Raw genomic sequence first — 230,686 nt, forward strand, 5'->3', positions numbered from 1 at the left:
TGGAGAATACTTCATAAAATTCCTTTTAACAATCTAAGTAAAAATTAAATAGTCTTATATTTAATTATTATAAAGAATAATAAAGATATTTATCTTAATGTTAAAAATATTTTTGTTATAAACAAATTAAGATTTTTTAAAAAATAAATAAAAAAATTTCAAAAAATTTCAAAAAACGTACATATATTAATGGAGGAAACTATGAAAAAAGACTTAATTAGCCTGTATTACAAAGATTTAGTATCATCTAAAGAAAAAGAAAATGCAGTCAAAACCATTTGCAAAATGGAAAAAATAAACTCTGAAGCAAATAAAAGAATTAGATTGTATCTAAAATCAAAATTAGACAAAGAAAGAGACTATGAAACAACTGAAGAGTATAAAAAATTATTGTTAAATGCCCAAAATAAACACTTTAGTGATGTGTTAAATTCATTAGACCCAATAAACTATCTAATTATCTTAAACAATTACATCAAACAAAACACTAATAAAGATTGAACTGACGAATATTTTTCTAAAACTACTTATTACAAAAAGCGTAAGTCTGCGATAGAGGAATTTCTTTATCTTTACTTTGCTTAATGTTCCAAATCAAGTTGTGGAACAACCAAAACATATTCGTCTTAATAAAGAAAAAATAAATCATTATCGAAAAGCTTATTTTCACCCTAGTAGTGAAACTAAAATAGATGATCCTGAATTTAAGATCAAATACTTTCCTAATGAAATGTTATCTTTTGATATGGTAATTAGAAAAGTGCTAGCAGCAGATTTGTTTGAAATATATTTAAATGTTAGAAATTACAATAACTTTGATAAATTGTTTGTAAAGCATATTTCAATAAATAACGAAAAGCCGATTGTTTTCGCAGAAGGAAAGGCACAAAGATTTAATTTTTATCACACTGTTTTTGAAAAGAAAAAATGAAGTGATGTTAAAAGCATCAGCATTTTAATTGAATCACAAAGAAAAAACGAAACTAAATACAATACTTTTCAACTAATAAAAACTGATCAAAATGCTTCTGTCAAAGAGCAACCAGTAATTTTTAATGAGAATAACGAGTTAAAAATAAGCATTCCTGAAATTTATCATTTTGAAATTTCGGCAGAAAATGCAACTCCGAAGAAGTACTATAAAGACATTATCATTAAAAGAAATAAGTTATCTAATACTAAAAAACAAGCGAGCATAGCATCAATGTATGTAATTCAAGACAAAAAAGTTTTTGATGAAGAAAGTCAATTGTCGGAATTATTAGACAACATCATTGATGAAAGAATTAAAAAAACAATAAAGATAAATCAGGAGCTACCCGTTTTTCATTTGAATAAGTTAATTACAACAAAGAAAGAAAAAGATACTGAAAATAACTTAGAATGTATCTCTCATGATTTGTTTGATAAAGAAATAGTTTCAAATGAAAAAAAGAGCTATGACTTTGAAGACAAAACTTTTAAAATTGCTCACGAACAAAATACAGATGTAGGTATTATGATTCCTTATCACTACTATGGAAACTATACTGGTAAGTTTGAATTTGAATATAAAGTCAATGACAAAAAATCTATAAAACTTGATTTAAACTTTTTGGATAATGTTCAAAGACCATTATTAAATGTAAATTATGGAATTATAAAATTAGATCTTGTAGAAAGAGAAGAAACTAGTTATAAACCAATTCAAAATTTTAAATACTATTTAAGTAACAAAGATGTTTTAAACATTTTGGTTTTAAAAGAAAAAATGCAACTTTTGGATTTAAACAAGTTTTTAAGTAATTAATATGATGACTAAAAAGACCAAAATATTTTTAGCAGGTGCCTTTGGAACTATCGCATTAGCATCAATTGCTACACCAGCTACAATTTACTTTTTAAACCATAAAAAAGACAAATCCAAAGAAAAAGAACCTGAAAAAACTATAGATGATTTAAATGTTGATACTGTCTTTCCAAAACTAGAAAAAAATGATTACTATGACTATATTAGACTAAATGATGTTAACACATACTGAGATGAAAATGTAGTTGGCGCTATAGTTACAGACGTAATAAAAACATTAAAATCTAGTGAAGGAGATGTTAAATTTGATTATCGTTTTCACAATAATAATCAAAGTATAGAGATCAATTTTGAATGAAAAAACGGTGATAAAAAACCACTTTACAAAACATATATTTTTTCTATAACTAAATAATTTTGTAAAATTAAAAATATGAATATTGAAGAAAAGATTATTAAAAAAATTCAAACTTTATCAAAGGTTAAAGTAACTATAAATTCAGAAATAAAAGATTTATCTCTAGATTCTCTTGATTTGGCAGAATTAATTTTTGAAGCAGAGACTGAGTTTAATAAATCAATTTCTGATCAAGATTTATTAAAAATCAAAACTGTAAAAGATATAGTTGATATTTTTAAGGAATAAGAATTTAAGTTTTGCAATTGCAAAATAAACCAAAACACAAAATGTTGAAAAAAGAAAGTCGGAAAGAACTTTCTTTTTTTGATTTCAAGTAAATAATTTATTGGACTGCTATTTTTGAATTTTTCTCTTGATATTTTTCTATATCTTCTCCATGAAATGATTTGAGCATTTTGATATCTTTTTCAACATTGTCTAGTCTTTGTTCAACTTTGTCTAATCTTTGCTCAACTTTATCTAGTCTTTGCTCAACTTTATCTAGTCTTTGCTCAACTTTATCTAGTCTTTGCTCAACTTTATCTAGTCTTTGCTCAACTTTATCTAGTCTTTCATTAACTTTTCTGAAACCGTCGTCAACTTTGGCATTAAGTGTATCGATTTTTTTGTCTAATCTTTGTTCCAGAGATAGAATTTTGATATCAATTCTTTGATCGATTTCCTCTAATAATAAACAGTTATTTTTACCAAATCTTTTGTCAAGAAGACTATCGAATAAATTTTCAAAAAATTCTGGTGTCAAATTTGACCCATTATTGGTATTTGGTTTAGTTGGTTGTTTTTTGTTATCTTGACTTAATTCCATAATCAATATTATTTTATTATTTTCATCATCTTTTTGATAAAAATATTCTGCCTTGCTATATTGTTTTGCAATTAATTCAAAATCTTTTTTAGTAATTTTGGTTTTTAATGACATAATACATACCTCCGTTTTTTAAAATTCGCTGTCAATTAAATATGTACAAAAAATGCATGAAAATGAAAAAATTGTAAAAATCATATAAAAACGCAAGTTTTTTTAAAATTAAAACTCCCCTATAATATAAAGGGAGTTCTAAATTTTTTTAATTTTACTTTAATTAAAATTATTTTATTTGATTGTCATTGCCTTCTTTTTCTCATCTAGCAACTTCTTCATTACAATCTTTAATAACTTGGTCAATTAAATCGAATGAATCAATAATTGCCCCTGAAGCTCTTTCATGACCTCCACCATTTCATTTAACAGCAACATTTCTAACACACGGTCCATTTGATCTAAATTCAACTCTAATTTTTTTGTTTTCTTCTTCACTAAATTGAACTCAAAATGGGTAACCCATAATATTACCAATAGTGTTTACTCTAACAACTTCATTTGGAAGTTTATTTAATTCTTTGGTAGTTTTTAAATCAATGGTTGTATAAGCAACTTTTCCTACTGTTTTAAGGTTGTTTAATAAAATTTGTGTTAGTTTAATGTCAGTTAAACTAGTAGCAGCTAGACCTAAAAATACATCATCATTTTTTAAACCACATTCATATAAATATGAAGCTAAAAAGTGAGTTCTTGCTGAGGTATCGCCATATTTAAAACTTCCTGAGTCAGTAACTATTCCTGTGAAAATACATTTTGCAGCATATTCAGTTACTTTTCATTTATTGGTATATGCTAAATCTGCTACCATTTCTGCTGCAGCAATTCTACTTGAATCAACTCATCTTGTGCATTTATCTAAATCATCTTCATTTGGGTGATGGTCAATTCTCAAAGTTTCAGCAAATAAATTTTTGTCTAATAATTCACGGCATTCAATTCTTTCTTTGAAATTTGCATCAGGAATAATAGCTAAAGATTTTTTAATAATCGCATCTGAAGGGGTCTTATCAAAGGTTAAATTTAAAAATGGAAAAGAACCTTGTGAATTACCAACTTTATAAACTTTTTTGTTTGGAAAATTAGTTTTTATCAATTCTGCTAGACCAGCTTGTGATCCTAAACAATCACCATCTGGTCTAATATGATGAAAAATAATTATTGAGTCATATTGCTCAATTTTTTTTGTAGCCTCTTGCAAAGTACCGATAATCATATGTGATTTACTCATGTTGTTCAAACCCCTTAATTAATTCATTTAATTCTTTAACTACTACAGGAACTTCATCTCAAGAATTGAGTGTACATCCAGCAGCATTGTCATGTCCACCACCGTTGTGTTTTCTTGCAACATCATTAACTTTGGGTCCATTTGATCTTAATCTACCCCTGATTTTTCCATCTTCTAATTGGATAAAGAATGCTCAACAAGAATTATCTTCAATGTTTCCAATTTCATTAACAAAAATAGCAGCTTCTAAATCATTCATTTGATATTTTTGCATAATCTCTTTAGTTACTTCAAAATAAAGCACTCTTCCTTCTTTTTTAAAGTTAGAAAGAATTTGGCCAATATATTTAATCTCATTCATAGATTTTATATTTAGTTCTCTAAATATTGGTTGAGGATCTAAATTGCCTTCTTTATATAAATAAGCAGCTAATTCATGAGTTCTAGCAGAGGTGTCTGGATATAAAAATCTTCCTGAATCAGTGACCATACCTAAAAAGATATGACCAGCAGCCTTAGAATTTATTTTTCATTTTGCTTCTTTTGATAATTCAGCAACCATTTCTGCTGCAGCAGCATAATGTTCATCAACTCATAAATAGTCATATTCAATATCACTTAAATTAGGGTGATGATCAATTCTTAAAGTAGCAGTGAATTTTTTATCTACCAATAAATTTGCACATTCAATCCTGTCTGAACTTGAAGCATCAACTACAATTCCTAATGAATTTTCAAAATCAACTGTTTCGATAGGATCATAGTGATAATTCATAAAATCAAAAGTATGTTTATTGTCTCCTACTGTAAAAACTTTTTTGTTTGGGAAATTAGTTTTTATCAATTCTGCTAGACCAGCTTGTGATCCTAAACAATCACCATCTGGTCTAATATGATGAAAAATAATTATTGAATTATATTTTTTTATAGCTTTTAACGCATCTTTATAGCTTCCGATTTTCATTTTTTCTCCTTCTTGGCTATTACAATAAATATGTAGTTTAAATTATAAATATTTATTAATAATAATTATTTTTTTGTTTATACTTTTATATTATGGATAACAAGCAAAATGACAATTCTATTTTGACAATTACTAAAGTTTTTCTTATTCTAGGAATGATTTTTGGCGCTATATTAATAATTCCATTAATTATTGGAATTATTTCTTACAAAAAATTGGAAGAAGCAAAAAATAAAGATGAAATATTGGTTTATGGAGTATTATCATTAATTTTTGTTTCTAAGGTAGCTGGTATTTTGATGTTGGTAGCATTCCCAGAAAAAGAAAAAATAGAAAAAGCAACTATTTTAGAAGAAAAAATTGAAACAAAAGAAGAAAAATAAATAAAATTAAAATAGCAAAATAAAATTTTCTTATTATTTGATTTAATTTAATATATAATAAAACAAGCATTTTGCTATTGCCGATTTAGCTCAGCGGTAGAGCAGCTGGCTGTTAACCAGTTGGTCGTAGGTTCAAACCCTATAATCGGCGCCATTTATGGTCTGTTGGTGAAGCGGTTAACACACATGGTTTTCATCCATGCACGCACGGGTTCGATTCCCGTACAGACTACCATTTTCGAAGATTAGCTCAGTTGGGAGAGCGGCGCCCTTACAAGGCGTAGGTCATGGGTTCGAGCCCCTTATCTTCGACCATTAAGCCGTCTTAGCTCAGTTGGTAGAGCAACTGACTTGTAATCAGTAGGTCGTAGGTTCGAGTCCTATAGACGGCACCATATATGCATCCAGTAGGATACATTTTTTATTTAATGTATAAGCATACCAACAAATTCAAGCGCGAATGGTGGAATTGGCAGACACGCTAGATTTAGGCTCTAGTGCTTCACGGCATGAGGGTTCAAGTCCCTCTTTGCGCACCATATCTTTTTTAAAGAAAAAACACACCGATATCACTTGATATCGGTTTTATTTTGTAAGAATTGAAAAATTAACAATTTAATAAATATAATATTATTAAATTATTTTATGTGAAGGTGGAAAAATGCTATTAAAGGATATTTTTAAAAAACTAAATTGAAAAATATTGATACCGCTATTTGTTTTTGGCATTTTTTTACTTCTATATCAAGTAATTTTTTGAAATCAAATTTTTAATTATGCACCAGATATAAAAATGATTAATTTTCAAACTAAATTTACTTGAATCAAAAATTTATGAATGATTTTTATATTAACAATTATTTCATCTTCATTTTTCCTTTTGGGTCGAGAATTTTTTGACAAAGAAAAATATCCAAGTTTTTTTAAAAAATATTTTTCTTTCATTTTTCTTATTTCAATTATTTTCTTTGGTATAAATGCAATTATTATAGGTGCTTTTGAAGTTAAATTAAATACCAATGAAATTCCTTTTTATAACAAAATGATGACTATTTTGCTTTATGAATTAAAAAACCTTAAATACTTAATTATTGCTTTGTCATCGCTGTTAGTTATTAACTTACTATTAAAAAACAAAGAATATTTTATTTTAATTCCTCTTTTAATTTTTATAGCTTGCTTATTAACATTAGACTTTGTACTTATCAAAGTTATTGGAATAAATTTGGACAAAATTCTAGTTAAAGAAATTTCAATATTAGCTGCTGTATTATTATTTTTTACTTCCACCTTTACAATAGACTTAATTGTTAATAAGGAAAACAAAGAACTTTTAAAAGAAAAAATCAATTTCGCATTTTTAAAAAATGATTTTAAAACCCTTTTATGAAATTTTTTATTTTTCGCTTTAACCATTATTTGCTTCAATTTATTAATTGATAAAAGTTTTGCTGAAAAAACAATTGCTTTAGCAATTAAAGAATTAATAGTTCTTTTTAATGTTTTAATCTTCTTGCCTTTAATAATTTTGTTATGAAAGGACACGGCATTAAAACACTACAATAGTTTAAAAGAAAATATTTTTGGTTACATAATTGTCTTTGTTTTTGCTTGATTGACATCTATTGGAATGATTTTTATTAAATTTGACCAACTAAAACAAATTTTTACAAATAACTTTATTTTAAGTTTAATTATCTTTTTAAGTATCAATTTAGTCTTTTTAATAGGTTTATTAACAAGTGTATTTTTATTGACTAATAATAAAATTAAAATTTTATTAATTCAAACTTTTTTCCTAACAGTTGTAGCCATTTGCACATTTATTTACACCTTAAATGCACAAATACTTAGTTATTCAAACTATTATTTAACCTTATTTTTATTTATAACTTGATTCCTTTATTCTTTAATATCTTGCATAAGTTTTGTTGCTTTTGTTAAAAAATACAAAATCAAAATTCTAAACAATAGAAATAATGAACTTAAATTCTTAGTAATTGGAAATATTAATTCGGGTAAATCCTTATATGCTCAAAAATTAAAAGAACTTTTAGATCTTGAAATTATTTCAATTGATAATTTTAGAGAAAAGTATGGTTCATTTAAAAAAGACAATGAAAAAATTGTTTTTAAGAAGTTTGTTAAAAAAATCTTAAACACTCCTCAATGTATAGTTGAATTTTCAGGTTTAGAAAAATATTCAAAATTATTATTAACTAGATTAGATCCTATTTCTACATTTGTTTTCTATGTAAAAACACCTTTACAAAAATGTATAGATACTTTAATTGCTGAAAAATATGAAGAAATCCCTTATTTAAATTTTAGTGAAAATAATCTCCTTGCTAGTATGCAAAAATACTCTCAAGATGAACAAAGTAATTTAATTAATAACACTTGATTCAGCTACAGTAATTTAATTTTCCCAATAACTAGTATTAATGATTTTGAAAATATACCACTTAATAAAATTTTAGCTTTTAACTACATTAGACATAGATTGGACAATTTATATATAGATAGTGCCTTTTTAGTAGGTTCTATGGCTAATGGTAATTTTAATAAGTATTCAGATATTAATATAGCAATTGTTAGTCCTATATCTTCTATTTCATTAAGAAATTTACTATCTAACGATTCCAAAATTGATGCTATTTTAAAAAGAAACAACATTGTTTCTTTAATAATTGATGACACTTTATTCGATTTAATATTGTTCAAAAATCTTGAAGATGCACACGAAGTTATTTTCAAAACTAAAATAAAAGAATTTAACAAAATAGCTTTAATTAATGCGCCAAATTTAAAAACCATTAAAAAATTAAGTAAAACTAATCTTGTAGATGAAATTGAATTGTACTTAAACTTAATTGGAGAAACTGATTATTTATCTTCAAATTTAACCAAAATTGCTTCTCGCGGAGATAAATATATCTTTTATCTAACCACTTTAAAATTAGTTCAAAATATTGTGAGATTAAATGCTTTAATTGATGGACAAAATGACTTTAACTTTTTACCAGAGCATGCGATAAAATACATAAATAATCCAAAAATTGTTTATTCATTAAATCTTTCAATGACACATTATATTGAAGACTTTACAACTTATTGAAAAGAAAACAAAGGTAAATATTATGTTCATTTTCAAAAAGCTATAACTAACAAAAAAGCAAAATAAAAAATGGCCGATGGTAAGGGATTTGAACCCTTGAATGGAATAAACCATTAATAGTTTTCGAGACTATCCTCTTCAGCCACTCGAGCAACCATCGACAATCAACATTAATTTTAACAAATAGTTATTAAACAAAACACAAAATCGCAAGCCTAATTGCGATTTTTCTTTAACTTTTTTACCTTAAATATCTAATTTGTTTATGAACTAAAGCGAAAATAAACAAATTAAAAAATGACTTTTACAAGCATAAAAGTCATTAATAATTATTAAACTAAACCTAAACAAGCAATTTGAATGTTGGTAGGTTTGATACCAATTGTAGAATTGATTAAATCTTCCAAATCGTTTTGTAGGTCTTGAATTGAATTAATTAAATTCTTGTTTAATGATTTTAATTTAACATTTAAAAAAATTGAAATATTACTCTGATCATCAGCAAAAATAATTTTAGGAACACTAATTAATTTAATGTTTTTGTGTTTTTTGATTGCGCTATCAATTATGTTTAAAAAGGCATTTTCATGAATATTAACAATTTGATTTAATCCACAATTTAGTGACAAAATATTCATATTATTTATTTGCTTTTCCTACATATTTACCAGTTTCAGTAGAAACAGAAATTTTATCTCCTTCTTTGATAAACATTGGAGTTTCTAATTCAAAACCAGTTTCAACAATAACTTTTTTTTGTGGATTAGTTGTTGTATTTCCTTTAACAGCATCGGGCGCTTCAGTAACAGTTAAAGTAACATTGTCAGGGATTTCAATATCTAAAACTTCTTCTTGATATTTTCTAATTTGAACTTTTGATCCTTCAACAATGAAATTCATTTCTCATTTAACATGTTCTACAGGGATTTCAATTTGTTCATAGGTTTCTTCATCCATTAAAACAATGTTTTCGCCATCTGAATAAAGGTAGTTCATTTTTCTTTTTTCGATATGCGCTTTTTTCATTTCTTGACCACCAGTATATGATTTGATGGTGATTGCGCCAGTTCTTAAGTTTTTAACTTTAGCTTTAACGTTTGCTTGTCCTCTACCTTGTTTTGAGTGTTGGGCTTCTAAAACTAAATAAATTTCACCTTCGTCTTCGTAAGTGATGCCTTTTGAAAAAGTATTAACATTAATCATTTTTTCTCCTTATTATGTAAGAGTAATTATTAAATTTTAATATATTAATATATTTGCTAACTAAAATATTTTTCATCTTCAGGATTAATATTGGCTTTATTAAGCAATATTTTTTTAAAATCAAAGTACTTAACGTAGTTTTCTGATTTTTGAATTTTCAAAATTCATAAATTACCAATTTTGTCAATAAATATTTTATCTTGCACGCAATAAATAAACACCGCTATAACTTCTCAAATAATTCCAATAAATGTATAAGTAAACAAGTTATAAGGTCAATTAGAAGCTTTACCTAATAAACTACTAAATGAATTGATTTCGTTTTTCCCTGTAAAAAAGTAATTACTTTTTCAATTAGATGGAGCAAACTTAAAAGTAATTCAGTTAATGAAAAACGCTAATAAAGTAAAAGCAAAAAGTGAAGCAATTCTAATAAGTGAATGTACAAAAGTAAATTCAATTTTGTATAGTGATGAAATAACCATAGGAAAAAGTAAGATAAAAGTATGAATAATTAAAAAATCTCAATAAAAATAAGTATCCATACCACATTCATCAGGAATTTCTCTAAGTATTAACGCTAAAGAAGCAGCTAATGTTGAATAAGGTGTAATATAAGCAATATATTTTGTTTTATTTGACAACAATAAAATAGTAATAATCATTAAAGTTAATCTACAAAATTGTAAGGGGATCGATTCTCAAATCCTGTCACTACTTTTTTCTACAACTCAAGCGATTCTAACTATTTGAAAAGCTAAAATCACAAGTCCTAATGTTATTCAAGTAGCAAAAACATTATGCTCATTAGTAGTGAACGATTCTTTTAAAAGAAAGTTATTTCTAATTATTCTTCTAAAAACTCATAAAAGCACTCACGTTAACAATGCAAAAGCAACAAAGGTTCAATAAAAATATAAATCAGGTCCAGAAAAGTTTCTTAAACCAGTTCCATTAAAATTTCAAAATGATGATTTCATATTTACCTATTTGTTCATCATTCCTGCTAAATCACCGAAATTACCTGATTTAATCTTCTTAAGCATTTCTTGCATATTTTTAACCATTGCATCATAGTCACTTAATAATCTATTGTATTCTTGAGCGGTTCTTCCTGAACCTTGTAAGATTCTGTTTTTACGATTTGCATTTCTTAAAAGTTTAGGATTTTTTCTTTCTTTTGCGGTCATTGAAGAAATGATGATTTGATAAATAGCCATTTTGGCTTCAGTTTTATCAACTTGCTCATCAGAAATTTTGTTTGCCAATCCTGGAATCAATTTTAATAATTTGGACATTTTACCCATTTTTTTAACTTGATTTAAATTGTTCATTAAATCATCGAGCGTAAATTCACCCTTAATCAATTTAGCAACAATGTTGTTAGCCATTGAAGGATCGATTGTTTCTTCCGCTTTTTCAATTAAGGTTTTAACATCACCCATTCCTAAAATTCTATCTGCCATTCTATCTGGATAAAATAAATCTAGGTTGGAAATTTTTTCTCCAGTACCAATAAATCTAATCGGTAAATTTAAAACTTTAGTAATACTTAATGCAGCACCACCTCTAGCATCTGAATCTAATTTAGTAATAATGCTTCCGGTTAAATTTAATTTTTCATTAAAAGCAGTAGCAACATTAATAATATCTTGACCCGATAAAGCATCTGCTACAAAGAATATTTCGTTAGGTGAAGCAATCTTTTTTAAATCAAACAATTCATTCATCAAAGGTTCATCAATAGCTAAACGACCTGCGGTATCAATAATGATTAAATCATTTTTGTTTTGATTAGCTTGTTTAATTGCTTCTTCTACAATTTTTTGTGCTGAAACAGTAATTCCTTTTTCAAAATATTCTACTTGAATACTTTTGGCCAAAGTTACTAACTGTTGAACAGCAGCAGGACGGTAAATATCTGCGGCTACTAAAAGTGGATTTTGAGCATAATTTTTTTTCTTAAAAAAATAAGCTAATTTTGCAGCGGCAGTAGTTTTACCAGAACCTTGCAAACCAGTCATCATAATAATATATGGTTTGCTTGTGATTTTTAATTCTTGGACTTCACCGCCTAAAATGTTTACTAATTCTTCATGAACAATTTTAATCATTTGTTGTGAAGCATTCAGAGAAGAAACTAATTTTGATTCTAAAGTTTTTTGTTTAACATTAGCAATAAATTCTTTAACTACTTTTAAATTAACGTCAGCTTCTAAAAGAGCTAACTTAATTTCTTTAGTAGCTTCTAAAATGTCTTCTTCATTAACCACTGTTTTTTTAGCCATTTTAGCAATGGATTTCTGAATCCTATTTTCTAAAAAATTCAACATAATTTCCTCCCTTATTTTTATTTTTTACATATAAAATGAAAGAATGAATGTGAGACATAACACATTCATTAAATTATTCTATTTCAAGATCCTTTAAGATTTCTTTCAACTTGATCATTTCTTCTTTTGTTAAAGTAATGCCCTTACTTAAATTTTTATGATCACTACTTCAATCCCTTATGTCGTATTTTGCTACTTTTCCATTTCAAGAAACTAGGTTTAATTCCTTTGTATAACCATTATTATTTTCTGATAATACACCTAAACTTTTTTCTATTGAAAATGTAATTTCTGGTTGCTTATAAGCCATATATATTTTTCCCCATTCGTGTTTTACATAATTATATATTAATATAATATTAATAATATAAAAATAGATGTGGAACAAGTAAATTCTAATAATTTGTAAAAGAATAAACTTATAAAACTAAGCGCTATTTTTATTACATTAAAACTAGCAAAAGATCAAAAATTAAAAATGAAAATTGGCTTTTTTAGCAAAAAATTAATAATTCATTTTTTAAAGATTTTTTAAGTTTTTTAACTTATTTAAGTTTAATTATTATATTCATTGTTTATAATTGTAAAGATGGAAAAATTATTACAAAGATTAGAAAAAAATAAGAAAATTTACAATACTTTGTTAAGTCAAAATTCACTACTTGAAGGCTTAATAAATTCGGATCCTAAATTCAAAAAACACTTTGAATGATATAAAAAAAATATTGATTCTAATTTTCAATTTGCTGATAAATCTAATTTAATTATTGATTTTGATTATTCTTTGGAAAATAATTTTGACAATTTTGAAAAAATAAAAATGTTAAATAATTGGCTTTATGAAATTGAGCAATTATCATCTGAAAATCCAAACATCATTGAAGATGATAATTGTGCAATTAAGAATTTTAAAACTAATGATTTAGACAATTTATTATGCGATTATGAACACGATGGTTATAATTCTCCTCATTATGAAGGAATAGAAACCGTGAACATAGATAAAACTAGTGAAATATCTATTAGTAAATTTGAATTTTAAGGGGTTTTATGGAAGTTGGAAGAAAAGTTAATGTAGCAATAGATGGACCTTCTGGTGCAGGTAAATCTACTGTTTCGATTGAAATTGCAAAAAGACTTAATTATTTTTATATAAATACTGGTAGTTTTTATAGAGCTATTGCTTATTACTTTCTAAGAAACAACATTTCTTTAAAAGATATTGAAAATAATTTAGATGAACTTTTAAGTAAAATCAATATTACTTTTGACAAAAATGAAAATATTTTTGTTAATGGTGAAAATTACATTAACTTTTTAAGAACTGATGAAGTTTCACTTTTTTCTTCTAATATTGCTAAATTTCAAAAAATTAGAGATTTTGTAGTCAAAAACATTCAAAAAACTACAAATGTTCAAAAAGGTTTTATTATGGATGGCAGAGATACTACTTTTAAAATAATGCCTAATGCCGAAGTTAAAATCTTCCTTTCTGCTTCACCTACCGAAAGAGCAAGAAGAAGAGTGGAACAAAACAAACAATTGGGTTATAAAACCAATTTTACAGAAGTTTTAAAAGAAATTAAAGAACGTGACAATAATGATATAAATAGAAAAATTGACCCTTTACATAAAACTGATGATGCTATTGAAATTGATTGTACTTTAATTCCTTTTGAACAAGTTGTTGAAAAAATAATTTCAATAATCCAAGAAAAGGAAGCATTATAATGAAAAATACAATAGCTATTATTGGTAAACCAAATGTGGGAAAAAGTACATTATTTAATAGACTAGTAGGAAAAAGATCTTCTATTGTTTATGACCGACCAGGGGTTACTAGAGATAGACTATATGAAATTATCAAGTGGAATGGTAAAAACATCAAATTAATTGACACTGGTGGTATTGAAGTTAAAAATGTTGCTAATTCCTTCCAAGCGGAAATTCAAATTCAAGCTAAAATTGCTATCGAAGAAGCAGATGTGGTTATTTTTATTGTTGATGGTAATAATGAACCTTCAAATGATGATGCTTTTATTCTTAACCTTTTAAGAAAAGCTAATAAACAGATTATTGTAGCAGCTAATAAATTAGAAAATATTTCACAATTTAACTATTCCTGATATTCACTTGGGGTTGATCATATTTTTCCTATATCCGCTTTGCATGGCAACGGAGTTGGTGATGTATTAGATGAAGCTATCAAATACTTAAACTTTGATGAAGATGAAAATAAAAATTATTTTCAACTTTCAATCATAGGTAGACCTAATGCGGGAAAAAGTTCTTTATTAAACTATTTAGCTAAAGAACAAAGATCAATTGTTTCTAATATTCCTGGTACTACTAGAGATAGTGTTAAATCATTAATAAAAATTGGTGATGAAATTTTTAATGTCATTGATACTGCTGGAATTATGAGAAAAAGCAAAATTGAAGATGCAGTTGATCATTATGCTTTAATGCGTGCTCAATCTTCATTGGAAGAATCAAACTTATCAATCATAATGATTGATGCTACTCAAGAAATTTCACATTTCGATGCTCGAATTATTGGATATGCTTTAGAAAACAACAAACCAATTATTATTGCAATAAACAAATGAGATTTAGTTGAAAAAGAAACTAATACAATGAGCGATTATAAAAAAATGCTTAATAAACGTTTTCAATTTGCCACTTGAATACCTATTGTATTTATTTCTGCAAAATCTGGTCTTAGAATCAACACCTTGATTGAAACCATTATTAAAGTAAAAACTAATTTAGAAAGAGATATAAAACCTCATTTGCTTTCTGAATTAATTACTGAAGCTCAAATTATTCAACCACCTAAAAGTTTTAATAACGGAATACTAAAAATTTATTTTGTTCGCAAAACCGAAAGTTTAGTTCCTACATTTATTATGTATGTAAATAATAAAAAATACTTACACTTTAGCTATCAAAGATTTTTAGAAAACCAAATTAGAAATATGTTTGATTTTACTGGTTGTCCATTAATTTTGATTTTCAAAAACAAAAACGATGTTGAAGAATAACATTGTTTTTTTTATTTATTTGACTTTAAATAAGCAAAATAAAAAAAATAAATAGATGAAAAAATAGACAATTGTATCATGTAACTTTTCATAATGAACTTTAATTCTGTGTATACTATGTTCTAGTATATTGAATTTTAATAACTTTTAAGGAGTAAAATGACAATCGAAGGATACTTTGAACAAAACAATCTAAATGAAAATAATTTCGATTCAGACCAAATGGAAGAAATTCAAGAAGGTCTCAAAGATAATTTAGATGTATCTCAATATTCTAATCCGAAATTCAATTGATACCAAATGTGATAAATTTGTTTAGATCTTCAACAAGATTTGGATGTATTGCAATATGCTAATAAGAAATTCAATTGATACCAAATGTCCCAAATTCGCTTAGGATTCAAACAAAATCAATTTCTCTTTGACTGAACAAAAAAAGAGAAAAAACTAAAAATGTAAGTAGTGGAATAGCAATAAAATTAATAGATTTAAGATTGCTGACATTTTAACTCTAAAAATATGAATTTAATTTATAATTCTAATATGCTAAGCAATTTAAAAGAACAAAATTCTATTTTAAATGTTTTTCAAAATTCTCAAAAAATTCAAACTAATATATATATATATATATATTAATTTTTTAATATTATCTTTCATAAATTCTTTTAACTTATTAAAACATAGACAATTTTCACCAAATTGTCTATTTTGGCACAAATATGAGAAAAATTGCTATTGATAATATAACAATTTATCAAGAAGAATGCCAAACAGCGATAGATAATATTGAAGATAAAAGCATTAAGCTAATTTATGGTTCTCCTCCTTATCCTAATGCTAAGAGAGATTATGGAAAATGAGATGAAGAAGAATATATAGAATTTATTTCTCCTTTTTTAAAAAAGGCAGTAAATAAATTAGATAATCAAGGTTTTTTAGTAATCAATGTAAAAGCTAATCGAAAAAAGAAAAAAACTAATCATTGTTCTGAAAGATCATTAATTATTGAAGAACTAATGCTTTATATCAAAAAACAATTAGGACTATATTGTGTCGATATTGAAATTTGAATCAAATCTAATCCAGCACCAACTGGTGTTAAATCAGCATGTATGGATGCTTACGAATATATATTGTGATTTTCAAAAGCTCCTAATTGAAAAATAAATATTGATAGTATTAGAAAATCATATTCACCTGTTTCTTTGAAAATGTATAAGGAACAAATTTATAAGAAAAGAAAAAATAGCCTATATGTAACAAGAGATAAAAAGATAAAACCAAATCCGAAAGGTGCTTTACCAAAAAACAATTTTATTGATGAACTAAAAAAAGAAATTGTTTCTGATATGAATAAATTTGTCCAAGATTATTATTCAGATTCAAACATAGTTTATGGCTCAACTTCTTCTAAAAAAACTAATCATCAGGCTGTTCAACCTGAATACTTACCAAGAAAATATATATTGGCTTGCACAAATGAAGATGATCTAGTTTTAGATCCGTGGTTAGGAAGCGGAACAACTGGTATAGTGGCAAAAAAATTAAAAAGAAAATTTATAGGTTTTGAAAAAGAAAAGAAATTTGTAGATTTATCTTTAACAAACATTAAGGGGGTTGAAAGTGAATAATCCAAATTTGTCTGAATCAATATTTAAAAAATCTTATGATAAAAATTCCGATAACTTTGTTGATGAATTTTATTCAATTTGCCTTAAGAATTCTATTTTGTATAAAAGAATTGCTGGTTATTTCAATTCATCAATATTTGATTTAATAAAACCAGAATTAAAAGTTTTTATTGAAAATCAAGGAAAAATTAAAATCATTTGCAATACTGAAATCATCAATAATAAAGATGATTTATCTTCAATAGAAAAAGGATATTCTGATAGGGCAAAAACTTTTTTTGATGAAGAAATTTTGAAAATAATAAAGAATAATATTGAGAGCTCTAAATTACTTTATTTGCTAATAAAACAAAAAATTCTTGATATCCAAATAATTGAAACTTGAGATTCAAAAAACAAAATTCAAAGGTTATTACATTCAAAAATAGGTATTTTTGAAGATAATTACAATAATATTGTCGCTTTTACTGGTTCTCATAATGAAACTTTTTCCGGATGATCAGAAAAAGGAAATGAAGAATGTTTTGAAGTCTTTTGTAGTTGAAAAGAAAATGATAATGAGCGTTGTGATTATAAAGAAAAATATTTTGATTCTTTGTGAAAAAATAATGAAGATAATCAAAATATAATACTTTACAAACCTAGTGAACTATTAGATATTTTAGAAAAACATATTTGTGAAATAAATAAGGATGCTGGCATATCAAGAATTCAAATTTATGAACAATTACAAAAAGCAATAATTGAATTAAGCAATAAAAAAATAAAGAACACAATTAACAAATGAGATTTAGAAAACTCAAGCAAAAAATTAAGGCCTTATCAATTACAAATACTTGAAAATTGAGAAGCTAATAATAGAATTGGTTTGTTTAATATGTGCACAGGAGCAGGAAAAACATTTACCTCAATTTGTGCTATAAAAAATGCTATTTATGATAAAAATGAAATTCCTTTAATAATTGTCCCTTCTAAACTATTAGAGTTTCAATGAAAAAATGAAATTAAAAAGACATTAGGAAATCAAATTTTAGTATTTACAAATGATGATTTAAGTAAGTATCCTAATACACTTTCTTTTTCGAAAAGACAAGATGAAAAAAATAAAAAAGTTTTTATTTTTACATATAAAAAAGCTTCTTCATTAGATTTTTTAAAAAATTTTAATTGAGGTAAACATATTTTCTTAATAGCGGATGAAGTTCACAATATAGGTGCTCCAAATGCTAGAAGAATTATGGAATATGAAGTTGGTGCAAAAATTGGTTTAAGCGCAACTCCAATGAGAAAATATGATGAAGAAGGTTCACAAATCATTTTAAAGTATTTTGAAAAAACTATTCAACCTATTTATGAAATAAAAAATGGTATTGACGATGGAACATTAGCAAGGTACAATTACTTTTTTAGCAACATTTATTTAAATGATGATGAAAGTGAAAATTACATATCTTTAACTAAAAGAATTGGAAAGAAAATTGCATTATTAAATACCAATGAAAAAATAATGGACGATTCTTCTTTGCAAACTCTTCTTATTAATCGAGCTAAAATTTTAAAAAAAGCTGAACAAAAATATGAAAAAACAATAGAAATATTAAACACTGAAATTAAAAATATTGAAGATGAAAAATGATTAATTTATTTCGAAGACAAAACTGAAATAAAAAATTTTAGAGAATTATTAAAACAAAGAAATTTTAAATTCATGGATTACACATATGACTTTTATAGTGGAATGCCTAATGAAAATGAAATCAAAAATAAAACTATTGAACATTTTAGAAAAAATGGCGGAATCATTTTTTGTATTAAGTGTTTAGATGAAGGTGTTGATATCCCTGAAATTAATAAAGCAATTATTATTGCAAGTAGTAAAAATCCGAGAGAATATGTCCAAAGAAGAGGAAGAATTTTAAGAAAACATGCTGGTAAAAGCTTTGCTTGTATTTATGATTTTTTAGTTTTACCATCAAATAAATGAACTAATGACATATCTGATAACTCATTAAAAAGTGAAATTGAAAGATTGGAAACATTTTCAAAAAGTTCAGAAAATGGAAATATTGTTGAAAAAGATATTAAACGAATAAAACAAAAATATTTAAACATTCAGGAAGGAGAAAAATAGTATGGAACTATCTAATAAAGAAAAAATTAAAAACATTATAGATGAAATAGAAAAATCCTTAACAAAGGATGAAGAAGAAATTCTAAAACAAATAATAGATATAGAAATAGAAGAAGAATATACATCTGACAACGAGGGTATTGAAAAGAAAATAAAAGAATTAATTGATGAAAGATTGGATAAATAAATATGCTTAAAATAGAAAAGATTACTATCTACAATTTCAAATCCTATTATAAAGAACAAAGCATAGATTTTCTTGATTCTAATGGTCTAACTATTATTTATGGTGAAAATGGTGCTGGAAAATCAACCATAATGGAATCAGTTAAATTTTGCTTAGGATATCACATTAAAAGAGAACAAATCAATAACGATACTATTGAAACAGAAGTATTAAATACTTTATCAAAGCAAGAAAAAGATTACAAAATTAATGTAAAGCTTAATTTAAAATGAAATGACGAATCTTATGAAATATCTCGAACATTACAAAAACAAAATGATGTATGAGAAAATGAATTAACCATAAAAAATATAAGCAACAATAATTCTTTCCTTTCAGAAGATCAATCAAAGAAATTTATTGAAAAAATATTTCCAGAAAAAACTATCAAATTTTTCCTTTTTGATGGAGAAAATACTTTTGAAGAATATAAAAGCCTTTTATCAACAAAAAGCTTGTCAGAAAATGTTTTGAAAACTGATATATTAAAAATATTGGGAATAGATTCTATACAAAATGGAATTCATCATTTAAGGAAAATATTAGAGATTTACACTAAAGAAAAACAAGCATTATCTAAAAAAAGTGAACAAAACGAGAAAATAAAACATCAAATAGAACAATTAGAAAATTCAAAAAATAATCTTAATAGACAAATACAAAATAAACAAAATGAATTAGAAAAAAAGAAAACAGATAAAGAGAAATTAGAAGAATATTTGAAGAATAATGAAGTTATAAAAGAATATTTAACAAAAAAAGAATCTTTTGAAAAAAATATTAGCGATCTTTCCAATGAGCAAGAAAAACAAATTTCAAAATTACAAGAATATTTAAACAATAACAATGTTTTTGCTTTTTGCAAAACAAAAATTATTAATTTTATTAAAACACAAAATGATGTAAAAAATGATGAGATTGAAAACTTTAATCAAAAATCAAAAATAATTAATGAAATTCAAGAATTAAATAATCTTAAAAATGAAAATAAATGTATTCATTGTAAAAGAGAAATTACAGAACAAGATAAAAGAGATTTAGATGAAAAAATCAATATCTTAAAAACAGGCCAAAATTTAAATTTTGAAAATAATGCTAAATATAATTCTTTAAAATTAATTGAAGATATTGAAAAAAATATTAATAATAGTTCCTTTTTCAATGATTTAAAAAATATCGAAAGTCAAATAAAAGATTTAAAAGATAAGATTCAAATTGAAAATAAAAGAAAAAATGACGAACAACAAGAAATTGAAAAATATAAATTCTCAAATGAAGATACTAATGAATATAAAAATAAATTTAATGAATACAAATATCTTAATGACGATATAAATTCATTATTATTTGATATAAATTCATATATCGAACATATGAAAGGGATAGAAAAAGATCTTGATGAAGCTACCAATAAACTTGAAACTGATGATACCAACAAAGAAAAAGTTGAAAAAATAACTAAAAAAATTGATTTAATTAAGAAATTAAGGGTTTGCTTAGAAAACGCAGAAAAAAAATATGCTGTAAAAATTAAAGATAAAGTTCAAAATGATGCTAACGAAATGTTTCAAAAAATTAAAAATTTTGATAGTTACAAAGAATTATTAATTTCTGATATTTATAAGGTTTCTTTGAAAGACAAGAATGATAAAATTATCTTTTCTCCATCACAAGGAGAAAATGTAATCATAATCTTGTCATTAATATATGGAATTCATAAAAACTCAATAGTTAATGGAACAATTTTCTTTGATGCTCCTTTTAGTGTTCTAACAGATAGTAACTCTATCAAAATATATAAACACATTTCACAAATTTCTGATAAGGTAATTTTACTTTCTCATGAGAAAGAATACTTAAAAAATAAAGATTTTAAAGTTTTAAACGAGTATGAAATAGTTAAAGAAAAATCAAGTTCGAATACCGATTTAGATATTTATAAATCTAAAATTAAAAGTTTATAAAGGAGAAAATAATGTCTGACAAAACTCAAATAGGTTTAACTGATGATAGTAGTAATGCAATTCAAAAATTATTAAATACAAAATACTTTGAGCATAGAAATGAAGTTGCAATTTTTGGACTTGTGTATGCAATTAAAAATGAGCTATTTTTAGAAAATAATAAAGCTAAAAAAACTACTTGACATGACAGCGCAATTATGAATTTGATTAATGAAAACATTAAAAATGAATTATTAGTAAAAATATATCAAGTTATTTATCCTAATATGGATGTAAAAGATAATATTGTTAGAATAACTGAATACTTAATAAATAATGGATTAGAAGATATGTATAAAAAATATTTAAAAGATAATATAAATCCGAATATTTATTTAACAGAAATAATAGGTAATGATGAATAATTTTTATGATCGAAGCTTTTTATTTCAAAAAAGTATTGAAGAAAAAACACTTGAAAATCAATTTGATAAATATTCTGATAACTCACTTATTTGTAAAATATTAGAAAAAATTTTTATTAATTTAGAAAATTTAAAAGAAGAAAAAATTTATTTACGAGAATTTATAAGTGCTTTTTTAGAAAGTAATGATTATGATTTTAAAAAAATCAACATTTCTAAGCTAGGAAATAGTATTAAAGAATACTTAATTATGTCTAATAATAGAATATTAGGCATAAAAAATGAAATAATAGAAATTTTAGATAAAATCAAAACATTTAAAAATAAATATATTTCATTATTTCAATATAAAAATGATGTTAAAAGTCTTAATTGACTTGAAATAAGTAAAGAAATTGAGAATATTGATTTTGATAGTGTTTTTGATTTATATTTAAATTTTTTAATAGACAAAAATTTTCCTTTACATATAAAAGTAGAAAAAATTTTTTTTACTTTAATCAATTGAGAAGAAATAAATCAAAACATCAATGAATTTAAAGCACAACATCAAAATATTAAAACAAAATTCATTTTTGACTCTGAACAAACTAATTTACTACTACAAAATTTAAATATTTACAATTGGAATGACTTATCAAAATGTTCAAATGATTTTTTAGCTTTTCTTTTTGGAACTAATATACATCAATTATTAATAGATGCTAATTTTTATCAAAAATATTATCAAGAAATAGTAGATAAACTAAATGACAATAATATTGACATTAATGATTTAAAAAATGATAATAAGGATATTTATATTTTAAGTAAATTAAGAAAATATAAATATGATGAAACTATATTAAACAAAGTATTTGAAGATAGAAACTTTCCACAGTATATTCATTTTTCTGAATTAAATGAAATATTTAAAAATGAGCAATTTTGAATTTTTATAAAAGAAATGACAATATTAAATTCTAGTGGTAAGTATTCTTTTAACAAAAAATATCATTTTTTCTATGATAAAAAAATTTTCAACATTCAGAAAATATTGGAAAGTTTACCTGAAATAATCAAAAGTGAAGATATCAGTAACTTTAGTATTTTGGAAAAAGAAATAATTATCGATAAATATAAAAAAATTGGAAATGCCTATGCAAAAATTGGTTTTAGTTTTACTGATTTAATTGAAAAGGAAATTAAAGAAAATTTTCCCATGGGTTATAAAATTGATCAGCTAAAGATAAATGATGACTTTATAAAATTAGAAAAAATACTATTTGAAAAATATGAACTTCATTTGACGCTTAAAAAACTTAATAGTTTTTGAAATAGAAAAAGACTAATATTAATTGATAGAGGATTATATTCACATTATGAAAATCTAGAAGAACAGCAAATAGAATGCATCAAAAATATGAAAGAAGAAATCATTAATTTTATAGAAAAAGAAATAGATGAAAAATCTTTTGTTTTTTATCACACTATTTTTAAGTATTTTCTTATCCCATTTAAAAATAGTAATATTCATAATGAATATTTAGTTAAAGGACTTGTTGATGAAATAATTCTTTCTAAAGATGATCGATATAGATTTGCAAGAAACAAAATAATTAAGAAAGATTTTGAAGAAAATGTAAATACAAATATTTTCAAAACAATAGAAGAAATGAAAGGTGTATTTAGTATAAGAGATCTTTTACAAAAATTCAATGGTAAAAAATCTTATTTTTTTACACAAGGATTTGACAAAATTAAAAACAAAATAATAAAATTAAAAAAGGAAACATTTATTTCTGGAAAATGATTAGAAATAAAAGAAGAAAGTAAAAATGATATTCTTGAAAACCTATTTAATTTAATCCAAAATAGTGAATTTGGAATTGTTAGCTCTCAAAAATTATTTAATAACTTTGTAGAAAATTACAAACTTTCATATGACAAATTAGAAAACTATTTACAAGATGAATTTTCTTTCTTTTCATTAACTAATTATTTATTTTTAAATCAAAATAACTATCTTAAAGATTTTGGTTTTCGTAGACCATATGTTTGAAATAAAAATTTATATGACCAAGTCAATAAAGAAACTTTATTAGAAGCTATCATAAAATCAATTAATAAGGACATCATTAAAATTGATGAATTAAAATTTCTGCTTGAAAAATATGAATTTATAAATTATCAATTTTATAGTGAAAAAATGAAAAATTTAAATTACATTAGAATAAATAGAAGTGAATACTTAAAATCAGAGTTATTTGAATTTAATGATAATGAAATCGAATCAAATAGTAAAATAATAAATGATTTTTTTGAATTTAAAGAATCATTTAATGAAAAAACAATTGGTTTAGATGAAATTGATTATAGTTCATTTGAAGCACATTATAATTTTGAATGAAATAAGTATTCATTGACATCTTTTATTCAAAGATATTTAGACGATTTTTTTGAAGTAAAAGATGATAATATAATCAAAATTGAACAATAAACTTTTTTCCTTTTTCGAAATTAATTAATAAAAAAATCATTTTTACCCTATTTATAGACAAATAAGGAAAAATGATTTTTTATTTTAATAGTTAAATTAATTAACATTCGTATTTATCAGGATGTTCTTTTTTCATCTTTTCTAAGAATTTTTCTTTTGGAAGCTTACCAAATTTTTCCATCAATTCAGTACATTCTTGTAATTCTTGAATAGCTCAATCAACACCTTCAAAACCTTCAACTTTTGTTAAACCAGGTTTTTTTCAATCTTTGTAATGTGAAAAGAAATGGTCAATATTTTGCAATCATTCTTTTGGCAATTCTTCTAATTTGGTAATTTTATCCAATCTATAATCATCAGCATGCACAGCAATTAATTTTGTGTCTGTTTCTCCTGAATCAATCATTTTCATAGCACCAATTATTCTAGCTTTTAAAATTACTCCTGGTAAAAATTGTTCTTCTGAAAACAATAATACATCTAATTCATCGCCATCTCAATCAAGTGCTTGAGGAACAAAACCATAAACACATGGATATACAAAATCTCCTCTTAAAATTCTATCCACTTCAATGTTTCCAGTAGCACGATTGTATTCGTATTTAATTCTTGAATTCTTTTGAATTTCAACTTTCATCTCAACTATATTTTTCATATTTTTAATGATATCATTATTCTTAAAAATTAATAATTTTCAAACAGGTATTTTTTAAAAAAGTAGTTACTATAAACTACTTTCATTCTTCATTATTATGATATGGCGGGAGTTGCAGGACTCGAACCCACATAAACAGTTTTGGAGACTGCAGTAATGCCTTTATACTAAACTCCCATTTGTCTTTAAGTTTTTAAAGACAAAAATTTAAATATTATCAAAATGTTTTTCAATTCATTTTTGTTTTAATATTTTTCAACATTTTGAATATATGAAGTTCAATTAGGAATATAAGGGATTTGATATATTTTGCATTGCTCTTGAATAAATTTATCTCATTCATAATCTGAAATTTGTAACCTTAGTCCATCATTAGGAAAAGTCCTTTGAGACAAAATAATTAAATAGTGTAAAAACGCATGTTGTTCTAAAGAAACTATAATTGCTGGTGTATTTATTAATTCTTTAGCTTCTGGTGCTTTAGAATTGATTAAAGCACCAGTTATATTAATTTCTATTAAATGGTGTCGATTATATTTTCACATCATTCCCTTAGATGTAGGAATTCTATAATTTTTGTAATGATCGGAAATTTTTAGTTCATTGTAATTTGCAATAGGATTGGTTTTTGACATTTTTTTAACAACATCAAAATATCAATTGTATGCTAATTCGTTAATTTCTTTTTTGCTTAATTTACTTATTTTCATAGTTATTTACCAAATTTAAAATGACAAATATCTCCATCTTTCATAATATAAGTTTTACCTTCGGAACGCATTTTACCAGCAGCTTTTGCTCCTTGTTCTCCATTATAATCTATGTAATCTTGATAAGAAATAATATCTGCTTTAATAAATTTTTTCTCAAAATCACTGTGAATAATACCAGCGCATTTAGGAGCACATGAACCTTTTGAATAAACTCATGCTCTTACTTCCATTGGACCAGCAGTAAAGTATGTTTCTAATTTTAATAATTCAAAAGAAGCTTTAACTAATTTATTTAATCCGCTTTCTTCGATTCCATAGCTTGCCATTCATTCTTGCAATTCTTGTTCATCAGCAATGTTTGCTAATTCACTTTCTATTTGTACACATATTGGTAAAACTAAACAATCTTGTTTAGTTGCTTCTTGTAAAAGATTTATGTATTTAGGATCTTTTTCATAATTGTTCATTTGATCCACTGAAATATTAGCAACATAAATCATTGGTTTAGCAGTTAATAGTTGTCAACTTTTAAGAATTTTTAATTCTTCTTCATTAAAATCTTTGGTTATTTCACGCACTGAAATATTTTTTTCTAATTGCTCTTTGATTTTTAAAGCTAATTGTTCTTCAACAATTGCCTCTTTAACTCCAGCTTTTGCTTTTTTATGCACTCTATTTAAAACATTTGAAATAGTTTCATAATCAGCTAAAATCAATTCAGTGTTGATTACATATTGATCAACAATTGGATCAACTTGATTATTAACATGAACAATGTCTTTGTTTTCAAAACAACGAACTACATGAATAATTGCATCTACTTCTCTAATGTTAGAAAGGAACTTATTACCTAATCCTTCACCTTTAGAAGCACCTTTTACTAAACCAGCGATATCAACAAAGTCAAAGGTACCATAAATAATTTTTTCTGGATTTACTAAACTAGCAATTTTTTGTAATCTTTTATCAACTAAACTAATAGTACTAATGTTAGGCTCAATGGTAGTAAATGGATAATTACTTGCTTCTACTTGATTTTTAGTAATTGCAGCAAACAATGTACTTTTACCAACATTGGGAAGTCCAACAATACCTGCTTTTAAAGCCATATAACTCCTTTTATTTTTTCTTATCTAAATATGAAGCAAACGCTGCAATCAATAACACCACAACAATAATTAATGGACCTCATATTTGGAAATAAGGTAAATTCCATTTGCTTCCTGGACCTAAAAATTTATTTAAACCAGAATATGCTGTAATTCCCGCAAAAATTAACACTGTCAATTGTAAGATACCAGCATTGATTGCTTTTTTCTTTTCTCTGTTTCCATCTTCGATTGCAAATCTAGCTTGGATAGCGGAAATGGCACTAGCCATTTTTTCTTCTAGTTCACAATTGGTGTAAATGTCTTTTTTCAAATTAGCAACAACATTTGAATTTTGAATTCCAGAATTAAAGTCTTTTAATTTGCTGCTATAGTAATTCAAAATAGGTAAAGAATTTTTTAGACCATAAAAGTCGTAATCAACTTTAGAAATATTATTGATCAATGAATCAGAAAGCATTCAAAATGATTGAATAGCATTAAATGAGTTTACAAAACTTTTTATTGATTCATTTTGCTTGCTAGTTAATAATTCAAATAAATTATTAACATTAGTTTTTATTAAACCTTCATTGTTAGCGCATTTATATTTTGAACTATTGTCATCAAGATAATAAATATCATTAGCACCTAATTTTTTTTCTAAAAAACTAATATTATTTCACTTTAAATAATTGTGAATTCCTTTATAAGTGATTGGTTGAGTTCATTTTGAAATTTCAATTATTTCACTATTTTCAGGTTGAAAAAAAATATTTCTAATGTATGAAAAACTATCATAATTATTCTTTGAATAATCACTAAAAAGCGATAAAGGACGATTTAATTTCTTTCTTGATTTAATCACTTTATCATCACTATTTGTTTTGGTTCAAAAATCTTTTTTGTATAAAGATAGTCTCATTTTTTGAATAGTTTGTAAAATGATGTTTCTTTGTTTAATAAAGAAAAGTTGTGAATAATCAATTTTATTTTCACTGTTTTTATAAATATTTGAATATTCTAAAAAATAGTAATTAACAAAATTTTGTATGAATTTTACTTTAGCGGTATTTGATAAATTGCTAAAATCTTCAATTATTTTTTGAGAATTAAAAACATCATTAAAAGTAGTTTCAAATAATATTTTTAAAAAAACGTTATCATCATTTTGTTCTAGCAAAATTTCATTGATTGAATATAAGTGATTAAAAACAACAATCCCAGTTTCATAAACTGAATAATAAAAATTAGGATTTTCTTGTTTGTTAATTCAAACTCTGCAAAGTAATTCTTTACTGTCTTCAAAATTAATAACTTGTAAATTATTAGAATATTTATCTTTTTTTCATTCTAAATGCTTAGAAAATTCATTTTGTAAATTGTATTGGACATATGAATTACTATCGAAATTTTGATTTGTTTTTTTAGTAGGAAAAGGATCGATTTCTTTAATAATAAACTTTGCTAATAAATCGTAATTTTTACTTGCTTCAAACCTGTTCAAATCAAAAGGATAAGAAATAGTTTTTCCTAAATCCATTGGAATAACATTTAAAATTTTAATGTTTTCAATAGGTTTTATTGCTTTTCTAAATCATTCACAAAAGGTTTCAAAATTCTCTCATTTGGTAACTGGTTTTTCTTCAGAGTTAATATTATCTTTATTTTTTTTCTTAAAAGAAAATTTTGCTAATACATTCTTAAAAAAGTTTTTCATAGTATATTTATTTTACTTTAATATATTTAATAAAATTATTATATTAATATAATAAGGAGCAAAAATGAAAAAAGTCTACTTAATACTAGGTCATCCTAGCAAAGATTCTTTTAATGGAAAGTTAGCTGATGCATATGAAAATCAATTGAAAAAATTAAATTACGAAGTTAAAAGAGTTAATTTAATTGATTTGAATTTTGATTTAAATTTACATAAAGAAAATCAAAAATATGAAACTACAATCAAACAAGAACAAGAAAATATTAAATGAGCAGACGAATTAATTTTCTTTTACCCTCTATGATGAGGTAATGTACCTGCGTTATTAAAAGGTTATATTGATAATGTTTTTACACCTAATTTTGCTTACAAGTATCATAGTAATGATTCATTGTGAGACAAATTACTAAAAGGTAAAACTGCTAGAATTTTTTCAACTTGTGATGCTCCTAGTTGATTTATCAAATTAATTTACAAAAATTGCGACTTTACCTTTTTTAAAAGAGCGGTTTGCTGATTTACTGGAATCAAAGTAAAACAAACCAAAAGAATTAGTAAGTTATTTAAACTAAATGAAACTCAAAGACAAAATACAATTACCAAAATAATTAAGAAAATAAAATAAAAATAAGTTCATAACCTTGCTCTTAAAAGATTATGAACTTATTTTTTTTAAGGCTCTAATTAGAAGAATAGAATAATGCTTTACCTTTTGTAACAGCATCTTCCATTTTATCAAATGCTACACCAGCTTTCTTTTTTCATTTTTTCTTATTTAGAATATATAAAACCATTGGTACTATAAATAGAAAGAATAAAAATATAGCAAGTTTAATATTCATTATAGATTTATCCAAAGCAAAATCTGTTTCTCTGAAATATTTAACGTAGTCATTTTCTAGAGCAACTAATTCTTGATAATGTTCAATATTTACTTCTCTATTCATTGTTATTCTATCGTTAGTTACACCAATTGTTTGTCATCCAAAAGATGAATAATGTTCAATAATTTCTTGTTGTGATAATCAATGATATTTTGTATTAAAAACTTTTGTTTCTAAAGCCATTTCTTCCCCTTTGTTGTTTAATTTTTAATAATTTTACAAGATAGATAGATAGATAGATAATTTAAAAAATAAATGCAAAAATAAAAATTCCTATTTTCGGAATTTTTATTGATTTTTTATTAATAATAAAAGGTGAGGGTTATTTTTGACTTTGCATATCTTGTTTTTCTTTAGTTATAAAATCTTGAAAATCAAAATTTGAAATATTAAATTCTTTAGGTGGTAATGAATATAAATTAATACTTTGATTATTAATTGGATTAATAAAACTTAAATTGTACGCATGCAAGTATTGATTAAAATCATCTACAAAGCTTCCATAAATTGGGTCGCCATAAACAGGGTGCTTAATATAAGATAAATGAACTCTAATTTGGTGAGTTCTTCCTGTTTCTAAAACACATTTAACCAAAGAAAGTATTTCGCCATCTTTGTAAAATTCACTAAGAACTTCAACGTTGGTTATAGCTTCTTTTGAATTGTTGTGGGTTACCATCATTTTTTGTCTATTTTTTTCATCTCTACCAATTGGTAAAATAATTTTCATTTTTTTGTCTTTGAATGAACCTTTGACAATTGCTAAATAATTTCTTTGAATTTGGTGTTCTTTTAGCATATCAGATAATAATTTATGAGTTTTATTATTTTTAGCAACAATTAATAAACCAGTTGTATCTTTATCGATTCTATGAACAATTCCAGGACGTAAAACACCATTTAAATCAGATAAAGTACTATATCTTTCAACTAGACCATTAATTAAAGTGTGCTCAAAATGACCTGGTGCAGGATGAACAACAAGGTTTTTAGGTTTATCAATAACAATTAAGTCTTGATCTTCATAAGCAATATTAAGATCCATTTTTTCTGGTTTGATATTCATTGCTTGTTTTTCTATTAATTTCAAGATTTTAATTTTTTGACCTTCATTAACAATAAAATTGGCTTTCGTAACAACTTTATCATTAACTAAAACTGCGTTTTCTTGAATTAAGGTTTGAATGTCGTTCCTTGTTATTTCTGTGTTATTTGATATATATTTATCAATTCTCTCTTTGTATAGTACTTCGATTTCTAACATAATTTATATATTATATTAATAAATGTTAAAAGTACTAACTTAATTTTTATAATCAAGGTTGAAAAGCTAAAGAACTAATTAAGAAATTCAAGTAAAAAATAAATAAAAATGGATATTTTTTATAACTAAAATAAACACTATTGATTGTCATAATTGGAACAAAAATATATAGATTCACTAATCTTCAATCTTTGAAAAATAAAGCGATATTGGAAAGATTATCTTTTTTAAGATATTGCTTATATGAATGATTGAATGAAAAATATGGCAAAAGGATACTAATAAACAATTGAATTGCTAAAGCAAAAACAATCCCGATAATGATTGGTTTGATAAAACTAATCAATTTTTTAAGGAATTGGTTTTCTGATTTTTGAATCCTTTTACTTGCTAAATGCATTATCAATATTGCAGGAATAACAAAAACTAAATAAGCAAAAAACATCGTAATTCAGCCTCATCATTGTCCATTAGCTGCATAAAAACCAGAAATCATAGCAAATTTAGGTGAAAGAATGCCAGGAGTTAAATTAGCAATTGAAAATATGTTTTGGATTTGACTTTGGTCAATTTTGATGTTGAATCATTTATCAAGATTTTGTCAAAATCATTGAAAAATTGACATAAATATTTGACCTCCGCCAAAAACTGATAAAGATATTAAAATCAAAAACAACAAAATAGCTAACAAGGAAAACAAACTAATCATGCGTTACCTCGTTTTTGTCTTTAATTGCCTTTTTAATACGATAAGCAATAAAAAATACACCAATCATTAATGATAAAAAGATAATTGGTAAATTAAATGGTGAAGGAACTAAAAAATTAAATAAGAAGCTAAACAAAAACAATAATATTCATAAAAAGTGTTCTTTTTTGCTTTGTCTTTTTGTAAAAATATTATTAAAACAAAAAACTAATAGAATTCCAACAATTGAACAAATGACAGCAACATTAAGCACATACAAATAATTAATAGGAATATATTTTGAAAAATATATTAATAAAAATGCGAAAAGAGTATGAGGCAAGATGGCAAAAATGGTTAAAATAAATCCTTTTGTAAAACCTAATAGTTTGATATTGATATAACTGAACATTTGAATTGCACTAGGGCCAGGTAATAAATTGGTGATTATAAAATTATTTTCGAATTCTTTTTCCGTTAATCATTTATATTTTTCAACCACAGTTTTCTTAATTACAATAATTAAAGCATTACCACCTCCAAAGGTAGTAAAGGTTCAAAGCATATTAATAAAAAATAATTTTCAAAAACTTATTTTAGTAGCATTTTTGGGTTCATTTATATCCATAAGTTTAATTATATTATTTATAACCTTATAAATAAAGAATATAAAAAGCACTAATTCACTAGTGCTTTGAATTTATTGCTTAATTATCTATTATTTTTTAATAAGTGGCCAACTAACTTAATTAATGGCAATAAGCTTTTTTCAATTTTGGTATGTAATGTAGCAAAGAAATCACTAAATTGTTCAATATAAGTTAATAAATCACAGTATCTGATCTTTTCGGTTTCATTATCATCATTAAAATATACATATTTATATTCTTCATCTATATTTGAATAATCTGAAGGTTTAAAAGGTTTAAAGTTGTCAATAAACAACGTTTGTCATTTAGTTTCTTTTTTATCTTCTTCTAGACCTTCATAACTGAATATAGCAGTAATTTTTTTCTTAAAGCATGAAATTGAAGAACTTATATAAGAATAATCTTTTGCGAAAAATTTGTCATTCATAAATTTTTCAAGTACATCAATCAACAATTCTTTTTTATCGCCGATAGCATTAGTTTTTAATTTAAAGGTGATATCAAAGTTAGTATCATATTTTTTCAAATCTACTAAATCTTCAGGTGCAGATTGTTTTGAAACTTCAAAGAAGTTAAAAATATTAAAATCAGGAATAATGTAATTTTCAAATTTTGGTGTTTTTAAATCCAATTCAATAATTTTAATCAAGTTAACTTTTTCAGTAATAATAGGTTTTGTAATTTCTCTATTATCATATTTCATTTTTTCTAGGTTCATTTGTGAATATGCTTCAGGATCATTTTTTAAATAAGCATCTTGGAAGTTTACATTTATGTTTCTATAAACATAATTTTGACTATATTCATTACATTTAACGATGTGGTTATGAGGAACATCTGGATAAACCATTTTTTGTACTCATACTTTTGTTGAAGAAGTATTAACAAAGTCTAAATCAACTAATGAATTAAAAGCATATTTTTTCAAATCTCTTCATTTTATATAGTTATCACTCATCGAATGAGCAATGTGTTCATCTATTCAATATTTTAATTTTTTATTCTTTTTGCCTAATGAAACACATAAAAGAATTGTAAAAAGTAAAATGAATGAAGTTGTTCCAGCAGTTATACCAATTACAATAAAATCAATTGTTGAAAGAGCTGAACTAAATTTGGTTAATAAAGTATTAAAATTAGCAGCAATAATTACCCCAAAAAAGATAATTAAAAACATAAATGAAAAGAAAAGAACTAAACCAATGTTTTTCTTATTTCTTTTAATTTTTTGTCTATAAACATCAACTGTTTCATAATCTATTTCCGATTTAACTTTTTCCAATAAATGTCTCTTAATTTTAGTTGTTACTATTTGTTCCCTTGAAAGAGTTTTTAATAGATTTTTATCTTTTTCTTCTGGAAATAGAAAATTAGGATTATCAATAATTTCTTTTTTGTCTTGGTATCTTTTTAAAAGTTCTTTTGTGTCTTCAACAGAGATTTTTTCTTCATATTTTCTTATTGAAGAATCGCCTTTTTTGTCTCTAATTCTTTTGAATTTAATCTTTTTTTCTTCTTCTTTGATTTCTATTTTGTTATCTAAATCATAGATATCACTGAAGTCTTCATCACTGAATAATTCATTAAAATATTCATCATTTTTGTAATCAATATTTTCTTGAATTTGACTTTTAGCTTTCTCTTCGTTATTATCAAAACTTGAATTGTATTCAGTCATATTTTTTCCTTTTGCGTCCTAATATTTTTTATTACTATTAATTATAGTAAAGATATAATAAGAACTATGAAAAAAACAAAATGAATAGCACCACTTATTTTACCTTCTATTTTAATGCCGGTGGCACTTGTTTCTAGCAAATGTAATCCTGAAACAGAAACAATTGATGTGGAAAAAGAAATAAAATTATTCTACATAGGTTCTGAAAATAAAGAATCTTTTGAAAAGGGTTTAATTGATAAAAATTCAATCAAAATTAATGATTTACAATTAGAAATAAATGGCGAAAAAAATAAAGACAAATATACTATAAAGAAAATAATGGTAAATTTCGACAATGAAAATGGTCATTTGCTTTTCCAATTAATAGATAAAAAAACTAATGCAAAAAGTGAAATTTATACCAAAGATTTTCCTATTCAAAAAACTTTTGAATTAAAAAATTTCTTTATTGAAACTAAAACTAATTTAACTTCAAAAATAAATGAAGAAAAGATTAAAGAAATTAAAAATTTCGCTGAAAAAGCCAAAGCAAATGTTGAAAAATTGGGTGCAGAACTTTTAAAAATTCAAAACGATTCTTCCCTTTCATTAACTGAAAAAGCTGAAAAAATAACTAAATTAGTTCAAGAACAGCAAAAATCATTAAAGGTATTCGTAAGTTCAAACATTATTGCTTATTTATTTGACAACATTGATTTGTTTATTGAAAAAATTGATGATTTTAAAAATGATGTTTCAATTATTCCAAATGAAAAAAGAATTGAAATTAAAAAAGAAATTGGAAAACTTGTAAATAATCTTAAAGAAGCTAAAGAAATTACTGAAGATACAATTGCTAATGCGATTGAAGATCAAATGCTTATGTATTTCCAAAAAACATTTTTAGAAACCATTTTTTATTTTAATAAGACTAATTACCCATTTTTCTTAAAAGCAAAAGAAAAATATGAACAAATGTTAGAAAAATCAAAAGGCAAAACTATTGTATTTTTAGCATTTTCAAAAGAATGTGGTCACTGCCAAGATTTTTTAAAATATTGAAATGAAAAGCATAAAAAAGCTTTTAGTGATGATGAACTTATTGCTTTCGATATCAATTTTGGAACTGAAGATGAAAAAAGAGATGCAACTATAATTACTGAAATTATCAAAAACAAATTAGGTGTTGCTTCAGGCAGTCAATTTAACTTACCATTTTTTGCGGTTATTAAAGATAAAAAAATCGTTGGGAACTCTTTATTTGTTCCTAACGAAAATGAATCATGAGAAAATAAATTATTAAGTCAAAGACACTAGTCTTTGATTTTTTCTTCATCAAAAACCCCGATATAAGGTAAATTTCTTAATTTTTCATTGTAATCTAATCCAAAACCTACCAAAAACTCATCAGGTGCTATTAAACCAAATTTATCCGCAACCAGTTCGACTTTTCTACCAGAAGGTTTATCCATTAAAGTTAATATTCTTAAACTATTTGGCTTTCTAGTTAACAGTAAATTTTTTATTTTTGATAAAGTAATGCCAGAATCAATAATATCTTCTACTATCAAAATATCTTTATTTTTAATATCTTGTGCTAAATCCATAATTATTTTTACAGAACCACTTGATAAAGTAGCTCCTTGGTAAGAAGAAGTGGTCATAAAATCTAATGAGTGATCTACATTAATATTCTTAATTAATTGTGCTAAAAAAGGTATTGATCCTTTTAATAAACCAACTAAAACTAAATCTTTAGAATCTTTATAAGTTTCATTTACTCATTTTGCTAATTCTAAAATTTTTGCTTCTATAACTTCTTGTGGAAAAACAACTTTTTTTATTAATGGATGTAGCTTGTTCATATTTTCTCCAAAATAAAAATTATTTAATACTTAAAACTTTGATGTTGTATTTTTTTGCTGTTTCTACTTCAACTTCTTGACCGATTTTAGCATCATAAATAGCTTTAGCTAATGGTGATTCATTTGAAATTTTATTTTCAAAAGGATTAGCATCGTGCGAACCCATAATGGTTACAGTGTAAGTATTATTATCTGATAAATCAATGTATTCAACTACTGAACCAATTCCTGCTTGGCCTTTTTTATCAGTTTTTTGAATAATAGTACTATTTTGTAAAATGTTTTCTAATTCAGCAATTCTACCTTCAACAATACTTTGACGATCACGAGCTGCATCATATTCAGCATTTTCTGAAAGGTCACCTTGTGCTCTTGCTTCTTTTAAAGCTTGTTGAACTGCTGGTCTTTCAACATTAATTAAATTTTGGTATTCTTCTTCATACTTTTTATAAGTTTCTTTAGTTAAAATAATTTCATTGGCTTTGATACTTTGTTTTGACATTTTAACTCCTTAAATAATTGTTATAAATTTTACTTTATTATTGTATTAATTTTACTTAATAATATATAAAAACTTTGAATGAGCAAAGGAAACTTCATGCTTGATGTTTTTTGTTATTAATTCTTTTTGTAAAAATTTCAAATTGTTTTTGTCAAAAATTAAACTTTGTTTAATCATCAACATACCTTTTTCTTTTAATTTTGGATAATAATCTTGGTAATCTCGGTAATTGTCAAAAGTAGACAAATTAATGATTAAATCATAGTCTTGTTCAACTTGTTCTATTGTTTTAACTGCTTGGGTAAAAAGTTCAGGTTTTTGTAAAACTTGTTGGTTTCATTTTTTAACATCGATATTTTTTTTCAAAATATTGATTTCCATTTTCAACACTTCTTGAAGAATCAATAATGGAGTTTCCAAATCTTTGCCTAAAAGAAGAACTTTTTTAAAATCATTTATTTTGATTGTTGAAGCAATTCATTTTAAATCATTTAAATGATAAGAATTTTTAAAACAAGAAACAATTCGAGCATCTAATTTGTTAAATTTTTGTGCTATTTCATTAACAATTGGAATGTCTTTTTCATCTATGTTTGCTACTAATGCTTTTTTCCGTAATTGTCTAGTTCATAGTCAAATAATTAAATAAATTAGCATTGAAATACCTACAACAACAGGTATAGAAATTAATAAACCTCTAGCCAATTCAGGATTTTTTTTGCTATTAATAAAATCTGAAATAGCATTAAATTGTAAAACAATATTTGAATTCATTTTTTCCTTCTATAGATGGTATTTTAAATACTCATCCAAAATTATTTGTGCTGCTAATTTATCTTTAAATTGCTTTCTCTTTTTTCTTTTCATTCCTGTTAACATCAAGATTTCTTCTGCTTTTTTTGTGCTTCCATATTCGTTTTCAAAATAAATATCAACATTAAATTGTTGTTTTATTTTATGTCCTAAATCTTGAATCAAAGTAGTTCTTTCACTAAAAGTTCCGTTTGATCTTAAAGGTAACCCAATGACTATTTTATCAACTTGATATTCTTGTAAATAATGTCCAATTCTTTTGAACATATAATCAAATTCATTTTCTGGAAATTTATAATTTTCTAGTCCAATAGAAATAATGTTGCTTTCATCTGAAATTGCAAACCCACAACTTGCAGTTCCTATGTCTAAAGCTAACTTACGCATTTAAATTTTCTTCATTTAAAAATTTAATTAAATCTGCAACATCAGCTTCAATTTTTCCCATTGCTAAAATTTTATTTCCGCCACCTTTGCCTTTAAATTTGGAAGTAATTTTATTAAAGATTGCTAATGAATCATATGTTTTAGAAGCAATTGCTAACATTATTTGACCAGGTTGTAAAATTGAACCACAAATAACTAATGAATTAACATCTTTTTCTCTAATAGTGCAAGTAACATTTTTTAATTCTTTAACTTTAACATCTAAATTAACATAAGTTTTGATATTTGACAATTGTTGATATTCGATTTTTTCAAAATCAAAGTTAATCTTTTCATTTTCTTTATTAATTTTTTTGTAATCTTCCCTTACTTTTAAAATTAATGAATACAACAAGTTATTATCTTTTTCCAAATTATTTGTTAATTTATAATCACATTTGTATGTTGAATCTAATTCTTTACACTTTTGAATTAAATTAGTTAATTCTTCTTGATGCATTTCAATTTGCTCTTTGTAATATTTATCAACTAATTTATTTGAAGTTACAACTTTAATTCTAAAAATTCCTGCTTGTTTTTTCTCAACACTAATGATTTTGAATTTTTCTAAGATTCCACTATTTGGTAAGTGAGTTCCGCCACATAAATCAGTAGTTACATTACCTCATTTAACCACTCTTACGTGTTTAGGATCTAGATATTCAGTTTCTTCAATAGTCATAATGGCGTTCAATTTTTTAGCATTTTCAATATCAGTAATTAAGTATTCTCTTTTAATATCTTTTGCAATGATATCTTTCATTATTTTTTCAATTTCCTCAATTTGTTCTTCTGTTGGTTTTTCATCAGCAGGAAAATCAAAAGTAAATCTTTCAAAAGTAATATCTGAACCCAATTGTTGAATTTGAGGACCTAAAACTTTTCTTAAAGCAGAAAAAACTAAATGGGTCGCAGAGTGGTTTCTTGCTAAATTCAATCTTTTTTCTTCATCTACATATGTTTTAATTTCTTTATTTGCATCAATTTTTCCTTCGACATAGTGAATGTGATTTGCAAATTTATCTTTAAAAACATCAAGAACCTTAATTTTATTTTTGCCTTGAATTAAATAACCATGATCGTGATTTTGACCACCACTAGTAGCATAAAAAGGAGTTTGTTCTAAAATCAAATAAGCTTTACCATTTATTGTCTTAACTTCTTTTTCTGCGTCTAGGAGTTTAATTATTTTTGTTTTATTTTTAAGTAAGTCATAACCAACAAATTGATCTAGTTTTTTATCAATGCTTACCAAAGAATTAATAGCCATTTGCATTCCCGAAACTTTTTCTGATCTTGATTTTTCAATATGTTCTTCTTTTGCTTTTTCAAATTCCTTTAAATCAACTTCAATGTTATTTTGTGAAAGAATTTCAGTGGTTAATTCAATAGGAAAACCATAAGTTTCAAATAATTTAAAAGCTAAATAACCATCAAAAATTTTAGTTTTATTATCAACTAGGAATTTATCTAAAATAGTTTTACCATTTTCAATAGTTTTGCTAAACAACTCTTCTTCATTTTTAATAACTTCAGCAACTTCATTTACTTCGTATTCAAATGGTAAAGATTCTTTAACTACATTAACTAATTTATATAAAAATTTGTTTGCAATACCTAATTGCATTGCTTTGTAAATCGATCTTCTAATCAATCTTCTTATGATGTATCCTCTACCAACATTTGAAGGTTTAACTCCATCAGCAATAGCATTAGCAACAGTTCTTAAGTGGTCAGCAATGATCTTAAAATTAACATTAATTAAATTTTGTTCTTGATCTTTTTGTTTAGCAAAATAAAAATCAACATCATACTTAACATTTTTAGGAGTGTATTTTTCAATTTCTTTAATAATTGGCATAAACAAATCACTATCGTAATTTGTAGGCACATCTTGCATTATAGAAACTATTCTTTCTAGACCAGCACCAGTATCAATATTTTTTTGTTTTAGTTCGGTGTAATTTCCTTCTCCATCAGAATTAAAAGTAGAAAAAACGATGTTTCAAATTTCTATATATCTATCATTTTCAATGTCATTTTTTAGAAGTTCAATTCCTCTAGAATCATACTTGGTTCCTCTATCAAAAAAGATTTCGGTATTAGGACCACAAGGACCAGCTCCTACTTCTCAAAAGTTAGTTTTTTTGTCTCCGGGAATTAAATGATCTTTGTCAAAACCATTAGCAATTCATAGGTCTCTAGTTTCCGTATCTTCCTTAAAATAAGTGAAATACAACTTTTCTTTTGGCATTTTTAAAACTTTTAATAAGTATTCAGTAGCAAATTCAATAGCTTCTTTTTTAAAGTAATTTCCAATTGAAAAATTACCTAGCATTTCAAAAAAAGTATGATGTCTAGAAGTAAAACCAACATTTTCAATATCGTTAGTTCTAATAGATTTTTGACTATTAGTTAATCTATAAGCAGGAGGAATTTTTTTACCACTAAAATAATCTTTTAAAGTAGCAACTCCTGAATTAATTCATAATAAAGAATTATCATTAACAGGAACTAATGATTTGGTTTCTACTACCAAATGGTTTTTAGATTTAAAAAAATCAAGTCAACTTTGTCTGATTTCTTTAGATGACATTTTTTTCATTTTTACTCCTTAGATATATTTTTTCTCTTTGTTATTTAAAAACACTTTTTCAATTACTGCTCCACCTAAACATTTTTGGCCATCATATAAAACTACTTGCTGTCCAGGGGTTACACTTTGACATTTTTGTGGGTATAAAACTTTGATTTGATCATTATCTAAAAACTCTACTTGAACCTTGATGTCTGCTTGACGGTATCTAAATTTAGCAGTTAAATTATTTTGATCAAATTCATGATTATTTAGATTCAGATTTGATGCAATTAAACAATCCGAATCTAAATATTCCATATGAGAAATTGGTGCTACATACAAAATATTTTTCTTAACATTGTGTCCACAAACATAATGTGGTTCAGTCATTCCACCTAAATTTAAACCTTTTCTTTGGCCAATTGTGTAATAAAAACAACCTTGATGTTTACCTAAAACCTTGTTGTCAATAATAGAAACAATGTCACCTTTTTGCATTGGAATATAGTTTTTTAAAAATTCAGTAAATCTTCTTTCACCAATAAAGCAAATGCCAGTTGAATCTTTTTTGTTAGCAGTTTCTAAATTTAATTCTTTAGCTATTTGTCTTACTTCACTTTTTTTAATTCTTGCTAATGGCATTATTACTTTTTTTAATTGTTCAAAAGTTAATTGAGATAAAAAATAACTTTGATCTTTTTCTGTATCAACTGCTCTATATAAATGTCCGTTTTGGACATTAGCATAATGACCCATAGCAATATAATCAGCACCTAAATTATTAAAAGCATAATCAGCAAAGGCTTTAAACTTGATGTATTTGTTGCACAAAATATCTGGATTTGGTGTTCTTCCTTTTTTATACTCTTGAATAAAGTTTAAAAAAACATCATCTCAATATTCTTTAACAAAATCAACTCGATGTAATTTAATATTCAACTTATTCGCAACCGCTAAAGCATCTTGGTAGTCTTTTTCTTGCGGACATTGGTCTTCAATCAATGAATCGTTGCCTAATATATCATTGTTGGTAAATGAATCTCAATTGCGCATAAAAAGTCCTTCAACCTCATATCCTTGTTGAAGCAATAAATAAGCGCAAACCGATGAATCAACACCGCCTGACATTCCTAAAATAACTTTTTTTCCTGCTTGTTTCATATTAATTTAATAATTATAATATTATTTAATACTTACTTATATATAAAAGGTTAAATAACCTTTATGTCCTTAAAAATATCCTTTAATTTTTTGCTTTTTATAATAAAATATTTATAGCAATACATCAAGACAGTAACGGTGTTTAACTTAATTATGTTACCTAGTGTATTTTCTACTTTTAAGTCCTAGGACTTTCGTTATTTTGTATTGCTAATTTAATACTTGATGAAAGGAGGCTTAATGCATTTATCTGCTAATAAACTTGCTAAAAAATCATTAGTTAAAGAAATAGAAGAAAGAATTAAATCTTCACAAGCTATTGCTTTAGCTGAATATAAAGGTCTTTCAGTTGCTGAACTTAAACAATTAAGAATTGAAGCAAAGAAAATGGGTGTTGAAATTAAAGTTTTCAAAAACCGTTTATTCAAAATTGCTGTTAAGAACTTAAAAATTCAAGGTTTAGACGATTTTTTAGTTGGACAAAACCTTTTTGCTTTTAGTAAAAATGACGATATGTCAGCAGCTAAACTTATATCAAAATTTGCTAAAGAAAACAAAGTTTTGGTAATCAAAGCTGGTACTTACGAAGGCAAAACTGTTGATGCTAAAGGCATTGAAGCTATTGCTGCTTTACCAACATACGATGAAGCATTGACTATTCTTGCTCGTTCTATGATGGCTCCATTACAACAATTATCTATATCACTTAAGTTATATAGTGAGAAAGAAAATTAATTCATAAAAAAGTTAATAAATATTGAAAGGAAAAATAAAAATGGCTAAATTAACAAAAGAATCATTTATAACCTCTTTAAAAGAAATGTCAATTAAAGAAGTTATGGAATTAGTAGAAGCAATGAAAGAAGAATTTGGAATTGACCCTGCTGCTGTTGCTGTTGCAGCTGCTCCTGCTGCTGCAGCTGCTGAAGAAAAATCAGAAGTTTCAGTTATTATTAAAGGTGACGGTGGTAAAAAATTACAAATCGTTAAAGCAGTTAAAGAATTACTTAACTTACCTTTAATGGATGCTAACAAATTAGTTTCAAATCTTCCTGCTACTATTAAAGAAAACATCAAACCAGAAGAAGCTGAACAAATTAAAGCAACTTTAGTTGAAGCTGGTGCTGAAGTTGAAATTAAATAAGTTTTAACAAACTTAAAATAATTAAAATTAAGACTCAAGTTTTGTTGAGTCTTTTTTTAAACTGCTTAAAAGTAAGCAGAAAAAGCAAAAATCAAACCAATTATAAAAAAGAAAATAAAAAAATGGCGGAACAGAGAGGATTCGAACCTCCGCGGGTGTTGCCACCCCTACAGTCTTAGCAGGACCGCCTCTTCGACCGACTTGAGTACTGTTCCACACAATAATCTTTTTAATTATAACAATAAAAAAATACTTTTAAAACTTAATATTGTGATAATATGAATATTATTATGAATCAAAAATTAGTAATAGTTGAATCACCAAATAAGATTGAAACCTTAAAAAAATACCTTGGTACAGATTATGATGTAATGGCTTCTGTTGGGCATATTAAAAAATTATCTACAAGAGGAGCACATGGTTTAGGAATAGATTTAGATAAATGAGAACCATACTTTATTATCGATCCTGAAAAAAAGGATGTTGTTAAAAAAATCAAAGAAAAAGCCAAAAGCGTTTCTGAAATATATATCGCAACTGACCCGGATCGTGAAGGCGAAGCAATTGGTGCACATTTGATCGAAATCCTCCAAAGCCCTAAAAAAAATAACAAACATTTTTACCGTGTTAGATTTAATGAAATTACCAAAGACGCTGTTTTAAATGCTATTCAAAAACCAAGTGAAATAGATGAAAATCTAGTTGAAGCACAAAAAGCAAGAAGAATGTTAGATAGAATTATTGGTTTTCGTCTTTCACAATTGATGAAAAAGAAATTAACTAATTATCCTACTAATCCTAGTGCTGGTAGAGTACAATCAATTGCTTTAAAACTAGTAGTTGATAGAGAAAATGAAATTGAAGCTTTTGTTCCTGTTGATTTTCACAAACTAAGCGCAAAATTACAAGATGACTTTTTAGTAGACTATATTAATTTAAATAATTCTTCTGAACAAAGATACTGAATTTTTCCAGAAGAATTACAAAAGATCAAAGATGAAATTGCTAAAGAACCTTCAAATAAAATGCTTGTAGTAGATATCAAAGAAAGCCAAAAAACTTTGGAAACTCTTACTCCATTTAAACAAGCAGTTCTTTATAAAAAATCGCCATATAATTCTAGATCTACCCAAGCTGCTGCTCAACATTTATATGAAATCGGTTTGATTTCATATCCTCGTACTGATAGTACAAGATTAAGTCAAACTTTTGTAAATCAGGCTAGAAGCTACATTGAAAAGCAATGAGGTAAAGAATATATTTTAGAAAACATTAAAGGTGAAGCAGGTACTCAAGATGCTCATGAGGCTATTAGACCTACTAATGTTGAATTAACTCCTTTAAGCGCTAAAGAAATTCATAATTTAAACGAATATGATTTTGGAGTTTATAAACTTATATATGAACACACATTATCCTGTTTAATCAAACCACCAGTGCGTTGTAATAAAACCTATTTATTTAAAAAACATAGTTTAGATTTTAAAGCGGTTATAAGTTCAATCATTTTTAACGGTTACTATGTTGTTAAAAATGAATACAAAAATGACATTGATCCTAAATTTGAACTAAATCAAGAAGTTGATGTTTTAAGCTATGACTTTCAAAATTGTCAAACTAAACCACCTGCTAGATATTCTGAAGGATCATTGATTGAAAAACTTGACCAAATTAAAGTTGGTAGACCTTCTACTTTTAGTTCTACTATTAGAATTATTTTAGAAAGAGAATATGTAGTTACTGAAAACAATTATTTAAAACCTACTAATTTTGGTAAAACTGTTTTAGAAAAATTGTTGTTTGGTTTTCCATCTATTATTAATGAACAATATACTGCTTCTGTAGAAAATCAACTTGATGATATTGCTATTGGAAATTTAAATTCTCGTCTTATATTAGATGATTTTTACAGCAAATTCAATGAAGTTTTAGATAAAGCAAGTCAAACAATTGAAATGACTAAAATTTCTGATATTGAGTTAGATGAACAATGTCCAAATTGTGGTTCAACTTTGATTGTTAAACATTCAAAATTTGGAAAATTTGCTGGATGCAGCGGCTTTCCAAATTGCAAATATTCTCGTAATATTCAAGATAAGAAAAGAAGATTTTTCTTTAGAAGAAAATAATTTTGCCTTACTTATACAAAAATCAAAAATTCCGTATTGGTCTATAAATAAGAACAATGCGGAATTTTTTGTTTAATTTTTGTTGTTTTACTTTAATTTAATTTTTTAACATTAATAACACAAAAGAATACAAAATTATCTATTTTTTTAAATTAATATATTATTAATATATAAATGCACTTAAGGAATAAACAATTATGAAAAATAAATTTTTATTAAAAAATGCTATTTTAGCAACCGCAATAACAGGAACTCTTGCTCCTATCTTTTTTATTTCTAGTAAGTGTGATAATAATGAATTTAAACAACAAGTTAAAAGCATTGAATTAAAATTGACAAACTTTCAAAATGAATTTAGCAAGCTAAAAAAATTGAATGTTCTTAAATTTAAAGACACACCTGAAATAACAAACTTATTAAATCAAATCTCATCATTTTCAAAGAAATTAAAAAAAGCCAAAAATATGGAACAAATAAATGATGACTTTATTTCTCTTAAAGATAATCTTGATAGATTTAACAAAGATGATTATTTAGAATTGTTCAATAGATATGATGTGTTGAAGAATTTACCTTCTAGATTAAAAACTTCTATTGATGACTTATGTCAAGAAATGGAAAACAGAGGTGAAAAAGAATTAGTTAAATTAATTACAGATAGATTTACTGATTTAAAAAATGCTATTAACACACCAAATGAAAAATATACAATTGCTGAAAAAGTAGCCTTTTTAGAATTCAAAAAAATATCTTTAGAAGTTATGGCTAATAAAGCTAACAAAAAAATGGAACCAGCAAGACAAGCTGCTATCAAACAATTAAAAGAATTAATTGCTTCAACATTAGTAATTGTAGAAAAATGAACTACCATTGACCTTGATCCAAATGAACACATTGGTGAAGATATTGATGATTATGAAAAAAGTTTATTTAGAAAAATTGAAAAGTTTTTATACAACCTTGATTTAGAAACTTTTTCTGAAATAAATAGAAGATTAGAAACTTTTAAAACAATTGCTGAAAACATTAAAGGAATTAATGAAGCTAATATTGATAAACTCTTAGAAGAAATGCAAAACTATTGTGAAAGTATTGTTTACTTCAATCATAATGTAAGTTCAAATCAAGAAATCCAGGCAGAACTTAAAAAGTTAATCACACAAGAAGAAATGACATTAGTAAATTCAACTTTTGACCTTTATGGTGAAATTCTTAAAAAGATTTTAAATTCTACAAAAGAAGAAATTCAAACAATTAAAACTCAAATTGAAGAAAGAAATAACAAATTAAAACCTATTTTAGAAAAACTTGAAAAGAAACTAAGAGAATTAGAACTACAAGCTGCTATTAAGGTTGCTGAAACTGATTGATTAGTATACACCAATCCTAAAGATGAAAAAGCTGGTGGTTATATCAATATGACAAAATTAAAAGAACTTGTTGAAAAAGCAAAAGATACTAACCAATTAAATTCTTTAAAACCTGAAGAATACATCAAACTAACTCATGATATTGAAAACACAATTGATAAATGTAGTCAACATTTAATCTTAAGACAAGAAATTACAACTTATCTTGACCAATCTAGAAAAATAGTTACTGAACTAAGAGTTGTGCAACTTAATGATGAAGCAACAAAACTAGAAACCTCAATAACTGAAAATAGTTTCCAAAATGATGAAAACTTAACTAATGAGATGCTTGTTGAAAAACAAAAAGCAATTATTAAGGCAAAAGATGATGCAACTGTTGTTTTATATAAGAAGAAATTTGAAATTAAATTTACTGAAGGTAAACAAATTGTTGAACAATTAAAAGCTAAAAATAAACTTGATGAAGCTGAAGCATTAAATGAGAAAATCAAAGAATTTGAACAAAAACTTATTGATGGTGAATTTGGGATCAATGATTATGAAGGTAAATACAATGATTTTGTTCAAATAATTGAGAATTTCAAAAAACTAATTCAATAACCCTTAAAATAGAAGGAAGTTTTCTTTCTATTTTTTGTTTTTCTCTATAAATAAGCATAAAACAAAAAATTTCATTTTTATAAATAGAGTATTACATCGAAAATATTATTCTTTAATTAATATATAATTATGGTTATATGAAAGAAGAGAATAATAAGAAATATAACGTAAGAATTGTTCAATTGCCTAATAAAGTTTTAAGACAAAAATCTAAAAATGTTCCTATTCCTTTGACTGCTGAAGATATTGAATTAGCTGAAAAAATGATTTACCATATCGATGATAGTCAAAAACCAGATACAAAATTCCAACCTGGTGTTGGGGTTGCAGCAGTTCAATATGGAACCTTAAAAAGAGTCTTTTATATTAACAACGAGAACTTTAAGGATGTTTTATTCAATCCAAAAGTAATCGCTGCTTCTGAACAAATGGCTGCTTTATCATCTGGTGAAGGGTGTTTAAGTGTACCACTTCATACCAAAGATACTGAAGGTTATGTTAAAAGAAGCAATAGAATTGTTGTTGAAGCTTATTCATATAAAGAAAGAAAATGAAAAACTTATGATGTTATTGGATACAATGCTATCATTATGCAACATGAATTAGATCACTTGGAAGGTAAATTATTTTTAGACCATATTGAAAATGATGATCCATGAAAACCACTTGATAATAAAAATAGAAAAGTAATTATTCTTTAATGGGAGAAAATCATGATACAAGAAATTACAACAAATCAATTAAATTTAGATCAATTTTTCACAAACTTTTTGAATGCTTCTAATCAAAAATTTATGATAGCAATCCCAATAGCACTTACAGTAATTATTTTGGCATTAGGATTTATCATTGGTTTTTTTAGAGGTATATTAGGTTTTTTAACTAACTTAATTTCTATTACTACTGGGTTTTTACTTGGTTTATTCTTAGCAGAACCAATTTTGTTATCGATAAAGAAAAAACTTCCAATAGACAATTTTTATTCGGTACATTTCAATGTCTTTAAACCACTCACAGTTCCCTTTGTGATTCTGGGAATGATAATTATTGCTTCTATTGTTGGTGAAATAGTTTATTGATGTTTAAGACCTTTATTGCTTAAACCAATGAAAATGAACAAAAAAACACACAAAAGCAACGCTTTGCATAGAAGTTTAGGTGCTACATTAGGTGTTGTTTCAATGGTTCCAGTTATTATTCTTACAACAAATGCTACAGCATTTTTATCACATAGTAATGTTTATACTGATTTTAACGACAAACTTATTAAAGGAATGACATTTAATAAAGGTAGTGGAATTTCAGCAGAAATGAGCTTACTTAAATCAGGACTTAAGTTGTACCTAGAAAAGGATGACAATAAAGAAAATGGTGTTAAGAAATTCACTTCTTTAATTTCAAGTGTTTTAAAAATGAAACCAGAAGAACAACACCACTTAACCAAAAACCAACTTGAACAAAGTAAAGTATTTATGAAAGATATTTTAAATTCAAAAACTGGTGAACAATTTATTTCAAACTTCATTAATAAATTTGCTGAAACCAACAAAAACTTTGATGCTTCAACCATTTTACAAATTGATGAAAACAAAGTTAAAGAAAACATTCAAAAACTAGATGGTGGAATTAAAGGTGTTTCAAAAGAGGGGATTGAAAATTACAAAAATTCAGTAAAAAAAGTTCTTGGAGATAAATACAAAAACGATGCTGAATTGAAAAAACAAGTTGATGAAAAAATTGATTTAATTACAAATCTTTTATTCATTTAATTTATTAGGTAAAAATTGAGAAAGAAAGCTTGCTAAAAGGCTTTCTTTTTTTATTTTTTGACGTTTTATATAAAATTAGCTAATAATTAATATAAAACAAGTTAACAAAGGAGAGAAGTAAATGAAAAAAGTTAAAGTAATTATTAAAAATAAAACTACTTTGGAATTAGAAGAAGATGCAAATAAAGGTGACATTATTGATTTAGAATCGTTAAGTAAAATTGATTTGACATCTTTCGAAAATACTTTGAAAATCAATGAAAATGAAATAATTGATAAAAAAATTCGTGATGTTAAAAATGATGCTGAAAAACAAATTAAAGAAAAGTACGAAAGTGAAAAAACACTTATAGAAGTGAAACTTCAAAGTAAATTTAAAGATGAACTTTCATCAAAAGATAATAAGATTTCTGAATTACAAAATAAAATAAATGATTTAGAAAAAAACAGTGAAATAGAAAGATTTAAACTAGAACAAAAACACCAAGAAGAATTAAAAAAGCAAAAAGAAAGCAATCAAAAAGACATTGAAAATAAAAATAGTCAAATTGATCTTTTAAAAAAAGATTTAGAAGAAGTAAAGACATTCAAAAATTCTCTTAATGTTAAAATGATAGGTGAAAGTCTTGAAAAATATTGTGAAGAAGAATTTAATAAGGTGAGACCTTATTCTTTTCCAAATGCTTATTTTGAAAAAGATAATGATGATAAATTGGGTTCAAAAGGTGATTTTATTTTCAGAGACTATTACAAAGAAGGTAATGATAGAATCGAAATTCTTTCAATTATGTTTGAAATGAAAAATGAAAATGATGAAACCAAAACCAAGCATAAAAATGAAGATTTTTATAAAAAATTAGATACAGATAGAAAAAATAAAAAATGTGAATATGCAATCTTAGTTTCTACTTTAGAAAAAGATAGCGAATTATTTAATGGAGGGATAGTTGATGTTTCTCATAGATATGAAAAAATGTATGTTATTAGACCAAGTTTTTTCATACCTATAATTTCCTTACTTAAAAAAGCAGCAGAGAGAAATGTTAATAATTTAAAAGAATTGATGGTTTACAAAAAAGAAAATGTTGATATTGAAAACTTTACAAGCAAATTGTGAGAATTTAAGAAAAATGCTGAAATATCATTAGAAAAGGCTGAAAATAACTTTGATGCCACAATCAAAGAAATTAATAATAGCATTGAAAGATTAACAAAAGCAAAAGAAGCACTTGAAAAATTCAAAAGAAATTTAAACATCTTTAACGATAAAATTCAAGCTATAACTTTAAGAAAACTTACCAAAGATAGTCCTAGTTTAGCAGCAAAATTTAAAGAAATTAGGGAAATTGAAGATCTAGAAGAAAAATAGTCTTATGACTTATTTTTTTTATACTTTATAATAGATAATTATGGAAAAAACAATGTATAACTCTATTTCTAAAATTAACGACAAATATAATGAATTAATGAAACAACTTGAAGAAAAAGAAGTTGTAGAAAATATTAAGTTATTTACAAAAATAAGTAAAGAAGCAAATTCAATTAAAGACATTGCTAGAGTTTTTAAATTATTACAAAATACTGAACATAACTTAATGACAGCTAAAGAAATGCTATATTCAAATGAAAAAGAATTTGCTGAATTAGCAAAAGCAGAAATTGATCTATATCAAGAAGAAATAAGAAAATATGAAGAAGAATTAAAAATATTAATTCTTCCAAAAGATGAATCTGATGAAAGAGATGTAATTGTTGAAATTAGAGGCGCTGCAGGAGGAGATGAAGCAAATATTTTTGCTGGTGACTTATTTAAAATGTATTCAAAATGAGCCACAGATAATAATTACAAAATTAAAATTTTAGATAGTTCAGCAGCTGATGCTGGTGGTTTTACACAAATTGTTTTTTCAGTTAAAGGTGAAAAAACCTTTGCTAAATTAAAATTTGAATCTGGTGCTCATCGAGTGCAAAGAATTCCTGTAACTGAAACTCAAGGAAGAATTCATACATCAACTGCTACTGTAACTGTTATTCCTGAAATTGAAGATGATGTTGAAATTGAAATTAATCCTCAAGATTTAAAAATTGATACTTACCGTTCTTCAGGTGCTGGTGGTCAATCAGTTAATACAACCGATTCAGCAGTTAGAATTACTCATATTCCTACTGGAATTATTGTTGCTTCACAAGATGAAAGATCACAAATTCAAAATAGAGCAGTTGCAATGACTATTTTAAAATCTAAGTTGTATGAACTTGAAATTCAAAAAAAACAAGCTACAGAAAGTGGTTATAGAAAACTAGCGGGTCATGGCGATAGAAGTGAAAAAATTAGAACTTACAACTATCCTCAAGATAGAGTAACTGATCATCGTATTGGTTTTTCTACTAGTTTAAAAGTAGTGGTTGAAGGAAAATTAAACCCTATTATTGATGCTTTATTAGCAGAAGAACAAAAACAAAAAATTGAAGAGGTTAACTCTTAATGCCAACTATTGAGCAATTGCTACTAGAAAAAAGAAGATATTCTTTAGAAGAAAAAATTTCTAATGAAGAAAAAGAAAAATTGCTTCAAGGTATGCCAGTTCAAAAAATAATAGGTTATATTGATATCGATGATGTAATAATAGACATTGATAAATTTTTTGTTTTAATTCCTAGATATGAAACTATGGAATTAGTTGATTTGATCAAAAAAAATTACCTTGAAGACAAAATGAAAGTTTTAGATCTTTGTTGTGGATCTGGTTATATAGGAATTGCTCTTAAAAAATTTAACAATAGCATTGAAGTAACTTCTAGTGATAACGATTCTCAAGCAATAGAAGCTACCATTCATAACGCTTTAAGAAATAACCTTGAAATTAAAGTGATGCAAAGTAATTTATTTGAAGAAATAGATCAAAAATACGACCTAATTGTTTCTAATCCGCCTTATTTAGACAAAACAAATGATCCAGTAGATGTATCAGTTTTAAAATGGGAACCCGATAATGCTTTATTTACTTCTGATGATGGTTGATTTTTCTATGAAAAAATACTAAAAGAATACAAAAACTTTTTAAATAAAAATGGTTATTTATTTTTAGAAATAAATCCAAGACATACCGAAAAATGAAAGCAAATTAAAAATGCAACAATTATTAAAGATATTAATAACAAAAATAGATTTGTCATTATAAAAAATGTTTAATTGAATATTTTTTTAATATCATTTAATTCAAATGAAGGGAGAAAAATGGAAAACTTTACAAGTAGACAACAAATAATTAAAAAAACTATACAACCATCTTCAATTCATTCACAAATTTTTGCTTATAAAAGAAATTTGATTACTGCAAAGGATTTAGAAAATGAAATTTTTGAATAAACATAAAATGCAAATTTTGTGATCACTTTTATCTTTATTAATTGTATTGTTCTTATTAAGCACAATAATTTTTATTATTTTTCCCGCAATAATGTATTCATTAAAATTTGAAAAAACTAATAAATTATTACCTATAAATAAAATACTAGCAATTGTTTTTTGAGTTTTTTTGCTTCCTTTAAGTATTTCTTTATTTTTTGTTAACAATTTTTATTTAAATCTAAAAAAGAAAAAAATAAATTGATACATATTAAGTATTATTTTGTTTTTTCAAATTAGTTTGCTAATTTATTTGATTTTTTACCAAATCAATAATATTGTTGTTTTTGAAGGAAAACTCAGAAATTACTTTACTAACTTTCCGTTTGGAATGACTTTTACAACACTTTGTTTAAGTCATATTTTTTCATTTTGATTTATTCTTGAAAACATTTATTCAAATAAATTGCTTAAAAAATTTTTTCAAGAATTTAAATTAGAACAAAATCAAAATAGCAAAACGGAAATAGAAGAAATAATTTTTTCTAACAAATATTTTGAAAATAGTCATTTACTTTTTGAATCAAAAAATAGAAAAATATATTTTGGTTTAGCTAACAAAAAATATGATGTTCAAAAAATTTATTTTGATGTAAAAAAAATAACAAAAGAAAAATTAGAATTCCAAATCATTGGAAAAAATATAAACCAAACAATTTTATTTGTATATAAATTTTCTAAAAATAAAAGAACCTGTTTTTCTTTATATAACAATAACGTATTAAAACAATTAGATAAAAATTTAGAAAAAGAGGTCGATAATGAAATATAAAACAAAGAAATTAATAGAAAATATACTTTTGCCTTTTGTTATATTTTTTGCCTTAACAACTTTTTCATTTTCACTCATAATGATTTTCTTGACATTGGAATTTTATGAAGGAGATTTAAGAGTTTATGGCCTAAATTATCTTGGTAATTATTTATTAAATTTGTATGCTTGCGGTTTGTTAACAACGCCATATTTTATTTTTTGACTTTCTTTCATTTTAATTTCTAATTTAAAAAAAACTTTAAAATGAAGAATAGGAACATTTTTAATGTTATCCTTTTTAATTAAATTATTTTTTGATACATTTTTACAATTTTTTAAAATTTTTGGCAACATTCCCTCTTATGCAATTGCTCATTTGGTAAATCATACTCAATTAATATTTATAGCAATTATTATTTATTACAAAATAAATGAAAGAAAACAAGAAAAAAAGATTTATGAATTTTTAAACAATATTGATACATTTAAAGAAACAAATGATTTAATATTATTTAATAATAATGAAAACGCAACAAAATCTAATTCATTTACAATTTTTGAATTTAAAAATAAACAAATATTTTTTAACTTTAATGAACAAATAGATAATATTTCAAAGCAACTTAAAACACTATTAACATTAGAAAATATCAAATCTAAAATTTATTTAAATTCTAAAAAAATAGAAAATAACATTCTTCAAATTGATTTATCAGTGATTTTTAAAGCTAAAAAATTAAAATTACAATTTGATTTTGAAATTTATATCACTAAAAATAAAATTGTAATATCTAATGAAATGAAAACGAAAAACAATCTATTATTAGAGAATTTAAGCTCTCCAATCGATTCGTTGGTAGAATATTCATTCTAAAATTGAGAATTTGCTTGATAAATACCAAGCGAATTTTTTAATATAGTAAAGAATTTGCCATTTAGTTTATTTACTATATTATGTATATAATTGAAATAATGCAAGAAAATCAAAGTAAAAAAACAAAAGAAAAATTTGAGCTTGTTTCAGAATATAAACCTTCTGGTGATCAACCAGAAGCAATTTTTGAATTAGTTACAAATATAAAAAATGGAATGTATGAACAAGTTCTGCAAGGGGTTACAGGTTCGGGTAAAACTTTTACCATTGCTAATGTAATAGAACAAATTAATCGACCTGTATTAGTCCTTTCTCATAATAAAACTTTAGCTAGTCAACTTTATTCTGAGCTAAAAGCATTTTTTCCTAATAATAAAGTTGAATATTTCGTTTCTTATTTTGATTTTTATAGACCTGAAGCTTATTTACCCGCAACTGATGTGTACATTGATAAAACTAGTAAAACAAATAAAGATTTAGATGCAATGCGTTTATCAGCATTAAATTCAATTGTTTCTGAGCCAGCTACAATTATTGTTTCTTCAGTAGCAGCAATTTATGGTGAATTAAATCCTAATCAATATTTTCAAAATATCTATGATATAAATGTTGGACAAAAAATCAAAAGGAACGATTTTTTGAAAATCTTAGTTAAAAGAAACTATAACAGAAATGATGTTGATTTAGTAAGTGGAACATTTATGGTTAAAGGCGATTTTGTCTTTATTAATCCAGCATATGTTAGTGATGAAATAATAAGAATTGACTTTTTTGGTGATGAAATTGAAGCTATTAATATTTGTGATTCTATTACTAGAATCAAAAAATTCGATGTTCCAAAATATAGAATTTTCCCCGGTGATGCTTACACCGTTGATAATGATGTAACTAAAAATGCTTGTGATCAAATAGAACAAGAATTAGAAGAAAGAATAAAATACTTTAAGAATAATAACCTTTTATTAGAAGCAGAAAGAATTGAACAAAGAACTAGAAATGATTTAGATTCCTTGCGTGAATTTGGTATTTGTCCCGGAATCGAAAACTATTCTAGATATCTAGATGGAAGAAAAAAAGGTGAAAGACCTTACACTTTGTTAGATTATTTTAGACTACAAGATAAAAAACCATTGCTTTTTATTGATGAATCACATATGATGATTTCTCAATTAAAAGCAATGTATAAAGGAGATCATTCAAGAAAAAAAACCTTAGTAGATTATGGTTTTAGATTACCTTCTGCTTTAGACAATCGTCCACTTAAATTCGAAGAATTTGAATCAGAATTTACAGATTTTCAAAAAATCTATATTTCAGCTACTCCTAGTGAATATGAATTAGATAGAACTCAAGGAGTTATTACCAAACTATTTATAAGACCTACTGGACTTTTAGACCCGGTGATTGAAACTAGACCTTCAACTAATCAAATTGAAGATATCTATGATGAATTACAAAAACAAAAAGCTAAAAATGAAAGAACGTTGATCTTAACCATTTCTAAACGAATGGCAGAAGAATTAACTAAATACTTCCAAGAAAAAAAGGAAAAAATTGCCTATATTCATTCTGAATATAATACTTTTGAAAGAAATGAAATCTTAACTAAATTAAGAAAAGGTATCTATGATACAGTAGTAGGAATTAACTTATTAAGAGAAGGTATTGACTTGCCAGAAGTTAGTTTAATAATGGTTTTAGAAGCTGACAAAGAAAACTTTTTTAGATCAACTACTAGTTTAATTCAGATTGTAGGTCGAGCAGCTAGAAATGCTAATGGTAGAGTTATTTTTTATGGTGATACCACTTCAAAAAGTATGAAGGAAACCATTGAAGATAATCGAATGAAACGTGAATTACAAATTGAATTTAATAAAAAACATAATATAGTTCCTAAAACTATCATCAAACCAATTACTGAGCCAATTAATGGTGATGGAATTAAAAGCCAAGTTGAATTCTTTTTTAAAAATACTACCGATGCTAAAAAAGCAGAATTTAACAAAAAAGATTTAATAGAAAACTTAAGAAAACAAATGAATCAAGCAGCTAAAGAACTTGATTATGAAAAAGCAATACAACTAAGAGATTTAATCACTCAAATTGAAAATAAATAAATAAAGGAGTAAAAATGACACTTAAAGAATACTTTAAAACAAAAAACTTAAATCTACAGGATTTTGAGCCTGAACAATTAGAACTAATTGAAGATGGTCTTAAAGACGGCTTAGATGTTTCTTGGTATGCTAATCCTAAGTTTGATTATATGCAAATGTTAGAAATTTGCCAAGGTCTTCAAGAAGGTTTAAAGGTTTCGTATTATGCTAAGCCTGAATTTGATTTTCATCAAATGCTAGAAATTCATGCTGGTCTTAAAGAAGGTTTGAATGTTGCTAAATTCGCACAACCTGAATATAGTTATCATGAAATGGCTCAAATTAGGGAAATTCTTTTTGATAAAAAATACAAATTTTCTGAATTTTTAGAATCAAATAATGTTGAACTAGAAAAATATGATTTAAGTCAAATATGAGAAATTCGCCAAGGTTTTGGAGAACGTGTTGATGTTACTCGTTATTTAAATCCTGAATTCGAATCAGAACACATGCAATATATACGTTTGGGTCTTAAAAAAGGTTTTGATGTTTCTTGGTATACGAACCCTAAATTCAATTATTGACAAGTAGCAGAAATTTACCAAGGACTTGAAGATGGTGTTGATGTATCTTGATATGCCGATCTTAAATTTAATGATGAGCAAATGTGAGAAATTCGTGAAGGTTTAAGTGCTGGACTTGATGTTTCAAAATATGCTGATTCAAAATTAGATTCAAAACAAATGGAAAAAATTCGTAAAGCTCTTCTTAAAGAAAAAAAGCAATCTAAGTCTAATACAGCCAAAGATAAATCAAAAGATAAAACAAATGAGTAAATCATTAATTTTATTTAATTACAATATTTAACTAAATATGTGAAGTAAAATGACAATAGAAGAATATTTTAAAAAGCACAATTTAAACCAACAAGATTTTGAGCCTGAGCAATTAGAACTAATTGAAGATGGTCTTAAAGATGGTTTAGATGTTTCTTTGTATGCTAATCCTAAATATGAATCAATAAAAATGTATGAAATTCTCTTAGCGCTTAGAGAAGAAAAACAACTTAAACTTAATCCAACCAAAAAGAAAACAAAAAACTAAAACAAAAGGAGCAATATGACTACTTTATTTGAATTAATGCAAAATAATCAAGATAAAAAGCTTGCTAATCCGATTGTTATTAAAGCAATAAAAAAATTACTTTTACAATCCGAAACATTAGAAAAAGACATAAAAGAATATTTAAAACAAGACAAACAATTTTTTGAAGAGCTTTTTGAAAATTATCTTGATGAATTTGCAGTTGTATTGCTTTCTATATTTTTAAAATACAATAAAGGAAACAATCCTAGTTTGTTTGAATTTTATGGTGGATATCAAAGTCAAAAATGTATTAGCAAACTAGATTTTGAAAACACAATTGTTTGGTTAGCAGATTATTTAGAATCTGAAAAAAGCATTATAAAATTTATTGAAAAATTTGACGTTTTTGCGGAAAATATAGATATTTCAATTATTAAAAAAATTTACAAATTTGACTGTTTTATAGATAAAAACAATAAAAAATATCTAACAATAACCTTTGATTTTTAGGAGAGCATATGAGTAAAACAAATGATTTTATAATCATAAAAGGTGCAAAAGAAAATAACTTAAAAAACATTGATTTGACTCTTCCTAAGAATAAATTAATTGTTTTTACCGGTTTATCTGGATCAGGAAAATCTTCATTAGCTTTTAATACCATTTATGAAGAAGGTAGAAGAAGATATGTTGATAGTTTAAGTAGTTATGCACGTCAATTTTTAGGCGGGACTTCAAAACCATTAGTAGATTCAATTGAAGGGTTATCACCTTCAATTTCAATCGAACAAAAAACAATACATAATAATCCTCGTTCAACTGTTGGTACTATTACTGAAATATATGATTATTTTAGGTTGCTAATGGCAAGAATTGGAATTCCTTATTGTCCTAATCATAATATCCCAATTAAAACACAAACTAATAAAGACATTATTAACACTATTTATAAAAATGAAGAAAACAGCAAAATTATTATTTATGCTCCAGTTGTAGAAAATGAAAAAGGGACTTTTGTTAATCTATTAGAAAAATTAAAAAATGAAGGTTTTGTTAGATTAAAAATTGATGATTTTATTTATTCATTAGATGACAAAATAGAATTGGATAAAAATAAAAGACACACAATTGATATTGTTATTGATAGGTTAATTTTGAATGAAGAAAACTACAACCGTCTTTCTGAAGCTATTGATATAGCGATTGATTATGGAAAAGGAATGGTTAAAGTTGAAGTTGTAGATAAAGGAATAAGTACTTTTTCAAAACAACACTCTTGTATATATAAAGATTTTGATATGCCTAAAATCGACACAAAATTGTTTTCGTTCAATTCACCTTATGGAATGTGTGATAACTGTAAAGGTTTAGGTGTAGATTTGAAAGCAGATTTTGATGCTATAGCACCAGAAAAATGAAGGAGCATCAAAGAAGGTGGAATTAAGTATTTTCAAAATACAGTTGATTCTAAAAATTTAGAATGACAAGAATTTGAAATTATGCTTAATCACTATCAAATTAACACTTCTACTCCAATTGAGGAATTAACTAGCAAAGAACTAAAAATTATCAAATATGGTTCAACCGAAGAAATTGAATATGTATTAGAATCGGTAAATGGAAACAAATTAAGAAGAGTTAAACATATTGAGGGAATCTTAACCAAAATTGAAAGAATGTATGTTGAAACCTCTTCAGAAAGAATTAGAGATTGATTAAAACAATATATGGGTACTTTTACTTGTTCAAAATGTAATGGTGCAAGATTGAACAAATATGCTTTAGCAGTTAAGATAAATGATTACAACATCGATGACTTTTCTAGACTTTCAATTCATGATGCATTAATTTCTATTGAAAATCTAAAATTAAATTCAGAAGAAAATCAAATTGCTAATTTAGTTATTACCGAATTGATTAACCGTTTATCTTTTTTACAAAATGTAGGACTAGATTATTTAACTTTAAATAGAACTGCAGAAAGTTTATCTGGTGGAGAAAGCCAACGGATAAAATTAGCAACACAAGTAGGTTCAAAGTTAACTGGAGTTTTATATGTTTTAGATGAACCGTCAATTGGTTTACATCAAAAAGATAATGAAAAATTAATTGCTACTTTAAAAGAAATGGTGGAAATTGGTAACACCTTGATTGTAGTTGAGCATGATGAAGAAACAATTAGAACTGCTGATCATATTGTTGATATTGGTCCAGAAGCAGGAATTCATGGTGGTAAAGTAGTTGCTCAAGGTTCAATTCAAGATATTCAAAACGCAAGTAATTCTATTACCGGTAAATATTTATCAGGAGAATTAAAAATTCCTATTCCCACTATTAGAAGAAGCGGAAATGAAAATGTAATTGTTGTTAAAGGTGCTAAAGAAAACAACTTAAAAAGCATTGATGTTAAATTTCCTTTAGGGAAATTAATAGGTGTTACTGGGGTTTCTGGTTCAGGGAAAAGTACTTTAGTAAATGAAATCTTAGTCAAGGGAATTGAAAAAATGTTGACTAAATCTACCTTAAATAAAAAAATAGGTAAATTTGATTCCATTACTGGTTTAATGAATGTAGATAAAATTGTGCAAGTAACTCAAACACCAATTGGAAGAACACCTCGTTCTAATCCTGCTACTTATACTTCAGTTTTTGACGACATTAGAGATATTTTTGCTTCAACCGAGGAAGCAAAAAGTAGAGGATACACTAAATCAAGATTTAGTTTTAATGTGCCTGGCGGTAGATGTGAAAAATGTGATGGAGATGGTTATATTAGAATTGAAATGCATTTTTTACCTGATGTTTTTGTGCCTTGTGATCAATGTGATGGTAAAAGGTATAATCGAGAAACATTGGAAATTAAATATAAAAATAAAAGCATTTCTGATGTTTTAGACTTAACAGTTGAAGAAGCTTTTATTTTGTTTGCTAATAGAAACATAATCAAAGACAAATTACAAACCTTAATTGATGTTGGTTTAGATTATATTAAACTAGGTCAATCATCAACTACTTTATCTGGTGGAGAAGCACAAAGAATAAAACTAGCTACCTATTTACAAAAAAAACCTACTGGAAAAACTATTTATGTTTTAGATGAACCAACAACTGGTTTACATACACATGATGTTAAAAAATTACTAAACGTAATTAATAAAATTGTAGATAATGGAGATACAATCATTACCATTGAACATAATTTAGACATTATCAAATCTTGTGATTATTTAATTGATTTAGGACCTGATGGTGGAATAAACGGAGGCACAATTGTGGCCACTGGAAGTCCTGAACAAGTATGTCAAAATCCTAATAGTTACACAGGTCAATATTTAAATAAAATTTTGAAGGAAAAATAATAATGATTTATACAAGTAATTGGACATTAGAAAAAATTTTATTATCATCTTTTAGCTTTTTTATCAACATCATTGTTATTATTTTATTTATATTTACTTTATTTCTAATTTATTACCTACATTTAAATGAAAACTTTATGCTTTGTATGAATCAAATGTTTATTGCAAAAATAAAAATTTAAAAGTACAAGAATGGCTAGTAGATTATTATTTGAAATTAGCTAAAAGAATGTTGTTAATTTCAATTGTTATTTTTATTTTTGAATTAGCAACCGTACCTATAACTATTAGATTTTTATTCATTAGTAATTGAAATAAAAATCCTTGAATAAATTCAATAGTTGGACTTTTGCTAATCTACATTTTTTCTTATAGTTTACTTATTTTTTCAAAAATTGTACCGAATTACAAAAAACAAAAAAGTTGAAAAAGATTTAATCAAAACTTAGATGATAGGTATTTAATAGAAAAAACTATTAATCCAGAAGCTACATCTGTTCAATTGAAAGTTAGTGTAAAAATCTATAAACTAAAAATTGAAAAGAAATACCATTTTCAAACATACTTCAATAAAAATTTTTCAAATTTAGCAAAAGAAGAACAAAAATGTTTAGTTTATATGAATTTAGTTCTTAATTATGATAAAACTGAATTTGATGAAAAAGATTTACAAGGCTATTTATCTATTGATATGTTTAAAGATGATGCCAAAATGGTTGGGATTGTTGAATAATAATAAAAATGCCGGAAAAAATACACCGATATTTCTTAAAGTGAAATACCAAGTGCAACACATTTGTGCTTGGTATTTTTTCTTGAGTTTTCAAGTTGGTAATTTACAATTTAAATTGGATAACAAAAATTTTTGAAGACTTACAATATGATGAAATTTATGTTTATGAAACTTCAAGAAATGATTTAAACCAGAAGAAATTGTTGCTATCTACCACAAGCAATGACAGATTGAAGAAAACTTTAGAACACTTAAAAATTCTTTAAAAATTAGACTAATTTTTGTTTGAAAAGCTGAACATATAAGAGGACATTTTGCTCTTTACTTTTTAGCACTGTAATTAAATATTCAATTTTCTTAGTAAATAAATGATTAAAGAAGCAAAGGAATGATAAAATCTATAATGTTAATAGAAAATTTATAGAAGCTATGAACACATAGAAAAAATAATCAATAACAATGTTGTTTATGTTGAAAAATAACTAATGATAATCGTATTTTACGCCAAAGTGACTACAAAATTATTGAATTAACTTTAAATAAAAAGTGAATTTAGGATAGTAATTTAAAAATTTCATATCCGCTTATTTTATAGGTGAATATGAAATTTTTTGTTTTACAACTTGAAAACTCAGGAAAATCAAAAGTTTTTTATTTAAATAACTTGATTTTATTTTAATTTTTGATCAAAACAAAACCATTCTAAAAATATTGCGTTCTATTTCTAAAATTATTGTTTAATAAGAAACGTTATTTTGACCTAGAAAGGCAAAATCAAGTTTTGATATTAATTATTATTTATTATGAGGACCAATAGAGGAACGTATTTTTCCTTCAGCTTCTAATTCATCAATTCATTTTTTAATATTTGGGATTGAAGAGTATTTTTCTAATAAATTAAATTTAGTTCAAATCATAGTCTTTTTATAATTTTCACTAAAATTTTGATAATAAATATTATCTTCGATAACCACATGTTTATTAAAATCTAATTCTTCATTTGAAGGTATATTTAACAATTTCTTAATTTTTTGAACATCAAATATATATGTTTTTAATACTATATTTCTATATGAATGGTGAAGTGTTAAACTACTATGAGTAAGTTTATCATTTTTAATTATTCTTGAAAAATACAATTTACTATCTTTTACATATGGCATTCAATAGAAAATATCATCCGATTTTTCAGATAAATTTGTTCCAGTAAAAAATAAATATTTTTTAGAAGCATCTAAAAAAGATTCGGAAAATTGCTTTCTTGTCTTAAAAAAATCATAATGTTCAAATGATATAAATTTATCGAAATCAAATGGTTTATTTTCATAATCTAAACTAGGTAAATACATTTTAAATTCATTAAATTTTGGTTTAAATTCATCACTTTGACCTTGAAATAAATTAGTTTTGAATTTAAACAAGAAATCATCCTTATAAGAGTCGTCATATTTTTTAAAACACAAAAATTCATCAAATTCAGTATATTTGGGGCTTCAAGAATCAAACTCTATCCTTTTGGGTGAAGATTCATCAGTTTTTTCATATAAATCTAAATTACTTCGAAAATCAATAGGATATGCAAATCATCTTTTAAATTCAATAATGTTTGATTTAATTATTTTTTCAGGAATAATTTTTTGATTTAAAAAGATATCATCAATTTCTTTAATAGTTATATTTTTGGGCGAATTATCTTGTTTAAAAATTATTTGTTCATCAAATAAAGAATAGCTATTGATGTTAGAAAGAATTTCTTTTTCTAATTGTTCCTTTGTTTTTATTTTTTCACATTTTGTTGATATTAGTGTTGGAAAAACAGAAGGAATCAATAAAAAAGTTAATGTCTTGAGTCTGAGTAAACTTTTATTCATAAAAAAATAAAGTCCTTTCAAAATATTTGGTTAATTTGGTTAAACTATTTAAATGTTAAATAACTAAATAAAATATTTCCACTTTTTAAATTATATATATAAAATACTAATTCATATGCTACTCAGGATAAATAAAACTATTTGTAAAAACTTCTTTTGTAATTTAATTTTAAAATTAAATATTCACAGTAAACATTTTTAGTAAAAAAATATGAGGAAGCCCTCATATTTTTGTATTTGATTATTATTTAATAATTTTAGTTACTGAACCAGCACCAACAGTTCTTCCACCTTCACGGATAGAGAATTTGGTTCCTTCTTCAACAGCGATAGGAGCAATCAATTTAATTGTTAACTCAACGTTTTCACCTGGAGTAACCATTTCTCTTTTGTCAAGGAATTCAATACCACCGGTAACATCGGTTGTACGGAAGTAGAATTGTGGTTTATAGTTTTTAAAGAAAGGAGTGTGACGTCCACCTTCTTCTTTTTTAAGAACATAAACTTGTGCTTGGAATTCTGTGTGAGGAATAATTGAACCAACTTTAGCAAGAACTTGACCACGTTCAACACCTTCACGGTCAATACCACGAAGTAATAAACCAGCATTATCTCCAGCCATAACTTCTTTTAAGTTCTTTCTAAACATTTCCATACCTGTAACAGTAGTTTTCTTTGTAGGTTTTAGACCAACAATTTCAACTTCTTCGTTAAGGTTTAATTTACCACGTTCAACACGTCCTGTAGCAACAGTACCACGTCCTGTAATTGTAAATACATCTTCAACAGCCATTAAGAATGGTTTGTCTAATTCGTGAACAGGAGCTTGGATTCATGTATCAACAGCATCCATTAATTCAAGAACTTTTTCTTCATATTCTGGTTTACCTTGTAATGCTTGAAGAGCTGATCCTCTAATAACTGGACAGTTATCTCCATCGAAACCATATTGACTTAATAATCCACGTACTTCCATTTCAACTAAGTCTAGCATTTCAGCATCATTAACCATATCACATTTGTTTAAGAAAACAACGATACGAGGAACACCAACTTGTTTTGAAAGTAAGATGTGTTCACGGGTTTGAGGCATTGGACCATCTGTTGCAGCAACAACTAAGATAGCACCATCCATTTGAGCAGCACCAGTAATCATGTTTTTAACATAATCGGCGTGACCAGGACAGTCAACGTGAGCATAGTGACGTTTTTCTGTTTGATATTCAATGTGTGAGGTATTAATTGTTATACCACGTGCTTTTTCTTCAGGTGCATTATCGATAGCAGCATAATCTTTAGCTTCTGATAAACCTTTTTTTGATAAAACTGTAGCAATAGCAGCAGTTAAAGTAGTTTTACCATGGTCAACGTGTCCAATGGTACCAACATTAATGTGTTCTTTACTACGATCAAAATCTAATTTTGCCATTTAAAAAATCCTTTCATTTTGATATTTTTGTTTTAGCGCTAAAACCAACCAAAGTGTAGTCTTTCATCTACATCCTATCCATTATTTAGCAACAAAAACAATAGGCCAATAATAATTGTTTATATTTTAACAAATAAAAGCAAAATACAAAGATATTAAATATTTATAAACACAATTTTTATTCTTTAAAAATGTTGCAAATATTTTTCTTTATATAGTCAAATTTTTTAATTTTACTTATCAATTCAAATTTTAATCTTCCAAAAGAAGTTAGTGAAATAATGTTTTCTTTTTTAATCAAGAAATCAACTTCTTCCTTTAAGCTTTTTAATTCATTAAAGGCTTGTTCTAATTTTTCAATGTTTAAAATATTAGGTTTGTATGAGATACTAAAAGAATTTTTTAATAACTCTATGCTAGTTTTAACTTTTAAAACTTTTTCTTTTATTGTGTCTGGTGTCATTGGATTAGTTTGAAGTAATTCTTGTAATTCCTTGATGTTTAATTGAATCATTTCAGGATTTTTTAAAATATTTAACACAAGAATTGCTTCTAATTTCTTTACTAATTCACCAACTTTAGTTTTTAAAGTTTCCAAATTAGTTTCATTAGCAATTTCTGTAGCAAAAGAAATAGTTGAATCAAATGCTACTTCGAGCATTTTTTTATCACTATTTATAATAGCATCATACAAAGTACTTCTTTGTAGGAAATCATCATGAAGAATTTGTTTTATTCCTTTTTTATCTAGCTTTTCTTCTTCAGTGCTTTCTACTTCTTGATCATAATTTTGATAAATTCTTAGAAAGTCTCTTTCTATTTGCAAGGTTAAAGATAATATTTCTTTATTTATTGTTTCAATATCTAAATGTTGCTGCTGAATATAATTATCTAAACCATTTATAGATGATGCAATAGTTTGATATTTTTTTTCTTTTAACTCTTTAATTTGTTCAAATTTTTCTATTAATTTTGGACTAAGTTTTTTAATAAATTCCATATTAAATTCATAAGAATTATCATTTGCTTTTACAAATATATCCTTGAAAATTTTATCGCTTTCATTTATTGTAAAACTTGAATGGAATTTAGTTTTATAGATTTCAAAAAATGGTAATAAACATTTTTCAATAGAAAAATTAATTGAATCAATAGATGTTTTTACTTTTTCAATATTTTTAAATTGTGAATCTATAAATTTTTTACCAAGTTCATTTAAAATTTTTTGAATTTCTAAATGTCTTACAACAATTCCATTTGTATCGGTAAAAATATAAATTTTATGACATTCATCATAAAGAGTTTTTAATCTTTTTAAAGCGTTTGAATCTAGTTGTTCAAAAATATAAAATGGATCTTTAAAAACTTTTTGTGCTTCAATAAGTATTTGTTTATTTTTTTCTAGGAATTCACCATTTTCTAAAACTTTTAGTTCCGCTTTTCTTTCTTTAATTTCTTTATTTATTTCCGAAATTAAAAGTGTAGTAGTATTAACTGAAGATATTCCATAAAGTTTAACATTTTCATCTATATTTTTGGTTCAAGCCTCAACTTTGGTTTTTATGGTTTTTGCTTTATCTAATGTTCAATCTTCCACTTTTTTATATTTTATGTAGTAATTCACTACTTTTTTCAAGTCATTAAGATATTCATCAATTTCAACAAATAATTTAGTTTTAATAAAGAAGTAACTTTGTGTTCTTATTACATCGAAATTCAAATCATCATTTATTGTTTTCAATTCAGTTTTTATTTTTTCTATCTCATTTTTAATTTCTTGATTTCCAGTGCTTGCATAACCGTCTTTGCCAAATAAGAGCAAATCAATTCTAGTTAAGTTTTCTAGATTTGCTGACATTTCTGGTAAAAGATATTTTTTATCTTCATCTTTTATAGAAATTTGTAATTTTAATTTTGATGAATAATGTGAATGTAAATTTTTAATAATATCTTGATTTGCTTGAGTTTTGTATTTTTTCTCTAAAGCAAAAGCATCATCTAATGTTTCTAAAGTGGTTTTAATTTTTCTAATATCTTCATTAATCGTGTTTTGATATTCTTTAGCAGAGATATTGAAATATTCATTTTTTAATAGTGAAGGTATTTGATCTTTTATGTAATTTTTAATTTTTTCACTTGAAGAAAAATAGGCTAATAAAATTTTTTCAATGGTTTTAGATTTAACTATTTCATCATTAGCTTGTTGTTTTAATTCCACTATTTTGGTATATACACTTTTTTTGTTTTCTACACTTTCAAAGTTAATTTCATAAGGAGTTAAAACTTCATTGATTATTAAGTTGTTAATTTTTTCAATAAATTCATTTTTTAATTCATCAATATGCTTATTAGTATTCTTAAAATATTCGAATATTCTCATAATACGACTTAACTCGTTATATTCTGATTCAAAAACTTCAGTTGTAGTTTCAGGATTTTTGATTAATCCATCATAAAAAATAATTCTTTCATTATTTAAGAAATTTGAAATATGAATATTAGCTTCAAAGAAGGTAGAGTTGTTTTTTAATAAATTGCTTAAAATTTTAACTTCGCTATATTTACTAATAAAACCTTTTTTAGCACTTTTAAGATCGCCAAAGCTTGTGTATTTATTTTCTTCAATATCGTTTTCAATAGTTTTTAGTTGTAAAAGAATTTGATTTACTTTAACTAGATTATTTTTAACTTCTTCTGGTTTTTTCTTATTTGAAATTTGTTTAGAAAAATTAATAATGTCTTTTCCACCATTTAGTAAAAAGACTTTGTATCTTCTAGAAATGATTGCGAATTTTTTGTTATTTGATGAATACTTTGTACCAATTGAAGTAAGAATAGTCATTTTTTCTTGTAGTTCTTTTCAAAGAACATCATTTTCTTTGTTTCAATAGTTTTTGCTAATTAAAAAATCAGTTATTTTCTTGGTGTTCTTTTTTAATATTCCAATCAATTCATTGATTTCTATTTGTTCACTAGTAGAAGCAAAAGAAGCAAATTTCAATTTTTCATATATTATTTCAGCATTTTTGATTGCTGAATTTAACTTTTGTCTTTCAGTATTTATACTTGCTTCATTAGTTGCGAGTTCATAAGCAAATTTTCCTTCTTTAGCATACTTAATCATTTCTTCAAGATGTTGAATTTTTTCTTTTGAACATGAAGAACTAATCATAACTGAAGGCAATATTAGTGCTGTACTAGGAATAATTAGGTTTAAAAAAAAATTGAATTTTATTTTCTTTTTCATAATCAAACTTTTTTCTCTTTCTTTTACTTTAATAATAATTTTAATAAAAAATAAATAAAAAGGCACTACTAATAAAAAAATTGAAAAATTAGCCTTTATATGCTTAAAAAACTATTTTTTATTTATTTTTCTAATGGCGCTTTTGTATCTATTTTTTATTGTTGTGCTATAATAAAAAATATTATTTTTATATATGTTAAATAAGGAGAAAAATGTCAGCAATCACTAAAATTTATGCAAGAGAAATTTTAGATTCACGTGGAAATCCAACCGTTCAAGTTGAAGTTTTCACCGAATATGGTGCTAAAGGAGTTGCTAATGTGCCTTCTGGAGCTTCAACTGGTTCAAAAGAAGCTTTAGAATTAAGAGATAAAGGTACAAAGTACGAAAAAAATTGATACGGTGGAAAAGGAGTAATGACTGCCGTTGATCATGTTAATAAAGAAATTGCTCCAGCATTAATTGGACTTAATGTTTTAAATCAAAGAGCAATCGATTTAAAAATGATTGAATTAGATGGAACCCCAAATAAAGAAAAATTTGGTGCTAATGCTATTTTAGGTGTTTCATTAGCTGTTGCTATTGCTGCTGCAAATGAATTAGAAATGCCATTATACCAATACATTGGTGGAGTTAATGCTCACACTTTACCTGTTCCAATGTTAAACGTTATGAACGGTGGAGCACATGCTTCTAATACTGTTGATTTTCAAGAATTTATGATTATGCCAGTAGGTGCAAAAAGCATTAGAGAAGCATTACAAATGGCTAATAAGGTATTCCATAACCTAGCAGCATTACTTAAAAAAGCAGGACACGGAACCCAAGTTGGTGATGAAGGTGGATTTGCTCCTAATTTAAGAAGTCATGAAGAAGTTCTAGATTTTATGGTTGAAGCAATTAAAGCAGCTGGATATGTTCCTTCAACTTCTGGCAAAAATGCAGTTGCTATTGCAATGGATGCAGCTTCAAGTGAATTTTATGATGAAAAAGCTAAAAAATACGTTTTCAAAAAATTGAAAAAAGCTATTGAAGAAAAACGTCCTGGTTTTGAAAAATTAACCGGAGTAAAACTTGAATATACTTCAGAAGAAATGACAGAATACTATGGAAAATTAATTGATAAATACCCAATTATTTCTATTGAAGATGGTCACGCTGAAACTGACTGAGCAGGATTTAAACAAATGGTTGCTAAATACGGTCACAGATTACAAGTTGTTGGTGATGACTTAACAGTTACAAACGCAAAAATTTTAGCTAAAGCAATTGAAGAAAAAGCAATTAACGCTATTTTAATTAAACTAAATCAAATTGGTTCATTAACCGAAACATTAGATACAATGCAATTAGCACAAAAAGCAAATATGGCTTGTGTTGTTTCACACCGTTCAGGTGAAACTGAAGATACTACATTAGCAGATGTTGCTGTTGCTTTAAATGCTGGTCAAATTAAAACAGGTTCAATGTCAAGAACTGATAGAATTGCTAAATACAACAGATTACTTGTTATTGAAGAAGAATTATGTTGTTCAGGTGAATTTTTAGGTGAAAAATCATTCTACAACCTTAAAAAATAATTAAGTATTATTTATCTACCTCCTCATTTTTGAGGAGGTTTTTATTACAAATTTAGCTAAAAATGGTTAAGTAATATAAGAGATATTTGGACTGTTTTAGCACCATTTTAGGATAGTAATTTGGAAAATAAAAATTTCATATTAGCCTTTTTTATAGGTAAATATGAAATTTTTTAATTTATAAATTGGAAACTTGGGAAGCTATAGAAACTACAATCTTTAATTATTTTTTATAACTTAAAGTTAGAAATGGTTAGTGTAGTTCTATATATGTTGGGCTTTTAAGTGAATCAATAATTTCTTTTGCAATCTTCTTTTCTTTTTTACTTCAAGAATATTTATTTTTTTCAAATAAGTCATTTTTAGTTCAAATCATATTTTGTTTGTATTTTTCAGAAAAATTTTGATAATAAACATTATTTTCTATTTGAACATGCTTTTCAAAAGAAAATTCTTCTTGTGATGGTAGATTTAAAAGTTCTTTAATTTTTTCTATGTAAAACATTCAAGTTTTTAAATTTATAGTTCATATTGAATCATCATAAAAACCAGAAGAAATTTTAAAACTTTTATTTTTTATAACTCTTGAAAAATATAATTTATTATTTTTAATGTGTGGCATTCAATAAAAAACATCATTATTTTTATCAGATAAATTTGTTCCGGTAAAAAATAAGTATTTTTTAGACAAATCGAAAGAATGTTTGTTTGAATACTTATCAACATCTTTATAAAAATCATAGTGATTAAAATTTTCTATAGTGTCAAAATTAAATGGTCTTTTTTTATAATCTAGACTTGGTAAATATTTTTTAAAATCATCAAATTTTGGTTGAAAATCTTTGATGCTTCCTTGAAAAATTTCAGATTTAAAATCAAATAAAAAACTATCTTTATATGATCTGGAGTATCTTTTAAAAGACAAAAATATATTTTCGTGAAAAATATATCTAAAATCTTTTATTTCTGTTTTGTTAGTATAAACTTCATTATTTTTAGAATATAAAGTATCATTTGAAAAATCAAAAGGAAATGCTTTCGGCCTTTCAAAGGTTATTATTTCAGATTCTATTATATTATTTGACAAGATTTCTTGTTTCAAAAAAATATTATCTACTTCTTTAGTTATTATATTTTTAGGTGAATTATCTTGTTTAAAAATTATTTGCTCATCGTATAAAGAATAAGTATCAAGATTAGAAAAGATTTCTTTTTCAATAACTTCTTTTTTTCTTGTAATTAATGAACAATTAGCAGAGGCAAAAACAGGAATAGATAAGCTAGAAATTGTTAATAAGCTATATAGATATTTTTTCATTATATTCCTTACTATATTTTCTCTTTTTTATATTACATAGTAATTTTATAACATTTACTATTTTTTACAATTCATGTCCAGCATATAAAAAAGCTCTCTTTGCGAGAGAGATTAATTTTCTTATTTTGCAAGAATGTTATTTAAATTTAATTGTAATTCCTAAGCTTCCAAAAAGTGTTCCGTTACCATGGGAATGAATGGAAAGAATAATTGCTGCTAATACTATTCCTAAAATGATAAATAACAATAATAATTGTTTTGTTTTCGAATCATGTTTTTCAAAAGCAAATTCAGGAATGAATTCAAATATAGAAGTAAAAATAAATATTCCCGCTATAAATGCTTCAATAAATGCTGCTATTTGTCAAAAGTTTTGAATTGAGGTTCCTGAATATAAACCTAATAAGATAGGCGCAACAAATAAGAACAATAAACCAATTGAAATTCCAATAGCTTTTTTCTTGGAAACTCCCATTTCCCTTTGACGATAATAAAATAAAAGTTCTTCAGGAATTAAATGTAATATAAAGGAAATAAAGAAAGCTAAATTCATATTACCAGCATTTCCGTTATATAAAGCATTTAAACTAACTCCAATTAAAAAACCTTCTGGTATTCTATGAGTTAAAAGTAAAATAATTGCAATTAATTTTGAATAGTCTTTTTCTTTTTTGTTTTCAACTAATTCATTTGTTGAAGCTTTTTCTATTTCATGACAATGTTCATCTGATAAATGGTTGTGAATTAATGAATTAGATTTTTTAGATAGTTTTGGTTGAATAACTTTAGTGGTTAAAAAATGGGTTCCTATTGCTAGTCCTAAACCTAAAATTAATCCCCCACCTATTAATAAGATGTTTCAACCATAAATTTTGTTTAATGAATAACCTTTACCTTGTGCTGATAAACTTGAAATTTCTAATGATTCTTTTAAAAAACCAAATAAGGCCATCGTTAAGAAAAAACCAGACATAAAAGCATATAAAAAGTATGTTGATTTTTTGCTTAATTTATCTTTGAAAATTGGAACAACTAAAACAAAAATTAAAGGTATAAAAAATAATAAAAACATTGATGCTAAACTTAATAATAATTTAGCAACAATATCATTTCAAGGTTGATTTTCTGGAGAAATAATTTTAAAAAAATCGATTATTTTTTCCATAGTTTCTTTTCTACAAAAAACGTTATTAATTACGCTTCTTCAATATTATGAATGACTTCTTGAACGTCATCGTCATCTTCTATTTTTTCAATAAATTCCATAAGTTTTTGATATTTTTCAGCATCAAAACTAACATATGAATTTGGTATATAAGTTACTTCACATTGTAAAAATTCTGTGATATTTAAATCTTTTTCAATAGCGTTTTTACATTGGGTAAAGTTTTCTGGTTCAGTTGAAATTAAAAATGATTCATCTGTATTTTCAATATCAAGAGCACCATTTTCAATTGCTACCATTGTTAGATCATCTTCAGTAACTAGCTTTTTGTCAATTTCAATAATTCCACGATGGTCAAATTGATAAGGTATTTGGTTGGTTTTACCTAATGAAGCATTTTGTTTATTAAATAATGCTTTTAAATTACTTGTGGTTCTATTTATGTTATCTGACAAAGTAATTGCCATAATTGTAGCACCACCACTTAAAGTAGCATTAAAAATATTTTCAACAAAGGAACTGCTATTTTTTTCTCCTCTAGCTTTTGCCAAAGCTTTTTCGATATTAACTTTAGGCATATTTTTTGCTTTTGCTTTAGCAATCGCTAACTTTAATGTAGGGTTAGAATCAGGATCTGGACCACCATTTCCTGTAGCTGCTACATAAATTTCTTTAAATAATTTTTGAAAAATCTTACCTCTTGCAGCATCATTAGCACCTTTTTTGTGCTTAATTCCTGCTCAGTGTGAATGTCCTGCCATAGTACTCCTTGCAGCATTAATTTTGCTTTGAACTATAAAATTGCTCAATTGTCATTGGTTTAGTTGGGGTATTTCTTTTATGTTCTGAATTTAAATGCATTTTTTCTATTTTTGCTTTTATGTTTGTATTAATTTTATCATAGTCCATACAAAGGAAATTATCCAAATCATTGTAAGTAAAACCTAATTCATCCTCATCACTTTGACCTTCTCATAATCCAGCAGAAGGTTTTTTGTTAATGATACTTTCAGGAACATTTAGATATTTTGCGATCATTCTTACTTCTTTTTTCAAAAGATTAACTATTGGTAAAATATCTACTCCACCATCACCATATTTTGTAAAATAACCGATGTGATGTTCATCTTCATTGTCTGTTCCAACAACTAAGTAGTTTAACTCTTGAGCTAAAGCATATAAAGTTGTCATTCTTAATCTTGGTTTGATATTTGATAAAGCTAATTTATTTTTAAGATTTAAGTTTTTTTCAAGCGTTGAAAAAACTTGATTTAATTCAACAGTTTTAGTATTTAACTGATGTTCTTTAATAAGCGCTTGAATATCTTTTTGTTCATGAGCCATTGAATCAATTGGCATTATTATGCCTAAAGAATCTTTTTCAAAAGCTCTTTTACATATTAATGAAACAACTGCTGAATCAATACCACCAGAAATTCCATAAACTACACCATAACATTTTGCATCTTTTACTTTTTGAGCAATTCAAGAAGCTAAATAATCAACATATTTTTCAATAATATTTTTATCTTTTACTAAAAGTTCTTCTAAACCAATTCTTTTCATTTTTTGCTCCTTTATTTTTTTAAAAAACTAACATTTATCTTTAAAATAAATTTTAAAGAAAAAGACAAAATATAATTGTAATTTTTACAATAATAGAGCCTTTTAGTAATAAAAATGTTATATTTAAACAATATAAAAATATTTTTTCAAATTTAAGGAGATAAATGCAAAAAAGTCTAGTTGACACTAAAAAGAAATATGCAAAAATTCTTTTGAGTTTTTCAATTATTTCTTTTGTTATTTCAATTTTTTATACTATTTTGATGTTTTTTTTAACCGTTAATAATGTAATTTATAAACATCTTTTACCTTCTAAAAATCCGCCCGCTACTGAAGAAGATGCTTATAAATTAGTCCTAGAAATTTTATTTTCGCTTTTAATTCCAGCAGTAATATTTTTAGTAGTTTCACTTGCATTTACCATTATAACCATTGTATATAGAATTAAATTAATGTTAATTTTAGATAGAAATAAAAAAAGTGACGATTCAATTTGAATTATGATTCTAGTATCATTTTTTATTGCTGGTAATATTTTAATGTTGATATCATCAATTTCGATCTTGTCTAAAAAGCTAGAAATTCCAGAAGCAGTTAAAGAAGAAGAAAAAGTAATAGAGTAATATGGAATCTAATATCAGATTAAAAATTAACAAAAAGTTAGCATTGTCAATTTTAGTTATTACAGTATTTCTTTTTGTTTCGATGATAATAAAATCTTTAATTAATACATTGCAACTTTTAAATGCTAATGATCATACCGCTAATGATTGACTAAACACTTTTAAATCTCTTACTTCTATTTTCACAATTTTTAAAGTTAAAGATTTTACCACTTGAATTGTTTTACCATTCTTAATTGCCCAATTTATTTTAAAAATTATTCTTGTAATTAGATTAGACAGAAAGATGTCTGAAAGTCAAATTGCATTTATATTATTGTTGATTTCATTCTTTGTATTACAAAGTATATTAGCTTTTATCGCTGCCTTGCTTGTTCTAAAAGAAAAATACGAAGTTGTAGAAAAACCAGAACAAAATGAAAGTGAAATGGAAAACAAATAATAGATAAAAGTAGAACTAAAAAATGGTTCTGCTTTTTGATTTTATTTATGTGTTTAAATAAAATTTTGTTTCTTAAAGTAAAAGAAAATATTGATTGATATAATAAGAAATACTTATTACAAAATGTAAAAAATAAATTTTTTACTATCGATTTTTGCTAGGAGATTATTATGGATTTTGACTCGTTTAAAATCAATTTAAAAGAACAAATGAATAGAGCAATTCATCAAAAAATGATATACAAACTAATTGATGCGCCTTACAGATTTAAATCATTATTTAATCCATTAAGTGTTTTTGAAAAAGTGGAGCAATCAAGAATTAAATCGCAAGAATTTGCGTTTAATAGTTTTTTAAAATCTTTAACAAGTGATGAATTAAAAAAGAAATCATTTGTTGAATTAGAAAACAGATATAAATTTACTATTTTAATTGATGAAGAAAAAGAAACATATCAAGAAAAAATAGTTAAATTTGATCATGTTTTCAAAAATGAACAAACAAATGAAATCTATTTAATATTACAAAAAAATAGAGACATTTATAGTTATAAAAAAGCTTCTGAAATGATAGAAAAATTTATTAACAATACTGAAGTTTTTGTTAATCATTTTCAAGACAATAAAGTAAATGCATTTTTGTGATTTATGGACGAAAACTATAAGAATAACCAAGAATTTTTTGCAAATATTTTAAGTACAAAAATCAACGATAATATTAGTTATCATATTTATTATGCACACGAGTTTTTCAAACATTTAGACATTGAAAGTGTTTGAGACACAATGGTTTTTAATTTAAATAAATTTAAAAATGAAAATTCACAAGAACTTTTTATCAAACCTAACTTAGATCTTGATCCAGAAGCTTTAGAAGTTTTAGTTAATTTATCTAATTCAAGTTGAGAAAAATTAAATAGTGATTCACCTGTTTATAAGGAATTAAGAACTATTATTTTCGATGACAAAAATCCAAATTCTAATTTATTAAAAGCATACGAAATTAGAAAAATCAAAGCTAATAGTAAAAATGACGAAGAATTTAAGAACAATATGTTGGAATACTCTAATATTAATAAATAAAATTATTTAATATATTAAAATTAAATAAATGTACGATTTTTTTAATTTTTTAAGTTTTCACAAGACAGGATTTTATATAGATGGTAGTTTTTCTACCAACCATATTTTTATTTTCCTTGCTTGTTTTTCAATAGCGGGGGCATTGGGTTTTTATGCTAAACATAAAAAATTGTACTTACTTAAAACTGATTACATTTTAGTATCCATTGTTTTGTTTACCATTTTCTTAGAAATCATAAAAATAATTTCACAATGGGGAACTGTAGATAAGATAAATAAAACTTTTTATATAGATTTATTAACACACTTAAGATCTGGATATCGATTATATTTGCCTGATTTTATTTGTTCAATATTTATGTGATCCATAATTATATATTTATTGTTCCCTAATAGGCAAGTAAGAGAAGGAATTATGTGTTTCTATGCTACTTATTTATGTATATCAGGTTTAGCAATTTTATTAACATTAGATGATTTAAAAAGCATAAATGTAAACTTACGAATAGAAAAAATACATAGTATTTTCTACCATATGTTAATGGTAATTGTTGGTTTTTACTTAATAATCGCACATTCGCTATATATTACTTTTTCTAGAATAATTAAAGCATTTTTAATATTTTTATTTTTTGTCCTTTTTGCAATCATATTAAATTCAATATTAGTAAAATTGTATAAAACATACAATTGAAATATCTTTTTAATTTCACCATTCCATGGACCAAATAATGGAATTGATACTTTGTTAAAATGATTTAAAATAAATTTTAAAGATTATGATAATAGACTTAACCCTGTTATTTTCACCATATCTTTATTTATAATAACTTCAATCTTTTGAATGATTATAAGCTTACCTTTTTTAATCAACAAGTGAAAACTAAAAATGTTTGCTAAAAAATATTACAACGGTACATTTAAAAACTTAAATCAATTAGATCAAGAAATTTGTAAAGACTATGCAAATTTAATAAAATTTAATGACCTTAAACAACAAAAAGGAACCAATAATGAATAACGAACTAATTATGACTTCAAAAACAACTGGTTTGACTAGTGAACAAGCGGAAGAAAAAATATTAAAACACGGTAAAAACGAAATTAAAAAAAGCAAAAAAATTAATCCTTTTGTTGCTTTTTTACAACAATTTATAGACCCAATGGTTATCTTGTTAATTATTGCAGCAGTGATTAGTTTATCGTTAGCAATTTTTGAACAAGTTAAATCACATAAATCTTTAAGTGAAATTATTGTTTCATATATTGAACCCGGAATAATTATGTTAGTAATTATTTTAAATAGTATGCTAGGTGCTTATCAAGTAATTAAATCTGATCAAGCAGTAAGGGCACTAGAAAAGTTGAATAAGACTAACACTAAAGTCTTACGGGATGGTGAAATTAAAATTATTCCTTCCGAATTATTAACTGTGGGTGATATTGTAATTTTTGAATCAGGTGATAATATAACTGCTGATTGTCGAATTATTGAAGCAAATAACTTAATGGTAGTTGAAGCAAGTTTAACTGGAGAAAACTTATCAGTAGAAAAAAGAGCGAAATGAGATAAAGAAGATGACACTTTACTTGCTAACAATGATCATTTGCTTTATTCAGGAACTTATGTAACCAATGGAAGAACCATAGCACAAGTTATTGCTATTGGTACCGAAACTCAAATTGGTTCAATTAACAAAATGGTACAAAAGGAAAAACCAAATCCAACTCCTTTACAAATTAAGTTAAATAAATTAAGCAAAATCTTTGGTTATTTAGGAATAGCATTATTATTTGTTTCTTTCTTTATTCAAATTGCCTTAAATGGTTTTGGAACAAACTTTAACATTTACACTAATGCATTAGTTACTGGGATTTCTTTATCTGTGGCAGCCATTCCTGAAGGTTTAATTACTTTTACAACTGTTATTCTTTCTATTGGAATTACTAAAATGTCCAAAGAAAATGCTTTGATTAAAAACTTATTAGCAGTTGAGACCTTAGGTTCTACTTCAATTATTTGTAGCGACAAAACTGGAACCTTAACTGAAAACAAAATGACCATTGTTGATCTTTTCGCTAATAACATTTTACTTTCAAATAATGAAAATAAAGTTAATGACAATCATTTAGAATTGGTTAAATTAGCAACTTTATGTAATGATGGTTCAATTACAGTAACTGAAAGTGAAATTAAAGAAGTGGGTGATCCTACTGAAACAGGAATTTTAAGATTTGCTCATTCCTTAGGACTAAATAAAACTGAACTAGAAACTTTATATCCTCGAATTGGTTCTTTACCTTTTGATAGTGATAGAAAACTAATGTCAGTGTTAATTAAAAAAGACAACCAAAATATAATGATTGTTAAAGGTGCTCCTGATATCTTAATTAAAAAATGTAAAAACGTTGATGAACAACTAATCAATGAAGTTAATGAAAAATGAGCTAATTCAACTTATAGAGTTTTAGCCTTAGCTAAAAAAGTAGTTAATAAAGCTAGTATTGATTTTAAAGATGAAAAAGATTTAGAATTTGTTGGTTTATTAGCAATGGTTGATCCACCAAGAGCAGAAGTGTCTTCAAGTATTTATGAAGCAATGTCAGCAGGAATTAAAGTGGTTATGATTACTGGCGATCATATAAATACCGCAAAAGCAATTGCAACTCAATTAGGCTTTTTTAACCCTGAAACTGATTTAGCAATTACTGGTGCTGAATTATCACAAATGTCAGACCAAGAACTTAATGAAAAAGTTAAAAACATTTCAGTATATGCTAGAGTTAATCCGGAAGATAAATTAAGAATTGTTAAAGCATGACAAAATAATGAAAAAGTTGTTTCAATGACCGGTGATGGAGTTAATGATGCACCTGCTTTAAAAGCTAGTGATATTGGTTGTGCGATGGGAATTACTGGAACAGATGTTTCTAAGCAAGCAGCAGATATGATTTTGGTAGATGATAATTTTGCAACCATTGTTAAAGCAGTTAGAAGTGGTCGTTTAATTTATGACAAAGTTAAAACCGTTATTCAAAACTTATTGATATCATCTTTAACTGAAATTCTTTTGATTCTTTTAGGAATGCTACTATTTTTCCCAATTTTTAGAAACTATTTTGCTAATGGCGAATTCTATGTTTTTAGCGCTTCACAACTATTGTGAATTAATTTACTAACCCATGGGCTTCCAGCAATTGCCTTAGGTTTTGTAGATTCGGAAAAAAATGTAATGTTAAGAAAACCATATGATAAAAAAGAATCTATTTTTGCAAGAGGAATGGGAATTGAAATTATTTGACAATCTTCATTTCTAACTATTATTTCTTTAATTTCATATATTATTGCTGCTAACTATGCTATTAATAATTTCATTGATGTTTTACCTTTTGCTTCTACTGCAACCTTTGTTACTATGGGGCTAGCATCAGGAATTAATAGTATTAATTTAATGAGCGACAAATCAATTTTTAGATGCTCAATTAAAAAATACTATTGAGTATGAATTGCTTCATTATCTTCTGCATTCTTTATACTACTAGTAGCATTTGTTCCTGCAATAGCCAAATTCTTTAGAATGAGTGAATTATTTACTACTAATCACACTATTCCATTAATTTCTGTTGCTTTAGGTTTAAGTTTAATTGTTGCTAATGAAATAAAAAAATTAGGTGTAAGCGCTTTTGCTAAAGCTGCTTAATAACAAAGACAAAAAATTAGACTCGAAACTAAAAAATGCGATTCTAAAATGAAATACCAAGCACATACAAAGTTGCTTGGTATTTTTATTACTGGTTAAAGCTAACAATAAAGATAAATTCAAAATTTGAGCCAATAAGAAATAATGCTTTGGAGTAAAAAATATCTTAACAAAGCCTTCAAAAATGTTGTGTTAAAATCTGGTGGGTATAAATACCCATAAATTACTAAAGAATTGTATGGCAATAAAATGTTCATCTTTTATTTAAAGTTTATTTTAAAAATATTCAAGAAAGGAATTATGTATAAAAAAATTATTGAAATTAATGAAAGTAACTATGCAAAACTTTTTTTGGGAAATTTAATTCTATATAAAGAAAAACAAAAAATCTCTATACCAACTCAAAATATTGATACAGTAATTTTTGAAAATCAAAATTCAACAATTACATTGCCATTAATTAATGAGTTAGTTAATAAAGGTGTAAACATTATAATTTGTGATAAACAACATTTACCTAATTCATTAATTATTCCTTTACAAGGACATTATAATAGCAAAATTTTACAAAATCAAATTTTATGAGATTCAGATTTTAAAAATTCCGTTTGAACAAGAATAGTTAGTCTTAAAATACTAAATTCATTAAATCTATTAAAAAAGTTAAACTTATTAAATTCTGAAGATGAAAATACTTTATTAAATTATGCAGAAAATATTAAATTTATGGATTCTACTAATCGCGAAGCTCATGCTGCTAAATTGTATTTTAAGCTTTTGTTTGGGAATAACTTTAATCGCCAAGATGAAAACAATCTTATAAATAGATATTTAAACTATGGCTATTCAGTGCTTATGAGCTATATTACAAGAAGTATTATTTCAAAAGGTTATGATTGTAGAATTGCGGTTTTTCATAAAAGTTTTAACAATTATTATGCTTTATCCACTGATTTAATGGAACCATTTAGATGCTTGATCGATAAACTAGTATATGAATATTTTAAAAACAATGAATTTGTTAATTTTCAAGAATTTAAAGAAAAACTATTTTTAATATTTTTTGATCATATTAGTTATCAAAATAGAAATATTACTGTTAATGAATACATTAATTATTTCACTACCACTTCATTAGAAAATGAAGTATTATCAAGTTTTATCATTGATTGAAACTTCTAATAGATATATGAGAATCATTATTATGTATGATATTTCTACAATAGATGACAATATGATTAAAGAATATAACAAGTTCAGACAGGAATTATTAAAATTAGGTTATTTTATGATTCAATATTCCATATATGTAAAATGTTTAACAGCTCATACTCAATATCAATATGAAAAACAAAAACTTTTAAAAGTTATTCCTACAAACTCAAATATCCGAATAATGCTTATAACAGAATCTCAATATCAAAACATTGAATTACTATCCGGAGAAAAATCTTTAAATGAAATTTTCAATAATAATGAAAGATATATTAAGTTTTAAAAATGTTTAAAATTAATAAATTTCCGGAAGAAGTTTATTTAGATTTTGAAGGTATAACTATTATTGAAACTACAAATAAAGATTTGTTTTTTAGAAATTTATATGAATATGAAAGAACTGCAAAAAACGCTGCATTTCAAATCAATAATCTTTCTTACTATTTAAATGACTGTATTCAAATTAATCAACTAACTAAAATTAGTGACTTATTTAACTTTAATGTTAAAAATGTGTTAGTTAACAAAATCTTAGAAAATGAGTATTGAAATCAAGAATCTATTATCAAACATGAAACCTTAAATACTATACAAGAAAGCTTAAATAGGTTTTTAGGTTGAAACTATGTAAACATAGATATTGATTTTTCAAAAATGTATAAATTATTGTTTTCTTTAGATGAAGATTTTTTTGTAACCAAAGAAGTTTTTTATAAATGGCTAGATTCTATGAATTCTAAAACTAAAATGACTATTATTATTTCTAATTGACCTGATATTCAAGTGCAAGAATTATTGAAATATACTAATACTTTTAACTTTATTATTATTACTAACGAAATTTTTAATACTTGTAAATCTTTTGAAGAATTAGAATTATCATTTATATTTAAAAATGATCTAACACCACATCACATTCATAGCAAAACACCTATAGAAAATTGAATCGAAAATCAATACCAAATAAATGAAAGTCAATTTTTTGAGTTAAAAAACAATAAAGAACAATGGAATAAATGCATATTTGATATAAAAAATAAACTTTTTTAATAAAATGACGTTTTATTGTCGTACAATTCTTTAGTAATCTATAACTAAATCTGTTGTTGACTCTTTTGTTTCTCCGTTTTATTGTCGTACAATTCTTTAGTAATCTATAACTAAAAACATTAAAATATATGGAGATTTAGAGTTTTATTGTCGTACAATTCTTTAGTAATCTATAACAATAGAAATGAGATAGAGATAAACAAAAAGGTTTTATTGTCGTACAATTCTTTAGTAATCTATAACGTATATATTGGTGTTATTTCTCCAATGTCCGTTTTATTGTCGTACAATTCTTTAGTAATCTATAACATATTGTAATGGTAATAATATTTTTGAATAGTTTTATTGTCGTACAATTCTTTAGTAATCTATAACTTTATATTGTAATGGTTATAGTTTTGAGTTGTTTTATTGTCGTACAATTCTTTAGTAATCTATAACAATTTTTATTTTTTTGTTTAATGGGGGTGTGTTTTATTGTCGTACAATTCTTTAGTAATCTATAACACAAACAGATATGTTATAGCACCTTCAATTGTTTTATTGTCGTACAATTCTTTAGTAATCTATAACTTTGAACATTAACTTAAAAATACTATATAAGTTTTATTGTCGTACAATTCTTTAGTAATCTATAACCTTAAGTTTTTGCTTCCGAGTTCTGTTGTTGTTTTATTGTCGTACAATTCTTTAGTAATCTATAACTTTTAAAGAGATTACAAAATTGAGAGACAAGTTTTATTGTCGTACAATTCTTTAGTAATCTATAACTAAAATTAAATATTTTGCGACAACCGAGCTGTTTTATTGTCGTACAATTCTTTAGTAATCTATAACCATATAAAACAAAAAGAAAGAACCCATTTAGTTTTATTGTCGTACAATTCTTTAGTAATCTATAACTAAGGAAATTTAAAAATGAATAATAAAGAATGTTTTATTGTCGTACAATTCTTTAGTAATCTATAACGTTTTTCATTGTTGAATGTCCAATCAGTCCGTTTTATTGTCGTACAATTCTTTAGTAATCTATAACTCTTGTAGCTAAAGTTTTTTATTTTTTCACGTTTTATTGTCGTACAATTCTTTAGTAATCTATAACCATTTTAATAAATTAGAGTTTTTTAGTTTGTGTTTTATTGTCGTACAATTCTTTAGTAATCTATAACGTTTGGAAAATGGAACTAAAAGAAATTATAGTTTTATTGTCGTACAATTCTTTAGTAATCTATAACTATATTACTTAATTAATTAGTTGCTTAATTGTTTTATTGTCGTACAATTCTTTAGTAATCTATAACTTTATTATCTAATGGCCATACTTTTGAGTTGTTTTATTGTCGTACAATTCTTTAGTAATCTATAACGAATGTGCTTTCCTAATAGTATCTATATAAGTTTTATTGTCGTACAATTCTTTAGTAATCTATAACCATATAAAACAAAAAGAAAGAACCCATTTAGTTTTATTGTCGTACAATTCTTTAGTAATCTATAACTAAGGAAATTTAAAAATGAATAATAAAGAATGTTTTATTGTCGTACAATTCTTTAGTAATCTATAACGTTTTTCATTGTTGAATGTCCAATCAGTCCGTTTTATTGTCGTACAATTCTTTAGTAATCTATAACTCTTGTAGCTAAAGTTTTTTATTTTTTCACGTTTTATTGTCGTACAATTCTTTAGTAATCTATAACCATTTTAATAAATTAGAGTTTTTTAGTTTGTGTTTTATTGTCGTACAATTCTTTAGTAATCTATAACGTTTGGAAAATGGAACTAAAAGAAATTATAGTTTTATTGTCGTACAATTCTTTAGTAATCTATAACTATATTACTTAATTAATTAGTTGCTTAATTGTTTTATTGTCGTACAATTCTTTAGTAATCTATAACTTTATTATCTAATGGCCATACTTTTGAGTTGTTTTATTGTCGTACAATTCTTTAGTAATCTATAACTATAACCTTTCTATAATTCAATGTATTTTAGTTTTATTGTCGTACAATTCTTTAGTAATCTATAACTATTTTTTAAATACTTTAGCTTAATTTATTGTTCTATTATCTACAATTATTTTCTTAGGATGGCCTCATTTTCTAAAAACTCTTTCAAGAAGATTTTGATACCTTGCCAAAGGTTCTACACCTTTTTCTCAAAAAATATCCAATTTTATTGGTTCCTATTGAAAGATTAGAAAAATGCAATTATGTATTTGAGTATCAATTCTTGTTTTGATATTATCAGCAATAAATATTTATTGTTTAGCTTTGAATAAAAAGAAATCAGATAAAGAAGATAAATTGTCTGTGAAAGAAATTGAAACCAAAGAAGTTGAAATAATAGAAGTAAAACAAGAAGAAAATATTGAAAAACACAATCTTAATGAAAATAAAGTAGAACAAAAAAATAAAACAAAAAAATAATTTTTTTAAACATATGTTTCATATCGTAATCAAAGCGTCGTACCAGGGGAGTTTGTTAAATTAACCTGAGTGTTGTATATAAATCGCTAAACTCCAGCAATGGGGATGGGAAGAGAGTGTCTACACATTTAGGCGCTTCTCTTTTTGTTTCTTTTTTGTTTTATTGATATAAATAACATATTGTAAAAAACTATTTATAAGGAGAAAAAATGCAATTTGTTCGATGAAAAGAAGAAAAATACTTTCATTTTAATACTAATTTTTCAAAAGAAGGTCAAATAATAAGAAAAAATGAACAATCTATTACTCACCCTGTAATTGTTTTTATGACCAATACAGATGTTTATTTTCTTAATGCTAGGTCAGCAAAAAACACAAGATATGAATGAAGAAGAAAACAAGGTTCAGAATTTTTAATAGAATTTAACAATAAAAAACCTAGTTATGTAGATATGTCATCTATTCAAATTATGAATAGAAATGACTTTTTTAAGATTTATGTGAAAGACAAAGTACTTAATTTAAACAATTGTGTTTCTGAACAACAAGAAAGAGAGTTTTATTTTGAATTTAGAAATTACATTTTACATAACAAAAAACTAACAATTCAATATGTTAATTTAAAGAATAAAAATACATCTAATAAAGTGATATTTTCAAACATTGATAGTGTTAATGTAGAATGAAATTTAAAAAACAAAAATAAAATATTAGGACTAGCACAACGAGAATATATCAAAAATACTTGTTTGTGTATTAGTATATCGCCGTACAATTCTTTAACAATATTAAAATCATTTTAAATTATTTAAAAAATGCAAGCTCTTATAAAAATTTAAAGTTTGCATTTCATATTATTTTATTTCTTTTTTTATATTTAAAATTCTTCCTAAATTATTTATATTTATTGGTCTAAATATTTTTAAAAATTCACCTATAGATAATATATTTCTTTTTTTCTCAAATTTGTTATTTTTTTTAATCAAAACATTTTTGTCAATAAAATTATATTCAATATTATTTTTAGTATCAGCAACTCCATTTATATAAACTATTTGATGATCATCATTAATTCACTTGTCTCCAATTAAAATAACTTGTTCTATATTGGCATTAACATCTATGTTTTTAAAAGCTTTTATTTTTCTTAAATTGTCTTCAAAATAGTTGCTTTCATCATATCAATCAATTTTTTTATCTTGAAATTTAATGATTTTAGCATTTATAGCAACTTCTTTAAAAATTTTCTTTTTACTTTTATCTTTGTATACCAATACTCCAAATGGTTTAAATGAATCTTGAAAATATTTGTTTTTTTCATTCAAAAAGACATTTATTTTTTTCTTTTCGTCAGATATATATTTTAAATTTCCAACAACTTGAATAATTTTATTTTCTTGGTTAAATAAAATTATTTTTTTTCGTTTTGTTATTTCGACATATTTCTTATCTATTCCAAAAATTTCACATTTTTCTAATAATTCATTCATATATGTTATAAAAGGATTTTGTTTTGAATTTTTTGCTATGAATTCTAGATAAATGTTGTTTAACATTTTGTATTGTTCGGGTCTTTCTTGATAAATTAAAAGACTTTGCACATTCGTTTCATTAGCTTCATTACCAAAATATTTTTTTAGTTTATTTAATTCTTCAGTTATTAAATTGATTTTTTCTATTTTATAAATAATTTCTTGATCTTCTTTATCTTCTTTATAACCGTATTTAGTTTCATTAAACAACTCACCATTGGTTTTAACTACTTGTTTTCTTGAAAATTTAATATCTTCACGATTAATATCTTTGGTTTTTTCATAAACCATATTGGCTACAGCATAAATATCAAAAATTTTGTTATCGCTTTTATTATTTTGAAATGATGTTAGTTCGCCAGTTAAAATATCCAACTTGTACACTTTTCCATCAGAATTTGTTTGAATCATATATCTAGAATTTTGATCATCTATTTTTTTAAATAGTCAATAAGCATTTTTTGAAATTAGCGCAAGAATAGTTGCATCATTAGCATGATGAACAAAATCATTTCTATCTTTTATCATATATGAAGCATTCTTTTGGGTATTAGCAATAATTTTTCTAACATATGAAGTTATGCTACCATTTAGAGTATAAACTTTAAAAGCGTTATTGTTAGCTTTTGAATATTCTATAAGTTTATCTCTAAATAATTTACTCATATATCTTGTATCATTTAAATTTCTAGCCAAGAAACCTAAGTTATTTGAACCAAAATTAGTTAAAGTAAGATTATTAAATTTTTTAATTCTCAATTCTTTTTTAGGAAGTAATTCTTTTGGCCCGTTTAAAATTTTGTCGTTACATCAAGCAACATATTCGTTTCAACCTCAATTAGGTAATTGATTTGTTTCAAAATAATCATATGGGATTTTTCTTCCTTTTGTCTGATTACTTGTTCTAAGAACTAAAACCTTATTAGCTCACGAATCATCAGCAGACATACTATAGGGGATAATGTGATCAATTTCTGCAAAAGAATTGTCTTTAACCATTTTATCAAAATCAATTTCTTTTCCTATATAAGGATCAATATGTTGTTGTTCAATTCAAAGTTTAATTTTTGACAAAGTATGAAGATTTACTTTTTCGATAAACTCTTGTGAATATCTATGTTTTTTTAATTCTTCATAACATAATTCATTTTTCTTTTGGTTTTTCTTTTGAAATTCTTGAATTTTTTGTCTTCTTTCACTTGAATTTTTTTCTCTTGCCATCTCTATAACAATATTTTCTATTTCATATTGTTTCTCATATTGCTTTTTAATTGCATTGACTATAGATATAGATTCCCTCATAGTTGCTTTAACAGCTGGGGGTAAAATTTCATTTTCTAAAAAAGCTGCACTAATATATTTGGTTTGTGGTTGTTGTGATTGTTCTTGATTTTTAATATTTAAATTGTTTAAATATTCATATTTGCAAGATTCATAATTACTATTTGTATTTAACATTTTGGGTAAAAATAAATTAATTGCCCGCAAAGACAAACTATGGGTTGTTGCACCTATAAAACTATGCGATAGTTTATTAGCAAACTTTTCAAATTGTTCTTTGTTCATATTTCAATTATTTTTTAATAAATCTAATTCAAGAATTTGAGAAATTCTTTTGTTTACATCAGGATAATAAACTAAAATTTCACAAAGTTTGTCAAAAATTGGAAGCCATTCTTGCATTTGGTCAAAATTTATATTGTTTAGTATTTCTTGATTAGTATTGTTTTCATCCAATAAAGCATTAATTAAAACACCAAAAGAGGTAATTTCAACAAATTTAGGATCTCCATTTTTATCTGTGTCATAGCCAGAAAATGTAGGATTTTCTTTATCTTTTACACAATTTAATAAAACCTTATTTTTGAGTGTTAATTTTGAAGATTTTTTTCCTTCTTTAAAAGAGCTTAATAAACTATTTAATATTGCTTTTTTGTCTTTCTCTGATAAATGTCATTTATCATCACCAATTATTCTAAGATTATTTAATTGATTCAATAAATTAAATAATTGAGCAGAAGGAGCGTTTTTAGGTGCTCTATTTTCTTCAGGAAAGAATGAACATTTTCCTATGGTTTTATCTCAAATAAAATTATATTTTTGTTCTACTTTTCCAGTTTCAGGATTTTTATTATAAACTCCATATTCAGAAGGACTATGTAAACTCCCTGGTCCTAAAGCAAAATCTCTGCATGCTGAAAAAATATTCATAAATGCTTCGTTAAATTCTGCTGATAAATAAGATTGATTTTTACTAAAAACTTCAATTTCTTTTATTCATTCTTTATTAGAAAATTGTGTAACTTCTTTAGAAAAAACATCATTAATTACTTTGTATTTATCAAAAAAGTTTTTTTGTTGTATCGAAGGAAGTTGATTAGTTTTTTCAATATCTTTTTTCTTTTTTTCCTCTTTTTCTTCAATGATTTCGTAAAAATATCCTCTATTTTCTAAATAGTCATGCAAAATTGCTATTGATTCATCTTTACTTACTTCACTATTTATTGCCTTGACTTTAAGATCTAATATATTTGAATATTCACGATTAACATTTTTAATAATTTGTTGTATTTCTTCTTTTGTTTTTACATTAAAAATGCTTTCATATTTCAAAATTAACTTATAAAATTTATTATTTCTATAAGCTTTTCTTCTAATCATTCTTCTTCTAGATCTAAAAGCTCTTCTATCTAGAGCTAAATTAGGTTCATCGAAAAGTCTTGAACCTAAATCAACTACTTTATTATTTGAATCTATAATTGATCAACCAACTGAACCAACTCCTAAATCTAAACCTATTGTAATTTTTTCTTTTTCCATAATAACCACCATTGTAAAGAAAAACCCTCGTTGAAGAGGGTACGTACGGCAGATAAATAGAAATTTATCGCCTTGTTTTATTGCGGTACAATTCTTTAGTAATCTATAATGTTTATTTTCGTACCATTATTAATGGTACCATAAAACTTTTGAATTTTAAAATATTAATTTAAATTTTAAATTCAATTACTAGTTGCTTATATTAATTAATTATTAACCTAGTTTTTATATTGTTAATCCTTGGAAAAAAATTGCTAATAATTCAAACAATGGTAATTCAAATCTAAAATCTTCTTCGTTAATTTTTCTTTTTAATTGAAATGCTTTTTTATTATTTTTTAATAGTCACACATATTGTTGCTTAGTAAATAATTCTTTTTTAAATGTTAATTCATCATATGATAAAAATAATCATGAATAAAGTAATTGTGTAAAATCTTCCAAAGTTTCTTGATTCTTTAGTTTTCAAAAAATTCATTTTACATTTAAATCTCTATATCAATTTTTAATATTTTCATAATTTTTACCAATAAAAAGAAGCAATAGCTTTTCATTTTCTTCAAAACCTGAATTTTGCTTAATCTCTTGTTCTTTTTGTTCTTTTGCAAATAATTGAAGTTCTATATTAAATTTTTCATCTATTGTCTCTTGTTTTAATTCAAAATTGCTTCATAAAAGTTCATCAGGTAAAGTGGAATTGAATTTATATCACATAGAAGTAATTTTTGAAAGACAAGAATACTTGACAATAAAAACAATTAAAACTATTAAGAAAAACAAAAACATAGGTATAAATAAAACATATATAAGTCAAAAAATCACTTCTTCAACATATTTTAAATAAAGGATACAACAGACAATTAAAAATACATTAATAAAGGCAAAACAAAAAATATACGAAAGGATTTGCTTATTAGTTTTCTTTTGAAAATTAAAAAATAAATTTTCTATTTTAATGTTGTTGTTTTCTTGTGTAAATTTTTTAAACTTTCTTTTTAATTCCTTAACCTTAGAAAAAGGATTTAATTCTATGCAATGTAAATAAAAGGAAAATATAAGCATTCCTACAACAAATAAAAGAAAAAATAAACAATAAAATAAAATTCTAACTCACATAATATTAACCTATGATACTATTTATCTTCTTAAGAATTTTATCAATTTCTCTTTCTTTATCTTTTCACCAATTTGAACTTCAAATAAAATTTTCAATTTAAGGTAAAAAAAACTAATTTACCTATAAAATAGTTAAATACAATAAACTTTATCTAATTCTAACAGCTTTTTTTATTGACTTGAAAAAAATTAACATATCAAACAAAAAACCATTTTTAGTAACATAAATTTGCTTTAGTATTTCTATAAATATATTAACACTAAAAATGAAAATCGCAACAATCCAAACAAAGGACATTGCTTGTGATAAATTGAAATTTTTTTCACTCAATTTAAAAGTCAAAATATTACCTATATACAATTCTGTGCTTAAAAAAGAATATGTTATGGAATTTCTAATTTGCCCTTCAAAGTTAAATAGCATTAATGAAATATAATCTTTTTTGACATAAGGCAAAATATATTTAAAATAAATAAATAATTTGGTATGTCCCTTTAGTCTTAAAATTTCTATACTTTTTGTATCAATGTCATTGATTATTTCATTTAATTGTTTGTCAATCTTAAAAGTTTGACTAATACTTAAAACTATAATAATCAAAGTGAATGAAGAATTAAATAAAGGATAAATAAAAAAGAAAATAATAATACTTGGTAAAAGTCTAAAAAAGCTATTAGTAATTTTAAAAAATATTACTTGTGGTTTTGAAAATAGTTTATCTGTTGTCAAGGGTAAAATAAACAATGAAAAAACAAAAGAAAAAAAGCAAATCAAAATAGCAAAAGGAATTGAATTTAAAAAAAGTGAACTTATTGCTTTATTGACATTAATTCATTCTGGTTTTCAAAAAGAATGTCAAAAATTATTTAAATGTGGATACTTTGTAATTCTAAAATCTAGTAAAGATAATTGAATGATTGAAAAAATTATTAATGAAAGTAAAATGATTAATTTCAAAATCTTTTTTCAATTAAAGTTTTGCTTAATTATTTGTTCATAATTTGTGTTTTTTATTTGTTTACTTTTAACTTTTAATACATATTTGTTTAACAAATAAAATGATAAATCTAATAAAACTAATAAACCTAAAAGCACAAATAAAGGAATTGATAATTGTTCAAACAATAATTGATCGTTGGCAAAATTAATTAATGAACCTATACCAAAAAGCCCTAGTGAAGATAAAACTGTTGTTCATCTTAAATTAAGTTCAAAAGAATAAAGTAACAAAGCAAAATATCTATTAGTGATTCTTGGAATTACTTCTTGAACAAAGGATTTTATTTTTCCTTTACCTAAAATAACTGATTTTCTATAACTTCTAAGATCAATGTTTTCTAATGTTTCAATCATATATTTATGAACTCACAATCAAGTGAATCAAACATACACTAAAAATAAAGCAAGATCTTTTTGAAATAATTTTGAATTAGCAAAAATATAAATAAACACTAATTCCGGAAAACTTCTTAACAATAAAATCAAAGCTTTTGCAGGTAATGCATAAAATTTATTCAATTGATAACAAGAAACATAACTAGTCAAAATGGAAATAATAAAACCGAAAACTGTTGCTGCTAAAGTAATGGAAAAAGTTTTTCATAAAAATTTAAAAGATAAAATTCATAAATCAGCTTTAATTCCATTTTGATAAAAATCACTAGTATTTGAAAATTCAAATATCTTTTTTAAATTATTTAAAAACAAAGAAATGCCATCTGTATTGATAGAAAAATTTAATTTAGACAAACATAGTATAAGAATTAATATAAGAGATATTAAAAATATATGTTTTCATCATTGTCTTATAACTTTTTTACTTTGATTATTTTCATTTTTAACATAGTAAAAGAAAAAGTTTTTTACTTCTGTATAGTTATTTATTTGAACATCTGTTTTATCTTGCATACATCAACTTCTTTTGCATCGATTAATGAAACATGTTTATTTTCTATTAAAACTACATAATCAAAATATTTTTGTAATAGATCTAAATCATGTGTAATCACAATAATGCTAGATTGATAAGTTAAATTAATATTTTTCAAAATTTCCAGCACATTATTAGCATTATGATAGTCTAAATTAGATGTTGGTTCATCAGCTAAAATTAATTCTGCTTTTTGAAACAAAACTCTAGCAATTTCTACTCTTTGTTTTTCACCTGTACTTAATTCACTAACTAATGTAAAAGTTTTATCAAGAATGTTTAATTCATCTAATATTTTTAATAAATCATTTTTTTGTTCTTTTGTAAGAATAGAAAAAAATCTATAAAATCAATTCTTGTATTTATTGTTCATTCTTTTTAAATTATTAAACACATTATCAAATTCAATTAAGTAACTTTCTTGAGTTAAAAAACCAATTTTATTAATTATTTTCTTGAAATCTTTTTTTGTAATTTTACAAAGATCTTTATCAAAGATTTTAACATCACCAGCTATTATTTTTTTTCTATCTAGTATGCTTTTAAAAAAAGTTGTTTTACCAATCCCACTTTTTCCTACTACTGCAACCATTTTGGATTCAGGTATATTTAAATTAATATTCTCTAAAATATTTTCATTTTTAACATATCCTAAATCAACATTTTTAAACTCAATAATATTTTTCATATTTACCTATAAACTAATTATTTTCAATAAAATTTTGCATTTGAATATACTTTCAAAATTCTTCTTTTCCACCTGATTTAAATTTGTTTCAACCAGTATATAAACCGAGGGTATTTTCCTTAAAACTTAAAGATGCAAATATATCTTGTAAAATATTTTTTTCTAATTCTTCCATTTTACTTCTCCCTAATAAAACACTATATGGAGCAACTGCTGTAGTGGTTAAAACTCTTATTTTTGCTTCTTGTTCAGTAGGATTGAAATAATTCATTTGAGGATTTTTAGTTCAATTAAAAACACCTTCAGATTCAAATGCTATATTTTTAGCAACAATATTTTTACCATCTAGATCTTTTGAGATTCCTAAAAGCTCTTTTGCCTTTCCTTTGATGTGACGTTTATCATTGGAATCTTCTAAAAATTCCACTATTTCTTTTATTGGTTTATTAAAATGTTTTGATAATAAATTGACTTGATATTTATATTTGCTACCACTTGTATTTGAACCATGAACAATTCCAAAATTGATGAATTTTTCTCATTTTTTTTCTTCTCAAGCTTTAACTATTTGTTCAAGTTGCGAATCTGTTCCTGATATTAAAATAACACCTTTATAGGTATCTGTGGTATCTTTTGTATTATAAAAAACACTATATTTTCCACCATCTCATTTTAGTGCTGGATTATCAATTGTTCAATTTTTAAACTCACCAAAACCCGATTCAAAATATACTTTATTTTGTTCGGTTGCTAATTTTCTTAGTGGATCACTTATTGTTCCATCTATATATTGAACATCTGTTTTTTCTTTGTCTCAAATAAATCTAAATGTTTCAGTTTGACAAAGAAAATGTAGTGGTAAATTTTCAAATTTTTCTCTTGTATTAAATTTATAAGCAAAAGATGAATAAGGTAAAAAACCAATGTCAACATTTTGTTTTTTATTGCTTACTAAATCTGTAAACAAAACTTTATCATTGTAAACTCTAAACTCAAATTTAACATTTGGATTAATTTTTGAATATTTATCTTCTTTTGAAACTAAATTTTTTCATTTATTTTCCAAAATGGTCAAAAATTCTTTTTGTCCTTTTTCATCTCATCCTCCATTGCCTCCATCAAAACCAATTTTTATAGTTTTTATTTCATTTGCATTTTTTGTAAAAAAGCATTTTGACGATGAGAAAATTGGTAAACAACCAAGTATTAATGTTGTTGAAAACAACAACATTTTTTTATTTTTTAAAAACATAAAAAAATCTCCTCTTTAAACAATAAGAAGAAGATACCTTAAATTTTATTGAAAAATAAAATATAAACTCACTACGCATATATTAATATGATCAGCTCTGAAGGTATAATCTCAGCCTAAATGGCACCCTTGTTTATATTCAAATTATATTACTAATAAAAGCTATTATTAATAGTAATAGTAAACGTTATTATTTAATAGTAAAATTAGTAATATTATGTCAATATTTTTTAACTTTGATAAAAATTTTGAAAAACAAGCTTTAATTCTTGTTAATTCAAATATTAAAATTTGTAAAACAATAGATACAAATGATGGAATCTTTTTTGTTGATGAACAATCTAATGTTCATTCTTTTAATTCATTAAAAGCAAATAATTTTAAAAAAACACTTGAAAAAACTAAAAATTATTCAATGACTCATCTTGATTTAGCAGATGAAGAAAAATTTAAAAAAATTGTTAAAAAACATAAGTTAAACATTAAATTGGAAGAAAAAACTTATTTTACAATCGGCAAAATTATAAAAAGATATAGCCATCCAAAATCAGACAAACTATTTTTATTAGACATAGATATAAATGAAGAAAAACCAATAACTATAGTTACTAACACATTAGAATCGACTGAAAATAAAATTGTAGTAATAGCAAGATTAGGTGCGATGATGCCAAGTGGATTAGAAATAAAACCTAATAAAATTATGGATTTTGAAAGTAAAGCAATGCTTTGTTCATATAAAACTTTAGGTTTAAGTAAAGAAAAAGAAGGAATAATAATCCTAGAATCTAAATTTGAAAATAAAATTGGACAAGAATTTGATTTCTAGAAAGGCAAAAATGAATATTTTAGAAGATATTACAAAAAGAGGGATTTTTAAGCAAATAAGCAATTTGGAAAAATTCAATTCACTTGTTCCTGAAAATACAGGAGTATATATTGGTTTTGATCCTACTGCTAAAAGTTTACACTTAGGTAACTATGTACAAATTTCAATTTTAAAAAGATTCCAAAATGCGGGTTTTAAGGCATATGCTCTAATTGGTGGTGCTACTGGAATGATTGGCGATCCATCTTTTAAGGATGCTGAAAGAACTTTATTAGATAATAAAACAGTAATCGAAAATAAAAACAATATTAAAAAGCAATTAGAAAAATTTGGTTTGACAGTTCTTGATAATTATGATTTTTACAAAAATATGAATGTAATTGACTTTTTAAGAGATGTTGGAAAACTTTTAAATGTATCATATATGCTTTCAAAAGATTCGGTAGCTAATAGAATTAATTCAGGTCTTTCTTTTACAGAATTTTCATATCAATTATTACAAGGCTGAGATTTTTATAGTCTTTACAAAAAGCATAACATTTTACTTCAATTAGGTGGATCAGACCAATGAGGAAACATTACTTCTGGTTTAGAAATTATTTCAAAACTTGAAGGAGATAACCATAAAGCAGTTGTAATTACTTCGAATTTACTACTTGATGATAATGGTAAAAAATATGGTAAATCTACTGGTGGTGGTTCATTATGATTAGATAAAAAAATGAACTCGCCTTATAATATGTATCAATTTTTACTAAATCAACCTGATTCAAAAATTGAAGAATTGTTAAAATGATTAACTTTTATTCCTTTAGATGAAATTGAAAAAATAATTAAAAAACATAATGAAAATCCTTCATTACATTATGCTCAAAATATATTAGCTTCAGAAGTAATTAAAGATATTCACGGTTTAGAAGAATTGGAAATTGCTCAAGAAATTACTAAAATTTTATTCGATAAAAATTATGATTTAAAACAACTGAAACCATCATCATTGAAAAAACTTGAACCTTATTTGCCAACTGTAACTTTAGAAAAAAATATGAACATAGTTGAACAATTAATTGAAGCAAAAGTTATCTTATCAAAAAGAGAAGCAAGAGAATTTATTAACACTAATGCTTTAAAAATTGATGGACAACCTTTGCTAGAAAATACAAATTATGAACCAAAAAATTATGAAGGTAAATATGCTTTTTTAAACAAAGGTAAAAAGCAAATTTGATTAATTAAAACTAAATAATTTTACGCATTATACTTATTTATAGGTAAATGCGTTTTTTATTTCGATTTAAAAATTGGTTTTGTTTGCTATATTGTAAGTGTTTAAATTGATAGTAAATGTTTATAATTGTTAATATGAAAACTAAATTAAAAATGGGTTGTGCTTTTTTAGGTATGACTTTACCACTATTAACTACTTCTTGCTTAACATTAAAATGAGAAAATGATGATGATAAAAATATTGAACAAAGAGCATTAGAACTAGTTAATTATTCAAGAGAATACAAAATCAAAAATAATAAAATGAACTTATATTTTGTAGAAAAGGGTAATGTTCCTTATGTTGATGTTGATGAAACAATCAGAACATTAAAAGGTTATTTTGATCTTAAAACATACTTTAGCTACAAAAAGATATTTAGACCCCAAATTGCTTTTTCATCAAAAAGTGGCGAAATAGTTTTCGATTGAAAAAACAATGAAATATATTTTAAAAATGTTGGTTATGATAACTTTACGGAACAAACACTAGAAACTAACTATAGTAAGAATTTAAAATATGCAATTTCATTTTATAAAGATTATTCTCCCAATAATATTGTGTTATCTTTAGACAAGTACAAATTTGACATTTTGAGGCACAAGGGAAAGATAATGATTCCTTTTGCTTTATTTAACACTTTATTTTGTAGCGAAAATTATTTTAATTTATATTACACTGGACAAAAAGTTTTAGCAGCAGATTTTGGTATGAGCGACCATATCGAAAACATTGAACAAATTAAAAAATCAGAATTCAATTCACAACTAGCACCTGAGGATGTTAGACATGCTACTTATAATCATCTAGCACTTGTAATGGACCATTACTATGGATTAAGAAAGCATAAAAAGATTGACGATTTCGAAGCTAAATATTTATCAGCACACAAAGATCAATTTTTAAGTCAAGACGCTAAAGTTTATTCATCTGCCTATGGTAAATTCTTTCATGGTTATTTAGATGAATTACACACTAGTATTTCTTCATTATCGTTTTATGATGATCCTAAAAGAAAAGTTTTTGATCTTGGTGAAGATACTAAAAGTGATTTCAGAGTTAAATATGCTGAAAAAAGATTATTCTTAACCCAACAAAGAAAAATAAATTGAGACAACAAAGTTTTAAGATTTATAGATGATGAAACTGCAGTAATTTCTTTTGATCAATTTAGCACCGGAACCAAAGAACAATTACAAAGTGCTGAACCATATAAGTATGATACTTATGAACTTTTTAAAAAAGCTTTTGAAGCAATAGAAGCTAAACCAAGCATTAAAAATATTGTTATTGACCTATCTTTAAATGGTGGTGGTAATGTTGCTGCTATGTGAAGAACACTAGGTTTTTTAACAGATAAAAAAATTAAACATCATTCATATAATGTTTTAGACCAAACTCTTTCAACCACTGATATTCAAGTAGATATTGATGGTGATGGAAAATACGATAAAGATGCTTATTCACAATATAATTGATTAGTTCAAACTAGTATCAATACTTTTAGTGCTGCTAATCAATTTGCTAATATAGCTAAAGAAATGAAAATAGCAAAAATCATTGGCCAAAAATCAGGTGGCGGTGCTTGTTCGGTTTTACCGGTTGTTTTGGTTGATGGGACCACTGTTGTAATCAGCTCAAATAATTCTCTTTTAACTCAAAAAGGTAATGAATTTAAAATAGTTGAAGATGGTATTGAACCAGATTTAACTATTGATTATCCTGATTTTTACAAAGATCAAGTCCTTAGTCAAGTAATTAAAAATTCAGAAGAATAAAAAAATCGATAGTTTTGATAAAAAAATCTATCGTTTTTTTATTTTAATTTATATAATAAATATTAATGCCGTCATAGCTCAGTTGGCAGAGCACATCCATGGTAAGGATGGGGTCGCTGGTTCAAGTCCAGTTGTCGGCACCATTTGATATTTATTGATTATCACCAAATAAAAAAACAAGAATTTTCGTAAGTTCTTGTTTTTTATTCCTCAGTTAATTTAACTATTGAATAATCAAATTCAACAGGAGTTCTTTTTCCAAAGACTTCAATTTCTAATTCAACTTTATTTTGTTGTTCATTTGTTCTTAAAACTTTACCTACTTGTCCTTTAAATGGACCTTCGATAACTTCTAAGATATCATTAACATCAAATTTAGCAATTCCTTTGTTATCTTTAAATTCAATCATTGCTTTTTCTTCAGCTAAAAACATTTTGTCAATTTCTTTTTGAGAAACAGGGGTAGGTTTTGCTCCCTTACCAGAAGAACCAATTAAACCTGTAACATATTGAGTATTACGTACAACAAATCAAGCTCTATCAGTCATTAGCATTCTAATAAATATATATCCACCATACATATTTACTCATTTGATTTTGTATTCTTCACCTTTTAGTTTTTTTTGTGCTTCTCTAGAAGTTAAAGTAGGTTTTTTAAATATTTTAAATGCGCCTGTTTCAGTAGCATCCATATCAAAGTTCTCTTCAACAACTTCGGCAATAATTCTATTTTTTAATGATTCAATAACTAAATCTTCTTTACCAGATACAGTTGAAATCATATATCATGAAAATTTATTTTTTTCCATATTAGCTCCTAAATGGTTTCTATTCCAATCGCTTTTCAAATCAAAGTAATCATTGTTGCGAATAAAACAACTACAGTTGTAAATAAAATGGTGAAGACAATAATTTGAGCAAATGCTTTTCAATTTTCTTTAGGTTTAGATCATCTAACTCTACGTAATTCTTTAACGAATTTTCTAAAATAATATTTTTTCTCTCTTTGCTTTTTTTCTTTTTTCATTCTTTATTTTTCCTCTTTATGTACAGTATGTTTTTTACATCTTGGGCAAAACTTTTTAATCACTATTCGTTTTTCTGAACTATGACTTTTATTTGTAACATAATTTTTTATAAAGCATTCTTCACAACATAATGAAACTTTTGTTTTTAACATAGTTTAATTATATAAATTAAATATTTAATATTTAGATATTTTACTTTTTTTATTTAAAAAATGTACTAATTAAATAGTTAAAACTGTGCTTTTTAAAGATAAACAAAAAGGATGAATAGAAAAAATCTATCATCCTTCTTTTTAAATTATGCTATTTTGTAAAAACTTTTTAGCTTTAAAGAAAGTTCACTTCTCATTTTATTTATTTTGTTAGTTGTATAAAGTTGACTAACTTTCCCATTTTTTGCATTAAGAACAATTTTTAATTTCTTCTTTTCATCATCTGTTAAAGAGTCAACAAATCTTTGATAATCAATGTTGTCAATTTCAGTTTCGATCTTCAACAATGAATCATGATCAACTAAATCAAAAAATACTTCAACGTCGTCTTCATTAAATGTTTTTCAATGCAGCATATGTTCTTCATTGATTCTTCTTTTTCTTAACCAATATTTGACAACATTTTGAACAGATAATTTTGTTGTATATAATAAAAAATTCAAAAAGGGAATATTTAATTTTGGATCAAACTTTTTAGAGCACTTAACAGCAAAATCTAAACAAAGATTGAAAATATCACTTTCTTCAAGTGGGATGTTCGAGTATGATTTAATAATTCTTTTACTTAAGAGTTCTAAATCTTTACTATGTCTGACAGAAATAAATTTTGCAATTTGTTGATTATCTCATTGGCTTAAATAAGTAAATATTTGATAATCAGACAAATTTTTTCTAAAAATGGATTGCATTTTCCCCTATTTCTCTTGCTTACTTTGTTTTGATATTTCATATAACAAAATACCAGTTGCAACAGAAACATTTAAAGATTGTACTGTTCCCGTTTGAGGAATATATACCAAAGAATCAACAAGATTTAATGTTGATTTACTAGAACCTTTCTCTTCATTTCCTACAACCAAAGCCATAGGAAAATTAAATTCTGTTTTATCTAACACCGTTGAATTTTCATTTAGTATAGAACCATATGTTCAGAAATTCATTTTTTTGAGTTTTGTAATAGTAGCACTTATACTATTTACTCTTATAAATTTCATTCCCACAAAGCCACCAGAACTTATTTTTAAAACTGTTGAATTAATTTCAACACTTCTTTCCTTAGGAAAAATTATATGTTTAAAACCAAAAGCATTAGCGGTTCTTAAAATAGCGCCAAAATTGTGCGGATCTTGTAAATGATCTAATATCAAAACTTTATCAGGCAAGTCATTCATTAAAATATCAATATTGTAATAGGTTATATCTTTAATCAAAGCAATATAACCCTGATGATTTTGATTTGTTTTCTTATTTAATTCATTTTTATCTTCTATAAAAATTTGTATATCTTTATTATATTTTTTAATTTCATTAGCAGCTTGAACATTTGCTACATAACAGCATTTTATTGGAAAATTGTTTTGTAATGCTTCGATAACACTATTCTTACCACATAGATATAATTTTGACATTTTGTCTCCTTGTTTTTTAATAACCTTTTTATAGTTAAATCAAATTATTTTCAATCAAAATTTGTCTCAATTTATCTGCTTGTTGATATTCTTTTTTCCCTATAAAATAGTTTCATTCATCAAAAATCTTTATAAATTCATTTATATATTTTTCATTTGTGAAATTAAAGTGGATAAGTTCAGTAATATTTTTAAATATGTATGCTTTTTCTAGATTAGTTTCTTTATTTAAATCTTTGATTAAAGCGTTGACCTTTAAATTAAAAGTTGAAAAATCAAGATCAAAAAGATCTTTTGCTATATCTTTTAGTGCTTCATTTTGTTCAAAAGTAACCTTTTTATCTCTTAAAGTTAATAAACTTTTAAAGTAAGTTTTTTTGTATTTTTTATACACTTGTTCAACATTTGAAAATAGTTCATCTGTTAGATTTAAAGGTGCTGAAAATTTTGAGCTAAGGATAATTAATTTATATAAATCAACATTTTTTTGATCTGCTAAAAAATCTTTTGCCAAAATAACATTTCCTAAAGATTTCGACATCTTAACACTATTTAAATTAATTTGACCAGTTCTTAATCATTGTTTTGCTAATGGTTTTTTAAACAATGAAAAATGTTGAATATTTTCATTTTCATGATGAGGAAAAATTAAATCTACTCCTCCTCCATGAATATCAACTCCTTGTTTGTCAAAATGTTTGTTGATTAAAACTACACATTCAGTGTGTCAACCAGGTCTTCCTGGACCTCAAGGAGAATCAAATTTAATTCCTTTTGTAGTTTTTTTTCATAAAGCAAAATCTGCTGGATTTTTCTTTAAATTTGAATTTTCGCTTTCATCGAAAACCATATCTTGTAATTGTCTGTTAGAAATTTTGCCATATTCTTCTTGACAAGAAAGTACATCAAATCAAACATTATTATTTTTGTCTAAATATGCTTTTTTGTTTGCTAAAAGTTTTTCAATATAACTTGTAATTAAAGAAATATTATCAGTAACATATTCAACATTTGTGATTGTATCAACATTTAATGTTTTTAAGATTTCAAGATATTCTGTAGCATATTTTTTAGAAATCTCTTGCTCATTTATGTTTGTGGCGATAGCTTTATCAATTATTTTGTCATCAATGTCAGTGATATTGTGAATAAATTTATATTCAATTCCTAATATTTTTGCTGCTTTAAGCATTAAATCAATTGTAACAATTGGTCTAATATTTCCAATATGAACACTGTTATAAACAGTTGGACCACAAACATAAATTTTTAGCATAATTTAATATTATAACCAAAACACATTGGCCTTTTGTGTGTTAATATTAATAATAAATAATATTGGAGTTTAAAATGTTAGAAGTAGATAATTTATCAAAGATTTTCAGTGATAAAAAACTGTTTGAAAATGTGTCATTAAAATTCACTGAGGGTAATACTTACGGAATTATAGGTGCTAATGGTGCAGGTAAATCAACCTTTTTAAAAATTTTAGCCGGAGAAGTTGAATCAACTTCTGGTTATGTGAAAAAAGATAAAAACGCTAGATTAAGCGTGCTTTCTCAAGATCACAATGCCTACAACGATTTAATTGCTACTGAAGTAGTAATTATGGGCAATTCTGAATTACACAAAATCAAAGAAGAAAAAGATGCGATTTATGCAAATCCAAATGCAACGATGGAAGATTTTGAAAGAGCGGGTGATCTAGAAAATAAATATGGCGAACTTGGAGGTTGAACTGCTGAAAATGATGCACAAGAATTATTATCAGGTCTAAACATTCCTAAAGAAAAATGGGAAGCACCGATGAGTGAACTAACTGCTAATCAAAAAATTAAAGTTTTACTAGCAAAAGCTCTTTTTGGTAACCCTGACATTTTAATCATGGATGAACCTACAAACCACTTGGATTTAAAATCAATTAAATGACTAGAAAACTTTTTAATTGACTATCCACATATCGTTATTGTAGTTTCTCATGATAGTGACTTTTTAGATTCAATTTGTACTCATATTGTTGATATTGATTATAATGAAGCAAAAATGTATACTGGTAATTATTCTTTCTGAAAACAATCATCAGAATTAGCTAAAGAAATGATGAAACAATCAAACGAGAAAAAAGAAGTTCAAATTGAAAAATTAAAAACCTTTATTGCTCGTTTTTCTGCCAATGCATCAAAATCAAGACAAGCTACTAGTAGAAAAAAATTATTAGACAAAATTACTTTAGATGAAATTAAACCTTCAAATAGAAAATATCCTTATATTGCTTGAGAGTTAAATAGAGAATTAGGTAAAGATATTTTAACTGTTGAAAACTTATCGTTAAAAAATGATAATGGTGAATACTACTTTAATGATGTTTCTTTTACTTTAACTAGAGGTGAAAAATTAGCTTTATTAGGAGAAGATGACATTGCTAAAACTAAATTTTTACAATGTTTAATAGGCGAAATTAAACCAACTTCTGGAACTATAAAATGAGGTCAAACAGTAAAAACTAGTTATTATCCTAATGACAATACTAAATACTTTAACGAAGATTCAACAATCATTGAATGATTAGCAAAATGACCACTAGAAAATTCAACCGAAGAAACCAAAGACGTTTCTGATCACAGGATGAGAAGCTTTTTAGGAAGAATGTTATTTTCAAATGACACAGTTTTTAAAAAGGTTTCGGTTACTTCTGGTGGAGAAAAAGCAAGATTGATGTTTTCAAGAATGATGCTTTTAGAATCAAACTTTATCATCTTAGATCAACCATTAGACCATTTAGATACTGAAAGTATTGATTCAGTTATTGATGGTGTTCGTTCATATAGAGGTGGCGCTATATTTACTACTTACAACTCAGCTTTTATCAATAATTGTGCTAATGTAATTCTAGATATTAGACCTAACAATAGCTTTATTTTTAGAGGAACATTAGATGAATATGTTGAGGCAATGGGTTGAAACAACCAAGAAAAATAATATTAGTTTTTTAAACTAGTAAAATCTGTTGTTATATTAGTGTTCAAGGCGTCTTGCTCAGGTTAGAAAATAACAAACCTGAGAGTTGTATATAAATCGCTAAGCTTCAGTAATGAAGACAACAAAAGGGTATCTATGTTAGATATCACTCTTTTTGTTTTTTGATACTGTTTTCTAAATCAATAAAAGTTATAAATTAGTATGTAAATAAAAAATCATTTTTTCCTTATTGGTCTATAAATAAGGTGAAAATGATTTTTTTATTCTTTTAAGTCCGAAAGTAAAAGTAGGTTAAGTTTATTTTTAAAAAACAAAGCTTTATAAAACTTATTAGATAATTAAAAGCTTTTATTTGGCACATTTTAAAAAACTCAAAAATAACTAAGTTGATTAGTAATTTAACAATTATTTTTTACTGTTTTTTGTAAGTGATATCATTTTTGTTGCTTTCTTTATTTTTAACACATTAGTAGTAATTTAATAAATGTATAATAATATTCATTATGAATAATAAAAAAATAAGAACTAGATATGCTCCTAGTCCAACAGGTTATTTACACATTGGAGGAGCAAGAACCGCTTTATTTTGTTATCTATATGCAAAGCATTTAGATGGTGATTTTATTTTTAGATTAGAAGACACCGATGTTAAAAGAAATGTTAAAGATGGAGAAAAATCTCAATTAGACAATCTTGCTTGATTAGGAATTGTTCCTGATGAAAGTCCTCAAAAACCAAATCCAAAATGTGGCAAATATAGACAAAGTGAAAAGTTAAATAGATATCAAGAAATTATTGATGAACTTATAGCAAAAAATTTAGCATATAAAGCATATGACACAACTGAAGAATTAGAATTGCAACATCAAGAAAGTGAAAAAAAGGGTATTCCTTCATTTAGATATGATCGTAATTTTTTAAAGCTAACTGATGAAGAAATTCAAAAAAGAGATAAAGCTAAACAATATTCAGTTAGATTAGCAATGCCAAAAGATAAAGTTTATGAATGAGATGACATTGTAAGAGGAAAGATTTCATTTAACTCTAATGAAATTGGTGATTGAGTTATTCAAAAAAGTGATGGGTATCCAACATATAACTTCGCTGTTGTAGTTGATGATCATGATATGTCGATTACTCATATTTTAAGAGGGGAAGAGCATATAACAAACACTCCTAAACAATTAGCAGTTTATGATGCTTTAAAATGAGAAGTTCCTTTATTCGGTCATATGACAATTATTACCAATATGGAAGGTAAAAAACTTTCAAAAAGAGATACTTCTTTAAAACAATTTATTGAAGATTATAAAAATGAAGGATATCATCCTCATGCAATTTTTAACTTCTTATCATTACTTGGTTGAACACCAAATGAAACTATTGAATTAATGTCAAAAGAAGAAATTATTCAAAAATTTGACTCTGCAAGATTAAGCAAGTCTCCTTCAAAGTTTGATATTCAAAAAATGCAATGATTTTCAAAGCAATACATCAAAAACACAGATACTAAAGAATTGATTAAAATTCTAAAATTAAACAAAGAAAAAGACCAAGAATGAATTTCTCTTTTTGTTGATACATATAAACAAAATGTGTATACATATAATCAAATTTTAGAACACAAAAAAATCTATGAAGAAATTAAAAAAGAACCTTGCGTTACTATTGAAAAAGAAGACGAACTTGTTGTTAAAACTTTCGCAAAAATATTAAATGAAGTTCCTTTTACCATTGAAAATATACAAGAAGCAATAAATAAAACTCAAGAAATTACAAAACAAAAAGGTAAAAAACTATTTATGCCAATTAGAATTGCTACTACCTTTGAAGAGCACGGACCAGAGTTAGCAAAAGCAATATTTTTGTTTGGACAAAAAGTTATTAGAGAAAGAATTAAAAAATGAAATTAGAATTTAAATCAAAACATATTCAAATGGGCAAAGAAGGAAAAATAGAATTTGAAACTGATTTAAATAAATTTGAAGTTTCTAAAAATTCTTATGAATATGAATTTTCTGATCCTGAAACAAAAGAATTGATTCAAATTACTATAAAAGGGAAAAAAGAAGCAACAATAGTTTCTGGTGCTTCAACTTTGAATTTTGTTTTAAACGAACCCATTGAAAATTCTTTTCAAGTTGAAGGGGTTGGTGATTTATTAATTACCAGTTTTTTAGAAAAACTAGAAACAAAAGAAAAATATCATTTAATTGCTTATCACATAAAAATGAATAATGAAATAATTGGACAATTCAATGTTGAATTAAAAATTAAAGATTAGTTCATAACAAACAAATACTTTTCTAAATCGCGAATTAAAAGAACTTTAATTCGCTTTTTTAATAGGAGAGTATAACAATAATGAAAAACATCGAATATGTAAATCTTTATCTTAAAGACTTCGAAAAACAAATAAACCTTGGACACAAAAGTAGAAGGACTTTTGAAACCTATAAGATTTATTTAAACAAACTTGTAAATTGAAGAACAAATGATGAGTTATTAAAACAAATCAACTTGATATTGGCTAATAATTGTTCTGATAACACCAATTTTACAACTAGAACTATTTTTAAAATCTTTGTAAAATGATATTCATTTATTACCAAAACATATATTCCTTTGATTCTAAAATCAAAAAGCTTTAAACATACTTTTGGTACTAGATTAGCCTTTAAGGAAAAAGAGTTAAACATTTTACTTGAAGAATTAGAAAACTTTAACAATAAAAAATTTAAAGCCATCTTTTTAATTCTTTTGTCAAATGGAATAAGAGTTTCTGAATGAACAAACATTGATTGAAATAAGCTAAAGCAAAACAATTGGATCATTACCATTTGTACTGCTAAAAAAGGAATAAATAGACCATTTAAAATTCCAAATCATGGAATATACCAAGGATTAAGACAAGAACTAGAAAATTTAAATTTAAAAATTAAACCAAAGACTATAAAAAATCTTTTTACCAAGTTTTCTATCTTTGTCAAAGAAAAGCATCCTGAATTAAATAGAACAATTTCTTCACACATCTTAAGGCATAATTTTGCTACTAGACTTTTTAGAAACCAACCCAACAATGGAATTGAAGACGTAGCAAGAGCATTAGGACATAAAAATAGCGAAACCGCTCGTAAAACATATATCGATTATAGCAATGAATATCAAAGTTCATTAATGACGCTAGCAACTATGGAATATATAGATGCAATGGGCGTATCTCAATTACAAAAACAATTAAAACTTTCAAGAGAAAGGGAATTAATTTTGGAACAAGAATTAAAATCAATCAAGAAACAGTTAAAAGAAAAGGAAATTCTAGAAGCAAATAAAGATAGTCAAAGCCAATACAATTTTGGTTTTATAAACACATATTTAGAAAAAAATAATCATCTTAAAATATTTTTGAATTCTAGAAATAACTTGATTATCTAACTTTTGCTAGAACAAAATTTTTTTTAATTTTTTTATGCTAATTTTCAAAAAATGTACATATATAAGTAGTAATACTTTTATATGAAGGGAGCATATCAATGTTCAAAAACATTAAAGTTTCTAAAAGAGAAGCGTTAAAAGAAATATCAAAGTTTAAAAATATAGAATATACTTTAATTAATATTGATGAACAAACTATACAGGTTGTAATCGAATGTAAAAACAAAAAAGTTTTGGTTGTTCCTGAAACACCAAAGCATGGAGAAAAAATGGGTGAAGTCGGAAAATTAAGTATCAAAGAATTGATTAAGATTATTAAAGAAAACACTTTATCAAAACAAGATGTAATTGAAATTTTTGATCAAAAGTTTGACGAAAAGTTTGATGAGAAAATTAAGCCGATTTTAAAAAGACTTGATAGATTAGAATCATTCCACAAGAAAGAAATTGAAAGTTTGCAAGAAAAATAAATTTTGCGAATTTTTTCTTAACTTCTTCAATTTCACAAAAATTTTTTATGAATTATTTTAAAAAATATTAGGCATTTTATTTTATTTAATATTGAAGAGCAATTCTTAAATAAAGATTAATATCTAGTTTTTAATAAATAATATAATTAAATTTATAGAAAAATTGTAATGGAAATGGAATTTTATGAAGAAAATAAAATCGCTTAATGTGTTTTTATACGCTATTCCTCTTTGTTCAATAGCAGCTATTTCAACAATAAGTTGCATCAAAAGTCCTGAACAAAAAGAGTATGAAAAAACCCAAAAAGAGTTTAATAAAAAGGTCGAAGAATTTAATGAAGTTCTTTCAAAAACAACATTAGGATCTGCTTTATTATTAATTATTGAACCAATTCAAAAGCAAATTCAAGAACAACAAGAAAAAGATAAAAATAGCACTGAAAAATTAACTCCCGAACAATATAAGGAAAAAACCAATTCTTTAAGAATTTTAATTTCTTTAATTGATAGTACTATTTTGAAATTGAAATAAAAATATGTTTGTCTTTTTGTGGCAAACATATTTTTATTATTTGATTTTATCAATTCCATTCATATAAGGAATTAATTTTTCAGGAATGCTAATTGAACCATCTTTATTTTGATAGTTTTCTAAAATAGATGCAACTAATCTATCGATTGCTAAACCTGAACCATTGATTGTGTGAGCATATTGATTTTCACCTTTTTCATTCTTGTATCTAATCATTGCTCTTCTAGCTTGGAAATCACCAAAATAAGAAATTGAACTTACTTCTCTATATTTAATTTCTGAAGGAATTCATAATTCCAAATCGATTGTATGCATAGATGAAAAACCTAAATCACCAGTACATAATTTCATTTCTCTATAAGGAATACCTAAAAGTTCTAAAATGTTTTTAGCATCTTCAACTGTTTTTTCATATTCGTTTCAAGCATCTTTTTCACTAACAATTTTTACCAATTCAACTTTTTTGAATTGATGATTTCTAATAATACCTTTGGTGTCCTTGCCACCTGAACCTGCTTCTGATCTAAAACATTCGGTAAAAGCAGTAAGACAAATAGGTTGGGTCAAATCAACGATTTCATTGTTGTAAATATTAGTTAAAGTAACTTCAGCAGTAGGAATTAAATAATGTTGTAATCCTTCAAGTGCAAATAAATCTTCTTTAAATTTTGGTAATTGACCAGTACCATAAAGCATTTCTGGTTTAACTAATACAGGGGTAGCAAATTCAGTATAACCTCTTTTTAGATGTTGATCAAGCATAAAGTTTTGTAATGCTCTAGTTAACATTGCGCCTAAACCTTTGTAAAGTACAAATCTTGAACCAGAAAGTTTAACTGCTCTTTCTAAATCAATAATGTCTAACTTTTTAGCAATTTCATAATGAGGTAAAACACCAGCAATTAAACCTCTACCTAATTTATCATGGCATTTAATAACTTGATTACTATTTTCATCTTTACCAATAGGAACTATATCCAAAGGAATATTAGGAATAGCTAATAATAATTTTTCTACTTCTTCATCATATGATGAGGCCTTTTTTTCTAATGTTTCTAAATCTTTTTTAACATCTTCTATTTCTTTTTTGATTTTAGCTAACTTTTCTGGATCATTTTTAAATTGACCAAACTCTTTTGAAAATTTTGACAATTCAGATTTTTTCAATTGAGCCTTATGCATATAAGTGCCCCGTTTGTTCCCTACTTCTATCAATTTTTCAAAAAGTTTAAGATCAAAATTTCTATTCTTTAACCCTTGTCTAACTTTTTCTTCATTATCTAAAACGAATTTTAAATTTAACATAGCAATCTCCTTAATACATATGTTTATTTTATAACTTTATTTGATAAATAAACATTAATCTAGTCTTGAATACATAGCTCTTTTTACTTCTAAATATTTCTCTTCACCGACTTTTTCTTTAACAATTGTAAGACCTAATTCAAGTCCAGCGGCAGCACATTTAGCAGTTATAAATTTGCCATCGCAGGTTACAAAATCTTCATTTCTTTTACCAACTGTCTTATTTTCAATTTCAGGAATAGGGAAAGAACTGTAATTGAAATTGTCTAAATAACCATTTTCATATAAAACATTAGGTGCATCGCAAATAGCAAAAATATCTTTTTTATCAATTATGAATTTGTCAATCACTGCTAATGATTTTTGATCTTTTCTTAATTCTTGTGCTCCTTTACCACCAGGAATAAATAAAGCATCGTATTTAGAAAAATCTACTTCATTTTCTAAATTAATAGTAACTATTTCATATTGTCCAGTGGCTTGAATATGATTAGGATTATAGTAAGTTAGTTTAGTTAGCATATTTGCTTTTTTTAAGCATGCTATTGTATTAACTAACTCAATATCATTAAAATGAGGGTGTACTAAAACAAGTAAATTCATTTTGACCTCTTTCTTTTATTTTTCAATTTTCTTTTTATTTACACTATTGGTAGAATGAGATAATTCTTTTTTCTTTAAAAGATTAACTTTTAAAGTATCTAAATCATACTTGATATAAAAAGGAGTGTGACTTTTTATATAACCCGGTTTGATTTGTTCTCTAAAGTTTTTATTTATCAAATTGTTCTTTTTAGCAATATCAACATAGTATTCAACAATTGTATTATTAAAGAAATAATTAAAAGTATTATATTTATAAATTAATTCATTTAAGTTTTTAAAAACATTAGAAATCATTTTTTTTGGGTAACCAAATTTTTTAGCATTATCTATAAATTCTTCTTTGTCCACTATTTTGAATTCTTGACCAGGATATGCTTTTATATCTAGATCATAATCAACAAACTTTAAAGTGTTGTTTTCAAAAATAGGTGTAGAAGCTAAATTAACATAAACGAAATTTTCATTTGGTTTTAAAATGATTAAAGCATTGTACATTGATTTTTTAGGTAAAAATCATAAAACATATTCTTTATAAGTTCAAGTTGAATAAGGGATTTCATAAACTCTAGTTCTTTTTAACAACAATACATAATGATCTGCAGTATCTCTTAAAATAAGTGCTTTATTTCATTGTCTATATAGTGTTCCATCAAATTTGTATGCTTGGACATTTACTTTTTTAAACTTAGTTAGATTTTTTGTTAATTTGCGTTGCTGGTCTTCCATTTTTATAGGTAGTCCTTACTTAAAATTAATTCACCTTCTAAATTAGGTTCAACAACAAATGTTGGTTTTGATCTTCAAGAATTTTTGTTGTTTTGTTCATCTAACTCATTTTTAAAATGTCAAATAGATCTTTTAGTAGTAATGTCTCTTTTGTCAAAAATGGAAATACCTTTATAAACAATTTCTTCATCATCCATTTTATCATCATTGTTGTTATCTACTCAAATACCAATTTTTTCATTTAATTTTATCGATGTTAAAAGTCCATCAGTATTTTCATAATCTGTATAGTAAGGAATAATTTTTTTAAAATCAAAATCTTCGTGTTCATTTGATGTTAAATTTTTTCTTATATTAAAGTTGTATATAGATTGTTTATGAATTTTTAAAGGCACATTTTTATTATTTGTGTTTTTTAAAACAATAGCTTTTGCGTTTTTAAATTTTTCTTCTAAAAAACCTGAAAAAGCAATGGTATTTAATAATTTCTTATCATCAACTCAAACATTTTGTCCTTCATTGTTTTCATCAAAAATTCATCTATATTCAATTTTTGAATATATTTGAGAAATTGTTTTTCCAAATCCCATTGTGTTTCTCATTGTTTCTAAAAATTGATCTTTTTTAGGTTCATATTTTAATGGTCTAGCAGGTGTTTTGGTTAATAGATTGCCACCATAAATATTGTTAGCATATAATGAATTTTTGTTAAAAGAATTATTATCTATTAAGCTAACTCCGCCATTTGAAAAGCCTATTCCAATGTCATAAACTTTTGCTCAATCTTCTGCGTTTGAAAAACCTTCAAATTTTTTGTAAAAACTTTTTTGCGCAAAGTATGCTCCTGCTCAAGAAAATAGGATTTTATTTTTTTCAAAATCAATAACTTCATATTTATCTTTTTTATCTAACAAAAAATATGGGATATATGCATTTTTTTGTCATTCTCTTGGTATCAATTCTGCTAATGAAAAGTAGTAAGGAATGTCTTTTGATTGAAGCGAATAAGTAGAACCAAACATAAATTTTTGTCTTGAATGTAATTTAGTTCTTGCTGCTATCGCTTCATTTTCAATCTTGTTGCTTGCTAAAAACAATTCTTTTTGTGATAGTGTTTGGTAAATGTTTTTATTGTTAATAATTTTTAATGCATTAGGGTCATTTGTAAAGTCTAAGTAATTTAAATTAGAAAGAAAGTTTTGATAAAAATAAGGATTCCAATAATTTTTACTTGCTGTTGAAGCGTTGTAGTCATTATTTTTAAAATAATAAGTATTATATAAATCATTATTTTTATTAGATGCTATTTCTGCATAACAAGTTGCTCAATGATGCATATATTCATGAAAAACTGTCGGCATTATTGCTATAACTTTATCTCTAACTGATAAATTTCTTTCAGCAAACGATGAAGTGTTTATATACATTTCTTGCACATTTGGTATATAAATACCTTTAACATTGAAATTCAATAATCTAAAATCATTGATATTTATACCATTTAGGAAATTAACTTCTGGTCCAAAAGAAACTTTATTGTGAAATTGATTAGCTAAATATTTAAGACCTACTTTTCCAAGATAAAATCTTTTACCGTTTTCATCTTTTCCATATGAATAGTCTTTAAATTTAATATTTGTTATTGGATCTTTAAATACTAAAATATTTTGATCAACATCAGCATAAGAAAAATGTTTGTCATCATTTTTTTCATCTCATACAAATGACATTTTTTGTTTGTACTCTTCATTATCTTTCAAATGAGGAGCGTTTTTATATTCTAGTTCTGGTAATTTAAATTTTTCTAATTCTTTTCTTAATTGAATTTTACCTATTACTTCATAAGTATCGTGATTAGACTTAAAAATATCACGATAGGTTCATAAAAAATAACCCAAACCTGCCGTAAGGGCAAAAATAATTATTGAAGAAACGATTATCAAAATTTTTGTTTTTGTTGATAAAGGCTGTTTATTCATTTTCTTCCTCTATTAATTAAGTAATATTAAGCAAAAAATTTAATTAAAAAATGTTCAAAACCAATTTTAGGTAAAGTTTTTCCTGTTTTTATTTCAAAATCTAAATCAGCTAAAAACTTAATGATGTTCCGTACTCTGAAAATTCCAAATTTTTTCAACACTGTATATATTTTTTTAACTCTATATAGATTCAAATTAGTTTCTTGTGCTATTTCTTCTAATGATTTCTTATTTTCTAGATAAAAAAATATTTTTTGAGCAATCAAAAAAGAATTTATTATTTGACTAATTAAATATGAAATTTCAGTTTCAAAACTTAATTTTTCTAAATATTTTTTTCAAATTGAGAAAAAATCGTTCGAATCAACTGCGTTAGAAAATCCAAAAACATCATCCACATAATGTTTGCTAACTGAATTTTCAATCATTGTTTTTGTTATGTTTTTATTTAACAATAACAATTTATTAATTTCATCATCAATAATCATTAAATCATTAGGCAACATACTTTGCAACAACATTGCATTTGACAATGATATTGAGCCTTCCTTATTTTTTACTAGTCTAATAATTTCATTTGTTATATCAGAAGTTGAAAGCTTAGGACTTTTAAAAATATTTAAATTATTTTTTGAAAATAAATATTTGGTCAAAATATTTTGATTAACTTTGCTTTCGTCACTTAATTCATTTGCAATGAAAATTAATTCATTATTATTGTTTGTTTCAATAATTTGGATTAATTCTGTTATGTTTTTTTCATTTTCCTTATCTATCTTTTTATAAAAAAAAGGGAAATTTTTAATAAAAATCAATTTTTTATTATGAAATAAATTTTGCGCATTCATTGTTTCTATTAACTCATCAAAGTTGTTTGAAAAGTTAAAATTAACAATTAAATAATTGGAATATTTTTGTTTAATTTCTTCTACTTTATTTTTTATAAAAAAATGTTCTTCGCCAAATAAAATAAACATAGTCTTATTATATATTTTTAATGCGAATACTTATTTTTTTTGTATTTTTTAATAATATTTCTGATGACATTGTAAGCATTAAAATTAATGCTAAATAATAAAGAAAAACTACCTCTTTTTTAACATAAATATTATTGATAAATAAACTAATATGATTACTAAAAATAAGCATCTTGTCTAAAGCAAAATAAATGAAATTGAGCATCGGTGTATTAAAGAAAAAGAAGAATGAAATCAGAAAAACACCTTGAAAAATTGGGGTGTATATCATTATTCAAAATAAACTAAACAGATTCATTTTTTGATTTAAATAAATACTAAACGGAAGTGAAAATAAACAAGTTAAGAATGAAAATGTTAAAAATCTATATACCTTATTTTCTATATTATTTTTACATATTCTACCTAAAAAAAGAGTAATAAGCGAAAAAGTAAAACTTAAAATTGTTGAAAATGAAAAAACATAGTAAGGATTTAGGACAAAAACAACAAACAATGAAATAACTCAAGAATCTAAGATTTTCATTTTTTCTTTTTTATCAAATGATTTAAAAACTATCATAATAAAAGCTCTTAATCCGGATATAAAATTGTTTAACAACAATAAGTAAAAAAACAAAAATCCATTAGTTATTGCTGCTTGTTGTTTCTTGTTTTTAATTCAAAAAAAGATATGATCAAAAGCTCATTTCAAGCAATTAAAATGCATTCCTGAAATTGCTATTAAATGTAAAATATTTAAAGACTTAGCCGTTTCTTTTGTGTCATTGAAATCATTACTTTTAGAAAATAAAAATAACATAAAATACTTTTGAAAAAAATGTTCTTGACGATTAGCAAAATTGTTAATCGCGCTATCAAGATTATACTTACAAAGTTTAAACTCAATAACTTTAATTTTGTCTAATACTCCATTTATTTTATTTACTAAATAAAAATTACCAAAGTCGTTAGCATCTATATTTTTGATATTAGCTTCTAAAACAACAAAATCAGATTTTTGCAAAACCACATTTATTTTTGATTTCCAAATTAAAACATTGCCAAATTTTTTAGTCGAAAGAACCAAAAATTTTTCTTCAACTTTTAAAATAGTTCCTCTTAATTCAACTAACTCTTGTTGATGTTCAATAGGCTTGCTTTTTACGAACCAAAAAACTAATAAAAAAATTGTCAAAATGCTTATAGAAATTAAAAATGTTTTCAAAGACAAAATTAAAAGTGTTACTAGCAAACCAAGTAATAATAATGTAAAGCTAATTCTAAAAGTAATATTTTGATTCTCAATAATCAAAAAGATTAATATAGGAATCATCAAAGTCATAAATATTGGACTTACAATATTAATATCTTTTTTAGTTTTTCAAGTGTTTTTGGTCCAATTCCTGAAATATCTTCCAAATCAGTTCATTCAATAGAAACTTTTGCCTTTCTTAAATTAATGATTTTGCTAGCAATACTTTTGGTAATTCCTCTTGCTATTAATTCCTTTTCATCATTAAGTTCTTTTCATTTTATTTTGTTGCTTTGAATTGCTTTTACAAATATTTTCAAATTTTTGTCAATTCTTTTTTCTAGATCAAATTCTGATAAATCCGAATTTTTGTTATAACCCGCTTTTTGTAAAACTTCTTTGTAGGTAACACCTTTTTTAAAACTATAACTACCTGGGTAATCTACATAACCATTGATTTTTATTGTGATAAATTCTTCTAATTGACTATTATGGTTTTTCTTAAATTGTGAACTAAACTTTGTAGAAAAAAATATAGTTGATGAAGTAACTATAGTTGAAAATAAAATAATTAAAATAACTCATAATTGTTTTTTAGAAAATCATCTCACACTTATATATGTACATTAATTGACTTGAGCAGCCAAAAAAATAAAAATAATGTGATATTATAAGTATGCATCGGTCAACAGCTATATTTTTATAGAGGAAAGTCCACGCTAGCACTTCCTGGAATGGAAGTAGTGTTCATGCTGAGTCCAATAAACTCAGGCAAAGACGACTAGTGCCACAGAGACGAGAATTGTGAAACGCGGTAAACTCCATGAGCTAGAAACCCAAATTTTGGTAGGGGAATTTTAGAGTGGGAATAATAACCACAATAAAAAATTGAAAAATTAGATAAATTGTTGACACCTGAAAAGGTACAGAACGTGGCTTATAGATGTCCAACCTTGCAAAAGGTTGGTTTTTATTTTTGGCTCCAAAAATAAAAAAACATCAAGAGCCCAAATACACTTGATATTTTAAAAGTTAGTCTTTTAACATAGAAATAGGAATGACATATACATTATCTTTTCTTATATAAATTTCTTTTCCATAACCAGTAATGATGGCTATAAATTTAGGTTTTTTACCATTTAAAGTAGACACGATATTGCATGCTTTGATTAATTTAACAGCATCATCATCGAATTGTTTTTCTCCTAACTTTATTTCTATAGCTGCTCATTCATTTTCTAATTCTAATATTGCATCTATTTCATTAAACTTGTCTCTATAGTAAGTCATTTTTATATCATTAGCTTCACAATATACTTTTAGATCTCTATATACCATTGATTCAAAAAGTGTGCCTAATGTTCTTGGTTCATCTAGTAATTTTTTATGATTAATTTGTAGCAAAGCACAAGACAATGTGGGGTCTATAAATCTTTTTTTCGGACTTTGAATTAAGCCATTTCTACTTTTTATAGTAGGCGAATATGGCATAATGTTGTCAAATATCATTAAAGTATTTAATTGTTCAATGTATTCGTTTACTGTCTTATCGGAAATTGAACCTTCTATTATATTTACATCTTCCATTAATGTTTTGTTTGTAACTAATGTATTATCATTTCTTGCTAATGAAATTAATAGTCTTTTACATTTAGTTACAGAACTAGGTTTTAAGAAAATTTTTTCTAATTCTTCATTAACCAACATTTCTACATATTTTTTTGAAAATAATGTAATGTTAGAACTATTTTTCTCAATATTTTTTATAGTTTCATATGCTTCTGGTCATCCACCAGTAATTATTAATTTAGCAATAGTTTCTTTAGTTAAACTTTCATCTCTTTTTATAATTTGATTTATATTTTCATTAAACAGACTAATTAATGACAATTGTCCTGTCGAAATTCCCATTTCATATAAAGTAAGTGTTCTCAAATTAAGAGAAACAATTCTACCAATTCCACTATGATGAACATTTTTTCGATTTGGTGTGACAGAACCGGTTAAAATATAATTTCCTGTTGTTTGAAGACTATCAACTTTGAATCTTACATCATCTCAAATTTGAGGCATATTTTGTCATTCATCAATTAATCTAGGTTTTTCTCCACCATTTAATGCCTCTTGTTTAAAAATTTCATAATTTAAATTAGCTTTTTCATTATCAACTATAAAAACACTTTTACTGTGATGCTTGGCTGTTGTTGTTTTTCCACATCATTTTGGGCCTTTTATGTATAGTGTTTTAAATATTTTTAAATACTCTTCAATTTTTTTATCAACAATTCTTTTGATATATTCCATATATTTCTTTCTTTATTTAAAAACAAAATTCTACTGTTCATTATATACTTTTTCCGTGTTTTTTCCAAAGTTTTTCCGTGTTTTTTCCAAAGTTTTTCCGTGTTTTTTCCAAAGTTTTTCCGTGTTTTTTCCAAAGTTTCCGCACTCAATCAAATTTAGATAAAGCTGTTAACTATCTAATTTAATATAGTTTAAAAAAATAAAACACATTATTCAATTACCAATCTTAACTTCATTAATACTGAAAATGTTTATATGTATGTACTAAATAAATTTCTTTGAAATTAATTTGTTTAAAAATTAACCAATTATTTTATTAGTTAGAAAAAGCAATAAAAAAAATACAAAAAACCTACTTTTTTTGCTAACCTCTTCGATTTATTTTGCGATATAAAAAAATAATTTTTTTCTTTAAAAAACAATATAATTAAAGTTATTAAATTTATTTTTTTATTCTATAAATAGGTTAAAAATAGAAAAATACAAAGGGGTATTTATGTTTGACGAACAAGAAGAATTAGTTTTCTCAACAGATGCTGATGAAAGCACAGTTACAGAAGAAAATGTGGTTGTTAACGAAGCGATGTCATCACCAGTTGAAACTTCTAATGAACCAACAGAAGAAGAATTAAAAGAAGAAGCAAAAAGAAAATTCAAAGTCGAAACAATGACTAAAAAAGAATTTTTTATTGAAGTTGCTGAAAGAATGGATGTTCCTGTAAGAGTTGTAGATGAATTTTTTGACAACTTTGTGTTCATTTTGAAAGAAAAATTAATTGCTGAAATAAAAGTTCAACTTTCTATTTTAGGAACTTTTGAAGTTAAAGTTAAAAAAGGAAGAACAACTATTAATCCTTTTATCGAAAGTAAGGATCAAATTGTTGTTCCTGAAAAACGTGTTGTTAAATATACACCTTCTAAATATTTAAGAGAAATAGTTAATTTTTAATATCTAAAAATTGAATGAAATTTATCATTCCCGGATATTCAATTTCAATTTCCTTTCCTATGTTTTGCACCTCTTCATAACAAAGAGGTGTTTTATTTTTATTTAGAAAATCATAAATGTCAATCATAAAAAACTTATTTTGATTTTCAAAATAGACAATAAAAAATGCTAACCCTCCATTATCTGCAATTTTCTTTAAATAGTCTATTTGATGAATTTTAATATTAGCATTAGGTAAGGTATTTTGATTTGTAGTTTTAGCTTCAAAAGCAATAAATCTACCTTTGTAGCATCCTATGTAATCCACAGTGCTTTTGCTGCTAATGATTCCGTCTTTAACAGTAATAACATTGTTAGCGTTTGTTACCAATTTTTTAAATGTAATATTTAAATTCTTTTTTTCAATATATGCAATTTTGTTCATTTGGTAAAAGTTAATTGTTTTATTTATTATGCTTTCTAATAGCATTCCTTTATTTTTGTTTATCATAATTATTAATGTACAAAAATCGAAGTTAAAGCATAAAAAAATATAAAAATTTAAAATAATATATAAAATTAATATTAATTATATTAATAATAGACTTTGATGACTAAGCAATTCTAATAAGGAGAAAGATGAATTTTAATGCTAAAATGATTTTTCTATGACCTTCTTTTGTTTGAAAATGACTAAGATTGATGTGAAAAGCAAAAAGTTATAAAAGAAATCCTGATGGTTTATTCCCAATGGAAAGAAATGATTTGCTTTTAAAATATTCTAAAAAACTTATTAAGTGATTCAATATAAAACTAAATGTTGAAGGGTATGAAAATTTACCAAATAATGGGCCTGTTTTATTGATACCTAATCATAAATCTAATATCGATGCTATTTTAGTTTTAGCAGCACTAGAATCTAAAAGAAAAAGTGAAGGAATACCAAACAAAATGCCTTGCTTTTTAGCAAAGAGTGAATTACAAAAAAGTAAAACTACTAAAAATGTTCTTTCCTTGCTTGATACCATTTACATTGATCGAAATAATATTAGAGCTTCCTTAGCATCTTTAAACGAATTTGGTAAATTCATCAAAGACTATCAAAGATTTGGAGTTATCTTCCCAGAAGGAGCAAGAATTTATGAAGATGGCTTAGGTGAATTTAAACCCGGGGCTTTTAAAGTAGCATTAAAAGAATATCTTCCTATTATTCCTGTTGCTATCACAGACACAAGAGATGCTCTAAACAAAAAAAGAAGCAAAAAATTACCAATTACCGTTAAATTTTTACCACAAATTAAACCAAATAATTTTCTTTCAATGGACACTAAATTTTTAGCAGAAAAAGTTAAAGGTTTAATTGCTAATGAATTAGAAAACTTAAAAGAACAAAAAAATTAGTAGCCTTGGGCACATTAAAAGGAAAATATGAAAAATATTTATGAAACAGATGATAAACGTTTTGATATTAAACTAGAAAACTTTGATGGACCTCTTGATTTATTATTAAGTTTAGTACAAGACAAAAATATCAACATTATGGATATAGACCTTGCTGACTTAGCTACTAAGTATTTAGCAATTATCCAAAGTATCCAGGAACAAGATATAGACATAGCGGGTGATTATTTAGTTATGGCAGCAACATTGTTGCAATTAAAAACTAGAATGCTTCTATATACACCAGAAGAAAAACCAGAAATAGAAGAAGATAAAAGAGCAATTTTAGCTAGATTGGCTGAATATCAACAATTTAAAGAAATTGCTGGAGTGTTAAAAAACAACGAGTTAGATCGTAAAAATATCTTTATTAAATCGCCAAGCAACGTTGAAGAATTTTTAGTTGAAAATGATCCTACAAAATTAGATGGAAATTCTAACCCAATTACTTTAATCAAAGTATTACGTCAAATGTTTGAAAGAACTTATGCAAATCATTTACGACAATCAAAATTAGAAACTTTTACTTTAACCCCAAAAGATCAAATTCCATTTATTAGAAGCTTGTTCAAAAATAAAAAAGAAGTAACTTTTGAAGAAATATTTACTGTTCCTTCTTTAAACCATTTTGTTATTACACTTATCGCAGTTTTAGAACTTTCAAAAAAACAAGAAATCATAATTAACCAAAAAGAACAATACGGTATCATAACATTTACCAAAGGACCAGAATATGAAAAATAAAATATTAGAAGCTTTACTTTATGTACAAGGTGATGAAGGTTTGACATTAAATCAAGTTAAAGAAATATTCAATTTACAAACAATTGCTGAAGCAAGAAAAGTAATGAATGACTTTTACAAAGAATACAATGAAAAAGAAGGTGCTCTTAAAGTTGTTAACTTTAATGATGTTTATAAATTAGCTACTAGAGAAACATACAAAGAATACATTACCAAAATGGTTCAAGTAGTTAAAAAACAAAGATTATCAAGTGCTGCTATTGAAGTTGTAGGAATTGTTGCTTATAGACAACCAGTAACTCGTTCAATGATTAACAACATTAGAGGAGTTGCTAGTGAACAAGTTTTAAACTCATTATTAGCAAAGGGAATGGTTGAAGAAGTGGGTATTTCACCTACACCTGGAAATCCAATTCTCTATGGTATAACCAACAAATTTTATGATTATTTTAAAATTAAGTCTTTAGCTGAATTACCAAAATTAACTGAATTTAATTTTGTAGATGGAACTGAAAACGAAGCAGAAGATTTCAATCTTTTTGATAGTCAAAGACAAGAATAAAATAGGTATAAAGGTGCATAAGTTTGCACCTTTATGTACATAAAGATATGTTTAAATATACTTGCAACCAAAACGATCAAGGAAGAACTTTATATAAAATTAGTTTAAAAATTTTTCCTAATTTACCTATTTCAAAGATAGAAAAGATGTTTCGTTCAAAAGAAATTAAAGTTAACAATGTACGTACAAATGATAAAAAGATGATTCTTCAAGAAAATGATGAAATCATCTTTTATTGCCATTATGAACAACAGCCAAACATACAAAAAGTAAACAACAATTTTGATATTTTGCAAATCATTTACGAAGATCAAAATATTTTGATAGTTAATAAACCAAATGATATTTCAATGCATGGATTTAAAAATTGTCTAGATTTCCAAGTTTTAGAATATTTAAAAGTCGATCCTAAATTAACTTTTAAACCTTCTCACATCGGAAGACTAGATAAGGAAACTAGTGGTTTAGTGGTTTATGCTAAGAATTATTCTACATTGAGATTTTTACAAGAAAATAAATCATTTGAAAAAACTTATATTTTAAAAAACGATTTTCCTTTGCCTTTTAATAAAGAAATCAAGAATCGAATTTTAATTCAAGACAACCAAAAAAGTGTATTAGTTTATCCTATTGATTCGAATTTTGGTAAAGAAGCTTCTACTATCTTTTTTAGTCAAAACTCTACCGTTTACGCTCAAATCATCACCGGTAGAAAACATCAAATTAGAGCAACTGCCGCTTGATTAGGTTATCCAATATATGGGGACACTAAATACAATGGAATTTCAAGTAATCGTTTATATTTACATTGTTTTAAATTAAAATTTAATCAAAATATCAACAACCAAGAACTAAATTATTTAAGTAATAAAGAATTTCAAGCAGAACCAAAAGATTGAAATTAATTTTAAGGAACAAATATGAAAAAAATTACAAAAGAAAAGTTAATCGAAATTGTAAGTTCAATAATGTTAAATCCAACTGACGAAGTAATTGAAGGAATTTTAAAAGACTGACAAAATTTACAAAAGGATTTTAAATCATTAAATAAAATTGACATTACTAACGTTAAACCTTTAAGTCATATTAATGAACAACCAAAAGTTGATTTTTTAAGACAAGATTTTCCTGATATGTCTTGATCAATTTCAAAAAATGAAATTTTAGCTAATGCTAGTCAAAAAAATGATGATTATATAATTGTTCCTGATAAGGTGGTTAAATAATGAAATTAAAAGTTCTAGGTGATTTTCAAAAAGCTCAAAAAGAGTTATTAAATGACAATAATAATGCAGTCTCATTTGTTTATCCAAACGCTAATTACAATCCTACAAACGAAAACAAAACACTAGATAAAGCTATTTTTACAATTAAACAAAATTTTGCCACTAAAGATGCTATTACTAATGCTTCTTCAAAAATATTAGAAAATTTTAACCCCTATTACAATGCCACAGCTGTACAAAAAATAATCGATTCAGGAGCAATTCCTGTAGCAAAAGTTAATTGTGATGAACTTGCATTAGGTGGAACAGGTACTTATAGTGCTTACGGTTTAATTCACCATAAAGTTGATCCAAATAGATATGCTGGAGGTTCTTCTTCTGGTTCTATTGCAACTCTAAGTGATAATATTAGTTTTGCTTTAGCTTCAGATACGGGTGATAGTGTTAGATTACCAGCTTCATTTTGAGGCAAAGTTGGTTTTAAACCAAGTTATGGTGCTATTAGTAGATACGGACTATTTTCTTATGCTTCAAGTTTAGATACTGTTGCATATTTTGCTCATAATGTTAATGATATTGCTTTGCTTTCTCAAACCTTATATGGAGTTGATCAAAAAGATTTTACTTCTTTAGAAGTTCCAATTAACAATATTGAAACTAAAAAACCAAAAAAGATTGCTTTATTCGATTTAGGTTTTTTAAAACCTTTTGTTCAAAGCAACTACAATAAATTAATTAACAATTTACAAAAGCAAGAAATTGAAGTTGATTTAATTAAACCTAATGAAGATTTATTGTTTGCTATTAAACCTGTTTATGACATTATTTCTTATTCTGAAGCATCTTCTAACTTGGCAAACTTAAATGGAATTACATTTTCAAAACAAGAAAATTCAAACAATTGAGCAGATATTATGACCAAATCAAGAAGTAAGCATTTTGGAAATATGGTTCAAAGAAGACTTACTTTAGGTGCTTATTTTCTACATTCAGAAAATCAAGAAGAAATATTTATAAAAGCTCAAAAAGTTAGAAGACTAATCAAAGAATATTTTGAAAAAATACAACAAAAGTATGATATTTTGATTTTCCCTTGTTCAGCAACCGAAGCTCCTTTATTTTCAAGCAAAGAAAAATATGGCTATATGGACTACATTTTAACTGGTGCTAATTTAACTGGTAATCCTTCTTTATCACTTCCTTGAATTAAACATAAAGATCTATTTGTTAACCTTTCAATAGATTCATTAATTTATACTGACCAAAAGCTTTTATCATATGCTTTATGATTAGAAGAATTTTTAAAGGAGGATTCATATGAATAATTTTGAAACAACTATTGGAATTGAAATCCATTTAGAATTAAATACTAAAACTAAAATGTTTTCTCCTGCACCTATTGATTTTAATGCAGCACCAAATACATGCGCACACCAAATTGACTTAGCATACCCAGGAACTTTACCTTTGGTTAATAGACAAGCAGTAATTTTTGGTGTTAAATTAGCTAAAGCATTAAATATGAAAATTGATAATGAATTGCACTTTGATCGTAAAAATTATTTTTATACTGATTTACCAAAAGGTTTTCAAATTACCCAATTTTATAGACCAATTGGGCAAAATGGGCAAATAAAAATTGACTTAAATGACAGTGAAAAAATCATCAATATTGAACGTATACATTTAGAAGAAGATACTGCTAGACAACACCATGATCAAGAAACTCAATTAGATTTTAATCGTGCTGGAGTTCCATTAATTGAGATAGTTTCTCAACCAGAAATTCATTCTGCTGATGAAGCAGTTGCTTATGTAGATGCAATAAGAAAAGTTGCTTTGACACTAGGAATTTCTAATGCAAAAATGGAACAAGGTTCATTAAGAGCGGATCTAAATGTTTCAATAAGACCTATTGGTTCAAAAGTTTTAGGAACTAAAATTGAAATTAAAAACCTTAATAGTTTTAGAGCAATTAAAACTGCGATTGAATTTGAAATCAATTGACAAAAAGAAAAATTATTAAGAAATGAAAAAATCCTACAACAAACCAAAAGATTTGATGAAGCATCTCAAAGTAACATTTTAATGAGAACTAAAACTTCAGCAATTGATTATAAATACTTCCCAGAGCCTAATATTCCATTTATTAAATTAAGCAATGATTTTATTAATCAAGTCAAAATTGATGAATTACCTTGAGAAAAAAAACAAAGATATCAAAAGGAAAATATTCCTACAATCTTTGCTAATAGTTTGTTAAACAACATTGAACTTTCAAACTATTTTGATTCAATAAAATATGCTGACAGGGAAAAATTAGCTAAACTATTTTTTGCTGAAGTGGTTTCATTGGCTAATTCAAAAAATGTTGAAGTTCAAGCATTAAACATTAAAAATACTTATTTTGAACAAGCATTACAATTATTAGGCCAAGAAACTATTTCAAGTAAATCATTTAAAAAGTTAATAACACTTTTACCTGATTTTGATAGTGATTTACTTAAATTAATCAAAGAAAACAATTTACAACAAATTTCAGATCCAAAAATTATTAAAAGTTTTATAGAGCAAACTTTAAAAGAAAATCCTAACTTAATTCAAGATTACAAACAAAGACCAGATAGAGCAATTAAACAAATTTTAGGCAATATAATGAAAATTTCTAATGGTCAAGTAAACCCAACCATTACTAATGATTTAGTTATAGAAGCATTAAAAAATATTTAAAATTAATATGAGGCAGAAATGAAAATAAGGAATGATAAATATCAAATAGTTCCTTTTTGACAACAAAAGAAAATTAGAAAAAAACGGCAAAAAGATTTAAAAAATGCCTGATTTGGAAAAAATGTTGTCAAAAAGCAAACTCAAAAGTTTTTATTTTTTGAAAAATTAATCAAATTTTTCATCAAAATAATTTTGTGAATGGTTATTTCCAAAGTTGTTTTAAAAAACAAAACTAAAACTAACGAATTAATTGATCGAACTTTTAAAAAATTTAATTCCAAAGATTTTGGTTTTATTCCTTACTCTACTGCTTTTTATTTTTTAATTTCTTTCGTGCCAATTATCACCTTATTAATATTTTTACTTTCGATAATTCCTAATTATGAAAAAATCTTTGTTGAAGAAATCATCAACAAGATTTTACCTGGGGTTTCTAGCTTGATTAATTTAAGCAAAGGTATAAACTCTTTAGGTAATGCTGCAACTTATGCAACTATTGCAATTCTTCTTTTTTCTTCAATTTGATTAGCTTCTTCTGGTTTTGGTAAATTTATATATTCACAAAACTATATTTACGACCACAATAATCTAGGAAGTTGATTAAAAAACCGGACAAAAGGAATGCTAATAGTTATTGGAATCATTTTATATCTTTTTGTTACCTCAACGTTTTACATCTTTATTTATGATGCTTTTAATAAAAACATCACTTCTACAATTGGAAAAAATATTTTCTTTTATACTTCCTTTTTAATTTACTTATTTTTAATAATGTATTTAGGAATTGGTTTGCTATATATTTTTTCACCAGCATTTAAGCTTTCTTGATCAATGGTTAATCCAGGAATATTAATAACTACTATTCCTAATGTAATTTTTATCGGAATCTTTGGTACCTTAACTTCATTAATTGATTATGGTAAATACGGAATTATTGGTACTTTTATGTATGTTGCTATGTTCATTAGTTTTTTAACATACTTTATGTATTTAGGAATTGTGGCTAATGAAGCATATTACAAAACTTTCTTTTCAACTAGAACTATTTCTAAAAAATACTAATTTAAGGAGCAAATATGTCTTCAATCAAATATGTGGATGCTCATACCCATCCTCTTTTAGAATACTATCCAAACAATGAGCAAGTTATTGAAACCGCACATAAAAAAGGTGTTTCAATAATGATGGTCACCGGTTGTAATGAAAAGGAAAATCTAGAAGTAACTAACTTAGTTGAAAAGTTTAATTTTACTTATGCTGTCATTGGAATTCATCCAAACGAATCTAATGGCGCTATAGATGGATCAACTGTAGAAAAACAAATAACTGCCAAAGTAAAAGGTATCGGAGAAATCGGATTAGACTATTATTACGAAGGATACAACAAAAACAAACAAATCGAATCATTCGTTTCACAAATAGAAGTGGCTAAAAAATACAACTTACCAGTTGTTGTTCATATGCGTGATTCATATAATGACTTATATGAAATAATCAAAAAATACCACAAAGATGTAACCTTTATGATCCATACTTTTAGTGGTGATTTAGATTGAGCTAAAAAATTCTATGAACTAGGATGTTATTTTAGTTTTTCCGGCACCATCACCTACAAAAATACAAATTTAATTGAAGTTGTCCAATGATTACCAATTGATAGAATATTAACCGAAACTGATGCTCCATATTTATCACCTGCTCACAAAAGAGGCAAAATCAACTTTTCTAATTATGTAATTCATACAGCAAACTATATGGCGGGACTAAAAGGTTTAACAATTGAAAAATTCACTGATAGAGTTTATAAAAATCTTAAATTTTTATTCAAAATTGGACATTAATAAATAGGGGGGCAAAAATATGAAAGATATAAAAATGGTAGATTTATTTGCGGGCGCAGGTGGTTTAACCCTTGGTTTTGTTCAAAATGATTTTAAAATTTTGGATACTATTGAATTTTGAAAACCCGCAGTAGAAACATATAATTACAATTTTTCAACTAATATTGAACCAAAAGACATAACAAATAATGAAATAAGAAACGAATTAGAAACAAAATACAAAAATAAAACTAATTTAGTTATAGGTGGTTTTCCTTGTCAAGGTTATTCAATGGCTGGTAAAAGAAATCCAGATGATGATAGAAATCAATTATATAAATACACTATTGATGTAATTAAAAGACTTGAACCTGAAGTTTTTGTTTTAGAAAATGTAAAAGGGATATTGTCTTTTAAGGAAAAAGATGGACAATTAGTTATTGATAAAATAATTAATATTTTAAAAGAAGCTAATTATTATGCTAAATATATTTTGGTAGATAGTTCCAAATTTGGGGTTCCTCAAAAACGGGAAAGAGTAATTTTTATAGGTTCAAAAGACAAAGAAAAAGTAGATTTAGCAATTGACCAAATCTCAAAACATAACGAAAAGATTAAAACTGTTAGAGATGCTATTTCTCACTTAGAAAATATAACAAATGAATCTGATATACCCAATCATATTTTTTCAAAACACACTGATGAAATGAAAGAAAAATTCTCAAAATTAAAAGAAGGTGAAAGTTTATACAAAAACTATTCTGATGCCTTTAAAAGAATTTATTATGATAAACCTTCTCCAACTGTAAAAGAAAATCATGGTGGTGTTCATGTGCATCCTGTTCTAAATAGGGTTTTAACTCCTAAAGAATTAGCGCTATTACAATCATTTCCTGATGATTTTATTTTCAAAGGAACAAAAGCTAGTATTTTAAAACAAATTGGAAATGCTGTTCCAGTAAAACTATCATTTGAAATCGCAAAAATTATCAAAAAGGTTTTTTATGGAAAATAAATATTTTGAAAAAGCGCTTATTTTTAAGGATAAGATAATAAATTCAATTAAAGAAATTTTTTATTCAACAGGAAACGAATTATTAATTAAAATTGAAGATTTAAATATATTACAAAGAGAAAATAATGTTATAGAATCATCAACAGCAATTGGTTATTTATTGGAAGAGTATGTTGTTAGCAAATTAAATATATATTTAAAAGCAAAAAATATAGGCATTAATCTAAATAAAGAAAATCAAACTACACAAAATTCTAGTTATGATTTTTCTTCTAATTTTCAAGAAGATTTCTTTATGGTTAATTTAAAAGCAAATAAATTAAATAACAATGCTATTTCCGCAATAAATAAACTTTATAATGATTATGTTGCTATAAATGAAAATTTAGTTAAACATTTTTTGATAATTAAAATAAACTATGACATAGGTTTTTCAAAATTAGGCAGTGAAACTAAAAAGATACTTATAAAAGATATAGATTCCTTCTTTTTAGAAGAATTGGATTTTTCTGAAACACATTTTCAAGATCATAGAAATTGAAGCAAACAAATGAATTTAAATTCTGGTAGATTGATAATTACAAATAAATTTAGAATAGAGAAAAAACTTAAAAGAGAAGTTATTGGTTATGAAAAAACTAAAAGTTTTTTAAAAAAAATATATTATGAAAACATTAAAGATTAAAGCAAAAAAACAATTCGGTCAAAATTTTTTACAAGATGAAAATATTATAGAAAAAATTATTGAAGTTATTATTCCAAAGAATAAAAAAATTATTGAAATTGGGCCGGGTCAAGGTGCTATTACCAAACATTTATTACAAAATTGTACACAATTAACTGCTTTTGAAATTGATAAAGATATGATAAATATACTTAATAATAAATTTCAAAATGCACAAAATTTTAATTTAATTCATCAAGATTTTTTAGATTCTAATTTGAGCTCTTATAAGGAATATGTGGTTGTCGGCAATATACCATATAACATTACTACTGATATTATTTTTAAGTTATTTGAATATAGATATACATTTAAAAAAGTTATATTAATGGTTCAAAAAGAATATGCTCAAAGATTAATTGCGAAGGTTAATTCAACTAATTATTCAAAATTAACTATTACTGCAAATTATTTAGCAAAAGTTAAATTAGAATTTTTAGTACACAAACAATCTTTTGTTCCTGTTCCTAAAGTTGATTCGGCAATTGTTTCATTTGATTTTTATCAAGATAAAAATGATAATTATGACAAATTAAAAGATTTTTTCAAACTTTGTTTTTTATTTAAACGCAAATTTTTATTAAATTCTTTAGCAACCAAATACAATAAACAAAAAATATTAGATACTTTTAAAACTCTAAATATTTCGAATAAAATTAGAATTCAAGAATTAAGTATCGAACAAATTATCGATATTTTTAATACTTTAATAAGTAAATAACAATAACAAAAAATTGTGTTTTATTTACTAAACTAGAAATAAAAATTAGACCCAAATTTTTTGTGATTTGAGTCTAATTTTTTTGTTTGTAATTAATTATTTTCCTGCTCTAATACGTTCTTTTGTATAAGGCATTAAAGCCATAAAACGTGCTCTTTTGATTGCGTTAGCAACTTTTCTTTGGTCTCTAGCGCAATTTCCTGAATTAGCACTAGGTTTAATTTGTCCATTATTAGTAACAAATTTTTCTAAAAATTTAACATCTTTGTAATCAACATAAGTTAATTTCAATTCGCATAATTCACATCTACGTTTTCTGTAATTAGTTTTCTTTTTATTATTTATCATAATGCTCCTAAAATTAATCTTCATCTAGGTCAGAAAAACCATATAAATTATTTTCTGGTGTTTCATCCATAGAGAAAGTATTTGTTTGTTCAGGATTAATGTTAAATGTTGAAGTATTTTGTTCGTTGTTTTTATAGTTCAAGTTTATTGTTTGAGTATTGCCACCACGGCTTTCACGGGTTTTCTTGTTTTCAAGTGGAACAAAACTATCTACTACTACTTCTGTATTTCTAACAGTTTCACCTTTGCTATTTGCAAATTGTGAAGTAGAGATATAACCTTCAATAGCAATTAAAGAACCTTTATTAAAGAATTTGTTTAAAAATTCAGCATTGCTTCTTCAAGCAACAAAAGGTATAAATTCAGTTGCTTCTTCGTTATTACTTCCTGTTCTTCTAGAAACAGCAATTACACAACGAGCGTAACCAACACCTGTTGAAGTTGTTGAATAAAATGGGTCTCTTGCTAATCTTCCTATAAGAATTACTTTATTTAACATTTATAAATTCTCCTGTTTTTATTTTTCTACTTTAGTTTCTTTTGCTGTAGATGTTGCTTTTTTAACAGTTTTTTCATTAGCTACATTTTTAGGATTGTCAACTTTAACTGTTTTTGAATTGAAAGCATTTGGTTTCTTAAAGTCTTTAATGTTTTTGAAACCTTTTTTAGCTTTAAATACTTTGTCTTTTCCTTTTTCTGTATCTAAGTTAATAACTAAATGTCTTCAAATATCTTTGTGAATATTTGCTTTACGTGAAAATTCAAATATTTTGTCTGATGAAGATTTAACTTCAAAAACAACAAATTGACCTTTTAATGATTTATTAATTGGGTAAGCTAAATCTGTTGTGTCAAGTCTTTCTTCTTTAGCGATTGATTCTTTTCCAAAAATTTCTTCAACTAAATTGTGAGCAATTCTAGCTTCAACTTTTGGATTAAGAATAACCATAATTTCATAATTACTCATTCTTCTCCTTTTGGACTTCAGGGTTAAAAAACCAAGGAGTATTTCTACTCGTGATTTATTATATATTATTATTAATAATAATGACTAAATTAAGCACAAAATTAAATGAAAATTTGAGTTTAATTTAGAAAATAAATTTTAAATTTTTTGTCTAAATAAAAATTATTTTTTCTTTTTCTTACTATAAATAAGTTAAAAACAAAAAATAAATTAACCTATTTTTTTATAAAGTTTTTTAATATGAAAAATAAAATGTTTATAATTTATTAATTAAATAAAACTGGGAGTTTTTATGTTAAAAATATTGTTTGATAAACATATTAAAAAATTAAATAGAAAATATGATTTTCAAAAAAAAGACGAAAGAAAAGAAATAAATAAGATTATTTTAGACTATTCAATTTCATTAGATATTAATCCTATTTATGAAAATTCATTTATGCCTATACCGCCATATTATCTTGATGATCAAAACGATCCAAGGGTTGTTGCTTTTACATTGAAAAAAGAGTTATTTCCAAACATTGACCTTGATGTTGAACCTTCATTAGCAACAATGAATTTTCCAAGTTTGTCAGAAATGAAAGAAAAATTTAATACCGCATATTCAAAAACAATCACTGAATTTGTTGGTTTTGAATCAATTTCTGATGAAGCTGCTGTTGGAGATTATGTAAAATTATTTAACCCTGATAAACAAAAAACTTACATTGGTATATTAGAAGAAAACCCAAGAAAACAAATTTTTAATATATCGCTTTATCAAGGAAAAGCGGTTGGTGACGTAATTGAATTAAAATTAGCAACCAAAGAATACAATTTAGAAATTGTTGGCTTTGCTAGAAAATCAAATGATAAAAAATTAGAAATAGAAGATTTAAAATGATATTTCCCTTTTGAAAAATTTTCAAAAATAGAAGATTTTTATAAAAAACTTAAATTAAAACTATTAAGCAATGTTTTATTTAAAAGTGTATTTATGCATTTTTTAAATCACCAAGTGGAATTTATTTTATTGAATAATCTTTTCGAAAATTTTGGTGATTTAGTAACAATGTATGAAATCCAAACAGGATCAAAAAATGCTAAAAGTGAAATAATTTTCAAACTATTTTTATGAATTATTAGTTTTAATTGTCATAAATTAGATTTAAATTTACACCAAGAAAGCATTCTAAAAGAAATGTCTAACATCTATTATGAAAACGATGAAAGATATGATGAAGAAAAAAGCTTCAATTCATTCAATGAAATTTTATATTTAGTAAAAATTTCTTCTCCTGTCGCTTATGAAAACACCCTAGCTTTATTAAATGAATTTTCAATTTAATAATACAAAAAGCTCGAATCGTTAATGATTATGAGCTTTTTTGTTTTTCATTTTTGTCTTTTTCAACAATTTTTCTTAACTTTATTAACCAATTATTCATTGTTGATTTGGTTATGTCTATATTTTTGCTTTGTTTTATTATCTGTCTTAAGTTTTTTAATGATTCATATGGTTGTTCTCTTTTTTGTTCAAAAAACATTTTTTGTATCTCATTAAAATTTGAATCTAAATTATTTTCAAATAAATATTCAATATTACTTAAATGCTTTTGTCCAGAAAGCGCAATTTTATTTAAATTACAAATATCAATATTGTTAATTCTATTAACATTGTTTTCTAAATCTCTTTGAATTTTATTTTCAACAAAAACAAAATATGCTGAAACTGCTTCAATTGCTTTTAGAAAATCACTTATCGATTCTTGTTTAGAAAGATAAATAACATATTTTTTTTGTATTTGTATTAGCTTAAAATTAAAATTACTGTACTTATTTAACTTGTTTAATATAAAATCTATAAATTGCTTATTATAAGATCTTAAACTTAAATGGTAATTAGTAGTATTTAAATCTTGGATGTTTCCACCACCACAAAAAACGCCAGCAAAGAAAATTGAATAATCATTAACCTTTTCATTTAAGTTAAATGAACTTTTATTAATAACTAGAAATTTTTGCTTATTTTTATATTCTTTTTCTACATTAAGATTGATTTTTTTAAAAAAGGAAAGCACTTTATCTTTAATTTCTTTTGACTTTATATTGATAAATATTTTTTCATTTTCAATCAATCCAGCTGAATAAACAAAACCTTTTAAAAATTCATTGGTTTGAGCTAGTGTCTTAACATTTTTTAAAACTTCAAATTTAATTTGCTTTGCAAAATTTAATTTATTTTTTGTATTCATAATATAACCATATATTCATTATTAGGCTGAAAAAAGAAATAAAAAAAGCGGCTCCCTATTTTCCCTGTTAAGGTATCGTCGGCGTAAAAGGGCTTAACTACTGAGTTCGGAATGGTATCAGGTGATCCCCTTTGCTATAACCACTGATACTCATTATAATACAAATTTTTTCTTTTTTTTAAAATTTTTTTCTTTTTTTAATTTTCTAAATTAATTATATTTTAAATATTAAAAATAGGCAATCTTAAAATTGTTTTTTAGTACATTAGCTCCTTCTTGAATTAATAAACTATTACCATCATTTTTATTGATTCCAGGATAACAATAAACTTCTTTTCCTAATTCAAGAAAATAAGAAACCATATTTTGTATTGATGATTTTAACTTTGAGCTATAAATAATCAAAAAGTTAGACATCTTAGCTATTAAACAATTTTTTTCTCTTAGTCTATTGTACTTAATATGACAAGCATTAGGATATTGACTAATGTAAAGTTCATTTGAATACATTGGTTGATTAAAATAATCAAAACCTGATGGGATAACATGAATAATATCTAACTTGTGGTCTCTATAATATTTGATTATCTCCTTATCAACTTCTTTGTATGTACCTACAATTAGAGTTTTATTCCTTTGTTTTAAAATTGGTAGTGATTCATTTAAGTAGTCTTGAATTTTTTCATTGTTTATATCTCCTGTTAAACATATACTGTCATTTTTAAGTAGATTTATATCTCCTTTACAAAATAAAACATATGGTGAATCATTATATTTTCTTAAAGATTCTGGATATTCGATGTCATAAATTGTTATAGGTTTTATTGAATTTTGCTCCATACTTTTGCTAAACAATTCAAATTCATCAACATTTATTTTTTCTTTGTTTTTTAAAGCTTTTCATATCTCAAAATTATTTCCGCGATATTTGTAAGCTAAATAAATTAATAGTTTTTTCATTTTCTCCTTCCAAAAATATATGTCTATTTTTGTTAAAAAATAAAAAAAATGTTTTTTTGGCATAAAAACATTAAAAAACTCTCGCATTCAATGCGAGAGTAATTTTTATTTAGCCTTAGTTGTTGCAGTTTTTTTAACAACTTTTTTAGCAGTTTCTTTTGTTGTAGTTTTTGAAGCTACAGGTTTTGCTTTAACAACTTTTTTGTCTTGTTGTCTTTCTTTATAAACAGAAGCATACTTTCTATTTCTTTTTGTTTCAAATTTAACAAATCCATCAATTAATGAATACAAGGTATCATCATTTCCTCTACCAACATTTGTACCTGGGAAAATTTTTGTTCCCCTTTGACGGAAAATGATTGATCCCGCTGTACAAAATTGTCCATCGCCTAATTTAATCCCTAATCTTTGACCACGTGAATCACGACCGTTTCTAGTTGAACCACCGGCTTTCGTATGTGCCATTCTAATTTCCTCTTTTTCTAATTATTTAAAGTAAATTGAAATTAAGCAATAATTTCAGTGATTTTTACACGTGTATAAGGTTGACGGTGACCAAGTTTTCTTTTGTGAGTAGATTTAGGGTTGTGACGATATACAACAATTTTTTTAGCTTTTCCTTGTTTTTCGATAATACCATTAACACGAGCTTTGGTTAAGTATGGTTTACCGATTTTTTCATCAATAACTAATACTTTGTCAAATGAAACTTTAGATCCTTCAGTGCCTTCAATTTTTTCAATGAAGATTGATTGATCTTTTTTTACAAGAATTTGTTTGCCTCCGGTTTCAATAATCGCAAACATCGATTATCCTCCGTAAGTAATGACTCATCTTTAAGGTGGCTTTAAAGCACTTGCGAACCTTTTTAGAATGGTTACAAAAGTAACATTTTAATTATAGTAAAGAAAACAAGATTACATTAAAAATTTTTGTTTATTTTTTTAAAAATTCGGACTAAAACGCGATTATTGTAGGACCAGTTGGTGTACTTTTTTCTGTTTCTTTTTTACTTGAATCATTGCTTGTAGAATTGCTATTTCCGTTATTTCAATTTGCTACACCATTTTTAAGATCAATTTGCCCATTTTGCGAGTTGATAATTTTGAAGAAAGTTCCAATTGCTCCTAGTCCTTGTGCAACTAGTGGCATTAAAGTTGTAGCAATTCCTAAAAAACTTCCTCCATAAATTTCATTTTGTTTTTGTTCATTTAATTTTTTAAAATTTTTCATATATTTTGCCTCCAATAATATATTTGCCAAAATTTGTAAAAAATAAAAAAACTTGCAAAACAGCATAGTTTTCGCAAGTTTTACTCAACAAAACGTGTGTTGAATTTTCCAATAGCTTGTCTAACAGGTTTGATACTAATTCAAGCAGTAGGTTCAATTTTTTTAATATCTAAAACAATATTTTTAGTTTCTAACAAGAGCATAACTGAATCAATAATGTAAATTTTGTTTCCTGTGTATCCACTTTTAACAGTTCTAATTGTATAGCTATGTCAGAAATTAATTCTTTTGAAGTATTTCAAAATATTTTCATAATTTGAACAAGAAATTTCTAATTGAACTTTAGCATATTTTGGATAAATAATTGAAAGAACAATATTGTTAATCAAAATATAAAGCAATGTTGATAATTCTCTCATTCCAAAAGAAGTTATGTGTTGCACTTCATCTCGTTTTTTAACAGCAATTTCAGGAATATATGGAAATTCACTTGGAATGTTTAAATATTCAAAATCACGATAAGAAATTGTATGTGGTTTAGCAAATCTAAAAATAACTAAAAATGATAATGAAAAAGTTAAAGAAACAATTGAAAATACAAAGGCAACATTCTTTTTAGATTTAGTAGCAAAATAATAAATAACAATATCTGTTCCTCCTGTAGAACCACCACTTTTTCAAGTGAGAGCAATTGATACAGCGATAGATATGGCGCCCAAAATTCCGTAAAGTAAAATTGGTCAAGTATTTGGATTTTCAATAATATATGACTGTGTAATAGGAGGATCTACTTGTACTACTTTAAGTTCTTTTGTTCAACCAGCAGTTAAATTAAAAGTATTGTATAAAAATTCATTGACAACTGGAATGGTAAAAATAAAGTTAGTAGGAATTTGAAAAATCATAAACAAAAGTGTTAAGAAAACAAAGGATTTCTTTTCTTTTAAACCAAAGGTTAAAAATAAAGGAACGTTTGCTGCTAAATAAATTAAAGCGAAATAAGGTTTAATTTTAGGAAAAATTAAAACAAGCAAGGTTGGTAATCCAGTTAAACAACTAGGAATAGTTTCAGATCTACTAATAAAAGTGTTGATACCAAAATTAAAAATTAATGCTGATATAAAAACAATTAGCACTCTTTTTCAATAGGTTTCAACTATGAACTTGAATTTTTCTTTTTTGGTTTTTGGTTCATATTTAATATTTCTTAGAAAATATTTACCCATTGCTAGTTTTTTTAAATCTTCATCATTTTCTTCGCTAGAGATGTTTTCTAAAAAATTTTGACAATTGGTTTCATTGATTTCCAAAATCTCATCTGTTTTAATTTCTGTTTGTTCTTTGTTGTTATTTATTTGAGTTTCAGAAATATTGTTAGGTTTTTTATTTTGCTCCATAGATTTAATTATTATATATTTTTGGTTTGTAAATTAATATAATTTATAATTATTAATATATATTTTTTTGAAACGGAAAACTAATGAACGCTGAAACAGAAAAGAAACCACTAACTATTTGACATATAACACCAAAAGGTAAAAAATGACAACTAAAAGGTGTTGGCCGTGAAAGAGCTACTAAAATTTTTGACACTCAAAAAGAAGCTATCGACTTTGCCAAAATAATGGTTAAAAATAATGAAGGAACCTATTTAGTACATAAAGCAACTGGACCTATTAGAGTGGGTCAAAGTTACAAACCTAAAAAAACTGCTGCTACTAAAAAAAACAAAACTACAACTACTAAAAAATAAATTATTCATAAGGAGAAAAAAATGAAAGAAATTATTGCTATTGTTGCTGACCCAATGGGATTACACGCTAGACCAGTAAGTATTTTGTCTTCTGTTGCTTCAAAATACGAAAGCGAAATTAAATTATCTTCAAATGGAAGAGATGCTAATTTAAAATCAGTTATGAACGTAATGTCACTTGGAGTTAAAAAAGGACACGAAATCTCAATTAAAGCAATTGGACCTGACGAACTAGATGCTATAAATGAAATTAAGGAAACTTTAAGAGCAAACGAGTTGATCTAATTAACTATGTAGAAAGTTGTTCTTTTTCTTAAAAGAACATAGTTATGAATTTTTACTATTTTTTATTTAAGAAAATTAGTTTAGCCTTATTAGGAGTTTTTATAACTCTTATTTTTTCTTTTGTTTTTTTAGGAATTTTTATTAATCCTTTTCCTGAAAAACCAATTGTTGTTCAACTTTTTGAATATCTTGGCTCATTATTTACTTTTAAATATGGCAAAATAATTAGTCCAAGTATTTCACACTCTTTTATTAATCCTGCTTTATTTTTCTTTTACTATAGTAAATATTCAATTATTTTTTATTTGTCTACCTTTATTTTTTCATTGGTTTTAGGGACTTGTATTGGAATTTTTTGAGGTTATAAAATTCATACTTGATCTGAAGTGATCACCAACATTTTTATCTTTATCTTTTCTGCTATACCAACGTTTATTTTGGCTCCCTTAGGAATTATTTTTGCTGAATCAATTGATTTACCTATTAATTTTGTAGAACCAGGCATTTTAGGAATTAGCTTTACAATTAGATCACTAATCATTCCAATTATTATTTTGTCTTTTAGTACGACTAGCATTATCGCAATTATTACGAAAAAGAATTTAGCTAACATTTTAAGTCAAGAATATGTACTATTAGCAAAAACAAATGGAATGAATAATTTACAAATCTTTAAAAAAGTAATTTTTAAAAACTTGATGATTGAGCAATTAAACTACTTAGTTTTAATTTTTATAACTATGGTTAGTTATGGTTTAATTATTGAACGTATTTTCCAAATTCCAGGACAAAGTTTGTTGCTTTCAAACATTTTGCGTTCTCATGAACTTTATATTATGATAACTTTTATTTTCTTTACTTCTTTATTTTTATATTTTGCTCAAGCGATTTTAGAAATCTTTTACCATATGTTAAAGGTTGATAACAAATTAAACTTAAATTTCTCTATTAAAAGAAGAACACATAATCTCTTTAAAAAGGAGACAAGATAATGAAAAATAATAAATTTCACCATGTCCATTGTGTTGCTGAAAATGATTTAGAAAATCACTTAAAACACCTTTTAGTTAAAGTAGAACACCCTCACCCAGTAGTTTCTTTATCTAAAACTACAACCAATACCAAAGCTTATTGAAAACGTTTTTTCAAAAACAAAGTTAATATTGCTTTATTAATTATTTTCTTTTCATTTTTAGCATTTATTTTCTTGACCAAACTTTTTTATCCTTATAGCTCACAAAAACCAATGATTGATAATCCTTTGTTGATTTCTAATTTGCCTAATTTTAATAACCCAATAGTTACCAAAAATTTACCTTTTGGTGATGAATATCAAAACATTAAGAAAATAGCAAATTTATTTCCTGAGCATCAAATCATTATTTATGAAAAACAAGTTTTAGGTTTTATTAACATCAAATACAATGCTTATGAATTGTTGTATGCTACTTTGTCATTAAATGGTCAACAAGTTAAAAACTTTTATTTTCCTTTAGGAACCAATCTGAATGGAATTGATAATTTTGTTCAAATCATAAATTCATTTTTCTGAACCATAATTATTTCATTTTCTTCTTTATTAATTTCGCTTCTTATTGGAACTTTTATTGGCTCGATTATTGCTTTTTACTCAGAAAAAACCACTACTAAAATTTCATATTATTTTCTTTCAAGCATTAGTATTTTGCCTTATCTGATTATTAGTATTTTTATTTTTACTTTTATTAAAACCACTAATATAAACATCATTTTAATTTTTAGTATTTTAAGCAGCATTAACTTTATACATTCATCATATGCAGCTGGGTTAGAAATCAAAAGTAAGGAATTTATTATTGCTGATAAAGCTGCTGGTTTTAGCAATTGAAACATTATTATTTTAGATATCTTTAAGCATAATTGATGAAATAATCTCCTTATCATTTCTGATCAATTATCTTTAATTTTCTTAACCTTAACTTCTTTAGCATTTTTTAATGTTAATAGTTCAACTAGCACACTAGATATCGGACTTGTTTTTAAACAAATAATAGCTGACATTAATAAAGTTGATTATTTAGCTTGTGTTTTAATACTTAGCACAATATACTTATTAATTACTAAATCATTAAGTATTGCACTTTACATTAGTTCTAACGTAAAGATCTATAAATAGGAGGAAAAATGAAAAAAAATCTGCTTTTAAATATCATGCTTCCTACTGTTGTAGCACCTTTTTTTGCCCTTTCTTGTCAATCAATTAGAGAAAGTCAAGATAAATATACTTACATAAAAAATTTTAATAATAGTAGCTTTTTCATTGATAAAAATTTATTTAGAAATAAAAAAGTGGAAAATGATTTTGAATCTTTGATTCATAATCCATTAATTAGACATCAATATTTTGATGCTATTAATTATGATTACATTAATAAAACTTTTATCAAACCAAGCAAGAAAAAGTTAAGCTTTCATTTAGCTTCTCAAATTACAATTTTAACCAAAGACAATAATATCTTAACCTTTGATGATGATCAAGTTTCTAGTCAAGATTTGCCAGAAACAAATAAAGGTTTAGGATACGAAACTGGTTTGATTGCTTATAAAAGTAAACTCAATAATAATATCAATAGTGATTTTTTTATTCAAACTTTAAAAAATGCTCAAAGCGTTAGCTTCAAAATCAAAGATAACATTCATTTTGTTAATAGCAAAAAAATTAAAACAAATAAAAAGGTTACTTCTAGCAACTATTTAACTAGTTTTCAAAATGACAAAAATGCTAATTCTTTATTTCAAAATTACAATTTAAACTATGAAAAAACTTTAAGCGATTCTAACAATCAAACACTAGTTTTTTCTTCAAAAGACAATAGTACTCATTTTGATCTTTTTGTTCTAAATGAAATTACAAATAATCTTTTATTTAATCCTACTTTAATGGAAAATGATGAGTATTTATGCTTTGGTAGTTATATCTTGTCTGATAGCAAAATTAATCAACAAATTTTTGAAAAAAATTCCTTCTTTAAAGTTTCAAATACAAACAACAAAGAATTAAAAAAAGTTGTTTTAAAATACAATCCTTTACCAATTGATAATGAAACTTATAGTTTGCAATCTTTTAATGCTTACAAACAAAATTTAATAACTGAAACTTCTTTAAATTTATTTAACAAAGAGCAACAAGAACAAATTCTTTTAAACAAAAAGATTTATGGTCTAACCTACAATTTAAAGGTTGCTAAAAATAAAGTTCCTTTAAATTACTTTTATAATTTCAATTTAAAACCTTTGAACAATTTTCAATTTGACGAACACTTTGCACAATTGTTTTATGGTTTGTCTACAAAACAATTGTTAAATCAAAAAGAATCTATTTTAAGCAATTTTAACAATGAAGCACAATACCAATTTAGAAGTATTTTATCTTTGGCAATAAACAAAATTAGTTTTATAAAAAAGAACAATCATAACAACTTGTGGTATTCTTATGTACCTGAAGATACAATCTTGTCTGGAAAAGACCTTGAGGATTCAAGTTATCAAAAAGTATATGATGCAAAAAATTACATCAATGCTGAATTGAGTTTAAATAAATCTTTAATTTTTGAACATCAATACAAAGATAGCTATTTTGATGTTCAAAATCTAACTAATCTTTTACTTCAATATAAAGGTCTTAACTTTTTAGAATTGAAAAAACAAATGAAAAAATTGCTTGATGACTATTTTTTGAACAAAAACCTTAATGACCCAAAAGTCAACTTTACAATCCCTATTTTCGAAACAAAAGATTATAATAACAATTTCAATTATGAAGTTTATTTAAAACTAATCAAAGAATTAGATCAAAGATTAAATCCGAAAATTGAGTTTGCAACTTTAGATAATATCGAAGATAAACAATACTTTATTACTAACCAAAATATTAATTTACAAAATAACTCAATCTATTACTTTTTTAAAACAATGTTTTTTGAAAACCCCAATTCTTGATTAGCTCTATTAGCTAATTCAGAAAAATTAATAGATTCATTTGAACAAATCAAAAATTTCAAAGATCATTTTGCTAACCTTTTATTAAAAATAAAAGATGTTTCCATTGAAAATCTTTCAAGCAGCAAATGGCAGCAAGCATTATTTGGTAATGAACAAGAACAAAAAGAATTCGATTCTAAATTACAACAATATTTAGATAACTTAACATGTTGAGAACAAATAAAGTTATTGTATGAATTTACTAACCTAATAAGAATTCCAATTAATACAAATATGTATTCAAATTATGGTGAATATGAACAAATAATGGTTCAAAATTATTTAGTGAAACCAGCTAATGATTTAGGGTATAATGTTTTTCAAGACATAAAGCTTAAATAATTTGTTAAATTTTAAATATATTTTATAATATATACTATTAATATTGCTTTTATTGATATTCAAGGAGAAGAGATATGATAAACCCAAAGAGAAAAACTAGCAAGCAAAGAAAAAATAAAAGAAGAACACACGATGCTTTACCGGTACAAAATTTAGTTAAATGTAAAAATTGCTCTAACTTATATCAACAACATCATGTATGTAGAGAATGTGGTTTTTACAATGGTAAAAAAGTTCCTGGTTTCGTATCTAACAGTGATCGTATATCACAAAACTAATATCTTTTCTTATTAATTCAACTGCTTTTAGCAGTTTTTTTATTCAGTTAAAGAAGGTATAAAATGAAATTATATGATTTAGTAGAACCATTTAATTCTGGACATTTAAAAGTAAGTGAAATTCACCAAATATATTTTGAAGAAGTTGGAAATCCAAATGGAATTCCTATTTTGTATGTTCATGGTGGTCCGGGTGGAAGCATAAGTGAATCAAGCAGACAATTTTTTGACCCTCAAGTTTATAGAGTTATTTTGTTTGATCAAAGAGGTTGTGGTAAAAGTACTCCTAGTGCTGAAATTAAAGAAAATAACACTTGAGAACTAATTAAAGACATCGAAAAAATTAGAGTTCATTTAAACATTGATAAATGAATTTTATTCGGTGGTTCTTGAGGTTCTGCATTAAGTTTAATTTACGCTATCAATTACCCTAAAAGAGTTTTAGGAATGATTTTAAGAGGAATTTATTTAGCAAGAAAAGAGGACAACGATTATTTATATCAAAATGGTGCTTGCAACTATTTCCCAGAGCTTTATCAAGAATTTAGAGACTTTGTACCTAAAAATGAACAAAATAATTTAGTTAAGGCTTATAACAAACTATTAAATCATAAAGATTTAAATATCGCTTATGATGCTGCTTATCATTGAGCAAAATGAGAATTGAATTTAATTACTTTAAATCCAATTCCTGAAATGCAAGAATATTTAAAAGATGCTAAAGCAAACTTAGAAATAGCAAGACTTGAAAATCACTTCTTTATAAACAATAATTTTTTAGAAGATGATAACTATATTCTAAATAACAGTAACAAAATTAAAGATATTCCAACCATTATCATTCATGGAAGATACGATATGGATTGTAGACCTGTTTGCGCATTTTTATTAGCAAAGCAATTAAATAAATGTGATCTTAATTTTATTAATGCTTCAGGACATTCAGCGAAAGAAATCAACATTGCTGAAGCATTAGTAGATGCTACAGAAAAATTTAAAAAGATAATAGGAGAAAAATAATGAAAATAATTTATATAGCAGGTGGTTGTTTTTGAGGTGTTCAAGCTTATTTTAAAACTATTAAAGGTGTTTTACAAACTACTGTAGGATACGCTAATTCTAAAGTAGCTAACCCAAGTTATGAATTAGTAAAAACTAATGAAACTGATGCTGTTGAAGCAGTTGAAATTTTCTATGATGAAAGACAAATTTCTTTAAGTGAATTAGTTAAAAAATTATTTGCAGTAATTGACCCAACTGCTAAAGATTACCAAGGTCCAGATTATGGTAGACAATATAGAAATGGACTTTACTTTGTTGATGACAAAGATGAAGCAGTTATTAAAGAAACTATTGAAGAATTAAGCAAAAACATCAAAGGTACAGTTGTAACCGAAGTGTTAAAAATCAAGAATTACTTTTTAGCTGAAGAATATCACCAAGATTATGTTGATAAACATCCAGAAACAGTTTGTCATATAAAAATGTAAGCAACCAACAATGCTTACATTTTTATATTGTGAATTTTTCCTTACCAACTTCAATTGAAATATTTGAATTGATATCAATTTTTCTTGTTTTTATATTACTTGTTTTTAATATTGCTCTTGCTATTTCCGCATCTTCAGTATCATGATATTTATCATCTTCATATACCACTTCTGAAATTCCAGATTGTGCAATAGTTTTAGCACAATTTGAACAAGGATATAAAGAAGTGTAAATTGTACAATTTTCAAAATCAACCGGACAATTTAAAATCGCATTCATCTCTGCGTGAATTACATAAGCATACTTGGTTTGACTTTGAGTCCCCTCTCTATTTCAAGGAAATTCTTCATCATTCCCTTTTGGCATCCCGTTATATCCTAAAGATATAACTCTTTTTTTGTTGTTAATAATGCAAGCGCCAACTTTTGTAGAAGGGTCTTTTGATCTTAAAGCTGAAACTTTAGCAAGGGACATAAAATATCCGTCTCAATATAAAGAATTTTGTTTTTCCATACATTAAATTTTAATACAAAAAAATAATTGTGGTTATAAAAGCGCTATCTCAACATTAATGGTAAAAAACATAATGTTAAATTTATTAAAAATAAGAAAATACTTAAAACAGTAATTGCTATCTTGTTCTTTTTTCTCTTTTTTGGGTCCGTACTAATACCTAACTCAAAACCAATTAATGTAGAATGAAAAAATTTCTTTAAATCACTTTTTTCAGTGTCAACAAACTTATCACTGTCTCATTCCTTTTCATAATCTTTATAATTTTCCTTATTTATTATTTCATCAATTTCTAGTGAATATAATGATTTTTTGAACATACTAAATTCTTTTTTATTTATTTTGTTTTCAAGACTATGCGCATATATAATGCTTGTTCCTTTATAATCATCTTCTTTAAATTCTTTTATAGTTGATAGCTCTAAATCATTTTCTGTGCTTTTAGATACTTCAAATTTAACTAGTTCATTTAAAAAATGTTTTCAATCATAAATAAAATTCTCTCTCGTTTTTTCTTTCAACAAAAAAAGAAGCGAAAAAATAAAGAAGAAATATGAATTTAAAACTAAATCTCCCTCATCATTTTCTTTGTAAATATTCAATTCCTCCAACGCATTATTCAAAGTGTTTGATAAGAGATCGTGGAACATAGTTTTTAATTCATTTCAATTTGTTTCCATTTCATCTAAAGAAAGATCATATCAACCTAAAAATAAACTATTAAATTTTCATGAAAAATCGCTATTATTTTGATGATTGTATTTTTTATAAGCATTACAAAAATTCAAAAAGTCTACATCAAATGTTTCAATAATTTTATTAATTTTCGAATCATTAGAAACAAATTTACTTCTATCCTCACATTCCAATATTTCAATAGATATTTTCTTAAGATCCTCTATTTCCAAATTGTAAACATTTAAAAAACTTAGTTCATCCTTTTCTGAATTAAAATTAAACGATAAAAAACTATTTGCATCTTGCTGAACGTTAAATCAAAAATCAAAATTATCAGCCATTCTTTTTTCTGCAATATCAAAGAATTTGTCAATTCATTCTTTAAAGCAAATTCCATTGGTTTTTCTTTTTTTATATTTTTTTGGAATATCTTGTAGAAAATATTTTTTTCAAACATTAAAATTTTCAATTTTTATATGTTGAATAACATTTTTTTGAACAAAACCGCAGCTAAGAAAGAAAAATGAAAATAAATAAGGATCATCATTATTTACAATTTCATCTAACTTAATTAAGTAGTAGTAATTGATAAAATAATACATAAAGCCCATATTTTTTGGAACTTTTTTTGATTTTATTTTTCTAAAATCGATAAAATTTTCAACAAAATAATCATAAAAAATGCTATCGTCATCTTCTTCTTTTTCTTCTAAATCTATTAAGCTCTTAAAAGTTAATCAATATGGTATGCTTAAGCCTAGTTTTAAATTTTTCTCATACGTTTTTGAAAGACGTGAATGACGGAAAGCTCTAATAATATTAATGTTAATGCTGTTCATCATATTTATGTGGTTGATAAAATTCATAAATCCTAAACTCCTAAATTTTATTTTTTAATTGGAATATATTTAATAGTATATACCCCCCCCCCGACCAAATTAGGCAAGAAATTTATAATTTACACATTTAAAAAAATAACAAAAAAGTCTGGGATTACCAGACATTTCTTGAAATGGAGCGAGTAAAGGGAATCGAACCCTCATAGTCAGCTTGGAAGGCTGAAGTTCTACCATTAAACTATACTCGCAATAAATACATTAATATGATAAAGCAAAAAATAAAAAAGATAAATTTTTTTTGCTCTATTTTTTAAATTTATAAATAAAAATTCGCAACATTACAAATGGTTGCGAATTATATGATTAGTAATTATTTTCCTAAACAGAAATTTTTGAACATAGAATCGAGTAAATCTTCTTTGTTTGATTTACCTAAAATATCTGATAAATGTTCTCATGCTTCTTGTAAATCAACTATTATCACATCAACAGTTAAACCTGATTGTAGTGATTTTTCCGCTTCTTTCAAGCAATTAAAAGCTTGTTCAACTAACGATAATTGTCTAGCATTATAAATAAGTTCTTGATCATTATTCAATATGTTTTTATATAAGTTTGTAATAGCTTGTTCTAAGTCATTTAGATTATTATTTTTTGCACTAATATAAATTGAATTTTTTTCTTTTTTACCTGTAAATAAGTCAATTTTGTTAAAAATCTTTAGGTATTTTTTATTATTTAATAAAGCTTCATTTTCAATTTGTTTATCAAATTCATCTTCTTTTTTATTAACATCAACAATGTGTAAAACTAAGTCAGATTTTTTGATTTGTTCTATTGATTTTCTAACACCAATATTTTCAATTAGACTTTTGGTTTTTCTTATCCCTGCAGTGTCAATTAATTTAAATAATATTCCGCCTAATGAATAATTGGCTTCAATAATATCTCTGGTAGTGCCAGCAACACTAGTAACTATTGCTCTTTCTTCATTAAGTAATGAATTTAAAATTGATGATTTTCCAGCATTTGGTTTTCCAACAATCGCAACTTTTATCCCTTCATAAAGCATCTTTGATTCTCTTGATAGCTTAATCAAAGTTTCAATTTCTTGTATTAAGTTTTGAACTTTTGGTAATAAAACATCATTAGTTAATTGTTCAACATCTTCATATTCTGGATAATCAATATTTACTTCACAAGCACCAATTAGATACATTATTTTATCTAATAATTGATTTAGGTAATTTGAAGTTTTGTTATCAAATTTCTTGATTGACATTTCTCTTTGATATGTGGTTTGAGCCATAATCAAATCATGAATTGCTTCTGCTTTAACTAAATCCAATTTTCCGTTTAAAAATGCCCTTCTTGTGAATTCGCCAGGCTCTGCCATTCTAGCCCCTGCTGTTAATAAAAGTTCAAGGATTTTATTGGTAACTAATATACCTCCATGAGCATTTATTTCTAAAGTAATTTCTCCTGTATAGTTGTTGGTGCCAGTAAATCACATTACTAACACTTCATCAATTAATTTATCTTTTTCATAAATTCTACCGAAAGTTATGGAATGATCCTTACCGATAGCACCTTTATAAATCTTTTTTAAAATATCTATTGCTTCTGGCCCACATAATCTAATAACTGAGATAGGTTGATTGATTTTTGCTCCAGAACTTATTGCTACAATTGTGTCAAACATCATAATCTAATTTTACAATTAAGTAATTAAAACTTCTAATTTTTAAATGGTATTAAATAAATACTGACTATAATTTAAAGTAAAATATATTTTAATGCTATTTAGTAGGAAACATAATAATATGAATAAGAGAGAGAGAGAGAGAGCATCTCATAGTTTGAGCTTTATATGATGATGCTAATTCATCATATAAAAAAGCAATCAAACAATTAAATAATTCTAACAATACAAATATTGAGGTTCATTCAATTGGTATTAATGATATTGAGTTTGAGCAATCAAACTTGTATTTTTATCACAAAATTGACCTATCTTTAAATAATCTTAATTTAATAAAACAATTGTCAAGTTTACCAAAACCTGACATTATTTTAGCTTCACCTCCTTGCGAAAGTTGAAGTTCAGCAGATTGTGATGGAAGAATGTTTTTGGGTTTTGATGAAAATGGAAACTGAAAAGTTAAATCATCAACATTTTATGATGAATATCTAAAAACTTGTCATCCAGTAAAAAGAAGGTTTTTTGAACAAAAAGAACAAGGCAGATTAATTGGAGAATCTACAATTAGTGGAACCATTAAAATAATAAAACATTTTAAACCAAAGGTTTGAGTGATTGAAAATCCAAGAAGTTCAAAATCATGGGATTTTCAAGGTTATAAAAATTTAGTTTAAATGAATGATTTTTAAATAAAAGAATAAACTAAATTTATTAAAAGAACGAATTATCAGCAACAACAAACCAATTTTTTACGGTTTTGATTTTAATTTCTAAAAGGAAGAAGTTCTACACCAAATAAACTAGTTAAAAAATTATGAGCAAATTTAAACGCAAATAAAAAGAAGGAAATAATGTCAGAAAAAATTAAAAAAACATTCGAAAATAAAAATATTAAATATTGAGTAATTCGTCATTTAACTTTTATTCAAATTAAAAAACAAATTCTAAATTGGATGAAAGACCTGAAAATTATTGAAAATATTAAAAAAATTAAAATAATTAGAAAACTTGATCAAGTTAAAAATAAAGTTAATTTAAAATTTAATCTGTTCGACAAAACAGTATACACAAAAGAAAATTATAAAGAAGAAGAAGAATTATCAACTGAATTGACAGATACTTTTTTAAAAATTCTTGAATTTTTAGATATTTTAAAAATTGAAAACAAAAATAATAAAAAAAATAAAAAAGAAGATGAACAAGAATATCTTTTTTCTGATCCTTTTGTGAGTTTTATGACAACAAATCGCTTAAAAGAAAATGATGTAGAAAAACAATTAGATGAATTCTTATCTAAAACACTAAATGATGAATTAATGAATACACTAAAAGAAAAAATAGAAAAATTAAAGGAAATTCAAATTAATGTTAAAAAAGAAAAGAAAATTGATTTTATTTTTTCTATATGGTTAGATGGATTGAATTCTTATGTTAAAGAAAATAAAAATAATGAAGAAAAAATTCGAATTTTTGATGAATTGTTAGATGAATTCAAAAATATTTGCGATATTAAAAAAGAAAAATGTTATGAAGAACTTGGAAAATTATTGAATGAAAAAACAATTATAGATATCGCAGAAATATTTCATAAATCATTTGGTATATCCAGCAAAGAAAGTGAACGTATACTTTTATGCGACAAAAATAAAAAATTTGAAGAATATAATGATGAGGAATTAAAAAAATACAAATGTAAGAAATTAGAAGAAGGCGAAGGTTCTCAACTTGCTTCTGTTTTTGAATTTTTCAATTCTTTTAAAGAGGGCATTAATATTCCAATTTTTCAAAGAGCATATGTTTGAAATGATGAAGCCATACAAATGATGATTAAAAGTATTATTTCTGATATGGATAAAGGAAAACAAACATATTTAAACAATGTAATAATTATGTATCATGATCATGATCACAGCCGTAACCTTATTGATGGGCAACAAAGGTTGTTTACTATTCATTTAATTTTATATTCTATTATGAAAATAATGTTATATTCTCCAGAAAATGATCCGATACCAAAAATATTTGAAACATTGTTTTCAAAAGATTTATCCTCTATTAAGAACTGTAATGAAATTGAATCATGTGACAATTTTAATAAAGTTATTGTAAATCCAAAAAACTCTAACAAAAATCCATTTAGAAATCGAATTTTGAAAATAATTAAATATATAAAAAATAATGTTAAAGATATTAGAAAATTTAATGAGCATATATTGATGAAGACAATATTTACTCTTACAATACTAAATGGTGGAGAGGAATACTCAAATAAGATTTTTGAAAATCTCAACACTATTCAAAAAACTTTAAGTTCTCTTGATTTGATTAGAAATTATATATACTCGCAAGCTAAAATTGAAATGTCTAAAAATGATATTGACTCTAAAGAAGTCACTCGCATTATTGAATATTTCAATAAAAAAATATTTGAAAAATTTGTAAAACAAAATAAAAATAATGAGATAGATAATACTTTATTGATTCTTTTTGTTGATAACTTAATTACTAAACTAAATATACTTGACAATAGTGATCATATCAATCAGGAAGTTTTAATTGCAAATAAATTAAAAAACATCTTGTCATTTCTTGGAGATGAAGTAGAAAAAGATGAATCTTTAAAAGAAAAAATAAAAAAATTCAAGGAAAAAAATAAAGATTTAGATTCTTTACTAGAATTAAAAATTTTTAAAGCATTAGTTGTTTTACATAACTTTTTGAATATATTTCTATATATTAAAAATAGTACAAAAGAGGAAGATATTTGGAATAAAACAAATATTTATATTTCAGATATATTTGCTTATAGTCAAGCTATTAAAGCGGCACAATGAGGTGACAAAACTGTTGTTATTCCTTTGGTCTGAGCTATATGTGACAAATTTAAAATTTTTGATTTAAATAAGGAAAATATAAAAGAAAATAAAAAACAAATTTCTGACTCAATAAAATGATTATTTGAAATTGAAAGATTTAATGTTTTTTGAGAAGAAATTAGCTACCATTCTGATTCTTTAGGTATTCGTTTTTTTGAAATTGCCAAAAAAATAAGAGATGATGTTAACTATAACCTTGAAACATTTGCCAAAAATTTAACAGAACAATTAACAACATTAAATGCGTTAAGTAAAGAAAAAAGAAACGGTGATTTAAAAGACACATTAACAAAAAAATACCAAGAAAATCCACTCCCAAAATATAACTCAAGAATTAAACTATATCTTAAAAGAATTAACTTTTATCTAAACAATAGTTGTAGTATGTTTTTTAACTTTAAATATGCAAACTCTGGTATATATGAATATAAAATTTTTGATCCAGATTTTAAATTGGATTTAGAACATAATTCTCCTCAAAAGCGTAATAAGGAATCAAAAATTACATTTGATATAACAGAAGAAAAATTTGATGATGAATACAAAAAATATGTGTCAAAGATAGGAAACCTTTCTTTGTTGCCTCCTAGAGATAATATAGAACAAGGAAATAAAGATCAAAGTGAAAAGGAAACACAAAATTGTCCCGAACATTTTAAAATAACAAAAGGTTATGGTGAAAAAAAAGATGACAACAACAATAAATATAATGATGATAAAAAAGATAAAATAGAAGATAAAATAGAGTTGTGACCTTTACAAATTAATGATAACAATTGACAAAATATAAAAAATCACATTGATGAAAGATCTAGACAATTAATTAACATCATTCTTAGAATGTATTCATATAAAGAAGAAAAAGATGAAGAAAGCACAAATTAAGTGCTTTTTTGTAATTAGTACATATTATTTCCTAATCTAACTCCAATAAACTAAGAATAGTTTTACTTTAATTCAATAAGCACTATGAAAAAACTCTTTATAATATTTAGATACAACAAGGAGATATTATGAAGCAAATTTTAACTTTAGATCTTAATAAAATAAAAAAGGTTGATATTAAGAAAATTCACTCTTCAAGATATAAAAGATTAGCAAATAATTTACTAGATATAAAAAGTAAAGGTGATAATGCTACTTTTTATAAGCTTTCTAATATTAATTGTGATTTAAAAAAATTAGTGGGAATCAAAAATTTAAGAGATATTTTGAATTCTACTAAATTTAAAATATCATTAAAAAATACAATTGAAAAATCTGCTCTTGATGAATTAAATAAGATAAATAATGTTAAAAATTTTAAATTATGAGCTCAAGATAACGAAATACAAATTACTCCAAAAATGGAAGAAAATTTAGCACTGGATTATGCAAAATGATTACCTTATTATAAAAAAAGAATTATAGATACAAACTATAACTTTGTAAAAACTTGAAAAGCAAATGCTAAAAAAATTGAAGAAATTTATTCAGAAACTAATTTATGACCCCTTTATATAGGAACATATTTTTTAAAATTTAGAAAAGATGATGTTTATTTACATGCTCCTTTTATTCTAAAAGCAGTTAAAATAACAATTGAAAATGATTCAATTTTTCTTGAGAATAGAGATGAAAATGTTATTCTTAATGAAAAACTAAAATATTTAATCGAACAACATAGTGAATTTAAATTACCTATTTTAGTTGATGGTGAAGATGTATCTATCAATAATGTTTTAAGCAATATATTTGAACTTCATAAAAACTTTGTTACAAATCATAATGTTGATAATTCTATTTTTAGTAATTCCTTTACAGAATTAGACAAAAAAAGTTTTATTAACAATTCATTGATTGAACTTCAAGAAGGCACTGTTTTAGTTCAAGCTAATCCATTAGGCACCAAATTAAGAGATGTAATGATCAACTTAATTGCTCAGGATAAAATAGATAAGCTAATTAAGATAGATGATTTGTTTAACTACAATAAAGAAACATATGAAAAAACACTAGAAAGCAATACAATTGCTAGAGTTACTCCTTCTGATTTTAGTCAAGAAAAGGCTATTTTAGGTGCTTTAAATAATTCTTCAATTATTATAGGTCCTCCTGGTACTGGTAAATCACAAACTATCGCTAACATCTTAATCAATATTGCAAGAAATAATAAAAAAGCTTTATTTATCTCTCAAAAGAAAGTAGCATTAGATGTTGTTTTAAAAAGACTTGGGGTTTATCAAAATATGATGTTTCAGTTTTCTGAATCACCAAAAGCGAGTCAAAGTGAAAAAGAATATTTTTATAAACCAATTATTGATTACTTTAACAAAATAAATAATTCATTTAAATACAAAGAAAACAACAATTACCATTTTGGTTTTTTCCATAAAACAGAAATGGATTATTTAAATGCTAAAAGTGAAATTGGAGAAATCTTTAATAAAGATTTAATAGCCTACCAAAACTTAAAAAAACAAGGAAATTTAAATGATGATTTAGATAATTTATTTAAGTTTTACAAACTTTATAATAAATTTAAATCAAAGAATGATTTTTTAAAAATCCTTAAGTACTTTAAAAAAATATCTAAACGTAAAATTGCTCAAAAATTAAAAATTTCAGAAAACAAATCCTTATTCAATGCATATACTGGTGAATTTAATGTTAATTATGCTTTAACTAGAAAAATAATTAATTTTCACAAAAAGTATTTATCTAATTATGAAATATTAGATTTAATACAACTATCTAATTTCATAAGATTAAATTCGTTTATTCAATTCGACAATCAAGAACAAGAATATGCAAAATTTTTAGACTTTAAAAATATAAATAATACTACTCCGGAATTATTAGAAGATATTTACAATAATTGTGCGTTATTAAGTAAAAAGAAATTAAATAATTATCGAACTTTAAGTGATAAAAAATTACAAAAATTAAACAAATTTTTTGGGAGATTAGAAAGAAAAATAACACCTCCATACATAATCACTTCTCTTTTTGATGACATAATTAAACAAGTTTATAACATCTTTGTAGGGACACCTGAAATATTAGGAAACTTTATTGATTTTGAAAAAGATAGATTTGATTATGTAATCTTTGATGAGGCAAGTCAGATATTTATTGAAAAAGCTATTCCTTTTATTTCGATTAGTAAAAATGTAGTTGTAGCAGGTGATAGTCAACAAATGCAACCCACTAATTGATTTACTACCAGAGATGAAACTGAAGATGAATATGCTGAAGAGGAAATAACTTCATTACTAGATTGAGCTATTCACAATCACTTACCAAAATATGTTTTAGAAATGAACTATCGTTCAAATTCTAGTGAACTAGTATTATTTTCAAGCAAGGAATTTTACGATTCTAAACTTAAAGGTTTAGATAACTTTATTAAACGTAATAAAACTAGTTTAGAAGTCATAGATGTTCCTGGAATTTGAGAAGATAATAAAAATGCTATTGAATGTGACAAAATGATTCAAATTTGTGAAAAGAACTTAAACAAATACAATTCTATTATTCTTTTAGCATTTAATAGAAAACAACAAGATTATATTTATGAACAAATTGCTTTATCATCACCTAAAATTTTCGCAGTTTTAGAAGACAAAGTTATATTAAGAAATATTGAAAATATTCAGGGTGATGAAGCAGAATTAGTTATTGCTTCAATTGGTTATACTGGGGCAACTTCATTACATGCAACTTACATTGGTTCTAAAAAGGGTAGAAATGCTTTAAATGTTGCTATTACCAGAGCAAAAGATAAAATGATTATCATTAAAAGTATTAAAAATACAGAAATTGATCCTAAAAATGAAAATTTACTTACTTTTAAAAAATGATTAAACTACATTCAATTGTCAAGTGAAAAGCAAAAATCTTATACTGACGTTCCTATTTCAGAAGAAAACAAAATCAAAAAATCTCAATTTATTTTTGAAATCAATTCTTGATTAAAAGAACAAAGTTTTGCTAATGACATTAAAACTAGTTTGGAATATTGTGTTGGTTCATATAACATTGATATGGCAATATTAGATAATAAAAATAATTTTATTGTTGGTCTTAATTTAGATTCGGCAGCAGATGAAATCAATATTGATGAATTTATTGAAAACAAAATCAAAATTGATTTTATGACTGTTAAAGGTTATCCAATTTATAGAGTTTCTAACTTTAGATTTAATGAAGAAAAACCTTCAATGTTTAAAATTATTAATGCTTTATTAAACAAATAATTTTATAAAATTCCTTTTTAATTTTTGAATATTTATTCCAAAAAGCAGTCAGATAAAAAGAAAAAGCATGTTCCATATAGGGAAGAATGTAATTTTGATAAGGATTTATCTGATGAAGAGTTTTTTGAAATAATGGAGGATGATTGATATGTATAAGTACGCTGATTTAGCTAAATATTTAAAAAGAGAAACCAGAGATGATTTCTATTTAGATTTATCTAAAATCGAAGAAATAATAGGTAAAACTTTATCAAAGTCAGCTTATCAATATTCTGCATATTGGCATCCAAGTGATACGCATTATTTTGCTAATTTGATTCTTGAATGTGGCTTTAGAGTCAGTCCTAATTTAAGAAATAAAAGATTAAGATTAATTCGCGAAGGAGATGTGACCGTTAAAACTAAGGTTGTTAGCAATAAACCAAGAACCAAGACATATAAAAGAAAGGATAATGTGCCTGAACCTTCAGTTGAACAAGTGGAGAAATATTTAAAGAAATGGAATGAACTAGAAGTTTATTCATCACATGAAGATGCTCTGAATAAGGTCTTTGGAGATTATTCATCCAATGAAGAATTAGTTAACATCTTGATTAAATGCAGCGTTCTTAATGATTTCTATAGCACTAATATCTTCAAGATATATCCAGTTGCGAAACATATCCGAAATTTAAAGATTGATACTAGACTTAAAGACGGAGATCCTACATTGGTTAATGAAATAGCAAAGATTACAATTGGAGGCAAAACAAAGAACTTCTATTCTTTTGCATCTAAGTTCTGCTCTCATCATAATGAACAAGATTTCCCAATCTATGATTCGTATGTTCATAAGGTCTTAAAATATTATCGTGACGTAAATAGATTCTATGACTTCGAAGAGAATGATCTATGAGTATATCCAAAATTCAAAAACATTCTTATAAAATTTAAAGAGTTTTATAAATTAAAAAAATATAATTTCAAGGAACTTGATAAATATCTATGGCAATTGGGGAAGGAATATTTCCTTAAAAAATATTAGTTATGGTACTAGTGATGATAAGACTGTTGTTTACATTATTGTCGCTGCTCATATCTAAATATTAAAATTTTTTTGAATAAATATGAATAGTCGCTTATTCAAAAATTTGTTTCAGTTATATCTGAAACATTTTTTTATTTCTTATTTAAAAGCTAAAATATATTTCAAAAGCTAATTAAAATAATTTTAGAAATTGATTATTTCACTTAAATACTTTCATTCTTCTTTTAAAGTCTCTAATATTTCATCATACAAATCTTCTTTTTTGTCTTTATCTACAGGAGAATATCAATTACCTTGATAAAATGCAACACCATTTGTATTTTTTTCTTTCATACATTTCACCTAATTCTTTAATATATTTATCATCATATTTTTGTATATTTTTATTGTTAATATTTTTATAACTAATAAATTTCTTTTCCTGTTTCACGTCATTCTTTAATTTGTTTTTTAAGTCCTTTAATTGAAAAAATTGAAAGATTAGTTCTTATAGCAAGATTTTATTTTTAATAAGTTGAGTAATAAAAGTTTTTTATCTTATAATAATTAAACATATGAAAACAAAGAGGAAAATTTTACTTAATTTAGCAGTTTCTTCTAGCATTTTAGCTATCCCTGTTTTAGCTGTTTCTTGTAATTTAAGAAAGTTTTTTACTTGAGTAAAAGGTTCAATTCAAGATAATGAACTTGAAAAGGAAAAGCAAGAAAAAGAAAAGAAGGAAAAAGAAGAAAAAGAGAAAAAAGAACAGGAAAACACAGATCAAAATCCTAATCATTCTAATAAGGATAAAACTGACGTTATTTCTGATAATAACATTCCTTTTTATATTCAAAAGCAAGTTCCTACTGAACAAGAAAATCAAGAGTTTCTTGAAAAAAGAAATCAATATAAAACTTTAATAGAACGTCTAGCAGGTAAAGAAGAAATTTCCTTTGTTGCTTTGCAAGAAGTAAATAAATTATCTGATGTTGTTTCTACCAACTTTGCCTATGTAAGTCCAAACCAAAATAACAAAAGAAAATTACAAGAGTTAGCAGCAATAACCAATTCAATTTACCAATCATTATTTAAAGTAAATGATTTTGTGTTTAATAATTATTATTTTAGTGAATCAAGATATAGAAAAGAATTAATAAGCTACATTAACTTTTTAACAAAATATTTAGCTTTTTATAATCCAGAAAAACCTAGTTCTGGTCCAATGGCTCATAAAAAGCCAATTATTAAAGAAGTGATTAAGTTGTACAATGATAAAAAATATGAACATATCTTAGTTAATTTTGATAGTTATATTTCAATATCAAATAAGATTCATAATTATTTGAAAAATATGGAAAATAATTTTGATTTGTTTTTCAATGTTGAAGATGCACTTTATCTTAATAAAGATAAATTAGCTTGACAAGAAAATGTTAAAGAAACTAATTTATTAAGTGCTGGATACATTAGAGCAATTAGAAAAAGTTTGCTTTTAAGAGGAACAGCAGAAGTTAAAAACATAGCACATACACCACCTTTTGCATTTAATGGTGAAAATGAACCTAATGATATTATTAATGTTTTAGACCTTATTTATGATTTAACTGGTGGGTCTAATTACTATAATGATGTTGCTTTTTTCAAATATACCAAAAACTTAAATAATGTTTCCTATTCATTTAACTTTGCGTATCGAACTGATTCTCCGCAAGAAGAATTAGAAGTTGATAAATTAGTTTTATCAACTATCCCAAAAATCATTAGCAAAAACTTTGACCAAAAGCAACAAGTTAGAGCAGTACATAATTGAATTGTACAAAATGTAGATTTTTATGAACCAGATGAAACTGAAGAAATGAAATTCAAAATTAGAAGTCCATATGCTTTTGTACATCGTAAATTTGGTGTGGTTTGTGAAGGTTATGCTCGAATGTTTCAAAAGTTTATGACTTTCTTAAACATTCCTTCATGATATTTAACTGGTGATGCAGTAAATCCTGCTAATCAAGTTGAAGGTCATGCTTGAAATATGGTTAAAATTAACAATGAATACTTGTTTGTTGATTGTACTTGAGATGATCCAATTGTTGATAAAACTATTAAAGAAAACGATATTGAGCATAAAAGTATAACACCTTATAGAAATCAATTCCTTTTGGTCCCTTGAAAAACATTTGCAAATAGTAGAAATATTAACCCAACATACTTAAAATTACATTTACAACGTAAACAACTTAATAAAGACTACTTGGACTTTTATCAAATTGTTAATTCACAATAAAATAAAAAAATTAGACTATTCAACCTAAGTTGAAAGCCTAATTTTTTTGTTCGATTTTTAACTATTTAGCTAATTCTTGTTTAATGTAATCTTCGTATTTTTGTACTGATCCAAATTTCTTTTTAGCGTATAGATCTTCGAATACAGTTGGTAAGAATGTTAATCCAGCAAATAAGAATAAAGCAACAATTAACATTACCCGTGAAACGATTATTTCGTTTTTAATAACTTTTGAATTTCCAATCAATCCAAACAACAAGAATATGTCAACAACAGGAACTAAAATAGTAATAGCCATTGACAAGAATACGGTAATAACAGCAATTCATGCCATTGGTAAGAAGTAACGTTTTTTGTCTTTGATTTCAACAAAGTTTTTCTTTCTGTTGATAATTCCACCAAGGATAGCAAGAGCAATAAATCCAAAGGTGAACACAGCAGTTCAGTTTGCCATTAAATCAGCGAAACTATATAGTTTTCCCATTCCAGCATAACTTCCTTCATAATCTTTGATATCTAGGTATCCTAGAGCACCAATGATTGTAAATACAATAACAACTGGGATAGTGATTATTAATGAGTAAATAACACCAAAGATAGGGAAGTTAGGGTTTAATTTACCTTTTGCTTTTCTTCAAAATGGTAATTCACCTTCTGCTAATAAGTCTTCAACATATCTAGGAGCTCACATTGAGAATCCGTTAATAATTCCTAATACACCGATAGCAATCATTAAGTTCATAATTCCTAAAACAATATCAGCAGCTTTTTTGTTTCCGAATAGTTTTTCAAGGTTTGCTGACATTCCAAATACGTCACCACCATTAAGTGTTAATGAGATAGCGATTAATAAGTAGATAATTGTGGTAATTCCTAAACCAATAAATAATGCTAAAGGAGTTTTCTTAGGTTCTTTCATTTCTGATTGAATTCCAGAAGCAACATAGAATCCATCATAAGCAAAGAAGATAGCAGCAATAGCTAAGAACATACCAAGACCAGCACCAAGACCAGTAACACTAGCAATTCCTTTATCATTAAAAATAGCTTCTTGAAAACTCTTAGAACCTGTGGTTTTTCAAGTTAATTCACTCGCATTACTTTTTCCAGCAAAAGCAATTGCTAAACCTAAAACAATAACAGCAACAATAGGAATGAATTTAATTCCTAAAACTACTTTGTTTTGGATATCTCCTACTTTTGATCATAAAGTAGGAACTGTTAAAAAGTATATTGTCATAGCTAAACAAATTGCAGATCAGATTATTCAATCTATATTTTTACCACCTAATATTACACCAAAGGTATTTTTGCCTGCTAATGAGGCTAAAGCATCTTGTAGCGACATAATTACATAAAGTGGCATAAATAAGTAGGTTAATGGAAGGTATACATATACCATAAAGTTTTTAGAAGCCTTAGCTATGAAACGGCTATTAAAAACTTTGTTTCATCCAATTAATGACAAGTTGTCATTACGTACAGATGAAATTTCGATAAGTGCTAATGCCATAGCAATAACTGCAACAGCAGAAATAACTCAACATAAAGCAGCTAAAATCATACTTGAGTGTGAACTTTCAGCAACGCTTTTTGCTTTGAAGAAAATACCAGCCCCAATAGATCCACCAATAACGATTAATAAGGCAGAAATGAAGGAAATTTTCTTCTTTGAGTCTACATTAGCTTGAACTTGTTTTGATTCTTCATTCATTTTTAGTAGATTTCCTTTTTGAAAATTTAATTTTAAAGTTATTTTGCAACAACTCTTGTTCCACTTTTTCCAGCAACAGCTTCTGCTAGTTTGTCTAAACTAGCAATGATTGCTATATTTTTAGGATTTTCTTTAACGAAGTTTATAGCAGCTTGCACTTTTGGTAACATACTTCCAGGTGCAAATTGTTTTTCTTCAATGTATTGTTCAAGTTCTTTAATAGTAACAGTTTCTAACTTCTTTTGATCTGGTTTGTTGTAGTTAACAAAAGCATAATCAACAGCAGTTAAAACTATAAAAATGTTCGCATTAACTTTAGAAGCAAGTTTTGATAAAGCAAAATCTTTATCGATAACTCCATCAACACCTGTAATTTGACCTTTTTCTTCAATGGTAGGAATACCTCCACCACCTCCTACAATAACTACAGTACCATTATCGAAATTTTGTTTAATAGTTTTGATACCAACAAAATCTAATGGTAATGGAGAAGGAACAACTTTTCTATAACCTCTACCAGCATCTTCGATGATTGTAGAATTTGGGTTATTTAATTCTGCTTCTTCTTTTGTAGTGTAAAATGGTCCAACAGGTTTAGTAGGGTTTTTAAACGCTTTGTCATTTTTATCAACAATTGTTTGTGTTAATAAATAAATAACATCTTTATTAATTTTATTATTACTAAACTCATTTGTTAAAGCAGTAAGCATATGGTAGCCAATATATCCTTGTGACATTCCACCAGCTTCAGCAAAAGGTACCATTGGAGTTTTAGCATTTACTTTTTTAGCGTCAGCGAATGCGTTGTAAATCATTCCGACTTGTGGTCCATTACCATGACCTACTAAAACTTCATGTCCTTCTTTAACTAATTGAGCTATTTTTTGTGCAGGTAATTTTACTAGTTCTTTTTGTTCTTGTGGATTATTGCCTAATGCATTTCCACCTAAAGCAACAACAATTTTTGCCATATATCCCGCCTTTAGTATCCTAAAGTAGCCAAGATAACAGCCTTAATTGAATGCATTCTGTTCCCTGCTTGTTCGATTGATTTATTATATTTTGATTGAAATACTTCATCAGTAACTTCCATCGCACCAGTAGCAACTACTGGGTATTTTTTACCAAATTGTTCTTTAATTTCTGCAGAAAATTGGGTATGGTCATCGTGGAAGGCTGGTAAGCAATGTAAGAAAATTACATCTTCCTTAGCAGCTTTAATCATATTCATATCAACTTGGAATGAACCTAATTCTTTAATTCTAGGTTCGAATAGAGAAAAGTCTTCACCTAAAGATACTCATACGTCTGTATAAATAACATCAGCATCTTTAGCAGCTTTGATTTTATCATCGCTGAAACTTACAGAACCACCATTTTGTTTAAATAGTTTTTGACAAGCATCATAAACTTCTTTATAACCTTTTCCAGTTTTAACTAATTCTGCTTGTGCTTTTGGTCCACAAAGTACTACATGCATTCCTACAAAGGCAGCACCAATCATTATTGAACGAGCAACATTGTTTTTAATGTCACCAGCAAAAACGATTTTCTTACCTTTTAGGTCACCTTTGAATTCTTTGATTGTAATGTAATCAGCTAACATTTGGGTTGGGTGTTCATCATCGGTTAATCCGTTTCAAACACTAACACCTGAATATTTTACTAATGCATCAACATCAGATTGTTTAAATCCTCTAAATTCAATTCCGTCATAGAATTGGCCTAAAACCATTGCGGTATCTTCGATAGATTCTTTTTTACCGAAGTTTGAACCAGCTGGCCCGATGTAAGTACAACCTGCTCCTAAATCAGCAGCTGCTACTTCGAAAGCACAACGTGTTCTTGTTGAATCTTTTTGAAACATAATTGCAATATTTTTTCCAACCAATGGACGGTTATTTACATGTAAACCTTGCATTTTTGATTTTTTAAGATCTAAAGCTAAATCAATTAAATAGTTTATTTCATCAGTTGTAAAATTTAATGCTGAATCTAAACTACGTCCTTTTAAATTTCTTGGCATATAATTCTCCTTTTTTAAAATTTTTATTTTTTCGAAATTTAAATTTATTTAAGGTCTTCTCTTACAAGGGGCATTGACATACATCTTGCAGAACCCATTCCTAGAGAAAGTTGATTACCTTTAAAAGAAAGAACTTTTACACCAGCTTTTTCAAGAGCTTTTTCTGTAAGTACATTTCTTGAATAACCAACAACAACACCTGGTTCAATTGTTAAGTAATTGGTACCATCAAAGTGTGTTTCAATATCGATGCTTAATTGTGAAGCACCTTTACCAGCGATTGGAATTAAAATTGGATCTAATCCTGTAATGTCTTTTAACATTTCTGGTAAGGTTTTTTCACATTCAACCATTTTGATATCTTTGGTTAAATCAATTTCTCAGAATTTTAATACTTTCATCATGTTTGGTGAATATAAGAATTTATCTTTATCCATCATTGTCAATCAAGTATCTAAGTGCATTAAGTTTGGCATTGGAGGAACATTAATAGCAACTATTCTTTCAAATTTTGCTTGTGGATCTTTTTTGATCTTTTTAGCAATTGTTAAAATAGCTTCTTTATTTGTTCTTTCACTAACACCTAAAACTAATGTTTTTTTGTTGTAGATAAATACATCTCCACCTTCAATGTTTCCTTCATCTAATCTGTCAAATCAATGAGGTGTGTCTTTATAATCAGGATGTATTTTGAATACAAATTCTGAGAATATAGTTTCTCTTTTACGAGTTACGTATTTCATATTGTTTAATGAAATACCATTTCCAACAGAAGCAAAAGGATCACGAGTAAAATACAAGTTTGGCATTGGGTCAACAACTAAATCACGATCTAATTCGATACCTAATTCAGTTTTTTCAACACCAGCCATCATGATTCTGATCATTCTTTTAACTTCTTTTTGTGATAGTAAATATGCTTTTACTTTTTCACGTAATTCTTTGGTTAAAATTGGTTCAGCTTCATTCAATCATTTTTCAATGAAAGCATCTCTTTGATCAGCTGAAGCGTGTTTTCAGGTTTCAGTAACCAAGTCATCTAGTTGAATAACTTTGATTCCTCTATCAGTTAAGATTTTTAAGAATCTTTTATGTTCTTCAATAGCTTCATCCGGTTCAAGAATAGCTGAAAACAATAATTCTTCTAAACGTGCCGGCGCAACCCGCCTTATTTCATCGCCAGGGGTGTGAACTAGGACTTCTTTTAGTTTTCCTATTTCACTATAAACATTTATCTTGTTCATGTCTAACCTTTCAAAATATAATTTTCAGATAAACTAACTTACTATTAATATATTTATCAATAATTTATTAATTTATCTTATTAATAATTATATAAATAAGAACAAATTGCTATGGTAAAGATTCCACTTTTCGCTTATTTTTATGTAATTTTTCATTTTATAAATAAAAAACAAAGAGGTTTTTCTCTTTGTTAATCTTATTCCATACCTTCTTGTGAAAAATAAAGTTCATTTAAACTTACTTTGTTGTCTGCGATTTGCTTAATATTTAATTCTTTTTTAAGTAAATCATTTAATAATTTGTTGGTTTCATTTGGTTTTTTTAAACTGAAAAGAACCCAATATTCATTTTCTTTTTCTTTGATTTCGAATTCAGATGCGTGTTTTTCAAAAATCTTTTTGATTTCGTCTTTTTGTTCTTCTAAAACATTAGTCATAATGATTTTCTTGTTTAATTTTTGATCTGATAATTTTTCATCAATTTTGCCACTATCGATAACTTGACCATCAGCTAAAATAGTATAAGAATCAATGTATTGTTCTAGTTCTAATAAAATGTGTGAAGAAAGAAAAATGGTTTTTCCTTCGTTTGAAAGCTCTTTTAATTCTTTGTAAAGTTCGATTCTAGCAGAAGGGTCTAAATTAGCAGCAGGTTCATCTAAAATTAATATTTCAGGGTCATTAACTAATGCTTGCATTAGTAAAACCTTTTTCTTTTGACCAGATGATAACTTGGTTGCAGATTTGTTAAATTCTTTGGAATCGAAATTGAATTTTTTCAATAAATCATTTGCTTTTTCTTGAGCAGCAGCCTTTTTCATTCCTGATAATTCAGCAAAATATTGAACATACTCTTTGATGGTTAAGTTTTTAGGAAAAATTGCAATTTCAGGAATATAGCCAATTTTTTCTCTTGACTTTTCATTTTTAAAAGAAATTCCGTTAATGTAAATTTCACCTTTAACATCTGGATATAGACCTAAAATTGAACGAAAAGTTGTGGTTTTCCCCGAACCGTTGTTTCCTATAAAACCGTGGAATGAACCTTTGGGGACATTGAAAGAAATGCTGTTTAAAGCTATTTTTTGTCTTTTTTTCGATTTTTCATTAAAGATTTTGGTTAAATTTTTAATTTCAATAGCGTTTTCCATTTTATGCTCCTTGGTTTTATATGTGGAATGTTTTTTTGTTGTGTTTTCAATTTCCTAAAAAGACAAATCCGGTAGAAAATGAAAGTAATACTATGATTGAAATATATCAAGGTATAGAAACTCACACAGAAACTTTGTAATGTGAATCATTGCTAATTTCTTGTAATTCAAATGGGATTGATTTATTGTCTATATTTAGTTGATCAATTTGGTTAAAACTAAATATATTTTTAATGTGTTCTTCTCACATAATGTGATAAAAATTTTCAAAAATTATATTGTTTTCACCAGCATATCTATAGAATGAATACATTGCTGTCATTTTGAAAAATAATTCTAATTGTTTATAAAAATCAGCTAATAAGTATTTATGAGGAGTATCTCATTTTAATTCTTTTCACTCTTCTAAAGTTCGATTTAAAAATGTTGCAAAATCATTTTTGTTTTTTTCTAATTCACTTACTCATTTAAAAGTAGTGTTATGAGTATCAACTCTAAAGACTTTTTCCTTAACCAAGAAGTCAACTACTTCTTTTTGAAAATCTTTATTTTCATACATTTTTGCAAAATAGACTTCTTTTTTCTCTTTTGCTACTTGACCGTGTTTGTCTAATTCAATTTCTTTTGCTACTGTTTTGGCAAAAACATTAGTATAAAAGTTTGAAAGAAAATCGAAATACTTGTTAACTAATGCTTTGTTTTCTTTAAGATCTTTACCAATTTTTATTTCTTTTTCATAACTAAGATCACTATTTTTTTTAAGGTAATAAGTAACGGGAGCAATTCTTTTGGTTATTTGTTCTTTTGAAGTTGCTAAAACTAATTTGATTTTTCCAACATTTTCTTTTGGGAATTCAACATCAAAAGTTACTAGACTTTTATCATGTTTACTAATATCAAATTTTGTAACATGCGCTATATAACTGTAGCTTAATTCTTCTGAATTATAAATATTATTTGTGTGTAGTTTAGAAATGGTGTCAAAGTATTCAAATAAGTTTAATGGATAAAAAGATTTATATACATTAGCAAAAGTATAATAAGAATTATTAGTTAAAAGTTTATATTCTAATTCGCTATCTGGTCTAATAGAACCTCTTTCATCATATCTTCGTTCTAATGAATAATTTGGTCTTATTATTGTGTCTCATTGGGTTTTTTCTTGATTAATAATTTTGTTGTTAGCTTTAGAATCCTTACTTAAAATGAGAATTTTTTTTAGTCCATCATTTGCAATTTGTCTATAAAAGGTACCATAAAAAACTTGAGCGATGAAAAATGGAGTTAAAGCAATCAAGGGCATTGAACCAAGTAAAAATGAAAATAATTTACCATCAACTGAAATTGAAACCAATGATGAAAGACTTGATAAAAAGATTGTTATTAATGACGATGCTAATAAAATAGTAAAAAATGTTGTTCTTACATTATTATCAAAATATTTGAAAACAAATAAAAAAGGAATAAAAAAGCAAAGTCAAAGAATAAATACAAATGCTAAAGATAATAAAAATACTAATAATAGGTTTGCAAAGTAAATCGTTCTTCTTTTTATTGATTTTGTTAAAAGCAATAATTCTATCCCTTCGTTTTTATATTTATATTGAATCGTCGCTGCTACATAAGCTATAGACATAACCATAAGAACATAAAATAAATATTTAACTATGTTTATTGCTATAGATGATGACAATTTTTGTACTTCATCTACTTGAGCAGTATGAACAAAATATGAAGCTAAAATACTAAGAGTAAGCAAGATAGTAGTAAAAATAGAAAGAATAGCATATGATGCTTTGGTCTTAAAAAATATTTTTGCTTGGATTTTCATTATCGCTTTCATAAAAACTCCTTTTAAATTCGTTTTTGTTTTGTTTCTTAACATCTAGTAAAACTTAATATTTATGAAACAAAATGTCATATTTAATAAATGTATATTTATTATAAGTTTTTAACATATTTTTCAAACATAAAAAACAAAGAGGTTTTTATGCTCTTTGTTAATCTTATTCCATGCCTTCTTGTGAAAAATAAAGTTCATTTAGACTTACTTTGTTATCCGCAATTTGTTTAATATTTAATTCTTTTTTAAGTAAATCATTTAATAATTTGTTGGTTTCATTTGGTTTTTTTAAACTGAAAAGAACTCAATATTCATTTTCTTTTTCTTTGATTTCGAATTCAGATGCATGTTTTTCAAAAATCTTTTTAATTTCTTCTTTTTGTTGTTCTAAAACATTGGTCATAATGATTTTCTTGGTCAATTTTTGAGTTGATAATTTTTCATCAATTTTGCCACTATCGATAACTTGACCATCAGCTAAAATAGTATAAGAATCAATGTATTGTTCTAGTTCAAGTAAAATGTGTGAAGAAAGAAAAATGGTTTTTCCTTCGTTTGAAAGCTCTTTTAATTCTTTGTAAAGTTCGATTCTAGCAGAAGGGTCTAAATTAGCAGCAGGTTCATCTAAAATTAATATTTCAGGGTCATTAACTAATGCTTGCATTAGTAAAACCTTTTTCTTTTGACCAGATGATAACTTGGTTGCAGATTTGTTAAATTCTTTGGAATTGAAATTGAATTTTTTCAATAAATCATTTGCTTTTTCTTGAGCAGCAGCCTTTTTCATTCCTGATAATTCAGCAAAATATTGAACATACTCTTTGATGGTTAAGTTTTTAGGAAAAATTGCAATTTCAGGAATATAGCCAATTTTTTCTCTTGACTTTTCATTTTTAAAAGAAATTCCGTTAATGTAAATTTCACCTTTAACATCTGGATATAGACCTAAAATTGAACGAAAAGTTGTGGTTTTCCCCGAACCGTTGTTTCCTATAAAACCGTGGAATGAACCTTTGGGGACATTGAAAGAAATGCTGTTTAAAGCTATTTTTTGTCTTTTTTTCGATTTTTCATTAAAGATTTTGGTTAAATTTTTAATTTCAATAGCGTTTTCCATTTTATGCTCCTTGGTTTTATATGTGGAATGTTTTTTTGTTGTGTTTTCAATTTCCTAAGGCGATAAATCCGGCAGAAAGTGAAAGTAATACTGTGATTGAAATATATCAAGGTATAGCAACTCATACAGAAACTTTATAATGTGAATCTTTACTAATTTCTTGTAATGTAAATGGGCTTTTTACTTTAGGTAATGAAGGATGTTCTCACTTACTAATAGATAAAGAAGGTATAGAGAAAATGTTATCTTCTTCTGAATTAACAAGTGAAAAAACGTCAGCAAAAGTTATATTGTTTTCACCAACATATCTAAAGAATGAATATGTTGCTGTCATTTCAAAAAATATTTTTAAACGTTTGTAATAGTCAATCAAAATTCGTCAGTTTTCAAAATCAGTTGTTTTTATATTGGTTTTCATTTCATTTAAGTAAGCTGAAAAATCATCTTTTGATTTTTCTAAGTCAATTACTCACTTCAAAGTTTCACCATTTAGTGATTTAATTTGGAACATTTTTTCTTTTACTAAAAAATCAATCACTTCTTTTTGGAATGTTTTGTTTGAATATAATTTCGCAAAATATATTTCTTTTTTGCTTTTTGCTACTTCAATATGGTTGTTTATTTCAGTTTCTTGAACTATTGTTTTAAGAAAAGTGTTTGAATAAAAGTTTGAAAGAAAATCTAAAAATTTATTAACATTTTCTTTACTTTTTTCTTGGTCTTCTTTTCTTTCCATACGTCACATATATTTATTACTTCATTCAATTAAAGATTGATAATAAACAGTAGGAAAAATGAAATTTAACATTTCTTGTTTTGAAGTTGCTAAAGCTATTTTAATTTTCTTTTGATTATTTTTTGGGAATGCAGAAGTAAAAGATATTGATTTTTTATCAGCATTAGATAAATCAGCCCTAGAAATGTGTGCTATGTAATTGTAATTAATGTCATTTTTGTTGTAAATACTATTAGAATGTAATTTTACGATGCTATCAAAATATTCGAATAAATTAAATGGGTAAATTACATTATGTATTTTTGCAAAACTGAAATTTTTAGGATTTTTTAAATTGTCATATTCAGTTAATTCGTGTTCTTTCTTAACATTTCCAAATTCATCATATCTGTGTATTGTATGATTTTGTTCAATTGTTGAATCAAATTGAGTGTTTGGCTGTTGATTAATGATTTTTTTATTTGATTTCATATCTTTACTTATTAGAAAGTTATTTTTTATTCCACCCGATGTAATGCTTTCATAGTAAAAACGATAAGCAACTTGAACGATGAAAAATGGAGTTAATGCTATTAAGGGCATTGAACCTAATAAGAAAGCAAACATTTTACTATCAATTGAAATTGAAACTAATGATGAAAGACTACTTAAAAAAATCGCAAATATAATTGATGCTAATAAAAAAGTGAAAAATGAAATCTTTGAATTTGTTTCCAAATAATTAAAAATAAATAAGAAAGGAACAAAGAAAGAAAGTCAAAGAATAAAAATGTAAATTAAAGATAATGAAAATACTAATAACAAGTTGGCAAAGAAAATGGTACTTCTTTTAATCGATTTTGTTAAAAGTATTAATTCAACTCCCTCATTTTTATACCTATATAAAATCGTTGCAGCAATATATGAAATAATGATTAGAATAAAAACATAGAATACATACTTAATTATTTGAATCGGTAATTCTGAAGGTATTTTTACTCCATGACGATAAGTAGTATCATAAACTAAAACCGCACCAAAAATACTAAGCGTAAGCAATAGCACAGAAAAAATAGAAATAATAATATATGATGCTTTGGTCCTTAAAAAGATTTTTGTTTGAATTTTCATTAACGTTTTCATAAACATTTCCTTTAAAATTATTTTTTGGTTTGGTCATTAATATCCAATATTAGCGATATTAATTCTTCCTTATCCATTTCTTCAGCGGCAAAAATATTCATTTTTTTAGCAATTAATAATAATTTTTCATTTGGTAACTGTACTAACTTATTGTAGTATTCCATTCGTTGGACGAGTTTTGAATCCACAACTTCTTTTTCTTGCTCTGAATCTACAAGTTGTGCTTCTTCTTCTGTAGATTTATAATCTGAAAATTCATCTTTATCATCTATATTTTGAGTTTTATCTTTGTCGTTCATTTCGTTTACTTTTTTCATAAACTCACCAAAATTAAACTCTTTGGTTTCACTTAATAAATCATTGAATAAGTGTGAATTCTTTTTAAGGATTTCTAATCTAGCAATTTGTTCATTTGCCATAATAAAAATCTTAATTTGTCTATTAACAGTTAGATCAAAAACAAAATTGATTGCAAAATATATAACTGGAATTAAGAATAAGTGTCAATCTGCAAATAAAACATTTTTTCTATTTATAATAGTTGCTAAAAAGGCTATAAAGTATACAACTCCAATAAAATTCATTGTAGAAATAAAGACAAATGAACTCTTATTCATATGTAGCAAGCTTTTTAAATTGTATATTCTAGTTCAACTAATAATAAATATGATCGTAAATACTAAATTAAATGTTAAAATCAAGCCTATCACAATTGTGAAAACCGAGAAAAATCCATTAGCGTTTGTTTCTACTTCAGGATCACTAAAGGGTTGCGAACTGTTAGAATTAAATTCATGAAACTTGTCAAGAATAATTTTTTTAATATTCTTATCAGAAACTAATCACAAGAATTGAGACAACAATAATCCAGTTAATATAAGCATTAAAATAGCAAAAACAATGAAAAATGGTCTAAAATGCGTTTTTTCATATTTTCAAAATTCTTTTGCATTTTTTGCTTTTATAAATTTTTCGTTAAAACTTCTAAACATAATTTATCCTCTTTTGGCTTTTCTTTTTTCCATTTGGTCTTGCTTTTGTTGCATCTCATAATCAAATTTAGTTCTATAAATATAATCTTCGATAGCTTCAATTAAACCTAATTGATCAACTGCAGAAGTATGATATTTTGCATTAGGTCTAGTTTCTTCATCAGCATTTGCCATTGCGTAAGAAAAACCGGCAGTTTGAAACATTGGAATGTCATTTTGACTATCACCAATAGCCATTACTTTTTGAACATCTGCATTAAAAAACTTTTCACAATATCATTTAATTCCAGAACCTTTATCAACTCCAATAGGGGTGATTTCAATGTGTGAGTTTAAATTAATTATTTTCAAATTAATATTTGAAGAAATTAACTTTTGATAAATGTTTTTTATTTCTTCTTCGGTACCATAAAATTCGATTTTATTTAAATCCTCTGGCATTTTTCCCGATTCATCTCAATCATAATATTCACAAAAACTTGAAAGAAAATCTTTCATTTCCTTATTAGCGTTATTTAAATAATATTGGTCAACTCCAAAAAGATACATTCTTCCGTTGAGTTCTTTTGCAACATCAAAAACTTTTTGAGCTTCTTTTTTATCCATATACACAACATTTAAATATTTATTTTCAAGTACATCATATGCTGATGAACCGCCACCAGTTACTAAATATCTACAATTTATTGCTCTAGCTAACCTTTTTATTTTTTCAAATGGTCCATTTCCTGTATTAAGAATAAATTCAGCATCATGTTTTTCTTTTAAATGCTGTAAATAATCTTTGGTTTTAGGATGCAAAACTTTTCCTGGGAATGGATAAATAGTTCCGTCTACATCACTAAAAATTATTCTCTTAAAAGTTTTTTTATTAGTTGTATTCATAATTTCAATTATATTAAAAAAGCATATATATTAATATTTAATAGATTGCTATGTGCTTAAAAATATCAAAATTTACTTTTTTAAAATTTGATTTCAAGTTAATGGTCAATTATTTGGGGTCTTATCTTGTTTCTTACAAATAACTAAATAGTTATCATAAGTGTCGTTTTCTTCAATTTTAGCTACCTTTTGAATTTTAAAATTAATTGAAATATCGGTAACTTTTTTTTGGGCATTTAATACTTCTTCATTGTAATTTTTCCCTTTAATAAAGACAAAAGAACCATTTGTTTTAAGCAAATGATAGGATGCAAAAATTAAATTTTTTAGTTCTGAAACTGCGCGTGCTGTAATTAAATCAAAATTAGCAGTGTCTTCTTTTGCTTCCTCTGCTCTTAAACATTTAATTGTTAAATTAGTTAATTTAAAATGATTTTTGATTTCAACAAGAAAATCAAATCTTTTTCTAATAGGTTCATAAATTGTTAAATTGATATTAGGAAATAATAACATATAAGGAATTGAAGGCAATCCAGAACCTGCGCCAATGTCTAAAATTTTGGTTTTATTATCAATTTCTTTGTATTTGTTTATCTCTATTAAGCATTGTAAAGAAGAAAGAATTCCTTCTTTCCATAATTCTTCCTCGTTAAAACCAATTAAATTAATAACTTTATTCTTTTCTAATAAAAGTTGCACATACTCTTCAATTAATGAAAAATTTAAATTTTGTTCTTGGCAATAATCTTTAATTATTTGTTTTGATGATTTCATCTTTTAAGTTCACATATAATTGAGAAATTGATTCACTCTTTGTTGAATACTCAATAACTTTAGATAATATTTCATCTAAACTTACAATTTGAATTTTCTTATACTTAGAAGTTCAAGCACTATTGTCAATTGAATCAGTTATAAATACTTTGTCAATAATTGGATTGTTTTCAAAACTATCAAAGCCTTTGGTAAAAATTCCATGAGTAGCTGCTATAACAATTTTCTTAGCACCATGTTTTTTTAAGGTATCAGCTGCTTTTAAAATTGTCCCACCTGTATCAATGATGTCATCAATAATAACTGCATTTTGGTCATTGATATCACCAATTAGACCCATAACTTCGGTTTGGTTAGTACCGATTCTTCTTTTATCTACAATACAAATTTTTAAATCATCTGAAATTAATTCAGCTAATTTTCTTGCTCTAACAGTTCCACCGTGGTCTGGAGAAACAACTGTAAAATTGTCAGCATATTTCTTAATAGCTTTTGCTAATGTATATTGACCTCTTATGTCATCAATTGGAATATCAAAGAACCCTTGGATTGCTGGGTTATGTAAATCAACAGCGATAATTTTTGTTGCTCCTGCAGTTTGTAATAATTCAGCAACTAATTTTGCACCAATTGGTTGTCTTGCTGCTGCTTTTCTATCTTGTCTTGCATACCCATAGTATGAAAGTAAAATAGTAATCGATTTAGCGCTTACTCTTTTTAATGAATCAATAAAAAGAAGCAATTGCATAATGTTGTCATTAACAGGTGTTGATGTACTTGCAACAATGTAGCAATCTTTATTTCTAACAGTTTGTTCACTAACTAACATCATTTCACCATCAGCAAAAACCGTTTTAGTAATTGGAGTTAATTCAATTTTCAATTTTTTAGCAATTTTTTGTGCCAAATTTAGTGAGTTTGACATCCCAAAAAGCATAATGTCATAATTCTTCATATAACCTTCTTCAACAATTAAAATATGATTCTTTAATTATAAATTAAAATAAAGTCTAATGTCTTATAAAGTAAGTACAAAACCTACTTTTTTTACCTTAGATAGTGATTTCACTATAATCTAAATCTTTAGAATTTTTAATTTCTTCTCCAAAAATATGTTTTAAATTTTCAATTTTAATTACTTCTTTTGCTTGTCCGGACATTTCTATATTTTTGTCATTCAAAAGAAGAACCTCACAATTTAGTTTTAAAGCATGATTAGGATTGTGAGTTGTAAAAACAACTGTTTTGTTTTCTAAAGTGTTAATTACTTGTAAAACTTTACTTTGGTTTGCTAAATCCATAGCAGACATTGGTTCGTCTAAAAATAAAATATTTGCATCTTGTAAAATTGCAGCACAAAAAGCAACCATTTGTCTTTGGCCACCGGACAAATGATCCATTGGTTTGTTATGTAAATCTAAAATGTTAAATTTTTCTAAAACATCTTTTATTTTTTCTTGTTCTTCATCTGTTATTTTATTTTCAAAAATTTTCTTGTTGTGTAAAAAACTAAAAGCTAAATATTGCTCAACTGTGTCTTTAAAATATAAATCTATTTTTTGAGGTACATAACAAAAGATTTTTGCTCTATCTTTATGTTTGATATTTTTTAACAATTGGTCTTGTAAAAAGATTTGGCTTCCTTTGTCTGGTTCTAAAAAACCATTTAACAAATTAAGCAATGTTGTTTTACCAGAACCATTGATACCTAAAATTGCATACACTTTATTTTTCTCAAAATTAAAATTAATATCCTGCAATATTGGTTCTTTATGCTTTGCATATCTAAAAGTTAGATTTTTGATTTTTATCATTATTTACCTCTTTTGAACCTAAATAAATAAACAACAATCATTGGGACTAAACAAAGAATTCCTGAAATAGCAGATATTGGAATTTCATTGCTAGTTATACTTCTTGACAAAATGTCAACTCAAATCATAAAAATTGCACCAATAGGAATTGAAAAATAAATTGTTTTTTCATTGTTATTTTTAAAAATCAATTTTAAAAAGTTAGGTAACACTAATCCAACTCAAGAAATTACACCTGAAACAGCTACCGAAGCACTAATTAAAACTCCGCCTATAATGATTAATAATCATTTGTAAAAATTGTAATTTAAACCTCTTGTTTGTGCTTGCTTTCTTCCTAAACCCAACAATGAAATTCTTCACCTTAGTATGAAAATAATAATAAAACAAGGAACAACTAATAAAGCTAATATCACAACTTGCATCATATCTGCTCTTGAAAATGAACCCATAGTTCAAAAGATAATTGAAGGTAAAGTAGTATCAGGATTAGCAAAAGTTTTTATCAAACTAACGATTGAAGTCATTATTCCAGCAATTAACATCCCTGATAAAAGTAGATTAATTTTGGCATTCCCTTGTTTAAATGATTTAGATAAAAAGACATTTAAAGCCAAAGTCAAAATTCCCATGACAAAAGACATAAAAAATAAAACTAAATTACCTCCTAGTCCTGTCATTCCTAACACTATACAAAGTGCCGCACCAACTGATGCTCCATTAGAAACACCCAATGTACTTGAAGAAACTAAATTGTTATTAAACAATTGTTGGTATATTACACCGGTTAATGTTAAAGATATTCCTACTAAAAGTGCTGCTAATGTTCTAGGTAATCTTAAAAACATAACAACATTGTAATATGTCAAATATTCTTCCTTGTTGTGTTCTATTAAAACTTCTCAAAGGATTTTGGGTGAAATATAAATCCTACCGATCGAAAGACTTGCTAAAAAACTTAAAAATACTAGTACTATTCCTATTCAAAAAGAAATAGGGATTACGTATTTGTTTTTAGTTTTCTGTTTTTCCATTGTAAATCAAATCAATTTGTTCGTTGGTTAAATCAAAATTGAAATAAGTTTTATAACAATCTTTTATCATTTGTTTAATATCAAAGTTAAAAAGACTTGGGTAAGCAACATTTGCTAAGTGAGCGATTAAAATAGGTGTTTCCACACTCAATTGTTCAAAAGCACTTACACCAATTGGGATATTAATAAATGAGTTATTTTTAGCAAAATTTAAACTAGAAAATTTTGGATCTTTATTAACTCAGTCCTTCATATAATCTTGATATTGGCCGCCTAACAATAAGTAGTCAGGATTAACTTTAATAAACTCTTCTTCAGAAGGTTTGTCATTTGTGATTTCTGATGCACTAAAATGTAAAAATTTAAAAATGAAATTTAATAATGAACCTGAAGATTCAGTTCTAATTTGTTTCTTTTGTTGATCTGATCTTAAATAAAACATTTTCTTGTCAAAAGAAAGATTAGCAATTTTGCTTTTAATTTCTGCTAAAAGTTGTTTTGTTTCATCAATTCATTTTTTCGCCAACTCTTTGGTTTTTCCTTCAAATAAATTAGCTAAAAGTTTTGGAAAAACATATAAAGATTCTTCATTAAATTTACCTTGATCATACTGATTGATGGTAATTGCATCGATTTTTTTATCCAATAGATTTTTCTTAATGCTTTCTTCAAAAACAATTACTAAATCTACTTTTCTACTAAAATAGGTTTCTATTGTTTCATTATATGAATATGGATAATAGTTTTTTATCTCGTCTTTAAAAAAGGTTGTTAATCATTTGTTGCCTAATGTTTTATTGTATATTCCATCAATTTTATCTTTAAGTCCAAAAGCTAGAAGCATATCGAAAGCAGAACGAGATTGGCAAGCAATTTTTTCTGGTTTTTTGTAAATGCTTACTGGGTTTTGACTCATATCTTGTAATACAAATTTGCTTGTTGCTTTATTAGAAAACCAACAACTAGAACTAATTAATGGCAAAGATAAAAACAAGGACGAAATAAAAAGTGATATTGTTTTGATAATTTTGTTTTTCATTAAATTCCTCGTAAATTAAGTAATAAATTTTTTATCAATAAATTTTACATTAATAATAATTTATTATTAGTATTGCTTGATGTACTACTAAAAAGTTTGTTTTAATCTTAAATATCAAAGTGACATTTTGTTTTAGAAATCAAAGTGAAATAATGCTTATTTTGCTAATTTTGATTTAATTTTATTTTTCATATATAATCTTATGGTGAGTTTTTGAGGCTTACTTTTTTTATTTAAATAATTTATGAAAGGAGTTTAAATGTCAAAAGAAGAAAAAGACAATCAAAATATCGAGAATAAAGATGAACATAATCATGCAAACGATAATGATGTTGTTTTTGTAGGCGATGTTAATGAAGGCAACAATAATGCTAGTTCAACAACAAGACCTAGATTAGTGTCGAAAAAGAATGTAAATTACAAGTACACTAAAATGTCAAATTTTATTCTCAAACTTTCACATTTTTATGGCCCTATGCCTTTTTGAAAACTGATGTTAATAACTTCAGGTTTAGCAATTCTTTTTGGGGTTATAGGTGTTTTCTTAGTTAAAAATCCTGGTATTTATAACTTTGGTTTAGCAGCCTTTGGTCAAGCTATTTCAAAATTAACTGTTGTTTTGTTAAGAAATGTTAAGGTTATTACACCAACCATTTCAAACATTATTGACCACGCATTATTCTGAATTATGTATTTGGTTTTAAGTATTCCAATATTTGTTTTTGGATGAAAGAAATTAGGAAGAAAATTCACCTTACTAACTTTACTATTCTTAGTAGTTTCTAGTGTTGTTTCCTTCTTATTAGGACAAATTCCAGGTGTTAATAAGTTATATATCATTGGTGATTTTAATCACCCTGAAGTTCCTCAAGCAATTAAAAACTACTTAATTAACAATAAATGAGGAGGAAAAGATATGTGATCTCAAATTCCTCTTGATTGAAATAAAAGTGGTGGAAATATAATTGCTCAAATTTTATTAGCAGTTGTTTATGGAGTTTTATTAGCATACTTCTTTGCTATTATTGCTATCATCGGTGGTTCTGCTGGTGTTACTGGAATTATTGGCGAATATTACTCAGTTTATAAACAAAAAAACTTTGGTGCTATTAACGCATACATCAATTTAATCATTATCTTAGTTTCAGTAATTATTGGTAATTACTTGCCTGCTTCAATTTTATTAACTGACATTAAGAAAATCGATGTTGCACATTTACCAGTTGAATTAACTGGTATGGCTGATGAAATTAAATACTTACAAAATTTAACTTGAAAACCTTCATTATACTTTTCACCTAACTTTATTTCTACTTACATTTGCAACATTGTATTTTCAATTTATCTTGATAAATTATTCCCAAGATACAAACTTGTTCAATGTAAAGTTTATACCCACCATGTTGAAGAAATTAAAGTTGAATTGAACGAAGATGAAAAAGCTATGAACAGCTTTTCTATTACAGAAGGAATTGGCGGATACTCAGGAAGACCTTTAAGTATTATTTCATCAATTACACTTTATAACCAAATCCCAAGATTAATTTATAAAGTTAGAAAAGTAGATCCAAAAGCATTTATAGCAATTAATAACATTACTAATGTTGATGGAAATATTTATATCCCTCAAACTAAAAGAAGTTAATTATTTTAAGCAGGAACTCTTTCCTGCTTTTATTATTTTGCTATACTAATAAAATACAAAATAACGAGGTAAAAAAGATGTTAAACATTGTACTTTTTCAACCAGAAATTCCACCTAACACAGGTAATATTATTAGAACTTGTGTTGCTTTAAATGCTAAATTGCATATTATTAAACCTATTAGTTTTGATTTAAATCCTATACATATGGCTCGTTCTGGGGCAGGTAGATTATTAAGCGATATTCAACATGAAGTTCATGAAAGCTATGAAGATTTTTATAAAAAATATCCAAAAGTAAATATTTTTTATTTAACAAGATACGGTACTAAAACTTATTCAGATGTTGATTTTGTTGCTTCAATGAAACAAAATAAAACTAATGATATTTGATTGATGTTTGGTCGTGAATCGACAGGAATTGATAAAAATATTTTATTCAACAATTTGGATAAATGCTTGCGGATTCCAATGTTTGAAACTATGCGTTCAATCTATTTAGCTAATTGTGTTGCTATACTTGGTTTTGAAGTTTTAAGACAATTAAATTTTGACGGATTAAGCAAGTTTGAAGTCCAAAAAGGAAAAAATTATCTTAAGTCCAAAGTATGAATTGAAGAAGAAAATAAAGATGGAAAATAACAAAATCATTAGTTTAAATAACCAAGAAATTAAACTTCTAAAAAGCTTAAAAAAAGGTGATTCTAAAACCAATTTGTTTGTAGTTGAAGGTTACCACTTAGTTCAAGAAGCACTTAAAAATAATTGTCTTTTAAAAGTTTTTGAAATAGATGAACAAAACAAATTAAGTCATTTAAAAACTAATAAAAATATTCAATACTTTAATGTTAGTTATCAAATTTTAAAAGTAATAACTGACACCCAACATCCACAAGGAGTTGTTGGTTTGTGTTCAAAAAATAACACAAATAGTAAACAAGACAAAATAGTTTTTTTAGACAATGTTCAAGAACCTGGAAATGTAGGAACTATCATTAGACTTTGTGCTGCTTTTGGTTTTGATAAAGTTATTGGTAATATTGCTTTTAACAATTCAAAAATCATTAGATCATCGCAAGGCGCAATATTTAATGTTGATCTAGAACAAATAAACAACAGTGAAAATAAAACAAGAATCCAAAAATTAAAGGAAAGTGGTTATCAAATAATTGCTACTTGTTTGGATAAAAATTCAATTCCATTAAGCAATTTAAGTACTAATTTAAATCAAAAAATAGTGGTCATACTTGGGAATGAAGGCAAAGGAATTGATAAAGAAATTCTTGAATTAGCAGATGTTAAAATTTATATACCTTGTAATTTTGAAAGCATAAATGTTGCTTGTGCTGGTGCAATTATTTTGGATAAAATTTATAATAAATAAAGGAGCAAACATGACAGAATCTGACTTTGATGAAATAAATGAAAAAATTAGAAATAAAAAATTTTCACATTACATAAATGGTTATTCACCTATGGAAGTAGATTCATTTTTAGATGCTTTAACTAAAAATATTGAAGAGTTAAAAGGTTCATTGGAATACTTAGAAAAGCAATTAAATAATGAACTAACTATAAATAGCAAACAAAAATCTAAAATTGAAAGTTTAGAAAAAACAATAAAAAGATTAAAACAATCTTCAAAGGTTGAAAAATAAATGAATCAACAAGATATAGAACAAAAGAACTTAATCAATTGATATCCCGGACATATGGCAAAAGGAATGAGAGAAATCAAAGAAAATTCTCATTTAGTTGATTTAATCATTGTCATTTTAGATGCTAGATGTCCAATTAGTAGCTACAACAAAGATTTTGATCAAATCGCGCCAACCAAGCCTAGATTGTTTATTATCACTAAAAGTGATTTGATGGATCCTAGCAAAAAAACAATGATTAATGAAAAATTCAAAGATAAACATCTTCTTTGATTAGATTTAAGAAAACCTAATTCAAAAAAGATTATTGAAGACAAAATTAATCAAATCACTTTTGAAAAGCAACAAAGAGATTTAAAAAAAGGTTTATTAAAACCTAGAATTAAAGTTTTTGTTGTGGGTATACCTAATGTTGGTAAATCAAGTTTAATTAACTTATTAACACAAAAAAAATCTTTAAAGGTTGCAAATTTTCCAGGGGTAACTAGAATTAAAAATTGAGTATCAATTGGAAATTTATTTTTAATGGATACACCGGGGATTTTATTACCTAAAATTGATGATTTAGAAACTGGGATTAAGTTAGTGGCTATTAATTCAATTAATTCAAATATTTTTCCTAAGCATTTTTTAGTTATAAATTTTTTAAAATTAATATACAAGTATTATCCAAAGTTACTTGAAAAAGAATTTAATTTTTCTAATCAAATCACAAATGATGATGAAGCAAAAGTTTTAATTGATAAAATTGCTACTGATAGAAAATTTATAAATCAAAAATTACAAATAGATTACAATCGAACATACTCATATGTTGAAAATTGAATTAAAGACTTAAAAAATATTACTTACGAATAAAAGGAGAAAAATGAATCAACAAGAAGAAAAAAATGAACAAATAAATCAACCTGTTGAAGAACAACAAGAAGTTAAAGAAGTTAAAGAAACTAAAACAAATGATTTTGTTAATGAAGTTATTGAAGCAAGTGAAGAAAAAAATCCAATCGTTGCTGAATTAGAAAAAAAGAACAATGAAGACAAAGAAAAATTGGCAAAAATGAATAAAAATGAGCTTTGATACAACCATATCAAAATAAATAAAGAATATTATTACAGAAGAGCAAATAGTAATATTAATATGGCTTTTATGGTTAATATTTTTACAATTGCTGTTGTTATCTTCGTTATTATTCAATTGTCAACTAAATGAAATGAATTAAAATCTTCTGGTAATAAATTAGTTTCATTATTTATCTTTTCTAGTGCGATGATACTTTTTAGTGGTTTTTTCTTATACAACGGAATAATTAATGTTTATTTATTATTGGCAACTAAAAAGTTTATGAGAAAAGATCCAAACAATGAAGACACTGAAATTAATGATCAATTTGATCAAGAGATTATGAAGCTAGTTAAAAAATATGTTAAATTCAGCTTTAAAAGAAAACCTATATTCCAAAGCATAATATAAAACAAAAGCGGAGACAATTCTCCGCTTTTAATATTAAAACTAAAAGTACTTGCGCACAAGTGCTCTTAAATCATATACAAGAAAGGAGCGTTAAGCTCTTAAGCAACTGTCCCTATGGGAGCAATAACCGTTTATTTATAAACGCATTAAGTTCATTATATAATATTTTTTATTGTTTTGTATTCAAAAAATAAAAAAATGTTATATCATTAATGAAGCATTTAATCATTAGCCATAAACGGCACCATAGCCAAATGGCCAAGGCACGAGTCTGCAAAACTCTGATTACGGGTTCGAATCCCGTTGGTGCCTCCAAAATGCGCCCATAGCTCAATTGGACAGAGTGTTTGGCTACGGACCAAAAGGTTGCGGGTTCGACTCCTGCTGGGCGCGCCATATCATGAAAATGCCAAATATCCTTTGTTGGATATTTTTTTATACTTTTTTTCAAAAAAACGTACATATATAAGTATGAGAAAAAAACTTTTATTTTTAGGTGCTTTTGCTTTAACAACCGCTTTTAGCACTTTAAGTTCATCTTGTATTTTTAACAAAGAATATCAAGATGTTAGAATAACTAAAATTTTTGACGGAGATACTTTTGAAATTGTTTCTAAAAACAAAAGAGAAAAAATTAGACTTTATGGAATAGATACACCAGAAACTAAAAAGGCTAATACCAATGTAGCGATTTTAGAAAATCATTATGCTCTTTTAGCTAAAAGCTTTGTTACTGAAATAATCAAACAAAATAAAAACAAGAAAATTGAACTAAATGTACAAACTGTTGATAAATATAACCGTTTGGTAGCGGTATTAAAAATAGGACAAATTGATATATCAAAAGAACTGCTTAAAAGGGGATTAGCTAGAAAAGCATATATTAGCATCAATAAAAATGAAGCTAATTTTAAATTATATGGAGCACGAACTTTATTTCAAAAAGACTATTATTACCAATTAGATGAGCTAGAAAAATATGCTAAAAGACACAAAATTGGTTTTTGAAAAGAGAACATTCAAAATGTTTTTCATAAGCTAAATTAGCAAAATAAAAAGCTGTTTTAAACAGCTTATTTTATTCTTGAACCATTGGTTGACTTTGTTCTACTTTGGTTTTATTACATTTAATAATTTCAATTTTATATATTGCTTTTCATAAGTAAGCTAATGCTGGGGTTAAAAAGAATGCTACTAAAAACATAACTATATCTAAGACAACCACTAGTGGAAGATTATATGATTTTTTAGCTCAACCTAAACCATAAAATAATGGGTGTTTAAAGTTTAGAAAATCATAAATAGTTATATGGAAAGATTTGTATACATTTTCGTCTGCATTAGGTGCTACATTTTTGATTTTTTCGCCTATAAAAAACGTGATTAAAGCAAAAGTAAAGTAACAAATTACAAAGATATTTGTCTTTCAAAGATCGATAGTTCTTAACTTAATATCTTTTTTAACTAGACCTAAAAAAACAAAACCAATTGCAGGATTAACTGCATGTAAAATGGTGCTATAAAATGCTAAATATCACTTTTCTAAAATAGCAGCTTTTCCTTTAAAGTATGTAGGAAAAATTAAACTTCAATAGATTGAAAAGGTGATAGTAATTAAAACATTCGCAGTAAAGAATCAAACTTTTGCTTTTTGTGAATTTTGTAAAAATGGAAACACAATTAAATTGATAGTTAAGATTCAATTACTTATCATTGTAAAGGTTAAAGTATTGCTTCACATTAACGCAAGTGCGTCTGGTCTAAAGGTTGGATTTTCTTTGGTTCATTTTGGCAATAAAGTATAAAAATTGTCTTGCTTTAAGCTATTGATATTTTTTTCTATACTTCATCAAAAATAAACAATTAGACTTGAAAGATTAATTGCTGCCATAATTAATCCAACAATAAACATTGCTTTGTATTTAGGATTCCATTGGTTAAATTTTTTAATCAATGGCAATTCTAATATTTTATTTTTTAAACATTTTTCTTGATTTTTCATAATCATAATTATAGTATTAAGCAAAAAATAAAATATGATTTTTATAAATAGGTTTTAAGACTTTACTTAATATTATTTTTTATTTTATATAATTTTTTTATTAAGTATTTGAGGAGTAAAAATGAAGAAGGAACTTCAATTAAAAAATGATGATGATTTTGGTTGATTAATTCATCACCGTTTGAATGATTCGTTTAACTTTTTCGGATGATTAGAAACAGAAAAGCAACAAACAATTGCTTATCAAATTAGCATAATTAAAAATTTTTCTTTTTTTAATATTCCAATCTATAAATTAGTGGTTAATTTAATCAATACAAATACAGGAACAAATTTTGTTTTTGATAATTATTCTTTTGGAGCGAAAAGTATCATTTCTGATGAAGGAAAAATAAGATTCAATAAAGAATTACAAATTACTAAATATCCTGATTATTTCAATATTGATTTTAAAAATCCTGATTTTTGTATAAATGTTGATTTACATTTTGAAAACAATAAATTTCTTTGAATGTATAATGACGAAGTTAATTTAATGGTTGGTAAAAATAAAAGCCTTAAAAACATTTTTGCTAGCAACAGTAATTTAAAAACTTCTGGAGTTTTAAGAATTAAAGGTTATGACTTCAATGTTAAGGGAACTAGCTTTTATTCTCGTGGTTTTGGTCAATTTTCAGAAACCAAAATTAAAACACATTATCAAAAAATTGATATGTGAATTGAAAATAAACATTATGAAGTTAAACAATTTATAGATTTTAACCAAACAAAATCTTGTTTAATAGAAAACAATGAAGTTAAAAATTTAAATGTTGAAGTTTCACCAATGGATTTTTTTGTTTCTAACAAAAATAAATACGCTATTAAATGAATCATTATTATCGAAGGTATTGACGAATTTTACATTGAAGCACAAACTCAAGTTTTATCAAATAGATACCAATTTGGTATAGTAAAAAACAAAGAAGGTAAAAACATAGGAAAAGCTTATATAGAAACTATACCTACTTTTTACAACTCAAATATTCAATCACTTCTTTAAGAAAGGAAAATATGAATAGAAAAATATTAGATAAAAAATTTAAAGAACTAAAAGTAGATGCAATTATTTCTCAAGCACCACAAACTAGATTGTGATATTCTGAAATTCAAACAACTGATGGTTATATTATTATTGAACCAAAACAAGCATACTTATTTGTAGATGGAAGATACATTGAATACTGCCAAAATAATGCTAAAAATGTTGAAGTAATATTGTTGACTAAAGATTCATTAACCAAATTCTTAGAACAAAAGAAATACAAGCAAGTTGCCTTAGAAAAAGATTACTTAATTTATGAAGACTATTTAAAAATTAAAGCTATGTTGAATTTACCAGAAAATAAAATTCAATGAATAGCAGGACAAGAATTAAGAATTTGCAAAAGTATTGATGAAGTAATGAAATTACAAAAAGCAGTTGATATTTCATTATCTTCTTATCAAGACCTAATGCTTCAAATTAAAGCGGGTCAATCAGAAGTTGAAGTTGCTTCATTGTTAAACTACATAATGAAACAAAAAGGAGCGGAAAAAGAAGGATTTTATGAAATCGTTGCTGCTTTCGAATCTTCTGCTGAACCACATCATCATCCTTTAGAAGATAAAAAAGTTGAAGAAGGACAATTATTAAAAATTGACTTTGGAGCTCAATATAAAGGATTTACTGCTGATATTACTAGAACATGTATTTTTGGTGGTGAAGAAAAAGTTAAAAACCCTGAAGCATTAAAAATATTAAACATTGTTAAAGAAGCTGCTAAAGCAGGCCGTGATGCTGTTAGACCTGGAATTAAAGTTGGTGAAATTGATAAAATTTGTAGAGAATATATCAAAAATGCTGGCTATGAAAAATTCTTCTTACACTCAACTGGTCATGGTCTTGGAATAGATGTTCATGAATTACCTTATGTAAGAGCAAACAACGAAACCATTTTAGAACCTGGAATGGTAATCACTGTTGAACCCGGAATTTACATCGAAGGTATTGGTGGAGCAAGAATTGAAGACGATGTTTTAGTTGTTAAAAATGGTCGTTATGTCTTTTCAAGAAAAGATGAAAGAGATGCTTTAGAACTATAATTTAACCAATAAAAATTTCGTATTTGTCTTTTTTATAGGCGAATACGAAATTTTTTATTGCGAAACTTGGAAAGTAGAAGTTAAATTCAATTAGCAGATTTTTGCATTTTAATTATTATTTATGAACATAATCATATAAATTGGTAAAGTTATTAATTTCCCTTCTTTAGAAACTATATTTTTATTTCCAAAAATGTAACCAAAAGGTAATTTGTACATCTTTTCATCAACTAATTTTGGTATTGCTCTAAAGTTATTTTGATCGTTTCCCGATTTTACTTCAATTGGTATTACTGATAAAGAATCATAATCATTTACTAAAAAATCAACCTCCCCTATTTTTCTACTATCAAAATAAAATAGATCATTACCATGCGCATTTAATTCCATTGCAACAACAGTTTCATAAAAAGAACCCAAGTTAATTCCTTTATCTTTCTTCAAAAGGGCATCAATGTTATTTCTATATAGTAAGTTAGTTAAAATTCCTACATCATTGTAATAAAATTTAATTAAATTTTTGCTGCTTGTTTCAGCTAATGGAAATGTTGGATTGCTAATAGATTTACTTTTTAAAGATATTCCAGAAGCAACTAAATAATCAAACTCATCACTATATTTTGATAAATCTGCATTTTTTTTATTATCAATTTTCTTAAATTGAATTCTTTTAACTTTGTTTGACATTTGAGACAATAACATACTATATATATTGCTAATCTTTAATTTGTTTTCAATATCATATTGAGAACAATCATTTAAATAATAATTAAAAATTTCTTCTTGAATTTCTCTTGTTTTCTTTACATTTTTATTAATAACATACTCTGTAACAGCCGCTGGTAAACCACCAGCAATAAGATAATCCTGAAACAAACCTAAAATTCTTTGATGAATGGATTCATTAATTTGGTTTAAAGATTGAAAACATTCATATAAATATTTTGTAACTTCTTCATTTACATTATTAGCCCAAAGAAACTCTTCAAAATCCATTGGAAACATACTGATTTCATTAATAGATCCCATAGGAACAAAAATATTTTTAAGAGTAATACCTAAAAGTGAACCACTAGCTATAAACTTAAAACGTTTTTCAGCTTTTAAATCTTTGAATAGGGTAATTAAATGGGGATAAAATTGTATTTCATCTAAAAAAACTATTGTATCTTTATATGTGTTTAATTTTTGTCCACATAAAGAACTTAACAATATATAAAAGTCTTTTGTACTTTTAATATTTAAAAATAATTTTTGGTCTTCGAAATCAGATTTTAAATCTATTTCAATATAATTTTTATAATATTTTTTTGCTGTGGCACGAATAATATAGCTTTTTCCTATTTGACGAGCACCTTTAATAATGGGTATCCTTTGATCATCGCTATTGTAGTATTCATATAATTTTGTTTCTATTTTCCTCTTAAACATTTTAATTTTCCTTGTGTTTGTAAAAAACTTCTATATATTGATTGTATCAAAATATGTGTTTTGCAAATAAAAATAACTATAAAAAATGTGTTTTGCAAATAAATCTCAGAGTAAAATATGTACTTTGCAAATAAAAAATAACTATAAAAAATGTGTTTTGCAAATAAATCTCAGAGTAAAATATGTACTTTGTAAATAAAAAATAACTATAAAAAATGTGTTTTGCAAATAAATCTCAGAGTAAAATATGTGGTTTTCCAATAAAAAATGTGTTCAAAATATGTGGTTTTCCAATGTTTTGACCCCCCTTATTAAATAAAAAAATAACACATTTACAACCAAATATGTTATTTGAAATATTATTTTGAAGCTAGTTCAACTAGTGTTGAAACTAAAACTCCTTGTGGGTGTCCCTTGATATCTGCGGTTCCCGCGACGTCACAATGGATGAAATCAACGTCATTTGTAAATTCTTTTAAGAACATTGCAGCAGTATTACAATCTGATTTTTCTGAATTGTTGTAGTTATTTAAATCGGCAACTAATGAAGCTTTGTTAGGTTCGTGAAAATCTTCATGCATTGGCATTCTTCAAACTTTTTCATATGCTCTTTGTGCTGCTTGTTCAAATGATTTTCAAGCCTTATCATTTGTTGAATAAATACCAGAATAATATGAACCTAATGCTCTAACCATTGAGCCAGTTAAAGTGGCAACATCAACTAATAAAGTGGCATTTAATTTTGTTGCTCCATAGTAAAGCCCATCCGCTAAAACTAATCTACCTTCAGCATCAGTATCGGTTACTTCAACAGAAATACCAGCCATAGAAGTATAAACGTTTTCAGGTAATGAAGCATCTCCATCTAGTCTGTTATCTGTAATCATCATAATTGCTGCTACATTCTTTTTAAGTTTTAATTGAGCAATTGCTTTAACAGCATGAGCAACAATTACTGAACCCGACATATCAAATTTCATTCCTTCCATTTGATATCCTTTGGTATTTACTCCTCCAGTGTCAAAAGTAATTCCTTTACCTACATAAACTAATTTCTCTTTTGATTCTGGATCACCATTGTATTCGATTACAACTACTCTTGGTTCATATGTTGAACCTTTGTTAACTGACAATAAAAGTCCCATTTGTTCTTTTTCAATTGCTTTCTTGTCTAAAACAGTAACTTTTAATTCTTTAACTTTTTTAAATTCAGTTTCAATGAAATTTGCTAAGTATTCTGAGTTACAAAAGTTTTCAGGCATAATTTGTAAATTTCTTGTTTCATTAATGTTATCAGCAACAATTAATAATTTTTCAAATAATGCTTTTTGTTTTTCGTCTTTAATCAATAAATCAATGGTTTCTTTGTTTTCTTTTTGTTCTTTCTTTTTATTGAACAAATTAAAGGTTAAAAACTTTTCTTTTAAAACAAATGCTCTAATTACTTCTTGGATTGATAATTTTTCATTTACAAATGTTTCAACATCAACTAAATATGATCTTTGTAAATTTTTAATTAGTTTTTCAATTTCGTTAGCAAATGAATAATAATCTTTTACTTTTTTTGAATCCAAATAAATGATAGCCTCATTTTTGTCAAAAAATTCAGTAATAAAACCGTGTTTATGAGCAACTATTTTGTCTTTTTTATCATAAGTTGCTTTTAGCAACATTTTGTCATTTTTCTTGGTTAAAAATTCTTTAATCATAGGTCTCCTTATTTTAAATAATCGTTAAAAACTTTAAAACGCATTCCGTTATATTCAATTTCAGAAACATCACCTCATAGTAAGTTTTTTGATAAATAGCAATGATTTATAGTTTCACCAATTGAAATAAAGAAGTTATATTCTTCTTGATTAAAATTAGCAACAATTTCGTTGATATTGTGCTTTTTGATAAATGAATTAAATTTTCATTTAAGTATTTTTTTGTTTTCTAAAACTTTTAAATCATTAGAAAATAGTTTTGCTAGTTTTAGTTTAGATATTTTTTCTTCACTAGTGCCAACAATGATTTGAATAATTATTTTGGCATTATTAAACTTAAAAATTGGAATTGAGTTTTGATATTTGTCGATTGAATTATCAATAAATAAAGCAGGAAATTTTTTCTTTAAAAAAAGATAATCTTTTCATCAAAGGCAAATTTGAAAATTATTCTCGAAAGCAATATTTGTTTGTTTTAAAAATGACAATGAATATTTTGAAAGGGAATAATTAATTTTATTCTCTTCAAGAATAGCTAATAATTCATTTCAAGCTTCAAATTTTGAATTTATACGCATATTAGTAAACTAATGAATTTCAACCTTCTACAGGTGTTCCTCTTCAAGTTAATCTAAATTTTCAACCATCTATATATTGGGTCTCAAATCTTCAATCTTCATCTAATAAAGCTTCTGTATGAACTTTTACTTTAATTGTTGGCTTACCAGTTTCAATTAACTCACCTTTAAATAAAGGGGTGTAAAAATTGTATTCAAAGTCAGTTTTTTCTAGATTTTTAGTTGCAAAACCGATTGCTCTTAAAATGTTTTCGGTATTTGTCTTTAAATCATTTAATGTTGTTTCACTTGTTGGATCTAATGATTTTAAGAATTTTCTTGTGTATACTAATTCATTAGTTTCATAATTGAAAAAGTTTGCTCTTAAAACGTAAAATTTCTTTGATCCAACAATTTGATTAATATCTAAAGTGTAATAATATTTTTTCAATTCTGTATTAGGAGCAAAGTTGTCTTTTTCATATTGATAATCAACACTACTAATAATGTCGAAAACTTCTTTCATTTTTCCCTTGTATGTAAAATCTATTTTTAGATATTCAGGTTTATATTTTTTTTCAATATCGTCAGGAAGAACGAATGTTTTTATTTTTGACTTAATTTCTTCATTATTTTTATCAAAAATATAATAAGAAACTTCTATTTTTGAATTGTCATTGTAATAAACATCTAAAACATTATAACCATATCTAGCAGGTAAGTTTTTTACATCATAGATATCATTTCTTTTGAAATGTCTAATTTCTCAAATGTCATGATGAACTTTTTCAAAGTCTTGCAATTTGATTTCAACTTTTTCAATTAAGTGATTTAAAAAATTCTTTTTGTAATTTAAATATTCTTTAGTTACACTTAATGAATTATCTTGTGGGAAGTTTTGTGAACTAATTTTTGCAATTGAGTATTCTCAAAATATTATCTTATATTTTGTATAGCTAGCAAAATCAGTTACTTTATCAATTTGTTTAAGTTGATTTTCTTTAGGTTCATTCATATAGAATCAACGGTAGTTAAAATATTCGCCATAAAGATTGTTATATCTTTGGTCAACTTTTACTTTTTCTGTTTCTGCTAAGAAACTGAATTTTTCTCATTCGCCTATAGATTCTTGAATGTCATTAAGTACTACATTTAATTCAGTGTTATTTTTTTCTTTAATAATTTTTAACAATTCTTCTGCTTTTTTGATATTAGCATTAACTAAATTGTCTGTTTTTTTTCTTTTACATGATGCTGATATAGAAATGGTAGGTATAGCTAATATTGAAACTAGTGTACCTACGCCTAAATACTTTTTTATACTTTTTTTCATTATTCCTCCAATGTTCATTGTGCAACATTTTTATAAACTCTTGCTAGTCTGCTCGCACCTAGCTTAACGCCACCATAATATCTAATTATGAAAATGACTGTATTAAAAACATTTTTTAATAAAAGAACTTCTCTGATTTTAGCAGCAGATGTTCCTTTAGGTTCTTCGTCATTTGAAGTAACACTTTGAATGTCATTATTGTTTTTTAAAACCGCAGCATAGCAAATATGTCTTGCTTTTTTATGAATTTTTAGAAATTCATTATATTTTTCTTTAATAAAATCTTTGTCAATATTCTCAAATTTATATCCAATAAACTTTGAATTTTCAATTTTGTATTCCATTTAAAAAAGATTAAAAAAATAAGAAAAACCTAAAATATTGATTTTAGTTTTTCTTGTACTTCTTTCTCTAGTTCAGTAACTATACATACAAAAGCTTCTGGACCAGTGTGAATAGCAACAACAGAAGGGATATAAGACATTAATGGTTCACAATTAAATACTTTTTTTGTATGATTAACAAATTCTTGTATTTCTGTAGGTTCAGAATGTAAAATAACTACAACTTTGTTGTCGTTTAATGTTGAAAATAATTCTAATTTACTTTCAAGCATCTTTTTAACTGATTTAGTAAATACTAAACCTTTTCCTTCTTTTAATAATTGTCCATCTTCGAATTTGATTAAAGGAACAATTTTTAATAATTTAGCAACTAAAGCAGCTGCTGGATGTAATCTTCCTCCTTTTACTAAACAATCATTATATTTTGGAATTAAAGTTATAGATTGCTTTCTAACTCCTTTTTCCATTTCTTTAACCGCTTGTTCAAATTCAACTTCATTAGTAATTTTTTTGTTTTCAAATTGAAGCAAATCAAAAACCATTAATTGAGCAACTTGAATCGATTCAACAATCCTTAATTTAGGAAAATTTTCAGCAACTACTTTTAACATTGAATAAGCACTTGATAAGTATTTCGAAATTGGATAAACTAAAACTTTGTCATACTCTTGTGACAATTTAGTAAATAATTCTTCGGCATATCCTAATGTAAAAGCAGAAGTTTTGGCTTTAGATTCTTTCTTGTAAAATTCAAAAAAATTCTTTGAAGTAATTTCAACTCCATCAGCAAAATTTTTACCATCAATATCAATATTTAATGGTAATAAATTTCAACCTAACATCTCTGCTTGTTCTTTTGATAACCCGCAAGCAGAATCAACAACAATGGCTACTTTCATATTTTTAATTATATCAATACAACATTATTAATTAAAGACAATTTCAATATTTAGCATATTGTTTTTTATATTCAAAAAATTAAACAAGATAAGCAATTTATAGTAGTAAATTTAGATATTTTTTAAAGTGACATTTTGTTTGAGAATAACAAATAAAAAAAATATTTAAAAAATTTTTTGTTTTTTGACAAAAAACGTACATATTAATATGGTGGTTGTTTTTGAAAAATAAGATAATCACCACAATCAACTTTGTTATTTTGAAAATCTTTTATCGAAACTTTGGTATTTTATTACTCCTTTTTAAATTTAAAATGTCATATTTACCTATTCATTAGAATAATAAATCTAATTATTAAATAATTAGTAAGAAGAGCAAAAGCGAACAGGTTTGCTCTTTTTTTGTTTAAAGTTTCAACCTGAAGGTGTGACATTTTGTTTGAGAATTCATATATTAACAATTAATAGTTTTTAAAGTCATATTGGTTTTTATTTTTTTATATATAATTAAAACATTATTTTATAAGCTTATATTATGAAAGGAGAACCAAATGTCAAGAATATGCCAATTAACAGGTAAGGGCCCTCAATTTGGAAATACCCGTTCACACGCATTAAATGCTTCAAGAAGAAAATTTAATGTTAATTTACAAAAAATTACCATTAATATTAATGGTGTTAAAACAAAACTTAGAGTAAGTGCTAAAGCAGCAAAGACTTTAAAGAAACATTAATTAAAGTAGATTTAAGGACGCTTAAATCTACTTTTTTAATAACATTTGGATCTCTTGGTCGTATATTGGACCTTGTTCAGGAATTGGAGTTTCTAAGATAATAGGAATGTTATCAAAGTCTGGATCATGAACAAAAAGTTGTAAAGTTTTTAAACCTATAAAACCTTGATCAATATTTGCGTGTCTATCTTTGTGTGAATTTAATTCATTTTTAGAATCATTTAAATGAATAACTTTAACATTTTTTAATAAGTCAAATTCAATTAGTTGTTTTTTAAATTGTTCATATTGTTTTAAGTCATAACCAGCATCTCAAAGATGACAAGTGTCTAAACAAATTTGAATTCTAGGGTCATTAACATTATTTAAAATGTATTTTAATTGATCAAAGTTAATACCAATTTCTGAACCTTTACCTGCCATTGTTTCAATACAAATAACTACATCTTGTGTGTTTTTTAAAATTGCTTTTAAGGTTGAAACCAAGGTATCTAAAGCAACTTGTGGGCTTCATTTAGTAAATGAACCTGGATGTAGAACTAAATATTTAGCTTTAATGTAATTCATTCTTTTAATTTCAGCGATTAAAAAATCAATAGCAAATTGTTGTTTTTCAGGATTAGCGGGATTAACAATATAAGGAGCATGAACAATGATATCTTGTTCAGGTATGATGTTACCAAAAGCTTGTTTATATTCATTATATTTGTATAAATCAACACTAACGCGATTGGTATTTTGTGGAGCACCTAAATAAACCATTAAAGTGTTGGCTTTGTTGGCAATTGATTCTTTGACTGAATCATATAAATAATTGGGCGCTTTAAAAGAAATGTGTGAACCTAGTTTAATCATTTTGTCTCCTTATTTTCAAATAATAAAATAAACATAGTGTTTATCAACTATGTTTAATTATTTACAATAATTTCTGGCTTAACTACTTTATTTTCAGTAATTTTTTCTTTTTGATAGGTTTGAATCATTCTATGAACATAGAAACCAATTAGAGCATAATCAATAAAGATTTTTGCTTTGTATCTATGAGTTCTATCATATACTGAAGCAAAACCAATATCAGTCAATCTTAAGTTCTTCATTCCTGAAGAAGCTAAATTAATATAGGTATCATGAGTTGAACAAACAATGTTGGTAATTTTTTCATTGGTTATTTTTTTAAATAAATAATTACATTCTAGTGAATTTTTACTATTTAAAGTATAGATTTCATAATCCATATTGTGTTCTAAACAAGCTTTTAGAAAACCTTTTTTTCTAATGTTCATACTATCACTATCTAATTTAGTATCTAAGATCATCAATATTTTTTGTTTTTCTTCCACAAAAGGAATAAATTCTTTGGTTAAATCATAGAATGATTTCTCTAAATCGATAGTAATACTACTATAACCTTCAATTTGGTGTCCATAAATAATGGTTGGAATTTCCATTGGGTTATTTTTTAAATATTCTTCTACTAGATAATAATTTTTAGGCAAGAACAATACAATAGAATTTGGTTTTCAAGATTGTACATATTTAATAGTATCAATGTAATTGTTTGGATCATTAGTTGAATAAGTGGTTACTACTTTTAAACTCTTTTTTCTAGCATCTGAGTCGATACCGTTCATTATTTGAGTAAATGAATTTTCAAATCATTCAGGCACAATTACAAAAATTGTGGTATCTCTACCTCTAATTAATCTTGCACCATGATTAGGGTAGTAATTTAAATCTTTAACAACTTGCTCAATCAATGCTTTCTTTGTTTTGCTTACATATCCACCATTAAAGTATCTAGAAACAGTCCCAATTGAAGCACCTGTTCTAGAAACGATATCTTTATATGTAACTGCTTTTTTGGTCTTTAATGGTTTATCTAATTTATCAACATTATTTTCGCTGGTATTCATATAAGGTATATTATATTAAATTAATAAAATTGGTAATATATTATTTTGATATAATCAAAATGTCAATAGAACAAAAACCTCATAACCTGGTCAGGGTAGAAATACAGCAGCCACATTGAGAAGTGTTGTGTCTGTTGACATTTTTTTATTCTTTTTTGCCTACTTTGGTGCTTTTTGTATTGTATTTTTATTAGTATGTTTATAATAGAATATTATGAATAAAAAATTCTCTGGTCAAGAACAAAAAACAATTGCCATTTTAGGTACTGGTGCATGAGGATCAGCACTAGCAAATGTTTTATCTAAAAATAATTATAAAGTTATTATGTGAGGAATTAACCAAAGCGAAATTGATGATATCAATATGGGTAAAAATACTAGATATTTCGAAGATACTAACTTTATTAACCATCGTAATATAAGTGCTACTAACAATCTTGAACAAGTAATATCTCAAACCAATGATATTTTACTTGCTGTTCCTTCTTCAGCAGTGGTTGAAGTGTTAAATTTAGTAAAAAATTTAGTTCCTAACAATAAAAAAATTAACATCATCAACGTTGCTAAAGGAATTGAAGCTAAAAGCAAAAAATTCTTTTCTGATATTATCAAAGATGAATTACAAGAAAAATTAGATAATTATTGTACTTTAATTGGTCCTTCTTTCGCTATTGAAGTTTTTCATAATAAATTAACCATGATTAATGTGGTTGGTCCAAACAAAAAATTTCTTGAAAGAATTTGTTCAATTTTTAATAATGATACTTTTAGATTGGTAATAACCAATAATGAAAAAGGAGCAGAATTATTTGCTGCTTTAAAAAATGTCTTGGCTTTAGGAATTGGTATTGTTAGTTATTTTTTCCCTTTTTCTAATACTATTGCTGCTTCATTATCTATTGGTGTTAAAGAAATTGCTTTTTTATACAAAAACATTTTTCACAAAGAAAAAAATGATGCTGATAACATTGGTTTCCAATTAGCTGGAATTGGCGATATCTTTTTAACCTGTTCTTCAACTAAAAGTAGAAACTATACCTTTGGATTACAAGTTGCTGAAAAAGGATTAACAAAAGCTTTACAAGATAACAAAAACACTGTTGAAGGTTATCATGCCGCTCAAATAATTAATGAAATTATTCAAGCGAACAATCTAGCAAAAGAAATGCCATTTATCAATAGCATTATTGAAATCTTATATAGAAATAAAGATGCTAATTTAATTCTTGACTTTACCAAAGAATATCAATAATAAAAGCACAAACTCAATTGTGCTTTTTTGTTAATTAAAGAGTACTTTTGATTTTTTTCAAATCTTTTTTATCTTGTTTGAATTCTTTTTTAAAAGGAATATTTAAACTTCATTGAATGATTTTAGCAATACCTGCTTTAGAAAACTTTGGTCCTACAAAATCAGCATTGTTTTTTAATTCTTTTGAAGAATTACCCATTGCTATTAGTTTGCCAACATAGCCTTTAGTAGATAAATCAGACATTGAATCGCCAATGTGGATTGTATTTCTTAAATTGATACCTTTAAATTTGCAATATGTAGAAGCAGCTAAACCTTTATCTGCTTTGATGTTTGTAATTTCTAAAACAAAATTATTAGAAGCTAAATTTAAATTTAGTTTATCATCAAAAAACAATTTCATTTTTTTTAATAAAGATTTTGCTGTAAATAACTTAGAAATAACAAAAGAAATTTTTCACACCTCTTCATTTTCTTCATAATCATTATGGTGTTTGATTTCAAAGAATTTCTTTTTAGCAAATCTTCTTGCTAATGCCAAAAAGAAAGGATTAGATGAATAAAAACTATCACCTTGATTGTGAAAACTAACAAAACTGATTTTTGCTGCAGAAGCAAAAATTCTAATTTGTCTAATTGTTTTTTCATCAATAGAATACTTTTTAACTAATGTTCCATCAATATAAATTTCTGCACCTGAAGAAGCAATTACATCTTTAATGTTTAATAATTTAATAATTGCTTGCACTTTGGGGTCAGTGTAATTTCTACCTGTTGAAATAACTACATTAGCATATTGTTGTAAAAATCTAATTGTTTCTATATTTTTATAACTAATGATTTGACTATTTCTTTTATCTAAAAGTGTTCCATCTAAATCTAAAAAATACGTTAGTCTTTCTTTGGTTTCCATATTAACTTAATTATATAAAAAGAAAACTTTACAACAATAAAAAAACAACCTAGCTAATTTAATTTAACTAGTGTTGTTTAATATTTAACTATAAATATTTAGAAACTTTCTTTTTTAACTCTGGATATGTTAGGTAACCCATAGCTTTTTCAACTATTTTTCCATCTTTAAAAATAAATCAAGTTGGAATTGACTTAACTTTGAATTCACTTGCTAATTCTTGTTCTTCGTCAATGTTTACCCTTAATACTTCAATACCTTCTTTTTCATTTAATTCAGTTAATGATTCTTTGAACATTCTACATGGACCACATCATAAAGCATGAAACACTAAAAGATATACACCTTTTTTGTTTTCGATATTTTCAAAAACATACTTTTTATTTACATCTTGTAACATTATTTTTTATCCTTTCACATATAAGACATATTGTTATGATTATAGCAAAAAGTTAATTTTTTATTAAAAAAAGACCAAAAAATGGCCTTTTTTCTTTTTTGGAGTGATTATTCTTCTAATTTACAGGTGTATTTGTCGCCATCATTTGGTTTTCCAGTGATTGAAAAATTAATAACAACTTTGCCTTCTTCTAATTCAAAATATAAAGCGGTCTGTGAACTTTTTTTGGTGTATGCTTTGATTTTTTGAACAAAGTTATCTGGTGCTTTATCATTAATTTTTAGGAATTTTTGTACAGGAGCTGCTTCAGCATCTGCTCTTTTTCCCGCAAATTTAATTCCTTCTTTTGAAATTATTATATAACCTCATTTTTTCTTTTTATCAGATAGTTTACTCTTTATTGTTTGTAATGCTTCATTATATGAATCATCATTTTTGTCTAAAACAAATAAATTATTAGCTTTTGCCAATCCTTCAAGTGAATTTTCTTCACCAGGTTGAGCTTCTTGGTACGCTTTTAAACCTTTTATTGTTTTAGTTACATAATATGTAATATCGGAAATAGCTTTGTCTTTAAATTTGAACACTAAAGGCATTTCACCTTTTTTAGCTAATTCTAATGATTCTTGATATTTTGGTTTACCTTCTTTTTTCTCATAACCAATAAAGAAACCGGTGTATTCTAAGTTTTTGTTTTCAATTTCAAATTCAGGAACTTCAATTTCTTTTTCTGTAATTGTTCAACAAGATTTATCTTTACTTACTTTTGGTTCAATTGAATTAGCGATTTTTTCTTTTATTTCATCTGTAAATGCTTTTTGTAAAACAACTTTAATTTCTTCTTTTTTATCTTCACCAGTAGAGGTTTTATATTCAATAGAAGCAAAAATTGTATTTGAATCGTCATCAAAAGTAATGTTTGTTTTAACAGTTAATTTTATGTTAGCAGAAGTTAAATATGCTTGGTCAAATTTGTTGTTTGTACCTTTAATAATTAAGTGAACAAATGTTTTGTTTTCTACTTCATTTCATTTATTACCTTGTTTAACTTTGGTTTTTCCTTTTGCTACAGTTTCATAGTAAGAACCTTCTGAAACGTTAAGTGAAACTTTCTTTAAAAGATTTGCTAATTTTTCATCATCATTTTCACCTACAATAGGTTCATCAGCAGGATTTGAATTTTTCTTAAATCCTTCTAATACTTTTTGAATTGTAAAAGTCTTCCCTTTTACTTCAACTACTACTTTAACAATGATTTTACCCTCAGCATCATTTGTGGTAATTGAGTATTCTTTTACTTTTCCATTTTCAATATTAACTTTTGGTTTTAATGTTTCTTTTGTGATAGCACTTGGTAATTGTGCTAATTTGTCAATGGTTTTTGTAAATAATATTTCAGTTTGATTTTCAACTTGTTGTTGTGTAAGACCTGCACAACTAGCTGAAAGTGCTGATACAGCTGTTAAAGATATTACTACTCCACCTAATGGTAGAATAATTCTCCCTTTTTTCTTCATGTTCGTTTTTTGTTATCCTTTTTTAAATGAATTTATACAAAGTAAATTATATTTTTATATATTTAGGAGCGTTTTGTGAAAACATTTTTACATATTTTTTCACAAAAAAAACAAAGACACATTTATAATGCCTTTGCTTTTAAATTTGTACAATTTTTAGAAAAAATTAAGCGTTACAAATTTCAAATTTGAATTGTGCCTCATCAATTGGGTTGTTATTAATGTCTAAACATCTTCAACCAAAATAATATTTATTATTTTCTTTCACAATTGTGAAACCATATGTTTTTGAATTATATGTACCTTCGTAATTCCCTAAAGTTTTTTTGTTAGAGTGTGTAAGAGTAAAACTTTTACATTCTGGTAAAATTTCTACTCCTTTAAATAATGGGCCGTTTTTCTTTCCTTTTAATAATTTTCCACCAACAGCAGCAATAATTTTATTCCCGCTTCCGCTTAAAAAATCTTCAATTTCTTTTTTAAGTTCTTCTTGAGTTCCTGTAACTTTTAATAATTTGCCAGTTCTAGATGCGTTTCACAATTCTTCAGATTTAATATTTGCTGGTGCTACAGCAGAATCTTTTTTGAAACCTTCAAATTCTTTTGTAATTTCTTTAAAAGTTGAATCACTTTTTAGTGTAACAATAGCAGTAACTGTTAATTTTCCTTCTGGGTCATTTGCTTTTAAATCTTTAAGATTGATTGTTACTAATGCTTCTTCATCTTCAGAAAGGCCTGTAAACTGAACGCTTTCCCCCTGAACAGCAGAAGCTAATGATTTTTTAAGTTCTTCATGATCTTTAAGATTGATAATAACTTTATTTGCTAATGAGTCAACATTAGTGGTTGTATTTTGAAATCCTTTTACTTCATATATGTGTTTTACAGTATCTGAACCTTTTGTAAGAGTAACTTCAATAGAAATTGAACCAATAATGTCATTAGCAGAGCCTTCTACTATTTTCTTTGTAGCAGTAATTCCATTTTCAAATGTATAATCTTGAGCGCCATCTTTTTTAACAAGTTTAAATTTATTTACGTCTGTTACACTTGATGCTAAAACACCAGCTATATCTCCAACAAATTTAACTTCAAATTTAGTAAATTCATCAGTTAATGCATTTGCTTTAAATCCAGTAATATCTGCTTTATAAACATTAGAAGTTAAATTACTTGCCTTACATACATAAGAAACAACTAGTTTTCCTTCACTCAATTTAGGCTCTACTTTTTTAATTTCAATTTCATATTTAGGATTCTGAGGTAATTCAACTCCTTCTTGAGTTGCGTCTTTTAACTCAACTTCTGAAACATTTTTATATTTAATTTGATTTTTAATCGATTCTGCATAAGCATTAAGTTTTTCTTTTGTAACTATTTCATTAATCTTTATTGGATTAATAGTTGTAGTTTTTAAATCTCTAACATCAGTTACAACACCTGTTTGTTTGTTTTTATTGTAAAAACCTAAAACAAATGAAAATTGTAATTCACCATCTTTTTTATTTAATTTAAGATCATAGAATCTTGTACCAAAAGCAAAATCTGCGTGAGTAAATAATTTAACTCTTGTGTTATCTGTGTGAACTTTGTCAAAGATAGCCTTTTCTTTAAAATCTCAGAATAAAGGTGCTTCCAATGATAATACTTGAATAGCATCTAATGCTTTTTGATCATTAATAAAAGTTCAGTCTGTCTTTGCTGTTTCTCTTTGATTAATAATTGCGTTAAAGTTACTCTTATGACATTCTAAAGTTATTCTTGTTTTCTTAGTAAATTTGTCTTTAGAAACTTCAAAAATTATTGATCTTTTTCCTTTGTTGTAATCATCTTCTTTTGCTTTTTCATTTTCAAAAATTAAGTTAGACACTTTGTATTCATTTGATAAAGCTCCACCATCTTTATCAGTGATAGTTACCTTGCTTAATTCGATTTCATCAGCATCAAGTTTTGTTAAATCTTCAGCATATTTATACTTTAGAGTTGCAACAAAATCATAAAATGCTTTTTCATTTGGATCTGTAATTTCTTTAGGTTTAAATCCATTTAAAGTAAATGTTCTAGTTTTTGAATAAACTATCTTGCTTTCTTTGTGTTGGATTCCAATTTCTACTTTTAAAATTGTTTCATCAATTGGATCTACATTTTTACTTTTTATCACTATTTCATAGATAGATTTGTCATATTTATCAATAGTAATATCTGCATCTTTAACATCAGCAGCTTGTTTATTTTTGTCAGCTACAGACAATTCAACTTTGTAAAATGCTGTACCCATTTCTTTTTTAATTTTTTGTTCGTCAATTACTGGAACCACGGGTTTGGGTGCTGGTTTTGGTACACATGTTGCACTAGCAAAAACCAATGCTGTTGGTGCTAATACAAAGGGGATTGACAAAATTGACAATCATTTCTTATTCTTCTTCATTTTTCCTTCCTTATACCTTACTTTGATATTCGCCAATATCAGTGAATTAATTATAAAACTTTGCTTGCATAACTATGTTATCACGGGCTTTTGTTTCCATATGTAATGTGTGTCAATTTAGTAGCTTAAAAGTGAAAAAATGAGGTGTTCTTTTGCTTTTTTTTAACCCAAAAGTTGAAACAAAAATTACTTAAAAAATTTAGAATATTTTTTGTGTTTTTAAAATTTTTTACAGCAAAAAATTAACCGGTATTCATGCGAAAATTAAAAAAATCATTTTTCTGGTCAAAAAGAGCAAAAATTGTGCTTTTTTCAGAAAAATAATTTTATTTATTTTTTTAATTTTGTGCTATAAATAGCGCACCAAAAAAGAAATGTTTTTGGTACAATTTATAATGCTTTATTAAAATTAGTATTAATTCAAAATTAATATTAATGCTTTTTTAGTTAAGTTTTAAAGCAATGCTTTTAGCAATATTTTACATTATTTTTGAAAAAATACAAATCTAAAGAAAGGACAAGGGAATGGCATATATTAACAAATACCCATACAGAATTAGTAAATATGGTCCTATAACAGAACGAAGAGATTATTCTGTTACCAAGAATACTTTACCAGTTTCTGATTTTTTGGAAACCCCAAAAAATTCTTTTAAGTGATTCATCAAAGAAGGTATTGAAGAAGTTCTAAAAGAACATTTTCCAATTATTTCAACCAACAAAAAAGTTTCGTTAAACTATAAACCTCACTCTTTTGTATTGGAATATGACAAGAATGAGTTTGACCAAATTAAATTAGCAAGATCTAAGGGAACAAACTACTCTGCGAAATTAAAAGCAGATTTTTATACCGAAGTTATTGAAACAGGAGAACAAAAATCAGATACTGTTTTACTTGGTGAAATTCCTTTAATTACTTCTGGCGCAAGTTTCATTATCAACGGTAGTGAAAAAGTTATTGTTTCACAATTAATTCGTTCACCTGGCGCATATTTTGGAACCAATGTTCGTAATAAACAATCAGATGACTTATTTAACAAGGTTGAAATCTTACCTCGTTTAGGTTCATGAGTAGAAATCTACCATAAAGTTACTACTCAAAATGTTGACAAGGTAAAAATCAAAATTGACAAAAACAAAAACGTTAACTTAATGACTTTTTTAGGTGCATTAGGTTTTAACGCAGACGATGCTAGAAAATTATTTGGTAATTCAGAAGTTTTAATCAAAACTATTGGAAGTGAAAAGAAAACTGAAAACTTTAAAAATAGCAAAGCTGAATTCATTAAATACTGTCAAGAAGATTTATTTAGAACCTTACGTCGTGGTGATCGTTTAACTGACGAAGCGGTTTCAAACTTAATTTCAGGAATGCTATTCCACAAGAAAAGATACGATCTATCATTAACTGGTAGACATATGCTTAACAACAAACTTAATTTAGTTGATCGTATTTCAGGAACTTATTTAGCAGAAGATCTTAAAAACAAAGAACAAACCTTTTTTGAAAAAGGTAAGTTTATTGACCATGTTACTGCTTTAGAAATTCAAAGACTATTCAATGAAGGAATTCTTTCTCCTGATACTATCGATGGAATTGATATCAATGTTGTGTACGGAAAACTTTTAGAAGATGAAACCAACAAAGAACTTAAAAAACGTAACAAAATCATCAAAATAAAAGTTTATCCAAACAGAAAATGAATGGAATCTGATAAAGAACCAGTTTTAGTTATTGGTAATGATCCAAAAGCTAAAGAACTTCACTTAGTTATTTCAGATATTATCGCAACTATTAACTACTACTTTAACTTGTTAGATGGTATTGGTCAAGATGATGATCCTGATTCATTAGTAAACAAACGTATCGTTTCTGTTGGAGAATTAATTCAAAACCAATTTGTTTTAGGTGTTAATAAATTAGAAAAAACTACTCGTGAAAGAATGGGTTCTAAAGAACCAGAAAAAATTACACCTAAAAATGTTATCAACAACAAAATGATTTCAAACCAAATGAAAACATTCTTTAACTCTTCAAAATTGTCACAATTTATGGATCAAATTAATCCACTTGCTGAAATTTCAAATGAAAGAAGAATTACTTCTTTAGGGCCTGGTGGTTTAAATAGAGATACCGCACAATTTGAAGTTCGGGATGTTCATGCTACTCACTATGGAAGAATTTGTCCTATTGAAACTCCTGAAGGTCAAAACATTGGTTTGATTTTAAACTTTGCTACTTACACCAAAGTTAATAAATATGGTTTATTGCAAACTCCATATTACAAAGTTAACAAAGGAGTAGTTGATTACGAAGATGTTCGTTATTTAACTGCTGCTGAAGAAATTGGATTTAATATTGCTCAATCAACTGCTAGAGTTGATAAAAATAACAAAATTATTGATGAAAAATTAACTGTTAGACAAAATTACAACTATGTTGTTGCTTTTTCAAAAGATGTAGATTATATTGAAGTTGCTTCTAAACAAATGACTTCTATTGCTGCTGGTGCTATTCCTTTCTTAGAAAATGATGATGCTAACCGGGCACTTATGGGTGCTAACATGCAACGTCAAGCTGTTCCTTTAATTACTACTGAAGCACCTTTTGTTGCTACTGGAATTGAAGCAGATATTGCTAAATATTCATCAGCAAATATTAGTGCTGAAACCGCTGGTGTGGTTGAATATGTAGATGGTCAAAAGATCAAAATTAGAAAAGAAAATGATGTAGTAACTACATACAAATTAAGAATTTTCCAACGTTCAAACCAAGGTACAGTTATTTCACAAAAGCCTATTGTTAAAGTAGGTCAAAGAGTTGAAAAAGGTGACTTACTTGTTGATGGTCCTTCATTTAAAGATGGAGAATTAGCATTAGGTAAAAATGTTTTAGTTGCCTTTACTACTTACCACGGATACAACTATGAGGATGCTGTTATCTTAAACGAAAGATTAGTTAAAGACGATGTGTTTACCTCAATTCACATTGAAGAACAAATTATTCAATTTAGAACTTCAAGAGCTGGAGATGACAAACTAACTGCTGATATTCCTAACGTTTCTAAATATGCAATTCGTAATTTAGATGAACACGGAATTGTAAGAATTGGTTCAGAAGTTGTTCCTGGTGATGTTTTGGTAGGTCGTACTTCACCAAAAGGTGATGAAAACCCTTCACAAGAAGAAAAATTACTTTCAGCAATCTTACAACAAAGACCAATGAATGCTAAAGATACTTCATTAAAAGTTAAAAACGGTCATAATGGAACTGTTATTAACATTGAAATCTTAAGCAGAGAAAATGGTGATGTTCTAGAAGATGACATTGACAAAATTGTTAAAGTTTTCATTGCTCAAAAAAGAAAAATCAAAGTTGGGGATAAAATGTCAGGAAGACACGGAAACAAAGGTGTTGTTTCAATCGTATTGCCTGAAGAAGATATGCCATACTTAGAAGATGGAACACCAGTTGATGTTATGTTAAACCCACAAGGGGTTCCTTCTCGGATGAACATTGGTCAAATTCTTGAATTACATTTAGGAATGGCTGCTAAAAAATTAAATTGTAAATACGTTACTCCTGTATTTGACGGGGTTAAAAAAGAAGAAATTGCTGATGCTTTACAAGAAGCAGGTATCGATCCTTCTGGAAAACAATATCTAATTGATCCTATTACCGGTAGAAAATTTGATAAACCGGTTTCAATTGGGGTTATGTACATGCTAAAACTTAACCATATGGTTGATGATAAAATGCATGCTCGTTCTGTTGGTCCTTACTCATTAATTACTCAACAACCATTAGGTGGTAAATCACAAAATGGTGGACAAAGATTTGGGGAAATGGAAACTTGAGCATTGGAATCTTATGGTGCTACAAACGTTTTACAAGAAATTCTAACTTACAAATCTGACGATATTGAAGGAAGAAACAAACTTTATTCTGCATTAGCTTCTGGTAAAGAATTACCAAAACCTGGTATTCCTGAATCATTTAACGTTTTAAGTTATGAACTTAAAGGTTTAGGTATGAAATTAATTACCGAAGAAGTTGAAGAAGAAAACGTTCAAAAAGAAGAAGATGAACAATACTTTGATAATGTAAAAGATGGAGGTATGGATGAAGAATAATGAAGAAAAAAACAATAAAATTATTAACAAAATAACTTTATTGCTAGCCACACAAAAAGATGTGCGTGAATGATCTTCTGGTGAAGTTACTAAACCTGAAACCATTAACTATAAAAGCTATAAACCTGAAAAAGAAGGTTTATTTGATGAATTAATCTTTGGGCCTACAACTGATTACAAATGTCCAGTTTGTGGTACAAAATATAAAAGAAGTGACGAAAACATTAAATGTGTAAAAACATATGCTTGTGCACAAAATGATGCAGTCATTTTACCAAAGATTGCTCGTCGTAGTAGAATGGGACACATTCATTTAAAACATCCTGTTGTTCATTTCTGATTCTTTAAAATAGATCACTCTATTATTTCTAAATTATTAGGACTTAAAGTTGCAAATTCAAACAAAACTGTTACTAAGGCAGATTTAGAAAAATTAATTTACTACAAAAGTCACATCGTTTTAGAAAATGGTGGTTTAAAATCACTTGCTAAAAACTCAATTATTGATATTTCTGAAGCTGGGGTTATTTACCAAGATGCTTTAATCGAATTAAGAAATCGTTTTGATTCAAGCACTGAAGAATATGAAGTTATTTCTGAAGCTTTAACCGAATTGCAAGAATATGCAACTTCTAAAATGGGTAAAGATTATGGAATTGACTTTTATGAATACAATGAAATTATTCACGAATATTCAGATGCTAAAATTTCAACCGGTTCTGAAGCTATTGAATACTTATTAAAACACATTGACTTAGAACAAGAAGCAAAATTAGTTCAAGAAGAAATTGATTCAGTTAACAGAACAGTTAAAAATGCTGAAGAAAATTTATCTGCTTCTAAAACACAAGAAAGAACTAAGCTATACAAACGTTTAGCAGTTATTAATGCTTTTATTAAATCAAAACAATCACCAACCGATATGTTGATTTATGACTTGCCAGTTATTCCCGCTGACTTACGTCCATTAGTACAACTAGATGGTGGAAGACACTCAACTAGTGATATTAACGAACTTTACCGTCGTATTATCATTAGAAACAACCGTGCAAGTAAATGAGATGAGAACGATGCTCCGATGTTAATTAAACAAAACGAGTTTCGTATGATTCAAGAAGCAGTTGATTCATTAATTGATAATGCTAGAAAAAAACCTAATCCAGTTACTTCAAAAGACTCGCGTTTATTAAAATCAATTTCTGACGCATTAACCGGTAAAAAAGGTAGATTCCGTCAAAACCTTTTAGGAAAACGTGTTGATTATTCAGGTCGTTCAGTTATTGTTGTTGGACCAAAACTTAAAATGCACCAAGTTGGTGTTCCTAGAGAAATGGCTGCTAAATTATTCGAACCATGAATTATTAAAGCCCTAGTTGAAGCACCTAACAATAATATTAATTCAATTAAAGCTGGTAAAAAAGCAATTGAAAATCTTGACCCATTAATTTGACCTTATGTAGAAGAAGCAATCAAAACTAGACCAGTATTATTAAACCGTGCTCCTACATTACACCGTTTATCAATTCAAGCTTTTGAACCTGTATTAATTAGAGGTAAAGCTATTAAATTACACCCATTAGTATGTACCGCGTTTAACGCTGACTTCGATGGGGACCAAATGGCTATCCACGTTCCTATTAGTGATGAAGCAGTTAGAGAAGCAAGAGAATTAATGTTAGCTTCTAAAAACATTTTAGGGCCTAAAGATGGTGACCCTATTATTAACCCTTCACAAGATATGATCCTTGGTATTTACTACTTAACCATGGAAAAAAATGCAGAGCAAGGTGCTAAGGGTGAAGGAAGATATTTTGCTTCATATGATGAAATGTTAAGAGCATATGAAGAAAACATCATTACTTTACATACTAGAGTTGTTTTACCTATTAGCGCAGTTAATAAAACTAATTTAACCGCATTAATTAGTCCTGAACACAAGTACATTATTTCTACTCCTGGTAAATTTATCTTGAATAATGTCTTTCCAAATACCTTTGACTTTATTTTTGGTAAATATGTAGAAAAAACTATCAAAACTGATAATGAAGGTAATATTGAAAAAGTTGTGGAAAAAGAAATTATCCACACTTCAGGCGATAAAAAACAAGCAGAAAACTACTTGTTACCAATGGGGGGTAGATTTCCCTAAACATATTGCTAATATGCCTTTAAATTTAGCACTTACTAAAAAAGACGTTGCTAAAATTATTCGTGAAGTTTATGACAAATACGTAGCAGTAATCACCAAAGAAGATATTGCTAAAATTATTTACCACATGGATCATACCAATTACACCAAGCAAGAAGAAGCTTGTGCTAAATTGTTAGATTACGCTGGTAATAAAATTACTTATTCACACAAAATCATCTTAAACAAAATCTTAACTGAAGAATTCGAAAAAATCTTAGCTAAGATAATGAAAGAAAAGAATGCTACTGAAAAAGATGTTGATTGATTTATTGAAGATTATGCAGAATTATTAGAAAATGTTTGATTTAGATATACTCACATCGTAGCAAACATTCTTGACCAAATTAAAGATTTAGGTTATGAATTTTCAACTAGATCAGGTACTACTATTTCTATTTATGATATTAATGTGGATTCAACCGAAACCAAAGAAAAAATTAAAACTGGTGATCAATATATTGAACAATTAAAGAAATACTTTGACAAAGGTTGATTAACCGATGATGAAAGATATACTTTAACCATTAATAAATGGTCATCTATTAAAGATAGTATTGAATCATCTTTAAAAACTACTACCAAAACTAACTTAGATAACCCATTATTTATGATGTTCACCTCTGGTGCGCGTGGTAATTCATCTAACTTCGTTCAGTTAGCTGGTATGCGTGGTTTGATGAACAACAACACCAAAACTTTAAAAGCCGATGCTTCTAACGATCGTGTTGTTCGTTCCACTGTTGAAATTCCTGTTAAGTCTTCATTCCTTGACGGACTTACTGCTTACGAATTTTATTCATCAACTCACGGGGCTCGTAAAGGTCTTACCGATACTGCTTTAAACACTGCAAAATCTGGTTATTTAACTCGTCGTTTAGTTGACGTTGCTCAAGGGATTGTAGTTAGAGAAGAAGATTGTGGAACTGACTTTGGATTTAAAGTTAAAGATATTACTGATACTAAAACTAATTCAGTAATTGAAACTTTAAGAGAAAGAATTGAAGGACGTTTTGCTAATAAAGATATTTATATTAAAAATAAATTAATAGTAAAAGCTGATGAACTTATTACTTCTGAAATTGCTAACAAAATTACTGAAAGCAATATCAAAGAAGTTGAAATTCGTTCTGTTTTATCTTGTCATACTAGAAATGGTGTATGTAAGAAATGTTACGGAAAAGATTTAGCATCAAACAGAGTAGTTAACATTGGTGAAGCAGTTGGTATTGTGGCTGCCCAATCAATTGGTGAACCTGGTACTCAGCTTACCATGCGTACCTTCCATACCGGAGGGGTTGCTGGTGTTGAAGATATTACTGGTGGTTTTGGTCGTTTAATCGAGTTAATCGATGCCTACGATGCACCTTGAGGTAAACCTGCTATTATTTCTGAACATTACGGAAAAGTAAAATCAATTTCTTCAATTATTTCTCCTAGCGCTGCTCATTCAGAACATACAAGAGTTACTATTGAGTACATGGATGACAACAATCAACCTAAAAACAAAGAATATGTATTTAAGGCTGATCGTCGTGCTAGAGTTAAAGAAGGTGACAAAGTTGTTCCTGGACAAAAAATTGTTAATGGACCAATTATCCTTAATGAATTATTAAAAGTAGCTGATGCTAGAGCAGTTCAAAACTACTTATTAAAAGAAATTCAAAGACTTTACCGTTTACAAGGTATTACTATTTCTGATAAATATATTGAAATTATTATTCGTCAATTATTATCAAAAATATTAATTACTGACCCTGGTGATTCTAAATTCTTCTCTGGTTCATTAATTGATATCTTAACCTATCAAAATGAATCAGCTAAATTGCTTGCTCAAGGACTTCGTCCTCCTTACGGAGAAATCAAAGTTAAAGGAGCAAAACAAATTCCTTTACTTTCAAGCTCATTCTTAGCTGCTGCTTCATACCAAGAAACTCCTAAAATTTTAGTTAATTCTTCTATCTCAGGTAGAACCGATTACCTTGAAGGATTAAAAGAAAACATTATTTTAGGACACAAGATTCCTGCTGGTACAAACACCGATTACGAAGCAAAAGGTAAATACGATATTCGTGATCCTAAAAATTACTTCTTTGGTAAAGCTTCTAAAAAATCATTAGAAAACAACGAAGAAAACTTCCCTGTTTCTGGTGATGACATTTACGGATATGAAATATCAGATAACTTTGCTTTAGATGAAGAAGATACAATGCAATACCATTTAAACAACTCATATGATGATTCATATGAAGATGAAAATATGGAAAACGAAGATTATTAATTTCTAAAAAACCAAAAACTTATATTCAAACCCTTTTTTCGCTCAAAAAAGGGTTTTTTATTTATTTTGGAAAATTTAGGTCAAAAAAATATTTAATTTTTCCTTGTTTTGTCAAAATGACCTTATTTTTTTAATGAATTCACCTATAAAATAGCGTTTTTGGTCAAAATCAAAAAAAATATTTTTCTTTAATTTTTATTTTTGTTTTGTTGTTATTATGCTTTTCGTTAGTATGAATAATATTAATAAAATATAGAAAAAACACAAAGGAGAAATCGATATTTGATGATAAAAAAATCTAAATTATTTATGGGATTAGGACTTGTAGCAGCTACTATTGCTATTGCTCCTATGTCAGCTAAAAATTGTGTAAAAAACAACACTCAACAAAACACAGAACTTTCAGCAAGTCTTAAAGATGTGATCGCTAAAGCCGAAGCACAATTGAAAAATGTAAACGAAAAAGATAATTTTAAAGATATTAGTACTAAATTAACTGAAACTATTTCTAAACTAAAAGAAATGGAATCTAAAGTGGCTTCAGGTAAAACTTTATCAAAAGAAGAAATTGATTCAATTAAAAAAGCAACTACTGATGCTAAACAACAAATAGAAGAAAATACAAAAACAATTGAAAATAAGAAAGAAGAAAATATTACTTCTGATAAACAAAAAGATTTACCACAAGGTGATCAATCTACAGACAAAAAAGAAAAAGAAGATTCTAAAAAAGAAGATGTAGAAAAAAATTCTTCAAACGAAAATAAAAAAGAAGAAGAAAATAAAGATTTACCACAAGGTGATCAACCACGTAAAGAACAAGAAGATGGAAAAGAAAATTCATCTGAAGTAAACAAGGAACCTTCTAATAATCCGAAAAACGGTGAAGAAAATATTGATCAAGGAAACACTACAGAAAAAGAAGAACCTAAAAAAGAAAATGAAACTTCTGTCATTGATAATGAACAACCAAAAGAAAAACAACCAGAAGTAAATTCTAATGATGGAAAATCTAGTTCAGTCTCAGAACAAAAAGAACCCAATGCAACAAATGATGAAAATTCAAACGATTCAACAATTTCTAATAGTGAAAAAAATGAACCAAATAAAGAAGAAAAAATAGAAACACCAAAAACAACTAACGAGAAAAATCAATCGGAATTAAAAGATAAAACCTCTACTGAAAAAGATCAAAATACTAATCCTGAAAACAGTTCTCCAACAAGCACTGAAAGCACAACACATAATAATGAAAATGGTGAAACTTCAAGTAATGAAGATACTTTAGATGCAAAAGAAAAATTAGAAAAATAAAATAAAAAAATTAAAAAAGAAATAACAAATAAGTAAATTTTGCATATTTGTTTTCTTTCCTATTTCCCTATAAAATAGTTAATTAAGAAAAAAAGACCCCTAATTTTTTGGGTGGTCTTTTTTTAAACATTTTGTTATTATTATGTGGTTAATAATTAATTAACATATACATTTATTTTTATAGGGAGAAAAGTATATTAAATGTCAAAAAAAACTAAATTATTTGTTGGTTTAGGTTTAGTGGCTACAACCGCTGCTATGGTACCATTATCAGCAAAAAATTGTGTTCCAAGTGGTACTTCTGCTCTTTCAGCAACATTGAAAGACATTATTGCTAAATGTGAACAAGAGTTAAAAACAATCCAAGGCAAAGAAGATTTTAAAACAATTGCTAGTGATTTAAGTAAGACAATTACTGAATTAAAGCAATTGGAAACTAAAGTTAATTCAGGAAATAAATTATCAAAAGAAGAAAATGACAATATTTCTCAAAAATCTGAACAAGCTAAAAAGAGTTTAGAAGCTAAGGTTCAAGAAATTAAAAAGATCCAAGAAAACATCCAAAAGATGTTGGAACCATTAAAAGCAAAAGTTAAAGAAATTGCTGAATTTGTTAAAACTGTTTCTGATCCTAAATATGCAGAATTAGTAAAGAAAATTAACACAACAATTCAAAAAGTTGAACAATCTTATGAAAAAGCAAGTTCTAAAACTCTTGCTAAAGCATTAAGTGATTTAGAAAGACAATTTTCTAAATTTAAACAAGAAAAACAAGAAATTGATTTTCCTGTAATTAAAGAATTGTTAACTCTAGTTAAAGAAATAAAAACTTGATTAGAAGACTATGCAAGTGAAGAAATTGACAAAATTTTATCTACAGACCTAACTGCTGCTGAAGAAGAATTGAAAAAAGAAATTAGAGAAGTAGAAAAAATAACTTCATATAAAGACGCATTAACAAAGAAATTTGCAGAAGCTAAAGATAAACAAAAAGAAATAGAACTTGGCGCTGCAGTTAAAAGTGTTGAAGAATTAATTAAAAAAGCACAAGAAAATATAAAAGAAATTAAAGAAGATTCAGAAGAAGTAATTAAACAAATTAAAGCAAAATTTGAAGCTTTAATTAAAAAAACACAAGAAGAATTAGAAAAACACAAAACTAATTTAGAAGAAATTAACAAGCTTAAAGAAAGTTCTGAAAAAGAATTAAATACTTTAGAAGAAGAACTTCAAAAAGCATTAGAAAAAATTGAAGTTGATAAACTTAAAAAACAATTTGCTGAAGTTGAAAACAAAGTAAAAGAATTAGTACAAAAACTTTCTGATCCTAAATATGAAAACATTAAAAAAGAATTAGAAAAGAAATTCGAAGCTGCTAAAAAAGAAGTTGAAAAAGCCGGTGCTATTAAAGAAGATATCCAATCAGCATTAGAAGAATCTAAAGAAGCATTAGAAGAAGCGCTTATTGCTAAAGCACAATTAGATTCTGAAGAATTTAAATCTTTAATGGCTACTATTGAAAATTCTAAAAAAATAATTGAAGAATTAGAAAAAGTAACTGGTGACATAAAAGAAACAAGTAAAGAAGAGCTTGAAAAACTTTTTGAAGTTAAAGAATTAATTTCTGGCGATTCATTTTCTGAAGAACAAAAGAAAAAAATTAAAGAACAAGAAAAACAAATTAAAGACAAAACAGTTGCTATTTTTAAAGAAGAAATTAAAGAAAAATTCAACAAAATAATTGAAGCATATGAACCAAGAAAAGCTGACATCAAAAAAGAAGAAGATAAAACTAAATTTGATGAAGCGATTAAAAAAGCTAAAGATGAAGCAAAAAAATTGTTGGATGTAATTGAAACAATTGAATTTGAAAAAGTAAGTGAAGAAATAGCTAAATACAAAACAATCATCACCACTTTAAAAGAAACTATTAAACCTTTCATTGGTACTGAAGATGATGAATTTGATCCTAATGATGAAGAAGATGGCGAATACGAAGAAGATGAAGAAATAGGTGATGAAGAAGAAATCCCTGGGGAAGAAGAGGAAGAACCCGCTGACCCTGAACAACCTGGTGGTGGTAATGAAACTGAACCAGGTGAAGACGAAGATGAAGGTGAACCTGGACAAGGTGGTGAAGAACAACCTGAACAACCTAACCCTGGAGCACCTAATACTCCTAACCAACCTGGTAGTGAAGGTGGAGAAGAAACCGAACCCGGGGAAGAAGATCCTGAAGAACCAGGAAACAATAATGGTGGGAACTCAAATCCTGGTGAAGAGGAAGAAGAACCTAATGAACCCGGCGGTAATGGAACTGAACCTAACGAAGGTGAAGATGAAGGTGAAACTGGAAATGAAACAGAAGAACCTACACCTGGTGCTGAAGATGGTGAAACTGAAACCGAACCTAGTCAACCTTAATAATTATGAAAAACATTCAAGAAAATTGCCTTGAATGTTTTTTGTTTTCCGCTTATTTATAGTATAAAAAAGCAAATTAGACCATTACTAATTTGCTTTCGGAACATTGAAATACATTTCATTTAAACTCATTCTGTTTTCTTTAAAAAGAATAAATTTAATGTTTTCGGTAAAACAATTTTGAAATAATTTTTGTTGTGTTTCGTAGTCTAAAACACAGTAAATATATCCATCTTTTATTTCATAATTAATATCTAGTTTTTTAACAATATCTATAAAAAGTTCATTATTATCAGTGTTGATAATATAGTTAAACTTACCAATTTTTATTTTATCTTTGGTTAATCCAGTATCAATTAATTTACCATCTTGTAAGACTGTATAACTATCAATGTATCTTTCTAACTCTAAAAGTATATGTGAAGAAATGAAGATGGTTTTACCTTGTTCATTTAATTCCTTGATTGCTTCAAAGAAGTTTAATCTGGCGGTTGGATCTAAATTAGCTGCTGGTTCATCCATAATTAAAATATCAGGATCATTTAATAAGGCTTGCATTAACAATACAGTTTTCTTTTGTCCTGAAGACATATAAACAGCAGACTTGTTCATTTCTTTTGAATCAAAATGATAATGCTTTAGTAATTCATCGACTCTTTTGATAGCAACATTTTTTTTGATATTTGACATTAAAGCAAAATGAATCAAGTATTCTCTAACAGTTAATTTTCTAGGGAAGATTGCTACTTCAGGAATATAACCAATGGTGTTTTTTGCTTTTTTACTTTCAGCATTAAAACCATTTAAATAAATATTACCAATGTGGTTAGGATAAAATCCTAATATCGATCTAATGGTGGTAGTTTTACCAGCACCATTGTCTCCTATAAAACCATGAAATTGTCCTTTTTTAACTTCAAAAGAAACATCATCAACAGCAATTTTGTATTGACCTAAAGTGTTTTTGAAAATCATACTTAGGTTTTGAATAGAAATAGCAACATCATCAGCAGGTTTTATATTATTGGTATTAGCATTTGATTTACGAGTTGCTATATCTTTTTTCATTGTTTTGTAGGTTTTAAACTTTTGAGCTATTTTTTTAAAAAATGTTCATTTACTTTTTGCTTTTTTAGTTTGTTGTTGCTCGTTTGAAACATTAATATCTTTTTTCTTCATAACTATTTGTAATTCTTTCTTTTGACAATTTCTAAACCTATAGCAAATAAAGTAATTGATAGTACTATATGAAAAATAACTGAAAATGTTGGAGTAACTAGCATATATCTATTAAAAACAACAAAATTAGATTTAAATTGTTTTGTTTCTTTATCATAATAAGATAAAGGAATAAACTTAATAAAACTCATTTTGTAAGTGTTTATTAAATCTGAATTGCTTTCTTCTTTTAAAAATGCTTCGATTTGTGATTTTTTGAACTTAACTTTTTGTTCAGAAATTTCTCTTGAAATTAACAAGAAAATTGAAGCTTTAAACAATCCATCTTTAATCTTTTCTTTTTTAGTGTTGTAAGCAATCTTGTCCGAGTTGCTAGCATTTTCATCTAATGGAGGTAAAATAGCATCAATTACATTAGCAGATATGCTGGCTAATCTTGGATCACTAGATAAAAGTAAAAGAATTTTTTGAAACTTAAGTTTATCAATTTCGTAGTCTTTGAATTTGTTTTCTGGATTTTTAAAAAAGTCTTTTAAAACATATTCATCAGAACTTCAATAATTTCAAATTTCATCAATGTACAAATTATTGAAGTTTTTAAAAGCAGAAAATAATTTGTTAATGTTTAATGAACTAGCACCACTAAAAATTAAACTTTGAATTTCTTCAATGTCTATTCCTTTTTTAGTACGGAAATATTCATTGATGGTGTTTTGGTCATAGCATAGAGCAACATAGTTAATCTTTTTAGTTTGATCGTCTTCAATTCTAAAAAATACTCTTGAATCAAGATCTAACGCTTTGACGTTTGGATCATTATTGTTTTTTAAAAATTCACCTTTTTTATCAAAAACTTCAATTGGGCTTACTTTAACAAAGTTAGAGCTTTTAATCAAATCTAAGTTGTAAGCAGAAAATAAAGGTAAAAAGTATTCTTCAACATTTAATCAAAAGATTTTTCTATACAAACTATTTTGTGCTTTTGCAGCGGTTTGTAAAAAGTCAAGTTTTGGTTTTTTAGGATTAGCATTCGAATCTAAAAAAGTATAAATTTCTTTATCAATTTGATTATGAACTAAAACGTTGTTTCCTTCTTCAACACTATCTTTGATCCTGTTTATTTCTTGATTTTGTGGTTGTGGTTTCTTATTAATTAATAAGGACATTTTTTTATAACCCTCATTGATTACTGAAACATTATCAACTTGACCAGGTGATTTGATAAAACTTAAAACTAAAACAATGATAAAAGGAATAATACCAGCAATTACTAAATAAACTTTCATTTCTACAAATGATTGAATAACTGAACCAACTGCTAGAATCAAAATACTTGAAAAAAGCATAGCTAGTAAAAATGAACCTGTTTTTTTAGCAATCAATTCAGCATTGATTATTGATGTTGGATAACATAATAAAGAAATAAAAAAACCCAATGTTATGATAAACATTGAAAATAAAATACAAATAATAGCAGCTAAAATATTAGCGATATAAATGTTTGTTCTTGATAAGGGTTTTGAATAAAGTAAGATTTCTACCCCTTCGTTTTTATATTTGTAATAAATTGTTTGAGCAACAAAAGTAGAAATCATAAATGAAATAAATAAGGAAAGATTAATAATTCCGTTGTGGAAAACTGATGAGGTTAATATTCCTATAACATTATCTTGATCCTTAACTGTCATTTTGGTTGCTAGGACTATAATAATATAAAAAAGTCCCATTATTAAAGGGAAAAGATATGAAGATAATTGTCTAAAATGAATTCTTAATTGCATGCGGAAATAAGAAAACATAATTCCTCCTTAGACAATGATTTCATTATTCATTTATTAAAAATTCTTTGAATAAGAAGTCAAATGTTTTTGCTAAACCACCATTTTTATGACCATATGGACTTACTATGTCAGCAATTTCTTTTAGTTTGTTTGATGAATTGCCCATCGCAACTAATGTTCCAACTTTTTTAGAAGCTCAAGCATCATTTAAACCATCACCAATGTGTACGCATTCTTTTGGATCGATGGTCATAAAGTTAGCATAGAATAAATCAGCATCACCTTTTGAACAATTTGCTGCTGTAACTTCTAGCAGTTCATCTTTTTCGCCAGAAATAGTAACTAAAATTTTATCTTTGTATTTTTCTTGTAAAAAGTCCATTGCTTTATATAAATGTCTTCTACTTGGATGTCATAAAATAATTTTGAATTGGTCAAAATCATTCTTGTAATCAGAATACTTTTGACATTTTTTTCTCGCCGCTCTAACAACTAATCTAAATAATAAATTGCAAGAATAAGCGTTTCCATTTACGTTAGAGTTGTATAAAAGATTTAATTTAAATTTGGTCATATCATTGAATAATTCTTGTGTAATCGAACTATCAATAGCTTGAGAAAAAATTTCGGTTCCATTATGAACAATTTTGGTTCCATTTCATAAGATTCCATCAGTAATGTTCATAACTTCCATTAATTTTCAAGTATTAGAATATGCTCCTCTACCTGAAGAAACAACAACATTAATGTTATTTTTTTGTAGTTTTTTAATAGCATCTATGTTTTCTTGACTAATTCAAGACTTCCTGCCTTTGATTTTAATATCTAAAGCAGTGCCATCTAAATCAATAAATACGATTTTTGGTTTAGTAGTAATTTTATTATTCATAATGTATATTATATTTAGTTAAAAATATTTTTATATATAATATTTATTAAATTGTTAAATTTATTTTATTATGACTAATAAAAAAGACACTTTTTAATTGTGTTAAGGAGAAAAATGACTGTTAAATTTGATAAAACAAAGGCTGAAATTTTAGTTTCTACCGAAGTTGAAAGTAAAGAATATCAAAAACTAATTGAAAAATTTACTGAAAAAGAAATGACTAAAATCATTGTGCCTGGTTTTAGACCTGGAAAAGCACCAAGAGAAAAATTAATTAAATATTTAAACTTTGAAAAAGTAAATGAACAAGCTAATCGTGAAATATTTAATAAATATTCAAATCCAGCATTTGAAGAAGCTAAAAAAGAAAATGAATATGTTCAACCTATCATTATTGATGCTTCATTAAATAAAAAAGATGAAGGTTCAGATAAGTTATTACTTACTTTTACTTTCCCAGTATTTACTTATGCAGAAAATGTTAAATTAGGCAAAACCGAAATCAAAATGCCAGAAGTTAAAGTAAGTTCAAAAGAAGTAGAAGCAAGATTAGACACCAAACTTAAAGAATATGCTCTTTTAGTTCCTTTAAAAGAAAAAGAATTAACTCAATTACAAGATATTGTTAATATTGACTTTAAAGGTTTTGTTAATGATGAAGCATTTGAAGGTGGAGAAGCAGAAGGGTACGATTTAGAATTAGGTTCTAATTCGTTCATTCCTGGGTTTGAAGATCAATTAGTAGGAAAAAAAGTAGGTTGAAAAGGTGATATCAAAGTTAAGTTTCCTAAAAATTATTTCTCAAACCATTTAAAAGATAAAGAAGCTGTTTTTGAAATTACTATTAATTCTGCTAAAAGAAGAGAACTTTCAGTTAATGAAGAAGTAATTGGTTCAATATTAAAAGGTGCTACTACAGTAGAACAATTGAAAGAATATTTCAAAATTGAACTAGAAAAAGAAAAATTAATTGATTCACTTAATACTACTGTAAATCAATATATTGAAGAAGTAATTGCTAAAAATAAATTTGTAATTCACGCTGAACAAATCAAAAACATTATTGAATTCAACGAAAAAGAATTAGAAAAGAAATTGAAAGAACAAGGCGTTAAAAAATCAGAATACTTAGAATTATTAGGTAAAACTGAAAAAGAGTTACAAGAAGAATTAATTCAAACTTCTGAAAAAACTTTCTCAACTGAATTAGTAACATATGCTTTAAGAGAAAAACACAAAATTGAAATTTCTGATGAGAAAATTGAAGCAAAATATGTAGAAATTTCTAAGGAATGAAATATTGAAATTGAGCAATTAAAAACATTCTTACCAAAAGAACGTATTTCTAATGATTTATATTATGAAGCATTTACAGAAGCTATAGTTAAAGGTTTTGATAAAGAAGGCTTTGAAAAATACAAGAAAAGTATTGAAGCAAACAACACTAAATTACATAATTTATTAGAAAAATTAAACAAAAAAGAAGAAAAAGAAAGAACAGAAAAAGTTGAAAAAACCACCAAAAAATCAACTAAGGCAGAAGCTAACAAAACTAAATAAAATCAAGCAAAAAAACTCATAAACATCTATAAACCCGGACAAAAAAATTGGACTCGTAATTGAAAAATTGCGAGTCTTTTTTGTCCTAGTTTATTTTTCGCCATCAGTTTTTGATGAATTTTGCACAAAATGGAAGTATTGAATCAATTACTTCTCTCGCATTTCAAAATTAATTGCCAAAATTGATAACATTTTATAAACCTACTACATAGTAGTAAGTCTTCAATCGCAAGTTCAAGGCAATACAATTAAATTGTGAGAGCACTTGAACCTTTTTAAATTAAAAAAGCTCCCCCCCATTGCGGCGAGGAACCTTCATATGAGTTATATAACTCAAAAATATAATCATTTAACAATCTAAATCTAAAAAATAAAACAATAATAATTGACAACGGAATTGAATTTAAAATATGTATATTAGCAAAATGATTTAATATTGTAATTTATAGAAATGAACCATGGCATCATTTTAGGAACTTATGAATAATTATTGGTTATGAGTTTTTAATACAATTTTTTTAACTTCTAAATGTATGGGGGATAGCAGGTGGGTTATCTACTTTTCTTTCAAGTATTTCTTGTAGTAATTTTCTTTCTTTTTTATTTAAAGAATATTTATTAAGAAAATCTTCTTTGGTTCAAATCATATTTTTCTTGTATTCGTTAGAAAAGTTTTGATAATAAACGTTATCTTCTATTTGAACATGCTTTTCAAAAATAAGTTCCTGATCATTTGGTAATTTTAAAAGCTGTTTAATCTTTTCTATATCAAACATTCAAGTTTTTAATTTTATAGTTCTTATTAATTCTGCATCGTTTGAAAAAAACGATTTTAATTTTTCATTTTTTATAACTCTAGAAAAAACCATTTTATTGTTTTTAATATGTGGCATTCAATAAAAAACATCATCATTATTTTTATCAGATAAATTTGTTCCAGTAAAAAATAAATATTTTTTAGCAATATCAAAAGAATGCTTACTTGAATACTTATCCACATCTTTGTAAAAACCATAGTGGTTGAAGTTTTCTATGGTATCAAAATTAAATGGTCTTTTTTTATAATCTAGACTTGGTAAAAATTTTTTAAAATCGTCAAATTTTGGTTGAAATTCTTTGACATTTCCTTGAAAAACATTGGTTTTAAAATCAAACAAAAAATTGTCTCTGTATGATCCGGAATATCTTTTAAAAGATAAAAATATATTTTCATGAAAGATATATCTAAAATGCTTTACTTCTGTTTTGTTAGTATAAACTTCATTATTTTCAAAACGTAATGGATCATCTGAAAAATCGAAAGGAAATGCTTTTCATTTTTCGAAAATTATTATGTTAGATTCAATTGTGTTATTAGCAGAAATTTCTTGTTTTAGAAATTCATCATTAATAACTTTAATATTTATATTTTGTGGTGAATTATCTTGTTTAAAAATAAGCTGTTCATCATACAATGAATATGAATTAAGATTAGAAATAATTTCTTTTTCCAATTCTTCTTTTGTTCTTGAACATTTAGCAGATACAAAAATAGGAACAGATAAACTAGAAACAGTTAACAAGCTATATAGATATTTTTTCATTAATATTCCTTGTAGTAAAGTTAATTTATTACTATGTATTAAATTATAAACTTTTAAAAGTTCGCTTTTAAAGTGCAAAAAAAACTCATTGGCTTTTTGACCTATGAGTTTTAATGAATTTTGTATAAAGTAGGAAGCATTGAATTAATTCTTTCTTTGGTTGGTTCTTTAACCAAATAAGTTCCTGCCACACAAGCATCTACACCTGCTTTAAATGCTTGTTTACCAGTTTCTGAATTAATTCCTCCATCAACTTGAATTAAATATGTATAAGCGTTTTCGATACGTCATTGTTTAAGCAAAGCAATTTTGTCTAATGCACTAGGAATAAATTGTTGACCACCTTTTCCTGGTTCTACTGACATTACTAACACTAATGCTAAATAGGGTAAAAAGGATTTAATTTCTTCAACTTTAGTATTTGGTTTAATTGCTAAACCAATTTTGTATTCGTGATGTTTTTCTTTTAAAAAAGCTAATAATTCTTTTGGTTTGATTGCTTCATAATGTAAAGTAATTATGTCGGTAGAGTCTTTATAATCATCAATAACTTTTAAAGGTTCTTCAATCATTAAATGAGTATCTGAAAAATGTTGTTTAGCATTTTGTCTAAAGTCTTTAATTTCATCTAATTCAATTGCTAAATTAGGTACAAATTTACCATCCATTACATCATAGTGAAATCACTTAATTCCATTGTCAACCAAATGATTAATCATTTGTAATCTTTTTTCTTTTTCAACATTTAATAAAGAAGGGGTAATAAACTTTTCTTTTTTCATTATTCAATCTCCTTTAACATTTTTAGATAATTTAAATATCTAAATTCAGGTATTTTGTTTTCTTTTACCAATTGTTTAACATAACACAAATGTTCCGGTTCTTTAAAATGTAAACACGAGGTGAAATTACATTTTGAACTGGCTTGCTTAAAGATTTTAAAACTTTTTGCTAAATCCTGCTTTGAAATTTCATACATTTTTAAATCAATAGATGAAAACCCAGGAGTATCAATAATTTCTCCACCTAAAAAAGGTACGATTTTAACCACTCTTGTGGTGTGCTTACCTCGATTTAAAGCGAATGAAATTTCAGCAGTATCAAAATTAAAATTACCTAGTTTGTTTAAAAAGGTAGTCTTTCCTACTCCACTTTGACCAATAAGTACACTTGTTTTTTGATAAAAAATATGCTGTCATTGTTCTTTATCAATTTGGTCTTGATTGATTTCGAAAACATCATAACCTAGCTGCTGATATTCTTTTTTCCATACATTTGCTTCAGAAAGTAAATCAGTTTTAGAAAAAATAATAATTGGTTGAATATCATTGGTTTCTAAAATTGCTAAATATTTATCAACTAAATAGCTAGAAAAAGTAGGTTGGAGTACTGACATTACAATAATTCCTTGGTCAACGTTAGCAACTTTTGGTCTAACTAATTGGTTTTTTCGAGGATAAATTTTGGTTAAATATTCATTGTTAATAAATTCAACTTGATCACCTACTAACGGGGTGATTTCTTTGTGTCTAAATACTCCTAGTGCAGGCAAAATATGCAAGGAATCATCTTCCTTACAATAAATGTGATATTTACCTGAAATAATTGAATAGATTTTACCTTTCATTATTTACCTTTAACAAAGATAGCAACAATGATAATAATTAAAATAGCAATACTAATGACAATAAGTGAACTTCATAAAAAGGCTCTAGAATTGATAATATCAGCGAAAGTTTTCTTTGGTTTAATTTTGTTTAAATCCAAAGGTTTTTCATAATATCTTTTTTCATCTAAGCAAGTTTTTAAATCTCTTGCCATTTCTCACATATTAGCATATCTTTTCATTGGATCTTTAGCAGTTGCTTTAGTAATTACATTCGCTAATGCTTGAGGGACATTAATTATTTGTCTAATGTCAGGCATTGGTTTGTGAATGTGCATTTTTAAAGTTTCTTTGGCTTCTTTTCCATTAAAAGGATACTCACCAGCAATCATTTCGTATAGTAAAATACCTAACGCATAAATATCAACTTTGTAAGAAATAGAAAATTTATTTTTAGTATCTACTAATTCTGGTGCCATATAATAGCAAGTTCCGATAACAGTGTTATCTCTAGTAAATCTTTGACTGTCTTCACCTAAAGCAATTCCTAAGTCAATAATTTTGATGTTGTAGGTTTCATTAATTAAGATGTTGTTTGATTTTAGATCTCGGTGAATAATTTTATTGTTATGAAGTTCTTGAAAACCTTCAGCAATTTGGATAGCGAGCATAACAGCTTTTTTAGGAACAATTCTTCCTTCTTTTTTCAAAAAGTCAGCAATTGAAGTTCCTTTAACTAATTCGGTAACTAAATATTGCTCTTTTTCAGAAATAAAAGAATCGCGATAACTAATTACACTTTTTGAGTTAATTGATTTATATAGTTCGATTTCTTGAATAAAACGCTTGATCAAAACATCGTTTTTTTCTTTGTCTTGAGTAAGTTTTAAATATTTAAGGGCATAAGTTTTATGGTTTGGGTCATCTTTTTCTTCAACTTTATATACTTCAGAAAAACCACCAATTCCAATTCTAGAATCGATTTTATATTTTTTAAAAACCTCACTATCTCTTCTAATAATCATTTTTTTACCCCTTTAAATTTTTCTTATTATCTAAAACAATTACACCTGCTGAAACGTTGTCAGTAGAATCGTTATCTAAAGCAACATTGATTAAGGTTTGAATTCGTTCACTCATAGTGGAATATAAATTATTGTTCAGAATGTTTTCTATTTCTGGTTTTTTAACAAAGTCATGAATTCCATCGCAAGTTGATAAAACCAAATAAATTTTTTTGTATCACTTGGGTTCAATATTGTAAACAGCAATTGATCTTCTTTTGTAAGGACCTAAAGCAGAAACTAAAGCCATATGGTTTTTTACTTTTTTAGCCTCAACTTCACTAACTCCTTCTTTAATTAAGTTATTTAACAAATTTTGATCGGTAGTAACTTGACGCAAATCACCATCAACAGAAAGCACATAAGTACGAGAATCACCAATGTTAAATATTGACATATTTTGGGCTTTGGTGTTGATTAATGCAGCAGTAACTGTGGTTCCCATATCTAGTTTTGCTTCATCACCATTGGCTTTATTAATCATTTCTTCAATTGCTTTTTTGATAGTGTTTTTAAATCATTGAACATAATCTTCGAATTGGTCTGAATCAATTGGAAAATTTGGTCCTTTCATTTCCTTGTCAAAGGTTTTAATAGTTATACTTGAAGCTAATGAACCACCGTAGTGACCACCCATACCATCACATAAAATTAAAAAATGAAAGTGTTGATTATGAAAAATTTCAACACGATCTTGATTTTCTTTCCTATATCTTCCTACGTTGGTGTCTGTATTAAATTCCATATAACTAAATTTCCTTAAGAATAATGTCTTTGATTTCTAATGCCGACCTTTCTACATCATCGCTAATTACTCTATATTTAAAAAGATGTGAATCCTTAATTTCTTCTTCAGCACGGTGAATTCTTTTAGTTAAAGAATCTTCTGATTCTGAATTTCTTTTAATAATTCGTTTTTTAAGTTCACTTATGCTAGGAGGCAAAACAAAAATAGTTATTAATTTGTACTGTGAATTAATAGCGTTTTTTTCTAAAACTTGTTTAGCACCATTGGTTTCAATTTCTAAAAATGGAACTCCGTTTTGACTATGAATTTTGTCAATTTCTGAATACAAAGTACCATAGTAGTTATCAAAATGATAACTATATTCTAAAAATTCATTGTTTTGAATTCTTTGCTCAAATTGCTTTTTAGAAATAAAGTGATAGTGCTCCCCGTCTTTTTCACCTTCACGTGGTTTTCTTGTTGTTGCTGAACAAGAAAACATTAATTTTAACTCCGGATAGGTAAAAAGAAGTTGCTCAATTGTTCCTTTGCCAACTCCACTTGGGCCAGTAAAAATAATAATTGGTTTTGCTTCTTTATTCATATTGTTTATTATTATATATTATTAGATATTTACTATATGAAAAGATATAAAAAATGTTTAATTTGCTTTGATTCTTTAATGGTCAAGTAATTCAATTTTTAATAAAAAATAAGACCCATTGGTGGATCTTATTTGCTTAAAGATTACATCTTTTTAGTAATTGTTAAACCTAAAAGTCTCATTCCGGTTTCTAAAATTGTAGAAGTAGCATAAACTAATGAAAGTAAGCTAGTTTCGTTTTCACTACCGATGGTTTTTGGTGTGTTTGAATATCATGAGTTAAATTCTTTTGCTAATTTAATCATATATTGAGTTAATAAATTAGTTAAATATAAATCTGCTGATCTATCAATGATTTCTGGGAATTCCATTAATACAGAAATCAATTTATAGTCATTTTCATTGTCAAATTTAACTGCTTTAAGTTTAGTTAAATCTTTGATGTTAGCTTTATTTAATAAAGCATTAGCTCTAGCATTTGCATATTGGATTAAGATAACTGGGTTGTCATTGGTTTTTTTGGTTGCAATATCAATATCAAAATCTAATTTTGAATTATAGGTTCTATCTAAAAGAATAAATCTAGCATTATCAACACCTACTAAATCAACAAATTCTCTCAAGTAGAAGCTAGTTCCTTTTCTTTTTGACATCTTGTATTCTTCACCATTTTTAACCAAACGTACTAATTGCATACATAAAACAATCAATCTGTTTGGATCTCAACCTAAGTCTTCCATTGCACATTTCATTCTCTTAATGTATCCTGAGTGGTCAGCACCTCAAACATTAATTAAAACTGGGGTTTCTTTTGTTCTACTAAATTTAATGTTGTGGTAAGCAATATCTGGCATAAAGTAAGTTAAGTCACCATCGCTTTTTACTAAAACACGGTCTTTATCGTCTCCATGAATGGTAGTTTTTAATCAAGTAGCACCATCTTTTTCGTATGTGTTTTTTAAGTTTTTAATTGTTTGTTTAATAACTTCTCTATCGTTAGCATATAGTGATTTTTCACTAAATCAGATGTCAAATTTCATTCCAAAGTTTTCTAAATCTTTTCTAATTTCTTCAAGGAATAAATTAGTTCCTTCAGTTTTGAAAAATTCTAAAATTTCACCTTCTAATTTTGCATCTTTGTATTTGTCACCATATCTTTTATGAAATTCTTCAGCGGCTCAAACAATATCTGAACCTTTATATGATTCTTCTGGCATTGGGAATTTTTTGTTAAAGATTTGTTGATATCTTGCAAAAATACTTTCTGCTAACATATTGATTTGGTTACCAGCATCATTGATGTAATATTCACGAGTTACGTGAACACCTGCAAATTCACAAATGTTTGCTACCACTGAACCAATAGCAGCATTTCTAGCGTGACCAACATGCAAGTATCCGGTTGGGTTAGCTGAAACTCACTCAATGTTTAATTCTCCACCTTTTTTACCTTTTCCGTAGTTTGAACCTAATTTAATAATGTCATTTACAGAATCTACAAAATATTGTTTATCTAAAAAGATGTTAATAAAACCTGGCATTGCAATTTCAATATTAGAGATAAATAATTCTTTTTTATCTTTTAATAATAACTTAACAATTTCTTCTGCTAATTGCATTGGGGTTTTGTTTTCACTTTTGTTGATAATTGCGAAGTTAGTAGCAAAATCAGCATGTGTCTTAGGTTCAATTAAAAATGGGCTTTTAAATAGTTTTAATTTTTTAGCAATCTTTTCTAATGCAATAATAATTTTTTTCTTAATCTCAATTTTGTTCATAGTGTTTTAATTATATTACATAATTAACTAGCAAAGATTAACATCAAGCCTGCAAAGCAATAAAAAATGCCTTTTCCTCAGGGATTAAGACATTTTTTGTTATTTTATTTCTTGTGAATATTGTTGAGTAGCATCAATTCACTTTTCTTTGATTCTTAAATATCATCTTCTTGATAAAGAAAAAACATTTTTTAAAGAAATTAAGTCCTTTTTAAGGATTTGAATAATGTTCTTGTCTTCCATATCAAAAATTAATTTTTTGTAATAGTTATGAACCAAAAAATTTCTTTTTTCAACTAATTCATGAAGTTCTCTTTGTTCGCTTTTGTCTAAAATATTAGCAATAATTGCGTTTCTAACTAGAATACCAAAAGACTGATGGTTTAAATTAGCAAACAATTTTTCAGACTTTCTTATAGCTTTATTCAACAACTCTTTGTGATCAATTGTATCTTCATTCTTTTTGTATCAATGAGTTATACGTTTTAAAGAAACTAATAACGCTAATTTGTATTCTAACTTTTGTACACTATGAACTATTGAACCTGTTAAAAAATGGATTTCATTCATTAACTCTTGAATTTGCTGATTTTTATAAACATATTTTTCAGTCATATAAATTCTCCTAAAAGAATTAGTTTTATGCTTTTTTGAAGCCTGAAATCTTGATGGTTTTTTCTTCACTGGTTGCGTTATCTGATTTTCTTTTTAGTTTAAAAGCAATTTGAATGTAATCATCTTTTTGTTCTTTAATGGTTAATCCATCAACTTCATAACTTTCTGATTTGTAGTTAGAAAATTTAATGTCATTATCTTGTACTTCAGTAACTAATTTATCTTTTTTGTTTTCTACATCAGCAATTATTTTATCTAATTGTTTTTTAAACAATTCTTCACTTGGTTTTTGTTTAAATCCTTTTAAAACATATTTCCCATTAAAGAATGAACTACCATATTTTTTAATTAAATCTTCTCTTTCAGGTTTGATTTGGAATTTATATTTTAAGATAATTTCACCTTCATCATAATCTGAATTACTGGTGTCAATTGGAGCATATTGGTCATATTCTAATTTAAAATCTTCAGGTTTTAAATCTGTACCATTAAATGGTAAATATTTAGTAGGATCTAATGTATCTTTTTTATAAGTTAAAACAAAATCAGTAAAAACTTTTTCTTTTTGGAATTTGTGTAATTGGTCATTTGAATTGATACTTACTAATGATAAACTTCTAGGATCAATTTGACTTAAAGCATTAGGTGTTGAACTAGCAGGAACTACTTCAATATTTTCTGAATATTTTTTAAGTTCTAAAAAGTTTAATTTCTTATTAGAAGTTAATACTTTGTCAAAAGTTAAAAAGCTTTCATCATTTCTAAATAAACCAATAACACTTGCTTCTTTATCGATGAATGCTGCTTTAGCATTATATTTTAATTTATATGAAAAACGAAATTCATTTTCTTTACCTTCAATTTTTGAAAAAGTAATTGAATTTTTGTCAAGTTTAAATAATGATCTTCTTTCATAATATTTTTTTTCATATTGAGGGAATGAAAAGTATTTTTCTATAAAGTTTTGTAATTTATTATCCTTTTCATTAACATATGCTTGATAAAATTCATCATAGGTTTTAAACAAAGTGCTTGAATCTAAAACTGCTGAGGTTTCAATAAATTTATCATGTAAAAATCCATTTTCTTCAAATGGTCATTCATTAATTAATGAATCTTTATATTTATTTTCTATGTCTGCTTTGGTTATTTTTTTGAACCCTGAAATTTTAAAAATCTTGTATTTATAAACTTTTTTAGATAGTTTTTCAGAATCAGTTAAACCTTTATATTGCTCATCATAGTATCTAACTCTTAAAAAGAGTTCGCCAGTTATTTCATTTGCAAAAGATGAAAAGTTATAAACATATTTAACGTTTTGTTTATTGAAAAGACTTAATGGAGTTCCTTTTTTATTTTGAATAAAGAATTTCTTGTTTTTAAATCCATCACCATAGCTAAATTTAAGTAATTGATCTGCTCAGAATTTCTTTGATTCTTCTCTTTCCGCGTGAGTTAAATCTAAGTTGTTTAAAACATCGTCTTCGTCACTAAAAATAAAATCACTAGAATAATGTTTAGAAATATCTAATTCGTTTTTATTAACGTGTAAAGCGAAAGATTCAATATCATTATCAGCATTAAATTTATTAGAAGTCTTTGAATTAACTAACAAAGCAGTTGCAAAACCAACTACTGACAAAGCACATAGATTAGCTGTAATTAAAAAAGCAATTTTAGGTTTATTCATTTTTACTCCATATAAAAGTATAAAAATAATATTTTAATTATAAAGTAATTTAATTATGTACTGTACCAAATTATCAACTCCAGCACCTGTGTTTGAAGAGATATAAAATAATTCGGAGACATTTTTTAAATCGTGTTTTTCATAATCTTTTTTGATTTTTTGACGTTCACTTTGGTTTAGTTTGTCAATTTTTGTGTAAACCAACGCTATTGTTTTATTCATTTGTTTTAACAAATTAATCATTTCTAAGTCTATTTTAGTAATTCCAATTCTGCTATCAATTAACAAGAAAATTTGTTTTAAATTTTTAGAAACACTTAAATAAGAAATAGTTGTATCCAACATTTTTTGTTGTTCACTTTTTGACATTTCAGCATATCCGTAGCCTGGAAGATCAACTATTACTTTTTGATTGTTGTCAGCAAAATAATTGATTAATCTTGTTCTACCTGGGGTTTTAGAAACTCTTGAGATTTTTTGATTTGTTAAAGCATTTATCAAAGTAGATTTTCCTACATTTGATCTACCTCAAAAACAAATTTCATTTTCGTTGTGTTCTAAAAACGATTCTATTGAGCTACCTGATTTGATGAATTTTCACATGATTCTTCCTTTTTTATTTTTTCAATTTCTTCTACTAAGACATTAAAACAACCATTGTTTTTATCGCTAACTTCTTGTCATAATTCTTTATTTCCAATAACAATCAATTCCTTTTTAGCTCTAGTAACTGCTACATTAATAATATTTGGTTCTGATAAAGCTCAACGAATTGCTGCTTTATTATTTGAATTACCACCAAGAACAAAAAATACGGTATTTGCTTCTCTTCCTTGAAATGTATGAACTGTACCAACATTTTTTGTCTTTAGAATTTCTCATTTATTTTTGATTATTGCATCTTTTTCAGCTTTTTCTTGTTGTTTTCTAATTATGCTTTTAATATTTTCAATAACCTGTTTAAATGGTGAAATAATGAATGGTAAATCTTCTTCATTGGTTTCTGCGATGATTTTTTCTATCAACATAATGGCTTGACGATTCTCTTCGTCATTGCTATTACCATTATTTGAAGAATTTTTTACATCTATGAAACGAGTGTTTGCATTTTTGATGGTGCTAGAATTAGCGTTTATCATTGTTTCATCATAAGAAATTTTGTTTGAAATCTCAAACATTGGTGATTGACAACGTCTATGTATCTTTAAAGGACAACCAACTCTTTTTTTATTAATTTTTGCGTAATATTTAGTTATAGAATCGGCTAATTCTTGAATTGATAAATCAATTCTTAATAATTCATCTGCTTTTTTATTAGCAACTTTTTCGCCTTGTACCTCTTTAACTAAATTAATAATTGACTTTGGTAATGAAACTACTGGTTTAACTTGAAATGGATCTCCAACAATTAAATTTCTTTTGTTTCTTTCTATAAAACCTAATGCTGCAAAAGGTGAAGCTTGACCTGCTTCATCTATAATACCAATACCTAAAGAATCATTATCAAATTCTTTAAAATTGTTTCCAAAAGATGCAAAAGTGGTAGAAATGACCGGGAATATAAAATTTAATATATAAAATTGCTCTTTCTTTAAAGTTATTTGTTTTGAAGGTTCTAATGTTTTAGTTTCTTCATGACTTATAAAAAGTATTTGATACAAATTATGTTGCAAAATAAATTGCTTAATAATTTGCAATGATAAATAGAAAAGAGAAATTCTTTCCTTTTCTGTATTTTTAGTGTAAGGAAGAAACTCTTTTTCTTGAACTTCTTTTTTATTAATATCTTCTTCTTTTATATTTCATAAATTTGAGAATTTACTTGATGAACTAATCTCAATTTTATCTATTATTTTTTTTAATTTTTTTTCAAGTTTTAAGGTTTTTTTAGAATATTGCTTTTTAATTTTTTCTAAAAGAAAAGTAATTTTTTCACCAAAATATTTAATGTTTTCAATTTTTTTGTCATTTTTATTTTTAAATTGCTCTATAAAATACTTAAAAAAATAACTATCAACATCTTTCATTTGGTTTGCAATTCGCAAATCATTTGAAAGTTTTATTCATTTTTCATTTAACTTTATAAATTTGGGAATCTTTTTCTCCTCTCTTCTATTTTTTTCTAATGAGCTAGTAGGTGATTTAATTGCTTCAAACACTCATTTTTGTTTTTCTTTTTCTGCATTAATTGAAGAATAAGTTTCTCAAAATTTTCAAAAAATTTCATTGTTATCGTCTTTTAATTCTGGATCAACTTTTAATTCTGGATCAAAAAGTTTTTTATTTTTTTCATTAGCAAAAAAAGCATTTATTGGTTCTCTGTTTTGCTTGTTTCCTCAAGGTAATGAAATAGATCCTCAAAAATTATTTTTTTCTTGATTATTACTTTCTAATATTTCATAAATTTCTTTTATCAATCTTGAAAAATAGACGTCATTTTCATTATTAGAGAATAAGTTGGGTCATTCTTGTTCTTTTAAATCAAAAGGTTTTGGTCATTCTTTTGAAATATTTTCTACCGCTTTATTGTTATTGCTGGCGACGAGAATACCTAAACTTTTTAATTCATCAGGTAAAATTTCATATTCGTTCTTGCCTATCTGTATTGTTTTTAGCTTGTTTCTTCATTCATTTTTTGTATGAATCAATCATGCTTTTTCAAATATAACACCAGCAGCAATTTCTTTTAATAATGTAGTTTTTCCAGTTCCTGGGGGGCCATTAACCGAAAAAATTTTTTCATTTGTTTCTTTTAAAAATGCATTAACCGCCACATCTTGCATTAATGATAAATTATATTTGCTGGGTCATTTAACAAAAGGTCTTTCTATACAATTTGATAACTTCAAAATGTTTTTAAATTTAGTGATATCTATTCCTTCTCTATCTTTTTTACCTAAAATTAAATCTAAAATTTTGTCATCTTCAATATTTTTGTTACTATTTAGTCTATTTTTAATTTTTAAAATATCATTACTATAAAAATCTGTGTCCATAAAAAAACAAGGATGAAAAATTTTCTCTTGATCTTTTTCAGGATAAACAATTCTAATGTATCAGTGTCTATTATTGTTTTCGCTATCGTCTTTTTTTATTTTGAAAATTTCATCATTAATTTTTTCAAATTCTTTTTCAATAGATGTTAAAAGACTATCAATGTTTTCTAATTCAAAGTCTTGCACATTATTAAGTATATCTATAATAGATTGATTAATTTTTTCATTATTGTTTTCTTTATGTCTATTATCAAATGTATCTGTACTTATGGGGCTAAAAATTATTGGAGAATATACTTGGTTTTTTATACACACTTTTTTATTTTTATCGATTTCTAAAATAAAACTAAGAACAAATGTTTTTTCCATTTCTCCTAAATATTCATTTTCATTTTTATTTTTAACATAACCATTTATTGGTACATTACCTAAAACAAATTCAATATATAAATTTTCTTTTGCTATAGTAACTTTTTCTTTAAAATTTTCAAAATTGAAATTTGAAAATTCATTGCTCAATTCTTTTTTATTTGAAGTTTTAACAACTGGGACAGGATTATATTGATTATATTTTATTCACGAATCTAAAATACTACAAGCAAAGTCAATATCATTTTTTGTATACTTGGTTTTTTCCATATTTAAAATTATAGTTTATAAAACAAAATATGTTTTATAGCAAGCAATAGGAATTAAAAACCTTTCAATATTAAATTAACATTGAAAGGCAATTTATTACATTATTAATTATTTTGTAGAATTAGGTATTCTTGGTGGTATTTGTGCATTTGAAATAATCTCTTCAACACATTGTTTTTCTTTTTTGTTTGATGAATATTTTTTTAATAATTGTTCTTTGGTTCAAATCATATTTTTCTTGTATTCATTAGAAAAATTTTGATAATAAGTGTCGTTTTCAATAACTATATGTTTAGAAAAATCAAATTCTTCTTTTTCAGAAAGATTCAACATTCCTTTTAGTTTTTCAATATTAAATAACATTGTGTTTAAACTTATTGTTCTTGTAGAAGTTTTAGAATGTAAAAAATCTACTTTCTTGTTTTTTATAATTCTTGAAAAATGGAGCTTATTGTTTTTAATGTATGGCATTCAATAGAAAATATTGTCTTTCGAGTCTTCATATATTGGCACACCATATTCATCTTGTTTTTCAAAACCACCGACTAAATTTGTTCCTGTAAAAAATAAATATTTTTTATTCTCATCTAAAAAATGATTTTGCGAAAATTGCTTGACATTTTTGAAAAGATTGTAATGGTTAAATGAAGAAAAATTATCAAAATCAAAATCTTTTCCTTCATAATCTTTATCAGGTAATAATTTAGCAAAATCTTGAAATTTTGGTTGAAATTCGTTTATGTTTCCTTGCAACAAATCAGGTTTAAAGTTAAACAAAAAAGGATCTTTGTAAGAAGAAAGATAATACTTAAATCAAGAATACTTAGAATCTTGAATTGTTTGTTGTTTTTCATCTAGACCAATAATTCGTTTTGGTTCTCCTTCAACATTTTTGTCATATGAATTTATATTTTTGTTGTCATTAAATTCAATAGGTCATGAATTTGTTCTTTCAAAATATATGATTTCAGATTCTATTGTTTTTTCAGGTGAAATTTCTTGTTTTAAAAAATCATCATCAATAACTTTGATATTTACATTTTTGGATGAATTATCTTGATGGAAAATTAGCTGTTCATCAAATAATGAATAACTATTTAGATTAGAAATAATTTCTTTTCTTAATTCTTCTTTTGTTCTTGTTTTTGAGCAGCTAGCAGATATTAATGGAAAAATGACTAAAGGACATAATGATAAAAAACTATAAAGTATTCTTTTTTTCATTTTGACTCCTTTTTGTTTTATATCTTAATTATATTATTAAACGTTTTTAACCCATTTTATAGCGAGCTATAAAAATTAAAAAAAGACTTCTCGCAATTAAGAAAGTCTTTTAAGAATTTTATAGACCCATTTCGGTTAAGGTTTTAACTAATACACCTTGAGGAACTTCATCAATATCTGCGGTTCCAGCAATATCACAATGAACATATTCAACATCATTAGTAAATTCTTTTAAGAACATTGCTGCTGAACAAGAACCTGCTTGACCTGAAAGATCAGTGTTTTTCATATCTGCAACTTTTGAGTCTTTAATATTTTTCATAAAAGCATCATCAAAAGGCATTCTTCATAATAATTCATGTTGTGCTTCTGAAGCAGCTAAAATATCTTTTCACGCTTTGTCTGATGTAGCTCAAATTCCTGTGTAGGTTTGACCTAATGCAGAAACAATAGCACCTGTTAAAGTTGCGACATCAACTAATCTAGTAGCATGTAATTTGGTAGCTCCATAGTAAAGTCCATCAGCTAAAACTAATCTACCTTCAGCATCGGTGTTATTAATTTCAACTGTTTTGCCACTCATTGATTTTCAAACTGAATCAGGTAATGAAGCATCTCCATTAACTCTATTATCTGTAATACACATAATAGCTGCAACATTTTGTTTTCCTTTTAATTGAGCAATTGCTTTTACAGCAGAAGCTACAATTACTGAACCTGACATGTCAAATTTCATACCTAACATTGATCTAGAAGGTTTTAGTGAATAACCACCTGAATCAAAAGTTATACCTTTTCCAACATAAACGGTTTTTTCTTTTGAAGAAGGATTTCCATTATATTCAACTATAACAACTCTTGGTTCATAAACACTACCTCTATTTACAGATAGTAATAATCCCATTTTTTCTTTTTCAATGGCTGCTTTATCTAATACAGTAACTTTTAATCCTTTAACTTTTGAAAAATCTTTAACAATTTGTTCTGCTAAGTATTCTGAATTACAAATGTTTGGGGGGGTAACTTGTAAGTTTCTAGCAAAATTTTGTGCTTCTGAAATGATTTTTGCTTTTTCGAAAGCTGAAGTTAATTCATCAGTTAATTTTTCTACATAAGGAACTAATTCAAATCTTTGTTCTTTTTCTTCTGTTTTTGCATCATAAATATCAGCATTTACAAAGTTGTAAGCCTTAACAAAAGCATCAATAACTTCTGTTAATGTAAGTTTTTTATTTACAAAAGTTTTTAAATCAACTAAATAATTTCTTGGTGCTTCTACAACAAGTTTTTTAACTAATGCATAAAATTCATCATAGCCAAATTTTTCTTCTTT

General features: G+C 25.7%; 206 protein-coding genes, 12 tRNA genes, 1 rRNA gene, 2 other RNA genes, 2 pseudogenes, 1 CRISPR repeat array and 1 riboswitch (2 of these 225 only partly in view). Of the genes and pseudogenes, 110 read left to right on the plus strand and 113 right to left on the minus strand.

Going from position 1 to position 230,686, the window contains the following annotated elements; all coding sequences use genetic code 4:
- Window positions 1-15: the 5' portion of an MSC_0882 family membrane protein gene (locus tag ACJA25_RS02525; protein WP_406615061.1), read on the minus strand. It extends 897 nt beyond the left edge of the window; 15 of the gene's 912 nt are visible here — the first part of the coding sequence; it begins with the start codon at window positions 13-15; its stop codon lies off the left edge, out of view.
- A 186-nt stretch (window positions 16-201) separates the two neighbouring features.
- Here ACJA25_RS02525 and ACJA25_RS02530 point away from each other — a divergent pair, with 186 nt between their 5' ends.
- The 4 genes from ACJA25_RS02530 to ACJA25_RS02545 are packed head-to-tail and all read left to right on the plus strand — an operon-like array spanning window position 202 to window position 2,435.
- Window positions 202-585 carry an MG284/MPN403 family protein gene (locus ACJA25_RS02530; protein ID WP_406615063.1) on the plus strand — a complete coding sequence of 128 codons (384 nt, stop codon included), beginning with the start codon at window positions 202-204 and terminating at the stop codon, window positions 583-585.
- A 16-nt stretch (window positions 586-601) separates the two neighbouring features.
- Window positions 602-1,789, plus strand: coding sequence for an MHO_1580 family protein (locus tag ACJA25_RS02535; RefSeq protein ID WP_406615065.1), 1,188 nt, complete (start codon window positions 602-604; stop codon window positions 1,787-1,789).
- Between the two features lies 1 nt (window position 1,790).
- Window positions 1,791-2,204 carry an MHO_1590 family protein gene (locus ACJA25_RS02540; protein WP_406615067.1) on the plus strand — a complete coding sequence of 138 codons (414 nt, stop codon included), beginning with the start codon at window positions 1,791-1,793 and terminating at the stop codon, window positions 2,202-2,204.
- Window positions 2,205-2,222: 18 nt separating this feature from the next.
- The gene (locus ACJA25_RS02545; RefSeq protein WP_406615069.1) at window positions 2,223-2,435 is read left to right on the plus strand and encodes a phosphopantetheine-binding protein; all 213 of its coding nucleotides are present in this window, start codon (window positions 2,223-2,225) and stop codon (window positions 2,433-2,435) included.
- 97 nt (window positions 2,436-2,532) lie between these two features.
- Here the strand turns inward: ACJA25_RS02545 and ACJA25_RS02550 are convergent, their stop codons facing one another.
- The 3 genes from ACJA25_RS02550 to ACJA25_RS02560 all read right to left on the minus strand — a co-directional run bounded on the left by ACJA25_RS02550 (window position 2,533) and on the right by ACJA25_RS02560 (window position 5,264).
- Window positions 2,533-3,129 (minus strand): coiled-coil domain-containing protein, encoded by a 597-nt coding sequence (locus tag ACJA25_RS02550; protein ID WP_406615071.1) that lies wholly within the window; start codon window positions 3,127-3,129, stop codon window positions 2,533-2,535.
- Between the two features lie 169 nt (window positions 3,130-3,298).
- Window positions 3,299-4,285 (minus strand): DHH family phosphoesterase, encoded by a 987-nt coding sequence (locus ACJA25_RS02555; protein WP_406616191.1) that lies wholly within the window; start codon window positions 4,283-4,285, stop codon window positions 3,299-3,301.
- Window positions 4,286-4,292: 7 nt separating this feature from the next.
- A complete protein-coding gene (locus ACJA25_RS02560; protein ID WP_406615073.1) occupies window positions 4,293-5,264 on the minus strand; it encodes a DHH family phosphoesterase in 972 nt (323 codons plus the stop codon).
- Window positions 5,265-5,356: 92 nt separating this feature from the next.
- Between ACJA25_RS02560 and ACJA25_RS02565 the strand changes: the two genes are divergently transcribed.
- The 7 genes from ACJA25_RS02565 to ACJA25_RS02595 all read left to right on the plus strand — a co-directional run bounded on the left by ACJA25_RS02565 (window position 5,357) and on the right by ACJA25_RS02595 (window position 8,831).
- Complete coding sequence (locus ACJA25_RS02565) at window positions 5,357-5,647, plus strand: hypothetical protein (RefSeq protein WP_406615075.1); 291 nt, start codon at window positions 5,357-5,359, stop codon at window positions 5,645-5,647.
- 79 nt (window positions 5,648-5,726) lie between these two features.
- Window positions 5,727-5,801: transfer RNA gene (locus ACJA25_RS02570), tRNA-Asn, on the plus strand.
- A 5-nt stretch (window positions 5,802-5,806) separates the two neighbouring features.
- Window positions 5,807-5,882: transfer RNA gene (locus ACJA25_RS02575), tRNA-Glu, on the plus strand.
- Window positions 5,883-5,886: 4 nt separating this feature from the next.
- Window positions 5,887-5,962, plus strand: a tRNA-Val gene (locus tag ACJA25_RS02580).
- A 4-nt stretch (window positions 5,963-5,966) separates the two neighbouring features.
- Window positions 5,967-6,042 (plus strand) — tRNA-Thr (locus ACJA25_RS02585).
- Between the two features lie 59 nt (window positions 6,043-6,101).
- Window positions 6,102-6,186: transfer RNA gene (locus ACJA25_RS02590), tRNA-Leu, on the plus strand.
- A gap of 254 nt (window positions 6,187-6,440) precedes the next feature.
- The gene (locus tag ACJA25_RS02595; RefSeq protein ID WP_406615077.1) at window positions 6,441-8,831 is read left to right on the plus strand and encodes a nucleotidyltransferase domain-containing protein; all 2,391 of its coding nucleotides are present in this window, start codon (window positions 6,441-6,443) and stop codon (window positions 8,829-8,831) included.
- 4 nt (window positions 8,832-8,835) lie between these two features.
- On the opposite strand, the gene ACJA25_RS02600 is transcribed toward ACJA25_RS02595, so the two are convergent.
- The 6 genes from ACJA25_RS02600 to ACJA25_RS02625 form a co-directional block, all read right to left on the minus strand.
- Window positions 8,836-8,925: transfer RNA gene (locus ACJA25_RS02600), tRNA-Ser, on the minus strand.
- Between the two features lie 172 nt (window positions 8,926-9,097).
- On the minus strand, window positions 9,098-9,403 hold the full coding sequence (locus tag ACJA25_RS02605) for an MMB_0454 family protein (RefSeq protein ID WP_406615079.1): 306 nt from the start codon (window positions 9,401-9,403) through the stop codon (window positions 9,098-9,100).
- A 1-nt stretch (window position 9,404) separates the two neighbouring features.
- Window positions 9,405-9,968 carry an elongation factor P gene (gene efp / locus ACJA25_RS02610; RefSeq protein WP_406615081.1) on the minus strand — a complete coding sequence of 188 codons (564 nt, stop codon included), beginning with the start codon at window positions 9,966-9,968 and terminating at the stop codon, window positions 9,405-9,407.
- Between the two features lie 56 nt (window positions 9,969-10,024).
- On the minus strand, window positions 10,025-10,948 hold the full coding sequence (locus tag ACJA25_RS02615) for a YwaF family protein (RefSeq protein ID WP_406615083.1): 924 nt from the start codon (window positions 10,946-10,948) through the stop codon (window positions 10,025-10,027).
- A gap of 6 nt (window positions 10,949-10,954) precedes the next feature.
- Complete coding sequence (gene ffh / locus ACJA25_RS02620) at window positions 10,955-12,301, minus strand: signal recognition particle protein (RefSeq protein WP_406615085.1); 1,347 nt, start codon at window positions 12,299-12,301, stop codon at window positions 10,955-10,957.
- Window positions 12,302-12,374: 73 nt separating this feature from the next.
- Window positions 12,375-12,611, minus strand: a complete 237-nt coding sequence (locus tag ACJA25_RS02625) for a YdbC family protein (RefSeq protein ID WP_406615087.1) — start codon at window positions 12,609-12,611, stop codon at window positions 12,375-12,377.
- A gap of 279 nt (window positions 12,612-12,890) precedes the next feature.
- Between ACJA25_RS02625 and ACJA25_RS02630 the strand changes: the two genes are divergently transcribed.
- From ACJA25_RS02630 to ACJA25_RS02675, 10 genes are all read left to right on the plus strand, one after another.
- Entirely contained in the window at window positions 12,891-13,343 is a 453-nt protein-coding gene (locus ACJA25_RS02630; RefSeq protein WP_406615089.1) for a hypothetical protein, read from the plus strand.
- A gap of 8 nt (window positions 13,344-13,351) precedes the next feature.
- Window positions 13,352-14,032, plus strand: coding sequence for a (d)CMP kinase (gene cmk, locus ACJA25_RS02635; RefSeq protein WP_406615091.1), 681 nt, complete (start codon window positions 13,352-13,354; stop codon window positions 14,030-14,032).
- Complete coding sequence (gene der, locus ACJA25_RS02640; protein WP_406615093.1) at window positions 14,032-15,345, plus strand: ribosome biogenesis GTPase Der; 1,314 nt, start codon at window positions 14,032-14,034, stop codon at window positions 15,343-15,345. Before cmk ends, der begins: the two co-directional genes overlap by 1 nt.
- A gap of 159 nt (window positions 15,346-15,504) precedes the next feature.
- Complete coding sequence (locus tag ACJA25_RS02645) at window positions 15,505-15,654, plus strand: hypothetical protein (protein ID WP_406615095.1); 150 nt, start codon at window positions 15,505-15,507, stop codon at window positions 15,652-15,654.
- Between the two features lie 410 nt (window positions 15,655-16,064).
- Window positions 16,065-16,976: a DNA-methyltransferase gene (locus tag ACJA25_RS02650; RefSeq protein ID WP_406615097.1), complete on the plus strand. Its 912-nt coding sequence runs from the start codon at window positions 16,065-16,067 to the stop codon at window positions 16,974-16,976.
- Window positions 16,969-19,107: a DEAD/DEAH box helicase family protein gene (locus ACJA25_RS02655; protein ID WP_406615099.1), complete on the plus strand. Its 2,139-nt coding sequence runs from the start codon at window positions 16,969-16,971 to the stop codon at window positions 19,105-19,107. Before ACJA25_RS02650 ends, ACJA25_RS02655 begins: the two co-directional genes overlap by 8 nt.
- 1 nt (window position 19,108) lies before the next feature.
- Window positions 19,109-19,294 (plus strand): hypothetical protein, encoded by a 186-nt coding sequence (locus ACJA25_RS02660; protein WP_406615101.1) that lies wholly within the window; start codon window positions 19,109-19,111, stop codon window positions 19,292-19,294.
- Between the two features lie 2 nt (window positions 19,295-19,296).
- Window positions 19,297-21,297 carry an AAA family ATPase gene (locus tag ACJA25_RS02665; RefSeq protein WP_406615103.1) on the plus strand — a complete coding sequence of 667 codons (2,001 nt, stop codon included), beginning with the start codon at window positions 19,297-19,299 and terminating at the stop codon, window positions 21,295-21,297.
- 11 nt (window positions 21,298-21,308) lie between these two features.
- The gene (locus tag ACJA25_RS02670) at window positions 21,309-21,701 is read left to right on the plus strand and encodes a hypothetical protein (protein WP_406615105.1); all 393 of its coding nucleotides are present in this window, start codon (window positions 21,309-21,311) and stop codon (window positions 21,699-21,701) included.
- A complete protein-coding gene (locus ACJA25_RS02675) occupies window positions 21,694-24,180 on the plus strand; it encodes a hypothetical protein (protein ID WP_406615107.1) in 2,487 nt (828 codons plus the stop codon). The genes ACJA25_RS02670 and ACJA25_RS02675 overlap by 8 nt, the downstream gene beginning before the upstream one ends.
- A gap of 100 nt (window positions 24,181-24,280) precedes the next feature.
- Here ACJA25_RS02675 and ACJA25_RS02680 read toward each other — a convergent pair whose 3' ends face one another.
- From ACJA25_RS02680 to ACJA25_RS02700, 5 genes are all read right to left on the minus strand, one after another.
- Window positions 24,281-24,835: an inorganic diphosphatase gene (locus ACJA25_RS02680; protein ID WP_406615109.1), complete on the minus strand. Its 555-nt coding sequence runs from the start codon at window positions 24,833-24,835 to the stop codon at window positions 24,281-24,283.
- A 103-nt stretch (window positions 24,836-24,938) separates the two neighbouring features.
- Window positions 24,939-25,012: transfer RNA gene (locus ACJA25_RS02685), tRNA-Trp, on the minus strand.
- A gap of 68 nt (window positions 25,013-25,080) precedes the next feature.
- Entirely contained in the window at window positions 25,081-25,545 is a 465-nt protein-coding gene (locus ACJA25_RS02690) for a hypothetical protein (protein ID WP_406615111.1), read from the minus strand.
- A 2-nt stretch (window positions 25,546-25,547) separates the two neighbouring features.
- A complete protein-coding gene (gene ychF, locus ACJA25_RS02695; RefSeq protein WP_406615113.1) occupies window positions 25,548-26,657 on the minus strand; it encodes a redox-regulated ATPase YchF in 1,110 nt (369 codons plus the stop codon).
- Window positions 26,658-26,667: 10 nt separating this feature from the next.
- Window positions 26,668-28,356, minus strand: a complete 1,689-nt coding sequence (locus ACJA25_RS02700; RefSeq protein ID WP_406615115.1) for a hypothetical protein — start codon at window positions 28,354-28,356, stop codon at window positions 26,668-26,670.
- A gap of 64 nt (window positions 28,357-28,420) precedes the next feature.
- On the opposite strand from ACJA25_RS02700, the gene ACJA25_RS02705 reads away from it, so the two are divergent.
- On the plus strand, window positions 28,421-28,981 hold the full coding sequence (locus ACJA25_RS02705) for an NAD(P)H-dependent oxidoreductase (RefSeq protein WP_406615117.1): 561 nt from the start codon (window positions 28,421-28,423) through the stop codon (window positions 28,979-28,981).
- Window positions 28,982-29,036: 55 nt separating this feature from the next.
- On the opposite strand, the gene ACJA25_RS02710 is transcribed toward ACJA25_RS02705, so the two are convergent.
- From ACJA25_RS02710 to ACJA25_RS02730, 5 genes are all read right to left on the minus strand, one after another.
- Complete coding sequence (locus ACJA25_RS02710; RefSeq protein ID WP_406615119.1) at window positions 29,037-29,423, minus strand: hypothetical protein; 387 nt, start codon at window positions 29,421-29,423, stop codon at window positions 29,037-29,039.
- Between the two features lie 139 nt (window positions 29,424-29,562).
- Entirely contained in the window at window positions 29,563-30,504 is a 942-nt protein-coding gene (locus ACJA25_RS02715) for an RluA family pseudouridine synthase (RefSeq protein ID WP_406615121.1), read from the minus strand.
- Between the two features lie 46 nt (window positions 30,505-30,550).
- On the minus strand, window positions 30,551-31,213 hold the full coding sequence (locus tag ACJA25_RS02720) for a chromate transporter (protein WP_406615123.1): 663 nt from the start codon (window positions 31,211-31,213) through the stop codon (window positions 30,551-30,553).
- Window positions 31,206-31,820 (minus strand): chromate transporter, encoded by a 615-nt coding sequence (locus tag ACJA25_RS02725; protein ID WP_406615125.1) that lies wholly within the window; start codon window positions 31,818-31,820, stop codon window positions 31,206-31,208. Before ACJA25_RS02725 ends, ACJA25_RS02720 begins: the two co-directional genes overlap by 8 nt.
- Window positions 31,821-31,903: 83 nt before the next feature.
- Window positions 31,904-33,520 carry a hypothetical protein gene (locus ACJA25_RS02730; RefSeq protein WP_406615127.1) on the minus strand — a complete coding sequence of 539 codons (1,617 nt, stop codon included), beginning with the start codon at window positions 33,518-33,520 and terminating at the stop codon, window positions 31,904-31,906.
- A 66-nt stretch (window positions 33,521-33,586) separates the two neighbouring features.
- Here ACJA25_RS02730 and ACJA25_RS02735 point away from each other — a divergent pair, with 66 nt between their 5' ends.
- Window positions 33,587-34,819, plus strand: coding sequence for a hypothetical protein (locus ACJA25_RS02735; RefSeq protein WP_406615128.1), 1,233 nt, complete (start codon window positions 33,587-33,589; stop codon window positions 34,817-34,819).
- Here ACJA25_RS02735 and hpt read toward each other — a convergent pair.
- From hpt to mnmA, 6 genes are read right to left on the minus strand one after another with little or no spacing between them, the layout of a single operon-like run.
- Complete coding sequence (hpt, locus tag ACJA25_RS02740; protein WP_406615130.1) at window positions 34,816-35,367, minus strand: hypoxanthine phosphoribosyltransferase; 552 nt, start codon at window positions 35,365-35,367, stop codon at window positions 34,816-34,818. The genes ACJA25_RS02735 and hpt overlap by 4 nt on opposite strands.
- Before the next feature lie 19 nt (window positions 35,368-35,386).
- Window positions 35,387-35,869, minus strand: coding sequence for a transcription elongation factor GreA (gene greA / locus ACJA25_RS02745; RefSeq protein ID WP_406615132.1), 483 nt, complete (start codon window positions 35,867-35,869; stop codon window positions 35,387-35,389).
- 51 nt (window positions 35,870-35,920) lie between these two features.
- Window positions 35,921-36,643, minus strand: coding sequence for a BC85_0335 family putative methyltransferase (locus tag ACJA25_RS02750; protein WP_406615134.1), 723 nt, complete (start codon window positions 36,641-36,643; stop codon window positions 35,921-35,923).
- A 9-nt stretch (window positions 36,644-36,652) separates the two neighbouring features.
- A complete protein-coding gene (ruvX, locus tag ACJA25_RS02755; RefSeq protein ID WP_406615136.1) occupies window positions 36,653-37,069 on the minus strand; it encodes a Holliday junction resolvase RuvX in 417 nt (138 codons plus the stop codon).
- Window positions 37,062-39,704, minus strand: a complete 2,643-nt coding sequence (gene alaS, locus ACJA25_RS02760; protein WP_406616193.1) for an alanine--tRNA ligase — start codon at window positions 39,702-39,704, stop codon at window positions 37,062-37,064. The genes ruvX and alaS overlap by 8 nt, the downstream gene beginning before the upstream one ends.
- A gap of 18 nt (window positions 39,705-39,722) precedes the next feature.
- Window positions 39,723-40,847, minus strand: a complete 1,125-nt coding sequence (mnmA, locus tag ACJA25_RS02765; RefSeq protein ID WP_406615138.1) for a tRNA 2-thiouridine(34) synthase MnmA — start codon at window positions 40,845-40,847, stop codon at window positions 39,723-39,725.
- A gap of 240 nt (window positions 40,848-41,087) precedes the next feature.
- On the opposite strand from mnmA, the gene rplJ reads away from it, so the two are divergent.
- A complete protein-coding gene (gene rplJ, locus ACJA25_RS02770) occupies window positions 41,088-41,582 on the plus strand; it encodes a 50S ribosomal protein L10 (RefSeq protein WP_406615140.1) in 495 nt (164 codons plus the stop codon).
- A 40-nt stretch (window positions 41,583-41,622) separates the two neighbouring features.
- Window positions 41,623-41,991, plus strand: a complete 369-nt coding sequence (gene rplL, locus ACJA25_RS02775; protein WP_406615142.1) for a 50S ribosomal protein L7/L12 — start codon at window positions 41,623-41,625, stop codon at window positions 41,989-41,991.
- A 123-nt stretch (window positions 41,992-42,114) separates the two neighbouring features.
- On the opposite strand, the gene ACJA25_RS02780 is transcribed toward rplL, so the two are convergent.
- Window positions 42,115-42,206 (minus strand) — tRNA-Ser (locus tag ACJA25_RS02780).
- Between the two features lie 75 nt (window positions 42,207-42,281).
- Here ACJA25_RS02780 and topA point away from each other — a divergent pair.
- The 17 genes from topA to ACJA25_RS02865 all read left to right on the plus strand — a co-directional run bounded on the left by topA (window position 42,282) and on the right by ACJA25_RS02865 (window position 60,513).
- Window positions 42,282-44,120 (plus strand): type I DNA topoisomerase, encoded by a 1,839-nt coding sequence (gene topA, locus ACJA25_RS02785; protein ID WP_406615144.1) that lies wholly within the window; start codon window positions 42,282-42,284, stop codon window positions 44,118-44,120.
- Between the two features lie 197 nt (window positions 44,121-44,317).
- Window positions 44,318-46,093 carry a hypothetical protein gene (locus ACJA25_RS02790; RefSeq protein WP_406615146.1) on the plus strand — a complete coding sequence of 592 codons (1,776 nt, stop codon included), beginning with the start codon at window positions 44,318-44,320 and terminating at the stop codon, window positions 46,091-46,093.
- A 137-nt stretch (window positions 46,094-46,230) separates the two neighbouring features.
- Window positions 46,231-46,794 (plus strand): peptide deformylase, encoded by a 564-nt coding sequence (gene def / locus ACJA25_RS02795; protein WP_406615148.1) that lies wholly within the window; start codon window positions 46,231-46,233, stop codon window positions 46,792-46,794.
- A 12-nt stretch (window positions 46,795-46,806) separates the two neighbouring features.
- The gene (locus tag ACJA25_RS02800) at window positions 46,807-47,862 is read left to right on the plus strand and encodes a hypothetical protein (RefSeq protein WP_406615150.1); all 1,056 of its coding nucleotides are present in this window, start codon (window positions 46,807-46,809) and stop codon (window positions 47,860-47,862) included.
- 121 nt (window positions 47,863-47,983) lie between these two features.
- On the plus strand, window positions 47,984-49,231 hold the full coding sequence (locus ACJA25_RS02805) for a DUF2130 domain-containing protein (protein WP_406615152.1): 1,248 nt from the start codon (window positions 47,984-47,986) through the stop codon (window positions 49,229-49,231).
- A 40-nt stretch (window positions 49,232-49,271) separates the two neighbouring features.
- The gene (prfA, locus tag ACJA25_RS02810; protein WP_406615154.1) at window positions 49,272-50,348 is read left to right on the plus strand and encodes a peptide chain release factor 1; all 1,077 of its coding nucleotides are present in this window, start codon (window positions 49,272-49,274) and stop codon (window positions 50,346-50,348) included.
- Window positions 50,348-51,055: a peptide chain release factor N(5)-glutamine methyltransferase gene (locus tag ACJA25_RS02815; RefSeq protein ID WP_406615156.1), complete on the plus strand. Its 708-nt coding sequence runs from the start codon at window positions 50,348-50,350 to the stop codon at window positions 51,053-51,055. Before prfA ends, ACJA25_RS02815 begins: the two co-directional genes overlap by 1 nt.
- A gap of 45 nt (window positions 51,056-51,100) precedes the next feature.
- Window positions 51,101-51,232 carry a hypothetical protein gene (locus ACJA25_RS02820; RefSeq protein WP_406615158.1) on the plus strand — a complete coding sequence of 44 codons (132 nt, stop codon included), beginning with the start codon at window positions 51,101-51,103 and terminating at the stop codon, window positions 51,230-51,232.
- Entirely contained in the window at window positions 51,216-52,043 is an 828-nt protein-coding gene (locus ACJA25_RS02825; RefSeq protein WP_406615160.1) for a hypothetical protein, read from the plus strand. The genes ACJA25_RS02820 and ACJA25_RS02825 overlap by 17 nt, the downstream gene beginning before the upstream one ends.
- Window positions 52,033-52,899 carry a hypothetical protein gene (locus tag ACJA25_RS02830; protein ID WP_406615162.1) on the plus strand — a complete coding sequence of 289 codons (867 nt, stop codon included), beginning with the start codon at window positions 52,033-52,035 and terminating at the stop codon, window positions 52,897-52,899. Before ACJA25_RS02825 ends, ACJA25_RS02830 begins: the two co-directional genes overlap by 11 nt.
- A gap of 98 nt (window positions 52,900-52,997) precedes the next feature.
- A complete protein-coding gene (gene uvrB, locus ACJA25_RS02835) occupies window positions 52,998-55,016 on the plus strand; it encodes an excinuclease ABC subunit UvrB (RefSeq protein ID WP_406615164.1) in 2,019 nt (672 codons plus the stop codon).
- Between the two features lie 14 nt (window positions 55,017-55,030).
- Window positions 55,031-55,831 carry a hypothetical protein gene (locus ACJA25_RS02840; RefSeq protein WP_406615166.1) on the plus strand — a complete coding sequence of 267 codons (801 nt, stop codon included), beginning with the start codon at window positions 55,031-55,033 and terminating at the stop codon, window positions 55,829-55,831.
- Between the two features lie 37 nt (window positions 55,832-55,868).
- The gene (locus tag ACJA25_RS02845; protein ID WP_406615168.1) at window positions 55,869-56,099 is read left to right on the plus strand and encodes a hypothetical protein; all 231 of its coding nucleotides are present in this window, start codon (window positions 55,869-55,871) and stop codon (window positions 56,097-56,099) included.
- A 15-nt stretch (window positions 56,100-56,114) separates the two neighbouring features.
- Complete coding sequence (locus ACJA25_RS02850; protein WP_406615170.1) at window positions 56,115-56,591, plus strand: hypothetical protein; 477 nt, start codon at window positions 56,115-56,117, stop codon at window positions 56,589-56,591.
- Window positions 56,592-56,599: 8 nt separating this feature from the next.
- The gene (gene uvrA, locus ACJA25_RS02855; RefSeq protein WP_406615172.1) at window positions 56,600-59,440 is read left to right on the plus strand and encodes an excinuclease ABC subunit UvrA; all 2,841 of its coding nucleotides are present in this window, start codon (window positions 56,600-56,602) and stop codon (window positions 59,438-59,440) included.
- A gap of 142 nt (window positions 59,441-59,582) precedes the next feature.
- Window positions 59,583-60,173, plus strand: coding sequence for an MAG0920 family protein (locus ACJA25_RS02860; protein ID WP_406615174.1), 591 nt, complete (start codon window positions 59,583-59,585; stop codon window positions 60,171-60,173).
- Window positions 60,174-60,288: 115 nt separating this feature from the next.
- The gene (locus tag ACJA25_RS02865) at window positions 60,289-60,513 is read left to right on the plus strand and encodes a transposase (protein ID WP_406615176.1); all 225 of its coding nucleotides are present in this window, start codon (window positions 60,289-60,291) and stop codon (window positions 60,511-60,513) included.
- Between the two features lie 454 nt (window positions 60,514-60,967).
- Here ACJA25_RS02865 and ACJA25_RS02870 read toward each other — a convergent pair whose 3' ends face one another.
- The 3 genes from ACJA25_RS02870 to ACJA25_RS02880 all read right to left on the minus strand — a co-directional run bounded on the left by ACJA25_RS02870 (window position 60,968) and on the right by ACJA25_RS02880 (window position 66,720).
- Window positions 60,968-62,044, minus strand: coding sequence for a hypothetical protein (locus ACJA25_RS02870; RefSeq protein WP_406615178.1), 1,077 nt, complete (start codon window positions 62,042-62,044; stop codon window positions 60,968-60,970).
- Window positions 62,045-62,288: 244 nt separating this feature from the next.
- A complete protein-coding gene (tuf, locus tag ACJA25_RS02875; RefSeq protein WP_406615180.1) occupies window positions 62,289-63,473 on the minus strand; it encodes an elongation factor Tu in 1,185 nt (394 codons plus the stop codon).
- A 178-nt stretch (window positions 63,474-63,651) separates the two neighbouring features.
- Window positions 63,652-66,720 (minus strand): hypothetical protein, encoded by a 3,069-nt coding sequence (locus ACJA25_RS02880; RefSeq protein ID WP_406615182.1) that lies wholly within the window; start codon window positions 66,718-66,720, stop codon window positions 63,652-63,654.
- A gap of 212 nt (window positions 66,721-66,932) precedes the next feature.
- Between ACJA25_RS02880 and eno the strand changes: the two genes are divergently transcribed.
- A complete protein-coding gene (gene eno, locus ACJA25_RS02885; protein WP_406615184.1) occupies window positions 66,933-68,300 on the plus strand; it encodes a phosphopyruvate hydratase in 1,368 nt (455 codons plus the stop codon).
- A 253-nt stretch (window positions 68,301-68,553) separates the two neighbouring features.
- Here the strand turns inward: eno and ACJA25_RS02890 are convergent, their stop codons facing one another.
- From ACJA25_RS02890 to nadE, 4 genes are all read right to left on the minus strand, one after another.
- Window positions 68,554-69,618, minus strand: coding sequence for a hypothetical protein (locus ACJA25_RS02890; RefSeq protein ID WP_406615186.1), 1,065 nt, complete (start codon window positions 69,616-69,618; stop codon window positions 68,554-68,556).
- Between the two features lie 136 nt (window positions 69,619-69,754).
- A complete protein-coding gene (locus ACJA25_RS02895; protein WP_406615188.1) occupies window positions 69,755-70,783 on the minus strand; it encodes a ZIP family metal transporter in 1,029 nt (342 codons plus the stop codon).
- Between the two features lie 29 nt (window positions 70,784-70,812).
- Window positions 70,813-71,544 (minus strand): YebC/PmpR family DNA-binding transcriptional regulator, encoded by a 732-nt coding sequence (locus ACJA25_RS02900; protein ID WP_406615190.1) that lies wholly within the window; start codon window positions 71,542-71,544, stop codon window positions 70,813-70,815.
- A gap of 16 nt (window positions 71,545-71,560) precedes the next feature.
- Window positions 71,561-72,349, minus strand: coding sequence for an NAD(+) synthase (gene nadE / locus ACJA25_RS02905; RefSeq protein ID WP_406615192.1), 789 nt, complete (start codon window positions 72,347-72,349; stop codon window positions 71,561-71,563).
- Window positions 72,350-72,513: 164 nt separating this feature from the next.
- Between nadE and ACJA25_RS02910 the strand changes: the two genes are divergently transcribed.
- The 10 genes from ACJA25_RS02910 (at window position 72,514) to ACJA25_RS02955 (ending at window position 83,693) form a co-directional block, all read left to right on the plus strand.
- Entirely contained in the window at window positions 72,514-72,972 is a 459-nt protein-coding gene (locus tag ACJA25_RS02910) for a hypothetical protein (RefSeq protein WP_406615194.1), read from the plus strand.
- A gap of 1 nt (window position 72,973) precedes the next feature.
- The gene (locus ACJA25_RS02915) at window positions 72,974-73,414 is read left to right on the plus strand and encodes a hypothetical protein (RefSeq protein ID WP_406615196.1); all 441 of its coding nucleotides are present in this window, start codon (window positions 72,974-72,976) and stop codon (window positions 73,412-73,414) included.
- Between the two features lie 170 nt (window positions 73,415-73,584).
- The gene (locus ACJA25_RS02920) at window positions 73,585-74,496 is read left to right on the plus strand and encodes an HpyAIV family type II restriction enzyme (protein WP_406615198.1); all 912 of its coding nucleotides are present in this window, start codon (window positions 73,585-73,587) and stop codon (window positions 74,494-74,496) included.
- A 28-nt stretch (window positions 74,497-74,524) separates the two neighbouring features.
- Window positions 74,525-75,517, plus strand: coding sequence for a hypothetical protein (locus tag ACJA25_RS02925; protein WP_406615200.1), 993 nt, complete (start codon window positions 74,525-74,527; stop codon window positions 75,515-75,517).
- Complete coding sequence (locus ACJA25_RS02930; protein WP_406615202.1) at window positions 75,510-78,197, plus strand: cation-translocating P-type ATPase; 2,688 nt, start codon at window positions 75,510-75,512, stop codon at window positions 78,195-78,197. Before ACJA25_RS02925 ends, ACJA25_RS02930 begins: the two co-directional genes overlap by 8 nt.
- 300 nt (window positions 78,198-78,497) lie before the next feature.
- Entirely contained in the window at window positions 78,498-79,379 is an 882-nt protein-coding gene (gene cas1, locus ACJA25_RS02935) for a type II CRISPR-associated endonuclease Cas1 (protein WP_406615204.1), read from the plus strand.
- Window positions 79,339-79,695 carry a CRISPR-associated endonuclease Cas2 gene (cas2, locus tag ACJA25_RS02940; protein ID WP_406615206.1) on the plus strand — a complete coding sequence of 119 codons (357 nt, stop codon included), beginning with the start codon at window positions 79,339-79,341 and terminating at the stop codon, window positions 79,693-79,695. The genes cas1 and cas2 overlap by 41 nt, the downstream gene beginning before the upstream one ends.
- Before the next feature lie 2 nt (window positions 79,696-79,697).
- Complete coding sequence (locus tag ACJA25_RS02945; protein WP_406615208.1) at window positions 79,698-80,462, plus strand: hypothetical protein; 765 nt, start codon at window positions 79,698-79,700, stop codon at window positions 80,460-80,462.
- 9 nt (window positions 80,463-80,471) lie between these two features.
- Window positions 80,472-82,491: direct repeats of the CRISPR family, unit length 36 nt; unit sequence GTTTTATTGTCGTACAATTCTTTAGTAATCTATAAC.
- A 174-nt stretch (window positions 82,492-82,665) separates the two neighbouring features.
- The gene (locus ACJA25_RS02950) at window positions 82,666-82,890 is read left to right on the plus strand and encodes a hypothetical protein (RefSeq protein ID WP_406615210.1); all 225 of its coding nucleotides are present in this window, start codon (window positions 82,666-82,668) and stop codon (window positions 82,888-82,890) included.
- Window positions 82,891-83,099: 209 nt separating this feature from the next.
- Complete coding sequence (locus ACJA25_RS02955; protein ID WP_406615212.1) at window positions 83,100-83,693, plus strand: Mbov_0400 family ICE element protein; 594 nt, start codon at window positions 83,100-83,102, stop codon at window positions 83,691-83,693.
- A gap of 51 nt (window positions 83,694-83,744) precedes the next feature.
- On the opposite strand, the gene cas9 is transcribed toward ACJA25_RS02955, so the two are convergent.
- The 5 genes from cas9 to cypl form a co-directional block, all read right to left on the minus strand.
- Window positions 83,745-87,242, minus strand: coding sequence for a type II CRISPR RNA-guided endonuclease Cas9 (cas9, locus tag ACJA25_RS02960; RefSeq protein ID WP_406615214.1), 3,498 nt, complete (start codon window positions 87,240-87,242; stop codon window positions 83,745-83,747).
- A 225-nt stretch (window positions 87,243-87,467) separates the two neighbouring features.
- Complete coding sequence (locus tag ACJA25_RS02965) at window positions 87,468-88,028, minus strand: hypothetical protein (RefSeq protein WP_406615216.1); 561 nt, start codon at window positions 88,026-88,028, stop codon at window positions 87,468-87,470.
- Between the two features lie 478 nt (window positions 88,029-88,506).
- A complete protein-coding gene (locus ACJA25_RS02970; RefSeq protein WP_406615218.1) occupies window positions 88,507-90,267 on the minus strand; it encodes an ABC transporter permease subunit in 1,761 nt (586 codons plus the stop codon).
- Window positions 90,240-90,977 (minus strand): ATP-binding cassette domain-containing protein, encoded by a 738-nt coding sequence (locus tag ACJA25_RS02975; RefSeq protein ID WP_406615220.1) that lies wholly within the window; start codon window positions 90,975-90,977, stop codon window positions 90,240-90,242. Before ACJA25_RS02975 ends, ACJA25_RS02970 begins: the two co-directional genes overlap by 28 nt.
- A 13-nt stretch (window positions 90,978-90,990) precedes the next feature.
- Window positions 90,991-92,229 carry an ABC transporter thiamine pyrophosphate-binding lipoprotein p37/Cypl gene (gene cypl, locus ACJA25_RS02980; RefSeq protein WP_406615222.1) on the minus strand — a complete coding sequence of 413 codons (1,239 nt, stop codon included), beginning with the start codon at window positions 92,227-92,229 and terminating at the stop codon, window positions 90,991-90,993.
- Between the two features lie 51 nt (window positions 92,230-92,280).
- A riboswitch (TPP riboswitch) is annotated at window positions 92,281-92,370 on the minus strand.
- A 76-nt stretch (window positions 92,371-92,446) separates the two neighbouring features.
- Here cypl and tapR point away from each other — a divergent pair.
- From tapR to ACJA25_RS03000, 4 genes are all read left to right on the plus strand, one after another.
- On the plus strand, window positions 92,447-93,058 hold the full coding sequence (gene tapR / locus ACJA25_RS02985) for a TyrS-associated PheT N-terminal domain-related protein TapR (RefSeq protein ID WP_406615224.1): 612 nt from the start codon (window positions 92,447-92,449) through the stop codon (window positions 93,056-93,058).
- A 10-nt stretch (window positions 93,059-93,068) separates the two neighbouring features.
- A complete protein-coding gene (gene tyrS, locus ACJA25_RS02990; protein ID WP_406615226.1) occupies window positions 93,069-94,304 on the plus strand; it encodes a tyrosine--tRNA ligase in 1,236 nt (411 codons plus the stop codon).
- 116 nt (window positions 94,305-94,420) lie between these two features.
- Complete coding sequence (locus ACJA25_RS02995; protein WP_406615228.1) at window positions 94,421-96,103, plus strand: S41 family peptidase; 1,683 nt, start codon at window positions 94,421-94,423, stop codon at window positions 96,101-96,103.
- A gap of 67 nt (window positions 96,104-96,170) precedes the next feature.
- A tRNA-Thr gene (locus ACJA25_RS03000) sits at window positions 96,171-96,246 on the plus strand.
- 60 nt (window positions 96,247-96,306) lie between these two features.
- On the opposite strand, the gene nusG is transcribed toward ACJA25_RS03000, so the two are convergent.
- From nusG to ACJA25_RS03030, 6 genes are all read right to left on the minus strand, one after another.
- Entirely contained in the window at window positions 96,307-96,912 is a 606-nt protein-coding gene (nusG, locus tag ACJA25_RS03005) for a transcription termination/antitermination protein NusG (RefSeq protein ID WP_406615230.1), read from the minus strand.
- 8 nt (window positions 96,913-96,920) lie between these two features.
- The gene (gene secE / locus ACJA25_RS03010) at window positions 96,921-97,130 is read right to left on the minus strand and encodes a preprotein translocase subunit SecE (protein WP_406615232.1); all 210 of its coding nucleotides are present in this window, start codon (window positions 97,128-97,130) and stop codon (window positions 96,921-96,923) included.
- 3 nt (window positions 97,131-97,133) lie between these two features.
- Window positions 97,134-97,283 carry a 50S ribosomal protein L33 gene (gene rpmG / locus ACJA25_RS03015; RefSeq protein WP_406615234.1) on the minus strand — a complete coding sequence of 50 codons (150 nt, stop codon included), beginning with the start codon at window positions 97,281-97,283 and terminating at the stop codon, window positions 97,134-97,136.
- Window positions 97,284-97,429: 146 nt separating this feature from the next.
- Complete coding sequence (locus tag ACJA25_RS03020) at window positions 97,430-98,032, minus strand: hypothetical protein (RefSeq protein ID WP_406615236.1); 603 nt, start codon at window positions 98,030-98,032, stop codon at window positions 97,430-97,432.
- Between the two features lie 6 nt (window positions 98,033-98,038).
- Window positions 98,039-98,752: a 23S rRNA (guanosine(2251)-2'-O)-methyltransferase RlmB gene (rlmB, locus tag ACJA25_RS03025; protein WP_406615238.1), complete on the minus strand. Its 714-nt coding sequence runs from the start codon at window positions 98,750-98,752 to the stop codon at window positions 98,039-98,041.
- Between the two features lie 34 nt (window positions 98,753-98,786).
- Entirely contained in the window at window positions 98,787-100,028 is a 1,242-nt protein-coding gene (locus ACJA25_RS03030) for a class I tRNA ligase family protein (protein ID WP_406615240.1), read from the minus strand.
- Window positions 100,029-100,102: 74 nt separating this feature from the next.
- Between ACJA25_RS03030 and ACJA25_RS03035 the strand changes: the two genes are divergently transcribed.
- The 6 genes from ACJA25_RS03035 (at window position 100,103) to ACJA25_RS03060 (ending at window position 106,168) form a co-directional block, all read left to right on the plus strand.
- Complete coding sequence (locus tag ACJA25_RS03035; RefSeq protein WP_406615242.1) at window positions 100,103-101,731, plus strand: ABC-F family ATP-binding cassette domain-containing protein; 1,629 nt, start codon at window positions 100,103-100,105, stop codon at window positions 101,729-101,731.
- Between the two features lie 503 nt (window positions 101,732-102,234).
- Entirely contained in the window at window positions 102,235-103,644 is a 1,410-nt protein-coding gene (gene gltX / locus ACJA25_RS03040; RefSeq protein WP_406615244.1) for a glutamate--tRNA ligase, read from the plus strand.
- On the plus strand, window positions 103,635-104,015 hold the full coding sequence (locus ACJA25_RS03045) for a hypothetical protein (protein WP_406615246.1): 381 nt from the start codon (window positions 103,635-103,637) through the stop codon (window positions 104,013-104,015). Before gltX ends, ACJA25_RS03045 begins: the two co-directional genes overlap by 10 nt.
- A gap of 80 nt (window positions 104,016-104,095) precedes the next feature.
- Window positions 104,096-105,166, plus strand: a complete 1,071-nt coding sequence (locus ACJA25_RS03050; RefSeq protein ID WP_406615248.1) for a tyrosine-type recombinase/integrase — start codon at window positions 104,096-104,098, stop codon at window positions 105,164-105,166.
- 98 nt (window positions 105,167-105,264) lie between these two features.
- Window positions 105,265-105,636, plus strand: a complete 372-nt coding sequence (locus ACJA25_RS03055) for a hypothetical protein (RefSeq protein WP_406615250.1) — start codon at window positions 105,265-105,267, stop codon at window positions 105,634-105,636.
- A 184-nt stretch (window positions 105,637-105,820) separates the two neighbouring features.
- Entirely contained in the window at window positions 105,821-106,168 is a 348-nt protein-coding gene (locus ACJA25_RS03060) for a hypothetical protein (RefSeq protein ID WP_406615252.1), read from the plus strand.
- Between the two features lie 36 nt (window positions 106,169-106,204).
- On the opposite strand, the gene serS is transcribed toward ACJA25_RS03060, so the two are convergent.
- Genes serS through ACJA25_RS03095 form a run of 7 tightly spaced genes read right to left on the minus strand, consistent with a single transcriptional unit; the run spans window position 106,205 to window position 113,606 of the window.
- Entirely contained in the window at window positions 106,205-107,473 is a 1,269-nt protein-coding gene (serS, locus tag ACJA25_RS03065) for a serine--tRNA ligase (protein WP_406615254.1), read from the minus strand.
- 54 nt (window positions 107,474-107,527) lie between these two features.
- Window positions 107,528-108,076 carry a DJ-1/PfpI family protein gene (locus ACJA25_RS03070; RefSeq protein WP_406615256.1) on the minus strand — a complete coding sequence of 183 codons (549 nt, stop codon included), beginning with the start codon at window positions 108,074-108,076 and terminating at the stop codon, window positions 107,528-107,530.
- 15 nt (window positions 108,077-108,091) lie between these two features.
- A complete protein-coding gene (locus ACJA25_RS03075; protein WP_406615258.1) occupies window positions 108,092-108,805 on the minus strand; it encodes a DUF402 domain-containing protein in 714 nt (237 codons plus the stop codon).
- A gap of 2 nt (window positions 108,806-108,807) precedes the next feature.
- Window positions 108,808-110,784: an MYPU_1760 family metalloprotease gene (locus ACJA25_RS03080; protein ID WP_406615260.1), complete on the minus strand. Its 1,977-nt coding sequence runs from the start codon at window positions 110,782-110,784 to the stop codon at window positions 108,808-108,810.
- A gap of 26 nt (window positions 110,785-110,810) precedes the next feature.
- On the minus strand, window positions 110,811-111,761 hold the full coding sequence (gene holA / locus ACJA25_RS03085) for a DNA polymerase III subunit delta (RefSeq protein ID WP_406615262.1): 951 nt from the start codon (window positions 111,759-111,761) through the stop codon (window positions 110,811-110,813).
- A gap of 7 nt (window positions 111,762-111,768) precedes the next feature.
- Window positions 111,769-113,172: an MAG0480 family ComEC-like protein gene (locus ACJA25_RS03090; protein WP_406615264.1), complete on the minus strand. Its 1,404-nt coding sequence runs from the start codon at window positions 113,170-113,172 to the stop codon at window positions 111,769-111,771.
- Window positions 113,097-113,606 (minus strand): MAG0490 family ComEA-like DNA-binding protein, encoded by a 510-nt coding sequence (locus ACJA25_RS03095; protein WP_406615266.1) that lies wholly within the window; start codon window positions 113,604-113,606, stop codon window positions 113,097-113,099. The genes ACJA25_RS03090 and ACJA25_RS03095 overlap by 76 nt, the downstream gene beginning before the upstream one ends.
- Before the next feature lie 66 nt (window positions 113,607-113,672).
- Here ACJA25_RS03095 and rnpB point away from each other — a divergent pair.
- An RNA gene (rnpB, locus tag ACJA25_RS03100) (RNase P RNA component class B) lies at window positions 113,673-113,940 on the plus strand.
- A gap of 87 nt (window positions 113,941-114,027) precedes the next feature.
- On the opposite strand, the gene ACJA25_RS03105 is transcribed toward rnpB, so the two are convergent.
- A complete protein-coding gene (locus ACJA25_RS03105) occupies window positions 114,028-115,299 on the minus strand; it encodes an ATP-binding protein (protein WP_406615268.1) in 1,272 nt (423 codons plus the stop codon).
- A gap of 667 nt (window positions 115,300-115,966) precedes the next feature.
- Here ACJA25_RS03105 and ACJA25_RS03110 point away from each other — a divergent pair.
- Window positions 115,967-116,248 (plus strand): HU family DNA-binding protein, encoded by a 282-nt coding sequence (locus ACJA25_RS03110; RefSeq protein WP_406616195.1) that lies wholly within the window; start codon window positions 115,967-115,969, stop codon window positions 116,246-116,248.
- On the opposite strand, the gene recU is transcribed toward ACJA25_RS03110, so the two are convergent.
- Window positions 116,238-116,738 (minus strand): Holliday junction resolvase RecU, encoded by a 501-nt coding sequence (gene recU / locus ACJA25_RS03115; RefSeq protein ID WP_406615270.1) that lies wholly within the window; start codon window positions 116,736-116,738, stop codon window positions 116,238-116,240. The genes ACJA25_RS03110 and recU overlap by 11 nt on opposite strands.
- Window positions 116,739-116,866: 128 nt before the next feature.
- Between recU and ACJA25_RS03120 the strand changes: the two genes are divergently transcribed.
- Genes ACJA25_RS03120 through rsmA form a run of 12 tightly spaced genes read left to right on the plus strand, consistent with a single transcriptional unit; the run spans window position 116,867 to window position 127,209 of the window.
- Window positions 116,867-117,628 carry a lysophospholipid acyltransferase family protein gene (locus ACJA25_RS03120; protein ID WP_406615272.1) on the plus strand — a complete coding sequence of 254 codons (762 nt, stop codon included), beginning with the start codon at window positions 116,867-116,869 and terminating at the stop codon, window positions 117,626-117,628.
- A 27-nt stretch (window positions 117,629-117,655) separates the two neighbouring features.
- Window positions 117,656-118,411 carry a segregation/condensation protein A gene (locus ACJA25_RS03125; protein ID WP_406615274.1) on the plus strand — a complete coding sequence of 252 codons (756 nt, stop codon included), beginning with the start codon at window positions 117,656-117,658 and terminating at the stop codon, window positions 118,409-118,411.
- Complete coding sequence (scpB, locus tag ACJA25_RS03130) at window positions 118,401-118,973, plus strand: SMC-Scp complex subunit ScpB (RefSeq protein WP_406615276.1); 573 nt, start codon at window positions 118,401-118,403, stop codon at window positions 118,971-118,973. Before ACJA25_RS03125 ends, scpB begins: the two co-directional genes overlap by 11 nt.
- Before the next feature lie 47 nt (window positions 118,974-119,020).
- Complete coding sequence (locus ACJA25_RS03135) at window positions 119,021-119,878, plus strand: pseudouridine synthase (RefSeq protein WP_406615278.1); 858 nt, start codon at window positions 119,021-119,023, stop codon at window positions 119,876-119,878.
- A 15-nt stretch (window positions 119,879-119,893) separates the two neighbouring features.
- Window positions 119,894-120,199: an Asp-tRNA(Asn)/Glu-tRNA(Gln) amidotransferase subunit GatC gene (locus ACJA25_RS03140; protein WP_406615280.1), complete on the plus strand. Its 306-nt coding sequence runs from the start codon at window positions 119,894-119,896 to the stop codon at window positions 120,197-120,199.
- On the plus strand, window positions 120,199-121,524 hold the full coding sequence (locus ACJA25_RS03145; RefSeq protein ID WP_406615282.1) for an amidase family protein: 1,326 nt from the start codon (window positions 120,199-120,201) through the stop codon (window positions 121,522-121,524). Before ACJA25_RS03140 ends, ACJA25_RS03145 begins: the two co-directional genes overlap by 1 nt.
- Window positions 121,517-122,929 carry an Asp-tRNA(Asn)/Glu-tRNA(Gln) amidotransferase subunit GatB gene (gene gatB / locus ACJA25_RS03150; protein ID WP_406615284.1) on the plus strand — a complete coding sequence of 471 codons (1,413 nt, stop codon included), beginning with the start codon at window positions 121,517-121,519 and terminating at the stop codon, window positions 122,927-122,929. The genes ACJA25_RS03145 and gatB overlap by 8 nt, the downstream gene beginning before the upstream one ends.
- An 18-nt stretch (window positions 122,930-122,947) precedes the next feature.
- Window positions 122,948-123,991, plus strand: coding sequence for a YihY/virulence factor BrkB family protein (locus tag ACJA25_RS03155; protein ID WP_406615286.1), 1,044 nt, complete (start codon window positions 122,948-122,950; stop codon window positions 123,989-123,991).
- A gap of 14 nt (window positions 123,992-124,005) precedes the next feature.
- Entirely contained in the window at window positions 124,006-124,770 is a 765-nt protein-coding gene (locus ACJA25_RS03160) for a TatD family hydrolase (RefSeq protein WP_406615288.1), read from the plus strand.
- Between the two features lie 19 nt (window positions 124,771-124,789).
- Window positions 124,790-125,764 (plus strand): DNA cytosine methyltransferase, encoded by a 975-nt coding sequence (locus tag ACJA25_RS03165; protein ID WP_406615290.1) that lies wholly within the window; start codon window positions 124,790-124,792, stop codon window positions 125,762-125,764.
- Complete coding sequence (locus ACJA25_RS03170) at window positions 125,754-126,449, plus strand: UpaP162 family type II restriction enzyme (protein WP_406615292.1); 696 nt, start codon at window positions 125,754-125,756, stop codon at window positions 126,447-126,449. The genes ACJA25_RS03165 and ACJA25_RS03170 overlap by 11 nt, the downstream gene beginning before the upstream one ends.
- Window positions 126,430-127,209: a 16S rRNA (adenine(1518)-N(6)/adenine(1519)-N(6))-dimethyltransferase RsmA gene (rsmA, locus tag ACJA25_RS03175; protein ID WP_406615294.1), complete on the plus strand. Its 780-nt coding sequence runs from the start codon at window positions 126,430-126,432 to the stop codon at window positions 127,207-127,209. The genes ACJA25_RS03170 and rsmA overlap by 20 nt, the downstream gene beginning before the upstream one ends.
- A 96-nt stretch (window positions 127,210-127,305) precedes the next feature.
- Here the strand turns inward: rsmA and rpsR are convergent, their stop codons facing one another.
- The 3 genes from rpsR to rpsF are packed head-to-tail and all read right to left on the minus strand — an operon-like array spanning window position 127,306 to window position 128,524.
- A complete protein-coding gene (rpsR, locus tag ACJA25_RS03180; protein WP_406615295.1) occupies window positions 127,306-127,557 on the minus strand; it encodes a 30S ribosomal protein S18 in 252 nt (83 codons plus the stop codon).
- A gap of 13 nt (window positions 127,558-127,570) precedes the next feature.
- The gene (locus tag ACJA25_RS03185) at window positions 127,571-128,056 is read right to left on the minus strand and encodes a single-stranded DNA-binding protein (protein ID WP_406615297.1); all 486 of its coding nucleotides are present in this window, start codon (window positions 128,054-128,056) and stop codon (window positions 127,571-127,573) included.
- Window positions 128,057-128,074: 18 nt separating this feature from the next.
- A complete protein-coding gene (rpsF, locus tag ACJA25_RS03190) occupies window positions 128,075-128,524 on the minus strand; it encodes a 30S ribosomal protein S6 (protein WP_406615299.1) in 450 nt (149 codons plus the stop codon).
- 292 nt (window positions 128,525-128,816) lie between these two features.
- On the opposite strand from rpsF, the gene ACJA25_RS03195 reads away from it, so the two are divergent.
- Window positions 128,817-129,854 (plus strand): hypothetical protein, encoded by a 1,038-nt coding sequence (locus tag ACJA25_RS03195; RefSeq protein ID WP_406615301.1) that lies wholly within the window; start codon window positions 128,817-128,819, stop codon window positions 129,852-129,854.
- Window positions 129,855-129,882: 28 nt separating this feature from the next.
- Here the strand turns inward: ACJA25_RS03195 and whiA are convergent, their stop codons facing one another.
- The 7 genes and pseudogenes from whiA to ACJA25_RS03230 all read right to left on the minus strand — a co-directional run bounded on the left by whiA (window position 129,883) and on the right by ACJA25_RS03230 (window position 134,351).
- Window positions 129,883-130,761 carry a DNA-binding protein WhiA gene (gene whiA, locus ACJA25_RS03200; protein ID WP_406615303.1) on the minus strand — a complete coding sequence of 293 codons (879 nt, stop codon included), beginning with the start codon at window positions 130,759-130,761 and terminating at the stop codon, window positions 129,883-129,885.
- 42 nt (window positions 130,762-130,803) lie between these two features.
- Window positions 130,804-130,909, minus strand: a 5S ribosomal RNA gene (rrf, locus tag ACJA25_RS03205).
- Between the two features lie 80 nt (window positions 130,910-130,989).
- Window positions 130,990-131,721 (minus strand): DNA-processing protein DprA, encoded by a 732-nt coding sequence (locus ACJA25_RS03210; protein WP_406615305.1) that lies wholly within the window; start codon window positions 131,719-131,721, stop codon window positions 130,990-130,992.
- A 204-nt stretch (window positions 131,722-131,925) separates the two neighbouring features.
- Window positions 131,926-132,186, minus strand: a pseudogene (gene rpmA / locus ACJA25_RS03215) (50S ribosomal protein L27); the annotation flags it as partial.
- Between the two features lie 41 nt (window positions 132,187-132,227).
- Window positions 132,228-132,527, minus strand: a complete 300-nt coding sequence (gene rplU, locus ACJA25_RS03220) for a 50S ribosomal protein L21 (RefSeq protein ID WP_406615307.1) — start codon at window positions 132,525-132,527, stop codon at window positions 132,228-132,230.
- 151 nt (window positions 132,528-132,678) lie between these two features.
- Window positions 132,679-132,954, minus strand: a complete 276-nt coding sequence (locus ACJA25_RS03225; RefSeq protein WP_406615309.1) for a hypothetical protein — start codon at window positions 132,952-132,954, stop codon at window positions 132,679-132,681.
- A gap of 80 nt (window positions 132,955-133,034) precedes the next feature.
- On the minus strand, window positions 133,035-134,351 hold the full coding sequence (locus ACJA25_RS03230) for a DUF2179 domain-containing protein (protein WP_406615311.1): 1,317 nt from the start codon (window positions 134,349-134,351) through the stop codon (window positions 133,035-133,037).
- An 83-nt stretch (window positions 134,352-134,434) separates the two neighbouring features.
- On the opposite strand from ACJA25_RS03230, the gene ACJA25_RS03235 reads away from it, so the two are divergent.
- From ACJA25_RS03235 to msrA, 8 genes are all read left to right on the plus strand, one after another.
- A complete protein-coding gene (locus tag ACJA25_RS03235; protein WP_406615313.1) occupies window positions 134,435-134,707 on the plus strand; it encodes a DUF2188 domain-containing protein in 273 nt (90 codons plus the stop codon).
- Window positions 134,708-134,728: 21 nt separating this feature from the next.
- On the plus strand, window positions 134,729-134,992 hold the full coding sequence (locus tag ACJA25_RS03240; RefSeq protein ID WP_406615315.1) for an HPr family phosphocarrier protein: 264 nt from the start codon (window positions 134,729-134,731) through the stop codon (window positions 134,990-134,992).
- Window positions 134,993-135,036: 44 nt separating this feature from the next.
- Complete coding sequence (locus tag ACJA25_RS03245) at window positions 135,037-135,984, plus strand: ABC transporter permease subunit (protein WP_406615317.1); 948 nt, start codon at window positions 135,037-135,039, stop codon at window positions 135,982-135,984.
- The gene (locus tag ACJA25_RS03250; protein ID WP_406615319.1) at window positions 135,984-137,147 is read left to right on the plus strand and encodes an ABC transporter permease subunit; all 1,164 of its coding nucleotides are present in this window, start codon (window positions 135,984-135,986) and stop codon (window positions 137,145-137,147) included. Before ACJA25_RS03245 ends, ACJA25_RS03250 begins: the two co-directional genes overlap by 1 nt.
- 8 nt (window positions 137,148-137,155) lie before the next feature.
- A complete protein-coding gene (locus tag ACJA25_RS03255; RefSeq protein WP_406615321.1) occupies window positions 137,156-139,354 on the plus strand; it encodes an OppA family ABC transporter substrate-binding lipoprotein in 2,199 nt (732 codons plus the stop codon).
- Window positions 139,355-139,428: 74 nt separating this feature from the next.
- Window positions 139,429-139,632: a 50S ribosomal protein L32 gene (gene rpmF, locus ACJA25_RS03260; RefSeq protein ID WP_406615323.1), complete on the plus strand. Its 204-nt coding sequence runs from the start codon at window positions 139,429-139,431 to the stop codon at window positions 139,630-139,632.
- A 63-nt stretch (window positions 139,633-139,695) separates the two neighbouring features.
- On the plus strand, window positions 139,696-140,652 hold the full coding sequence (gene pip, locus ACJA25_RS03265) for a prolyl aminopeptidase (protein ID WP_406615325.1): 957 nt from the start codon (window positions 139,696-139,698) through the stop codon (window positions 140,650-140,652).
- Window positions 140,652-141,122 (plus strand): peptide-methionine (S)-S-oxide reductase MsrA, encoded by a 471-nt coding sequence (msrA, locus tag ACJA25_RS03270; protein WP_406615327.1) that lies wholly within the window; start codon window positions 140,652-140,654, stop codon window positions 141,120-141,122. The genes pip and msrA overlap by 1 nt, the downstream gene beginning before the upstream one ends.
- A 22-nt stretch (window positions 141,123-141,144) precedes the next feature.
- On the opposite strand, the gene ACJA25_RS03275 is transcribed toward msrA, so the two are convergent.
- The 4 genes from ACJA25_RS03275 to mnmE all read right to left on the minus strand — a co-directional run bounded on the left by ACJA25_RS03275 (window position 141,145) and on the right by mnmE (window position 144,855).
- Window positions 141,145-141,636, minus strand: coding sequence for a deoxycytidylate deaminase (locus tag ACJA25_RS03275; protein ID WP_406615329.1), 492 nt, complete (start codon window positions 141,634-141,636; stop codon window positions 141,145-141,147).
- 44 nt (window positions 141,637-141,680) lie between these two features.
- Window positions 141,681-143,180 carry a hypothetical protein gene (locus ACJA25_RS03280; protein WP_406615331.1) on the minus strand — a complete coding sequence of 500 codons (1,500 nt, stop codon included), beginning with the start codon at window positions 143,178-143,180 and terminating at the stop codon, window positions 141,681-141,683.
- A 147-nt stretch (window positions 143,181-143,327) separates the two neighbouring features.
- Window positions 143,328-143,401: transfer RNA gene (locus ACJA25_RS03285), tRNA-Gly, on the minus strand.
- A 122-nt stretch (window positions 143,402-143,523) separates the two neighbouring features.
- On the minus strand, window positions 143,524-144,855 hold the full coding sequence (gene mnmE, locus ACJA25_RS03290; protein ID WP_406616197.1) for a tRNA uridine-5-carboxymethylaminomethyl(34) synthesis GTPase MnmE: 1,332 nt from the start codon (window positions 144,853-144,855) through the stop codon (window positions 143,524-143,526).
- A gap of 341 nt (window positions 144,856-145,196) precedes the next feature.
- On the opposite strand from mnmE, the gene ACJA25_RS03295 reads away from it, so the two are divergent.
- The 4 genes from ACJA25_RS03295 to ACJA25_RS03310 all read left to right on the plus strand — a co-directional run bounded on the left by ACJA25_RS03295 (window position 145,197) and on the right by ACJA25_RS03310 (window position 152,993).
- Window positions 145,197-145,529 (plus strand): hypothetical protein, encoded by a 333-nt coding sequence (locus tag ACJA25_RS03295; RefSeq protein WP_406615333.1) that lies wholly within the window; start codon window positions 145,197-145,199, stop codon window positions 145,527-145,529.
- A 177-nt stretch (window positions 145,530-145,706) separates the two neighbouring features.
- Window positions 145,707-148,616: a DUF262 domain-containing protein gene (locus ACJA25_RS03300; RefSeq protein ID WP_406615335.1), complete on the plus strand. Its 2,910-nt coding sequence runs from the start codon at window positions 145,707-145,709 to the stop codon at window positions 148,614-148,616.
- Between the two features lie 128 nt (window positions 148,617-148,744).
- Entirely contained in the window at window positions 148,745-151,969 is a 3,225-nt protein-coding gene (locus ACJA25_RS03305; RefSeq protein ID WP_406615337.1) for an AAA domain-containing protein, read from the plus strand.
- 139 nt (window positions 151,970-152,108) lie between these two features.
- Window positions 152,109-152,993: a hypothetical protein gene (locus ACJA25_RS03310; protein WP_406615339.1), complete on the plus strand. Its 885-nt coding sequence runs from the start codon at window positions 152,109-152,111 to the stop codon at window positions 152,991-152,993.
- Between the two features lie 186 nt (window positions 152,994-153,179).
- Here ACJA25_RS03310 and ACJA25_RS03315 read toward each other — a convergent pair whose 3' ends face one another.
- Window positions 153,180-153,329 carry a hypothetical protein gene (locus ACJA25_RS03315; protein WP_406615341.1) on the minus strand — a complete coding sequence of 50 codons (150 nt, stop codon included), beginning with the start codon at window positions 153,327-153,329 and terminating at the stop codon, window positions 153,180-153,182.
- Between the two features lie 221 nt (window positions 153,330-153,550).
- Between ACJA25_RS03315 and ACJA25_RS03320 the strand changes: the two genes are divergently transcribed.
- Window positions 153,551-155,257, plus strand: a complete 1,707-nt coding sequence (locus ACJA25_RS03320) for a transglutaminase domain-containing protein (protein WP_406615343.1) — start codon at window positions 153,551-153,553, stop codon at window positions 155,255-155,257.
- A gap of 61 nt (window positions 155,258-155,318) precedes the next feature.
- Here ACJA25_RS03320 and ACJA25_RS03325 read toward each other — a convergent pair whose 3' ends face one another.
- The 15 genes from ACJA25_RS03325 to ACJA25_RS03395 all read right to left on the minus strand — a co-directional run bounded on the left by ACJA25_RS03325 (window position 155,319) and on the right by ACJA25_RS03395 (window position 172,748).
- Window positions 155,319-156,971: an APC family permease gene (locus tag ACJA25_RS03325; protein WP_406615345.1), complete on the minus strand. Its 1,653-nt coding sequence runs from the start codon at window positions 156,969-156,971 to the stop codon at window positions 155,319-155,321.
- Window positions 156,972-157,009: 38 nt separating this feature from the next.
- Window positions 157,010-157,942, minus strand: coding sequence for a carbamate kinase (gene arcC / locus ACJA25_RS03330; protein ID WP_406615347.1), 933 nt, complete (start codon window positions 157,940-157,942; stop codon window positions 157,010-157,012).
- 11 nt (window positions 157,943-157,953) lie between these two features.
- Window positions 157,954-158,997 carry an ornithine carbamoyltransferase gene (gene argF, locus ACJA25_RS03335; RefSeq protein ID WP_406615349.1) on the minus strand — a complete coding sequence of 348 codons (1,044 nt, stop codon included), beginning with the start codon at window positions 158,995-158,997 and terminating at the stop codon, window positions 157,954-157,956.
- Between the two features lie 44 nt (window positions 158,998-159,041).
- Window positions 159,042-160,241, minus strand: coding sequence for an arginine deiminase family protein (locus ACJA25_RS03340; RefSeq protein WP_406615351.1), 1,200 nt, complete (start codon window positions 160,239-160,241; stop codon window positions 159,042-159,044).
- A 197-nt stretch (window positions 160,242-160,438) separates the two neighbouring features.
- Complete coding sequence (locus tag ACJA25_RS03345) at window positions 160,439-161,392, minus strand: ATP-binding cassette domain-containing protein (protein ID WP_406615353.1); 954 nt, start codon at window positions 161,390-161,392, stop codon at window positions 160,439-160,441.
- 16 nt (window positions 161,393-161,408) lie between these two features.
- Window positions 161,409-163,235 (minus strand): hypothetical protein, encoded by a 1,827-nt coding sequence (locus tag ACJA25_RS03350; protein WP_406615355.1) that lies wholly within the window; start codon window positions 163,233-163,235, stop codon window positions 161,409-161,411.
- A 163-nt stretch (window positions 163,236-163,398) separates the two neighbouring features.
- On the minus strand, window positions 163,399-164,352 hold the full coding sequence (locus ACJA25_RS03355; RefSeq protein WP_406615357.1) for an ABC transporter ATP-binding protein: 954 nt from the start codon (window positions 164,350-164,352) through the stop codon (window positions 163,399-163,401).
- A gap of 16 nt (window positions 164,353-164,368) precedes the next feature.
- The gene (locus ACJA25_RS03360) at window positions 164,369-166,210 is read right to left on the minus strand and encodes an ABC transporter permease (RefSeq protein WP_406615359.1); all 1,842 of its coding nucleotides are present in this window, start codon (window positions 166,208-166,210) and stop codon (window positions 164,369-164,371) included.
- A 17-nt stretch (window positions 166,211-166,227) separates the two neighbouring features.
- The gene (locus tag ACJA25_RS03365; RefSeq protein ID WP_406615361.1) at window positions 166,228-167,202 is read right to left on the minus strand and encodes a hypothetical protein; all 975 of its coding nucleotides are present in this window, start codon (window positions 167,200-167,202) and stop codon (window positions 166,228-166,230) included.
- A 3-nt stretch (window positions 167,203-167,205) separates the two neighbouring features.
- Complete coding sequence (locus ACJA25_RS03370; RefSeq protein WP_406615363.1) at window positions 167,206-168,087, minus strand: Cof-type HAD-IIB family hydrolase; 882 nt, start codon at window positions 168,085-168,087, stop codon at window positions 167,206-167,208.
- Between the two features lie 72 nt (window positions 168,088-168,159).
- A complete protein-coding gene (rsmG, locus tag ACJA25_RS03375; protein ID WP_406615365.1) occupies window positions 168,160-168,861 on the minus strand; it encodes a 16S rRNA (guanine(527)-N(7))-methyltransferase RsmG in 702 nt (233 codons plus the stop codon).
- A complete protein-coding gene (locus ACJA25_RS03380; protein ID WP_406615367.1) occupies window positions 168,836-169,816 on the minus strand; it encodes a ribose-phosphate pyrophosphokinase in 981 nt (326 codons plus the stop codon). Before ACJA25_RS03380 ends, rsmG begins: the two co-directional genes overlap by 26 nt.
- A gap of 97 nt (window positions 169,817-169,913) precedes the next feature.
- On the minus strand, window positions 169,914-170,675 hold the full coding sequence (locus ACJA25_RS03385; protein WP_406615369.1) for an ABC transporter ATP-binding protein: 762 nt from the start codon (window positions 170,673-170,675) through the stop codon (window positions 169,914-169,916).
- Entirely contained in the window at window positions 170,675-171,709 is a 1,035-nt protein-coding gene (locus ACJA25_RS03390; RefSeq protein WP_406615371.1) for a FecCD family ABC transporter permease, read from the minus strand. Before ACJA25_RS03390 ends, ACJA25_RS03385 begins: the two co-directional genes overlap by 1 nt.
- Entirely contained in the window at window positions 171,690-172,748 is a 1,059-nt protein-coding gene (locus ACJA25_RS03395; RefSeq protein ID WP_406615373.1) for an ABC transporter substrate-binding protein, read from the minus strand. Before ACJA25_RS03395 ends, ACJA25_RS03390 begins: the two co-directional genes overlap by 20 nt.
- Before the next feature lie 259 nt (window positions 172,749-173,007).
- Between ACJA25_RS03395 and ACJA25_RS03400 the strand changes: the two genes are divergently transcribed.
- From ACJA25_RS03400 to ACJA25_RS03440, 9 genes are all read left to right on the plus strand, one after another.
- On the plus strand, window positions 173,008-174,393 hold the full coding sequence (locus ACJA25_RS03400) for a DUF2179 domain-containing protein (RefSeq protein WP_406615375.1): 1,386 nt from the start codon (window positions 173,008-173,010) through the stop codon (window positions 174,391-174,393).
- A gap of 77 nt (window positions 174,394-174,470) precedes the next feature.
- Window positions 174,471-175,034, plus strand: coding sequence for a tRNA (cytidine(34)-2'-O)-methyltransferase (locus ACJA25_RS03405; RefSeq protein WP_406615377.1), 564 nt, complete (start codon window positions 174,471-174,473; stop codon window positions 175,032-175,034).
- A complete protein-coding gene (locus ACJA25_RS03410) occupies window positions 175,024-175,776 on the plus strand; it encodes a TrmH family RNA methyltransferase (RefSeq protein ID WP_406615379.1) in 753 nt (250 codons plus the stop codon). Before ACJA25_RS03405 ends, ACJA25_RS03410 begins: the two co-directional genes overlap by 11 nt.
- 10 nt (window positions 175,777-175,786) lie before the next feature.
- Window positions 175,787-176,050 (plus strand): DivIVA domain-containing protein, encoded by a 264-nt coding sequence (locus ACJA25_RS03415; RefSeq protein ID WP_406615381.1) that lies wholly within the window; start codon window positions 175,787-175,789, stop codon window positions 176,048-176,050.
- Entirely contained in the window at window positions 176,051-176,908 is an 858-nt protein-coding gene (gene ylqF / locus ACJA25_RS03420; RefSeq protein WP_406615383.1) for a ribosome biogenesis GTPase YlqF, read from the plus strand. It begins immediately after the preceding gene.
- A gap of 10 nt (window positions 176,909-176,918) precedes the next feature.
- Window positions 176,919-177,521 carry a hypothetical protein gene (locus tag ACJA25_RS03425; RefSeq protein WP_406615385.1) on the plus strand — a complete coding sequence of 201 codons (603 nt, stop codon included), beginning with the start codon at window positions 176,919-176,921 and terminating at the stop codon, window positions 177,519-177,521.
- A gap of 240 nt (window positions 177,522-177,761) precedes the next feature.
- Window positions 177,762-177,836, plus strand: a tRNA-Cys gene (locus ACJA25_RS03430).
- 4 nt (window positions 177,837-177,840) lie between these two features.
- Window positions 177,841-177,917: transfer RNA gene (locus tag ACJA25_RS03435), tRNA-Arg, on the plus strand.
- Between the two features lie 75 nt (window positions 177,918-177,992).
- Complete coding sequence (locus ACJA25_RS03440; protein ID WP_406615387.1) at window positions 177,993-178,568, plus strand: thermonuclease family protein; 576 nt, start codon at window positions 177,993-177,995, stop codon at window positions 178,566-178,568.
- Between the two features lie 31 nt (window positions 178,569-178,599).
- On the opposite strand, the gene ACJA25_RS03445 is transcribed toward ACJA25_RS03440, so the two are convergent.
- Complete coding sequence (locus tag ACJA25_RS03445; RefSeq protein WP_406615389.1) at window positions 178,600-179,523, minus strand: MAGa3780 family membrane protein; 924 nt, start codon at window positions 179,521-179,523, stop codon at window positions 178,600-178,602.
- A gap of 121 nt (window positions 179,524-179,644) precedes the next feature.
- On the opposite strand from ACJA25_RS03445, the gene ACJA25_RS03450 reads away from it, so the two are divergent.
- Window positions 179,645-180,565: a hypothetical protein gene (locus tag ACJA25_RS03450; RefSeq protein WP_406615391.1), complete on the plus strand. Its 921-nt coding sequence runs from the start codon at window positions 179,645-179,647 to the stop codon at window positions 180,563-180,565.
- Window positions 180,566-180,576: 11 nt separating this feature from the next.
- A complete protein-coding gene (locus tag ACJA25_RS03455) occupies window positions 180,577-181,647 on the plus strand; it encodes a M24 family metallopeptidase (protein WP_406615393.1) in 1,071 nt (356 codons plus the stop codon).
- Between the two features lie 108 nt (window positions 181,648-181,755).
- Here ACJA25_RS03455 and ACJA25_RS03460 read toward each other — a convergent pair whose 3' ends face one another.
- The 6 genes from ACJA25_RS03460 to ACJA25_RS03485 form a co-directional block, all read right to left on the minus strand.
- A complete protein-coding gene (locus ACJA25_RS03460) occupies window positions 181,756-183,078 on the minus strand; it encodes an ATP-binding protein (protein ID WP_406615395.1) in 1,323 nt (440 codons plus the stop codon).
- Between the two features lie 359 nt (window positions 183,079-183,437).
- Window positions 183,438-184,787 carry a M17 family metallopeptidase gene (locus ACJA25_RS03465; RefSeq protein WP_406615397.1) on the minus strand — a complete coding sequence of 450 codons (1,350 nt, stop codon included), beginning with the start codon at window positions 184,785-184,787 and terminating at the stop codon, window positions 183,438-183,440.
- Between the two features lie 8 nt (window positions 184,788-184,795).
- The gene (locus tag ACJA25_RS03470) at window positions 184,796-185,365 is read right to left on the minus strand and encodes a hypothetical protein (RefSeq protein WP_406615399.1); all 570 of its coding nucleotides are present in this window, start codon (window positions 185,363-185,365) and stop codon (window positions 184,796-184,798) included.
- A gap of 1 nt (window position 185,366) precedes the next feature.
- Entirely contained in the window at window positions 185,367-186,677 is a 1,311-nt protein-coding gene (locus ACJA25_RS03475; protein ID WP_406615401.1) for a hypothetical protein, read from the minus strand.
- Window positions 186,677-187,021, minus strand: a complete 345-nt coding sequence (locus tag ACJA25_RS03480) for a YigZ family protein (protein WP_406615403.1) — start codon at window positions 187,019-187,021, stop codon at window positions 186,677-186,679. Before ACJA25_RS03480 ends, ACJA25_RS03475 begins: the two co-directional genes overlap by 1 nt.
- A gap of 29 nt (window positions 187,022-187,050) precedes the next feature.
- On the minus strand, window positions 187,051-187,920 hold the full coding sequence (locus ACJA25_RS03485; protein WP_406615405.1) for a DegV family protein: 870 nt from the start codon (window positions 187,918-187,920) through the stop codon (window positions 187,051-187,053).
- A 551-nt stretch (window positions 187,921-188,471) separates the two neighbouring features.
- On the opposite strand from ACJA25_RS03485, the gene rpmB reads away from it, so the two are divergent.
- On the plus strand, window positions 188,472-188,654 hold the full coding sequence (gene rpmB, locus ACJA25_RS03490; RefSeq protein WP_406615407.1) for a 50S ribosomal protein L28: 183 nt from the start codon (window positions 188,472-188,474) through the stop codon (window positions 188,652-188,654).
- A 27-nt stretch (window positions 188,655-188,681) separates the two neighbouring features.
- Here rpmB and ACJA25_RS03495 read toward each other — a convergent pair whose 3' ends face one another.
- Both ACJA25_RS03495 and ACJA25_RS03500 read right to left on the minus strand, forming a co-directional pair.
- Window positions 188,682-189,509 (minus strand): deoxyribonuclease IV, encoded by an 828-nt coding sequence (locus tag ACJA25_RS03495; RefSeq protein ID WP_406615409.1) that lies wholly within the window; start codon window positions 189,507-189,509, stop codon window positions 188,682-188,684.
- 53 nt (window positions 189,510-189,562) lie between these two features.
- The gene (locus ACJA25_RS03500; RefSeq protein WP_406615411.1) at window positions 189,563-190,567 is read right to left on the minus strand and encodes a LacI family DNA-binding transcriptional regulator; all 1,005 of its coding nucleotides are present in this window, start codon (window positions 190,565-190,567) and stop codon (window positions 189,563-189,565) included.
- A gap of 54 nt (window positions 190,568-190,621) precedes the next feature.
- On the opposite strand from ACJA25_RS03500, the gene ffs reads away from it, so the two are divergent.
- Together ffs and ACJA25_RS03510 are read left to right on the plus strand one after the other, a co-directional pair.
- An RNA gene (gene ffs / locus ACJA25_RS03505) (signal recognition particle sRNA small type) lies at window positions 190,622-190,716 on the plus strand.
- Window positions 190,717-190,781: 65 nt separating this feature from the next.
- Window positions 190,782-191,819, plus strand: a complete 1,038-nt coding sequence (locus tag ACJA25_RS03510) for an NAD(P)H-dependent glycerol-3-phosphate dehydrogenase (RefSeq protein WP_406615414.1) — start codon at window positions 190,782-190,784, stop codon at window positions 191,817-191,819.
- A gap of 34 nt (window positions 191,820-191,853) precedes the next feature.
- Here ACJA25_RS03510 and ACJA25_RS03515 read toward each other — a convergent pair whose 3' ends face one another.
- The 4 genes from ACJA25_RS03515 to ACJA25_RS03530 form a co-directional block, all read right to left on the minus strand.
- A complete protein-coding gene (locus tag ACJA25_RS03515) occupies window positions 191,854-192,732 on the minus strand; it encodes an HAD hydrolase family protein (protein WP_406615416.1) in 879 nt (292 codons plus the stop codon).
- A gap of 88 nt (window positions 192,733-192,820) precedes the next feature.
- Window positions 192,821-193,132 carry a thioredoxin family protein gene (locus ACJA25_RS03520; protein ID WP_406615419.1) on the minus strand — a complete coding sequence of 104 codons (312 nt, stop codon included), beginning with the start codon at window positions 193,130-193,132 and terminating at the stop codon, window positions 192,821-192,823.
- A gap of 107 nt (window positions 193,133-193,239) precedes the next feature.
- Window positions 193,240-194,649, minus strand: coding sequence for a lipoprotein 17-related variable surface protein (locus ACJA25_RS03525; RefSeq protein WP_406615421.1), 1,410 nt, complete (start codon window positions 194,647-194,649; stop codon window positions 193,240-193,242).
- Between the two features lie 166 nt (window positions 194,650-194,815).
- Complete coding sequence (locus ACJA25_RS03530; RefSeq protein WP_406615423.1) at window positions 194,816-197,077, minus strand: lipoprotein 17-related variable surface protein; 2,262 nt, start codon at window positions 197,075-197,077, stop codon at window positions 194,816-194,818.
- A gap of 525 nt (window positions 197,078-197,602) precedes the next feature.
- Between ACJA25_RS03530 and ACJA25_RS03535 the strand changes: the two genes are divergently transcribed.
- The 4 genes and pseudogenes from ACJA25_RS03535 to ACJA25_RS03550 all read left to right on the plus strand — a co-directional run bounded on the left by ACJA25_RS03535 (window position 197,603) and on the right by ACJA25_RS03550 (window position 209,418).
- Window positions 197,603-201,211 carry a DNA-directed RNA polymerase subunit beta gene (locus ACJA25_RS03535; protein ID WP_406615425.1) on the plus strand — a complete coding sequence of 1,203 codons (3,609 nt, stop codon included), beginning with the start codon at window positions 197,603-197,605 and terminating at the stop codon, window positions 201,209-201,211.
- Window positions 201,201-205,680: pseudogene (locus ACJA25_RS03540) on the plus strand (DNA-directed RNA polymerase subunit beta'). Before ACJA25_RS03535 ends, ACJA25_RS03540 begins: the two are co-directional and overlap by 11 nt.
- Window positions 205,681-205,965: 285 nt before the next feature.
- Entirely contained in the window at window positions 205,966-206,994 is a 1,029-nt protein-coding gene (locus ACJA25_RS03545; protein WP_406615427.1) for a hypothetical protein, read from the plus strand.
- Window positions 206,995-207,195: 201 nt separating this feature from the next.
- Window positions 207,196-209,418, plus strand: coding sequence for a hypothetical protein (locus ACJA25_RS03550; protein ID WP_406615429.1), 2,223 nt, complete (start codon window positions 207,196-207,198; stop codon window positions 209,416-209,418).
- An 87-nt stretch (window positions 209,419-209,505) separates the two neighbouring features.
- Here ACJA25_RS03550 and ACJA25_RS03555 read toward each other — a convergent pair whose 3' ends face one another.
- From ACJA25_RS03555 to ACJA25_RS03565, 3 genes are read right to left on the minus strand one after another with little or no spacing between them, the layout of a single operon-like run.
- On the minus strand, window positions 209,506-210,597 hold the full coding sequence (locus ACJA25_RS03555) for an ABC transporter ATP-binding protein (RefSeq protein ID WP_406615431.1): 1,092 nt from the start codon (window positions 210,595-210,597) through the stop codon (window positions 209,506-209,508).
- Window positions 210,598-210,599: 2 nt separating this feature from the next.
- Window positions 210,600-212,396, minus strand: coding sequence for an ABC transporter permease (locus ACJA25_RS03560; RefSeq protein WP_406615433.1), 1,797 nt, complete (start codon window positions 212,394-212,396; stop codon window positions 210,600-210,602).
- Between the two features lie 25 nt (window positions 212,397-212,421).
- A complete protein-coding gene (locus tag ACJA25_RS03565) occupies window positions 212,422-213,267 on the minus strand; it encodes an HAD-IIB family hydrolase (RefSeq protein WP_406615435.1) in 846 nt (281 codons plus the stop codon).
- Between the two features lie 114 nt (window positions 213,268-213,381).
- On the opposite strand from ACJA25_RS03565, the gene tig reads away from it, so the two are divergent.
- Complete coding sequence (gene tig / locus ACJA25_RS03570) at window positions 213,382-214,827, plus strand: trigger factor (RefSeq protein ID WP_406615437.1); 1,446 nt, start codon at window positions 213,382-213,384, stop codon at window positions 214,825-214,827.
- A 518-nt stretch (window positions 214,828-215,345) separates the two neighbouring features.
- On the opposite strand, the gene ACJA25_RS03575 is transcribed toward tig, so the two are convergent.
- The 13 genes from ACJA25_RS03575 to ACJA25_RS03635 form a co-directional block, all read right to left on the minus strand.
- The gene (locus tag ACJA25_RS03575; RefSeq protein WP_406615439.1) at window positions 215,346-216,410 is read right to left on the minus strand and encodes a hypothetical protein; all 1,065 of its coding nucleotides are present in this window, start codon (window positions 216,408-216,410) and stop codon (window positions 215,346-215,348) included.
- A 110-nt stretch (window positions 216,411-216,520) separates the two neighbouring features.
- On the minus strand, window positions 216,521-217,192 hold the full coding sequence (locus ACJA25_RS03580; protein WP_406615441.1) for a ribulose-phosphate 3-epimerase: 672 nt from the start codon (window positions 217,190-217,192) through the stop codon (window positions 216,521-216,523).
- Window positions 217,192-218,037 (minus strand): ribosome small subunit-dependent GTPase A, encoded by an 846-nt coding sequence (gene rsgA / locus ACJA25_RS03585; protein WP_406615443.1) that lies wholly within the window; start codon window positions 218,035-218,037, stop codon window positions 217,192-217,194. The genes ACJA25_RS03580 and rsgA overlap by 1 nt, the downstream gene beginning before the upstream one ends.
- On the minus strand, window positions 218,037-219,041 hold the full coding sequence (locus tag ACJA25_RS03590; RefSeq protein ID WP_406615445.1) for a serine/threonine-protein kinase: 1,005 nt from the start codon (window positions 219,039-219,041) through the stop codon (window positions 218,037-218,039). The genes rsgA and ACJA25_RS03590 overlap by 1 nt, the downstream gene beginning before the upstream one ends.
- Before the next feature lie 4 nt (window positions 219,042-219,045).
- Complete coding sequence (locus ACJA25_RS03595; RefSeq protein WP_406615447.1) at window positions 219,046-219,825, minus strand: PP2C family protein-serine/threonine phosphatase; 780 nt, start codon at window positions 219,823-219,825, stop codon at window positions 219,046-219,048.
- Window positions 219,826-219,829: 4 nt separating this feature from the next.
- Entirely contained in the window at window positions 219,830-220,411 is a 582-nt protein-coding gene (gmk, locus tag ACJA25_RS03600) for a guanylate kinase (RefSeq protein ID WP_406615449.1), read from the minus strand.
- A gap of 143 nt (window positions 220,412-220,554) precedes the next feature.
- The gene (gene argS, locus ACJA25_RS03605; RefSeq protein WP_406615451.1) at window positions 220,555-222,189 is read right to left on the minus strand and encodes an arginine--tRNA ligase; all 1,635 of its coding nucleotides are present in this window, start codon (window positions 222,187-222,189) and stop codon (window positions 220,555-220,557) included.
- 99 nt (window positions 222,190-222,288) lie between these two features.
- Window positions 222,289-222,804 (minus strand): hypothetical protein, encoded by a 516-nt coding sequence (locus ACJA25_RS03610; protein ID WP_406615453.1) that lies wholly within the window; start codon window positions 222,802-222,804, stop codon window positions 222,289-222,291.
- Between the two features lie 25 nt (window positions 222,805-222,829).
- Window positions 222,830-224,494, minus strand: a complete 1,665-nt coding sequence (locus ACJA25_RS03615; protein WP_406615455.1) for an MAG1430 family protein — start codon at window positions 224,492-224,494, stop codon at window positions 222,830-222,832.
- Between the two features lie 33 nt (window positions 224,495-224,527).
- Window positions 224,528-225,097 (minus strand): ribosome biogenesis GTP-binding protein YihA/YsxC, encoded by a 570-nt coding sequence (gene yihA / locus ACJA25_RS03620; protein ID WP_406615457.1) that lies wholly within the window; start codon window positions 225,095-225,097, stop codon window positions 224,528-224,530.
- A complete protein-coding gene (locus ACJA25_RS03625) occupies window positions 225,064-228,129 on the minus strand; it encodes an AAA domain-containing protein (protein WP_406615459.1) in 3,066 nt (1,021 codons plus the stop codon). Before ACJA25_RS03625 ends, yihA begins: the two co-directional genes overlap by 34 nt.
- 108 nt (window positions 228,130-228,237) lie before the next feature.
- A complete protein-coding gene (locus ACJA25_RS03630) occupies window positions 228,238-229,353 on the minus strand; it encodes a hypothetical protein (protein WP_406615461.1) in 1,116 nt (371 codons plus the stop codon).
- Window positions 229,354-229,471: 118 nt separating this feature from the next.
- Window positions 229,472-230,686: the 3' portion of a M17 family metallopeptidase gene (locus ACJA25_RS03635; protein WP_406615463.1), read on the minus strand. The gene runs 150 nt beyond the window's last position; only the last 1,215 of its 1,365 coding nucleotides appear in the window; the start codon falls outside the window, past its right edge — the gene reads right to left on this strand; its stop codon occupies window positions 229,472-229,474.

The sequence above is a fragment of the Mycoplasmopsis hyopharyngis genome (assembly GCF_045276885.1).
GTDB classification, from domain to species: Bacteria; Bacillota_I; Bacilli_A; order Mycoplasmatales; family Metamycoplasmataceae; genus Mycoplasmopsis; species Mycoplasmopsis hyopharyngis.